Origin of the sequence: Demequina aestuarii, assembly GCF_000975095.1 — a bacterium.
GTDB classification, from domain to species: domain Bacteria; phylum Actinomycetota; class Actinomycetes; order Actinomycetales; family Demequinaceae; genus Demequina; species Demequina aestuarii.
Genome location: NZ_BBRD01000001.1, coordinates 2175575 through 2405043, shown reverse-complemented (window position 1 = coordinate 2405043; position 229469 = coordinate 2175575). Strand labels below are relative to the sequence as shown.

General features: G+C 69.2%; 209 protein-coding genes, 6 tRNA genes and 1 pseudogene (2 of these 216 running past the window's edge). 148 read left to right on the top strand and 68 right to left on the bottom strand.

Translation table 11 applies throughout. The features are described 5' to 3' along the window. The 5 genes from AOP72_RS11285 to AOP72_RS11265 all read left to right on the top strand — a co-directional run. Positions 1-741 carry the 3' portion of a Gfo/Idh/MocA family protein gene (locus AOP72_RS11285; RefSeq protein ID WP_062136404.1) on the top strand. It extends 288 nt beyond the left edge of the window, so only the last 741 of its 1029 coding nucleotides appear in the window; the start codon falls outside the window, past its left edge; its stop codon occupies positions 739-741. 63 nt (positions 742-804) lie between these two features. Beyond that, positions 805-1494, top strand: a complete 690-nt coding sequence (gene tmk / locus AOP72_RS11280) for a dTMP kinase (RefSeq protein WP_062136400.1) — start codon at positions 805-807, stop codon at positions 1492-1494. After that, complete coding sequence (locus AOP72_RS11275) at positions 1491-2633, top strand: DNA polymerase III subunit delta' (RefSeq protein ID WP_062137236.1); 1143 nt, start codon at positions 1491-1493, stop codon at positions 2631-2633. The genes tmk and AOP72_RS11275 overlap by 4 nt, the downstream gene beginning before the upstream one ends. Positions 2634-2721: 88 nt before the next feature. Beyond that, a complete protein-coding gene (locus AOP72_RS11270; RefSeq protein ID WP_062136397.1) occupies positions 2722-4272 on the top strand; it encodes an alpha/beta hydrolase in 1551 nt (516 codons plus the stop codon). 35 nt (positions 4273-4307) lie between these two features. After that, a tRNA-Thr gene (locus AOP72_RS11265) sits at positions 4308-4380 on the top strand. A gap of 166 nt (positions 4381-4546) precedes the next feature. Here the strand turns inward: AOP72_RS11265 and AOP72_RS11260 are convergent. After that, entirely contained in the window at positions 4547-6013 is a 1467-nt protein-coding gene (locus AOP72_RS11260; RefSeq protein ID WP_062136394.1) for an NAD-dependent succinate-semialdehyde dehydrogenase, read from the bottom strand. A gap of 183 nt (positions 6014-6196) precedes the next feature. On the opposite strand from AOP72_RS11260, the gene AOP72_RS11255 reads away from it, so the two are divergent. Beyond that, the gene (locus tag AOP72_RS11255; RefSeq protein ID WP_062136391.1) at positions 6197-7012 is read left to right on the top strand and encodes a L,D-transpeptidase; all 816 of its coding nucleotides are present in this window, start codon (positions 6197-6199) and stop codon (positions 7010-7012) included. 120 nt (positions 7013-7132) lie between these two features. Here the strand turns inward: AOP72_RS11255 and AOP72_RS11250 are convergent, their stop codons facing one another. Beyond that, the gene (locus tag AOP72_RS11250; RefSeq protein ID WP_062136388.1) at positions 7133-10066 is read right to left on the bottom strand and encodes a hypothetical protein; all 2934 of its coding nucleotides are present in this window, start codon (positions 10064-10066) and stop codon (positions 7133-7135) included. A 336-nt stretch (positions 10067-10402) separates the two neighbouring features. Here AOP72_RS11250 and AOP72_RS13470 point away from each other — a divergent pair, with 336 nt between their 5' ends. The 4 genes from AOP72_RS13470 to AOP72_RS11230 all read left to right on the top strand — a co-directional run bounded on the left by AOP72_RS13470 (position 10403) and on the right by AOP72_RS11230 (position 15542). After that, a complete protein-coding gene (locus AOP72_RS13470) occupies positions 10403-11107 on the top strand; it encodes an arsenate reductase/protein-tyrosine-phosphatase family protein (RefSeq protein WP_062136385.1) in 705 nt (234 codons plus the stop codon). Positions 11108-11110: 3 nt separating this feature from the next. After that, the gene (locus tag AOP72_RS13465) at positions 11111-11782 is read left to right on the top strand and encodes an arsenate reductase ArsC (RefSeq protein ID WP_062136383.1); all 672 of its coding nucleotides are present in this window, start codon (positions 11111-11113) and stop codon (positions 11780-11782) included. Between the two features lie 98 nt (positions 11783-11880). Continuing rightward, a complete protein-coding gene (locus tag AOP72_RS11235) occupies positions 11881-15033 on the top strand; it encodes an FAD-binding and (Fe-S)-binding domain-containing protein (protein WP_084631761.1) in 3153 nt (1050 codons plus the stop codon). Continuing rightward, the gene (locus tag AOP72_RS11230) at positions 15030-15542 is read left to right on the top strand and encodes a CAP domain-containing protein (RefSeq protein WP_062136381.1); all 513 of its coding nucleotides are present in this window, start codon (positions 15030-15032) and stop codon (positions 15540-15542) included. The genes AOP72_RS11235 and AOP72_RS11230 overlap by 4 nt, the downstream gene beginning before the upstream one ends. A gap of 9 nt (positions 15543-15551) precedes the next feature. On the opposite strand, the gene rfbA is transcribed toward AOP72_RS11230, so the two are convergent. Genes rfbA through AOP72_RS11215 form a run of 3 tightly spaced genes read right to left on the bottom strand, consistent with a single transcriptional unit; the run spans position 15552 to position 18027 of the window. After that, positions 15552-16430 carry a glucose-1-phosphate thymidylyltransferase RfbA gene (gene rfbA, locus AOP72_RS11225; RefSeq protein ID WP_062136378.1) on the bottom strand — a complete coding sequence of 293 codons (879 nt, stop codon included), beginning with the start codon at positions 16428-16430 and terminating at the stop codon, positions 15552-15554. 11 nt (positions 16431-16441) lie between these two features. After that, on the bottom strand, positions 16442-17434 hold the full coding sequence (rfbB, locus tag AOP72_RS11220; RefSeq protein WP_062136375.1) for a dTDP-glucose 4,6-dehydratase: 993 nt from the start codon (positions 17432-17434) through the stop codon (positions 16442-16444). Next, a complete protein-coding gene (locus AOP72_RS11215; protein WP_369345475.1) occupies positions 17431-18027 on the bottom strand; it encodes a dTDP-4-dehydrorhamnose 3,5-epimerase family protein in 597 nt (198 codons plus the stop codon). Before AOP72_RS11215 ends, rfbB begins: the two co-directional genes overlap by 4 nt. A gap of 85 nt (positions 18028-18112) precedes the next feature. Between AOP72_RS11215 and rfbD the strand changes: the two genes are divergently transcribed. The 3 genes from rfbD (at position 18113) to AOP72_RS11200 (ending at position 21319) form a co-directional block, all read left to right on the top strand. Further along, positions 18113-18961, top strand: a complete 849-nt coding sequence (gene rfbD, locus AOP72_RS11210; RefSeq protein ID WP_238581664.1) for a dTDP-4-dehydrorhamnose reductase — start codon at positions 18113-18115, stop codon at positions 18959-18961. Positions 18962-19256: 295 nt separating this feature from the next. After that, entirely contained in the window at positions 19257-19775 is a 519-nt protein-coding gene (locus AOP72_RS11205; protein ID WP_062136369.1) for a hypothetical protein, read from the top strand. Continuing rightward, positions 19772-21319 (top strand): sugar transferase, encoded by a 1548-nt coding sequence (locus AOP72_RS11200; protein WP_062136367.1) that lies wholly within the window; start codon positions 19772-19774, stop codon positions 21317-21319. Before AOP72_RS11205 ends, AOP72_RS11200 begins: the two co-directional genes overlap by 4 nt. A gap of 21 nt (positions 21320-21340) precedes the next feature. Here the strand turns inward: AOP72_RS11200 and metX (AOP72_RS11195) are convergent, their stop codons facing one another. Together metX (AOP72_RS11195) and AOP72_RS11190 are read right to left on the bottom strand one after the other, a co-directional pair. Further along, complete coding sequence (metX, locus tag AOP72_RS11195; protein ID WP_062136363.1) at positions 21341-22519, bottom strand: homoserine O-acetyltransferase MetX; 1179 nt, start codon at positions 22517-22519, stop codon at positions 21341-21343. A 3-nt stretch (positions 22520-22522) separates the two neighbouring features. Beyond that, positions 22523-23869, bottom strand: a complete 1347-nt coding sequence (locus AOP72_RS11190; RefSeq protein ID WP_062136360.1) for a bifunctional o-acetylhomoserine/o-acetylserine sulfhydrylase — start codon at positions 23867-23869, stop codon at positions 22523-22525. Positions 23870-24709: 840 nt separating this feature from the next. Between AOP72_RS11190 and AOP72_RS11185 the strand changes: the two genes are divergently transcribed. After that, the gene (locus AOP72_RS11185) at positions 24710-25720 is read left to right on the top strand and encodes a hypothetical protein (RefSeq protein ID WP_152650363.1); all 1011 of its coding nucleotides are present in this window, start codon (positions 24710-24712) and stop codon (positions 25718-25720) included. Here the strand turns inward: AOP72_RS11185 and AOP72_RS11180 are convergent. Continuing rightward, complete coding sequence (locus AOP72_RS11180; RefSeq protein ID WP_062136355.1) at positions 25704-26357, bottom strand: Pr6Pr family membrane protein; 654 nt, start codon at positions 26355-26357, stop codon at positions 25704-25706. The two genes, AOP72_RS11185 and AOP72_RS11180, sit on opposite strands and share 17 nt — an antisense overlap. A gap of 218 nt (positions 26358-26575) precedes the next feature. Beyond that, positions 26576-27772, bottom strand: a complete 1197-nt coding sequence (metX, locus tag AOP72_RS11175; RefSeq protein ID WP_084631757.1) for a homoserine O-acetyltransferase MetX — start codon at positions 27770-27772, stop codon at positions 26576-26578. A 166-nt stretch (positions 27773-27938) separates the two neighbouring features. Between metX (AOP72_RS11175) and AOP72_RS11170 the strand changes: the two genes are divergently transcribed. Both AOP72_RS11170 and AOP72_RS11165 read left to right on the top strand, forming a co-directional pair. Next, complete coding sequence (locus AOP72_RS11170; RefSeq protein WP_193746413.1) at positions 27939-29360, top strand: C40 family peptidase; 1422 nt, start codon at positions 27939-27941, stop codon at positions 29358-29360. Positions 29361-29604: 244 nt separating this feature from the next. Further along, positions 29605-30186: a hypothetical protein gene (locus tag AOP72_RS11165; RefSeq protein ID WP_062136351.1), complete on the top strand. Its 582-nt coding sequence runs from the start codon at positions 29605-29607 to the stop codon at positions 30184-30186. A gap of 28 nt (positions 30187-30214) precedes the next feature. Here AOP72_RS11165 and AOP72_RS11160 read toward each other — a convergent pair whose 3' ends face one another. Then, entirely contained in the window at positions 30215-30739 is a 525-nt protein-coding gene (locus tag AOP72_RS11160) for an inorganic diphosphatase (RefSeq protein WP_062136349.1), read from the bottom strand. Between the two features lie 64 nt (positions 30740-30803). Here AOP72_RS11160 and dacB point away from each other — a divergent pair, with 64 nt between their 5' ends. From dacB to AOP72_RS11055, 21 genes are all read left to right on the top strand, one after another. Further along, positions 30804-32225, top strand: coding sequence for a D-alanyl-D-alanine carboxypeptidase/D-alanyl-D-alanine endopeptidase (dacB, locus tag AOP72_RS11155; RefSeq protein WP_062136347.1), 1422 nt, complete (start codon positions 30804-30806; stop codon positions 32223-32225). A 66-nt stretch (positions 32226-32291) separates the two neighbouring features. After that, a complete protein-coding gene (gene tilS / locus AOP72_RS11150; protein WP_062136344.1) occupies positions 32292-33287 on the top strand; it encodes a tRNA lysidine(34) synthetase TilS in 996 nt (331 codons plus the stop codon). Between the two features lie 48 nt (positions 33288-33335). After that, entirely contained in the window at positions 33336-33872 is a 537-nt protein-coding gene (hpt, locus tag AOP72_RS11145; protein ID WP_062137226.1) for a hypoxanthine phosphoribosyltransferase, read from the top strand. A 200-nt stretch (positions 33873-34072) separates the two neighbouring features. Continuing rightward, the gene (locus AOP72_RS11140; RefSeq protein ID WP_062136342.1) at positions 34073-35011 is read left to right on the top strand and encodes a type IV toxin-antitoxin system AbiEi family antitoxin domain-containing protein; all 939 of its coding nucleotides are present in this window, start codon (positions 34073-34075) and stop codon (positions 35009-35011) included. 107 nt (positions 35012-35118) lie between these two features. Further along, entirely contained in the window at positions 35119-37137 is a 2019-nt protein-coding gene (gene ftsH / locus AOP72_RS11135) for an ATP-dependent zinc metalloprotease FtsH (RefSeq protein WP_062136339.1), read from the top strand. A 1-nt stretch (position 37138) separates the two neighbouring features. Beyond that, on the top strand, positions 37139-37780 hold the full coding sequence (folE, locus tag AOP72_RS11130) for a GTP cyclohydrolase I FolE (protein WP_062136336.1): 642 nt from the start codon (positions 37139-37141) through the stop codon (positions 37778-37780). A 6-nt stretch (positions 37781-37786) separates the two neighbouring features. Further along, the gene (folP, locus tag AOP72_RS11125) at positions 37787-38608 is read left to right on the top strand and encodes a dihydropteroate synthase (RefSeq protein WP_062136335.1); all 822 of its coding nucleotides are present in this window, start codon (positions 37787-37789) and stop codon (positions 38606-38608) included. A gap of 4 nt (positions 38609-38612) precedes the next feature. After that, on the top strand, positions 38613-39944 hold the full coding sequence (gene folK / locus AOP72_RS11120; RefSeq protein ID WP_062136333.1) for a 2-amino-4-hydroxy-6-hydroxymethyldihydropteridine diphosphokinase: 1332 nt from the start codon (positions 38613-38615) through the stop codon (positions 39942-39944). An 8-nt stretch (positions 39945-39952) separates the two neighbouring features. After that, the gene (locus AOP72_RS11115; RefSeq protein WP_062136330.1) at positions 39953-40426 is read left to right on the top strand and encodes a DUF3180 domain-containing protein; all 474 of its coding nucleotides are present in this window, start codon (positions 39953-39955) and stop codon (positions 40424-40426) included. A 48-nt stretch (positions 40427-40474) separates the two neighbouring features. Beyond that, the gene (locus AOP72_RS11110; protein ID WP_062136328.1) at positions 40475-40954 is read left to right on the top strand and encodes a PH domain-containing protein; all 480 of its coding nucleotides are present in this window, start codon (positions 40475-40477) and stop codon (positions 40952-40954) included. After that, positions 40951-42588: a PH domain-containing protein gene (locus AOP72_RS11105; protein ID WP_238581663.1), complete on the top strand. Its 1638-nt coding sequence runs from the start codon at positions 40951-40953 to the stop codon at positions 42586-42588. The genes AOP72_RS11110 and AOP72_RS11105 overlap by 4 nt, the downstream gene beginning before the upstream one ends. Next, positions 42581-43465 carry a Rossmann-like and DUF2520 domain-containing protein gene (locus AOP72_RS11100; RefSeq protein WP_062136324.1) on the top strand — a complete coding sequence of 295 codons (885 nt, stop codon included), beginning with the start codon at positions 42581-42583 and terminating at the stop codon, positions 43463-43465. Before AOP72_RS11105 ends, AOP72_RS11100 begins: the two co-directional genes overlap by 8 nt. Beyond that, complete coding sequence (gene panC / locus AOP72_RS11095) at positions 43462-44328, top strand: pantoate--beta-alanine ligase (RefSeq protein ID WP_062136321.1); 867 nt, start codon at positions 43462-43464, stop codon at positions 44326-44328. Before AOP72_RS11100 ends, panC begins: the two co-directional genes overlap by 4 nt. Continuing rightward, a complete protein-coding gene (panD, locus tag AOP72_RS11090) occupies positions 44325-44786 on the top strand; it encodes an aspartate 1-decarboxylase (RefSeq protein ID WP_062136318.1) in 462 nt (153 codons plus the stop codon). The genes panC and panD overlap by 4 nt, the downstream gene beginning before the upstream one ends. A gap of 164 nt (positions 44787-44950) precedes the next feature. Further along, complete coding sequence (locus AOP72_RS11085; protein ID WP_062136315.1) at positions 44951-46645, top strand: L-aspartate oxidase; 1695 nt, start codon at positions 44951-44953, stop codon at positions 46643-46645. Positions 46646-46881: 236 nt separating this feature from the next. Next, complete coding sequence (nadC, locus tag AOP72_RS11080; RefSeq protein ID WP_238581687.1) at positions 46882-47775, top strand: carboxylating nicotinate-nucleotide diphosphorylase; 894 nt, start codon at positions 46882-46884, stop codon at positions 47773-47775. 102 nt (positions 47776-47877) lie between these two features. Beyond that, on the top strand, positions 47878-49341 hold the full coding sequence (lysS, locus tag AOP72_RS11075) for a lysine--tRNA ligase (RefSeq protein WP_084631925.1): 1464 nt from the start codon (positions 47878-47880) through the stop codon (positions 49339-49341). A gap of 3 nt (positions 49342-49344) precedes the next feature. Beyond that, positions 49345-49536: a hypothetical protein gene (locus tag AOP72_RS11070; RefSeq protein WP_062136309.1), complete on the top strand. Its 192-nt coding sequence runs from the start codon at positions 49345-49347 to the stop codon at positions 49534-49536. A 137-nt stretch (positions 49537-49673) separates the two neighbouring features. Continuing rightward, a complete protein-coding gene (locus AOP72_RS11065) occupies positions 49674-49988 on the top strand; it encodes a histone-like nucleoid-structuring protein Lsr2 (protein ID WP_062136306.1) in 315 nt (104 codons plus the stop codon). A gap of 60 nt (positions 49989-50048) precedes the next feature. After that, a complete protein-coding gene (locus AOP72_RS11060; protein ID WP_193746412.1) occupies positions 50049-51140 on the top strand; it encodes a lactonase family protein in 1092 nt (363 codons plus the stop codon). Positions 51141-51279: 139 nt separating this feature from the next. Beyond that, on the top strand, positions 51280-52023 hold the full coding sequence (locus AOP72_RS11055) for a phosphoglyceromutase (protein WP_062136300.1): 744 nt from the start codon (positions 51280-51282) through the stop codon (positions 52021-52023). 161 nt (positions 52024-52184) lie between these two features. On the opposite strand, the gene phoU is transcribed toward AOP72_RS11055, so the two are convergent. Continuing rightward, the gene (phoU, locus tag AOP72_RS11050) at positions 52185-52844 is read right to left on the bottom strand and encodes a phosphate signaling complex protein PhoU (RefSeq protein ID WP_062136298.1); all 660 of its coding nucleotides are present in this window, start codon (positions 52842-52844) and stop codon (positions 52185-52187) included. A 142-nt stretch (positions 52845-52986) separates the two neighbouring features. On the opposite strand from phoU, the gene AOP72_RS11045 reads away from it, so the two are divergent. From AOP72_RS11045 to pstB, 6 genes are all read left to right on the top strand, one after another. After that, the gene (locus AOP72_RS11045; RefSeq protein ID WP_084631749.1) at positions 52987-54129 is read left to right on the top strand and encodes a sensor histidine kinase; all 1143 of its coding nucleotides are present in this window, start codon (positions 52987-52989) and stop codon (positions 54127-54129) included. Next, entirely contained in the window at positions 54126-54821 is a 696-nt protein-coding gene (locus AOP72_RS11040) for a response regulator transcription factor (protein WP_062136292.1), read from the top strand. The genes AOP72_RS11045 and AOP72_RS11040 overlap by 4 nt, the downstream gene beginning before the upstream one ends. 153 nt (positions 54822-54974) lie before the next feature. After that, entirely contained in the window at positions 54975-56102 is a 1128-nt protein-coding gene (gene pstS, locus AOP72_RS11035) for a phosphate ABC transporter substrate-binding protein PstS (RefSeq protein WP_062136289.1), read from the top strand. Positions 56103-56185: 83 nt separating this feature from the next. Further along, on the top strand, positions 56186-57190 hold the full coding sequence (gene pstC / locus AOP72_RS11030; RefSeq protein ID WP_062136287.1) for a phosphate ABC transporter permease subunit PstC: 1005 nt from the start codon (positions 56186-56188) through the stop codon (positions 57188-57190). Between the two features lie 14 nt (positions 57191-57204). Beyond that, positions 57205-58161: a phosphate ABC transporter permease PstA gene (gene pstA, locus AOP72_RS11025; protein ID WP_439645552.1), complete on the top strand. Its 957-nt coding sequence runs from the start codon at positions 57205-57207 to the stop codon at positions 58159-58161. 23 nt (positions 58162-58184) lie between these two features. Next, positions 58185-58964 (top strand): phosphate ABC transporter ATP-binding protein PstB, encoded by a 780-nt coding sequence (pstB, locus tag AOP72_RS11020; RefSeq protein ID WP_062136281.1) that lies wholly within the window; start codon positions 58185-58187, stop codon positions 58962-58964. A 95-nt stretch (positions 58965-59059) separates the two neighbouring features. On the opposite strand, the gene AOP72_RS11015 is transcribed toward pstB, so the two are convergent. Next, positions 59060-59521: a hypothetical protein gene (locus tag AOP72_RS11015; RefSeq protein WP_062136278.1), complete on the bottom strand. Its 462-nt coding sequence runs from the start codon at positions 59519-59521 to the stop codon at positions 59060-59062. 157 nt (positions 59522-59678) lie between these two features. On the opposite strand from AOP72_RS11015, the gene AOP72_RS11010 reads away from it, so the two are divergent. From AOP72_RS11010 to rlmB, 5 genes are all read left to right on the top strand, one after another. Then, complete coding sequence (locus AOP72_RS11010) at positions 59679-60161, top strand: CarD family transcriptional regulator (RefSeq protein WP_062136274.1); 483 nt, start codon at positions 59679-59681, stop codon at positions 60159-60161. Beyond that, positions 60158-60871 (top strand): IspD/TarI family cytidylyltransferase, encoded by a 714-nt coding sequence (locus AOP72_RS11005; RefSeq protein ID WP_062136271.1) that lies wholly within the window; start codon positions 60158-60160, stop codon positions 60869-60871. Before AOP72_RS11010 ends, AOP72_RS11005 begins: the two co-directional genes overlap by 4 nt. Next, positions 60868-61353 carry a 2-C-methyl-D-erythritol 2,4-cyclodiphosphate synthase gene (gene ispF / locus AOP72_RS11000; protein ID WP_062136269.1) on the top strand — a complete coding sequence of 162 codons (486 nt, stop codon included), beginning with the start codon at positions 60868-60870 and terminating at the stop codon, positions 61351-61353. Before AOP72_RS11005 ends, ispF begins: the two co-directional genes overlap by 4 nt. 10 nt (positions 61354-61363) lie before the next feature. Next, positions 61364-62785, top strand: coding sequence for a cysteine--tRNA ligase (gene cysS, locus AOP72_RS10995; RefSeq protein WP_062137221.1), 1422 nt, complete (start codon positions 61364-61366; stop codon positions 62783-62785). Between the two features lie 235 nt (positions 62786-63020). Then, positions 63021-63980 carry a 23S rRNA (guanosine(2251)-2'-O)-methyltransferase RlmB gene (gene rlmB, locus AOP72_RS10990; protein WP_062137218.1) on the top strand — a complete coding sequence of 320 codons (960 nt, stop codon included), beginning with the start codon at positions 63021-63023 and terminating at the stop codon, positions 63978-63980. 30 nt (positions 63981-64010) lie between these two features. Here the strand turns inward: rlmB and AOP72_RS10985 are convergent, their stop codons facing one another. Both AOP72_RS10985 and AOP72_RS10980 read right to left on the bottom strand, forming a co-directional pair. Beyond that, positions 64011-65420 (bottom strand): DUF4032 domain-containing protein, encoded by a 1410-nt coding sequence (locus AOP72_RS10985; RefSeq protein WP_084631747.1) that lies wholly within the window; start codon positions 65418-65420, stop codon positions 64011-64013. 82 nt (positions 65421-65502) lie between these two features. After that, positions 65503-66657, bottom strand: coding sequence for an ABC transporter ATP-binding protein (locus AOP72_RS10980; RefSeq protein WP_062136266.1), 1155 nt, complete (start codon positions 66655-66657; stop codon positions 65503-65505). 162 nt (positions 66658-66819) lie between these two features. On the opposite strand from AOP72_RS10980, the gene AOP72_RS10975 reads away from it, so the two are divergent. From AOP72_RS10975 to AOP72_RS10945, 7 genes are all read left to right on the top strand, one after another. Further along, positions 66820-68448: a serine/threonine-protein kinase gene (locus AOP72_RS10975; RefSeq protein WP_062136262.1), complete on the top strand. Its 1629-nt coding sequence runs from the start codon at positions 66820-66822 to the stop codon at positions 68446-68448. Between the two features lie 97 nt (positions 68449-68545). Next, positions 68546-69046: a MauE/DoxX family redox-associated membrane protein gene (locus AOP72_RS10970; RefSeq protein ID WP_062136259.1), complete on the top strand. Its 501-nt coding sequence runs from the start codon at positions 68546-68548 to the stop codon at positions 69044-69046. Positions 69047-69080: 34 nt separating this feature from the next. Beyond that, the gene (locus AOP72_RS10965) at positions 69081-69869 is read left to right on the top strand and encodes a DsbA family protein (RefSeq protein WP_062136256.1); all 789 of its coding nucleotides are present in this window, start codon (positions 69081-69083) and stop codon (positions 69867-69869) included. 107 nt (positions 69870-69976) lie between these two features. Next, a tRNA-Thr gene (locus AOP72_RS10960) sits at positions 69977-70052 on the top strand. Between the two features lie 486 nt (positions 70053-70538). After that, positions 70539-70943 (top strand): hypothetical protein, encoded by a 405-nt coding sequence (locus tag AOP72_RS10955; RefSeq protein WP_062136253.1) that lies wholly within the window; start codon positions 70539-70541, stop codon positions 70941-70943. Positions 70944-70969: 26 nt separating this feature from the next. Then, complete coding sequence (locus AOP72_RS10950) at positions 70970-71590, top strand: signal peptidase I (protein ID WP_062136250.1); 621 nt, start codon at positions 70970-70972, stop codon at positions 71588-71590. Further along, positions 71587-72363, top strand: a complete 777-nt coding sequence (locus tag AOP72_RS10945; RefSeq protein WP_062136247.1) for a hypothetical protein — start codon at positions 71587-71589, stop codon at positions 72361-72363. The genes AOP72_RS10950 and AOP72_RS10945 overlap by 4 nt, the downstream gene beginning before the upstream one ends. A gap of 9 nt (positions 72364-72372) precedes the next feature. Here the strand turns inward: AOP72_RS10945 and AOP72_RS10940 are convergent, their stop codons facing one another. Further along, the gene (locus tag AOP72_RS10940; RefSeq protein WP_062136244.1) at positions 72373-73044 is read right to left on the bottom strand and encodes a uracil-DNA glycosylase; all 672 of its coding nucleotides are present in this window, start codon (positions 73042-73044) and stop codon (positions 72373-72375) included. A 104-nt stretch (positions 73045-73148) separates the two neighbouring features. On the opposite strand from AOP72_RS10940, the gene AOP72_RS10935 reads away from it, so the two are divergent. The 3 genes from AOP72_RS10935 (at position 73149) to groL (ending at position 75972) form a co-directional block, all read left to right on the top strand. Further along, complete coding sequence (locus AOP72_RS10935) at positions 73149-73445, top strand: DUF3263 domain-containing protein (RefSeq protein ID WP_062136240.1); 297 nt, start codon at positions 73149-73151, stop codon at positions 73443-73445. A gap of 9 nt (positions 73446-73454) precedes the next feature. Then, entirely contained in the window at positions 73455-74075 is a 621-nt protein-coding gene (locus AOP72_RS10930; protein WP_062136237.1) for a LytR C-terminal domain-containing protein, read from the top strand. Positions 74076-74346: 271 nt separating this feature from the next. Then, positions 74347-75972, top strand: a complete 1626-nt coding sequence (gene groL, locus AOP72_RS10925) for a chaperonin GroEL (RefSeq protein ID WP_062136234.1) — start codon at positions 74347-74349, stop codon at positions 75970-75972. Positions 75973-76089: 117 nt separating this feature from the next. Here groL and AOP72_RS10920 read toward each other — a convergent pair whose 3' ends face one another. The 3 genes from AOP72_RS10920 to AOP72_RS10910 all read right to left on the bottom strand — a co-directional run bounded on the left by AOP72_RS10920 (position 76090) and on the right by AOP72_RS10910 (position 77570). Next, positions 76090-76365, bottom strand: a complete 276-nt coding sequence (locus AOP72_RS10920) for a DUF4031 domain-containing protein (protein WP_062136231.1) — start codon at positions 76363-76365, stop codon at positions 76090-76092. Positions 76366-76405: 40 nt separating this feature from the next. Further along, positions 76406-76699 (bottom strand): WXG100 family type VII secretion target, encoded by a 294-nt coding sequence (locus AOP72_RS10915; RefSeq protein ID WP_062136228.1) that lies wholly within the window; start codon positions 76697-76699, stop codon positions 76406-76408. A gap of 151 nt (positions 76700-76850) precedes the next feature. After that, positions 76851-77570, bottom strand: a complete 720-nt coding sequence (locus AOP72_RS10910; protein WP_062137215.1) for an HD domain-containing protein — start codon at positions 77568-77570, stop codon at positions 76851-76853. Positions 77571-77731: 161 nt separating this feature from the next. Here AOP72_RS10910 and AOP72_RS10905 point away from each other — a divergent pair, with 161 nt between their 5' ends. Both AOP72_RS10905 and AOP72_RS10900 read left to right on the top strand, forming a co-directional pair. Beyond that, positions 77732-78115, top strand: coding sequence for a cold-shock protein (locus AOP72_RS10905; RefSeq protein ID WP_062136225.1), 384 nt, complete (start codon positions 77732-77734; stop codon positions 78113-78115). Between the two features lie 8 nt (positions 78116-78123). Beyond that, positions 78124-79173 (top strand): DUF3027 domain-containing protein, encoded by a 1050-nt coding sequence (locus AOP72_RS10900; RefSeq protein WP_084631737.1) that lies wholly within the window; start codon positions 78124-78126, stop codon positions 79171-79173. Positions 79174-79214: 41 nt separating this feature from the next. On the opposite strand, the gene AOP72_RS10895 is transcribed toward AOP72_RS10900, so the two are convergent. After that, positions 79215-80048 carry a CAP domain-containing protein gene (locus AOP72_RS10895; RefSeq protein WP_062136222.1) on the bottom strand — a complete coding sequence of 278 codons (834 nt, stop codon included), beginning with the start codon at positions 80046-80048 and terminating at the stop codon, positions 79215-79217. Continuing rightward, a complete protein-coding gene (gene serC, locus AOP72_RS10890; RefSeq protein WP_062136219.1) occupies positions 80045-81169 on the bottom strand; it encodes a phosphoserine transaminase in 1125 nt (374 codons plus the stop codon). Before serC ends, AOP72_RS10895 begins: the two co-directional genes overlap by 4 nt. Before the next feature lie 42 nt (positions 81170-81211). On the opposite strand from serC, the gene manA reads away from it, so the two are divergent. The 9 genes from manA (at position 81212) to AOP72_RS10845 (ending at position 94852) form a co-directional block, all read left to right on the top strand. Beyond that, positions 81212-82378, top strand: coding sequence for a mannose-6-phosphate isomerase, class I (manA, locus tag AOP72_RS10885; protein ID WP_193746411.1), 1167 nt, complete (start codon positions 81212-81214; stop codon positions 82376-82378). Positions 82379-82383: 5 nt separating this feature from the next. Continuing rightward, positions 82384-83718, top strand: a complete 1335-nt coding sequence (locus AOP72_RS10880) for a UDP-glucose dehydrogenase family protein (protein WP_062136214.1) — start codon at positions 82384-82386, stop codon at positions 83716-83718. Beyond that, the gene (locus AOP72_RS13910; RefSeq protein ID WP_062136211.1) at positions 83715-84437 is read left to right on the top strand and encodes a metal-dependent transcriptional regulator; all 723 of its coding nucleotides are present in this window, start codon (positions 83715-83717) and stop codon (positions 84435-84437) included. The genes AOP72_RS10880 and AOP72_RS13910 overlap by 4 nt, the downstream gene beginning before the upstream one ends. Before the next feature lie 114 nt (positions 84438-84551). Next, positions 84552-85253 carry a C40 family peptidase gene (locus AOP72_RS10870; protein WP_238581662.1) on the top strand — a complete coding sequence of 234 codons (702 nt, stop codon included), beginning with the start codon at positions 84552-84554 and terminating at the stop codon, positions 85251-85253. 113 nt (positions 85254-85366) lie between these two features. After that, complete coding sequence (locus tag AOP72_RS10865) at positions 85367-86350, top strand: aldo/keto reductase (RefSeq protein ID WP_062136205.1); 984 nt, start codon at positions 85367-85369, stop codon at positions 86348-86350. A gap of 46 nt (positions 86351-86396) precedes the next feature. Further along, a tRNA-Arg gene (locus AOP72_RS10860) sits at positions 86397-86472 on the top strand. A 101-nt stretch (positions 86473-86573) separates the two neighbouring features. Next, complete coding sequence (locus tag AOP72_RS10855; protein ID WP_062136203.1) at positions 86574-87785, top strand: lycopene cyclase family protein; 1212 nt, start codon at positions 86574-86576, stop codon at positions 87783-87785. Between the two features lie 455 nt (positions 87786-88240). Then, a complete protein-coding gene (locus tag AOP72_RS10850) occupies positions 88241-90409 on the top strand; it encodes a DEAD/DEAH box helicase (protein WP_062136199.1) in 2169 nt (722 codons plus the stop codon). A 195-nt stretch (positions 90410-90604) separates the two neighbouring features. After that, positions 90605-94852 (top strand): PDDEXK-like endonuclease domain-containing protein, encoded by a 4248-nt coding sequence (locus AOP72_RS10845; protein WP_152650361.1) that lies wholly within the window; start codon positions 90605-90607, stop codon positions 94850-94852. A gap of 49 nt (positions 94853-94901) precedes the next feature. On the opposite strand, the gene AOP72_RS10840 is transcribed toward AOP72_RS10845, so the two are convergent. Then, entirely contained in the window at positions 94902-95108 is a 207-nt protein-coding gene (locus tag AOP72_RS10840) for an FmdB family zinc ribbon protein (protein ID WP_062136194.1), read from the bottom strand. A gap of 9 nt (positions 95109-95117) precedes the next feature. Further along, positions 95118-95744 (bottom strand): 5-formyltetrahydrofolate cyclo-ligase, encoded by a 627-nt coding sequence (locus AOP72_RS10835; protein WP_084631923.1) that lies wholly within the window; start codon positions 95742-95744, stop codon positions 95118-95120. Positions 95745-95854: 110 nt separating this feature from the next. On the opposite strand from AOP72_RS10835, the gene AOP72_RS10830 reads away from it, so the two are divergent. Genes AOP72_RS10830 through AOP72_RS10820 form a run of 3 tightly spaced genes read left to right on the top strand, consistent with a single transcriptional unit; the run spans position 95855 to position 98720 of the window. Next, entirely contained in the window at positions 95855-97081 is a 1227-nt protein-coding gene (locus tag AOP72_RS10830; RefSeq protein WP_193746410.1) for a molybdopterin molybdotransferase MoeA, read from the top strand. A gap of 3 nt (positions 97082-97084) precedes the next feature. Then, positions 97085-97660, top strand: a complete 576-nt coding sequence (locus AOP72_RS10825) for a GNAT family N-acetyltransferase (RefSeq protein WP_152650360.1) — start codon at positions 97085-97087, stop codon at positions 97658-97660. Between the two features lie 52 nt (positions 97661-97712). Beyond that, positions 97713-98720, top strand: coding sequence for a hypothetical protein (locus AOP72_RS10820; RefSeq protein ID WP_062136185.1), 1008 nt, complete (start codon positions 97713-97715; stop codon positions 98718-98720). Positions 98721-98780: 60 nt separating this feature from the next. Here the strand turns inward: AOP72_RS10820 and AOP72_RS10815 are convergent, their stop codons facing one another. The 3 genes from AOP72_RS10815 to AOP72_RS10805 form a co-directional block, all read right to left on the bottom strand. Beyond that, on the bottom strand, positions 98781-100061 hold the full coding sequence (locus AOP72_RS10815; protein WP_062136182.1) for a glycosyltransferase: 1281 nt from the start codon (positions 100059-100061) through the stop codon (positions 98781-98783). Beyond that, a complete protein-coding gene (locus AOP72_RS10810) occupies positions 100058-102307 on the bottom strand; it encodes a glycoside hydrolase domain-containing protein (RefSeq protein ID WP_062136179.1) in 2250 nt (749 codons plus the stop codon). Before AOP72_RS10810 ends, AOP72_RS10815 begins: the two co-directional genes overlap by 4 nt. Before the next feature lie 121 nt (positions 102308-102428). Further along, on the bottom strand, positions 102429-103067 hold the full coding sequence (locus AOP72_RS10805) for an HdeD family acid-resistance protein (protein ID WP_062136177.1): 639 nt from the start codon (positions 103065-103067) through the stop codon (positions 102429-102431). A gap of 173 nt (positions 103068-103240) precedes the next feature. Between AOP72_RS10805 and AOP72_RS10800 the strand changes: the two genes are divergently transcribed. From AOP72_RS10800 to AOP72_RS10790, 3 genes are all read left to right on the top strand, one after another. Beyond that, positions 103241-103316, top strand: a tRNA-Ala gene (locus tag AOP72_RS10800). 132 nt (positions 103317-103448) lie between these two features. Continuing rightward, the gene (locus AOP72_RS10795) at positions 103449-104033 is read left to right on the top strand and encodes a TetR/AcrR family transcriptional regulator (RefSeq protein WP_062136175.1); all 585 of its coding nucleotides are present in this window, start codon (positions 103449-103451) and stop codon (positions 104031-104033) included. Between the two features lie 89 nt (positions 104034-104122). Then, on the top strand, positions 104123-105103 hold the full coding sequence (locus AOP72_RS10790; protein WP_152650359.1) for a zinc-binding dehydrogenase: 981 nt from the start codon (positions 104123-104125) through the stop codon (positions 105101-105103). Positions 105104-105175: 72 nt separating this feature from the next. Here AOP72_RS10790 and AOP72_RS10785 read toward each other — a convergent pair whose 3' ends face one another. The 4 genes from AOP72_RS10785 to AOP72_RS10770 all read right to left on the bottom strand — a co-directional run bounded on the left by AOP72_RS10785 (position 105176) and on the right by AOP72_RS10770 (position 110499). Next, positions 105176-105532, bottom strand: coding sequence for a GntR family transcriptional regulator (locus AOP72_RS10785; protein ID WP_062136168.1), 357 nt, complete (start codon positions 105530-105532; stop codon positions 105176-105178). Between the two features lie 9 nt (positions 105533-105541). Beyond that, the gene (locus AOP72_RS10780) at positions 105542-106516 is read right to left on the bottom strand and encodes a hypothetical protein (RefSeq protein WP_062136165.1); all 975 of its coding nucleotides are present in this window, start codon (positions 106514-106516) and stop codon (positions 105542-105544) included. Between the two features lie 88 nt (positions 106517-106604). Next, positions 106605-107828, bottom strand: a complete 1224-nt coding sequence (locus tag AOP72_RS10775) for an MFS transporter (RefSeq protein WP_084631724.1) — start codon at positions 107826-107828, stop codon at positions 106605-106607. Between the two features lie 4 nt (positions 107829-107832). Then, positions 107833-110499: a helix-turn-helix transcriptional regulator gene (locus tag AOP72_RS10770; RefSeq protein WP_062136160.1), complete on the bottom strand. Its 2667-nt coding sequence runs from the start codon at positions 110497-110499 to the stop codon at positions 107833-107835. Between the two features lie 154 nt (positions 110500-110653). Here AOP72_RS10770 and AOP72_RS10765 point away from each other — a divergent pair, with 154 nt between their 5' ends. Genes AOP72_RS10765 through AOP72_RS10750 form a run of 4 tightly spaced genes read left to right on the top strand, consistent with a single transcriptional unit; the run spans position 110654 to position 114883 of the window. Next, on the top strand, positions 110654-111445 hold the full coding sequence (locus tag AOP72_RS10765) for a transglutaminase-like domain-containing protein (protein ID WP_062136157.1): 792 nt from the start codon (positions 110654-110656) through the stop codon (positions 111443-111445). A 26-nt stretch (positions 111446-111471) separates the two neighbouring features. Continuing rightward, positions 111472-112713: a glycosyltransferase gene (locus AOP72_RS10760; protein ID WP_062136154.1), complete on the top strand. Its 1242-nt coding sequence runs from the start codon at positions 111472-111474 to the stop codon at positions 112711-112713. Continuing rightward, positions 112710-113876, top strand: coding sequence for a polysaccharide pyruvyl transferase family protein (locus tag AOP72_RS10755; protein ID WP_193746409.1), 1167 nt, complete (start codon positions 112710-112712; stop codon positions 113874-113876). The genes AOP72_RS10760 and AOP72_RS10755 overlap by 4 nt, the downstream gene beginning before the upstream one ends. Beyond that, positions 113873-114883 carry a lysylphosphatidylglycerol synthase domain-containing protein gene (locus tag AOP72_RS10750; RefSeq protein ID WP_062136148.1) on the top strand — a complete coding sequence of 337 codons (1011 nt, stop codon included), beginning with the start codon at positions 113873-113875 and terminating at the stop codon, positions 114881-114883. Before AOP72_RS10755 ends, AOP72_RS10750 begins: the two co-directional genes overlap by 4 nt. Before the next feature lies 1 nt (position 114884). Here the strand turns inward: AOP72_RS10750 and ocd are convergent, their stop codons facing one another. Further along, a complete protein-coding gene (ocd, locus tag AOP72_RS10745) occupies positions 114885-115916 on the bottom strand; it encodes an ornithine cyclodeaminase (RefSeq protein ID WP_062136145.1) in 1032 nt (343 codons plus the stop codon). A 160-nt stretch (positions 115917-116076) separates the two neighbouring features. Between ocd and AOP72_RS10740 the strand changes: the two genes are divergently transcribed. Continuing rightward, positions 116077-116523 carry an Lrp/AsnC family transcriptional regulator gene (locus AOP72_RS10740; protein ID WP_238581661.1) on the top strand — a complete coding sequence of 149 codons (447 nt, stop codon included), beginning with the start codon at positions 116077-116079 and terminating at the stop codon, positions 116521-116523. A 104-nt stretch (positions 116524-116627) separates the two neighbouring features. Further along, positions 116628-117608 (top strand): FKBP-type peptidyl-prolyl cis-trans isomerase, encoded by a 981-nt coding sequence (locus tag AOP72_RS10735; protein WP_062136142.1) that lies wholly within the window; start codon positions 116628-116630, stop codon positions 117606-117608. A gap of 75 nt (positions 117609-117683) precedes the next feature. Here AOP72_RS10735 and AOP72_RS10730 read toward each other — a convergent pair whose 3' ends face one another. From AOP72_RS10730 to ddaH, 3 genes are all read right to left on the bottom strand, one after another. Further along, a complete protein-coding gene (locus AOP72_RS10730) occupies positions 117684-118829 on the bottom strand; it encodes an AI-2E family transporter (RefSeq protein WP_062136141.1) in 1146 nt (381 codons plus the stop codon). Positions 118830-118888: 59 nt separating this feature from the next. Further along, positions 118889-120406 carry a dolichyl-phosphate-mannose--protein mannosyltransferase gene (locus tag AOP72_RS10725; RefSeq protein ID WP_062136138.1) on the bottom strand — a complete coding sequence of 506 codons (1518 nt, stop codon included), beginning with the start codon at positions 120404-120406 and terminating at the stop codon, positions 118889-118891. 64 nt (positions 120407-120470) lie between these two features. After that, positions 120471-121334, bottom strand: coding sequence for a dimethylargininase (gene ddaH, locus AOP72_RS10720; RefSeq protein WP_062137207.1), 864 nt, complete (start codon positions 121332-121334; stop codon positions 120471-120473). 235 nt (positions 121335-121569) lie between these two features. Here ddaH and rsmI point away from each other — a divergent pair, with 235 nt between their 5' ends. The 7 genes from rsmI (at position 121570) to AOP72_RS10685 (ending at position 128697) form a co-directional block, all read left to right on the top strand. Further along, complete coding sequence (rsmI, locus tag AOP72_RS10715; RefSeq protein WP_062136135.1) at positions 121570-122421, top strand: 16S rRNA (cytidine(1402)-2'-O)-methyltransferase; 852 nt, start codon at positions 121570-121572, stop codon at positions 122419-122421. Next, complete coding sequence (locus AOP72_RS10710) at positions 122414-123292, top strand: M15 family metallopeptidase (protein WP_062136131.1); 879 nt, start codon at positions 122414-122416, stop codon at positions 123290-123292. Before rsmI ends, AOP72_RS10710 begins: the two co-directional genes overlap by 8 nt. 56 nt (positions 123293-123348) lie before the next feature. Beyond that, positions 123349-125145 (top strand): methionine--tRNA ligase, encoded by a 1797-nt coding sequence (metG, locus tag AOP72_RS10705; RefSeq protein WP_062137204.1) that lies wholly within the window; start codon positions 123349-123351, stop codon positions 125143-125145. Further along, entirely contained in the window at positions 125142-125978 is an 837-nt protein-coding gene (locus tag AOP72_RS10700) for a TatD family hydrolase (protein ID WP_062136129.1), read from the top strand. Before metG ends, AOP72_RS10700 begins: the two co-directional genes overlap by 4 nt. Positions 125979-126103: 125 nt before the next feature. Then, a complete protein-coding gene (locus AOP72_RS10695; protein WP_062136127.1) occupies positions 126104-126892 on the top strand; it encodes a G5 domain-containing protein in 789 nt (262 codons plus the stop codon). Between the two features lie 3 nt (positions 126893-126895). After that, a complete protein-coding gene (rsmA, locus tag AOP72_RS10690; RefSeq protein ID WP_062136124.1) occupies positions 126896-127771 on the top strand; it encodes a 16S rRNA (adenine(1518)-N(6)/adenine(1519)-N(6))-dimethyltransferase RsmA in 876 nt (291 codons plus the stop codon). After that, positions 127768-128697 (top strand): 4-(cytidine 5'-diphospho)-2-C-methyl-D-erythritol kinase, encoded by a 930-nt coding sequence (locus AOP72_RS10685; RefSeq protein ID WP_062136121.1) that lies wholly within the window; start codon positions 127768-127770, stop codon positions 128695-128697. Before rsmA ends, AOP72_RS10685 begins: the two co-directional genes overlap by 4 nt. Positions 128698-128784: 87 nt before the next feature. On the opposite strand, the gene mscL is transcribed toward AOP72_RS10685, so the two are convergent. Both mscL and AOP72_RS10675 read right to left on the bottom strand, forming a co-directional pair. Further along, positions 128785-129180: a large conductance mechanosensitive channel protein MscL gene (gene mscL, locus AOP72_RS10680; protein ID WP_193746408.1), complete on the bottom strand. Its 396-nt coding sequence runs from the start codon at positions 129178-129180 to the stop codon at positions 128785-128787. 82 nt (positions 129181-129262) lie between these two features. After that, positions 129263-129877 carry a TetR/AcrR family transcriptional regulator gene (locus AOP72_RS10675; RefSeq protein WP_062136118.1) on the bottom strand — a complete coding sequence of 205 codons (615 nt, stop codon included), beginning with the start codon at positions 129875-129877 and terminating at the stop codon, positions 129263-129265. Positions 129878-129972: 95 nt separating this feature from the next. Here AOP72_RS10675 and AOP72_RS10670 point away from each other — a divergent pair. The 3 genes from AOP72_RS10670 to AOP72_RS10660 all read left to right on the top strand — a co-directional run bounded on the left by AOP72_RS10670 (position 129973) and on the right by AOP72_RS10660 (position 132836). After that, a tRNA-Gln gene (locus tag AOP72_RS10670) sits at positions 129973-130044 on the top strand. Positions 130045-130296: 252 nt separating this feature from the next. Beyond that, positions 130297-131859: a bifunctional UDP-N-acetylglucosamine diphosphorylase/glucosamine-1-phosphate N-acetyltransferase GlmU gene (glmU, locus tag AOP72_RS10665; RefSeq protein WP_193746407.1), complete on the top strand. Its 1563-nt coding sequence runs from the start codon at positions 130297-130299 to the stop codon at positions 131857-131859. Continuing rightward, positions 131856-132836 carry a ribose-phosphate diphosphokinase gene (locus AOP72_RS10660; protein ID WP_062136115.1) on the top strand — a complete coding sequence of 327 codons (981 nt, stop codon included), beginning with the start codon at positions 131856-131858 and terminating at the stop codon, positions 132834-132836. The genes glmU and AOP72_RS10660 overlap by 4 nt, the downstream gene beginning before the upstream one ends. A 3-nt stretch (positions 132837-132839) precedes the next feature. Here AOP72_RS10660 and AOP72_RS10655 read toward each other — a convergent pair whose 3' ends face one another. Continuing rightward, the gene (locus AOP72_RS10655; RefSeq protein ID WP_084631713.1) at positions 132840-133550 is read right to left on the bottom strand and encodes a phosphatase PAP2 family protein; all 711 of its coding nucleotides are present in this window, start codon (positions 133548-133550) and stop codon (positions 132840-132842) included. A 7-nt stretch (positions 133551-133557) separates the two neighbouring features. Then, on the bottom strand, positions 133558-134352 hold the full coding sequence (locus tag AOP72_RS10650) for a DUF1206 domain-containing protein (protein ID WP_062137195.1): 795 nt from the start codon (positions 134350-134352) through the stop codon (positions 133558-133560). 251 nt (positions 134353-134603) lie between these two features. Between AOP72_RS10650 and AOP72_RS10645 the strand changes: the two genes are divergently transcribed. The 9 genes from AOP72_RS10645 (at position 134604) to AOP72_RS10605 (ending at position 143901) form a co-directional block, all read left to right on the top strand. After that, positions 134604-135245 carry a 50S ribosomal protein L25/general stress protein Ctc gene (locus AOP72_RS10645; RefSeq protein WP_062136112.1) on the top strand — a complete coding sequence of 214 codons (642 nt, stop codon included), beginning with the start codon at positions 134604-134606 and terminating at the stop codon, positions 135243-135245. A gap of 76 nt (positions 135246-135321) precedes the next feature. Then, positions 135322-135894, top strand: a complete 573-nt coding sequence (gene pth / locus AOP72_RS10640) for an aminoacyl-tRNA hydrolase (protein ID WP_062136110.1) — start codon at positions 135322-135324, stop codon at positions 135892-135894. A gap of 147 nt (positions 135895-136041) precedes the next feature. Next, on the top strand, positions 136042-136785 hold the full coding sequence (locus AOP72_RS10635) for an HAD family hydrolase (protein WP_062137192.1): 744 nt from the start codon (positions 136042-136044) through the stop codon (positions 136783-136785). Positions 136786-136829: 44 nt separating this feature from the next. Continuing rightward, positions 136830-139343: a glycoside hydrolase family 65 protein gene (locus AOP72_RS10630; RefSeq protein WP_062137189.1), complete on the top strand. Its 2514-nt coding sequence runs from the start codon at positions 136830-136832 to the stop codon at positions 139341-139343. Between the two features lie 498 nt (positions 139344-139841). Continuing rightward, complete coding sequence (locus tag AOP72_RS10625; RefSeq protein ID WP_152650356.1) at positions 139842-140255, top strand: hypothetical protein; 414 nt, start codon at positions 139842-139844, stop codon at positions 140253-140255. Positions 140256-140460: 205 nt separating this feature from the next. After that, positions 140461-141300 carry a hypothetical protein gene (locus AOP72_RS10620; RefSeq protein ID WP_152650355.1) on the top strand — a complete coding sequence of 280 codons (840 nt, stop codon included), beginning with the start codon at positions 140461-140463 and terminating at the stop codon, positions 141298-141300. Next, entirely contained in the window at positions 141297-141944 is a 648-nt protein-coding gene (locus tag AOP72_RS10615) for an ATP-binding cassette domain-containing protein (RefSeq protein WP_062136103.1), read from the top strand. Before AOP72_RS10620 ends, AOP72_RS10615 begins: the two co-directional genes overlap by 4 nt. Further along, positions 141937-143190, top strand: coding sequence for a hypothetical protein (locus tag AOP72_RS10610; protein WP_062136101.1), 1254 nt, complete (start codon positions 141937-141939; stop codon positions 143188-143190). Before AOP72_RS10615 ends, AOP72_RS10610 begins: the two co-directional genes overlap by 8 nt. Before the next feature lie 63 nt (positions 143191-143253). Next, complete coding sequence (locus tag AOP72_RS10605; protein WP_152650354.1) at positions 143254-143901, top strand: DUF6518 family protein; 648 nt, start codon at positions 143254-143256, stop codon at positions 143899-143901. Between the two features lie 48 nt (positions 143902-143949). On the opposite strand, the gene AOP72_RS10600 is transcribed toward AOP72_RS10605, so the two are convergent. From AOP72_RS10600 to AOP72_RS10575, 6 genes are all read right to left on the bottom strand, one after another. After that, positions 143950-144684, bottom strand: coding sequence for an amino acid ABC transporter ATP-binding protein (locus AOP72_RS10600; RefSeq protein ID WP_062136096.1), 735 nt, complete (start codon positions 144682-144684; stop codon positions 143950-143952). Further along, a complete protein-coding gene (locus AOP72_RS10595; RefSeq protein ID WP_062136094.1) occupies positions 144681-145550 on the bottom strand; it encodes an amino acid ABC transporter permease in 870 nt (289 codons plus the stop codon). Before AOP72_RS10595 ends, AOP72_RS10600 begins: the two co-directional genes overlap by 4 nt. Before the next feature lie 12 nt (positions 145551-145562). After that, positions 145563-146444: an ABC transporter substrate-binding protein gene (locus AOP72_RS10590; RefSeq protein ID WP_062136092.1), complete on the bottom strand. Its 882-nt coding sequence runs from the start codon at positions 146442-146444 to the stop codon at positions 145563-145565. A 66-nt stretch (positions 146445-146510) separates the two neighbouring features. Then, a complete protein-coding gene (locus AOP72_RS10585) occupies positions 146511-146960 on the bottom strand; it encodes a cupin domain-containing protein (RefSeq protein ID WP_062136089.1) in 450 nt (149 codons plus the stop codon). Continuing rightward, positions 146957-148285 (bottom strand): amidohydrolase family protein, encoded by a 1329-nt coding sequence (locus AOP72_RS10580; protein ID WP_062136086.1) that lies wholly within the window; start codon positions 148283-148285, stop codon positions 146957-146959. The genes AOP72_RS10585 and AOP72_RS10580 overlap by 4 nt, the downstream gene beginning before the upstream one ends. Next, the gene (locus AOP72_RS10575) at positions 148282-149751 is read right to left on the bottom strand and encodes an adenosylhomocysteinase (protein WP_062136082.1); all 1470 of its coding nucleotides are present in this window, start codon (positions 149749-149751) and stop codon (positions 148282-148284) included. The genes AOP72_RS10580 and AOP72_RS10575 overlap by 4 nt, the downstream gene beginning before the upstream one ends. Before the next feature lie 149 nt (positions 149752-149900). On the opposite strand from AOP72_RS10575, the gene mfd reads away from it, so the two are divergent. From mfd to AOP72_RS13965, 12 genes are all read left to right on the top strand, one after another. Continuing rightward, positions 149901-153380: a transcription-repair coupling factor gene (gene mfd, locus AOP72_RS10570; RefSeq protein WP_062136080.1), complete on the top strand. Its 3480-nt coding sequence runs from the start codon at positions 149901-149903 to the stop codon at positions 153378-153380. Positions 153381-153385: 5 nt separating this feature from the next. Further along, on the top strand, positions 153386-154009 hold the full coding sequence (locus tag AOP72_RS10565; RefSeq protein ID WP_062136078.1) for a hypothetical protein: 624 nt from the start codon (positions 153386-153388) through the stop codon (positions 154007-154009). After that, the gene (locus AOP72_RS10560) at positions 154006-154668 is read left to right on the top strand and encodes a nucleoside triphosphate pyrophosphohydrolase (RefSeq protein ID WP_238581660.1); all 663 of its coding nucleotides are present in this window, start codon (positions 154006-154008) and stop codon (positions 154666-154668) included. Before AOP72_RS10565 ends, AOP72_RS10560 begins: the two co-directional genes overlap by 4 nt. Before the next feature lie 78 nt (positions 154669-154746). Then, complete coding sequence (gene eno / locus AOP72_RS10555; protein WP_062136076.1) at positions 154747-156030, top strand: phosphopyruvate hydratase; 1284 nt, start codon at positions 154747-154749, stop codon at positions 156028-156030. 399 nt (positions 156031-156429) lie between these two features. Then, complete coding sequence (locus AOP72_RS13645; protein ID WP_062136075.1) at positions 156430-156936, top strand: FtsB family cell division protein; 507 nt, start codon at positions 156430-156432, stop codon at positions 156934-156936. Then, the gene (locus tag AOP72_RS10545; RefSeq protein WP_062136073.1) at positions 156933-157493 is read left to right on the top strand and encodes a DUF501 domain-containing protein; all 561 of its coding nucleotides are present in this window, start codon (positions 156933-156935) and stop codon (positions 157491-157493) included. The genes AOP72_RS13645 and AOP72_RS10545 overlap by 4 nt, the downstream gene beginning before the upstream one ends. Further along, a complete protein-coding gene (locus tag AOP72_RS10540) occupies positions 157493-158449 on the top strand; it encodes a Ppx/GppA phosphatase family protein (protein WP_062136069.1) in 957 nt (318 codons plus the stop codon). The genes AOP72_RS10545 and AOP72_RS10540 overlap by 1 nt, the downstream gene beginning before the upstream one ends. A gap of 182 nt (positions 158450-158631) precedes the next feature. Next, positions 158632-158708: transfer RNA gene (locus tag AOP72_RS10535), tRNA-Leu, on the top strand. A 77-nt stretch (positions 158709-158785) separates the two neighbouring features. Next, the gene (locus AOP72_RS10530; RefSeq protein ID WP_062136066.1) at positions 158786-159598 is read left to right on the top strand and encodes a Bax inhibitor-1/YccA family protein; all 813 of its coding nucleotides are present in this window, start codon (positions 158786-158788) and stop codon (positions 159596-159598) included. A gap of 80 nt (positions 159599-159678) precedes the next feature. Continuing rightward, positions 159679-160665, top strand: a complete 987-nt coding sequence (locus tag AOP72_RS10525) for an acetylxylan esterase (RefSeq protein ID WP_062136064.1) — start codon at positions 159679-159681, stop codon at positions 160663-160665. 52 nt (positions 160666-160717) lie between these two features. Beyond that, positions 160718-161806 (top strand): helix-turn-helix domain-containing protein, encoded by a 1089-nt coding sequence (locus AOP72_RS13275; protein WP_084631701.1) that lies wholly within the window; start codon positions 160718-160720, stop codon positions 161804-161806. A 12-nt stretch (positions 161807-161818) separates the two neighbouring features. Beyond that, positions 161819-162364 (top strand): PIN domain-containing protein, encoded by a 546-nt coding sequence (locus tag AOP72_RS13965; protein ID WP_500778346.1) that lies wholly within the window; start codon positions 161819-161821, stop codon positions 162362-162364. A gap of 64 nt (positions 162365-162428) precedes the next feature. On the opposite strand, the gene msrA is transcribed toward AOP72_RS13965, so the two are convergent. Next, entirely contained in the window at positions 162429-163079 is a 651-nt protein-coding gene (msrA, locus tag AOP72_RS10510) for a peptide-methionine (S)-S-oxide reductase MsrA (RefSeq protein WP_062136055.1), read from the bottom strand. Positions 163080-163161: 82 nt separating this feature from the next. Here msrA and AOP72_RS10505 point away from each other — a divergent pair, with 82 nt between their 5' ends. Further along, positions 163162-164502, top strand: a complete 1341-nt coding sequence (locus AOP72_RS10505) for an AI-2E family transporter (protein WP_062136052.1) — start codon at positions 163162-163164, stop codon at positions 164500-164502. Positions 164503-164504: 2 nt separating this feature from the next. Further along, on the top strand, positions 164505-165704 hold the full coding sequence (gene rlmC, locus AOP72_RS10500) for a 23S rRNA (uracil(747)-C(5))-methyltransferase RlmC (RefSeq protein ID WP_369345471.1): 1200 nt from the start codon (positions 164505-164507) through the stop codon (positions 165702-165704). A gap of 91 nt (positions 165705-165795) precedes the next feature. Here the strand turns inward: rlmC and greA are convergent, their stop codons facing one another. Both greA and AOP72_RS10490 read right to left on the bottom strand, forming a co-directional pair. Beyond that, positions 165796-166278 carry a transcription elongation factor GreA gene (greA, locus tag AOP72_RS10495; protein ID WP_062136049.1) on the bottom strand — a complete coding sequence of 161 codons (483 nt, stop codon included), beginning with the start codon at positions 166276-166278 and terminating at the stop codon, positions 165796-165798. Between the two features lie 90 nt (positions 166279-166368). Further along, positions 166369-166767: a DUF4307 domain-containing protein gene (locus AOP72_RS10490; protein ID WP_062136047.1), complete on the bottom strand. Its 399-nt coding sequence runs from the start codon at positions 166765-166767 to the stop codon at positions 166369-166371. A gap of 38 nt (positions 166768-166805) precedes the next feature. Here AOP72_RS10490 and AOP72_RS10485 point away from each other — a divergent pair, with 38 nt between their 5' ends. Both AOP72_RS10485 and AOP72_RS10480 read left to right on the top strand, forming a co-directional pair. Then, positions 166806-167009 carry a hypothetical protein gene (locus AOP72_RS10485; RefSeq protein ID WP_152650351.1) on the top strand — a complete coding sequence of 68 codons (204 nt, stop codon included), beginning with the start codon at positions 166806-166808 and terminating at the stop codon, positions 167007-167009. 31 nt (positions 167010-167040) lie between these two features. Beyond that, on the top strand, positions 167041-167229 hold the full coding sequence (locus AOP72_RS10480) for a hypothetical protein (RefSeq protein ID WP_062136041.1): 189 nt from the start codon (positions 167041-167043) through the stop codon (positions 167227-167229). A 36-nt stretch (positions 167230-167265) separates the two neighbouring features. Here the strand turns inward: AOP72_RS10480 and trhA are convergent, their stop codons facing one another. After that, positions 167266-167925, bottom strand: coding sequence for a PAQR family membrane homeostasis protein TrhA (gene trhA / locus AOP72_RS10475; RefSeq protein ID WP_062136039.1), 660 nt, complete (start codon positions 167923-167925; stop codon positions 167266-167268). An 84-nt stretch (positions 167926-168009) separates the two neighbouring features. Here trhA and AOP72_RS10470 point away from each other — a divergent pair, with 84 nt between their 5' ends. Together AOP72_RS10470 and phoH2 are read left to right on the top strand one after the other, a co-directional pair. Continuing rightward, positions 168010-168774 carry an isoprenyl transferase gene (locus tag AOP72_RS10470; RefSeq protein ID WP_062136036.1) on the top strand — a complete coding sequence of 255 codons (765 nt, stop codon included), beginning with the start codon at positions 168010-168012 and terminating at the stop codon, positions 168772-168774. A gap of 190 nt (positions 168775-168964) precedes the next feature. Further along, entirely contained in the window at positions 168965-170323 is a 1359-nt protein-coding gene (gene phoH2, locus AOP72_RS10465) for an RNA 5'-3' helicase PhoH2 (RefSeq protein ID WP_202965676.1), read from the top strand. A gap of 79 nt (positions 170324-170402) precedes the next feature. Here the strand turns inward: phoH2 and AOP72_RS10460 are convergent, their stop codons facing one another. From AOP72_RS10460 to AOP72_RS10435, 6 genes are all read right to left on the bottom strand, one after another. Then, entirely contained in the window at positions 170403-171242 is an 840-nt protein-coding gene (locus AOP72_RS10460; RefSeq protein ID WP_062136033.1) for a siderophore-interacting protein, read from the bottom strand. 77 nt (positions 171243-171319) lie between these two features. Beyond that, positions 171320-172420, bottom strand: coding sequence for an ABC transporter substrate-binding protein (locus tag AOP72_RS10455; RefSeq protein ID WP_062136029.1), 1101 nt, complete (start codon positions 172418-172420; stop codon positions 171320-171322). 72 nt (positions 172421-172492) lie between these two features. Further along, positions 172493-173287, bottom strand: a complete 795-nt coding sequence (locus tag AOP72_RS10450; RefSeq protein ID WP_062136026.1) for an ABC transporter ATP-binding protein — start codon at positions 173285-173287, stop codon at positions 172493-172495. Continuing rightward, positions 173284-174315, bottom strand: coding sequence for a FecCD family ABC transporter permease (locus AOP72_RS10445; RefSeq protein WP_152650350.1), 1032 nt, complete (start codon positions 174313-174315; stop codon positions 173284-173286). Before AOP72_RS10445 ends, AOP72_RS10450 begins: the two co-directional genes overlap by 4 nt. Then, entirely contained in the window at positions 174312-175307 is a 996-nt protein-coding gene (locus tag AOP72_RS10440) for a FecCD family ABC transporter permease (protein ID WP_062136020.1), read from the bottom strand. The genes AOP72_RS10445 and AOP72_RS10440 overlap by 4 nt, the downstream gene beginning before the upstream one ends. 182 nt (positions 175308-175489) lie before the next feature. Further along, entirely contained in the window at positions 175490-176806 is a 1317-nt protein-coding gene (locus AOP72_RS10435; RefSeq protein WP_238581686.1) for a glutamyl-tRNA reductase, read from the bottom strand. Positions 176807-176858: 52 nt separating this feature from the next. On the opposite strand from AOP72_RS10435, the gene hemE reads away from it, so the two are divergent. The 4 genes from hemE to AOP72_RS10415 all read left to right on the top strand — a co-directional run bounded on the left by hemE (position 176859) and on the right by AOP72_RS10415 (position 181172). Beyond that, positions 176859-177950: a uroporphyrinogen decarboxylase gene (gene hemE / locus AOP72_RS10430; RefSeq protein WP_062136015.1), complete on the top strand. Its 1092-nt coding sequence runs from the start codon at positions 176859-176861 to the stop codon at positions 177948-177950. Beyond that, the gene (locus AOP72_RS10425; RefSeq protein ID WP_062136012.1) at positions 177943-179244 is read left to right on the top strand and encodes a protoporphyrinogen/coproporphyrinogen oxidase; all 1302 of its coding nucleotides are present in this window, start codon (positions 177943-177945) and stop codon (positions 179242-179244) included. Before hemE ends, AOP72_RS10425 begins: the two co-directional genes overlap by 8 nt. Before the next feature lie 72 nt (positions 179245-179316). After that, complete coding sequence (gene hemQ / locus AOP72_RS10420; RefSeq protein ID WP_062136009.1) at positions 179317-179991, top strand: hydrogen peroxide-dependent heme synthase; 675 nt, start codon at positions 179317-179319, stop codon at positions 179989-179991. Between the two features lie 8 nt (positions 179992-179999). Continuing rightward, positions 180000-181172, top strand: a complete 1173-nt coding sequence (locus tag AOP72_RS10415) for a ferrochelatase (protein ID WP_084631920.1) — start codon at positions 180000-180002, stop codon at positions 181170-181172. Positions 181173-181298: 126 nt separating this feature from the next. Here AOP72_RS10415 and AOP72_RS10410 read toward each other — a convergent pair whose 3' ends face one another. Continuing rightward, entirely contained in the window at positions 181299-182966 is a 1668-nt protein-coding gene (locus AOP72_RS10410) for an FAD-dependent oxidoreductase (protein WP_062136006.1), read from the bottom strand. A gap of 110 nt (positions 182967-183076) precedes the next feature. On the opposite strand from AOP72_RS10410, the gene AOP72_RS13960 reads away from it, so the two are divergent. The 3 genes from AOP72_RS13960 (at position 183077) to AOP72_RS10400 (ending at position 184110) form a co-directional block, all read left to right on the top strand. Further along, entirely contained in the window at positions 183077-183235 is a 159-nt protein-coding gene (locus AOP72_RS13960) for a DUF8730 family Cys-rich protein (protein WP_500778345.1), read from the top strand. A 26-nt stretch (positions 183236-183261) separates the two neighbouring features. Then, positions 183262-183525, top strand: coding sequence for a metal-sensitive transcriptional regulator (locus AOP72_RS10405; RefSeq protein ID WP_062136003.1), 264 nt, complete (start codon positions 183262-183264; stop codon positions 183523-183525). A gap of 93 nt (positions 183526-183618) precedes the next feature. Continuing rightward, on the top strand, positions 183619-184110 hold the full coding sequence (locus tag AOP72_RS10400) for a hypothetical protein (protein ID WP_062136000.1): 492 nt from the start codon (positions 183619-183621) through the stop codon (positions 184108-184110). A 3-nt stretch (positions 184111-184113) separates the two neighbouring features. Here the strand turns inward: AOP72_RS10400 and AOP72_RS10395 are convergent, their stop codons facing one another. Continuing rightward, a complete protein-coding gene (locus AOP72_RS10395) occupies positions 184114-185424 on the bottom strand; it encodes an NAD(P)/FAD-dependent oxidoreductase (protein WP_062135997.1) in 1311 nt (436 codons plus the stop codon). 194 nt (positions 185425-185618) lie between these two features. On the opposite strand from AOP72_RS10395, the gene AOP72_RS10390 reads away from it, so the two are divergent. Further along, positions 185619-194303 carry a family 43 glycosylhydrolase gene (locus tag AOP72_RS10390; RefSeq protein WP_062135994.1) on the top strand — a complete coding sequence of 2895 codons (8685 nt, stop codon included), beginning with the start codon at positions 185619-185621 and terminating at the stop codon, positions 194301-194303. Between the two features lie 96 nt (positions 194304-194399). Here AOP72_RS10390 and AOP72_RS10385 read toward each other — a convergent pair whose 3' ends face one another. The 3 genes from AOP72_RS10385 to AOP72_RS13835 form a co-directional block, all read right to left on the bottom strand. Next, on the bottom strand, positions 194400-195812 hold the full coding sequence (locus AOP72_RS10385; protein ID WP_062135991.1) for a class II fumarate hydratase: 1413 nt from the start codon (positions 195810-195812) through the stop codon (positions 194400-194402). A gap of 75 nt (positions 195813-195887) precedes the next feature. After that, positions 195888-196820 (bottom strand): carbohydrate kinase family protein, encoded by a 933-nt coding sequence (locus tag AOP72_RS10380; protein WP_062135988.1) that lies wholly within the window; start codon positions 196818-196820, stop codon positions 195888-195890. Continuing rightward, a complete protein-coding gene (locus AOP72_RS13835) occupies positions 196817-197137 on the bottom strand; it encodes an exodeoxyribonuclease VII small subunit (protein WP_084631695.1) in 321 nt (106 codons plus the stop codon). The genes AOP72_RS10380 and AOP72_RS13835 overlap by 4 nt, the downstream gene beginning before the upstream one ends. Positions 197138-197226: 89 nt before the next feature. Here AOP72_RS13835 and AOP72_RS10370 point away from each other — a divergent pair, with 89 nt between their 5' ends. Continuing rightward, positions 197227-197667, top strand: coding sequence for a hypothetical protein (locus tag AOP72_RS10370; RefSeq protein ID WP_062135985.1), 441 nt, complete (start codon positions 197227-197229; stop codon positions 197665-197667). A gap of 114 nt (positions 197668-197781) precedes the next feature. Here the strand turns inward: AOP72_RS10370 and xseA are convergent, their stop codons facing one another. After that, positions 197782-199086, bottom strand: coding sequence for an exodeoxyribonuclease VII large subunit (gene xseA, locus AOP72_RS10365; RefSeq protein ID WP_062137176.1), 1305 nt, complete (start codon positions 199084-199086; stop codon positions 197782-197784). A gap of 31 nt (positions 199087-199117) precedes the next feature. On the opposite strand from xseA, the gene AOP72_RS10360 reads away from it, so the two are divergent. Continuing rightward, complete coding sequence (locus AOP72_RS10360; protein WP_062135982.1) at positions 199118-200101, top strand: 4-hydroxy-3-methylbut-2-enyl diphosphate reductase; 984 nt, start codon at positions 199118-199120, stop codon at positions 200099-200101. Positions 200102-200195: 94 nt separating this feature from the next. Here AOP72_RS10360 and AOP72_RS10355 read toward each other — a convergent pair whose 3' ends face one another. Beyond that, positions 200196-201527 (bottom strand): DNA recombination protein RmuC, encoded by a 1332-nt coding sequence (locus AOP72_RS10355; RefSeq protein WP_062135979.1) that lies wholly within the window; start codon positions 201525-201527, stop codon positions 200196-200198. A gap of 298 nt (positions 201528-201825) precedes the next feature. Here AOP72_RS10355 and AOP72_RS10350 point away from each other — a divergent pair, with 298 nt between their 5' ends. The 4 genes from AOP72_RS10350 to AOP72_RS10335 all read left to right on the top strand — a co-directional run bounded on the left by AOP72_RS10350 (position 201826) and on the right by AOP72_RS10335 (position 208072). Further along, positions 201826-203604, top strand: coding sequence for an ABC transporter substrate-binding protein (locus tag AOP72_RS10350; protein ID WP_062135978.1), 1779 nt, complete (start codon positions 201826-201828; stop codon positions 203602-203604). Positions 203605-203752: 148 nt separating this feature from the next. After that, positions 203753-205270 (top strand): ABC transporter permease, encoded by a 1518-nt coding sequence (locus AOP72_RS10345; RefSeq protein WP_062135975.1) that lies wholly within the window; start codon positions 203753-203755, stop codon positions 205268-205270. Positions 205271-205274: 4 nt separating this feature from the next. Next, positions 205275-206264 carry an ABC transporter permease gene (locus tag AOP72_RS10340; protein WP_062135970.1) on the top strand — a complete coding sequence of 330 codons (990 nt, stop codon included), beginning with the start codon at positions 205275-205277 and terminating at the stop codon, positions 206262-206264. Continuing rightward, positions 206264-208072 carry an ABC transporter ATP-binding protein gene (locus AOP72_RS10335; RefSeq protein ID WP_084631918.1) on the top strand — a complete coding sequence of 603 codons (1809 nt, stop codon included), beginning with the start codon at positions 206264-206266 and terminating at the stop codon, positions 208070-208072. The genes AOP72_RS10340 and AOP72_RS10335 overlap by 1 nt, the downstream gene beginning before the upstream one ends. Positions 208073-208110: 38 nt before the next feature. Here the strand turns inward: AOP72_RS10335 and AOP72_RS10330 are convergent, their stop codons facing one another. Continuing rightward, a complete protein-coding gene (locus AOP72_RS10330) occupies positions 208111-208353 on the bottom strand; it encodes a hypothetical protein (RefSeq protein WP_062135968.1) in 243 nt (80 codons plus the stop codon). A gap of 70 nt (positions 208354-208423) precedes the next feature. Further along, the gene (locus AOP72_RS10325) at positions 208424-208726 is read right to left on the bottom strand and encodes a putative quinol monooxygenase (protein ID WP_062135965.1); all 303 of its coding nucleotides are present in this window, start codon (positions 208724-208726) and stop codon (positions 208424-208426) included. 63 nt (positions 208727-208789) lie between these two features. Here AOP72_RS10325 and ychF point away from each other — a divergent pair, with 63 nt between their 5' ends. From ychF to AOP72_RS10305, 4 genes are all read left to right on the top strand, one after another. Continuing rightward, entirely contained in the window at positions 208790-209875 is a 1086-nt protein-coding gene (ychF, locus tag AOP72_RS10320) for a redox-regulated ATPase YchF (RefSeq protein ID WP_062135963.1), read from the top strand. A 302-nt stretch (positions 209876-210177) separates the two neighbouring features. After that, a complete protein-coding gene (locus AOP72_RS10315) occupies positions 210178-210933 on the top strand; it encodes a hypothetical protein (protein ID WP_152650348.1) in 756 nt (251 codons plus the stop codon). A 238-nt stretch (positions 210934-211171) separates the two neighbouring features. After that, entirely contained in the window at positions 211172-211654 is a 483-nt protein-coding gene (locus tag AOP72_RS10310) for a hypothetical protein (protein WP_193746406.1), read from the top strand. 211 nt (positions 211655-211865) lie between these two features. After that, complete coding sequence (locus AOP72_RS10305; RefSeq protein ID WP_062135958.1) at positions 211866-212204, top strand: hypothetical protein; 339 nt, start codon at positions 211866-211868, stop codon at positions 212202-212204. Positions 212205-212334: 130 nt separating this feature from the next. On the opposite strand, the pseudogene AOP72_RS10300 reads toward AOP72_RS10305, so the two are convergent. Together AOP72_RS10300 and AOP72_RS10295 are read right to left on the bottom strand one after the other, a co-directional pair. Next, positions 212335-212925, bottom strand: a pseudogene (locus AOP72_RS10300) (class I SAM-dependent methyltransferase); the annotation flags it as partial. 119 nt (positions 212926-213044) lie between these two features. Further along, the gene (locus tag AOP72_RS10295) at positions 213045-213974 is read right to left on the bottom strand and encodes a pseudouridine synthase (protein ID WP_062135956.1); all 930 of its coding nucleotides are present in this window, start codon (positions 213972-213974) and stop codon (positions 213045-213047) included. Positions 213975-214089: 115 nt separating this feature from the next. Here AOP72_RS10295 and AOP72_RS10290 point away from each other — a divergent pair, with 115 nt between their 5' ends. Together AOP72_RS10290 and AOP72_RS10285 are read left to right on the top strand one after the other, a co-directional pair. Further along, entirely contained in the window at positions 214090-214725 is a 636-nt protein-coding gene (locus AOP72_RS10290; protein WP_084631917.1) for a TMEM175 family protein, read from the top strand. Between the two features lie 45 nt (positions 214726-214770). Continuing rightward, positions 214771-216120 (top strand): alpha-amylase family glycosyl hydrolase, encoded by a 1350-nt coding sequence (locus AOP72_RS10285; RefSeq protein WP_062137169.1) that lies wholly within the window; start codon positions 214771-214773, stop codon positions 216118-216120. Positions 216121-216150: 30 nt separating this feature from the next. Here AOP72_RS10285 and AOP72_RS10280 read toward each other — a convergent pair whose 3' ends face one another. After that, positions 216151-216654: a hypothetical protein gene (locus tag AOP72_RS10280; RefSeq protein WP_062135955.1), complete on the bottom strand. Its 504-nt coding sequence runs from the start codon at positions 216652-216654 to the stop codon at positions 216151-216153. A gap of 103 nt (positions 216655-216757) precedes the next feature. Between AOP72_RS10280 and AOP72_RS10275 the strand changes: the two genes are divergently transcribed. Together AOP72_RS10275 and AOP72_RS10270 are read left to right on the top strand one after the other, a co-directional pair. Further along, positions 216758-217867 (top strand): magnesium and cobalt transport protein CorA, encoded by a 1110-nt coding sequence (locus AOP72_RS10275; RefSeq protein WP_062137166.1) that lies wholly within the window; start codon positions 216758-216760, stop codon positions 217865-217867. Between the two features lie 94 nt (positions 217868-217961). Next, a complete protein-coding gene (locus tag AOP72_RS10270; RefSeq protein WP_062135953.1) occupies positions 217962-218465 on the top strand; it encodes a toxin-antitoxin system HicB family antitoxin in 504 nt (167 codons plus the stop codon). Positions 218466-218481: 16 nt separating this feature from the next. On the opposite strand, the gene AOP72_RS10265 is transcribed toward AOP72_RS10270, so the two are convergent. After that, on the bottom strand, positions 218482-219021 hold the full coding sequence (locus AOP72_RS10265; protein WP_062135950.1) for a CGNR zinc finger domain-containing protein: 540 nt from the start codon (positions 219019-219021) through the stop codon (positions 218482-218484). Positions 219022-219059: 38 nt separating this feature from the next. Here AOP72_RS10265 and AOP72_RS10260 point away from each other — a divergent pair, with 38 nt between their 5' ends. Beyond that, positions 219060-220058 (top strand): EamA family transporter, encoded by a 999-nt coding sequence (locus AOP72_RS10260; RefSeq protein WP_238581659.1) that lies wholly within the window; start codon positions 219060-219062, stop codon positions 220056-220058. Between the two features lie 20 nt (positions 220059-220078). Continuing rightward, a complete protein-coding gene (locus tag AOP72_RS10255; protein ID WP_062135944.1) occupies positions 220079-220798 on the top strand; it encodes a class I SAM-dependent methyltransferase in 720 nt (239 codons plus the stop codon). 116 nt (positions 220799-220914) lie between these two features. On the opposite strand, the gene AOP72_RS10250 is transcribed toward AOP72_RS10255, so the two are convergent. Together AOP72_RS10250 and AOP72_RS10245 are read right to left on the bottom strand one after the other, a co-directional pair. Further along, the gene (locus AOP72_RS10250) at positions 220915-221259 is read right to left on the bottom strand and encodes a DUF952 domain-containing protein (RefSeq protein WP_062135941.1); all 345 of its coding nucleotides are present in this window, start codon (positions 221257-221259) and stop codon (positions 220915-220917) included. Positions 221260-221351: 92 nt separating this feature from the next. Beyond that, positions 221352-221834 carry an SRPBCC family protein gene (locus tag AOP72_RS10245; RefSeq protein WP_062135937.1) on the bottom strand — a complete coding sequence of 161 codons (483 nt, stop codon included), beginning with the start codon at positions 221832-221834 and terminating at the stop codon, positions 221352-221354. Positions 221835-222015: 181 nt separating this feature from the next. On the opposite strand from AOP72_RS10245, the gene typA reads away from it, so the two are divergent. The 6 genes from typA to AOP72_RS10215 form a co-directional block, all read left to right on the top strand. Further along, the gene (gene typA, locus AOP72_RS10240) at positions 222016-223917 is read left to right on the top strand and encodes a translational GTPase TypA (protein WP_062135933.1); all 1902 of its coding nucleotides are present in this window, start codon (positions 222016-222018) and stop codon (positions 223915-223917) included. 131 nt (positions 223918-224048) lie between these two features. Beyond that, entirely contained in the window at positions 224049-224399 is a 351-nt protein-coding gene (locus tag AOP72_RS10235; protein ID WP_062135930.1) for a hypothetical protein, read from the top strand. After that, positions 224386-226914 (top strand): VanW family protein, encoded by a 2529-nt coding sequence (locus AOP72_RS10230; protein ID WP_062135927.1) that lies wholly within the window; start codon positions 224386-224388, stop codon positions 226912-226914. Before AOP72_RS10235 ends, AOP72_RS10230 begins: the two co-directional genes overlap by 14 nt. A 96-nt stretch (positions 226915-227010) precedes the next feature. After that, positions 227011-227328 (top strand): ferredoxin, encoded by a 318-nt coding sequence (fdxA, locus tag AOP72_RS10225; protein ID WP_062135924.1) that lies wholly within the window; start codon positions 227011-227013, stop codon positions 227326-227328. Between the two features lie 18 nt (positions 227329-227346). Further along, entirely contained in the window at positions 227347-228456 is a 1110-nt protein-coding gene (gene dapC / locus AOP72_RS10220) for a succinyldiaminopimelate transaminase (protein WP_062135921.1), read from the top strand. Positions 228457-228521: 65 nt separating this feature from the next. After that, positions 228522-229469, top strand: the 5' portion of a protein-coding gene (locus tag AOP72_RS10215) for a citrate synthase (protein ID WP_062135916.1). It continues 342 nt past the right edge of the window; 948 of the gene's 1290 nt are visible here — the first part of the coding sequence; it begins with the start codon at positions 228522-228524; its stop codon lies off the right edge, out of view.

Here is a 229469-nt window from a genome sequence, read left to right as displayed (position 1 = left end):
CACCACGAGCCCGCGCTCCTGGCCATTGAGGCCGGCAAGCACGTTCTCGTCGAGAAGGCCTTCACGCAGAACGAGGCCCAGGCCCAGCTCATCGTGGACGCCGCCCGTGCCAAGGGCGTGTTCGTCATGGAGGCGATGTGGGCCCGCCACCTTCCGCACATGTACGCAATCCGCGCCGCCATCGCCCGCGGCGAGATCGGCGACGTGGTGTCGGTCCAGGCCGACCACGGCCAGATGCTCACGCACGTCCAGCGCATGGTGCGGCCTGAGCTCGCCGGCGGTGCGCTGCTGGACCTCGGCGTCTACCCGATCGCCTTCGCGCACGACATCCTGGGCGTGCCCCAGGCCATCACCGCCAAGGGCCGCCTGCGCGATACCGGCGTCGACGGCCAGGTCTCGATGATCTTCGAGTACGACGGCGCGCAGGCCAGCCTCACCACCACGATGGAGGCGCGCACGCCGTGCACCGGCCACATCGGCGGCACTGAGGGGGCCATCGAGATCGAGGGCACCTTCTACCAGCCCACCAACTTCACTCTGTTCCGCCTCGACGGCACCTCGTGGACGTATGAGGGCGTGTTCGACAACGGCTTCCAGTGGCAGGCCGCCGAGGTGGCGCGCCAGGTCGCAGCGGGCGCCACCGAGAGCCCCCTGCACACCTTGGACGACTCGCTCGAGATCATGCGCATCATGGATGAGGTCCGTGCGCAGATCGGCGTGGTCTACCCGAACGAGAAGTAGCCGCACGCGGCCGCGTGCGCACCTCGCGCATCGGCCGTCGTACCGCGCCGGTAGGTTGGTCGCATGACCGGATTCTTCGTGGTGTTCGAGGGCGGCGACGGCGTGGGCAAGTCCACGCAGACCGACCTGCTGGCCGGGCATCTGCGCGCTCCGGCAGGGGGCGGCTTCGAGGTCGTCGCCACCCGTGAGCCAGGCGGCACGCTGTTGGGGCAGGAGCTTCGGCAGGCGATCATGCACGGTGATCACGTGGCCCCCCGTGCCGAAGCGCTGCTCTATGCCGCGGATCGCGCCCACCACATCGCCACCAAGGTGCGTCCCGCTCTTGAGCGCGGCGCCGTAGTGGTGCAGGACCGTTATGTCGACTCGTCGATCGTCTACCAGGGTGGCGCGCGTGGGCTGGGAGACGAGGTCGAGCGCATCTCGCGCTGGGCCTCCGAGGACCTGCTGCCCGATCTCACGATCGTGCTGGACATGGAGCCGGCCGCGGGGCGGATGGAGCGCGAGCTGGACCGGGTCGAGCGGGAGACCGGGGAGCACGGCGCCCTGATCCGCCAGGCCTTCCTGGGGTTGGCGGCGCGCGAGCCCTCGCGGTACGCCGTGATCGATGCCGCACGCTCGGTCGAGGACGTCGCCGGCGATGTCGCACGCGCCGTGGCCGAGGTCATGGCCCGCTCGGGCATCTGGGCGGCCGATGCGCGGGCGGGGTCCGTGGCAGCCGCGTCCGAGGGGCTCGAGCCGTGGGGTACGCCGTGAGCGTGTGGGATGAGGTGGTCGGCCAGGAGGTGGCCATCGCGCCGTTGAGGGCTGCGGTCGCGGATCCGTCCGCCATGACGCACGCGTGGATCGTCACCGGTCCCCCAGGATCGGGGCGGTCCTACGCCGCACGGGCGTTCGCGGCCGCCCTGCAGTGCCTCGAAGGCGGGTGCGGTCAGTGCCGCGCGTGCACCACGTCGCTCAGCGGGGCGCACGCCGACGTCACGCTGCTCGCCACCGAGAAGGTCACCATCAGCATCGACGAGGTGCGGGACCTCATCGCGACGGCGCAGTCCTCGCCCAGCGAGGGCAGGTGGCGCGTCATGGTGGTCGAGGACGCGGACCGCATGACCGAGCGCACGTCGAACGTGCTGCTCAAGTCCATCGAAGAGCCTCCGCCGCGCACCGTCTGGGTGATGTGCGCGCCGTCCGCGGAGGACGTCGCGGTGACCATCCGGTCCCGCTCCCGGCACGTGAGAATGCGCGTGCCCGACCCCGAGGTGGTCGCACAACTGCTCGTCGACCGCGACGGCGTGGAACCTGAGCTAGCGCGTCAGTGTGCGTATGCCGCTCAGAGCCACATCGGCATCGCTCGGCGGCTTGCTCGCGACCCCGCCGCGCGCGGGCGCCGCGATCAGGTGCTCGCGCTCGCCACCGAGATCCGCGGAGTGGGAGACGCCGTGCTCGCTGCGGCGGACCTCGCAGCGGTCGCCGAGGCGGACGCGAAGGCCTCGACCGAGGAGCGCGATGTCGAGGAGCGCAACGCGTTGCTCCGCACCCTCGGCGCCGACGACGGCGGTCGGCTCCCGCCCGCGCTGCGCTCCCAGGTGAAGCAACTCGAAGACGACCAGAAGCGCCGTGCGACGCGGCTCAAGCGGGACGTGCTCGACCGCGCCATCGTGGACCTCATGTCCCTGTACCGAGATGTGGCGTGTCTCCAGGTGGGAGCGACCGTCCCCCTGGTGAACGAGTCCCATCGCGGCCACGTCGAAGACCTTGCGGGACGCAGCACGCTCACCGAGACGATGCGGTGCCTCGACGCTCTCACCGAGACGCGCAGGCGACTGGCCGGCAACGTCGCGCCCGTGCTCGCCCTCGAGGCCATGGCGCTGGCGCTCCGCCCTCGTGCCGCGTCGTAGTCGGGACTGCGCGTCGTCGTCGGGACTGCGCGGTGTCATCGAGGCAGTGCCGCCACGGAGAGCCGGTCCCGCCGCTTAGGCTAGGCGCATGATTCGACGCGTGCCCGCCCTTGCCCGCCTGGTGGCCGCATCGGCCGTCGCAGTGCTCGTCCTCGCGGGCTGCTCTCCGGATAAGACGCAGGTGTCCCCCAGCGATGAGGGCGATCCCGCCCCCACTGGAACGGCGGCGCCACCGGCGACCGGCGCATCGGACGTCTACGACCAGGACCTCCAGTGGAGCGAGTGCGGCGAACTCGAGTGCGCCACCATTCAGGTGCCCCTGGACTGGTCAGAGCCCGACGGCGACACCATCGAGGTTGCGCTCAACCGCCATCCGGCGAGGAGCGCCGATGCGCGGCTCGGGTCGCTGCTCATCAACCCTGGCGGCCCTGGCGGTTCCGGCCTGGACCTCACGGAGTACTTCGCGACCACCGCTGGCGACGATCTCCTCGACGCGTACGACGTCGTGGGATTCGACCCCCGTGGAGTGGGGGCCTCGACTCCCGTGCAGTGCGGGTCGGACGAGGAGATCGACGCGTTCTACCTCCCGGACACGCAGATCGAGACGCAGGATGACCTTGACGCCGCGAATGCACGCGCCGCCGAGTTCGCCGCCACCTGCCGGGTCGAGTCCGGCGAGGTGATCGAGAACGTCGATACCGTGAGCGCGGCTCGCGACATGGACGTCATCCGAGCTGCCGTCGGCGACGAGCAGCTCAACTTCCTGGGATTCTCGTACGGGACTCAGCTGGGCGCCACGTACGCGGAGCTATACCCCGAGAATGTGGGCCGGCTCGTCCTCGACGGCGCCGTCGACTTCCTGCTGCCCAGCATCGATCAGGCCCGTGGCCAGGCGGAGGGCTTCGAGAATGCGCTCACGAACTTCCTTCGCTGGTGTGGCGAGCGAGACACGTGCCCGCTTGAAGGCGGCCTCGACGCGCAGAAGAGCCAGCTCAGCGCCATGATGGAGCGCGCGCTCGACGAGCCATACGACTCTGGCACCGAGTGGGGCGTCAACGGCAACCTGTTCGTCTACGGCGTGGTCGTCACGCTGTACGACGAGGCCTCGTGGCCGTTCCTCGAGATCGCGCTCGAGGAGGTCGCCGGGACGGGAGAGGCGGCCGTGATGTACGAGCTGGCCAACTTCTACCTGGACCGCGACACCGCGACGGGGGAGTACAACACCAACTCGACGTGGGCCTTCACCGCGATCGGCTGCCTCGATGAGGTGCCGGGCGACCCCTGGACCATCGATGACGTCGACGAGTTCCGGGCCGCCATGGTCGAGGCCTCGCCGACGTTCGGCTGGTGGTTCGCGAGCGGCGCCGGGTGCGACGAGTGGCCTTGGACCGCGAACGAGCACGTCACCTCGCTGGATGCCGCCGCGACCGCCGAGCAGATGCTCGTGATCGGCACCACCAATGACCCCGCCACGCCCTACTGGTGGTCGGAATCGCTCGCCGAGCGGTTGGACGCGTCGCTGCTGACATACGACGGCGAGGGCCACACGGCCTACGGGCGGTCAAACCAGTGCATCATCGATGCCGTCGACGGCTTCCTGGTGGATGGGCGCATGCCGGATTCGGGAACTCAGTGCTGAGCCGCTAAGATGACTAACCGCGCCTCTTGGCGCACGCCGCCTTAGCTCAGTCGGCAGAGCGATTCACTCGTAATGAATAGGTCAAGGGTTCGATTCCCTTAGGCGGCTCGTCTGGCCCCGGTCCTGCGATCGGGGCCTTTCGCTTTCCCCGGGGGCCGATGCGCGAGTCGAGCCGACACTCACCGCCCGCCAGGATTCGCTCGCGCCCCAGATCCGACACCCACCGCACGCTGGGGCGCTAAGGCGGGGTGGGCGGGACTGGCGGGCAGGGAACTCACGGGTTCGGGGTCAAGGTGTACTTGGTCTCCAGGTATTCGTGAATGCCCTCGGTGCCGCCCTCGCGGCCCAGCCCCGAGGCCTTCCAGCCGCCGAACGGGGCCGCGGCATTCGACACCACCCCCACGTTGAGGCCCATCATCCCCGTCTCGAGTGACTCGATCATGCGCTGCCCGCGCGCGAGCGACTCGGTGAATACGTAGGAGACCAGGCCGTACTCCGTGTCGTTCGCACGCGACACGGCTTCCTCCTCCGAGTCGAAGGCCGCGATGGCGAGGACTGGCCCAAAGATCTCCTTGTGCAGGATGTCGGAGCCCGGTTGAACGCCGGACAGCACCGTCGGCGCGAGGAACGTTCCCCGCCCCTCGAGCGGCGACCCGCCCGCGAGCACAGTGGCCCCGCGTGCGACGGCGTCGGTGACGAGAGAGTGCGCCTTCTGCACGGCCTCCTCATTGATGAGCGGGCCGATCTCCACTCCATGCTCGGTGCCACGGCCCACTCTCATGGCGTCGACCCGTGCGGTTACGCGGCGCGCGAACTCGTGGACGACGTCACGATGCACGAGGAACCGGTTCGCAGCGGTGCATGCCTGACCCACGTTGCGGAACTTCGCGGCGATGGCTCCCTCGACGGCCTTGTCGAGGTCTGCGTCCTCGAACACCACGAACGGCGCGTTGCCGCCGAGTTCCATCGAGGTCCGGAGCACACCGTCGGCTGCCTGCTTGAGGAGCTCCCTTCCGACTTCGGTCGAGCCCGTGAACGACAACTTGCGCAGTCGTGGGTCGCGAATGATCGGCTCGGAGACGGCGCTCGACTGTGCCGTGGTGACGACGTTCAGCACCCCCGCGGGGAGGCCGGCCTCCTCGAGGAGCGCGGCGAACGCCATCGTGGTGAGCGGGGTGAGGGACGCGGGTTTGATGACCGCCGTGCAGCCCGCCGCCAGCGCGGGCGCGATCTTGCGGGTGGCCATCGCGAGCGGGAAGTTCCACGGCGTGATCAGCAAGCACGGTCCTACCGGATGCTCGGTGACGATGGTGCGCCCTGTGCCCTCGGGGTTCGCGCCGTAGCGGCCCTGGATCCGCACCGCCTCTTCGGAGAACCACCGCAGGAACTCCGCGCCGTACGTCACCTCTGCGCGCGACTCGGCGAGCGGCTTGCCCATCTCGAGGGTCATGAGCATTGCAAAGTCGTCGGATCTCGCTGTGAGCAGATCGAAGGCGCGTCGCAGGATCTCCCCGCGCCCGCGCGCCGGCGTCGCCGACCACGAGGCGAAGGCGTCGCACGCGGCGTCCAGTGCGTCTCGGCCGTCGGCGGCGGTGGCCGACGCGACGGTACGGATCACGTCTCCCGTCGCGGGGTCGTGAACGTCGAGGGTGGATCCGTCAGACGCAGGGCGCCACTCGCCGCCGATCGACAGCCCCTCGGGCACCTGGCTCAGCAGCACGGCCTCGACTTCTGTGATCATGGCAACCCCTTCGATTGTGCCTTCCGACCATCATTCATCAACTCGGGCGGAGAGGGCGATCTCGATGCCGCAAGTGCGGGCCGGGGCGATCGCCGTCGGCGGGACACTGGCCGTCATGAGGCCCGCGGCGATAGTCTCGGGACGAGAGTCGGCGCGGCCGACCGATCAGACTGAGGGTCCAATATGACGCCATCGACGCGCTGGTTCGCGCTTGTCTGCACCGCCGCGCTCGCACTCGCGGCCTGCGGCGCCGAACCCGAGCCCGAGCCCGCCGTCACTCAGCCGTCGAGCACCGCCCCCGCCATCACCGCGCCCGAGGTGACCGAGGCCCCGTTCGAGGGCCCAGAGGTTCGCGGTGCGTCGAGCATCGCCACCGCACTCGGTGCGTCGATCGATGTCTATGACGAGCCTGACGGACAGGTGCAGCAGACGGTCGCGGCCCCGGACGTGCTCACGGCCCCCGAGGCGACGCCACTCGTCTTCCTCGTCAAGGACGATGCTGACGGCTGGTTGGAGGTCTATCTTCCCATCCGTCCCAACGGGTCAACGGGGTGGGTGCGAACAGCCGACGTGACGCTCGCCACCACGGACTTCTCCGTCGAGGTCTCGCTGGTCGACTTCGAGCTCACGGTCTTCGATGGCCAGGATGCAGTCCTGACCACCCCCATCTCCGTGGGTCGTGAGGATCGTCCCACCCCGGGGGGCGTCTATTACATTCGCGAACTGCTGCAGCCCCCTGACCCCAGCGGCGTCTACGGGCCTTACGCATACGGATTGTCGGGCTATTCGCCAGTGCTGGATGAGTTCAACAGTGGCCAGGCGGTGATCGGACTGCACGGCACGAATGAACCGGAACTGATCGGTGAGTATGTCTCGAGCGGCTGCATCCGCCTCCCCAACGACGCCATCACTCAGATCGTGAATGAGGTCGGCCTGCCGCTCGGAACGCCGGTGCTGATCAGCGACGACGCCCAGCCGCTGGCGAGCGCGAACGCGTAGCGTCAGCATCGCGGATGGGCGCGGCGTGTGCGTGGCCGGACCCGGCGACACAGAGCACGATGCCCGCCACCGCGCCGCTGAGGAGCGCGATGACGGGCGTCGTCGCCGGCTGAGGGGGGATCAGCCGGTGTAGGTGGCCTCGGCGACGACCGGCGTTGCGGCCGGGGCGTCGAGCGGCAGGGCGCCGAGGACTGACGTGAACTCCTCCGGGGGACGCGCCGCGCATGTGGCAGTGGGCGGCGGGTAGTTGATGGTGAACGTATCGGCCGGGTTCACCTCGATGGTGACCTGGACCCCATCTCGAGTCCAGGCGAAGCGGTCCTGTGGGTCCGTCACCTCGACCCAGTCGCCCGCGTCGTCTTGGAACCACCCGGGCCAGTTCGTGGCGACGAAGGTCTCGGGACGCGATGGATCGATATCCGCCGCGGTGAAGCCCGCCGCCGGCTCAACCTCCGCACCTGGCCACAGGAAGGTGCCAGGCCCGAGTGGCAGGTCGTCAAGGACGTAGTCCTCACCGTTCGGATTGATGAATGTGATGGTCGCGACCGGTTCCTCGCCCTCGGCCACCCCGTCAAGCGGGAGGTTGTTGGGGTTGAACACCCTGACGTCGTACGAGATCCACGGCGAGTCCGCAATGCACAGCTCGCTGATCAGTGAGCCGTCGAGCGTGGGCTGCTGCGGCTCGCCGCATCCGCCTCCGGCGAGTTCCGAATCCCACAGGCGCATGTCGCCGTCGAGTTCGTTCACCGGGATCGTGCCGGACGTCCAGGAGTTGGCCGCCTCGCCTTCGACGCAGATGTCGACGGTCGGGGTGCACGCGGCTCCTGTGCCGTCCCACAGAATCGCACCCTCAGGGGCGGTGCCGTAGAGCGTCACCTGCTGCGCGGTGGTGCCGTCCCACACGCAGATGTCGACCGGCGGGGGGGTGTCGCAGACGGGGCTGGCGTCCGGGTACAGGACCCCCTCGAGCGTGATCTCCGGGTTGATCTCGATCCGGATGTCCACGCCTCCGCGAGTCCAGCCGAAGTTGCCGTCGCCCACCGGCACGTACGTGCCGTTCTCGAGCCGCTCCCAGCCCGGCCACGCGGCCGGGTCGAGAGACGCGCCCGGCCACAGGAGCGATCCGGTCCACTCCGTGGTGCCCGCGCCGAGGTCGACCTCGACCGCGTGGTCGAGCGCGGAGTCCGTGGGGTGCACGAACGTCAGCGTCGCCGACTCCAGTGCGGAGTCCGCCACTTGTGCGTCCGGATCCGTCAGCCGGATCGTGTAGTCGAGGTACGGGGCACCGTCGATGCACACCCCGACCGTGGTCGACCCGTCGAGGGTCGGGTCCGTCGTGAAGCAGTCCTCGGGGTCGCCGGTCCAGACGATGTACTCGGCTGGCAGCTCGTCCTCAAGGACCGTCAACCCGTACCAGCTGTCCCCATCCTGCGCGCAGATGGTGACCTCGGGCGGAGCACACTCGTCGCCGACGGCGGAGCGGAACTGGTAGCCGCGCTGGATGGGAGCGTCTTCCGGCCCCACGGCGAGGGGAATCCCCTGATTCGTGATGCGGTACTCCTGGCCGAGGCCGTCGACCTTGAGGCGCTCGAGCAGCGAGTTTCCGGAGTAGTTGTGCACGGTATATCGGTCGAGCTGGTACCAGGTGGTGGTGCCGCACTCGGCGACGTAGTCCCAGCAGTCCTGGAGCTCCGCGAACGAGGCCGCCTCCATGACGAACGTCTGCTTGGGCGTGAAGAGCTTCTCGTTCGCGACGGGGAGGCCGCCCGCCATCTGGAAGTCGGTCGCCGTCACCTCCCAGCACACGAACGTCTCGTACCAGCAGCCGTTGTTCGGAAGGTCCGGGTTCCAGTCGAAATACGGCCAGTTCGCGGCTTCGACAGGAGTCTTGTCCACCCGCTCCCATCCGACGATGGTGCCGTTGACTTTGATCGCGTCGCACACGGCGACGGTCTGGGGCTCGTCCGGCTCGTCCGGCTCGTCAGGTGCGCACTCGGTGCCGTCGACCCAGAGGACATCACCGTCGTCCATCGACGCGACTTCCTGCTTGTCAGGGCTGTCCGTCTGAGCGTTCCATACGCAGATGTACACCGGGTCGGCGTCGTCTTGGGGCGCGCATTCGGTGCCGTCATTCCACAGGATGTCGTCGTCGCCGGCGGTCTCGGCCGCAGTCTTCTCCGCCACACCCTTGTCGGCGTTCCATACGCAGATGTTCACCAGTTCCGGCTCGTCCTGCGGGGTGCACTCGGTGCCATCGCTCCACGGGATGTCGTCGTCGCTGGCGGTCTCGACCGCAGTCTTCACTGCCACTCCCTTGTCGGCGTCCCACACACAGAGGCTGACGAGTTCAGGCTCGGGCTCAGGTTCCGGCTCACCGCATGACAGGTCGTCGTCCCAGTGGGAGTTGGTGCCCTCCACCTGGACCCAGTCGACCGCCCACTCAGCCCAGCCAGGCCACTTCGCGTGCTCGGCGAACACGAAGGTGGTGGGGCTCGGCCATGGGTTCGAGGAGTGGAAGTTCAACGTGACCTCGTCGCCAGCATCGGCGCCCATGCCCTTGACGCGCACGTTCACGTCGTCGCCACCGATGCCGTCCGGGTAGGCGACAGTGAGGCTCGTGCAGGTCGGGTCGTCGTAGCGCCAGTCGTCGCCGTCGGCGCCTCCGCAGACGATCCAGTGGGAGACGTCGGCGACATTCTCTCCGCCGTTGAGGGGGGCGTGGTACACCTCACCCGCATTCGGCCGCTCGTAGACGCTCCTCTCGTCTCCGCCCTTGACGATGAGCACCTCCCACCGGTCTCCCGGCAGGTTCGTGTCGAACTGGGATAGCTTGACGCCCTCGTTGCCTTCCGCGTCGTGAGCGATCGCACCGTATGACGAGGTCTCGGCGCGCTCGAACTTCCAACACTTCACGGCGTGCGAGTACTGATTCTCCCAGTACCCGGCGGTGTTCGGGCTGTCTGTGCTGTCCGCGTACGCGGACGGCACCGCCCACCCGACGATCGCGATCGCGGCAGCGGCCAGCGTCGCAAGAATGTTCTTCCCCAGCTTCATTGCGTCCTCCCCAGCACGGAGGATGGATCGCGTTGTCCGCAGTCCCCTCAGCTCCCCCGCTGATACAGACGCTAGTGACATTTCTCACACTGTCAACGGGAAGGTGTGACGGAAGTGACTGATGTTACCTGCTGGGGTCTAAGTGACTGATTTCTCGTGCTCACTGCTAGCGCAGATCGCCCCGAAGGTGGCGCATTGGCGCTCCGGACCGCGGATGTTACTTCCGTCACACCGTCCGTCGCCTGGGTTTGGCGACTCCGGCGCGTCGCCTGGGCTCGTGGCGGGCCAGTGCGTCTCTCGGCGATGACTCAATGAAAGTTGAGGTAATATGACGGCATGGAACCCTCTCAGCAGCCTGGCGATCGGCAGGCGCTCCTGTCCGCACTCGCGGATCCGCAGCGGCTGCGGATCGTCGACGCTTTGGCGCTGTCGGATCGGTCGCCGTCCGAGTTGTCGCGCGCGCTCGACCTTCCCAGCAATCTGCTCGCGCACCACGTGGGCGTCCTCGTCGACGCCGGCGCCGTCCTTCGCCGGCGGTCCGAGGGTGACGGTCGTCGTTCCTATCTCGCGCTCTCATGGGACCGGCCGCTGGTGGCGGCCACCGTCACGCAGGGGCCCGCGATCACGGCCTGCCGCGTGGTCTTCGTCTGCACTGCCAACTCCGCCCGCTCCCAGTTCGCCGCAAGCCTGTTCGCGCGTCAGTCCGACGTTCCGGTCGCATCGGCCGGCACCGCGCCTGCCCCAGCCATCAATCCGCAGGCCATCGTGGAACTCGCTCGTCACGGTCTCGCACCGCTGTCGCCCGCGCCGAGGGCGCTGGCCGACGAGCGCCGCACTGGTGACCTCGTCGTCACCGTGTGCGACAACGCTCGCGAGGCGACAGACGGCGACACCCGACTGCACTGGTCGGTGCCCGACCCCGCCCGCGCATCGGCCGGTGGCGGCAAGGACGATGACGCCACCGCTGCCTTCGCAGACGCCTTTGCCCAGATCGAACCCCGTGTGCAGCGCCTTGCTGCCGCCCTCACGAATGGAAGTTGAGCCATGAGCCACCTCAAGCGCGTCGAGACGCTGTCGCTCGACCAGGCCTACGCTCTCGAGGTGGCCGCTCGTCAGCTCGAGTCAGAATTCGTCGGCGTCTTCAACCGCGAGACCATCTCGACGTTCCTCGCCAGTTCCTATGACCAGTTCGCGGGTCACGCCACGGTCATCAACTTCCTGCCCCTGCTCGCGGAACGCTTTGCCCGCCAGCGCCTCCACGCGCTCAGCCGCGTCGAGAATGAGCCCCACGACGGCAAGCCGGTGGTGCTGTTCCTGTGCGTGCACAACGCCGGCAAGTCGCAGATGGCTCTCGGCTTCATGAAGAAGCTCGCTGGCGACCGCGTGATCGGTTGGTCGGGCGGCTCCGAGCCGGGCACGAGTCTCAACGAGCACTCGGTGGCCGCGATGCGCGAGGTCGACATCGACATCTCGGGCGAGTTCCCCAAGCCATGGACGGAGGAGATCCTCAAGGCGGCCGATGTGGTCGTCACCATGGGCTGCGGCGATGCCTGCCCCATCTATCCGGGCAAGCGGTACCTCGACTGGGAGATCGACGCGCTGCCGGGCACGAGCATCGAGAATGTGCGGCCGGTGCGCGATCAGATCGAGACCCGCGTGCGCGGCCTGTTGACGGAGCTCGGCGTCGAGATCGAGGACCGCGTCGCCACCTCCTGACGGCGCGTCTCCTGCGTCGTCGCCACGGCCGCTTTCTGGGGTCTTGTGCGCCTGGGCCAGCCGTCAGAGCCCTGCGGCGCGCGTGGAACAATGGCGGCGTGACTGCCCCCGCGCATGAGGTGAGAGACCTCGGTACCACGGACCTCGCGGCTCACCTGCGCGCACACATCGACGGCGACGTGGACGACGCTCCGCGGCGCCGCGCCGAGTACTCGACGGACGCGTCCAACTACCGCGTCCCGCCGGCGGTGGTGGTCTTCCCCCGTGACGCCGCGGACCTCGCCGCCACCCTCGATGCCGCCCGCGCGGCCGATGCGCCCGTCACCATGCGCGGCGGCGGCACCTCGGTCGCGGGCAACAGCATCGGGCCCGGCGTGGTCATCGACGCCAGCCGTCACCTCACCAGGATTCTCGAGGTCGACCCCGAGTCCGGCTCGGCGCGGGTCCAGCCCGGCGTGGTGCTCTCGGAGCTCCAGAAGGTCGCGGCGCCGCACGGCCTGCGGTTCGGCCCGGACCCGTCGACCACCAACCGCGCCACGCTGGGCGGGATGATCGGCAACAACGCGTGCGGCCCTCACGCGGTCGCGCACGGCAAGACCGCGCAGAACGTCCTCGGCCTGCAGGCAATCACGGGTGACGGCCGGCTGATCACCGCCGGCCCCAGGACGGCCGATGCGGTCGCCGGCCTGGCAGACCTCGTCCGCGCGAACATGGCTTTGATCCGCACGGAGTTCGGTCGGTTCGACCGCCAGGTCAGCGGGTACAGCCTGGAGCATCTGCTGACGGAGAATGGCGCCGACCTCGCGAAGTTCCTGGTGGGTACGGAAGGAACGCTCGCGACGACGGTCGAGGCGACCGTCCGGCTGGTGCCGATCGCGCCCGTCCGGCTCACGGCAGCGCTCGGGTACGCCGACATGCCCTCGGCCGCCGATGCCGTCGTCCCGATCATGACCCATCGCCCCCACGCGGTCGAGGGACTTGACGCCCGGCTCGTGGAACGGATCCGGCTCGCGAAAGGCGACGCCGCCATCCCCGACCTGCCGCCGGGAGCCGGGTGGCTGTTCATCGAGGTGGGCGCGGACACGGAAGGCGAGGCGCGCGAGATCCTCGCGGGCCTCATCGCCGACTCCGGCACCGATTCGGTTCGCGTCCTTGAAGACCCGCGCGAGGCGGCCCGGCTGTGGGCGATCCGCGCGGACGGCGCCGGCCTCGCGGGGCGCAGCGCCGACAACAAGGAGTCCTGGCCGGGCTGGGAGGACGCCGCCGTCCCGCCCGAGCGCCTGGGCACCTATTTGCGCGAGTTCGACACCCTCATGGCGAGCCATGGCGTCACGGGTCAGCCGTTCGGCCACTTCGGCGACGGCTGCATTCACGTGCGGCTCGACATCCCGCTGCAGCACGACGGCCGGCCGCTGCGGGCTTTCATGGAGGATGCCGCGGCCCTGGTCGCGAGCCATGGTGGATCGCTGTCGGGGGAGCACGGCGACGGCCGGGCCCGGGGCGAGCTGCTCAAGGCCATGTACTCGCCAGAGGCGATTGACGTCTTCGGCCAGGTCAAGGCGCTCTTCGACCCCCGCGGTCACCTCAACCCGGGCATCATCGTCGACCCAGCGCCGCTCGACCAGGACCTGCGCCGCCCCGCCGCACCGCGCACCAAGCCGAGCAGCGGGGGACTCGCCTTTGCTCACGATCACGGCGACCTGACCGAGGCCGTCCACCGCTGCACCGGCGTGGGAAAGTGCCGGGCCGATGCGATCGGCGGCGGCAGCGGCTTCATGTGCCCCAGCTACGCCGCCACGGGGGACGAGAAGGACGTGACGCGCGGCCGCGCCCGGGTGCTCCAGGACGCGATCAACGGCACGCTCATCGGCGGGCTCACTGCTCCCGAGGTCCGCGAGAGCCTCGACCTCTGCCTCAGCTGCAAGGCGTGCAGCTCGGACTGCCCCTCGGGCGTGGACATGGCCGCCTACAAGGCCGAGGTGCTGCACCGGTCATACAAGAACAAAGTAAGGCCGATGACTCACTACAGCATCGGCTGGCTGCCGCGCTGGCTCAAGGTCGTGGGCGTGGCGCCCAGGCTCGTCAACGCGCTGCTGCGCCCGGCGTGGATCCAGAGATTCGCGGTGGGAGCCGCCGGCATGGACACCCGCCGGAATCTTCCGGTGTTCGCGGCCACGCCCTTCCGCCGCACCGAGGTGGCCAGGTCGCGGCGCCCCTCGGTGGATGACCTTCTGAATGATGTGGGTCCAGGCTGGAGCGCCATGGCCGTCGATGAAGGCACGGACGCGGTTCACGTGGGTCCGATGGCGAATCTGGACGGCGGGCGCGGGGTTGAGCCCGGTGCAGAGGGATCCGCCTCGTCGGCGACCGACGTTCCCACGGACGTGGAGGGCACCACGGCCGATGCGCTCAGCCACGTGAGGGCTGGTTCGCCCGCCTTCGATGTCGCACAGACAGGCGGCACGGCCACGTCAGGCGCGGTCGAGGCGCCAGTCCGCAGGCTCGTGGTCCTCTGGGCGGACAGCTTCACCGACGGTCTGGACCCCGAGGTCCCGACGGCAATAGTGAAGGTGCTCGAGGCGGCCGGCCTCACCGTCATCATCCCCAGTCAGCAGGCCTGTTGCGGTGTCACGTGGATCAGCACGGGACAGCTCGACGGCGCGCGCCGCCGCATGCGCGACCTCCTCACGGTGCTCGGCCCGTTCGCGATCAACGGCGTCCCGATCATCGGCGTCGAGCCCAGCTGCATCGCGACGCTCCGCTCCGACCTTCTCGAGCTGCTGCCCGACGACCCCCGGGCCTTCGCGGTCGCGAACCAGACCTTCACCCTGGCCGAGGTTCTCGCCGGACGGGCACCGGTCAAGCCCGCCGAAGACTGGACGCCGCCGAGCCTCGCGGACGTCACGGCAGTGGTCCAGCCCCACTGCCATCAGTACTCGGTGGTGGGATTCGGCGCCGACCGCGAACTCATGCGTGGCCTTGGTGCGACCATCACGGAGGCCTCGGGCTGCTGCGGACTCGCCGGCAACTGGGGCACCGAGAAGGGCCACTACGAGACGTCGATCACGGTCGCCGAGAACTCCCTGCTCCCCGCCCTGCGCGACGCCCCCGACGGCAGCATCTACCTCGCTGACGGCGTCAGCTGTCGCACCCAGGCCGACGACCTCGCGGGAGTCCGGGGCCGCCACCTCGCGCAACTGCTCGCCGAACGCCTCGAGACCGCTGCCACCGAGACGAGCGTGGACCGATGAGTCGCGCCGTCGCCGCCCTCCTGGGCGCTCTCGTGAGCGCATCGGCCCTCGCCGGGTGCGCGATGCGAGAACCCGTCGATCTTCCCGCGCCGGAGTCCTTCGAGGCGCAGCTGCTCGACGAGATCAACGCGCTGCGGATCGGTGTGGGCGCACCGCGTCTGCAGGCCGATTCCTGCATGGCGGGCCACGCGCGCGACCGCGCCGCCACGCTGCCCGGCGCCGAGTCCGCTCCTCGCGAGGACCTGCCCGCCGACTGCGGCGACTTCGACTACGCCGGCGAGAACGTGTCGCGTTCCGAGTTGACTCCCGGCCAAGTGGTGTCGACGTGGGCGGAGGATGACCTCCAGTACCCGAACCTGGTGGACGAGGGCTTCACGCATGCGGGCGTGGGCTGCGTGGGGGTGTCGTTCGAGGATTCGAACCGTCCGGCCGACCTGGATGAGGAGCTCGCCGGGATGGCGTGCTCCGTCGTGTTCCAGGGGCCCGGGCAGGCCGAGGCTCTCGGCTGATCCCTGCGGCTATCGCTCGTCGCGCTCCGCCTCGAGAAGCCCCAGCAGGTAGGCGCCATAGCCGGACTTGCCGAACTGCTCGGCGCGTGCCGCCAGTTGGGCATCGGTGAGCAGACCCTGACGCCACGCGACCTCCTCGGGGGCGCCGATCGACAGCCCCTGGCGGTTCTGCACGGTGCGCACGAACTCGGCGGCCTCGACCAGCGACTCGAACGTGCCGGTGTCGAGCCATGCGGTGCCTCGCGGGAGGACCTCGACCGTGAGGCGCCCCTGCTCGAGGTAGTGCCGGTTGATGTCGGTGATCTCGTACTCGCCCCGCGCCGACGGGGCGAGCCCGGCGGCGACCTCGGTGACGCCGGCCTCGTAGAAGTACAAGCCGGGAACCGCGTAGGTTGATCGAGGGTGCGCGGGCTTCTCCTCGAGGGAGATCGCACGGCCCGCGGAGTCGAACTCGACCACGCCGTATGCGGTCGGGTCCGTGACTCGGTACGCGAAGATTGCGCCGCCGTCGATGTCGGCGAAGCGCGTCAGGGTCTGGCCCATGCCGGGTCCGTAGAAGATGTTGTCGCCCAGGACCAGCGCCACCGGCTCGTCGCCGATGAAGTCCTTGCCGATCACGAATGCCTGCGCGAGACCGTTGGGAGTGTCCTGCGTCGCGAACGTGAGGGAGATCCCGAACTGAGATCCGTCGCCCAGCAGGCGGCGGAACTGCTCGGCGTCATGTGGCGTGGTGATCACCAGCACGTCCGTGACCCCCGCCAGCATCAGCGTCGAGAGCGGGTAGTAGATCATCGGCTTGTCGTACACCGGCGTCAGCTGCTTCGAGACGCCGAGCGTGATCGGGTGCAGACGGGTGCCGGAGCCGCCCGCCAGGATGATGCCCTTCATGGATCTCCTCGTCACCGGCCCGAACGGGCGTAGCGCTGTTCGGCGGCGGCCTTGAGGGGCCGCCACCACGACTCGTTGTCCCGGTACCACCGGACGGTGGCCTCGAGGCCGGCCCTGAAGTCTCGGTAGCGCGGCTCCCAGCCCAGCTCCTCGCGCAGGGCCGATGCATCGATCGCGTAGCGCATGTCGTGACCCGGGCGGTCGGGGACATGGTCGTACGCCCCTGCGGGCTGTCCCATGATCTCCAGCAGCGTCTCGACGACGGTGCGGTTGTCCACCTCGCCGTCGGCGCCGATGAGGTACGTCCGGCCAGCAGACCCGCGTTCGAGGATGGTCCACACCGCGCGGTTGTGGTCGTCGACGTGGATCCAGTCGCGCACGTTGAGCCCCGCTCCGTAGAGCCGCGGCCGCGCGCCGTCGATGATCTGGGTGATCTGGCGCGGGATGAACTTCTCCACGTGCTGGTACGGCCCGTAATTGTTGGAGCAGTTGGACAGCGTCGCCTCGACCCCGAACGATCTCGCCCACGCGCGCACCAGCATGTCCGAGGACGCCTTGGTCGCCGAGTAGGGGCTCGAGGGGCGGTAGGGGGTGTCGGCGGTGAACTTCGCGGGGTCGTCGAGGTCGAGGTCTCCGTAGACCTCGTCGGTGGAGATGTGATGCAGTCGGGTGCCGTGACGCCGGCACGCCTCGAGCAGCGTGAACGTGCCCACGACGTTGGTGTGGATGAAGGGGGAGGGGTCCTCCAGCGAGTTGTCGTTGTGGGACTCGGCCGCGAAGTGCACCACCACATCCGCCTGCGCCACCAGGGGGTCGACGGCAACGGCATCGGCGACGTCGCCGACGACGAGCGTGAGCCGGGCGTCATCTGGCAGCGAGTCCCGGTTCGCCGCGTAGGTGAGCGAGTCGAGCACGGTGACGACCGCATCGGCCCTCTCCGCGAGGGTGAGTCGCACGAAGTTGGCGCCGATGAACCCGGCGCCGCCGGTGACGAGGATCCTCACGACGCTGCTCCCATCTGCTGGCACTGCTCCCAGGTGGGCAGTGCTCCTGCCGCGCGCGCATCGCTGAGGCTGGGCGCGACCCGATCCTTGTCCGAGAGTTCGAGGCTGAGGGCGGAGCCGTCGCGCCCGGACGTCGGCCAGTCGATCGCCAGCTCCGGGTCGAGGGGGTTCACGCCGTGCTCGCGGTCGGGGGCGAAGGGCGTGGAGCAGAGGTACATCACGGTGGAGTGGTCCTCGAAGGCGACGAACGCGTGGCCCAGCCCCTCGCTGATCAGGACCGCCCCGCGTCCCGTGTCGTCCAGCGCGACCGCATCCCATCGCCCGAACGTGGCGGAGCCGATGCGCAGATCGACCACCACGTCCAGCACGGCGCCGCGCACGCAGGTCACGTACTTGGCCTGGCCAGGGGGGACGTCGGCGTAGTGGATGCCGCGCAGCACCCCCGCGCCCGACACCGAGCAGTTGCCCTGCGCGACCGGGAAGGGCCGGCCCAGCACCTCCTCGAGGGCGGCGCTCTTGTGCCACTCGAGAAACGTGCCGCGGGCGTCGTCGAAGTGCCGGGTGCGCACGTGCCACGCTCCTGGCACATCCATCGCCCTCACGTCCATGCTGCCCCCCGGTCGCCCGCGGCCCCTCGGCCTCGTGGTCAGCGTAGCCGGTGGCGCTACTCTCGCCAGTGTGAGTGCGAAGACGTGGGGCGTGGTCGGCGCCGCAGGCATGCTCGGCCGCGATGTGGTGCGGGAGCTCGAGCGTCGAGGCGAGACCGTCCGGGCGTGGCGACGCGGGGATCTCGACATCGTCGACGGCGACCTGGGCCCCGCGATCCGTGGGTGCGATGTCGTGGTGAACTGCGCTGCATACACTGCCGTAGATGATGCCGAGGCGCACGAGCCGGCTGCGCACGCCATCAACGCGACGGGAGCGGGCCGGCTGGCGTCGGCGTGCCGCGACGAGGGTGTGCGCCTGGTGCACGTCTCCACGGACTACGTCTTCGATGGCAGCGCCAGCGCCCCCTACCCGGAGTCGGCTCCCCCCGCTCCCACCTCGGCGTACGGCAGGACGAAGGCGGAGGGCGAGGAGCTGGTGCGGCAGTCCGGAGCCGATGCGCTGATCGTGCGGACCGCGTGGCTCTACGGCGCGCATGGGCGGAACTTCCCTCGCACGATCGTGGGGCTTGCACGTGACCGGGGCGCCGTGAGCGTGGTCGATGACCAGCACGGCCAGCCCACGTGGACGGCGGATGTCGCGCGGGTGATCGCCGATCTCGTGAGTGCCACGGCCCCCGCCGGCACCTATCACGCCACCTCGGAAGGCGAGGCGACGTGGTGCGACTTCGCGCGCGCGGCGCTTGCTGCGGCCGGCGTCGATGCGGTGCTCACCCCAGTGGGATCCGACGCCTTCCCTCGCCCCGCGGCGCGGCCTGCCTGGTCCGTTCTCGGGCACGATGCGCTGGTCGCGGTGGGCGTCGAGCCCATCGGGCCGTGGGGCGAACGCTGGCAGACGGCAAGCGCCGAGATTCTCGCCTGACCCCTTCCACGCCCCGGTTCTGCGTGCTAGCGTCACCGTCATGTGATGAATGTCACATGAGATTCGGCGCCAGAGGATTCTCGCCGAGTCGGTCGGGGGAGGACGTTGCAGCGGCACCATGCGGCTGCGCACCTTCCCACGTTCGGCGCAGTTGATGGCGCTTCGCCGAATCATCCCGAGCACTCGCTAGCGAGAGCTCTCGGTGGTAGCGTCTGTGACATACATCACAGTTGAGGGACTGCGTGAGGGTCCACCGCTTGGCGGTGGGGTCTCGCGTCGGTGATGAGGGGTAACTATGTGGTACCGAGCGCGCATTCTGATCGGAGCGATCGGCGTGGGACTTGCGGCTGGCGTCGCATTATCCACGGCGGCGTCAGCGGTGGAGACGGACCCACTGGTCTGCGGATCCGTGAGCGGCGGTACCCCGGCGCAGGTCTCCTGCACGGTGAGCGGGCCCGAGGGCTCTGAGGCGACGCTGGTGCTGGCGATCGAAGACACTGCCGGCACTGAAGAGGCGGTCGCCTCGTCCAAACCGATCTCAGGCACCACGGCCACCTTCACGGAGCCGGTGCCCGACGGCGCGGCCCGCGTCATCGCCCTGGCGCTCGTGGACGGCACCGAAGTCGCCTCCGCAGTGGTCTCCCTGCCTCAGGCCAGCGCCGTCGATCCCGTCATGCTCGGCGTGCCGAACATCACCGTGGCCGGGACGGCCTTCGGTGCGCTCGCGGTCGGCGCGATCGTCGTCTACGCCAGCGCCCGCAGGCGTGGCGTCGAGAACCGCCGCATCGATCTGTATCGAGGCGCATTGACATGACCGACCTCGACGACCGCGTCACCTCGGTGCGGTTCGAGCCGAGGGCGGCTGCTCCTGAGCGGACCGGACCGATCACCGCGGAGTTGGCGCTGAAGCCTGCATCCACGGAGCCGATGCTCGGCCGCCACGGCTGGTCCGCCAAGTACGGGCGCCGCCTCGCGGGGAGTGATGCGTTCGTCGTGTCGTTCGTGCTGATCGGTGCGCACGCGGTGAGGTTCGGGCCGGATCTTCTCGAGCCCGTGGCCGGACCTTCCGCGCCCACCTACTGGTTCGTGACGCTCGCCATCGGCGTGCTGTGGATCGTCGCCCTGCACTGGACGCACTCGCGTGAGGCGCGCATCCTCGGGCACGGTCCCCAGGAGTTCATCCGGGTGGTACGTGCGGGGTGGCTCGTCTTCGCGACCATCGCGATCTTCGGGTTCCTGTCCCAGTGGCAGCTGTCCCGGGGTTATCTGCTGATGGCCGTCCCGCTCGGCACACTCGTGCTGCTCGGCTACCGGTATCTCTGGCGGCTGTGGATCCACGCGCAGCGCGACGGCGGACTGCTCCAGGCACAGGTGCTGGTGGTCGGGAACGAGGAGACCGCCTCAGAGATGGTGCGGCGCCTGCAGCGTGCGCGCCGTGCAGGCTACAACGTCGTGGGTGCATGCCTGCCGTCGCATGCCGCTCCCAGCGGCCGTGCTGAGATTCGTGGCGTGCCGCTGCTCGGGCCACTGCGCGATCCCGTCGCGCAGGCCCGCAGCGTCGGCGCCGAGTTCGTCGTGCTGTGTGGCAACGATGACATGTCGCTCGCCGAGTCGCGCAGGCTGGGCTGGTCGCTTGAGGGTCAGGACATCGGCCTTATCGTGGCGCCCGCCATCGTCGACGTCGCCGGTCCGCGCATGGTGATGAGCCCGGTCGAGGGCCTGCCGCTGCTCCACGTGGACTCTCCCGAGTTCTCGGGTCGCAAGTACTTCGTCAAGACGGTCTTCGACATGATCGTCTCGGTGGTGCTGCTCGTGGTCGCGGCGGTGCCCATGGCGATCATTGCGCTGGCGGTCAGGCTCGACAGTCCCGGTCCGGTGTTCTTCCGGCAGCAGCGCCTGGGGCTCGACCACGCGCCGTTCGAGATGCTCAAGTTCCGCACCATGTATGCGGATGCCGAGCAGCGTTTCGAGGCGATCGCACATCTCAACGAGGGCGACGGCGCGACCTTCAAGATGAAGGACGATCCGCGCGTCACGCGCGTCGGTGCGGTGCTGCGACGACTGTCGCTGGACGAGCTCCCGCAGCTCATCAACGTGATCCGCGGCGACATGTCGCTGGTGGGACCCCGCCCTCCACTGTCCCGGGAGGCCGACGCGTGGGACGAGGATGTCGCGCGACGTCAGCTCGTCAAGCCAGGCATCACCGGATTGTGGCAGGTCTCGGGACGCAGCGATCTGTCGTGGGAGGAGAGCGTCAGGCTCGACCTCTATTACACCGAGAACTGGTCGCTCGCGGGAGACCTGGTGATCCTGTTCCGCACGGCGTTCGCCGTGCTCGCACGGCGCGGGGCGTACTGACCTCTCGGGCTCAGGTCCCGCTCACAGGTCACGCTCGAAGGCGGCGACCTCCTGCGCCAGTTCCGGCCAGTCGGCCAAGAAGCTGTCGTGACCGCTGGCGGCCTCGAGCACCGTGACCTCGGTGCCCGTGCCGAGTGCCTCGGCCGTGCGTCTGGCATCGTCGACGGGGTAGAGGCGGTCCGAATCCACCGCCACGACCAGCGCTCGCCCCGTGAACGCTGAGAGTGCGCGCGCCGCGCCGCCTCGACCGCGGCCCACGTCGTGAGTGTCCACGGCGTGAATCATGCGCAGGTACGAGTTCGCGTCGAACCTGCCGACCAGCTTGGTGCCGTGGTGGGCCAGGTAGCTCTGCACGGCGAACTGGCCGTGAGGCGTCAAGGGGTCGCCGTGCTGGACGGTGCGTCCGAACCGCGCGTCGAGCTCGGCAGACGTCCGGTAGGTCGTGTGGGCGATCTCGCGCGCCAGGGCGAGCCCCCGATGAGGGCCCGCACCATCGTCCACGTCGTAGTAGTCGCCGCCGCGAAAGCCGGGATCCAGGTGGATCGCGTGTGCCTGCGCGGAGCCCCACGCGATCTGGTCCGCAGTGGTCGCTGCGGTGGCGCCGATGACGCCGATGCCCTGAACCCGGTCGGGGAAGGAGGCCGCCCATTCGAGCGCCCGGAGGCCGCCGAGCGAGGGGCCAATCACGAGGCGCCACCGGTCGATGCCCAGCGCATCGGCCAGCCGGGCCTCCGCGGTCACCATGTCGCGCACCGTCACCCATGGAAAGCGCGAGCCCCAGGCGTGGCCATCGTCGGGGTGTGGGTGCGCGGGTCCCGTGGTGCCTTGGCATCCTCCGACCACATTGGCGGAGACGATGAAGTGCCGCTCCGGATCGATGGCACGCCCGGGTCCGACGATCGCTGGCCACCAGCCGGGGCTCGCATGCCCCGGCTCGGCCGGCCCGAGCACGTGACTGTCGCCCGTGAACGCGTGCGCGACGTAGACCGCGTTGTCGCGAGCGGCGTTGAGCTCGCCCCAGGTCTCGTAGGCGAGCGTGACGTCGAGCGCGCCGTGAGCATCGGCCTCGAGCGGCAGAGACGCGAGGTCCAGGAATTGGCGGCGTCCCACCGGGTCGCCTGGGCGCCAGGCAGCGGTCACGCGCGGCAGTTCACCGCTCACGATGCCGTCTGGCGCCCACGGCGCTCCGGGTGCAGGCATGCGTCAGACCCCGGCGGTCTCTCCGGCGCCTTCACGGACGGCCGCGGCCGCTGCGAAGCCCCGCTCGAGGTCGGCCAAGATGTCGCCGATGTGCTCGATGCCGACGGCCAGACGCACGAGCCCAGGCGTCACGCCCGCCGCTGACTGCTCCTCTGGCGTCAGTTGCGAGTGCGTGGTGGTCGCGGGGTGGATCACCAACGAGCGGACGTCGCCGATGTTGGCCACGAGCGAGTGGAGTTCGAGGGCGTCGACGAAGGCCTGGCCGGCCTCCTTGCCCCCGGCGATCTCGAACGCGAGCACTGAGCCGCCGCCGCGCGGGGCGTACTTCTGCTGCAGCGCATGCCACGGTGACGAGGCCAGGCCCGAGTAGGCGACGGACAGCACGTCGTCACGACCCTCGAGGTAGTCCGCCACGCTCACCGCGTTCTCGACGTGACGCTCGATGCGCAGCGACAGCGTCTCGAGGCCCTGCGCGATCAGGAACGCATTGAACGGCGAGATCGCGGGGCCGGTGTCGCGCAGGAGCTGCACGCGTGCCTTGAGGATGAAGGAGAGGTTGGCGCCGAAGGCCGAGCCGACCCCCAGGTCACGCGCGTACACGAGCCCGTGGTAGCTCGGGTCAGGGGTGTTGTACTGCGGGAACCGGTCGGGGTGCTGGGCGTAGTCGAACGAGCCGCCGTCGACGATGACGCCGCCGATGGCCGTGCCGTGACCGCCCAGGTACTTGGTCGCCGAGTGCGTCACGATGTCGGCTCCCCACTTGAGCGGTTCGACGAGGTAGGGCGAGGCCACGGTGTTGTCGATGATGAGCGGCACGCCGATCTCATGCGCGACCGCCGCGACGGCCTCGATGTCCAGGACGTCCTGCTTGGGGTTGGAGATCGACTCGCCGAAGAAGGCCTTCGTGTTCGGTCGGGCCGCCGCGCGCCACGACTCCGGGTCGTCCGGGTTCTCCACGAACGAGACCTCGATGCCGAACTTGGGAAGCGTGTAGTGGAACAGGTTGTAGGTGCCGCCGTAGAGCGAGGGAGACGAGACGATGTGGTCGCCGGCCTCGGCCAGGTTCTGGATCGCGATCGTGTTGGCCGCCGAGCCTGATGCGAGCAGCAGCGCGCCGACGCCGCCCTCGAGCGCCGCCACGCGGTCCTCGACGGCCTGCTGGGTGGGGTTGCCGATGCGCGTGTAGATGGGTCCGAGCTGCGCCAGGGCGAAGCGTGCGGCGGCCTGGTTCGTGTCCTCGAAGACGAAAGAGGTGGTCTGATGGATCGGCAGCGCGCGAGCGCCGGTGGCCGGGTCCGGGTTCTGGCCGGCGTGGATCTGCTTGGTCTCGAAGGCCCATTCAGTGGACATGTGGTGCTCCTTGGGTGGTGGGTGCCAGGGGTGGCGATGCAGTGGGGGTGGGGCCCGTCATCACCCGTCGGCCGCCACGGGATCGCCGCTGGCCCACGGCCCATGCTCGGGCCTGGTGTCACGAAGGGTGTGCCCGCGGGGCAGCTGCCGGCTCGATGCCGGGAGCGGTTCGCCTATGGTGAGGCGCGCCCGTGTGGGCGCACGCCGAACGTGCGCTGGTCAGCGACACATTCGACGGAACATGCTGGTGAGTGTAGGACACCGGGTGCGGTGCTGCCAAACCCGTGTTCGTCATAAGGGGCTTGAGTTGGAGCTCTGCCCATCTTGGCGACGTCGACTGGGTTCGATGCGCCCATCACTGGAGTATTGAGCCCTCGTCGCCGGCTGCCAGACGGAAGGTGGGTCTCGCACCAAGCGTGGCTCACTTGGGGTGGTCAGTTGCGCACCGGAGGCACACAACCAAGTGCCACTAGTGATTCCAGGCGCTTCTCCGGCGCTCGGGTGGCGTTCAGCCAGCGCATCGGCCGTTGCCGAACGTAATGCCCAGAGGGTGGGCGCTCGACCCGGCCCTGTGCCAACCACGCCGCGCACCTCGCAACGAGCGTCGAGCGTCGTCGTCATGCTCGCGGTGGGCGCGCACCGCAAGATAGACGCAGATACGGAGAAGGGTCTCGATTCGGATTGCATCGGATAAATATCGAAGAATCTCTTGCCTGTTCAAGTCTCCCGCGCTAATCTCTGGCGCGACAGCCGGATCTTCAAACTCCTGCAATGTTCCACATGGATGCGGCATTCCTTCGTTGAGAGGATCGATCATTGTCTGATTCTTTGGTGTTGGGCATGGTGGCGGTCTTGTATGTCATCATCCTCCTGATCGCCCGTATTCTTCCATCACCTCATCCACGGGATGGGGCCTGGGTGCTCGCGACACTCGCCTCTGCCGCCGCCTTCATCGCCAGCACACAAGACGTGTCGTTGTTTCCCTCGAGCGTTCCGCTCGTGCCGACGGCCGTCGCCCTGATCGGGCTGGGACTGTTGGCTGTGGTTGCTGGTGTTCTTGAGGATTGGCGGCAAGGGACTCGTGGCGACGAAAGATTCCTGTCTCCCAGCAGGAAGCCCACTGGCAGGGCCTGGGAGAACCTGGGTACCAACACTGCGGGAGCCGGGGCAGCCAGTGCTGTGATCTGGGTCGTGAGCGAGTTGCCTGTGGATCCCAAAGATGGGCTGACCGGGGACGTGCTCGCCAACATCCTGTTGCCCCTCGTGGTGCTCGTGGTCCTCGCGTTCGTCAGAACGCAGCAGTTGAAGGTGGAGCCAGCCATCGACGCCCGAATCGCACGAAAGGACCCTTGGCCGCCCGAGAGTCGCCACCACTCACTCACGTCGCCACATGTGTTGATCAATACGTTGTTCTTGGTGTTCGTCACGTATGTCGGCTTCGCGGGCTACGTACTGACCATGGTGGCCTTGATCTCCTCAGCGAAAGATGGCGCCAGTCTTCCCTTGTCATTGTCGGTCGCCATCTTTCTCTCAGCAGGTATAGCCTTCCTCCTCGCGTGTGGGTACCCTAGGAAGCAGAAGGACCCGTTCGTCTATATGACGTTCTTGACTGGAGTCCCCATGGCGATGGGGGCATCGCTCTTCACTCTCGCGATGCTTGAGTCATCGTCTGAGCGCAACGTATTCGCGCTTCTGTTCTTCGCCGTCACGGCGGCGGTGTATGGAGTCTTTGTCCTACGACGAGAGACACAGGATCGGCGCAAGAACTGGCGAGACGACGCTCACTACTTCGCCGCGTTTGCCATCGGGCTGGTGGTACTGAGCGTGTTGATCTTCACATTGCTCTCCTGAGGCCCCCCGGCGGCTGTGAGTGATCCGTCTTGGAGGCTGTGCGCCGCTGGAGAGCGGATATGGCGGCACAACAGAGCGAGAAGACCCCCAGTAGCACGGAGATATGGAGCAGGACCCGCAGCGGTCCATATTGGCCGACGGAGAGGAAGAGATAGGGAACGTCGGCGATCCACCCCCCCGCGCTGGCGATCAGCAGGAACGTGACATAGAGCCCGGGCGGAATCATCCACGTCGCGACTCCACGCCATATGGGCACCCCGGAGTGCGGGACTGTGATCAGCGCCAGCACGGTGGCGATGGGCAGTGCGATGTGAAGACTCAGTGAGTGGATGGCCGACCATGGATCGCTCCACTCTGCGATGCCGTTGACTGGGGCAATGACCGCGAGGAAGATTATCGCCGAGAAGAGTGAGGACGTCGCCGCGAAGCCGATGAACAGGGCGGACCGAAAGCCACGCCCCGTGAGTCGTCCGATCGTTATCACGGCGGTTGCCGCGGCGCTGAGATTGGAGTAGTAGAGCCAGATCGCAGTCGCGTCAGATTCCTGCAGTGCGTACGCGAGCAGAGCGGTGACCGCGACGGCGGCGCTTGCGACGAGCGCAACGCGAGCGCCAGCCGCGTCTTGTCGATCTGCCACGATGGATGCTCCCGCTGATCGGCGTCGGCCGGAGCCGACGCGAGTACTGGCTTGTTCCAGCGCGAATCTACCAATCCTCTGCCGGCGCTGTGACCCGAGAACTGGGTGTACCCGCACAACAGTTGTCTGTACACGAGTCGAGCAAGCGTCTCCGTATCCCGACCTATCTCGACAGGCTCAGTCGCGACCTCGTCGTTCGGGCATCGGCCGCCTGAAGACTAGAGCGAGCGCTCGAACTCCTGCATGAATGCGTTGAGCTGTCCGGACTCGACCAGGAACCCGTCATGGCCCACGGGGGAGTGGACCACTTTGACGCCGTCGGAGCCGGAGAGCGCAGCGTCCAGTCGCTGGGAGTTCTTCAGCGGGTAGAGGCGGTCCGAGTCGACGGCGATCACGAGCGCCGGGTCGGTGTAGCGCGCCAGGGCGGTCTCGACCCCACCGCGGTCGCGGCCCACGTCGTGGCTCTGGATCGCCTGAGCGAGCCGTACATAGGTGTTCGCGTCGAACCTGCGCGCCAGCTTGCGCGCATGGTGCTGCAGGTAGCTCTGCACTGCGAAGAGCCCGCCTCTGCCGAGCGGGTCCGAGTCGCCCTGATACGACCGCCCGAACCGGTCGGCGAGCTCTCGCTCTGATCGGTATGTGGTGTGGGCGATCATCCGCGCGATGCCGAGCCCGACGTGGGGCCCCTGCCCGTCGGGGGCGCCGTAGTAGTCGCCGCCCCGGAAGTTCGGGTCGGCCGCAATGGCTGCGAGCTGAGTGGTGGACCACGCGATCTGGTCCGCGGTCACGGCGGCGGTGGACCCCACGGGAGCGATCGCGCCCACCCGGCCGGGCGCCATGACGGTCCATTCGATGGCGCGCATGCCGCCCATCGACGGTCCGGTGATGAGCCGCCAGCGGTCCACGCCGAGGTGATCGGCGAGTGCGATCTCGGCGTTCACCATGTCGCGCATGGTCACGTAGGGGAAGCGGGATCCCCATGGCCGTCCGTCGACCGGGTGTGCGCTCGCGGGTCCCGTGCTGCCCTGGCACCCTCCGACCACGTTGGCGCAGACGATGAAGTGTCGTTCGGGGTCGATGGGCCGGCCCGGTCCCACCATCGCGTTCCACCAGCCACCGGTGATGTGGCCGTCCTCAGCGGGCCCCCACACGTGGCTGTCCCCGGTGAGGGCGTGCGCGATGTAGACCGCGTTGTCCTTCGCAGGGTTCAACTCGCCCCACGTCTCGTACGCGAGCGTCACTCCCGGGAGCGTGCCCATCGGGTCGGCCTCGAGCGTCAGGTCTCCCAGCGAGAAGAACCGGCGGCGCCCCGGGTGGTCGCCTTCGCGCCAGGCGGCCGATGCGGGGATGGGGACGCCGACGGTCGGGCCCTCGTCAGCGGCCCAGGCCTCGGTCTCCAGCCCATCGTCATCCATGCGGCCACACTAGGGGATGGCGCGGGAGCCGATGGAGTCGCGCGGTCTGTCCGTTTTCTCACAGGGGGTAGCCAGATGGAGGAACGGCGTTTAGTCTTTGACAGGTGAGTCGCATGTGATGCATGTGACAGATGTGACAACGATGGTTCTTCAGAAGGCAGGCGACATGTCGCGATGGCACACGCTCCGCCGTGCACCCCACTCCGTGGGCACGATGGGGCTCGTGACGGCGCTCGCTTTCACGGCGCTCGTGGCCTTCCCGATCGCGCCGGCCCGCGCCGCTGACTACCCGGGCGAGGACGAGATCGCCGCCGCGCAGGCCGCAGCCTCGGACGCGGCCACTGGAGTGGCCCAGCTCGATGCCGCCATCGCTCAGCTCGAAGATGCCTTGCACCAGGCCGATGTCGCTGCGCGTCTCGCCGACGAGGACTACCACCTCGCGCAGGACGCCGCCGTGGCGGCCGAGCGCCAGCTCTATGCCGCGAACAAGCGCGCCGACGAGGCCGATGCCGCGCTGGCGGAGGCCAAGACCGGGCTGGCTGCCGTTGCGATGGCCTCGTACCGCAATGCGGGTTCGATGGGCAACATCGAGGCGATTGTGAAGTCCGACGGCTTCGACGAGGTCATGACCCGCACCGAGGGGCTCGCCCGCGCATCGGCCGATGCCGACTCGACGGTGCAGCAGGTCCAGGCAGCCGAGATCGTCGCCGCGACCACCCGCGAGTACGCGCAGCAGGCGGCGGTCACCGCCGAGACGGCCGCGGCAGAGGCCGCCACCGCACTCGAGACCGCCAAGGGCGCTCGCGAGTCCGCGGAACAGGCCGTGGGGGATGCCGCGACGGCGCGCGCCGCCGCAGTCACGCGACTGGCCGAGATGCGCGGGGTCACCGCGGAGCTCGAGCAGGAGCGACAGAACGGGCTCGCCTCCGAGCGCGCGGCACGCCAGCAGGCGCAGTTCCAGGAGGAGCAGCAGCGTGCCGAGCAGGCGGCGCCGCCCGCTTCGAACGGCGGCGGGTCGAGCGACAGCGGCTCGAACGGGGGCGGCTCGAACAGCGGCGGATCCCCGACCGACAACCCCGTGACGCCGGCGCCGAACCCGCGCCCCACCGAGACCGCGGAGCCCGAGCCGCAGCAGCCGTCGAACCCCGCGCCCGAGCCGGAACCCGAACCGGAGCCGGAGCCCGAGCCGGAGCCCACGAACTCGTGGCGATCGAGCGCATCGCAGGGCTCGCGCGCCGCTTCGCACTCGCTCACCCTCAAGGGCGCGCCGTACGCGTGGGCGGGCAACGGCCCCGCGTACGACTGCTCCGGACTGACGTCGGCGTCATGGCGGACGGCAGGGATCTCGATCCCGCGTTCCTCCGGCACCCAGTACGCAGGCGTATCGAAGCTGCCGTACTCGCAGTTGCGCAAGGGCGACCTGGTGTTCTGGGGTTCGAACCGCAGCGCCTCGGCGATCTACCACGTCGCGATCTACATCGGCAACGGTCAGATCATGGAGGCCCAGACACACGGCAAGCCCGCGCAGCAACGCAGCCTCTACTCGTGGGCTGTCGGCGACATGATGCCGTACATCGGCCGCCCGTAGTCCTCGCGCGACTCTCCCTGGACGGCTCGTGCATCGGCCCTGTGCGCTCTCGCCACTGAACCCGGTTCTCTGAGCCCACGCTGCGTCGCTCTCCCGCGCATCTGGATGACACGCCTCGTACATCCGCGACACGCCGGGAAGCGTCGACATGAGATGCCTCACTTCGTGGCGGCTTCTCCGTCATCCCTCGACCTGCGGACCGTCCCACTCGGTGAACGCCACGCCGTGCGAGAAGAGGTCCCCCATGATCGAGTCACGAACCCCGCAGCCCGCATCTGTCGACGGGCTGACGGGAGGCGCCCTGTGGCGGCGTCAGTCGCTGCGAGTCGTACGGTCCGCCGCGGCGGAGGGGGCCGGCCACTCCGCCGGGTTGGGCATCAGTGTCGGCCCCGGGTCCGTGCGCATCCGCCGGGACCGCACCTTCGCTCAGCACGGCCTTCTCGGGAGGCCTCACACGCTCGTGGTGACCGTGGGAGTCGAGAACGGGGGAGCGGATGCCGGAGAGGTCTCGGGCATCGACGTGACGTTCGACATTCCGGGAGCCTGCCTCGCTGAGGACAGCGCGTCCGCCGCGGGCTGGTGCGAGCCCGCCGACGGCTGGAGCTTCACGGTGACGTCTTTCGACGATCGCGCCACCATCGCGCTGACTCACCACGGGCTGGTGACCGTCGGCGGAGTCGCCGAGGCGACGTTCCAGCTGTCGCTGGCGCGCCACGCTCAACTGATGGAAGGCCTGACGCTGCGGGCGTCGAGTCGCACGCACGGCGCGGACCAGCAATCGCAGGCGAGCGCCCTCACGCTCCCGGTGGAGCGCCTGGCGCTGTGAGCGCGCGGCGCCAGCGGCGCGTCTCGGATCAGTGGCCGGCCGGCGGGTTGAGCGGGTTCATGTGCTCGAAAGCGGTGCCCTTGGCGCGCTCGAAGGATCGCTGGATCTCAGCCTCTGCCTCGATGCGGCCCTCCCAGGTCGCGCCCTCGACGGACTTGCCGGGCTCGAGATCCTTGTAGACCTCGAAGAAGTGCTGCACCTCGAGGCGGTGGAAGTCGGAGATGTCCGTGAGCTCCTGTCGCCACGCCTGACGCTGGTCGCCCATGGGCACGCACAGCACCTTGTCGTCCACGCCGGCCTCGTCGCTCATGCGGAACATGCCGAGCGCACGGCAGCGGATCATGCAGCCGGGGAACGTGGGCTCCTCCAGCAGGACGAGCGCGTCGAGCGGGTCGCCATCCTGGCCGAGCGTGCCGTCGATGAACCCGTAGTCGTCGGGATACCGGGTGGACGTGAACAACATGCGATCGAGGATGATGCGACCCGTCTCGTGGTCCACCTCGTACTTGTTTCGTGATCCCTTGGGGATCTCGATCGTCACATTGAATTCCATGCTCTACCTCGCGTCGGGGAGTGTGCTACTGGGTACTAGTGTGTCCTAAGTCCGGAGGTGACGCGTGCGCAGCAAGGTGCTGGCGGGGATTCTCGTCCCCGCAGCAGTGATCGGTGGGGCTGGTGCCTACGCCGTCGCGGACGCCTACGACGTCGCTCCCGGGTGGATCACCGCGGACCCCGTCCCAGTGGCTCCCGCGCCGTTCCTCTCTCCGCTCCCGGTCGCCGCGGCGACGGTCGCCGCCTCGCCAGTGTCCCTGGTGAGCGCCGATGCGCCACGTCCGTCTGCGGACTACGTCCAGTCGCTCGCGGAGGCAGTCCGCGCCGACAGTCGCACGGGCCCCTCGACGAACGTGTCGGTCGTGGACGTCGCGACCGGCGAGGTGCTGGCGGACGTCGACGCCGACGACGTCCAGGTGCCCGCCTCGTCCGCCAAGCTGCTGACCGCGGTGAGCGCGATCGCCGACCTCGGGCCCGACTACCGCATGACCACCACTGTGACGTGGGAGCCGGCCGGTCGCGTCGTGACGCTCGTCGCGGGTGGCGACATGATGCTGGCCGCCGAGGAAGGGCACGGCGGCGCGGGCGCCGACGCCAACGGGCATGCAGGCATCGCCGACCTCGCGGACGCTGTCGCGCTGGCGGCACCAGAGCTGCTGACCGGCGGACCTGTGACGATCGCCGTGGACGACACGGCGTTCGAGGGCCCGGCGGTGAATCCCGACTGGCCGCAGTACGCCCTCGACAACGGCTACGTGGCGGGCGCCACCGGGCTGGCCGTCGACGTCGCGCGCACGGGAGACGATCAGTACTCGCAGCGCTACCCGGACCCGTCGATCGCTGCGGGCGATCACCTCGCCACGGCGTTGTCCGAGCGCGGCGCGACCATCGCCGAGGGCGTCACCCGGTCTCCCAGCCCGAGCACCGCATCGGCCGTCGCGTCGGTTCAGAGCGCGCCGCTGAGCGACGTCGCGCATCTGCTGCTGCGGGATTCGGACAACACCATCGCCGAGGTTGTCGCGCGGGTGCACGCACTCGAGACCGGCCGGCCCACGACGCCGGCCGGAGCCGCGCAGGCGACCGTGGCGGGACTGGACGGCATCGGCGCGCCGGTGGGCGGGCTCGTCCTGTATGACGGGGCGGGCTTCTCGGAGCGCAACCGGGTGTCCCCCGAGCACCTGACCGGTGCGATCACCGCCGCGCTTGCCGCGGAGCCCACCCAGGACCTGCTCGACTGGCTGCCCGTCGGCGGACTCGAGGGGACCGTCGGGTCCCGGTACGCCGACACCTCTGCGGCGGGCGTCCTGCGGGCCAAGACCGGCTCTCTCACCGGAGTGACGGCGCTCGCGGGAACCGTGCAGACGGCCGATGGGCGGCTCCTCGCCTTCGCGATCCTTGCCGACGGCATGCCCTACGGGCCGGTGGCGCCACGAGTCGCCTTCGACGAGATGGTCACCGCTTTGGCAGACTGTGGCTGTGAGCCATAGCGGACAGCACGGCCGCGCGAGGTACGGGAAGCCGGCCCGCGCATCGGCCGCGCTGGGGTTGTCACGATGACCGGCCCCCACCCCTCAGTCGCCGCGTTGCGCACGGCGGTCCGCGCCGCGCTCGATGAGTCCGAGATCGGCACCCGCGTCTGGGTCGCGTGCTCTGGTGGACCGGATTCGCTGGCACTTGCCGCCGCGACCGCGTTCGTGGGCCGCAAGGAGGGGTACCTCACGGGCGCGATCATCGTGGACCACGGCCTGCAGAGCGACTCCGCCGCCGTGGCCGACCGCGCCGCGGCGGAGGTGCGCCGAGCCGGGCTCCACCACGTCTTCATTGAGAAGGTGAAGGTCGGGCGCGAGGGAGGTCTCGAGTCGGCGGCCCGCAATGCCCGGTACGCGGCTCTCAACAATCGGATGGACGCTGAGGGCGGGCTGTCGCCCGTGCTGCTCACGGGACACACCATGGACGACCAGGCCGAGACCGTGCTGCTTGCTCTCGCTCGCGGCTCGGGCGCGAGGGCGCTGTCGGGAATCCCGGCGCGGCGCGGCCGCATCATCCGACCGCTGCTGTCGCTGCGCCGCAAGGACACGATTGCTGCGTGCCAGGCGCTGGGGCTCGATCCGTGGCACGATCCGTCGAACTACGTGTCCGACGGGCCCAAGCGCTCGGCGTTGCGCGCAAAGGTCATGCCCGCGCTGGTGGACGTGCTGGGACCTGGCGTCGTGTCGGGCCTGGCACGGTCGGCGGCATTGCTGCAGGCCGACGCGGATGAGCTCGACCGGCAGGCGCGCTCCGCGATGGGTGCGAGCGCCTCGGAGGTACGAGGCGACGAGTGGCGGTGCGACATGCTCGCGGCCCTCCCGGACGCGATCCGCTCGCGCATGATCAAGATGCTGGCCGAGAACCTCGGCGCTGGCCCCCTGACCGCCGCCCACGTGGTGGCGATCGATCAGCTCGTCACCGGCTTCCGTGGACAGGGCGGCGTCGCCCTTCCCGGGGGCTACGAGGCGCGCCGCGAATATGGCAGGCTGGTCATCGCCCGCCCGAGTCCCCGCACCTGAGCACCGCTCAGGACGCCCTGAGGAGCAGCCGTGGAACCCCAGTACGACATGGACGACTTCACCAAGGTGATCGTCAGCGAGAACGACATCTCTCGCAAGCTCGACTCCCTCTCGGCCCGCATTCGCGACGATTACGAGGGCAAGGACCTGCTGCTCGTCGGCGTGCTCAAGGGCGCGGTCATGGTGATGGCGGACCTCGCTCGGCGCATGCCGCCCAGCGTGCAGATGGACTGGATGGCGGTGTCGTCCTACGGCTCAGGCACCAAGTCCTCGGGAGTCGTGCGCATCCTCAAGGACCTCGACGCCGATCTGAGCGGGCGCCACGTGCTCATCGTGGAAGACATCATCGACACCGGCATCACCTTGCACTGGCTGCTGGGCAACCTGCGATCGCGCGGCGCCGCCTCGGTCGAGGTGATGACGCTGCTGCGGAAGCCTGACGCGGTTCAGGTCGAGGTTCCGGTCAGGTACCTGGGCTTCGAGATTCCCAACGAGTTCGTGGTCGGCTATGGCCTCGACTATGCCGAGCGGTACCGGACGCTGCCGTTCGTGGCGATCCTCAACCCGGCGGTCTACGGGGACTGACCCGCCCGCCCCCGCCTCGTCTTCAACTGCGAACCACTTTTCGCCCGACACGCCGCAGAGCCCGTCGCCTCAGGCTCGGTTCTCGGCGTGTCGCTCGCTGGATGGGTTCGCAGTTCGAGGGCAGGACGGCCGATGCGCGGGCTTGCTGCCTCTTCACCGCCCACAGGGCCGTGGGGGAGACGGCAAATCCACAGGGCCGCGTGGCCACCGTGGCAGCGCCCGCCGAGCGCACCGACAGTGGCGACATGCACCCCGTTCCCGTCATTCGCCGTTTCGGAGGAGCGGCTCGGTGGAAGCAGCTCAGCGAGACCGGCGTCAGTCATGCCGCGCTCACCGCAGCCGTCGCGCGGGGCGAGGTCCGGCGTGTTCACCGCGGGTGCTACGCGTTGCCCGGCGTTCCGGAGCATCAGGTCCTGGCAACCATCTTCCGTGGAACTCCCACGTGCGTGTCCTATGCGCGGCAGGAGGGGCTGCCTGTCTATCCCGGTCCCGCCGCGACGCACCTGCAGGTGCCGCAGTCACGCGGCCTCGGAGCAGCGCGGCGCCGTCCCGACGAGCGCGTGGTCCTGCACCGCATCGATCTGCCGACGCACCCCCATCCGATGCTGCACCTCGACCTGACCCATCACTGTGTGGGTCCGCGTGAACAGCTGGCCATTCTCGACGGAGCCTTGAACGCTGGCCTGGTGAGGCCCGAGCATCTGGAGTTGCTCGTCGGCGGAACCTCCGCGCGGCGAGAGTGGCTGCGGCGGCATGCGGACCCGCGCTCTCAGTCGCTGTCGGAGACGTGCGCACGAGTGGAGCTGGTGGAGGCGGGCCTGGACGTGGTGCCTCAGTTCCCACTGAACGGTGTCGGCCGGGTCGACTTTCTCGTCGAAGGAGTGCTGGTCGTCGAGATCGACTCGCAGGCACACCACTCGGAGGAGAGGGCGCGCGCCCGCGACGGTGACCGCGACCGTGCGTCCACGACGCAGGGATACCCGCACCTGCGGTACATGTTCCACGACGCTCTCGACAGGCCCGAGGAGATCGTGGCCGATGTGATCGGAACCCTCATGCGCTTCGGCTATCTCACCCCTGAACTGCGAACCCGAATTGCGGCGGCTTCCCGCGTGTCGGGCTGGCGTGAGCTGCACTGACGGCGTGTCGCCACAAAGAGGGGTTCGCAGTGAAGGAAGGGCGGTTCCCACGCCGTCAGCGAAACCTTGAGATCGGCCCTGCGCACTCGCGTAGGCTCTGTACCACCATGAAAAAGGCACTCACCCTGCGCCGCATCATCCCCCTCGTCCTGATCGCCGTTCTGGCGGGTTGGCTGGTGTCCTCGCTATTCGCGCCCCAAGTCAAGCGCATCGACACGTCGACCGGCCTCGAGATTCTCGATGCCGGGCTGGTCGAGCAGGCGAAGATCATCGACGGGGATCAGCGCGTGCAGCTGACCCTCGTCGAGAACTGGGAGTCGGAGCTCCCCGAGGACGCCCCGGAAGGGTGGGCCGACTACCCGGCTCAGATCGAGTTCTTCTGGACGTCGCCTCAGGGCGAGGAGGTCGTGGACGCGATCACGAGCGCAAGCCCCGAGGGCGGCTACGACTCGGAGGTCCCCCAGACCAGTATCTGGACGACCCTGCTGTTCACGTTCCTCCCGATCCTGCTGATCCTGGGCGTGATCCTGTACCTGATGTCGAGCATGCAGGGCGGCGGGGGCCGACTCATGCAGTTCGGCAAGTCGAAGGCCTCGCTGGTCACGCCGGACACCCCGACCGTGAAGTTCGACGACGTCGCGGGTGTCGAAGAGGCCGTCGACGAGCTGCGCGAGATCGAGGAGTTCCTCGAGAACCCGGCCAAGTTCCAGGCTGTGGGCGCCAAGATCCCCAAGGGCGTGCTGCTCTACGGGCCTCCGGGAACGGGAAAGACGCTGCTCGCCCGCGCCGTCGCGGGCGAGGCCGGTGTGCCGTTCTTCCACATCTCCGGGTCTGACTTCGTCGAGATGTTCGTGGGTGTGGGCGCGAGTCGCGTCCGCGACCTGTTCGAGCAGGCCAAGAAGAACGCCCCGGCCATCATCTTCGTCGACGAGATCGATGCGGTGGGTCGCCACCGCGGTGCCGGCATGGGCGGCGGTCACGACGAGCGCGAGCAGACGCTCAACCAGATGCTGGTCGAGATGGATGGCTTCGACGCCAACACCAACGTCATCATGATCGCGGCGACCAACCGCCCCGACATCCTCGACCCCGCTCTGCTGCGCCCCGGCCGTTTCGACCGCCAGGTGGGTGTGGACGCCCCCGACCTCAAGGGTCGTCAGAAGGTGCTGGAGGTTCACGCGAAGGGCAAGCCCATCGCCCCGGAGGTGGACCTCACCCTGATGGCTCGCCGCACCCCCGGCTTCACCGGAGCCGACCTTGCGAATGTGCTCAACGAGGCGGCGCTGCTGACGGCGCGACGCGACCTCACGCTCATCGGCCCCTCCGAGCTCGACGAGGCGATCGACCGCGTCATCGCGGGCCCGCAGAAGCGCACCCGGATCATGAACGATCACGACAAGGCCGTGACGGCGTACCACGAGGGCGGGCACGCGCTGGTGGCGGCCGCCATGAACCACACCGACCCGGTCACCAAGGTCACGATCCTGCCCCGCGGACGCGCCCTCGGCTACACGATGGTGATGCCGCAGGAGGACCGCTACTCGAAGACCCGCAATCAGCTGCTCGACAACCTCGCCTACGCGATGGGCGGACGAGTCGCGGAGGAGCTGGTGTTCGGCGACCCGTCGACCGGAGCGAGCAACGACATCTCGCAGGCCACCGAGATCGCCAAGCAGATGGTCACCGAGTACGGCATGTCTCAGGACGTCGGCTCGGTCCGCCTGGCCGGCAGCTCGGGTGAGGTGTTCCTGGGCCGCGACATGGGTCACGGCCGCGACTACTCCGAGACACTGGCCGCGAAGGTCGACGCGGAGGTGCGGACCCTCATGGACAACGCGATGGAAGAGGCCACCAAGGCGCTCCAGGCGAACCGCGCCGTGCTCGACCAGCTCGCGGAGGAGCTCCTCGAGAAGGAGACCCTCAACGAGTCCGAGCTCGCGGCGATCTTCACCAAGGTCAAGCGCGTCGCCCGCCGCAAGCACTGGGTGAGCGGCGACTGGGCGCCCAAGGCCGCGCCTCGCAAGAAGCCGGTGACCGCTCCGCCGCCGCCCAAGGAGGAGCCGAAGGATGCGCTCCCCACCGAGTCCGCGGACGCCCCCATCGAGACTCAGGACGGCGCCAAGTAGCGTGGCGACGACGAGAGAGCAGTCACCCCACGACCGGTCGGCCGATGCGGCGGCTTCCCCGTCCTCGCCGCCCGGGCGCGGCGTCGATGCGGCCAGGGCCGAGGCCGCCGTCCGTGAACTTCTGATCGCCATCGGCGAGGATCCCGACCGTGACGGTCTCAAGGACACCCCCGCCCGGGTGGCGCGCGCGTACGACGAGTTCTTCGCAGGGCTCACCCAGAACCCGGAGGACGTGCTGAGCGCCGTCTTCGAGCTGGGCCACGAAGAGATGATCCTGGTGAAGGACATCGAGCTGTACTCGATGTGCGAGCACCACCTGGTGCCGTTCCACGGGGTCGCCCACGTGGCATACATCCCGGGCGAGGACGGCCGCATCACGGGACTGAGCAAGTTGGCTCGCTTGGTCGAGATGTACGCGCGCCGCCCTCAGGTCCAGGAGCGCCTCACGACCCAGGTCGCCGATGCGCTGGTCGATCACCTGGGCGCGCGAGGGGTGATCGTCGTGGTGGAGGCCGAGCACCTGTGCATGTCGATGCGCGGGATCCGCAAGCCGGGCTCCCGCACCGTCACGAGCGCGGTGAGGGGCGTGATGCGCGACGTGGCCACGCGCGCCGAGGCGATGAGCCTCATCGTCGGGAAATAGGTCGCCATGACGCTCGTCATGGGCATCCTCAACGTCACCCCGGACAGCTTCAGCGACGGCGGTCGCTGGCACACGGCCGATGCGGCCATCGCCAGAGGCATCGCGCTCGCCGAGGAGGGTGCGGACATTGTGGACGTGGGTGGCGAGTCCACCCGTCCGGGCGCGACGAGGGTGGATCCGGGCGAGGAGGTCACCCGAGTGCTGCCCGTCGTGGAGGCGCTCGCGGGCGAGGGGATCACGGTGTCGATCGACACCATGCGTGCGCGCACGGCGCGGGCTGCAGTCGACGCCGGTGCGCGCTACGTCAACGACGTCTCGGGCGGGCTGGCAGACTCCGACATGGCACGCATCGTGGCGGAGCTCGAGTGCGAATACATCGCAGGGCACTGGCGCGCCTTCCGCGACACGACTGACTCCGCGGACGCCTTTGAGGACGTGGTCGCCGAGGTGAAGAACGAGCTGCTCCAGCGCGTGGTCGCGTTCCAGGACGCCGGTGTCGAGACGAGTCGCATCATCATCGATCCGGGCCTCGGTTTCGGCAAGGGGCCGCACGAGAACTGGCGACTGCTCGCGCACCTCGACGTCGTCGGTTCCGTGGCCCCCAGGATCGTCGTGGGCGCCTCCCGCAAGCGGTTCGTCGGTGCCGCGATCGCCCGTGACGGAGTCGACGACGCGAGCCCCGAGAGTCGCGATCACGCCACGACCGCCATCACGGCGTTGTGCGCCCAGCAGCGCATGTGGGCTGTCCGCGTGCATGACGCCAAGGCCGCGCGTGACGCGATCCAGGTCGTGTCCGCTTGGCAGAACGCCGTCGACGAGGAACGATGAGGCCATGACCACAGCAGCGAGGCCATACGTCAAAGACGGCATCGAGTTCGATCAGATCGCGGTGCGCGGCATCCGTGTCTCCGGATTCCACGGCGTATTCGCGACCGAGCGCGAAGAGGGTCAGCTCTTTCTCGCAGACGTGGTCGCGCACGTCAACACCCGGGCTGCAGCCGCGGGCGACGACCTCACGCGCTCGGTGAACTACTCCGACATCGCGGACCGCACGGCGGAGATCCTTGCGGGCTCCCCGTTCAAGCTGATCGAGGCCGTGGCGGAGCACATCGCCCGCGAGCTGCTCCAGATCGAGCGGATCGAATGCGTGGACGTCACCGTCCACAAGCCTCAGGCACCGCTGCACGTGGAGTTCAAGGACGTGACGGTCAGCATCCGGCGCGACCTGCGCGATGGCTCGCTGTCGGCGGACAAGCGCATCGGGTCGTCGGCGGGGTTCTCCGATGACCCGTTGGACCCGGGAGCTGGACCCGCGCGCGACGTCATGGACGAGCGCCCCGCACAGCCTGTGGGCGCCGTCATCGCGCTGGGCGGCAACCTGGGCGATGTCGAGCCGACCTTCCGCGAAGCGCTCGCCGCACTGCACCGCGTTCCGGGAGTCGAGGTGCGCGCCGCCTCGCCGCTGGTCCGGTCGGTGCCTGAAGGCGGCGCCGATCAGCCTGACTATCTCAACGCAGTCGCCCGCATTCAGACATCGCTCGCGCCTCGCCAGCTGCTGGCCGCGTGCAATGGGATCGAGATGCTCTACGGTCGCGACCGCACCGTGCGAGGATCTGCACGTACGCTCGACCTCGATCTCATCACGTATGACGGAGTGACGGGCGACAGTGCCGATCTCACTCTGCCGCATCCGCGCGCTCACCTTCGCGGGTTCGTCCTGTTGCCGTGGGCCCACATGGAGCCCGACGCGACGCTGGAACCGCATGGCCGTGTCGCGGACCTGGCCCGCCGGGCGGCCTTCGACGGGGTGACCGTGGTGGGACCTGGGTGGCCCCACGAGCCTGCGCCCGACGTGCTGAGCTCGCCCTCGACCCCCCACCAGTCCGCTGCTCCGACGAGGGCGGCGGATGCGCCGCCCGAGCCGCACCAGGAGTCGGAGACCCACGGGCGGGAGCCCGAGCCGTCGGTGCCCAGCGCGCCCGAGGAGTTCGTGCCCGCTCCGCCGGAGCCCAGCGGTGGCGATGAGATCCCGCAGGCCGCGCCCGCGCATCGGCCGAGTGCACCGTCCGCCCCCTCCCAGCCCGGCGTGCCTCGCCGCGCATCGTTCGGCGTGGCACGGCAGACGCCGCCCGCCGACGAGTCCGGCCCTTCCGGACCCCAGTAGTCAGACTCTTGTCGTACCTCTCGTGGCAACGGCTCACGCTCGTAGCGCTGTGCTCCCTGGTGCTCGCGTGGCTGGTGACGCTCGTGATGGACCGGGGCGGTGCAACGCCGGAGCGCGTGCCGTGGACGGTGCTGGTCGTCTGCGTGGCGGCCGGCGCCTCTGCGCTGTGGCTGGGGTGGCAGGTGCGCCGCTACGTCAAGGGCGATAGACCGGGTCTCGACCCGATTCGAGCCGCGCGCACCGCCGTGTTCGCGCAGGCGTGCGCCTACGCCGGCGCGATCCTGGTCGGAGCGTTCGCGGGATACGGGGTCGGGCTGCTCGATGAGTGGTCCCATGGACCCCGGCGCGAGGTCATCATCTCGGCGCTGCTCGCGGCAGCCGCCGGCGGTGCACTCCTCGCAGCGGGTGCCGTTGCGGAGCGGTGGTGTCGCCACCGCGGAGACGATGATCTCGGCGATCGCTCGGAACCCTCTACCGCCTGAGGACGGGTCGGCGCGCGGCGCGGTGCTGGCGGCTGGCAGACTGGAGCCATGACCTGGTTCGAGCCCGACGACGCCCCGTGGCAGTACGTCTCCCGCACACTCATCTATGCGCGCCTCATCACGATGGCCCTGTGGTGGGGCATACCGCTGATCGGCCTGATCGTGCTCGGCGCGCTCACCAGTCCGTGGGTGTGGGCGGGGGCCGGCGCGCTGCTGATCGCGATGATCTGGAGTGCCTGGGTGATCGTGCGTCAGGTGACCGCGCATGCGTGGGCGGAGCGCGAGGATGACCTGGTGGTCAAGCGTGGTCGCATCCTGCGCACCGTCACGGTGGTGCCGTACGGCCGCATGCAGTACGTCGAGGTCGAGTCGGGCCCGCTCGCGCGCGCCTTCGGCATCGCCCGCGTCCAGCTCCACACGGCCTCGCCCGGCACCGACGCGAACATCGCGGGGGTGCCCGAGGCCGAGGCTGCGCGGCTGCGCGACCGCCTCACGTCGCGGGGCGAAGCGCAGCTGGCGGGACTGTGACCGGCGAGCCCGAGGCGGCGGACACCGGGGCGCTCGAGCGCAGCGTCCCTGCGGCGCGTCGCACGGTGTACCGCGCACCCCGCGACTGGCACCGGCTGCACCCGATCTCTCCGCTGCTGGGCGGCTGGGCCGTGCTCGGTGTCGTCGGATCGGTCATGCTCTACAACTACGCGCCGAGCTGGTCTGGTCCGGATGAGTACGCCGTCGAGATCGCGCACGCCCTCACGAACTCGATCGGCTGGTTCGCGCTCGGCGCGTTCGTGATCCTGGGGGTGACCATCGGCTTCGGCTACCTCCAGTGGCGCGTCAACCAGTACCGGCTCGGCGACGAGGCCGTGCACCAGCGCAAGGGCATCGTGTTCCGTCAGCAGCGCCAGGCGCGTCTGGATCGCCTGCAGGCCGTCGATGTGGTGCAGCCGCTGCTGGCGCGCATCTTCGGTTTCGCGGTGCTGCGGATCGAGGTGGCCGGCGGCGAGAACTCCGGCATTGCGCTCGAGTACCTGCGGCTCGGCGACGCCGAGGCGATGCGCAACGAGCTGCTCGCTCTCGCTGCAGGCGTCAAGCGCGCCAAGGCGGCCGGCGAGGAAGCCACGGTCGACGCGGTCGCCGCCCAGGCACGGCGGCCCGGACAGGCAGCCGATGCGGGCGTCGCCTACGCGGGCGAGGCCTCCCTGCGCGACATCGCAGGCATGCCCGAGGGTGAGGCGGAGACGCCCGCTGCGCCCGAGCGTGAGGTCTACGCGGTGCCGCTGAGCCGGCTGGCGCTGTCCATCGTATTGTCGGGCCCGTTCCTCTTCATCGTCGCCGTCCCTGCGCTGGTCGGCATCGCGGTCCTGGCGCTGCCCCTCGACCTCGGCGACATCCTCGCTGTCACGGTGGGCGCAAGCCTGTTCACCGTGCTGCCCGCCGCGTTCGCGCTCCTCGGGTTCTTCTGGTCCCGCGTCAACTCCGGCTTCGGGTTCAAGGCCGCGTTGTCGGCCGACGGGATCCGGCTGCGCCACGGAGCGCTCGAGACGCGGCGCCAGACCGTACCGCCTGGCCGGGTGCAGGCGGTGCGGTTCCACCAGACGCTGCTGTGGCGCCGCAAGGACTGGTGGCGAGTCACCATCAACGTCGCGGGCTACCAGGATGACCAGGAGAATGTGTCGACGCTGCTGCCCGTCGGCTCCCGTCAGGACGCACTGACCGCACTGTGGCTGGTGCTCCCTGACCTGGGCGACCCCGATCCGGCAGGCACCGTGTCGACGGCGCTGTCAGGCTCGGGAGATGAGCACGGCTTCATCCCGTCCCCGAAGCGCGCACGCCTGTTCGATCCCCTCCAGTGGCGTCAGCGCGGCGTCAGAGCGACCGACCGGGCCCTGCTGATTCGGCGCGGCCGACTGTCGCGAGAGATGTTCGTGGTGCCGCACGAGCGCACTCAGTCCCTGCAGCTGCAGCAGGGCGTGCTGCAGCGTCGGCGCGGGCTCGCGACGTTCGTCGTGCACTCCACCAACGGGCCAGTGAAGCCCGTCGCGGAGCACCTCGACGTCGATGATGCGCTCGCGCTGCTCGATTCGCAGGCGCAGCGTGCCGCCGAGGGGCGGCGCCGCCAGACCCCTGAGCAGTGGATGTCGGCGGTGGGCATACGTGACTAGGCCCGGACGGCTCACGATCGGCGTGCTCGGCGCCGGCCGCGTGGGCGCGGTGCTGGGCGCTGCGCTGCGGCGCGCGGGCCACGAGGTCGTGGGGGCCACGGGTGTCTCCGAGCAGTCGCGGGACCGGATCGAGGCGCTGCTTCCGGGCGTGCCCGTGGTCGAGCCCGACGTCCTGGTGACGCAGGCCGACCTGGTGCTGTTGACGGTGCCCGACGACCAGATCGGTCCCGTCGCTGCCGGGTTGGCGTCCCTGGGGGTGTGGCGAGCCGGGCAGATCGTGGCGCACACCTCCGGCCGCTACGGCACGGACGCGCTGGCCGATGCGATCGCCGCGGGTGCGCTGCCGCTCGCGATCCATCCCGCCATGACCTTCACCGGGACCTCGCTGGACCTGGAACGGCTCACCGATGCGGTGTTCGCCGTGTCCGCTCCGGCCCCGCTGCTGCCCATCGCGCAGGCGCTCGTCGTGGAGATGGGCGGCGAGCCCCTGGTCATCGAGGATGCCTCGCGCCCCGCCTATCACGCGGCGCTGGTGCACGGCGCGAACCATGTCGTGACCGCGGTGACTCAGGCCAGCGCCCAGCTCGCTCGCGTCGGAGTGGAAGAGCCGGGCCGTGTGCTCGGACCGCTGGTGCATGCCTCCGTCGAGGGGGCGCTCTCCGACGCGCCTGGCGCCGTGGCGTCGCTGACCGGTCCGGTCGTGCGGGGCGACGCGGGCACCGTCGCGGCGCACCTGGCTGCGCTCGCGGATCAGCCCGAGATGCTGCACGCCTACCGCGCTATGGCCCGCGCGACTGCGGACCTTGCACTCTCGGGCGGGCGCATCGGGCCCGCGGCGTACGCCGAGATCATCGCGACGTTGGGAGTCGACCCGTGAGACTCGCGACGACGGCGGCCGAGCTGCCCGAGCGCCCGCGTGACGGGACCCGCGCGGTCGTGATGACCATGGGGGCGCTGCACGAGGGGCACCTGACGCTCGTGCGCCGCGCGCGCGAGATCGGCACGCAGGTCATCGTGACGATCTTCGTCAACCCGCTCCAGTTCAACGATCCCGGAGATCTCGACCGCTACCCGCGCACTCTCGAGGCCGACTGCGCGCTGCTCGAGGCGGAGGGTGTCGACGTGGTCTTCGCGCCGTCCGTCGACGAGATGTACCCCGGCGGCGATCCCGTGGTGACCGTCAGTGCCGGGGCCATCGGCGACGTGTTCGAGGGGGAGCACCGGCCGGGCCACTTCGACGGCGTGCTCACGGTGGTGCTGAAGCTCCTGCACCTCACCTCGCCCGATGTCGCGATCTTCGGCGCCAAGGACGCGCAGCAGGTGATCGCCGTGCGCACGATGGTGCGCGACCTGGCCGTCCCCGTGCGGATCGAGGCGGTGCCGACGGTGCGTGACCCCGATGGTCTGGCGCTCAGCTCGCGCAACGTGCATCTGGGCTCCGACGACCGCGAGAGCGCGCTCTCCCTGTCCCGCGCGCTCGCGGCTGCTGAGGCCGCCGCGCGGAATGGTGCATCGGCCGCCGACGTTATCCGGTCCGGACTGGACGTGCTGACCAGTGCAGCCCGCGCATCGGCCGGTCTCGCCGTGGACTACTTCTCCGCGCTGGACCCTCGCACGGCGCACGAGGTGGCCGCGGATCACCGCGGAGAAGCGGTGATCGCGGTCGCCGCTACGGTGGGCGGCACGCGGCTCATCGACAACACGACAGTCCTCATCGAACCGGAAGGACCGCCCTCATGACCAGCCTCACCAGGCCCATGATGATCGCGAAGATCCATCGCGCCACCGTCACTCAGGCCGACCTGCACTACGTGGGATCGATCACGATCGACGCCACCTTGATGGAGCGCGCGGACCTGCTCCCGGGCCAGCAGGTGGACGTTGTGGACGTGACCAACGGTGCGCGACTCACCACGTACGCGATCCCCGGTGCTCCCGGAACCGGGCAGATCTGCATCAACGGCGCGGCGGCTCACCTGGTGAACCCCGGCGACACCATCATCGTGATCGCCTACGGCATGCTCGCGGACGACGAGGCGCGCACGTTCGAGCCGCGCGTGGTGTTCGTGGACGGCGACAACCGGATCGTGTCCGAGTGCGACGATCCCGGCACGGTGCCCGACGGTTATGGCCTCGAGCGATCGGGCGTGCCTGTGCACGAGTTTCACGAGAAGGGTTGGGACGCCTTCCGCTCCTGACCCCAGCCCGGCCCACCCGGTCCTCCCACTCCACCCTCAACTGCGAACCACTCTTTCGCGCGACACGCAGGAGAGTGCGGCCGATGCGGGGGCTGGGCCCGGAGTGTCGGCGCCAGAGCGGTTCGTAGTGAAGGGCGTGGAGGGGTCGCCGGTAGGTTGAGTCAATGACCTCGTTCGTGCGCCGGCTCGCCGCCCCTCAGCCCGGCTGGACCATCAATGCCGACGTGATCGTGGTGGGCTCCGGCATCGCCGGCCTCACCGCCGCCTTGGAGCTGCGCGCCAAGGTGGACCGCGTGCTGGTGGTCACCAAGGGCGAGTTGAGCTCCGGATCCACCGTCTGGGCGCAGGGCGGGATCGCCGCCGCGCTGGACCCCGAGGACACCCCCGACGAGCACCTCCATGACACTCTCGTCGCGGGCGCAGGACTGTGTTCGGAGGAGGCAGTGCGGGCGCTCGTCACCGAGGGGCCCGATCGTGTGCGGGAGCTCGTCACGCGCGGAGCCAACTTCGACACCGGTCCCGACGGCGGCATCACCCTCACCCGCGAGGGCGGTCACATGCGCGACCGGATCGCGCACGCGGGCGGCGACGCGACGGGAGCCGAGATCTCGCGTGCGCTCATCGCGCAGCTCGCGGCAGTGGAGAACGACCCCGGCATCGAGGTGATCGAGCACGCCATGGTGGTGGACCTGCTCACCTCGGCGCCCGACGCGGATGGCAGGCCGGGGCCCGTCTGCGGCGTGACGCTCCACATCATCGGCGAGGGTTCTCGCGACGGCGTAGGGGCCGCGCTCGCCAAGTCCGTGATCCTCGCGACCGGCGGGATCGGCCAGGTCTTCCTGTCCTCCACCAATCCCGCCTCCGCCACCGGCGACGGGCTCGCGGCGGCGCTGCGCGCGGGCGCGGCGATCGCGGACCTCGAATTCGTGCAGTTCCATCCGACCGTGCTGTGGCAGGGCTCCGCGGCCCGCGGTCAGCAGCCGCTGATCTCCGAGGCCGTGCGGGGAGAGGGTGCGCACCTGCTCAACGCCACCGGCGAGCGTTTCATGGTCGACCGTCACCCCATGGCCGAGCTCGCTCCGCGCGACGTGGTGAGCAAGGGCATCGTCGCGATGATGGAGGATGAGGGCTCGGAGAACGTCTTCCTCGACTGCAGGCACCTCGGCAAGGCCTTCCTCAAGGACCGGTTCCCCACCATCTGGGAGCGCCTCGAGGAGCGGAACATCGACATGGCACGCGACCTCATTCCGGTGGCGCCTGCCCAGCATTACCACTCGGGCGGCATTCTCACCGATCTGCGCGGCCGCTCCACCCAGGCCGGTCTCCATGCGATCGGTGAGGCGGCATGCACCGGCGTGCACGGCGCGAACCGGCTCGCGTCGAACTCTCTGCTCGAGGGACTCGTCTTCGCCACGCGCGCGGCGGCCGATGCGGCGAGCGCCGTGGCGGACGGCGTGGTGAGCCAGCGCGAGCCGGTGGAGCGCTCGGGGCCGGCCGCGCTGGTGCCGGCGACGGCTCGCCCCCAGATCCAGGCAGCGGCGCACCGCGGCGCGGGGCCGGTGCGGGTGGCCGCCAGGCTCGAGAGGGCGGCGGACAGGTTGGCTGCGCTCCGGGCCAAGTTCCGCGCCGACGCGCTGCGCACACCGACGCCGCAGACCGCGGAGTGGGAGACGAGCAACATCCTGGCGGTCGCATCGGTGCTGACCGCAGTCGCACTCGAGCGCGCAGAGACGCGCGGCGGGCACCTGCGCGAGGATTTCCCCGAGACGGACGATGCGCACTGGCGAGTGCGGCTGGCCGCCACTCTCGACTCCGAGGGCGAGTTGGTGCTCATGCGCGCGCCGCTCGAGCTCGGCTAGCGGCGTTCGAGCGGCCCTCTCGACCGGCTCTCGCGCCCATGTCGCCTGCACGCGGCGGCGCGCCGACCGCAGCCGACACGCGCCACCGCGTGCAGTCCCTCAGCGCCGCCGTCGACCGACCGCGCCCCACCGTCAGACGGTACCGCTCTCGTGTGATATCGGCCACTCTTCGCGTGTCGGCTCCGTCGAGACTGTGTGTCGCGGGTGAGGCTGACGGTCGTACTCTGGTGGGCGTGATGATGCCTGAAGACCTTCCGCAGGACCGTCGGCTGCGCGCCTCGTGGCTCGCCTCTTCCGTGGGCGAGGCCCTGGACGAGGACCTCGGCGCTGAGCCCGGCCGTGACGTCACGACTCTGGCGACCATCCCGGCGTCCACCGTGGTGAGCGGTCAGATCGTCGTGCGTGAGGCCGGCGTGATCGCGGGCATCCCTGTGATCGCCGAGACTCTTCAGCAGGTCGCAGAGCGACTCAACCTTCACTCGCCCACGGTGCATCTGCTCGCCGCGGACGGCGACCGTCTCGAGGCCGGCGCCCCCGTCGCCGACATCTCGGGCGCGGGGCACGTGGTGCTCATCGCCGAGCGCACCATCCTGAACTTCCTGTCGCGCGCATCGGGCATCGCGACGCACACCCGCCGCTGGGCCGATGCGCTCGAGGGCACGGGCGCGCGCGTGCTCGACACCCGCAAGACGACGCCCGGCCTCCGCGAGCTCGAGAAGTACGCGGTACGGGCCGGTGGCGGCACCAACAAGCGGTTCGGGCTGTTCGACTGCGCCATGGTCAAGGACAACCACATCGTCGCGGCGGGGTCCGTCGCCGCAGCGATTCACGCGATCCGGTCCGCCTACCCGGACGTGCCCATTCAGGTCGAGGTGGAGAGCGCGGCCCAGGCCCACGAGGCGATCGACGCGGGAGCGCGATTCCTCATGCTGGACAACATGCCGCCCGCGCAGATGCGAGACCTTGTACGGGCCGTGCGCGAGCGAGAGCCGGACGTTCGTCTCGAGGCCACGGGCGGGCTCAGCGTGAGCAATGCCCGTGAGGTGGCCGAGACCGGTGTGGACTTCATGTCCGTGGGCGCGCTCACGCACTCGAGCCCCATCCTGGATATCGCCCTCGACCTGAGCTGACGCGCCGACCCACTCCCGCGCATCGGCCGTGGTGAGCGCGCCGGTACCCTAGAGGGCGTGACTGACGCGCCCGACACCTCCCCTGACGACGTACCCGAGCAGATGCGCGTGCGCCGTGCCAAGCGCGACCGCATCATCGCGGAGGGTCGGCAGGCCTACCCGGTCTCGGTGCCTCGCACCCATGAGATCGCGGACGTCAAGCGCGAGTACGACCGGCTCGAGACCGGCGAGGAGACTCAGGACGTGGTGGGTGTCGCCGGCCGCGTGGTATTCGTGCGCAACACCGGCAAACTGTGCTTCGCGTCCGTCCAGGACGGCGCCGGGGAGCGTCTGCAGATCATGTTGAGCCTGGCCGAAGTGGGCGAGGAGTCGCTGGCGGCCTTCAAGGCCGATGTCGATCTGGGCGACCACCTGTTCGCCCGCGGGCGCGTCATCAAGTCGCGTCGGGGCGAGGTCTCGGTGTTCGCGGACCGGTGGGAGATCGCCGCGAAGGCGCTGCGCCCCTTGCCGGTCCTTCACAAGGATCTCGCCGAGGACACGCGCGTGCGTCAGCGCTACGTCGACCTCATCGCACGGCCCATCGCGCGGGACATGGTGCGCAATCGAGCGTCGGTGATGCGGAGCCTTCGCGAGTCGCTTCATTCGCGCGGATTCATTGAGATCGAGACGCCCATGCTGCAGACCCAGCATGGTGGAGCCGCTGCGCGCCCGTTCACCACGCATATGAACGCGTTCGACATCGATCTGTTCCTCCGGATCGCCCCCGAGCTATTCCTCAAGCGTGCGGTCGTCGGTGGAATCGATAAGGTTTTCGAGATCAATCGCAATTTTCGTAACGAGGGCGCGGATTCATCGCACTCGCCGGAATTCTCCATGCTCGAGGCCTACGAGGCCTATGGCGACTACGACACCATGGCGACGCTGACGCGCGACCTCATCCAAGGTGCGGCGCGAGATGTCTACGGCAGCGAGATCGTGACACTCGCGGGCGGCGAGGAGTACGACCTGTCGGGGGAGTGGGAGCAGCTCACCATGTACGGGTCGCTGTCCGCCGCGCTGGGCGAGGAAGTGACGCCGGCGACGTCGATCGAGCAGCTGCAGCGATGGTGCGATGCCGCTGACGTGTCCGTGGATCCGAAGCGGGTGAACCACGGCAAGCTCGTCGAAGAGCTCTGGGAGCACTACGTGGGGGACGCGCTGACGGCCCCGACCTTCGTCCGTGACTTCCCCGTGGAGACGAGCCCGCTCACTCGAGACCACCGGGTGCACGAGGGAGTCGTGGAGAAGTGGGACCTCTATGTGCGCGGTTTCGAGCTCGCGACGGCCTACTCCGAGTTGGTGGACCCCGTGGTGCAGCGCGAACGCTTCGAACAGCAGGCGCGGATGGCCGCGCAGGGCGATGACGAGGCGATGGGCCTGGACGAGGACTTCCTCACGGCGATGGAGCACGCGATGCCCCCGGCCGGCGGCATGGGGATGGGAATGGACCGGCTGCTCATGGCGCTGACCGGTCTCGGCATTCGCGAGACCATCACCTTCCCGCTCGTGAAGCCCACGGAGGACTGACGCGTGGATTGGGTGCCCATTCTTGCCGGGCTGATTCCGAGCATCGGCGTCGGACTGCTGTTCTGGTATGCGATGCGCGCCGTCGTGCGCGCTGATCGTCACGAGCGGGCGGCGCTCGCGCATAGTGATGATGCCGCTGACGACCCTGCGGGCGAGACTCCCGGCGATGAGGAGCACTCCCCGCACCAGGGCTAATCGCATGAGCGGCTGCGCATTCTCGAAAATACTGGCAAAGCCGCCGGGAATATTCTCATAGGCGCGAATGCTCTTCTGTTTGACGGATTCACATGGCGCGTGTAATTCTGAGCGCACCGCTTAAGAAAGGGTGGAAGATGGCACAGAGAGTGCAGGTTGTCCTCGTTGATGATGTTGATGGAGGCGAGGCCAGCGAGACCTTGAGCTTCTCGCTCGAGAATGTCTCCTACGAGATCGACCTCTCCGCGGAGAACGCGGCGCAGATGCGCGCGGACTTCCAGACCTGGACGGATCGCGCGCGTCGCGTGACGTCAAAGCGCGCCGGCTCGACGCGGTCGCGTCGCTCCGACTCCGCGAAGGTGAGGGCATGGGCCAAGGACAATGGCTACGAGGTGTCGGAACGCGGCCGCATCTCGTCTGAGATTCGAGAGGCCTACACCAAGGCCAACTAGGCACGTGCTGCGCGGCCCCGTCCTCCTTGGGCGGGGCCGCGCGCGTGTGAGAGGAGCATGATGAGCGACGCGATTCCCCAGGTCTCCGACGTGGGCGCGGTGTGGTGGGGCACCTACCCTGAGGCCGGACTGGGCACTCCCTCCGGGCTGGGCGAGGGCCTATGGCGGCAGACGGCCGCCGACGCTCACCTCGCCCTCACCCTCCCCACCCCGTCGTTCGTCGTCGCGCACCCCGAGCGCGCCCTGCTCTATGCGATCAGCGAGACGGACGACACGGAGGTGCACGCCATCGACGTCACCGAACCCGAGCAGCCGCGCGTGGCGGCGACGGTGCTCACCGGCGGCGCCTCGGGCTGCCACCTGCTCCTCAGCGACGACGCCCGCACGCTGTATGTGAGCCACTACATGAGCGGGGACCTCGCGGTGGTGCAGCTCGACGAACAGGGGATGCCCCTCTCCGACGCGCCCGTGCAGGTCTTCGGCTACGAAGGGTCCGGCCCGCGCGAAGACCGCCAGGAGGCGTCGCACGCGCACTCCGCCGGGTTCGGGCCCGGCGGGCACCACGTGCTGGTGGCGGACCTCGGCACCGACGAGCTGCGTCGGTACGCGATTCAGCAGGACGGACTGCTCGAGGACCACGGCGTCGCCGCCACCCTTCCGCCGGGTGCGGGCCCGCGCCACTTCGCGGTGCGCGGTGAGTGGATCTACGTCCTGTCAGAGCTCGACCACCGACTGCGCGCGCTGCGGTGGGACGCCGCGTCGGGGACGGCCGCCGTGGTGTTCGACATCGCGAGCACGACCGCACCGCAGCGCACCGGCGAGGAGATCAACGACTCTCACGTGGTGCTCGCGACCGACGACGTGCTCCTGCTGGGAGTGCGCGGCTGCGACGTGATCTCGGTGGTGGACCTGTCTCCGGAGGGTGAGCCCCGTTACCGCGGCTGCTTCGACGCCGGGCACTGGCCCCGTCACTTCGCGGTGGTGGGCGACCGGCTGCACGTGGGTGCCGAGCGTGGCCATGAGGTCCGGACGTTCGCGCTCGCCGATGTGCTCGCCCTGCCGCCCGAGCCGGAGGTGGGGCACATCGCCACCCTGCCGTACTCGACGGCGCCGCTGCCGAGCCCCGCCTGCGTGGTGGCCCACCCGGCCTGACACGCCCCTCCGCCTCTCTTGAGGAAGGTTCTGTGCCCAGTTCGCGCTCATGGGGTGACGGGCAGGAAGAATCTGTACCCGATCGGGGCGGGACCGATGGCCCACCGCCCCGCCCGCGCATCGGCGCTAGGCTGAAACCATGACCTACACACTGATCCTGCTCCGCCACGGCGAGAGCGAATGGAACGCAAAGAACCTGTTCACCGGCTGGGTCGACGTGCCCCTCAACGAGAAGGGCTGGGGCGAGGCCGTGCGCGGCGGCGAACTGCTGAAGGCCGAAGGCGTGCTGCCCGACGTGGTGCACACCTCGCTGCTGCGCCGCGCGATCATGACCGCCAACCTCGCGCTCGACTCGGCGGACCGTCACTGGATCCCGGTCAAGCGTGACTGGCGCCTCAACGAGCGTCACTACGGGGACCTGCAGGGCAAGAACAAGGCAGAGACGCTGGAGCAGTTCGGCGAGGAGCAGTTCATGACCTGGCGCCGCTCGTACGATGTGCCGCCGCCCGAGATCTCGGACGACAACGAATACTCGCAGGCAGGCGACCCGCGCTACGCGGGGGAGCCCACTCCCAAGACGGAGTGCCTCAAGGACGTTCTCGAGCGCGCCCTGCCGTACTGGGACTCCGCGATCGTGCCCGACCTCAAGGACGGCAAGACGGTCATGGTCGCCGCGCACGGAAACTCGCTGCGCGCGATCATCAAGTACCTCGACGGGATCGGCGATGACGAGATCGTGGGCGTCAACGTGCCCACCGGCATCCCGCTGGTCTACGAGCTCGACGAGGAGACCCTCAAGCCCATCAAGGCCGGCGGCACCTACCTGGACGCGGACGCTGCAGCGGCGGCCATCCAGGCGGTCGCGAACCAGGGCAAGAAGTAAGGCGGTCGGTCACCCTCTCATCGCGTGGCCGAACACGACGGGCCCCCTGCCAGCACTGGCAGGGGGCCCGTCGTGTTCCATGCGGCCGATGCGGGGGCGCAGACGCGAGAAGCCCCTCGCCGCGAGCACGGCGAGGGGCTTCTCGGTCAGCCTTGCTGGATCTAGATTCGACCGCGTTCGCCGGTGACGTCGCCCGTCACCAAGTACACGATGCGGCGGGACACGCCCACGGCGTGGTCGCCGAACCGCTCGAAGTACCGCGCGAGCAGGCTGATGTCCAGCGTCTCCTGCGTGTTGCCGGAGTACTCGTCGGAGAGCATGGTCTTGTAGGCCAGCGAGTGGAGCTGGTCGAGGGCGTCGTCGTCAGACACGATTCCCGCCGCGACGTTGAGGTCGCGGGTTTCGAGCAGCTCGATGACCTCCGCCGCCGCCTTCTTGGCCGCCTCCGCCATGCCGGCGAAGATCTCCTCGTGGCCGGCGGGGATCGCGGAGCCCGGGTACGCGCGGCGCGCCGACTCGGCGATGTGCTGGGCGAGGTCGCCCATCCGCTCGAGCGCCGCCGAGATTCTGAGCGACGCGACGATGCTGCGCAGATCGAGTCCCACGGGCTGCTGCTGAGCGATGAGCAGCACGCACCGCTCGTCGACGGTCTCCTCGAGGCCATCCAGCTTGGCGTCGTCGGCGATGACCTGCTGGGCGAGCTCCACGTTCTGAGTGAGCAGCGCCTCGGATGCGCGCGTGATGGCAGACTCCACGTGGCGGGCCATCGTCGTCAGGTCGTCGGCAAGTTCCGACATCTCTGCGGTGAACAGGGTGCGCATGCTTCTCCTCGGGGTGTGGCGTTGCCCCTAGTGTGTCATCCGCCCCCGGCGACGCGGAAGGAACCCACTGGCACACGGGTGAACTTTCGGTGATGCCCCTGAACATTGGGTGAACCACGGGACGTGTGGTTACTGTGACCCCATGCCCCCCGAAATGTGGCTGGTCGCTGCCGTCGCGCTCGCTGTGGGAGCAGCCATCGGCGCCGTCGCCCATCGTCGCCAGGCGCGCAGCCGAGGCGTCTCCTCGACCCTGGTGCCGCACCGCACCAGAGAGGTGCTCGCCGTGCTGCAGTCAGGCGCGGCCGTGGTGCGACGCGATCGCCGCAGCGCCTTCTCGAACACCGTGGCCGCCGCACTCGGCGTCGCGCGTCCGGACGGCGCCCTCCATCCCGGCGTCGCCGACCTCGCGGAACGCGCGTGGCGGGCCCACGCCCCGGTCGAGGATGAGGTGGAGATCAAGCGGGGCGTGCTGGGCTCGTCGAGCATCGTTCACGTGCGCGTCACTCCCCTCAACGAGGAGCTCGCGCTCGCGGTCGCCAACGACAACACGGAGCAGCGTGCCGCCGAGCAGACGCGGCGGGAGTTCGCGGTCAACGTCTCCCACGAACTCAAGACGCCCGTCGGTGCGCTGTCGCTGCTCGCGGAGACCATCGAGGAGAACGCCGAGGACACGGAGATGGTGCGGGACTTCGCCAAGAAGATCCGCAAAGAGACCCGGCGGCTGACCAAGTTGATTCAGGAGATCGTCGAGATCTCGCGTCTTCAGGGTGGCGAGTCGGTCATGGAGTACGAGGCCGTGGACCTTGCCGGCGTCATCGCCGAGGTCCAGGAAGGCGTGCGCCTCACCGCCGACCACAAGCGCATCGCCCTCGTCACCGACGTGTCCGCCCGGCCCACTGTGATGGGCGACCGCGACCTGCTCACGATGGCCGTGCGCAACCTCGTCGAGAACGCGGTCAATTACTCGGACGCCGGGTCCAAGGTCGCCACCACGCTCGCCGTCGAGGGAGAGGTGGCGAGCATCTCCGTCCTCGATCAGGGGATCGGCATCGCTCCCGAGGACCAGGAGCGCATCTTCCAGCGGTTCTATCGCACGGACCCCGCACGGTCACGGGAGACCGGCGGCACCGGACTGGGCCTGTCGATCGTGAAGCACGTGGCCCTGCAGCATTCGGGAACCGTGGAGCTCTGGTCGCAGCCCGCCGTGGGTTCGACCTTTACTATTCGTCTCGCCGTGCACGAGCAGTCAGCCGATGCGGTGGATGCTAATCAGGAGGACACATGAGTGAGGCACGGGTACTGGTGGTCGAGGATGAGGAGTCGTACCGCGACTCTCTCAAGTACCTGCTGGCGCGCGAGGGCTTCGACGTGCTGCTGGCGGAGACCGGGCCGAGGGGCGTCGAGACCTTCATGCGCGATGGCGCCGACGTGGTCCTGCTCGACCTGATGCTTCCCGGCATGTCGGGTGCGGAGGTCTTCCGCACCATTCGGGAGCGGTCCGATGTCCCAGTGATCATGGTCACGGCGAAGGACGACCAGGTCGACAGGATCATCGGCCTCGAGCTCGGCGCGGACGACTACGTCACCAAGCCCTACTCGGGCCGCGAACTCGTGGCACGAATCCGGGCCGTGCTGCGCCGCCAGCACCTGGGCGCCACCGGCATCCCGGACGAGCCAGAGCGCCTGACCGTGGGAGGCCTCACCTTGGATCCCGAGCGCCTGAGCGTGACGAGGGACGGCCAGGCGCAGTCGCTGCCCCCGAAGGAGTTCGCGCTGCTGCACCTGCTCGCGCAGAACGCGGGCCGGGTGCTCCCTCGCCAGGTCATCATCGACCGCGTGTGGGGAGCCGACTACTTCGGTGACACCAAGACCCTCGATGTGCACATCAAGCGACTGCGCGGCCGGATCGAGGCCGATCCCTCCGAGCCCACGCTGATCCAGACGGTTCGCGGCGTCGGCTACACCTTCGAGGCGTAACATTTTGGTCACGGCAGGCTCGACGCGATGGGGAGTTCACGGAACGTTCATCCAGCGTTCAGTTTCACCACGGGAACCCGTTACCTGCCGTCCCTACCTTGGAGAGAGTCCGGCATCAAGCCGGGTCCACCAAGCAAGTGAGGAAACTCGACTGTGAAGATTGCCACTCGTGCCGGCGCCATCGCTTCGGCGGCCGTGCTGACGTTTGCGCTGGCGGCGTGCTCGCCGTCCAACGAAGAGACCGACACCACCGACTCGCCCGCCCCCAGCGGCTCCGAGAGCGAAGCGCCCGCAGAGCTGTCCGGCTCGCTCGTCGGCGCCGGCGCCTCGTCGCAGGAGTCCGCCATGGAGGCCTGGCGCGCCGGGTTCCAGAGCAGCAACCCCGACGTCACGGTCAGCTACGACCCTGTCGGCTCCGGCGGTGGCCGTACGCAGTTCACTGAGGGTGCGACGTCGTTCGCCGGCTCGGACGCTCTGATGGACGCCGAGGAGTACGCAGGCGCTGTCGAGGCGTGCGACGGCGACATGGGCGCCATCCACCTGCCGCTGTACATCTCGCCCATCGCGGTGATCTTCAACCTCGAGGGCATCGACTCGCTGAACATGGATGCGGACACCATCGCGGGCGTCTTCAGCGGCGAGATCACCACCTGGGACGACGCGGCCATCGCGGACCAGAACCCCGAGGTCGAGCTGCCGTCGTCGACAATCACCATCGTGCACCGCGCGGACGAGTCCGGCACCACCGAGAACTTCCAGGACTACCTGGTGAAGGCCTCGAGCAACTGGGTCGCGGACGAGACGTCGGGTGACTGGCAGGGCGCGACCGGCGAGTCCGGTCCGGGCACCTCGGCAGTCGTGCAGATCGTTCAGGAGAACGCTGGCACCATCGGCTATGTCGACGCCTCGCGTGCCGGCGAGCTCGGCACTGTTGCGCTCAAGGTCGGCGAAGAGTACGTGCCCTTCTCCGCTGAGGCCGCCGCTGCGGTCGTCGACGCCTCCCCGCTCGCCGAGGGCGCGAACGGCGAGAACGACCTGGCGTACGAGCTGGACCGCACCACCACCGCGTCGGGCGCATACCCGCTGGTGCTGGTGTCCTACACCATCGTCTGCCAGCAGTACGACGACGAGGCCGAGCGTGCGCTCGTGACCGAGTTCGTCAAGTACGTCGCCTCGGCTGAGGGCCAGGAGAAGGCCGCCTCCGCAGCCGGCTCGTCGCCGATCTCTGGCGACCTTTCCACCCGGGTGACGGAGATCCTCGACGGCATCGCCGCGGGCTAACCACTCCCAACTGGACCGGTGGTGGGTTCGTCCGCAAGGATGAGCCCACCACCGTCTTGCCCCCCGATCTCTGGAGACTGCGCGTGACGACCACCCAGGAACCGCCCGCCACTGACGCGGACGTCCAGGAGTACTCGACTCACCCCGGCGCCTTCGCGAACCGCGCGTTCGGTGGCCTCTCGGCCGGTGCGGCCAGCCTGATCCTCGTCACCCTCGCGGCAGTCGCGACGTTCCTCCTGATCGAGGCCTGGCCCGCGATGACGTCGTCGTCTGCGGACCTGTCGGATCAGGTGCACTGGCTCGGCACCGAGTCGGGCGAGACTCTCATCGCGACGATCGGCTACCTGGTCTACGGGACCATCCTGATCTCTGCGATCGCACTGCTGATCGCGACGCCGCTCTCGTTCGGGATCGCGCTGTTCATCTCGCACTACGCGCCGCGCAGGCTGGCCCAGGGCCTGGGCTACCTGATCGACCTCCTCGCTGCGATCCCGTCCGTGGTCTACGGACTCTGGGGCGCGCTGGTGGTCATCCCTGTGCTCCAGCCCTTCTATCAGTTCCTGTCCGAGTCCCTCGGATGGATCCCCATCTTCGCGGCAGCCGACGACGGCACCGTCTCCGGCACCGGTCGGGTGGCGATGTCCGCCGGCCTGGTCCTGGCGATCATGATCATCCCGATCATCACCGCCGTGACCCGAGAAGTCTTCCTCCAGACTCCGGTCCTTCACGAAGAGGCCGCTCTCGCGATGGGCGCCACGCGCTGGGAGATGGTGCGGATGGCGGTGATCCCGTTCGGCAAGCCTGGAATGATCGGCGCGACGATGCTGGGGCTCGGCCGTGCACTCGGCGAGACCATGGCCGTCTACATGATCCTGTCGCCGGGGCTGTCCTTCTCGCCCCACATCCTGCAGGCCGCGCAGCACAACACCATCGCGTCGTACATCGCGCTTCAGTTCCCGGAGGCCAACGCGGCGGGCGTCTCTGCGCTCATCACGATGGGTCTCGCCCTGTTCGTGATCACCCTCCTCGTCAACATGCTGGCACGCTGGGTCGTGTCCCGTCGATCCGAATTCTCGGGGGCCAACTGATGGCTGAGACCACCATGACCACCGCCACGACGTCGCCGCTGGGGCAGCTCAGCAGTCGGCGCAAGTTCACCGACAAGGGCATGACAGTCGTGGTGTACACGGCCTTCGCACTGGCCTTGATCCCGTTGATCTGGCTCTCGTACACGGTGATCGCGCGCGGCTTCGACCGGTTCATGGTCGACGCGAACGGCGAGGCGAACTTCACTCTCGACTTCCTCAACCAGACGTCGCGCAATATCTTCGGAGGAATGCCGGAAGGCGGCATCCTGCACGCCATGTGGGGGACCATCCTCATGACCCTGGCGGCCACGGTGATCTCCGTGCCCATTGGACTGCTGACGTCCATCTACCTCGTCGAGTACGGCTCGGGGAAGCTCAAGAAGGCGGTGACCTTCTTCGTCGACGTCATGACGGGCATCCCGTCCATCGTCGCGGGCCTGTTCGCCTACGCGGTGTTCGCCATCATCGTGGGCCCCGGCACCAAGCTGGGCATCGTCGGCGCCGTGGCGCTCTCGGTGCTGATGATCCCCGTGGTGGTGCGCTCCTCGGAGGAGATGCTCCGCCTGGTGCCGAACGAGTTGCGCGAGGCTGCATACGCCTTGGGCGTGCCGAAGTGGCTCACCATCATCAAGGTCGTTCTCCGCACGGCGATCGCGGGCATCACCACGGGCGTCACGCTCGCCATCGCCCGCGTGATCGGCGAGACGGCGCCGCTGCTGATCGCCGTCGGCGTCGCGGACTCGCTGAACTTCAACCTGTTCGAGGGTCGCATGATGAGCCTGCCCGTGTACATCGTCGCCGAGTGGCGCAAGGGCGAGCAGCCCTGCAACGACGACACGATCGCGTGCGTGTCGAATATCACCGAGATGAACGCGTGGGCGGCGGCGTTCGTGCTCATCGTCATCGTGATGGCGCTCAACCTCATCGCTCGCCTGATCGCCAAGTACTTCTCGCCCAAGACCGGCCGCTGAGCCGAAGGAACCGGAGCCCACCTGTGTCCAAGCGCATCGACATCAACAACCTGAACGTCTACTACAGCAGCTTCCTCGCTGTCGAGGACGTCTCCCTGTCGATCGAGCCCAATTCGGTCACCGCGTTCATCGGCCCCTCGGGCTGTGGCAAGTCGACATTCCTCCGCACCCTCAACCGCATGCACGAGGTCATTCCCGGTGCGCGGACTGAGGGCGAGGTGCTGATGGATGGCGTCGATCTCTACGGCGACGACGTCGACCCGGTGACCGTGCGTCGTCACGTGGGCATGGTGTTCCAGCGGCCCAACCCGTTCCCCACGATGTCGATCTCGGAGAACGTGCTCGCGGGCATGAAGCTCAACAACAAGCGCATGTCGAGGTCGGACGCCGACGAGGTTGTCGAGACCTCCCTCAAGGGCGCGAACCTGTGGGAAGAGGTCAAGGACCGGCTGGACAAGCCCGGGTCCTCTCTCTCTGGCGGTCAGCAGCAGCGACTGTGCATCGCGCGGGCGATCGCGATCAAGCCCGATGTGCTGCTGATGGACGAACCGTGCTCTGCGCTCGACCCCATCTCGACCCTCGCCATCGAGGACCTCATCGCGGACCTCAAGAACGACTACACGATCGTGATCGTCACGCACAACATGCAGCAGGCCGCTCGGGTGTCCGACCGGACCGCCTTCTTCAACATCGCGGGCACCGGCAAGCCCGGCAAGCTGATCGAGATGAATGACACCCCGACGATGTTCTCCACACCGTCGGAGAAGGCCACCGAGGACTACATCTCGGGTCGCTTCGGCTGAGTCGATCCCCGCAACGGAAAGAAGCGTCGGCCCCGTCAGGGGCCGACGCTTCCTGCGTCTGTGGACCCGGCCCTCGCATCGGCCGGAAGTCGGGCTCAGCCCAGGGCGTCGACGAGGGGCTGGTACTCCGCGAGCGTGCCGTCCATCACGGGCACCAGCACCGTGTGGAATCCGTTCGCGCCGGTGGCGAAGCCGACTTCGGTGAGCAGACCGGCCATCACGGGCGAGGTGCCGGGCACCTCGACACCGTCGAGAGGGGTGAGCTCGACGGAGGAGCGTGCCGGCACGGGAACCGTGGTCGCCGTCTCCGCGTCGAAGGAGATCTCGAACTCGATCTCCTCGTCCGTGTCATTGAAGACGCGTCCGATGAGCGCGCCGGGCTCACCCTCCCCAGAGGACACGACGATGAGGTTGAGGGCCTCGAAATCGTCGGTCTGCAACTGCGTGCCGTCGGAGGCGGCGTAGTTGTCCTGGGTGGTGATGGGGTTGACGTAGCTGCAGCCGGCGAGCGCCAGCGCGGCGGCGACGACGGCACCGGCGGAGACGAGGGACTTCACGGCGATTCCTTTCGAGGCGGGGCTGTGACAAGGATACTGGTGCCTCGCGCGGGGCGTCACCGGCGCGTCGGTGCTGGACAACACGCAGAGCGCCTGTTAAGGGGGTGTCTCACGGTGGTAGAATGGGTCTTCCGCGAAGAAGGGGCTCACCTCCATCATGAATTTCGTCGTCGGCGAGACCGTCGTCTACCCGCACCACGGTGCGGCGAAGATCCAGGACATCAAGAAGCGCACCGTGAAGGGCGAAGAGAAGATCTACCTCAAGCTCAAGGTCGCGCAGGGAGACCTCACCATTGAGGTTCCCGCCGAGAACGTGGACCTCGTGGGCGTGCGTGACGTCGTCGACCAGGCCGGCCTCGAGAAGGTCTTCGGGGTGCTGCGCGAGCCGTACATCGAAGAGCCCACCAACTGGTCGCGCCGCTACAAGGCGAACGTCGAGAAGCTCGCCTCCGGCGATGTGATTCGCGTGGCCGAGGTCGTCCGCGACCTGTCGCGTCGCGACACCGACAAGGGCCTGTCGGCGGGGGAGAAGCGCATGCTTCACAAGGCCCGCCAGATCCTCGTGTCGGAACTCGCTCTCGCCGAGAAGTGCACCGAGGAGACCGCCGAGTCCCGCCTGGACCAGGTTCTCGCCTCGTGATCATCGCGGCCGTCATCACGGCCGCGGGTTCGGGCACCAGGCTCGCCGCCAGTTCTCCTGACGGCGCGGTGCCCAAGGCCTTGGTGACCCTCGACGGGCGTGCGCTGGTGGCGTGGGCGGTGACCCGCATCGCCGACGTCGCCGAGCGGATCGTCGTCACTGCGCCTGCGCTCCACGTCGACGCCGTGCAATCGGCCTTGGCCGACGCCGGCGTCGACGCACTGGTCGTCCCCGGCGGCGACACCCGGCAGGCGTCGGTGGCCGCGGGCCTGAGCGCATTGGCGCTCGACGACGACGACATCGTGCTGATCCACGATGCCGCCCGGGCATTCCAGGAGCCCGCCGTCGCGGCCGCGACGATCGAGGCGGTGCGCGCCGGCGCGGACGGGGCGATCCCGGTGCTGCCGGTGGTCGACACGCTGATCGGCGCTCCGGGTCCCGACGGCGTCATCGGGGAACCGGTGGACCGTGAGGGCATCCGCGCGGTTCAGACCCCCCAGACCTTCCGCGCCGCTGTCGCGATCGACGCGCACCGTCGCGGCGCGGCGCCGGGCGCTCCACCTGCCACCGACGACGCGACGCTCGCGCGCGCCCTCGGCCACCGCATCGTCGCCGTGGCGGGCCACGAGTGGGGATTCAAGGTCACGCGACCCAGTGACCTGCCGCTCGCGCACCACATCGCCCGATCGCTCTCGGGAGACGGCGCATGATCCCTCGGACAGGCATCGGCGTCGACGTGCACGCCTTCGGTGATCCCGGCAGCGGCGAGCTCGCGCTGGCCGGACTGTCGTGGCCGGGCGAGGCGCCCCTCAGCGGTCATTCGGACGGAGACGTCGCGGCACATGCCGCGTGCGACGCGCTGCTCAGCGCATCGGCGCTGGGGGACCTCGGATCGAACTTCGGCACGGACCGGCCCGAGTGGGCCGGCGCGAGCGGCGCGGCGCTGCTCGCCGAGACGGCCGCGCGTGTGCGGGCCGCCGGCTTCGAGATCGGCAACGTCGCGGTTCAGGTGCTCGGGAACAGGCCCAAACTTGCCCCTCGACGCCTCGAGGCGGAGGCCGCATTGAGCGCCGCCACCGGAGCACCGGTGACGGTGAGCGCCACCACGACGGACGGGCTCGGCCTCACGGGCCGTGGCGAGGGCGTGGCAGCGATCGCGACCGCGCTCGTGTTCGCGCGTGACCCCCGGTAGCCTGGCACGCGTGACCCTCCGCCTGTTCGATACCGCCACCCGCTCCGAGCGCGATTTCGTGCCGCTCGAGACCGGCAAGGTGGGCATCTACCTGTGTGGTCCGACGGTCCAGAGCAGCCCGCACGTCGGCCACCTTCGCAGCGCTGTCGCGTTCGACGTGCTGCAGCGCTGGCTGGAGCGCAGCGGCCACGACGTCACCATGGTGCGCAACGTCACCGACATCGACGACAAGACTCTGGTGAAGGCGGCCGATGCGGGCGTCGAGTGGTGGGCGTGGGCGCTGCGGTACGAGCGCGAGTTCCAGGCGGCGTACGCCGCGGTGGGTGTGCGGGCGCCCGCCGCCGAGCCTCGCGCGACCGGCCATATCCCCGAGATCATCGCGCTGGTCCAGGCCCTGGTCGACAACGGCCACGCCTACGAGCTCGATGGCTCGGTGTACTTCGACGTGCACTCGTTCCCCGCGTATGGCGCGCTCACCCGTCAGGCGCTCGAGGACCTCACCCCCGCGCCCGATGCGCCGGCCGACGCCAAGCGGGATCCGCGCGACTTCGCGTTGTGGAAGGCACACAAGGCGGGCGAGCCCGAAACGGCAGGGTGGGACTCTCCGTGGGGGCGCGGCCGGCCAGGCTGGCACATCGAGTGCTCCGCCATGGCGCGGCGCTATCTGGGCCGCGAGTTCGACATCCATGGCGGCGGGCTGGATCTGCGCTTCCCACACCACGAGAACGAGCAGGCGCAGTCGCGAGCCGCCGGCGATCCGTTCGCGCGGATGTGGATGCACTCGGCGTGGGTGACGCAGTCGGGCGCCAAGATGTCCAAGTCGCTCGGCAACGGCCTGCTGGTCACCGAGGTGCTCGCGCATTACCCGGCGCCCGCGCTGCGCCTGGCTCTCGCGCAGGTGCACTACCGCTCCATGCTCGAGTACTCCGAGCAGACCATGGACGATGCCGCCGCCACCTGGGCTCGGCTCGCCGGCTTCGTCGTGCGCGCGTCGGACAAGGTGGGTGCGGTCACGCCCGAGCAGGTGGGCGCCGCCCCGCTGCCTGAGCCTTTCGTGATCGCCATGAATGATGACCTGGGGGTGCCCCGGGCGCTGGCCCACGTGCACGAGACGGTGCGGGCGGGCAATGCCGCGTTCACGGCCGGGGACGACGCGACCCTCGCCTCGGCCCTGCTGTCGGTGCGCTCCATGCTCGATGTGCTGGGGCTCGATCCAGGCGCGCCGGAGTGGGCGGGCGCAGGCGCGGGCTCGTCTGCGGCGATGGCCGCCCTCGACTCGATGGTGCGTGCGGACATCGATGCGCGTGCCGAGGCGCGCGCCGCGAAGGACTGGGCGACCGCCGATGCGATCCGTGACCGGCTCGCCGCCGCCGGCATCGTGGTCGAGGATGGCGCGGACGGCGTGCGCTGGTCGCTCTCCGTCGACGACTGACGCCTCTCCGCTTCACCCCGCCCCCGCATCGGCCGCCCTGAAGGGCCGCCGTAACCCTCGACCTCGGTCCTCTCCACCGACACTGCGAACCAGAGTCGGCGCGACACGCCGTGCCGTGAGCCTCCCGCGCTCAGTGCCACGGGGTGTCGGGCCCGGGAATGGTTCGTACTGCCGGCGGGACCCGGGCACGGGGGCCGATGCGCGGAACGGCCCTGTGCCCGACTACCCTGAGCGCATGGCTGGTAACTCGAAGCGACGCGGCGCGACCCGTAATTCCGGAACGAAGAAGGGCGCCTCCGTCGGCACCGGCGGCAAGGGGCGCAGGGCTCTCGAGGGCAAGGGGCCCACCCCACGAGCGGAGGAGCGGCCTTATCACAAGGCCTACAAGCTCAAGAAGAAGGCGGAATCCGAGGCCGCGAAGCGCCCTCAGCGCGCAGGCAAGCCCACCCCTCGCGACAGGACCTCGAGCTCTCACGAGCTGGTGATCGGTCGCAACAGTGTGCTCGAGGCTCTGCGCACCAAGCTTCCTGCGCTGTCCCTCTCGGTCTTCAACCGCATCGACGCCGACGACCGCATCACCGAGATCGTGTCGCTCGCCGTCGAGGCCGGAGTCGAGGTCCGCGAGGTCACCAAGGGAACCCTCGACGGTCTTGCCGGCGGCAGCCCCCACCAGGGCGTCGCGCTCGAGGTCCCGCCGTACGATTACGCGGCGCCCGAGGACCTTCTCGAGATCGAGGGTCAGGCCCGCATCATCGCGCTCGACAGCATCCAGGATCCCCGCAACCTGGGCGCGATCATGCGATCAGCGGCAGCGTTCGGCGCGACCGGAGTGGTCGTCCCCGAGCGGCGCGCCGCAGGCGTCACCGTGGCCGCGTGGAAGGTGTCCGCCGGCGCCGCAGCGCGCCTTCCGGTGGCGCGCGCGACCAACCTCACGCGCACTCTCGAGGCATACAAGGCCGCGGGCCTGTTCGTGATCGGCCTCGACGGCGGGGGAGAGATCGACATCGCTGACTCGCAGCTGCTCGACGGGCCCCTGGTCATCGTGGTCGGTTCCGAGGGATCGGGGCTGTCTCGACTGGTGCGCGAGGCATGCGATCAGATCGCGTCCATCCCGATCAGCAGCGACACCGAGAGCCTGAATGCGTCCGTCGCCGCCTCCATCGCACTGTACGAGGCCCGCAAGGCGCTGGGCTGACCCACCGCTGACCGGACCTGCGGCCGGACGCTAGTGCGCGCTCGGCGCCGTCGGCAGGGTGGGTGCGGTCACGGGTCGCAGGGACCGCCGCTCGACGGTGGGCGGCTCCTCGTCCTCGGGCTCCGGCACGCCGCCCCACGCGTGTGTGTTGTCGTTCGCGTAGGGATCCGGCAGTGCGAACGTGTCGCCGTGCTCCTCGGTGAGGGCGGGCAGCTCCGCTGTCATCTCGGCGATCGAGCGGCCCAGCACTGCCTTCTCGTCGGCCTTCTTGGGAAGCACGTGCTTGACATAGGAGGCGGTGGCGACGGGCATCGGCACGTCGTGGCCCGCCGACTCTGCCAGGTACCAGCGGTGCTCGAGCACCTCGTGGTAGACCTGCGCCGGCTCGAGCTTGCCCCGCAGCCCCCGCGGCACCGCTCTCACCGTGGGCTCGAACATGCGCGTGAGCCAGTCGTGCGCCGCGTTGGCCTCGTCCATGGCCGGGTCGTCGTTCCAGGCGCGGAACTCGTCCAGATCGTTGAGCAGGCGGCGCGCCTGGTTCTCCTGCACATCGAGGCCGGTGAGCCGCATGAGCCTGCGCTGGTGGAAGCCCGCGTCCACCACCTTGGGGCGGATGGCGATCGCCGTGCCGTCCTCGGTCTGCTCCATGTCGATCTCGCCCAGGTCGAAGCCGAGATCGTTCAGCTGCCGCACCCGCTCGGCCACGCGCATTCGCACGTTGGACGTCGCGGTCGACACCTCGGTGAGCGCCGACCACAGCTCGCGGTAGCGCTTCTCCAGTCGCTCGCCGATGTCCATCGGGTCCACGCTCTCGTCGAGGTCCCCCGAGCCCTGCAGGTCCAGAAGCTCGCCCGTGATGTTGGTGGTCGCGATCTCGAGATCGTACGCCCGCTGGCCGTCGGTGAGGCGTGCCTGCAGGTCGCCGGTCTCCGCGTCCACGAGGTAGGCCGAGAACTCGGAGGCGTCGCGGCGGAACAATGCGTTCGACAGCGACACGTCGCCCCAGTAGAAGCCCAGCAGGTGCAGCCGCACCAGCAGGACCGAGAGCGCCCCCACGAGCCGCTTGAGTGTCCGCTGACGCATCGCGGAGGCGAACAGCGCGCGATACGGCAGGGAGTACGCGAGGTGCTCGGTGACGAGCGCCGCGGAGAGATCCTCGCCCGAGGGGGTGCGTCTGCCCGTCACGACGGCGATCGGGTGCACGGTGGGGGCGTCGAGGCGCTGGAGCTCGCGCAGGATCGTGAACTCCTTGTACGCGATCTCGGGGTTGGTCTCCTTGATGGCCAGCACGCCGTCCCCGTGGCGCACGAACCGCACCACGTGGCGGGAGAGTCCGCGCGGCAGCGCGGCGATGTGCTCCTCAGGCCAAGCGCTCAGCGGGATCTCCCACGGCAACTCGATGAGGGCGGCGTCGGCGGCTCCGGTGATGTGCAGTGGCATGCCGCCAGACTAACGGGCGGGGGTGCAGAAAAGGGGCGGCCCCTCGCGGGACCGCCCCTTCTCTGTACTTCTGATGCGGGTGCTACACCTTGCGCGAGTCCGACTTGACCTCGGCAGAGATGCGCTCGCCGGTGGCGGCGGAGAACACGTGCTGCTCGCCCTCGCGGATCTTGACCCACACGGTGTCGCCCTTCTTGGGAACGTCGCGGGGGTCGATGCGCAGGATCATCTGCGAGTCGCCGGCGTTGAAGTGGATGTCCTTCGCGTCAGCGGAGTCCTGAGGCACCTCGCCGTAGACGAAGGCGTCGGAGCCGAGCTCCTCCACCACGTCGACCTGGACCGGGATCGCGCCCTCGGAGTTGGGTGCCACGCGGTCGAGCGACTCGGGACGGAAGCCCAGCACGACGCTGTTCTTGTCCTCGGCCTTGAGGTGCGACAGCGCTTCGCGCTGGAGGGCGATCTTGCCGCTGCCGATCTGGGCCTTGTCGCCCTCGACGCGGAAGGTGCCGATGTTCATCGCGGGAGAGCCGATGAACCCGGCCACGAACACGTTCGCGGGGGCGTCGTACATGTCACGGGGGGTGCCGACCTGCTGGAGCACGCCGTCCTTGAGGACCGCGATGCGGTCACCCATGGTGAGCGCCTCGACCTGGTCGTGGGTCACGTAGACCGTGGTGGTGCCCAGGCGGCGCTGGAGAGCGGCGATCTGGGTCCGGGTCTGGACGCGCAGCTTGGCGTCGAGGTTCGACAGCGGCTCGTCCATGAGGAACACCTGCGGCTGGCGCACGATCGCGCGGCCCATGGCCACACGCTGACGCTGACCACCGGACAGGGCCTTGGGCTTGCGGTCCAGGTACTCGGTGAGGTCCAGGATCTTGGCGGCCGCCTCGACGCGCTGGCGGATCTCTGCCTTGTCCACCTTGGCGATCTTGAGCGCGAAGCCCATGTTGTCCGCGACGGTCATGTGGGGGTACAGAGCGTAGGACTGGAACACCATGGCGATGTCGCGGTCCTTGGGCTGCACATGCGTGACCTCGCGGTCGCCGACCCAGATGCTGCCGGCGTCGATGTCCTCGAGGCCTGCGAGCATGCGCAGGGAGGTGGACTTTCCGCAACCGGAGGGGCCGACGAGAACGAGGAACTCGCCGTCAGCGATCTGCAGGTCGAGCTTGTCGACGGCGGCCCGTTCGGTGCCGGGATAGATCCGCGACGCCTTGTCGTAAGTAACAGTGGCCATGGTGATGGTCCCTTCACTGGCAGGTACGTGCCAGACGATCCGTGGTGAAGAGTGCCGATGTGGTGTCCACAGTGACACTGCCCGCCGCAACGATGCGACGGGTGCCTCCATCCTGCCACAGCGGTCGCGCCGCTCCAACCCTGAGGACGGTAAGTTGAGTCCATGGCGGGGGTGAAACGCGACGCAGGCGAAGAGATCGGCGGCTACACCGTTCTCGACACGCTCGGACGGGGTGGCTCGGGGGCTGTCTACCGTGTGCGGGACGGCGCGGGCAACGATGCGGCGCTGAAGCTGGTCGATGCTCGGCACGACGACGTGGCCGCGCGTCGGCTCGAGCGCGAGGTGCATGCGCTGCAGTCGCTTCGTCACCCTGCCGTCCCGCGGATCCTGGACGCCGAACTCGAGGGCGACGAGACCTTCGTGGTGTTCGAATACATCCCCGGTGTCAGCCTGTGGCAGCACGTCCAGGACCACGGCCCGATCGTGGGCACGGCGCTGGCGGACTTCGCCGATCGCACCGCATCGGCCCTTGAGGCGGTGCACGCGGCGGGGGTGGTGCATCGTGACGTGACGCCGTCGAACATCATGATCAGCCCCGAGGGCCCCGTCCTCATCGACTTCGGCCTGTCCCATCAGGAGCACGACGAGCGACTCACGCGGGACGGACTCGTCTCCGGCACCGCCGGATACGTCGCCCCCGAGGTGATCGACGGCGCCGAGCCCGGACCCATCGCAGACCGATGGTCGTGGGCGGCGTCGGTGGCGTACGCGTTGACGGGAGCGGCGCCGTTCGGTTCCGGAACGGGAGCGATCTCTCGCACCCTCGCGGCCGAGCTCAGCATCCCGGACGCGCCGGGCGCCGATGCGCTGAGGGCGGCCCTCGGCCGAGACATCGGAGCGCGTCCGAGTCCGCGCGAGGTCGTCGCTGCACTGCGTGGAGCGACGACCGTGCTGCCACGCTCCAGCGAGCAGCTGGCCCCAACCGCGGTCGCCCCGGGACTGGCGGCGACAGCGGTGATGCCCGCGGACGGCGCGTGGAACCGGGCGAGTGCGGACCCCACCGCCAGCCTCACGGAGACGCCCGGCAGCCCCGTGAGCAGCGATGAGCTGCGCCAGGGTGGTGGCTCGGACTACTGGGGCGCACACGACGCCAGCGACGAGGACGACGACGCCGCGCCCGACACGGGCGAGGTGCCGCTGGACAGCGCCCCCCGGCACCCCCTCATGACCGTCGCGTGGATGCTCGCGATCGCCGCATCGGCCGCGCTCGCGCCGTTCGTGGCCGCCGCGGCGCTGGTGCTGGTGGCCGTGGTGGTGCGCGCCGTGCAACGGCGGGCCTTCAGCCTGCACGTGGCACGCCAGCGCCGCGGTGAGCGGCGCGGCGACGCTGCTCTCTATACTCTCGGCCTTCCGTGGCACCTGCTGCGGTCGCTCGGGGAGACCCTTCCCGCTGCGGCCATAGCGATCGCCGCCGGTGGCGGGGTGACCGCGCTGTGCTGGTGGATCGTCGGCGAGGAGTGGGTCGCGCCCGCCTCGGCCCAGACCGAGGTGTGGGGCCATGCCGCGGCGCTCGCGCTCGGAGCCGTCGTCATGACGGGGGTGCTGTGGTGGGGACCGTGGATGGAGATGACGCGCGAGGGCGGACGGCGCGTGGCGTCAGCCCTCGCACCCACCCGCGGCGTCGCGGTCGCCTGGACCCTCGTGGGACTCGCGGCTGTGGGCGTCGTGGCCCTCGCCGTGTACCTGGACGCCCCCCCGTGGTGGTGGCCCGCACCCGAGCTGCTCGTCTAGCAGGCAGGCGGGGAACAGAGGGCTCGTGCGGTACGTTGGCGAGTCGATGCGACCACGAGCTCACGAGGCCGAGGCGCGTCCATCTCCGGAGGGTGCGATGGCAGCGAGGGAACGTTTCGGCGCGGTACAGCCGTGGCTCAGCCTGGTGGTGCGGCTCAGCATGGCGGGAATCCTCATCGCCGCTGCGCTGCCCAAGCTCGTCGACATCCCCCAATCCATTCGGGCGGTACGCGCGTACGAGTTGCTTCCCGAGTCCGTCGTCCCCTTCGTCGGCACGATGCTCCCCTTTGTGGAGCTCGCGCTGGCGGCGCTGTTCCTCGTCGGCGCCTTCGCGAGGCTCGCGTCCGTCGTGTGGCTGCTCATGATGGCCGCGTTCCTGACGGGTGTGATCTGGGCGTGGTCCACCGGCCTCACCATTGACTGCGGCTGCTTCGGCGGCGGTGGCGAGGTCGATGCATCCGCGACGAACTACCCCACTCATGTGCTCGAGCGGCTCGGCTTCATCGCACTCGGCACCTACTTGGTGATCTGGCCGAGGAGCACGTTCTCCGTCGATGGCTGGCTCACCTCACCCTCACAGTCCCAGCCCGCACTCTAGAATTCGCACGCAACCGAGACCAGGAAGAAGACTCATGGCCAAGAACAACGTGACCGGCTCGAACGACAAGGTGGCCGCGGCGCGCAAGCAGGCGCAACAGCAGGTCAAGGCGCAGGAGCGCCGCACGGTGGCGCTCATCGTCGCGGGTGTCGCCGTCGTCGCCCTGATCTTCGGTGGCATCGTGTGGTACATCATTGACCAGGCATCCGTGCCGGACCTGGAGTCTGGTGACGCGGTCGCGCCACTGGGCGCAGACGAGACCGGCGGCATCCTCATCGGCATGGACGGCGAGGCCGGCGGCGAGGCGCCTGCGGACGCACCGCGCCTGGACATCTACGAGGACTTCATGTGCCCCGTGTGTGGCCAGTTCGAGCAGATCAACAAGGACGACATCGACGCGATGCGCGAGGCCGGCGACATCCAGCTGTACGTCCACCCGATCTCGATCCTCGACCACACGTCGCAGGGCAGCAAGTTCTCGACTCGAGCCGCCAACGCTGCCGCGACCGTCGCCGACGCGGCTCCCGCGCACATCGTCCCGTTCATGAGCGCGATGTACGAGAACCAGCCCGCCGAGGGCACCACGGGACTCAGCGACGAGCAGATCGAGCAGATCGCCGTCGAGGCGGGTGTGCCCGAGAACGTCGCGTCGACCATTGACGAGGGCCGCTTCACCAAGTGGGTCATCGCCGCGACCGACCGGTCCTCGCAGGATGGCGTGCGCGGCACTCCGAGCGTGATGGTCGACCGCGTGATGCTCGACCAGGCCGAGGTTCCGTACTTCCAGCCCGGCGCTCTCAAGACGCACATCGACGGCCTGTAGCACGACGCGCAGACGAAGCCCCGCCGGCATCCCGGCGGGGCTTCGCTGCGTCTGGGCCCGATGCGGTGACCGGTATCCTGCTGTGGCGGCGCCGAGGCGCGTCGCACGCTGGCATGGCGCAATTGGTAGCGCACCTGTCTTGTAAACAGGGGGTTGCGGGTTCGAGTCCCGCTGCCAGCTCCACCGCGGCCCTGCGCCGACCGCCCCCCGTGCTCGGCGCGCGCCGACCCTCCTCGCCGTCCCGGTGGAATCGATGCCTCCTCTCGCCTGAAAACGATGCCTGAGCACGCGGATGTGATGTTTCCGACATTGCGTGGGACGCGCCAGCGGAATCGGACAAATGAGAGGGATCCGACACGCCGGACAACGTCCGAGAGGCGGGGAGTGCATCGTTATCGGAAGGCGTGAGGGGTCCGATTCGCGGCGTAGGATCGGGACTTCGTCAGTCATCACCCCTGATATTGAGGCTTTCGACAACAGTTGTGGCGAAAGTTTCGTCGATTTGACGACGACCCGCGTCATAATCATTGCGCCCTCCCCTCTCACGGAGTGCTGTGCATCACACACAACGTTTCGTGCGGTGCATCAACGCAGTCAAGCGCTGGGGGGAGTCCCGGGGGAATCCACCACCGGGGCGGCCAGCATGGTTCACGAATGGGGCATTTGAGAATGGCAAGCAAGAAGCACAACAAGCGCAAGTTCGCCGCAGTGGCACTGGCCCTGGTCGGCGTCGCCGGCCTGTCGGTCGCGTCTGCCGCGACTCTCACCGTCGACGCCGGCGATGAGGTCGCGATCGGCACCGACACGTTCGCCGCCTGCGACACCGACGGCGTCACGGTCGACTACACCTACGCGCCGGTCGGCAGTGCGTTCCAGATCGCCGACCTCTCCGTGGGCGCGATCGACACCGACTGCAATGGCGAGGACATCCAGGTCGTGCTCTCGAGCTCGGCGGGCACCGAGCTCGCCACGGTCTCGGGCGACGTCGCCGCAGGCGAGTTCACCGAGAGCGTCGCCTCCGCAGAGATCGACATCGCCACCGACCTCGGTGACGTCGTCGTCATCATCGGCTGACAGAGCGTCATCGACGACGGCAACAGATGGTAGCCACGCTCGACGCCAGTACCGACGCCACCCGTGTGCGTCGGTACTGGCGCGTGCTGGTCGAGGGCCTCTCATGGGTCCTGCTCGCCATCGCCGTCTACTTGCTCTGGCCGGCGTCACTGGGCGGCGGCACGTCACTCGTGATCGTCTCGGGCCAGTCGATGGTGCCGACGTACTCGTCGGGAGATCTCGTCGTGGCCCGCAAGGGCGAACCGCAGCTCGGGGATGTCATCATCTACGCGCCCGAGGACCTGGGGGGTGCACAGGTCGTCCACCGCATCATCGGTGGGGATGCTGCGTCGGGGTGGGTGCTGCAAGGCGACAACAACGACTTCGTCGATCCCTTCAACCCCGCAGGCGCCGAGGTTCGCGGGATCGTTCAGGTGCACGTCCCGAACGCCGGCGTCGTCACCATGTGGCTGCTCAACCCGCTGGTCTGGTGCGGCGTGATTCTGGTCGCGTTGGTGATCGCTCTCTGGCCCTCCGAGGGCGACGATGAGGGCGGGGAGGACACGGATGGTGATGACGAGTCCGACGAGCGCGCCGCCCGCGCTCCGCTCGGTTCGCCCTCGGCCGACGAGGTCGCAGTCACGGACACGTCGGCGAGCGACGCATGAAGCGCCGCATCCTGGCCGCCGCCGCCGCCGTCGCCCTTGCGATGGGACTGAGCGTGACCACGGCAAGCGCCGCACAGCTTCCGGTCCTCGCGGGCCTGCAGACGTCCGTCGTCGGAGCGTCGGCGTGCGCTCCTGCGCTGGAGGGGGGCACGCCCGTCCTCGAGACGACCGCGCCGAGTGGGGGCTCTGCGTCAGCGGTGGCACTGAGCGGCGTGCCGGCCGAATGCGGCGGCTTGGCTGTCGAGCTGTTCGTGCACGACGACTCCGGTGCCGTCATCGCCTCCGGCACGGGGACCGCCGCCGGCACGGTGTCGGTTGCGGTCGACGCGTACGACACCTCCGACGCTGAGGCCGTGGTCGCGCGCATCGCAGGGTGGATCTTCCCCACCACGTGGACCGTGCCGGCTCCGCCGCCGGCAGCCACGTGCGTGCCGATGTCGACCGACGGCACGGTCGTGGCGGGCTCGTGCAGCGTGACACGGATCCAGGTGAGCGAGCCGTGGCCGGATGGCGCCGGTCAGAAGGCGAACGTCTATGTCTCGGTGACGAGTGCGGCTCCGCGATTCCGGATCACCTTCAACTTCGCCCAGGCGCCGTTCCCCGGGTGGACGCCGGTTGCCGTCGACCGGGGCAATCTCCTCCTGGCGCCCGGGGCGAGCTGCTCGACGCTGCCGGTCTACACGATGAACGGCCCCACGTGGTCGAGCTCGAGCTACTACTTCAACATCTCGTCGAACCCGCTGGCATCCGCGAGCCCGTGCCCGGGTCCGTGAGCCGCCGGCTCACGCGGGGTCTCCCCACTCGATCGGCGGAGCTCCTTGCTCCGCCAACAGGGCGTTCACGCGAGAGAATGGCCGTGAGCCGAGGAATCCACGCGAGGCACTGAGGGGACTCGGGTGTGCGCTCGCGACCTGCGGGACGTCGCCGAGCAGCGGCGCAAGCGACTGGGCCTCCCGCCCCCACAGCACGGCGACGAGCGGTCCAGGCCTCGCCGCGAGCGCGCGGATCGCATGCTCGGTCACCGTCTCCCAGCCTTGGCGGCGATGGGAGCCGGCCGCACCGGGCGCGACGGTCAGCACCCGATTGAGCAGCATCACTCCCTGCGCGGCCCACCGGGAGAGGTCGCCGTTGGCCAGCGTCTCGCCCGTGTCCTCGCGCAGTTCCCGTGCGATGTTGACGAGCGACCGCGGCATCTGCCTGCCCGGTGCGACGGAGAAGCTGAGGCCGACCGCGTCGCCCGGCGTCGGGTAGGGATCCTGCCCCACGATGAGCACTCGCACGTCGGCGAGGGGCGTCTCGAAGGCCCGCAGGATGGCGGCTGCCTCCGGGAGGTAGCCTCGGCCCGCGGCGATCTCCTCCCGCAGGAAGGCGCCGACGCGTTCGAGGTCGGGGGCCACCGGTGTCAGGGCCTCGGCCCAGTCGTCCGCGACCTGGGTGCGCCATGCCTGCGACATAGGCGTCACTGTAGCCGCGTGCGCCCGGCCGATGCGCCTGAATGACAGTTGTGTAGTTCGCCGGTAGTCTGAGGCGGACGTGATCGAGCAGGAGGAGGTGCCCCATGGGTGAGGCCGCACGTGTGGACGACGCACCGGTCGTCGGCGAGCTGTCCGAGCGCGACGCCGAGATCCTCCGTTTCGAACGCAAGTGGTGGAAGTTCGCGGGCGCTAAGGAGGATGCGATCCGCGACATGTTCAGCATGACCAGCACGCAGTACTACCAGGTGCTGGGTGCCTTGATCGACGACCAGGCCGCGCTCGAGTTCGATCCGATGCTCGTGAAGCGACTGCGCCGCATGAGGTCGGCACGTCAGCGGGGACGCGCCACTCGCGCGTTCGATGCCGCTGCGCTTCGCTAGAGTGACCCCGTGCCCCAGCCATACGAGCGCGACGAGTTCGACGAGATAGCCGCCGAAGGCGGCCCCGTCGGCGTGCATCGCGCCCCCCGGCCGTGGTGGACCCGCGTGCTTCCGCCGCTCCTGGCCTTCATCATCGCCGGTGCCGTCGCGTTCGGGATCGCCACCTTGCTGTGGAACCGCGACATCGTGGGAGGGGGCGACCCTGCCCCCACTCCGACCGTCACCGTGACTCCGACGGATGAGCCGTCCGGTGCCCCGACGGCGAGTGCTCAGCCGCCCGCGGAGTCTGAGGCCCCCGAGCCGTCGCCCGCGCCGAGCGAGACCGAGGAGCCGGAGCCGGTGATCCTCTTCGACGCCCAGGTCCACGTGCGCAACGGTGCAGGGATCCAGGGCCTCGCGGGTGAGCAGCAGGCGGTCCTCGTGGACGCCGGCTACACCAACACCGAGGCGAACAACATCTCCTCGAGCCTGATCCCCGACGATGCGAACGTAGTGATCTACTCCGAGGAGCGGCTCGCCGACACGGCCGCCGACGTCGCGGAGCGGCTGGGCATCGATCAGGTGGAGATGGACGACACCCCTGGCGGTGCGGAGATCGAAGTCCTGCTCGCGTCGGAACCGGGCGCCTGACCCTCACTCCTGGCGCCGGGAGTCGCGGCGCCGCCGCGCGCCCGACTGGGCCGGCGCATCGGCGCTATGCCACGCGCGAAACCCCCAGGGCAGGGTTTGCACTCGGACGGGGAGAGTGCCAGAATCGCTCTTAGCACTCTCGACACGAGAGTGCTAAAAATCGGCTCCCGGGTCGAGGTGCAGGTTCGTGGCGTGAAGGGAACGCCTCGGATGGCATCGTCCGTCGCGGGCGACTCGGAGCCACCACGCATCGAAAGAGGACTACTGACCCATGGCAAAGATTATTGCCTTCGATGAGGAGGCCCGCCGCGGCATGGAGCGGGGCATGAATGCCCTCGCCGACGCCGTCAAGGTGACCCTCGGCCCCAAGGGCCGCAACGTCGTGCTCGAGAAGAAGTGGGGCGCCCCCACGATCACCAACGACGGCGTCTCGATCGCCAAGGAGATCGAGCTCGAGGAGCCGTTCGAGAAGATCGGTGCCGAGCTCGTCAAGGAGGTCGCCAAGAAGACGGACGACGTCGCTGGCGACGGCACCACCACCGCTACTGTGCTTGCTCAGGCGCTCGTCCGCGAGGGCCTGCGCAACGTCTCGGCCGGTGCCAACCCGATCGCCCTCAAGAAGGGCATCGAGAAGGCCGTCGAGGCCGTCACTGCTGAGCTCCTTGACTCCGCCAAGGAGATCGAGACCAAGGAGCAGATCGCAGCCACCGCAGGCATCTCTGCGGGTGACCCCGACATTGGTAACCTCATCGCCGAGGCGATGGACAAGGTTGGCAAGGAAGGCGTCATCACCGTCGAGGAGGCCTACCAGTTCGGACTTGAGCTGGAGCTGACCGAGGGCATGCGCTTCGACAAGGGCTACCTGAACCCGTACTTCGTCACTGACGCTGAGCGCCAGGAAGCGGTGCTCGAGGACTCGTACGTGCTGCTGGTCGAGTCGAAGATCTCTTCGCTCAAGGACCTGCTCCCCATCCTCGAGAAGACGATGCAGGCGGGTAAGCCGCTGACCATCGTCGCGGAGGACGTGGACGGCGAGGCCCTCGCGGCGCTCGTGGTCAACAAGCTGCGCGGCAACCTCAAGGTCGTCGCCGTCAAGGCTCCCGGCTTTGGCGACCGTCGCAAGGCGATGCTGCAGGACATGGCGGTCCTCACGGGCGGCCAGGTCATCTCGGAGTCCGTCGGCCTGTCGCTCGAGAGCGCCGGTCTCGATATGCTCGGCCAGGCCCGCAAGGTGGTTGTCACCAAGGACGACACGACCATGGTGGACGGCGCCGGTGCAGAGGACCAGGTCGAGGGGCGGGTCAACCAGATCCGCGCCGAGATCGAGAACTCGGACTCGGACTACGACCGCGAGAAGCTCCAGGAGCGTCTCGCCAAGCTCGCCGGCGGCGTCGCTGTCATCAAGGCGGGCGCGGCCACCGAGGTCGAGCTCAAGGAGCGCAAGCACCGCATCGAGGACGCCGTGCGCAACGCCAAGGCGGCTGTCGAAGAGGGCATCGTCGCCGGTGGTGGCGTGGCCCTGATCCAGGCAGGCACCAAGGCGCTCGCTGGTCTGCACCTCGAGGGTGACGAGGCCACCGGTGTCCGCATCGTGGAACTCGCCATCACCGCGCCGCTGCGCCAGATCGCCGTCAACGCCGGCATGGAGGGTGGCGTCGTCGTCGAGAAGGTCAAGGGACTCCCGGTCGGTCACGGCCTCAACGCCGCGACCGGTGTGTACGAGGACCTGCTGGCCGCTGGCGTCAACGACCCGGTCAAGGTCACCCGCTCCGCGCTGCAGAACGCCGCGTCGATCGCTGGCCTGTTCCTGACCACCGAGGTGGTTGTCGCGGACAAGCCCGAGCCCGAGCCGGCCATGCCGGCCGGCGGTGGCGACATGGGCGGCATGGGCTTCTAAGCCCGTCCGCACCAGCCGTACTCGAAGGCCCCCGAGAGCTCTCTCGGGGGCCTTCGTGCGTCCGGCCTCGTGTCATCCGGGAGGGGGGCGGCCGGCACCGACTGCCGCGGTCGCCCCTCAGCTGCGACCGTGGCGCTCGGCGGCCGTCACCCGCAGTCCCGACGCGCGCAGACGCCGCACGAGCTCTCTCGAGTCCACGAGCACCGCGCCCAGCTCCACCAGCCGCGGGTACATGTCGGCGGGCACGTCAACGTGATCTCGGTCGAAGGCGCGTTCAGGGATTCCGGCGCCTGCGGCGAAGGCGAGCAGCTCCTCGACCGACGCATCGGACACCAGGTGACCCCAGACCTTTCCGTGGCGCGGCCAGAGCGGCGGGTCGAGGTAGAGGGTCATCCGGCGAGAGTACGCCCACGTTCGTGGGTGTGGCCGCTCGCTAGCGCGCTGTGAACAGCCGCGCCGCCGTGTCCTCGGCGCTCTGATAGTGCTCCGCTGCCTGCGACAGTGCGACCGTCAGGGCGTCGAGGGCCTGCTCCACCTGGACCTGAGCGCCGCGCCACTGATCGAGCACTCCAGCGAAGGCCGTCGCCGCTCCTCCCTGCCAGGACCCCTCGAGCGCCGTGAGGTGGCCCATCATCGCGGCCACTTCACCCCGGATGGTCTCGGCGCTGGCAGAGGCGCGGGACGATGCGTGTGCCACCTCGGCGGCGTCGACGTGATAGCGGGTCATGGGGGTCCTCCTCGTGTCGCAGCGCGACGGTCGTCGCGACTGGTCCCGACGCTAGGCGAGGGCGCCGAGGCGGCGGAGGGTGAGATCTCGAGCGTGTGGATAGCTGCCGGACCCCGTGAGTGGTGACGAGCCGCGGCGGCGCGGCTTCTTCCTACGTGGTGGGGGCGGTGGACGCCATCTCGCGGTCGATGCGCGCAAGTTCCGCCGTGAGGTTCTCCCGGGCCTGACGCTCCCACCCGCGCCCGAGTGGGCTCGTGTAGAGAGGCGACCGGGACAGCAGCCGGCCCACGATCGCCTTGCGGGCCGCAAGATAGTCGTGCGCAGGGATGTGGGCATACTCTTCGCGCACCTTGGTGAGGTACTGCCGGTAGCGCTGAGGGTCGGACGCGAGAATCGCGAGGTCCGCATCAGACAGCACAGCGCTGTCACCCCCGTCGCCCGGCGCGGAGTGCCGGGCCAGCCCCGCCACCATCGTGGCGACGGCGCTCACGGCCGGCTCTGGGACTCCGAGCGCCGACAGCTCTGCGCGTGCGAGCTCGGCGCTTGCGGCCTCGTCCTCTCCCCCCCGGCGCGCGTAGGCCGCGGACTCCGCGGCGTCGAACACGGCGCCGTGGTACCACGCGGCCAGCCTGACGGCATCAAGGTTGTGTGTCTCCTGCTTGAGTTCGTCGACGTGCTGAAGGAGGTCGACCAGGTGTGCGACGCCGTGGTAGCTGCGCTCGGGCTCGTTCCAGCGCGCAAGCAGGCGTAGCGCCGCAGCCTCGATGTCCTGCTGCGGAGCGGTGCCGCCCGCGCTGGTCACCGAGCGCGCGAACGACGGGACGAGCCACGAGGAAACCTCGGACGGGGACATGAGTACCTCAGTTGCCATCGACATGCATGATCCCCTCAGTGTGGACCCCGCCGCTCATCCGTGCAACGCACCTTCGGGGCGCGTCCCGCTGCCGCCTCCCCGCATCGGGCGTCTGGCCGCCCATGGGTAGACTGGGAGCGCGCCGAATACGCGGCGCCTGAGCAACACGCGAGGTTGATGTGCCCACCGGCAAAGTGAAGTGGTTCGACACCGACAAGGGGTTCGGCTTCATCGCGAGCGACGACGGCGATGAGGTCTTCCTGCACGCCTCCGCCCTGCCGGCCGGCGTGACGGCGCCCCGTCCCGGCTCCCGCGTCGACTACTCGGTCGCCGACGGCAAGCGCGGCCCGTCCGCCATGACCGTCACGATCCTCGAGTCGGCCCCCACCGTGTCTCAGGGCCTGCGCAAGAGCCCTGACGACATGACGGTGATCGTCGAGGACCTCATCAAGATGCTCGACGGCGTCTCGACCTCGCTTCGCACGGGCCGCTACCCCGACCAGGCCAAGGGGCGCAAGGTCGCGTCCGTGCTGCGCGCCGTCGCCGACCAGCTGGAGGCTTGAGCCCACCGATGGATGCAGTTCTGGAGAAGGCCGTCGATCTCGCCTATGAGGCGGCCGTCGAGGCCGCGGGTGACCGCGGCGCCGTAGGCGAGCACGTGTCGGCGTCCGACGACGCCGACCGGCTCCTGACCCACCTCTTCGCGTGCACCCTGCCGGGCTACCGCGGCTGGGTGTGGGCCGTGACGGTCGCACGCCCCCCGCGTGGACGCGATGCCACCGTCTGCGAGGCCCACCTGATCCCCGCCGACGACGCGCTGCTCGCGCCGTCCTGGGTGCCGTGGGCGGACCGGGTGCGCCCGGGAGACCTCGAACCCTCCATGGTGCTGCCGCTGATCATCGAGGACCAGCGTCTGATGCCGGGCTACGAGGCGACTGGCGAGGACGCCGACGATCTCGAGATCTGGGAGTTGGGGCTCGGACGGGAGCGGGTGCTGGCCCCCGAGGGTCGCGACAGCGCCGCCGAGCGCTGGTACCGCGGATCGCACGGTCCCACTGCGGCGTCCGCGATCGCCTCGACCGCGCCCTGCTCGACCTGCGCCTTCTTCCTTCCGCTCTCCGGCTCGATGCGGGCGGCCTTCGGCGCGTGCGCCAACGAGTGGTCACCGTCGGACGGTCGCGTGGTGTCCGTGGACCATGGCTGTGGAGCCCACTCGCAGACGGACGTCGAGAAGCAGACCTCCAAGTGGCCCGCTCCCGACCCCGTCATCGACACGGACGCCGCCGACGCCGTGCGTCTTGACGATCAGGATGAGCCGGATGAGTCGGTGACGACCGAACCCAGCGGGGCGGAGTCCGCTACCCCGGAGTCCACCACTGCTGACTCCAGCGCCGACGACGCGGACGTATCCGAGGCCTCGGAGACCGTGGCACCCAGCGCTCCGGCAGGTGCGGCGCCCGAGGCGCCGTCCGACGGCGACCAGGGCGCGCAGCTGGCGGCGGAGTCGTCCGCTGGGGATACGGACGTTGAGAGCGCTCAGGAGCCCACGGCATCGGAGATCGACGCTCAGAGTGTCCCGCAGGACGGCGGCGCGGACGCCGACGCGCGCCACGATCGCTGACCCACGCTGACTGACGGTGACGAGCGGACCCGCCCGTCAGATCAGCGGAAGTTCGCGGTGGTATAGACGGCGTTGCCGTTGGCCGTCGACGCGGCGCCTGCGCCCATGGTCGAGTAGCTCGGGTTCATGATGTTGCGGCAGTGGCCGCCGGAGTACATCCATCCCGCGTGCGCCTTGTTGATGGCGGTTCCCATCGACATGCCGCCGGAGGAGCCGCTCACCGCGACGTTCTCAGCGCCTGGACGGTTCGGGTTGTGCGCCAGCGCGCTCCCGGAGCCCGAGTCGTCGCGGCCCGCCATCGCCTGCGACCAGCTGTTCGCGGCGGACGCGAGGCTCCCCGACCATGACATGGCGCCCACGCCGATGCGTGCGCGCTCCTTATTCGCTGCCGTCAGCAGGCCCTTGACCGAGCCGCCGGCGGAGTACGGCGAGGAGGGGGATGCGCAGTACGAGTCGGAGGTCTGACGAGGTGCGGGCTTCGAGGCCGACCCGGAGGAGGCCGCGGTGGAGCCGGACCCCGTGGAGGACGAGCCGCCCCCGGACCGGCCGGCTCCCGACCGCGCGACAGGCGCAGGTGCGGGCTCGGGTTCGGGCGCGAAGGACACCGAGATCTGCGGGACGGTGGTGGTGTCCGCCGCGATCTGAGGGGCCACGACGGCAGGAAGCACGTCGGTGGTGCGCTCGACGGCGGCCACCTCTTGAGCCGACTCTTCGACCGGTGCAGTGGCGGGCGTGGTGATGGTGTCAGGCGCGAGGTTCGCGGCGACGGTGCCGCCCACGCCAGCGAGGACGAGCGGCACGGAGGCCAGCAGGAAGGCCGTGAGGGGACGGCGTCCGCGCCGCTCGTCCCCTGGGGACTCCTGCTGTGAGCTCATGTCGTCAATCTCTCCACAATCCAGTCGATGCTGTCCGTGAGCGCAGAGACGTCGTCCGGATCCACGGCGGGGAACATCCCGACACGGATCTGGTTGCGACCGAGCTTGCGGTACGGATCGATGTCCACGACTCCCTGGCGGCGGAGGATGGTCCGCAGAACGGACGAATCCACCGAAGGGAGCAGATCGACAGTAGCCACGACTGTGGAGCGTGCAGAAGGCTTTGTGACGAACGTCTCAGCGTATTCAGAGGCGTCGGCCCACTGATAAACGCGGCGCGCCGACTCGTCGGTGCGGTCGGCCGCGAACGCCATGCCGCCGTTCTCGTTCAGCCAGCGCAGCTGCTCCGCCATCATCACCAGCGTCGCGACAGCCGGCGTGTTCAGGGTCTGGTTGGCGCGTGAGTTCTCGAGGGCGGCCGCGAGGTCCAGGGTGGCGGGAATCCAGCGGCCGGAGGCGGCGACGCTCTCGATCCGCTCGATCGCGGCAGGGGACACCAATGCGAGCCACAACCCGCCGTCGGAGCCGAAGCTCTTCTGGGGAGCGAAGTAGTACACGTCGGCCTGAGCGGGGTCGAGCCTCAGGCCGCCCGCCGCCGAGGTGCCGTCGATCACGGTGAGCGCGTCGCCGATGCCGTCCGGCCGCACTGCCGGTGCCATGGCTCCCGTCGAGGTCTCGTTGTGGGGCCACGCATAGACGTCGACCCCATCGGAGGCGGCGGGCACCGCGACGTCGCCTGCCGGAGCCTCGATCAACTCGGAGTCCTCCAGGAACGGTGCGGCCGCAGTGGCCTTGGCGAACTTCGCCCCGAACTCCCCGAAGGCGCAGTGCTGCGCACGCCGTTCCACGAGAGAGAAGGTCGCGGCGTCCCAGAACGACGTCGAGCCGCCGTTGCCGAGGAGGACCTCGTAGCCGTCTGGCAGCGAGTAGAAGGCGCTCAGGCCGGCGCGCACCGCTCCCACAAGATCCTTGACGGGGGCCTGCCGGTGCGATGTGCCGAGAACGCCCGGCTGCGCGTCGACGAGGGCCTGGACCTGCGCGTCGCGCACGCGTGACGGTCCGGAGCCGAAGCGGCCGTCCCGAGGCAGGAGGTCAGCAGGGATGACGAGTTCTGGCGACATGGCACCAGAGTAGTGGCGGCCATGGCTGGCACACTGTCGTGCATGCATCTCATCACGCCCGAGCTGCGCGGCTACGCGTGGGGCACGACGGACGACATCGCAGGCCTCTTGGGCCTCGAGCCGACGGGGGCGCCGATCGCCGAAGCCTGGTGGGGCGCTCACGAGAGCGGCCCGTCCGTGGCGCACACCCCGGATGGCGTCGAGCGCCTCGATGCGCTCATCGCGGCACAGGCCGAGTCGTGCCTGGGCGGGGACTGTGCGCGGCGATGGGGAGACCGGTTGCCGTTCCTGTTGAAGCTGCTCGCGATCAACAAGCCATTGTCGATCCAGGTGCACCCCACGACGTCTCAGGCCCGCGCGGGCTTTGAGGAGGAGCGGCGGGACGCGGCGGCCACCTCCTACGCGTTCGAGGACCCCTTTCACAAGCCTGAGATGGTCTTCGCGCTGACGTCGCTGCGGGTGCTCGCCGGGGTCCGTCCCGTGCACGAGCTGCGCGCCGATCTCGAATCGTTGGGCACGGCCGGGGCGAAGCGCTTGGCCGGGGTGCTGACGGACGACATCTCGGACTTCATCTCGCTCGCCTTCGCCGGTGCCGGCGACGCCGAGACCCTCGCGGCCCTTGCCGAGCGGGGGAGTGCCGCGCCCGAGGGCTCTTCGCTCCGGGTGAGCGCCGATGCGCTGGCGGCGTTTCCCGGCGACGCTGGGGCGATCGTGGCGCTCGCTCTGAACGTGGTGGACCTCGCGGCGGGCGAGTCGCTCTTCATCGGCGCGGGCGTGCTGCACAGCTATCAGGCGGGACTGGGCATCGAGGTGATGGCGAACTCGGACAACGTGGTGCGTGCGGGTCTCACGCCCAAGCACGTCGATGTGCCGTTGCTGCTTTCTCTCGCGTCGACTCGCTCGGCTCCCGCCGCGCGCCCCCACACGCAGGTGACGGGCGCCGCGGTGACCTTGCTGTCGGAGGCCGACGAGTTCGCGCTGACGGTGGTCACCGACGGGCACGCGGAGGTCCCTGCGGGTCCGCGCGTGGTGCTCGTCGTCCAGGGGGAGGCCTCTCTCGCGTGCGCCGCGGAGTCGACGTCGCTCCAGCGCGGCCAGGCGGTCTTCGCCCGCCACAGCGAAGGGCCGATCCGAGTGAGCGCACGCGGGACCACGGTGATCGCGCACCTGCCCGAGCGGTCCTCGGTCGGGGACGTACGGATATCCTGAGCGGTATGTCCGAGCGCATCTCCGTCATCGGCACCGGATACCTCGGAGCCACCCACGCTGCAGGAATGGCCGAACTGGGTCATGAGGTCATCGGCGTCGATGTCGACGCCGACAAGATCGATCGGCTCAGCCGCGGCGAGGTTCCTTTCTACGAGCCGGGACTTCCCGAGCTCCTGCGCAAGCATGTGGACTCCGGGCGGCTCCGCTTCACCACGAACATCCGCGAGGCGGCCGAGTTCGCGGACGTCCACTTCATCGGTGTCGGCACGCCCCAGATCAAGGGCGGCTACGGCGCTGACATGTCCCACGTCGACGCCGCAGTCGAGGCGCTTGCGCCGCTGCTGACACGGCCGTCGGTGATCCTGGGCAAGTCCACGGTGCCGGTCGGAACGGCCCAGCGCCTCGCGTCGCGGGTGCGCGAGCTCGCCCCTGCGGGCGACGCTGCTGAGCTCGGATGGAACCCCGAGTTTCTGCGCGAGGGATTCGCCGTCGAGGACACCCTCCGGCCCGATCGCCTCGTCCTCGGAGTCGATCCCGCGCGCCCGGGCCGGCTCGAGGACGTGGCGCGGCGCGTGTATGCGCAGGCTCTCGCGCGCGACACCCCGATCATCGTCACGGACCTCGCGACCGCCGAGCTGGTGAAGGTGTCGGCGAACGCGTTCCTTGCGACGAAGATCTCGTTCATCAATGCCGTCGCGGAGGTGTGCGACGCGACGGGCGCCGACGTCAAGGACCTGGCCGATGCGATCGGCTACGACGACCGCATCGGCCGGAAGTTCCTGGGTGCCGGGTTGGGCTTCGGAGGCGGGTGCCTGCCCAAGGACATCCGGGCGTTCATGGCACGCGCGGGTGAGCTCGGCGTCGACCAGGCCCTCACGTTCCTGCGCGAGGTCGATACGGTCAACGTGCGTCGCCGTCAGCACGTCGTGGAACTGGCCGAGCGCGAAGTGGGTGGGAGCCTGGTGGACGTGAGGGTCGCCGTGCTCGGCGCCGCCTTCAAGCCGGACAGCGACGACGTCCGGGACTCACCCGCCCTCGACGTCGCGGGTCAGCTTCATCTGGCCGGCGCGCACGTGCGTGTGCACGACCCTGAGGCGATGGCGAATGCGGCACGGGTGTGGCCCACGCTCGACTTCGCGGACTCGCCCCAGGACGCCGTCCGAGACGCCGACCTGGTGATCCTCGCGACCGAGTGGCGACAGTTCCGTGACCTCGACCCCGAGGACGTCGGCATGCTGGTCGCACAGCGGCGCATCATCGACGGGCGCAACTGCCTGCCCGCCGAGCGCTGGATCGCCGCAGGCTGGACCTACCGAGGGATGGGACGGCACTCGTCATGAGCGACCTGATCGACACCACAGAGATGTATTTGAGGACCATCTACGAGCTCATCGAGGACGGGGTCATCCCCATGCGCGCCCGTATCGCTGAGCAGCTCGGGCACTCGGGACCGACCGTGTCGCAGACCATCGCGCGGATGGAGAGGGACGGCCTGGTGGTCGTCTCGTCCGACCGCCGCCTCGAGCTCACCGAGGCCGGACTCCAGACGGCCGTGCGTGTGATGCGCAAGCACCGCCTCGCCGAGCGCCTGCTGATCGATGTCATCGGCCTCGAATTGGCGTACGTCCATGAGGAGGCCTGCCGGTGGGAGCATGTCATGAGCGACCGCGTGGAGCGCCGGCTGCTCGAGCTGCTGGACACCCCGAGGTTCTCGCCGTACGGCAATCCGATCCCAGCACTGGGCGAACTGGGGGTCATGGATGACCCTGATGCGCCGCGATCGGCTGAAATCTCGCTCGATACGGCCGCAGATTCGGGAATTTTCGAACTGACTGTGACGCGCATCGGCGAGAACCCGCAGGCCGCCGATGGGTTCCTCGTCGAGGCGATCCAGGCAGGACTCGTACCAGGCGCGACGGTGCACATCATCCTCGAGGATGATGCGGTGGTGGTGACCACCCTGACGGGGTCGGTGGCCGTGTCTCGGGAGGCCGCGCGCCACCTGTTCGGCCATCCTCGACTTGGAGAATCATCACGAATTGGTAACATGGGCGTCTAGTACATAGAAGAGCACGCACCCGCTGGCCCCGGAGATGGCATTGGAACTGATGAAGAGTTTCACTCGCTGGGCCTCGGAACATCAACGCACGGACTGTGCGGAAGGAACGTGATTTTGAAGTACGGATACATGCGCGCCAAGACGCGCGCGGTGGCTGCAGCAGCAGGCGCCGCACTTGTGGTGGTTCCCCTGACGGGCGCCGCAGCGGCCGCACTGGTGGCCCAGGACCTGACGGTCGACTCCGTCACTCCGGACACGCTCGCGATCGAGACTCAGGCGGACGCCGCATCGGCGGACCTCGCCGCTGTCTCGGGAACTGTCACCGCGTCAGACGACGCTGAGTTCGAGCTTCACACGCCCGACATCGACGTGGAGGCCGACCCCGAGCCCGTCGTCGTGGCTCCCGCTCCTGCGGCGAACACGTCTCGCTCGTCGAGCTCCGGTGCTCGACCCGTCGCCCAGACGTCGAATGTCAAGGCTGCGATCTCCGGTTCGGCGATCATCGCCGAGGCCGCGAAGCACGTCGGCGACCCCTACGTCTCCGGTGGATCCGCTCCGGGCGGCTTCGACTGCTCTGGCTTCACGTCGTACGTGTTCGCGCAGTTCGGCATTTCGCTTCCGCACTCGTCGGGCGCCTACTACAACGTGGGCACCCGCGTGTCGTCGCCCCAGGCGGGCGACATCATCGTCTCGCCGGGCCACGTCGGCATCTATGCCGGCCCGAACCTGCAGATCGACGCGCCGACCCACGGCAAGACGATCCAGTTCCGTGGCATCTGGCAGAGCAACCCCACGTACGTTCGCGTCACGGGCTAGTCCCCGAGCGCCTCGCGAGAGCCGCCGCAGCCTTCGGGCAGCGGCGGCTCTTCGCATGTGCGGCGCCGTGACACGAGTCGCTCGGCACCGTCGGCGCGCATAGGGTGGGGGGCATGCGCACCTCATTCGTACCGCGGCTCGGCCGCGAGATCTCGCTCATCGGACAAGGCTGCTGGCAGCTCGGCGCCGACTGGTCCCACGTGGCCGACGACACTGCGCAGGACATCCTGCACGCCGCGGCCGATGCGGGCGTCACCTTCTTCGACACCGCGGACGTCTACGGCGACGGTCGCTCGGAGCGTGCACTGCGCGATTTCGTGGCGGACCGCGGCGCGGACGGCATCACCATCGCCACCAAGATGGGGCGACGCGCCGACCCGCACGAGGCCTCGCAGTACACGCTCGACAACTACCGGCGCTGGACCGACCGGTCCCGCGAGAACCTGGGCGTCGACACGCTGGACCTCGTCCAGCTGCACTGCCCTCCGTCCGAGGTGTTCGCCAACCCGACCACCTACGACGACCTCCGCACGCTTCAGCAGGAGGGTCGCATCGCGCACTACGGCGTGTCCGTCGAGACATGCGACGAAGCGCTGGACGCCCTGCGAGACCCGGACATCGCCACCGTCCAGATCATCCTCAACGTGTTCCGCCGCAAGCCGCTCGAGCACGTCGTGGGCACCGCCCGCGAGAACGGCGTGGGCATCATCGCGCGCGTCCCGCTGGCCTCCGGGCTGCTGACCGGCAAGTACGACGAGCACACGACGTTCGGCGAGAAGGACCACCGCCACTTCAACCGGGACGGCGCCGCGTTCGACGTGGGCGAGACGTTTGCGGGCGTGCCGTACGAGGTCGGGGTCGAGGCCGCGCGCGAGGTCGCGGCGCTGACCCCAGAGGGGTGGACCACCGCTCAGTTCGCACTCGCGTGGATCGGCGCCGTCGGCGCCGCCACCATCATCCCCGGTGCCTCCAAGCCCGAGCAGGCACAGGCGAACGCCGCCGCCGCAGACATGCCGGCCTTCGACGAGGAGACCCTCGCGGCTCTTGCGCACGTGTACAACGAGCGGATCCGGGAGTACGTCCACGCCAAGTGGTGAGATTCCTCTGAGCGTGCAGGTGCCGGTACCCTCATAGGTGCCCCGCGCGCCTGTAGCTCAGGGGATAGAGCACCGCTCTCCTAAAGCGGGTGTCGGCAGTTCGAATCTGCCCAGGCGCACCATGGTTCTGCGTGCACCATCGCCAGGACTCTCAGGACCATCGTCCCCGCCGTGCCATGAGTGCACGGTGTCACCCTGGCAGCGGACGCCCAGGAGGTCATCGATGGACGACGCGGGTGCGTGCCCGCTGCCCAGCGGACATGTCGATGCCGTGATCGTGGGGGCGGGCGCCGCCGGCCTCTCTCTTGCGTGTCACCTCGCCAGCGTGGGGTGGGGCGACCGGGTCCTGCTGGTCGATGACGGCTCACGTCCTGTGGAACAGCGCTCCTGGGCATGGTGGAGCACGGGGGCGGAGCTGCTCGCCGCATCCGCGTCGACAGCGGCGGACTACCTCTGGGTCGCGGGCGATGGCTGGCGGCGGCGTCTCGCCCTCGCCCCCTACTCGTACCGGCGCATCACGGGCCCGGAGCTGTCAGGAGTGACGGAGGGGCTCATGAGCGCTCGGCCCGGATACCAGCGCCTGGTCGGGTCGGTGCGCACGCTCGTGCCGGATGGAACTGGGTGCCGGGTGGCGATCGAATCGCCGGGGCCTTCCGGTACTCGCACGGTCGAGATCAGCGCGCGCTGGGTCTTCGACAGCGTGGGGGTCGGAGGCAGCCTCCGACCTCCCGCCTCGCATGCCTACCTGGACTTTCACGGCCTCCGCGTCGAGGCTCCGACGACGGACGCGTTCGATCCGCAGACCGTCACCCTCATGGACTTCCGCACGGACCAGTCCACGGGAGTGGCGTTCATGTATGTGCTTCCCACGTCGACTCGCCACGCTCTGGTGGAGCGAACGGTGTTCGCGCATGCGGACACCGACGACCGCGAGGCCCAGAGCGCTCTCCACGAGGCCCACGTCCGCCGCTATCTCGACCGCCACGTCGGCCGCGGTCCGTGGCGGGTGACCGGCAGAGAGATCGGCACCATCCCGCTCCAGCGTGGGCCGGTTCCTGCAGCGGTCGACCCGGTGATTCCCATCGGGGCGCGGGCTGGCATGGTCAAGGCCAGCACGGGGTACGGGTTCGATCGCATCCAGCGCCACAGCTCGGCGATCGCGTCCTGCTTGATACGAGGCCGCAGCCCCGCCCACGCGATGCCCAGCCGGCGCTGGAGCGACGCACTCGATGCCGCGCTGCTGCGAGTCATCCGCGAGGACCCCGCCGCCGCCGTCGCGATCCTGTCGGCATTGCTCAAGCGCAACCCTGCGCCGCGCATCCTCGCCTTCTTGGACGAGGACGCCTCCATTCTCGACCAGTTCCGGCTGTTCGCGACGCTCCCGCTGATGCCCTTCGTCCGGGCTCACGCGGGTGCAGTCCGGGGCCGCCGCTAGCGGTGGGTTCACCGGCCGACGCCTGCCACGCGCCGACATCGCTCGGGGCGACGACGAGCGTGCAGGCGTCCGCCCGGTGCCAGACGCCGACGAAGGGCCCCGCGCTCGCGTGCCACGGCCATGAGTGTCGTGCACCGCAGGGCGAGCGGTACGATGATTGTCAGCCCCGTGCTTCCCATGCGGGAATGGGGATGTCGGATCTGACCTCGGCGCCCTGTCGCGTGAGGACCGATGCGCCACTCCTGGCACGCCGGGCGCAGGAACCATCGCAGCGTGAGCGGGACTCGTGATCAGCGGCCGTTCGCACACGGCGGAGGGCACGCCTTGCGGCGAGAGCAGTCGGACGGGCCTCGGGCGAGTGCTCATGAGGCGTCTGCCGTTGTCGTGGGCGTGGGGCCAGGCATGCTGTCGTGGCGGATACGTGTGCGGTGGTGTCGAATGCTCTCGGAGGAAATGTGGCAAGAGCAGGCCAGCGTCGATCCAGTCGAGCGCGCGCGGAATCGGGAGCTCAGCGGAGGCGTGCGCCCCGTGCTCAGGAGCAAGGACTCATCCCCGTGCTGGCGGGGATCGCCCGCGAGGTGGACGGCGCGCTCAAGCGCCCCCCGGCGCGATCTCCGGCCCGCAACAAGTTTCAGGTCGTCGCGTTTCTCGTGCAGGAGGAGCGGGCCCGGCTGATGGCCGATGCCGGGCTGACCACGGCCAAGAGGTCGCAGGAGTTGCGGCGGCTCGATGGCGTGGCGACTCAACTCGCCAGGATCGCGGCCCGCGACACATCGCTCCTCCAACTGCTGGCCGAGGACGCTCAGCTGTCGGAGTCGGCCCGCGAGTACAAGGCGACGGTCATGCGCGCCGCCGGTCTCGAGCCGCCGGAGGAACCAGAGCCCGTCGCTCCGGAGCCCGTCGTTGAGAAGAAGGTCGTGCCGCAGTCGGTGATCTCACGTCAGATGGCGAATCCCTTCCTTGCTCCGGAGTTCGCGAGTGCGAGTGAGCGGAGCACCCCGCGATCCCAGCGCCTGGTGGGATGGGAACTGCTCGAGCCGCTGTTCCGGGCCTTCGAGAAGAGCTCGCCGGGGACGCCTGCGTGCATGCCGTTGCCGGAGCCAGGACCCGCACGAGTCTTCCACGGCGACACCCTGATGCCGCACCAGGCCCAGGTCGTCGCGGCCGCGACGCGCGGGCATCGGACCTTCCTGCTCGCCGACGAGCCTGGTCTGGGCAAGACGGCGCAGGCGCTGCTCGCCGCGCAGGCGGCCGATGCCTATCCCCTGCTGGTCGTCGTGCCCAACGTCGTCAAGGCGAACTGGGCGCACGAGGTGAGCCTGTGGACCCCGCAGCGTCGCGCGACGGTCGTGCATGGAGATGGGGAGCGCGTCGACGGATTCGCGGACGTCGTCATCGTGAACTACGAACTCTTGGATCGGCACGTCGGCTGGCTCGGGGACCTGGGGTTCCGCGGCATGGTCGTCGACGAGGCGCACTTCATCAAGAACAAGGGCTCCAGGCGCTCGCAGCACGTGCTGGCGATCGCCGACGAGATTCGTGCCCGCGCGCCGCGTGCCTTGATGATGGCGCTGACCGGCACTCCGCTGATCAACGACATCGAGGACTTCCGTGCGATCTGGCAGTTCCTCGGGTGGATCGACGACGACAAGCCGCTGCGGACCCTGATGCAGGCCCTCGAAGAGACCGGGCTCACTCCGGTGGACCGCGGCTTTGACGTCGCCGCGCGGTCCGCGGTCATCGACATGGGCATCGTGCGGCGCCGCAAGGTCGACGTGGTGGCAGATCTGCCCGCCCGCCGCGTGGCGGACCTGCCTGTCGAGCTCGACGGGGCGGCGGGGCGATCGATCCGCGCGGCGGAGGCCGCCCTCGCGCGCCGACTGGTCGCTCGATACCAGGCCGCCATCGCGGCTCGCGCGGACGATGGCGTCGGAGTGGGCATGGACCTTGACCTCGCGCGCCGGGTCGCTGCGGGAGAGCTCAAGGACTCGGGGAAGAAGGTCGGGGGCGAGAACGTCTTCACGATGGTCCGGAAGATCGGCCAGGCCAAGGCCGGCCCGGCCGCGGACTACGCCGCGCAGCTGGCACGCAGCGTCGGCAAGGTGGTGTTCTTCGCCAAGCACGTCGACGTGCTGGACCAGGCGGAGCAGATCTTCGCGGACCGAGGCATTCGCTTCGCCTCGATCCGTGGCGATCAGACGAGCGCGGCACGGGAACGACACGTCGCCGCGTTCACCCACGACCCCGACGTGTCCATCGCGGTGTGCTCCTTGATCACGGCAGGCGTGGGCCTGAACCTCCAGGTCGCCTCCAACCTCGTGCTTGCGGAGCTGTCCTGGACCGACGCCGAACAGACCCAGGCCATCGACCGGATCCACCGCATCGGCCAGGCCGAGCCGGTCACGGCGTGGCGGGTGATCGCCGCGCAGACCATCGACTCGACGATCGCCCAGCTGATCGACAGCAAGGCAGGACTGGCCGCTCGTGCACTGGACGGGGCTGCCGAGGAGGACGCGTCGACGTCGAAGGATGTCCAAGTGGACGCCCTGGTCGACCTGCTTGCTGGTGCGCTCGCAGCCGACGGCGTGGTGCCGGACCCGGTGGCCGAGGAGCTCGGGCGCTGATCGGTGGAACGGAGGGACTCCGCCTGAGTTGACGTCGGGAGCCCTCGAGGTCCAGAATCCGCATGACGGTGCGCGTCGGCTGTGCAAGCGGGCGCGCACTGTTCTTGTGTCTGCGGGAGGTCTCGCCCGGTTTCCCCGCCTTGCGAGGCGGCGTGGTGGCAAGGCATCCCTCACCCCGACGTATACCGTGGGGGAGTGGTGGATTACATCGGGCGCGCGCTCGTGGCCGACGCCCTCCGCGAGTGGCGCGATCAGCTCCAGGATAGGGCGACTGTGTCGCCCCTGCGGGATCTCGCGTCGACCCAGGCGAGCCTCGTGGACCTGCGTGCGGGACACCCCTCTGGCCTCGCGCAGCTCTTCGCGAACCGCCCCACCGCCATCTCGGCACTGCTGCGCGACCCTCAGGTGCGCGAGGGCGGCCTGCATCGCGGCCGGCTCATCCTCGACGAGGCAGAACGTGTGCGCGCCGCGACCGGCGCGTGGACGGCGGCGCTCGTCGTGGGCACCGTTGCCTGGTCCGACCAGGGCGAGCGGGTGGAGATGCCGCTGCTGATGCGGCCTGTCGGTCTCGAGCGCCACCGCACCGACGACGTGCAGATCACGCTCCGCGACGACGTCCACGTCAACCCCGTCTTCACCACCCTCGTGCGCGAACGCGCCGCCGCCGCTGGCATGGACGGCGCGCTTCCCGCAGTCGCCGGCGGACGGGAGTTCGACCCGCGCCCGCTGTGGGACCACGTCCGGGGCCTCACCGCACTCTTCGGCGAGGGTCTCGAGGTGGTCGATCGACTCCTCCTCGGTGCCTTCGACGACCCCGAGCAGCGACTGCTCGACGACCTCGATGACTGCGACCCGGTGATCGCGGGCTCGACCGTGCTGGCAGCGGCGGCCGGCGATCACGATGCGCAGGCTCAGCTGAACGAGCCACTGCCGGCCTTCCCCCGCGGCGACCGCGATCCGTTCGCAGAGCGGGGAATCGGCGAGCTGGACGACGTCCAGTTCGGCGCGCTCGACCTGATCGCCACCGGAAGGGACGTGTTCCTCCAGGCACCGCCCGGCTCCGACGCCGTCGGCACCGCCGCCGCGATCGCGGCGGATGGCGCCGCGTCTGGCAAGACGGTCGCGGTCGTGGGCGGCCAGGAGCGTGCGCTCCGTGCGATCACGGACCGCATGCGCGTGCTCGGCGCCAAGGACCTGGTGATCGATGGCACGGTGGGGGCGTGGAACGCCGATGCGCGGGCACGCCTGCTCGAGTCCATCACCATGGGCACCCCCCAGTTCGACGACGCGAGCCTGCGTACGGCGGGAGAGACTCTGCTCCGGGCGCGAGTGGACCTCCACCGCCGCTTCGATGCGCTGCACCGTTCTCACCGGCCGTGGGGCGTGAGCGTCTTCGAGGCGGTCCAGGCGATCGTGCGTCTCACCACCTCCGAGGTCGTGCCCGGCACGTCACTGCGCCTGAGCGCTGACGCCGGCGCGGTGGTCGCGGAGCACGGTTTCGCCTCCGTCGCCGCCGCGATCGTCGCCGCGCTCCGCCCCACGGCGGCGGAGCAGGCGGCCGCACCGGTCGAGGAGGTGGCGCGGTCGGTCGAGGCCGACTCCTGGTGGGCCGAGCACGCGGACCCCGAGGCGGGCGCTGGCCTCGACGAGGCGCTGGCGACCCTGCTGGGGCGCATGGTGCCGAAGATGCGTGCAGAGGCGGCGATCGCCGCCCACGAGACGGGCGTGGACGAGGCTGACTCGATGGCGACCTGGTTCGATCAGGTGCGCATGTTCGAGTCGCTGCGGGAGGTCCTGGAGACCTTCTCGCCCGCCGTCTTCCATCGCTCGCTGCACGACCTGGTCGCCGCCACCGCGCCGCATGGCTCCGCTCGCTATGTGGAGATCCCTCGCCGGGACCGGCGCGCGTTGATGCGCCGCGCGGTCGAGCTGTTGCGTCCGGGCCGCGGCAAGGAGACGTTGCACGCTGATCTGGTGCGTGCTCACGAGCTGGCACTGCGCTGGCGTGCGCACTGCTCCGCGGGCGGCTGGCCGACCGTGCCCGACGACTACGACGTATTCGCCGACCGCGTGGCCGAGGCATCGGCGATGTGGGAGACGCTGGCGCCGACGATCCACCTCGTCGTCGAGGACGACAACCTCGCCACCGTCCCGTGGGACGAGATGGTGGGCGAGCTCGACCGACTCGCGCAGGGTCTTCCCGGAACGATCGACACGGCCGCAGGCGACCCCCTCGAGATCGATCCCGTCGCGGCAGGCTTCGGGCCGCTGATCGAGGACCTGCGTGACCGCGACGCGACGGACGCTCAGGTGCGGCGCGACCTCGAGTTCGCCTGGTGGGCGGCGGCGTTCGACGCGATCGTGCGGACCGATCCCACCCTGACCGACTACGGCGCCCTCGGAGAGGCCGTCGAGCACTTCCGGACCTCGGACAAGGCCTTCTCGGATGCGCGCATCGGACCGCTCATGCGTGCAGCCGCGGAGCGCAGGCGCTCCGCGATCGCACGCCACCCCGAGCTCGCTCGGGATCTGTTCGCTGCTCTCGTGGAGGGTGCGGACGCGTCGATCAAGGAGGTATGGCGGGACTTCGGCCCGCTGTCGACCGCGCTCCGACCGGTGGTCATCGCCAAGGCGGAGCAGGTGTCGCGACTCGCGCCCCCCACGCGCGCATTCGACGTGGCGCTGGTGGTCGCCTCCGAGTCGCTCGCGCTCGCGGAGCTGGTGCCCACGCTCGCGCGTGCCAAGCAGGTGGTGGTGGTGGGCGACGCGCATGCGGCCACGCGTTCCGCCGTTGCGGCGCTCGCTGCGCTCCTGCCCCAGGTCACTCTGCACGCGTCGCCCCAGGCCAGGGACGTGCGGGTCACCGCAGTGCTGGCTCGCGCCGCCTACGGGCGCAGCATCGAGGCGCTTCCGGCGCCCGGGGACGAGACGCGGTTCTCGGTGCGCACCGTGGACGGCGTGGGATCTCCCGTCGCGGGGGCCGATGCGGTCGAGTCCACCCGCGCAGAGGTTGCGGCCGTCGTCGAGCACGTGGCACACGCCTTCGACTCGCTGCCCCGGCGCGACATGATGGTCGTGGCAGGGAACTCCCTGCACGCCGCCCGGATCGCTGAGGCGCTCCGCGAGCGCAGCACCCGGCTCGCGGCCGCGGTCCCCGTCGAGGTCATGGGAGACGCGGCGGGCCATTCCGTCGACGAGGTGGTGATCGCCCTGGGGTTCGCGCGGGACTCGCGCGGGACCGTGCCCGAGCGATGGGGCGCGCTGTCGGAGCCGTGGGGGCGCCAGGCGCTGGTGCAGGCGCTGGTCGCCTCCCGCGTTCACGTCACGGTGTTCTCGGCGATCGCTCCCGACAAGCTTCCCGTGGGCGGGGATGACGGCGATGGAGTCGAGGACCTGCGCGATCTGCTGCAGGCGGGCGCCGAGCGCGCGATCGCTCCTGAGCGGCCCGAGCCGGCGCCGAGCGACTGGCTGCTGGCCGACGTCGCGGGGCGCCTGCGGTTCGACGGCTTCGGCGTGCATGTGCGCTACGGCAACGGGCCCGATGCGGTGCCGATGGCCGTCGGCGGACGCCGAGACCGCGGCTATCGCGTCGCGGTGGTGACGGACGAAGCCGCGCCCGCCGGCTCCGCGTCCCTGCGTGACCGCGTGCGGTGGCAGCGCGCGTCGCTCGAGGGGCTCGGCTGGACCGTGGTGCCGCTGTGGACGCTGGACGTGTTCATGGACCCCGATGCCGCTGCCGCACAGGTGCGATCCGCTCTCGAGACGGCGCGCCCCGAGCACGTTCAAGAGGCGCTCGAGATCGACATCTCCGTCCCGGCGGGGGATCTCGATGAGTCAGAGGACGTCTTCGACCAGAGCACCGCTGGCACTCTCACAGACCCGGGCGAGCCCGATGCGACCACGTCGGCGCTGCGCGTGGCGCCGGACCTGGAGTCCGGCGGGACGCAGGGCGCCGAGCATGAGCCGCCGTCTCCCGAGACGCCCATCGAGCCCACAGTTCCCGCCGAAGTCGTGGGGCTCTTCGACCTCGAGGATGACGGTGGCGACGACGGCCCCGACCACGAGGGGGACCCCGTCGGCCCCGACGACGAGGAGACCGAGCCCGTGGCCGCGCACGAGTCGGAGGAGGGCCCGGAGGAGTCTGCCGACGAGGAGGACGAGACCGCGGATGCTCCCGAGGCCGCACCTGGCGATGGTCAGGACCAGCCGGATGAGGCCGTCGAGAAGCCCGCGGTGCCCTCGCTGGGCTTCGGCGTTCCCAAGCTGGCGACGGCCACTCCAGCGGTGCCGACCCGGCCGCGCACCGCGAAGGACCGCTCTCGAGGCACTGATCGGCCGCTGATTCCCACGCGCGCGTCAGAGGACCGCGACGAAGGGTGGGGTGGCTCCTACAGCGATTCGCGCGAAGAGGAGATCAAGCGGGAGCGTCCGCCCCACTGGTGATCGACCGCGGGTGCACGGAGAGCGGCGATGGCACGCCGGGCGCGGGTCGTCAGGAGCCCGACGACTCCTTGGAGGCTGCAGCGCGCGAGTCGGTGCGGTAGAAGCCCGAGCCCTTGAACGTCACGCCGACGGTACCGAACACGCGTCGAAGGGGCCCGGTGCATTCGGGGCACGCCTCGAGGGAGTCATCGTGGATCGACTGGACCGCGTCGAAGCGGTGGCCGCAGGCGCGGCACGCGTAGACGTAAGTGGGCATGAGCGCATTCTACGCGGGAAGCGGGGTGGTCCCCTCCGGCGTGATCACGGCGTGCACGGGAACGTCGTGATCCTCCCGCGGAAGGCGCAGTTCGCCGGGCCCCCGGAACTCCGCGGCGAAGGTCATCGCGATGATCGGGACGCCATCGCGGACCTCCTCGAGAGCCCGGTCGTACCAGCCCCCGCCCTGCCCCAGGCGAGTCCCGTCAGCGTCGACGGCGAGCGCGGGCACCACGATCGCATCGGCCTCTTGAATCGCGGCGGCCGGCAGGAAGGTGCCCGACGGCTCCGGAGGCCGCCCGGGAGCGCGCTCGACCAGGTCCTCGGCACCTTGGTACAGCGACCATCCCCGCTGCAGACCATCGCCGAGCGTAGGGATCAGCACCCGCACTCCGCGATCGTGCAACGCGAAGATGAGGGGAAGCGACCCGGGCTCGTGAGGGCGGGACGCGTACACGGATACGCACGTCGCCTCAGCGATCGCCGGCACCTGCAGCGCGTGATCCCGCAACGTCTCGGCCAACTCCGCCCGCCGCCGCTCGGACCGATGAAGCCGCGCCTTGCGGATGGAGGTGCGCAACTGCGCCTTCACATCCTCTGGGGCGGGCGCTCGAGTGGAATGGGACTGCGGCGTCATGCTCCCCATTGTGGCAAACAAACGGGAATGTGCCGTGACGACTCCCTCACAGTCCCGCATCCCGCGCGCGGCGTTTGCGGGTCCCGGTCGACGCACGACACAATGCGGGAGTGACAGTTCGGAGCCTTGCCGGCCATCGCATCGCGGTAGCCGAGGCACTCCCGCCCGGCCCGGTGCTCGACGTCCTTTTGGGCGACACGGCCGGCGCCACCATCGCAGAGGATCTCGTGGCCTCCGCGTCGATGCCTGCGGTGCCTATCGCGGCCCGCGACGGATACGCCGTGCTGAGCGCGGAAGCCGTCGACGCCCACCCCGACGCCCCGGTATTCCTCCCTGTCTCTCATGACGTGAGCTTCGACTCCCGCGCCCCTCGGCGCCACGTGCCTCGTGCCGCCGCGCGCATCCCCTCCGGTGCCCCGGTGCCGCTCGGGGCCGATGCAGTGGTGGCGCTTGCGGACACCGACCAGGGTGTGGCGCGCGTGGGCATCCGACGGGCGGTGCAGCCCGGCGAAGGCGTGAGGCAAGCCGGCTTCGACGCCGTCGCGGGAGACATGATCGTGCGCGCCGGCACCCGGATCGGTCCTCGCCAGATCGCCGTCGCCGCCGCCCTGGGCCGCTCCCGGCTCCACGTGCGGCCGGTGCCGCGGGTGGTGATCATGGCTGTCGGAGACGAGCTGATCGAGCCCGGAGCCGTGCGGCCCGGCGGTGGCGTCCCGGAGTCCACGACGCACATGCTGGCGGCCCTGGTGCTCGAGGCCGGCGCCAAGCCATACCGCGTGGGCGCGGTGCCCGACGACCCGCTGCGCCTGCGCGCGACGCTCGAGGACCAGCTGGTGCGGGCCGACGTGGTCATCACGACGGGCGGCCTGTCCGACGGCGTGCACGACACCGTCGCCGACGTCTTGGCGCGCATGGGTGGTTTCGAAGCGGTCGATCTGCAACTGCGTCCGGTGGGTCGGCACGGTCTGGGATCGATCGCCGCGGGTGACCGCGACATCCCCGTGATCGCGCTGCCAGGATCCCCCGCCGGCGCGGCGCTCGCGTTCGAGGCGTACGTCCGCCAGGCGCTGCGGGTGCTGTGCGGTCATCCTGACGTCGAGCGGCCGGTGTTCCGGGCGCGGGTCCGCAAGCGGTGGATCGTTCCGCCGGGTGTGGTGACCGCGATGCCAGTCGTGGTCGACAGCGACGACGGCGATGTGGTGGCCGTCACCCCGGTCGGCGCCGATGCCCTGGCTCTCACCGACCTCGCCAGGGCAGATGCGCTGGTCTGGTCCGGCCCTGAGGCGGGCGTGGTGCACCCCGGCGACATCGTCGAGTGCACCTCCTGGGGCGGCTAGCCCGTGCGACCTCCGGTGATCGCGTCGGGAGCGCTCACGCTACGGACGTTGGGGCGGCACGAGGAGTACGCGTGGCGCCAGCTGCGACAGGCGAACCGCGCGTGGCTCGAACCATGGGAGGCGACGGCACCTCCCGGCCGCACCGAGGCGCCCGTGACGTTCCGCAGTCTCGTGAGGCGCGAGCGGCGGCAATGGCGCGACGAGTCGGCGTATCCGTTCGTGATCCTGCACCACGACGAGCTCGTGGGTCGGGTCTCCGTCGCCGGCGTGCGGTGGGGCGCCGAGCGGGGCGCGTCGATCGGCTACTGGATCTCGCAGTCGCACGCAGGCAAGGGCATCATGCCGCGAGCCGTCGCGTTGGCCACCGAGTTCTCGTTCTCCCGCGGACTGCATCGGATCGAGATCGCCGTGCGTCCGGAGAACGGTGCGAGCCTACGGGTCGTCGAGAAGCTGAACTTCCGCGAGGAGGGCCTGCGCTACTCCTATCTCCACATCGATCGTGCGTGGCGAGACCATCGCGTCTATGCCTTGACTCAAGAAGAGCCCCGCATCGGCCGATATTGGTCGGAGGGTCCCTGACACGCCGCGCGCCATGCGGGGCTTCGGACCCGGACGGCCGTACCGTCGTGCCATGGTTGCAGGACTCCTGGCGATAGTCGCCCTCGGCATCGTGGTCGCGTACGTCCTGCCTCAGCGCATCAAGGAGCGCGGCGAGTACGCCCTCGTGCGTGTCGATGACCGCTACTCCTCGGACATGCGAGTCGTGAAGTCGACCGCCGAGCGCATTCAGAAGGCCGCCTCGCGGCCGTCCAGCGACTCGGGCGGGGTGCCGCTGCTTCGCACCGGAGGCGAGCGGGCTGTCCGCCTCAGCGACCGTGCCGAGTCGATGTCGCGCCCTGCCACTCCTCTTGACCGTGCCGCCGTGCATGCGCAGCGCGAGCGCAACGCGCTGCGCCGCGACCGAGCAGTCGTGCTGGCCGAGCGTGCCGCTCAGGCTCGTCGACGCGCCACTGTCGCCTCTGCCGCCATGCTCGTCGCCACGGCGACCTGGATCGCGGTCGCCTTCACCGCGCTGACTCCCGTGGTGGGGGCGGTGGCCACCGCCGCCTTCGCCGGCATCGTCGTCACCGGCTCCCGTGCCGCCGCGGCGCAGCGCCGCGCCGACGAATCGATTCGCGCCGTGGCACGTGAGGTCGAGGCCGCGGCCACGGCCACGCAGGCACTGCGCACGGTCACGCGAGAGCGGGCCGCTGGCCACGAGGTGCAGCCGTCCGATGTCGCGACGCAGGCGATCCGCGTGCTGACCACCGAGGACCTCGCACCCCTGGCCGCACCAGCCCCCGTGCCATCCCCGGAGCTTCCTGTGGAACAGACCACGGCGGAGCCCACTCCCTGGAGCCCGCAGGACATGCCGGCGCCCGCGTACACCCTCAAGGCGTCCGTGAGGCCCCGACAGGCTCGCCCCATCTCTGATGAGGACTACGACGTCGCCAAGGCACGTGCCGCCCGGTGGGGAGACCTGCGGGCGGATGACGCCCCCGATCGGTCAACGAACGGTCAGCACGTCTCCGAAGAGCCTGCATCGACCACCGCGGCGCTTGACCAGATCCTGGCCCGCCGTCGGCGCGCGAGCGCCTGAGCCTCCTCGAGCTGGCGCGACTGATGCGGTGCCACCGCCTCAGTGGTCACGGTCGCACGGTCACCTGACGGCGGCAGCCACCTTCTCGAAGAGCCGGTCGAACACGACCGCCCTGTCGAACTGCAGCGCGTAGGCCCGCGCCCGATCCCGGTGCGCAGCTCGCGCGGCGTCGTCCATGCCCAACACGGCGGTGTCGATGGCGCCCGCGATCGCGGCCGGGTCGTCCACGGGCACGGTGAGGGCAGTGTCCCCCACCGCCTCGGGGATGCCGCCCGTGTCGGTGGTGATGACGGGGCCGCCGCCAGCGAGCATCTGCTCGACGAGCGCGATGCCGAACGTCTCGGTGAACTCGGGGCGCGGCTTGGACGGCAGCGCGTACACGGCGCACCCCGCCATGAGGTGAGGCTTCTCCTCGTCCCCCACGTCGTCCAGGAAGACGATGCGCTCGGCGGCGGGCGACGACGCGGCGTGGCGGCGCAACGCGTCGGCGTCGGGGCCGCGCCCGGCGATGACGAGGGTCAGCGAGTGGCCCGCCATGGCGGCCGCGAAGCCGTCGATCAGGTCGTCGACGCCCTTCGCCGCTCCGAGACGCGACAGGTACAGCACGTAGCCGTCCTGTTCGAGGCCTCGCGCTGCCAGGACGCTGGCGGTGTGAGCGGCATCGAGGCCCAGGTACGAGGCGGTGTCGATCGCGGGGTAGGAGATGTCGATGCGATCGCGGCACTGAGAGGCGAAGGAGGTGCCGTGCCGGACGTCGATCTGGGCCGCGGCCTCCACGATCACGTGCTTGGTGTAGTCGGACACCGCCACGCACACGTCCTGGCTGAGGTAGCTCGACAGCACGTGCGCGGCGGCGCCGAACCGGTCCTCCTCCACGCACGCGCGCACGACGTCGGTCACGTCCGAGCCCACCGCCTCGGCGATGGTGGTGACTCGCACCGGCAGTCCAGTGGAGCGCGCCGTCCGCACCGCATCGGCCACCGCGGTGGTGTGCGGCGACAGGTAGAGCGACATGCACACCGTGGGCACCCCATCGGTGAACAGCTCGACCAGCCGGCCGGTGAGCCCGGCGAGGTAGCGGCCGTCGGGGATCTTGTACCCGCCCACCGGCTCGGGCCGCTCCACGACGATCCCGGGACTGTAGGGCAGCACCGTGTCGAGAGGCTTGAGCGGCAGGCCCGTCTCTTCCAGCCGTGCGAGCGGCCACGTCAGGATGCGCACGTCGTCGTAGCCCCGTGTCAGGGCGATCTCCGCGAGGTTGCGCGCCTCTCCCGAATGCCCGCAGATGACCGGATCCGCACGCACCACGATCACGAGCCTGCGGGACGGGGTGGCATTCATGGGGCCTCCTGCGGGGCGGGGGACTCGGGGGTCGCGGTCGGTGGTCGGAATGACGGCGGGCGATCAGCCCGGCCCCAGTCGCTCGGCTCGGTCCCCAGAGAGATGTGGAGACGACCGCCCTCGTGAAGCGCTGAGCCGCTCATCCACGACGTGGTCACCGGCGCGCCGTTGAAGCTCACTGCCTGGACGTAGCGCACGGGGCCCTCTGGCGTCGGCTCGTCGAATCCGGAGGTGTCGATGGTGAGCGTGCCCCGCGCCATGGGCATGGACGCGTAGCGGAAGGACGGTGGGTGGATGAGGAAGATGTTCTGCCCCGCGACGGGAAAGAGGCCCAGCGACGCCCACACGTACCAGCTCGACAGGCCCCCGGAGTCGTCGTTGCCCGGAAGCCCACCGCGGCCAGTGCCGAACTGCTGGTTGATGACGGCGTGCACCACCTCGGCGGTGCGGTCGGGCCGGCCCGCGTAGTAGTACGCCCACGGCGCGTCCATGTCGGGCTCGTTGTTGAGACCTTCGAACCGACCCAGGGCGTAACCGGCGCTCATCTCCTCAGGCCCAGGAGCGAGTCCCGGCTGGACCACCGCATCGGCCCCGTATCCGAAGAACTCGTCGAGCATCGAGACGAACCCCTCGTCGCCGCCCGCGAGAGCGATGCGCGCCTCCATGTCGTGCAGGAGCCGGAACGAGTAGTTGTGGCGCGTGCCCTCGTAGAAGGTCGAGTCCTTGAGAAGTCCGGTGCTCGTGTCGAAGGCGTTCACCCATCGCGTCGCGAGCTGGGTGTACTCGGCGGCGAGATCGTGGTCCTCCACGAGCGTCGCGACATGGCGCGTGCACCAGTACCCGAACGCCAGGTCGAGGGTGTGGCTGATCGGGTGCGCGAGCCCTTGCTGCAGGAAGTCCTCGCCGTAGATGCGCCGCAGGTCCGTCTGCATGTGCACGAGCGCCCAGTCCCAGTCCATGCCGGGCAGGCCCAGTTGGCAGATGTCGGCGAGGAGGGTGTGGGCGAGGGCGCTGCCCTGTCTCCCGAACCGGTCGGAGCCGCGCGCCATTCTGTAGCCGATGGGCAGGTTGCCCTCCTGCTCGCACACCGTGAGCAGCGCGTTCGCGAGCTCCACCGAGCGCTCGGGGGCGAGCGCCGTGAGCAGCGGCAGCTGCGTGCGATAGATGTCCCACATGGTGGACACGTCGAACACCCAGGGGCCCTTGGACGGCCAGAACGGGCTCTCGTCGGGGGCGAAGCATGGCTTGATGAGCGAGTGGTACAGCGCCGTCGCGAAGACCGTGCGCCGGTCCTCGTTGGAGGTCTCGATGCGGATGGCGTCGAGCCGCTCCCTCCACGACTCCTGGGTGCGCTCGCGGCGGGCATCGAAGGCGGGGGAGCGGTCGTCGCAGTCGCGGCGCAGGTTCTCGCGCGCCTGATCGACCCCGCGCAGCGAGAAGCCGATGCGCACCTCGACCGTCTGTCCCGCGACGGCGGGCCCGGCCCACATGAGGCCGAACGGCCGCAGCGTGGTGGGCCGGATGTGGTCGAGGTCGAGGCGGGTGCCGCCGGGCATGAGCCGCCGGTCGTACCAGAGCATCTGGCGCCACGCATCGGCGTCGCACTCGATGTGGAGTGCGAGAGGCGCGCCCTCCACGACGATCTCGCCCTGCGCCACCCCTGGCTGCACCGATTCGAGGCGTGCGCGCAGCGGCACCGTCGCGCCGTAGGGGATGGCGAGGCCGCCCATGGACATGTCGACGACCACGCGCGCATCCCGATGCTCGGGGAAGGTGTAGCGGTGGACCGCGCTCTTGGGGCCCACGGTGATCTCGGCGCGCACGCCGTTGTCGAGCATGGCCGCGTAGTACCCAGGGGTGGCCTGCTCATCAGTGATTCCCCAGTCACGCCCGAGCGCGTCCAACGGCTCCAGCATGGGGGTGACCCGGAAGTAGTTGTAGTACTTGCGGATCGCGCCGGTCCCGGACTGCTGAAAGTGGGTGAAGCCCGACGCGCGCGGTCCGTCGGTGCCATCGTGGCGCGTGAGGCGGGCGGGCACGCCCTCCGTGGAGAGGTCGAAGTCGCCGTAGCCGGTGGGGTATCCGCCCGAGTACGCGCACGCGGACACCATGCCGAGCGGGAAGGTTGCTCCGGGGTGTGTGTTGCCCACCTGCGGCTTGGGCCACCACCACGTCGCTGCGAGCCCCGACTGGGCCGGCAGCTGGGTCTTGTCCACGCCGATGAAGGGGTCCACGTGGTCGATCACGGGCACCTCCTCGTACGGCCTCGAGCGCCGATGCGGGGGATCCGGCGCCTCTATGCCGACGGTAGGCCGCCGTCATTCCGAATGCATTGCGGAAATGTGACGATTGCTTTAAGGCGTGTCGTCAGGCCTGGTGAACGGCGCCACCCTCCGGGAGGTCCTTGCCCAGCGCGAATGCTTGGACGAGTCCGGCAAGGCCCAGCGCCACCAGGGTCGCGCCCACCACGATCACGAGCGCCACCGCGCTCCACGTCGGCACCACGAGCACCACGATGCCCGCGAGGATGCTCAGCGCGCCGCGCAGGTATCCCCACGCCGAGCCGCGCGTGCGGCCCGTCTCGGCCAGCGTGGCGATGCCGTCGATGATCCAGCCGATGCCGATCATCACCACCACCACGATCGTGAGCACCGCTGTGGCCACGGTGAGGTTCTTGAGCGAGACGATGCCGCCCAGCAGCAGCACGAGGCCGAGGATGATGTTGAGCACACGGAACCCGGTGGGCAGCCCGCGGGCGAAGACCCCCACGGCGGTGCGCATGACTCCGGTCATCACGAAGAACACGCCGGCGAGCGCCCCCACGACCACGAGCGACTTGCCCGGCCAGACGAGCAGCGCGATGCCGATCGCGAGCGAGACGCCCGCGATCGCGCCGATCATGGTGCGGGCCAGCGAGAGCGCGGCGCGGCCCACCTGGTCGGCGTCGATGGCGAGGCCGTCGGGGACGCTTCCTGAGAGCGGGGAGGTCGGGCTGTGCTGGGTCATGGTGTCCTCGCGCTTCCTCGTGAGTCGCTGCGGTCAGCGTGATTCGAGACTAGTGCGCGCGGTTCCGCTCCGCGCGGCGAGCGGGCACCCGCCATGCGGCCGATGCGGGAGTGCAGCGGGGGCGACTCGGTTTGCGGGCCATGGTGCGACAGGTGGTAATCTGTCTGAGCCTTGGGGCTGTGGCGCAGTTGGTAGCGCGTCTCGTTCGCAATGAGAAGGTCAGGGGTTCGATTCCCCTCAGCTCCACCAAGCGCAGCCCCCGGTCCCCCTCTCGGTGCCGGGGGTTTTGCATGTCCCCACTCGAATGCCGGTGATGGCCACTGTCATGCGTCGTCAGACCCCTAGTAGACGACCGGTCTATTCTTCGGTAGGGTGGGAGTCATGACCCCCACCCCCAAGGCCACGCTCACCCGCGACGCGATCCTTGCCACCGGCACGGAACTCATGCGGGCGCGAGGCTTCACGGGCGTGGGGCTGCAGGAGATTCTCTCGACCTGTGGCGTGCCGAAGGGTTCCTTCTACCACTACTTCTCCTCCAAGGAGGGTTTCGGGGTCGCTGTCCTGGAGCGCTACCTCGAGACCTACCTGGCCGCCGTGCACGGACTCGTGCAGCGTCAGGCGACCGGGCGCGACGGCGTGCGTTCCCTCGCGCAGGCGTGGGCGGACGGCGTGGGCGAGGCATCGGCCGACCGCTGCCTCGTCGTCACCCTCTCGGCGGAGGTGTCGAGCTTCTCCGAGCCGATGCGCGAGCAGTTGGAGCGCGGAGTGGCGCAGCTCGTCGGCCTGCTCGCCACGACCGTCACGGCCGGCTATGCGGACGGCTCGATCCCCGAACGCCTGCCCGCCCGCGCCCTCGCCGAGGCGTTGTACGAGCTGTGGCTCGGCGCGGCGCTGCTCGACCGGGTGGCACGCACCGGCTCGCCCTTCGAGGCCGCGCTGACTGCCACCGACTCTCTGCTCACCTGACCACCCCCGCCTGATCCCCACACCCTGGGATCGCGACACCTACTGGCCGCACACCCCCCCGCGACCAGGCCATGAAAAGGAGCACCACCGTGCGCGCACTCACCCATTCCACCTTCGGCGACCCGACTGAGGTCCTCGAGATCACCGACCGGCCGATGCCGGAGCCAGGACCTGGCCAGGTCCGGATCCGTACGGTCCTCGCGCCCATCCACAATCACGACCTGCTCACGATCCTCGGCGTCTACGGCTACAAGCCCGAGCTTCCTGCCGCGACCGGCACGGAGGCGGTCGGCGTCATCGACGCACTCGGTGACGGCGTCGAGGGCCTCGAGGTGGGCCAGCGCGTGACGGCTGGCGGAGTCTTCGGCGTGTGGGCCGAGTACTTCGTGGCCGACGCCGCCTCACTCATCCCCGTGCCGGAGATGCTGACCGACGAGACCGCCGCGCAACTGGTGGCGATGCCGTTCAGCGCGATCAGCCTGCTCGACTACCTCGACGTGCAGCCGGGGGAGTGGATCGTGCAGAACACTGCGAACGGCGCGGTGGGCAAGCTACTCGCCCAGTTCGCCGCCGCTCGCGGTGTGAACGTCCTGGGTCTGGTTCGCCGTGACGCGGGCGTCGAGGAACTGGCGAACGTGGGGATCCACCACGTCGTCTCCACCGAGACCGAGGGTTGGCATGAGCGTGCCCTGGCGATCCTGGGCGATGGCGTCGCCCCTCGTGCTGCGGTCGACTCGGTCGGCGGGTCGGCCGCCGGGGATCTGCTCTCGCTGCTGGGTGAGGGCGGCACCCTCGTGGTGTTCGGCGCAATGGGATCCTCCTCGTTGGAGCTCTCCTCGGGCGACATCATCTTCAAGCAGGCCACCGTCAAGGGCTTCTGGGGCAGCCGCGTGACCCAGGACATGGACCCCGCCAAGCGCGCAGAGCTGTTTGCCGAGCTCGTGCAGCGTATTGCGACGGGAGAGGTGACGGTTCCGGTCGAGGCGGTGTACCCGTTCGATGACGCCACGGCCGCGGCGGCCGCGAATGCGGTCCCTGGTCGCTCCGGGAAGATCCTGCTGCGCTTCTAGAGGAACACTCGCGCGCAGCGCGTCCCTGGCTCCCTGGCTCCGCATCCTCACCGGGTGCGGAGCCATGGCGCGTCAGGTGCCGAGAGCGTCGTCGATGAGGGAGCGAGCCTCCGCATCGGGAATCCCCAGGCGGCGCACCGCCTCGACGTACGACCTGGCCGCCTGCTGTGCGGCCCTGGCCGTCACGTCACCGTGGAGTGACACGACGGTGCCGTTGCGGCCGCGCGTCTCGACGACGCCGTCCGCCTCGAGCTCGCGGTACGCGCGCGCCACGGTGTTGACAGCCAGGCCGAGCTCCTGCGCCAGGCGACGCACGGGTGGCAGCTTGGCTCCAGGCGCGAGGGTTCCGGCCTGCACGGCCGCGATCACCTGGACGCGAATCTGCTCGTACGGCGGCGTGCCCGAGTCGGTGCTGACGGTGACGAGCATGGGCCGACACTACTGCGCGTCGTGCGCGAACTGCGGCCAGAGCGTGCGCTGAACGTGGCGCTCGGGCTGGCGCACCGCCCCGAGGGCGATCACGGTGATGTACGCAGCTGCAGCGAGGTAGAAGCCGATGCTCCCCCAGATCTCGGCGACGACCGTCCACTCCCGTGGCGCCGCAGCGCCGAGCCAGACCACCGAGATGACGGCCGACAGCCCGCCCAGAGTCACGACGAGGTAGGTGACGTCCCGCAGCGTGCGGGCGGCGAGCGCATCGCTCCACGCCAACGCGTGCTCATCGCCCGCGATCGCTCGCGCGGCGACGAGCCGACGGGCGATCGCGGGAAGGGCGAGCCAGAGCCCTGCCGAAGCGAGACCGGCGATGAGCAGCAGGCGGACGTCGCCCGCCGTGGCCAGGTCGCGATCGGCCCAGGAGGCTGATGTCGACAGGACGAGCAGGGCGGGAAGGGCAGCGCCGGCGCCGACGCACCCCGCGGCGAGACGACGCTCGACCGGGGCGATCAGATCGGCATAGGTGAGCGGGGTGATCCGGGCCGCCCGGTGCGACGTGCGCATCGAGAGGCGGCCGAGGAGGCCGCCCGCGACCGCGCCGATGGTGGTGCTCGACAAGACGACCGCGATTCCGACGAGGCTGGCGGCGGCTGCGAAGTCGGGGGCTGCGTCCGACCAGGGGCGAAACAGGAGCGGCACGACAGGGAGCGCGATCAGCGAACCGACGAGCGCCCCACGCTTGCGCGCTGCCGCCGCCTCCGCGAGCGGCTCGCTGATCTCCGCAGGAATGGCGAGGTTCGTGCTTCGCGCCAGCGACTCGATGGCGCGCAGCCGGTGACGGGGCCGCCAGGTGCGTGCCAATTGGACGACGTGCATGACGGTCACGGCCGCGAACAGCAGCGCGAGCGCACCGATGACCACGCCGAAGATCACGTCGGAGGGGATCTTGACGGACACGGCGGTGCCAAGGCGGCTCATGACGCAAGATTGTAGCAATACAAAGCGCGTGCCTCGAGTGGAATGGCCACCAGAGCTCGGTGCTGCCGGCTCGAGCCAGCCGCCGCGGCTACGTGACGCGCGCGACGGGCGCGACCGCGTCGCGGGGCACCAGCCGGAGCAGCAGCACCGCGGGCACCATGATCGCGCCCAGGAGCACCAGCATTCCTGCGTAGGCATCGTGCAGGCCCAGGTGTCCTCCCACGGCGAGCAGCCCGCTCGCGAGCAACGGCGCAGCAATGGGGGCGGCAGTGGTCGCCGTGTTCAGGATCCCCAGGCCGAATGCCGACTGGTCGTGGGGCAGCAGACCGTGCGCGATCGCCCGCGTGCACGTGTAGCCGATGCCGATCGCGACGCCGGCGACGAACGTCGTGGCGATGAAGATCTGGACGGTGGGAGCGAGACCGCACACCACGAGTGCGCCTGCGAGCACGAGGTATGCACCGCCCAGCAGTTGCCGATCGTCGCGTCGGCGGCGCTTCAGGATGGTGAGCGAGATCGCCGCGGTCACGACGCCGACGGTCCCCACGAAAGTCGCGAGGGACACCCATTGGACGGCAGGAGTCCGCGCGATGTTCCAGCGCTCCGTGAAGAGGTACAGCGCGAACAGCAGGCTCGCGGACAGCGCGATCGCGTACACGAACCGGATCAGCCAGACTCCGACGAACCCTGCTGAGGCGGCACTGCGCAAGCCATCGCTCCACGACCGTGCGTGAGTCGAGGGAGCGCGGGGCGGGTCGTCGAGACGGAGGCCGGCCACGAGGACGACGATCACGGCGACGGCGGGCATGACCAGCAGCATCATCGTGACGTCCGAGGCGAGCAGGCCCGCCACCGCAAGCCCGGGGAGGACTCCGGCGAAGGCGGCAGCGGAGAACACCCCGGCCGCGCGCGATCGCAGGTCCGGCGCCAGTCCCTCCGAGACCCATCCGTTGAGCGCCCCAAAGCACGCGTTGTAGGCGGCTTGCGTCACCGCCCACGAGACGGCCAGCCACCACGGTCCGGGCGACCACGCCATCGCGATGGTGCCGGCGAGGCCCACGATCGCTCCGCCCACCAACCACGGGCGTCGCCGTCCGAGCGGGCCGCTCGTGATGTCGGCGAGCCACCCGAACAGCGGATTCGCGATCACTGCCGCAGCGGAACCAGCGCTGACGACGATGGCGAGGGTGTGGGGTGCGCGCTCGTCGTCCACCATGTCCCCGAGCATGATCGACAGGCCGACCACGGCCGGTGCCGTGACCGCCGCGATCACGAGGAAGCGCAACGCGGCCAGCACCAGGACTCGTCTCATGGGGTCAGGCCTCGGGGTGATCGGGACGGTCGAGGAGCCCGTGCTTCAGCGCCTTCTCGATCGCCTCGTCACGGGTGGTCACGCCCAGCTTGGTGTACAGCGACCGCAGCTGAGTCTTGACCGTGTTGATGGACACGAAGAGGTGGGCGGCGAGATCGTTCCGGTTCTCGATCAGGGTCATGGCGCGGAGGATCTCGCGCTCGCGTGGGGTCAGCCGAGGGATGACGACGCTCCCGGACTCGACGTCGGCGACGATCGTCGGCACCGCGGCAAGTGCGGCCTCCCACTGGCCGTCCTCGTCAGTCGTGTGCTCACTCTGGATCGTCGCCCGAACGCTGGGCGGGGCTGCCGCCAACGGCCATTGAAGGTGGTGGTCGGAGACGAGCACGCGAAGCCGGGCCCGGTAGCGCTCCAGGGTCAGGCCCGAGGAGCCCCGGGTCGCGACGATGGCTCCAGCGACCGCAACGAACGCCTCGTCCAACGGGCTCGCAGCCGTCGACTCCGCTTCCGCGAGCTGCGCATGGGCATCGGCGCTCGCTCCATTGCGCACCGCGACGATTGCATCCAAGGAGTGTCCCAACGGCGCAGCAGCGGTACCCGCCACGGCCTTGGCGTTCGCGCGCGGGGTTCCGACGGCGACGTTCACCAAGCCCTCGAGAATCGCCAGACGGGCCTTCGTCGAGGCCATGGTGCGGCGCGACACCCGTGCGCTGCGGGTGCTCTCCAGCACGAACTGCGCTTCGTGGACGCGGCCGGCCATGGCTTCGGCCAACACCCGTGCCCCGAGCATGAGGTCCCAGTGCTCAATGGTGGCCTCGTGCGGTGCGAGCACGTCGAGCACTGCCAACGCATCAGCCGGGCGGCCGGCGTTGACATGGACCCATGCCTGCGCGATGTACCCCAGGGAGGACATGTAGCCGGTGGCCCACGGCGCGGGCCATGCAGCGACGTCGATCTGATCCAGGTGGTCTGTCGCGGTGGCGAACTCGCCCCGCAGGACCGCGATCATCGCCAGTCCACAGTGCGCGGCGTTGACGAAGGCCGCCCGTTGCCGCCGGCGCGACACCTCGTCCAAGAGCGACATCGCGTCGCGAGCCCGAGCATGCTCGCCGGCATACATCAGGCTGATCCCACAGTGGTGGAGCGCCTGCAGGGACGCCCATTCGAGCGACTCATCCCTGTCCTCGGCCCTCAGTGCGTGCTCCATGGCGGTGACGGTCTCGTCAGCGCGCGTGGCCATGCGCTTGTCGTGGCCGAGCAGCCGCCAGACTGCGCTTTCGATGCCCGTGCGGATCGCCCGCTCTCCCTCCGGCACAGACGATGCGCGGAGCCTTCCGACTGTGCTCGATGAGATGAGGTACTCGATCGCGCGCGGCTGGGTGCCTTCGCGCGCATTGAGGATGAGTGCGTAGCGCAGCGCGAGAAGGGGGTGACGGTGGATGTGGTGTGCGGGGATCTCGTCAAGCAGCGCGCCTACATGGGCACGGTCCTCATCGCTCATGGGGTAGATCCGCAGCAGTACGTGCGACGCGTATTCGAGGTCCTTCGCCTGGACCGCGTGTTCGAGGGCCGCGAGCTTCTCGCCGCGCTCGTCGTGCAACCACCGTGCGATCCGTGCGTGAAGGCGCTTGAGGCGCTCCGGATGCCGGGTGGCGAACTCCGCGGCAGCGACGGCGCGCACGTACTCGCTGTACCGGAACGATGCGGTGCCGTCCTCGGAGTGACTCCAGTGCCCGGCACCCGATTGCTCGAGTGTGTCGAGGAGCTCCTGTGCGTCTGCGCGCCCCGTGAGCCGCGTCGCGAAGTCGACATCGACGACGGGGCTGAGCGCCGTCGCGCCCAGGAAGTCGAGGATCTCCGGGTCTCTCACCCCGCCCAGGACGTCCTGCCGTGCAACGTCGAGCAGCGGCAGCGTGGCGCCGGGCCGCCCCAGGTCTCGCGCGCGTTCTGGCGACCGGCGGAGCATCTCGAGCGTGTACCGCAGCGCCATCGGCCAGATCGCGGAGGGCAGTGCGCACACCGCTCGCCGGCCCGCGTCGTCGAGGAACGCCCCGTGATGGTCCACGATGGCACGGGTCTCATCGGGTGTGAGCGCCAGCGCCTCCCCATCGATGACCTCGACCTCGACGGAAGCTCGCGCCACGGGCGCCTCGAGCGGAGTGGGGAACCGTCCCACGGCGATGAACCGCACGGTCACGAGGGAGCGCACGGCGTCGACCATGTCGCCGCACACCGCATTCCAGAACGTGTCTGGCTGCGACGATCCCACGTTGTCGAGCACCAGCGTGACGGCTGTCGCGCGAGCGCCGAGGGTTCTGCGCAGGACCTCGACGGCGATCCCTGCGTCATCCGCCAGCGCGACCATCTCTCGCTCGAATGCGCCGTGCTCGACGAGCCCCATGACGTGGAGCTGCGACAGCACCCTCATCCAGAAGCCGGCGCGGGACTGGGAGCCGCCGTCGGGAGTGACCCACACCACCGTCTCGTGAGCTTCCGGTGCCGGTCGGGTGGCCCACTGTGCGGCGAGCGTGGTCTTGCCAGAGCCACCAGGTCCGCGGATGACGATCAGTGGAGCGGGACCGTCGAGCCGAGTGCGCAGACGAGGGCGGTCGATGACGGCTGGTGGGATGCGAGGAACACCGGAGAGCATGGGTTCCTCGCGGGCACTCATGGCGAGCGCTCCCTCCTTGTGGCCGGACAGCCTCGTGCAGCGGATCGTGACCGTGCACCGTGCGTGATTCTAGGGAGAAGGGCCCACCAGAGCCAACATGCTCGTCATGGCCGCGGCTGCCCCGCCACGCGACGTGAGGTGAGACGATGCAGGCATGCGACGCGACGTGACCTCCTCCCTCAGCCTGTCCGCCTCCGGTCCCGCACGCCTGGTGCTGTCCATCGCGGTGGCGGACAAGGAACGAGCGGACGAGTCACTGGTGGTCGTCCAGGACGGACGAGAGCTCGCCATCACCGAGGTGACCGACAAGCACGGGACGCGCCTGCACACGTGCGACGTCACTGAGGGTGCGGTCGACGTGCAGTACCGCGCCACCGTCCAGGGCCAGTCGCAACCGGCGCCGGTCAGCGACATGGACCTCATCGAGTACCTGCGCCCCAGCAGGTACTGCGAGTCGGACACGCTGACCCCCACGGCCGTGGCCGAGGCGGGCGGGCGCTCCGGGCTCGACCTCGTGTCCTTCGTGGGCAGTTGGGTGGGCACGCAGCTCGCGTACATCTCTGGATCCTCCCGGCCCACCGACGGTGCAGCCGAGACGTACATGACCCGCCGGGGCGTGTGCCGTGACTTCGCGCACCTGGTGATCGCGATGCTGCGCGCCATGGACGTCCCCGCCCGGCTGGTGTCGGTCTACGCTCCCGGGCTGTCGCCCATGGACTTCCACGCGGTCGCCGAGGCACTCGTCGACGGCGAGTGGTGGGCGGTGGATGCCACGACGCTTGCGCCGCGCCAGACGATGGTGCGCATCGCGACCGGCCGCGACGCCGCCGACACCGCCTTCCTCACCACCATCGGCGAACCGCTCGACCTCGAGTCGATGGAGGTCACGGCGACGGCCGATGCGCTGCCCGCCGACGACGTGCGCGAGTTCATCCGCCTGGGCTGACGCGCCCACCCGCTAGCGTGGGCTCCGTGGACGTCCTGGTGGTGGCATCGACCGTGCCCGCGCATGGCGACGACGCCGTTCCGCGCTTCGTTCTCGACCAGGCGCTGTCGCTCGCGGCCGCGGATCCCACGCTCACCGTTCGCATCCTCGCGCCCCACACGCCATCCTCACGCGGTCTCTCCTGGCCATGCGAGGAGTCGGAGGACGGCCGCGTCACCCAGGACCGGTTCCGCTACGCACCTTCTCGGCTCGAAGTGCTCACCGCGCGCGGCATCATGCCGGCCATCGCGGCCCGCCGGTCGCTGGCCGCCGTCATCCCCCTGCTCGTCGCCGGCGAGCGTCGAGCCCTCCGGCGAGCCGTCGCCAGCCAACGCCCGGACGTCATCTACGCCCACTGGTTCACGCCGCAGGCGATCGTCGCGGCCTCGGTCGCGCGACGCGCGCGAGTGCCGTTCGTCGTCACCACGCACGCCTCCGACGTCGCGGTGCTCCGGAGGCTCGGTCCGCTGGGAACGCGCGTCGTGCGCCGCGTCACGCGCCGGGCGGCAGCCGTGACGGCCGTGAGCCGGCAGACAGCCGCCAAGCTGCTCGCGTTCTTCGAGGGCGCGGAACGTCACGCGCTGGAGCGCGCAATCGTCGCGTCGCCCATGGGCATCGAGAAGCCCGCCCCTCCCTCGGCCGACGCGCCCGTTCCCGATCCCCACACCGTGGCCGTGATCGCTCGCCTGGTCGAGAAGAAGGGCATCCACGTGCTTCTCGATGCGTGGTCAGCGGTGCGCGCCGCCGTGCCGGACGCACGACTCCTGATCGGTGGAGACGGGCCATGGCGCGAAAGGCTCGAGCAGGCCGCGACCGGACTCGCCGGCGTCGATTTCCGCGGCTACGTCACGGGAGACGCCAAGGCGGCGCTCGAGGCCGAGGCCGCGGTGGTCGCGGTGCCGTCCGTCGTGGCGGTGGACGGAGACGCGGACGGACTGCCGGTGGCCGCGCTCGAGGCGCTCGGGCGGGGCGCGGCTCTCGTCGTGAGCGACGCCTCCGGCGTGCACGAACTCCTCGCAGGCACCGATGCGGGAACGGTGGTGCCGGCCGGCGACGCCGCCGCCCTCGCGAGCGCGCTCATCGCGGTGATGGGGCGCGGCGATCGCGAGCGCGATCAGGCGGTCGCGGCCGCTCGCGACCTGGCCGGCGCGCTCACCTGGGAGGCGCTCGCGCCCACCATGCTGGACACGCTCAGGGCCGCGGCGCACGTGGGAGGATGGCGCGCGTGAGAGTGCTGGTCGTGAACTCGGACCTGGCGGCGAACCGCGGGGACCGCGCGATCGCCGCCGGCCTGGTCGCGCTCGTGCGTGACCTGGACCCCCATGCCCGCATCACGCTGATCTCTCAGCACGCCGAGCGCGACCGCGACTGGTACGGCGTCGACGTGCTGCCGCAGAACATTCACTCGCTGAACCCGCTCGACCTGCTGCGCCTGATGCGGGCCGCACGCCGCGCGGACGTGGTGCTGTGGGGCGGGGGCGAGCTGCTGAAGGACTACACGAACAGGCTGGGCGTCTGGTACTGGGCCGTCAAGATGCGCGGTGTGAGCCTCGCCAACCCGCGCGTGGTCGGCACTTTTCAGGGCATCGGGCGCACGAGCGCGCGCTCCAGCCGTCGGCTGATCGCCCGTACCGTTGCCCGCACCCGCGCGTTCCTGACCCGCGACGCTCAGTCGCGCGCGCTGCTCGAGTCCTGGGGCGTGCCTCCGGGTGTCGTGACGGCGAGCTACGACTGCGCCGTCTATGCGGCCGATGCGCGGCCAGAGCCGCGCCAGCACGTCCCGTTCGAGCGCTTCGCGGTGCTCGCTCCACGGCGGTGGTTCCACTACCGCGAGGGTGGGTGGCTGCCGCATCGGTGGCGCACCGGGCAGGGGCCGTCGGCGCAGGCCCTGTCGCTTGGGGGCACGGTGGTGAGCGCGATCGACGCCCTGGTGCAGTCTCACGGGGCAGTGGTGCTGGTCCCCATGCACATGGGCGAGGACCCGGAGTATGCCCGCGAGCTGCGGGAGCGGGCGGCACGGCCCGATCGCGTCCACGTGCTCGCCGACGACGAGCTGGGGCCGGAAGAGCTGCGCTCCGTGATCGCTCGCGCCGACGTGATGGTCGCCCTGCGGCTGCACGCCGGGATCGTCGCCACATCCGTGGGCGTTCCCACCGTGACGTACTACTACGTCGACAAGGGCCGGCTCTATGCCGAGCAGCTGGGAGCGGAGGCCTACACGCGGCCCATCGAACGCCTGCTCGAGCCCGATGCGCTGGCCGACCTGACGGCGATGGTCTCCGCCGTCGAGGCGGACGGCGAGCAGCACGCGCGGACCCGCGAGCGCATCGGCGCCATGCGCGAGACGTTGCGCGGTGACCTGGCGGCGGCGCTCGCGGCGGCGACGACGTGAGCGCGGACGCGGGCGGCGAGCCGGAGATGGGCGGCGATCCCGCGTCGATGGCCGCCGGGAGTCCCCGACGACGGTCGGTCACGGTGCTCAAGGGAGTGTTCTACGCGGCGATCGTCGTGGCATTCGGGTGGTTCGTCTGGGCCATCGACTGGACGGATCTGGAAGGCGTCAGCCTGGGGTGGGGCTGGATCGCCGCGGCGACGGCGCTCGCGCTCGCGTTCAGGTACCTCGGCGTCGTGGTGTGGGCGGTCGTGCTGTCGCGGCTGGGTGCGCGCCAGCTTCCGTCGCTGCGAGTGCTGGCGGACATCTACGCGCGGGCGTGGCTCGCCCGCTACATCCCGGGCACGGTGCCATGGATCGCGGGCAAGATCTATCTCGCCGCCGAGCAGGGGATCTCGAAGTCCCGTCTCGCAGTGTCGACATTGGTGGAGGCCGCGGCGCAGGTGGTGGCTGTCGGCACGGTCTCGCTCGCGCTGCTCGCCCTCGACCCGCGCATCGGCGAGGTGTCGCCCGCGCTCCGGCTGATCGTCGCGCTGTGCGCGATCGCCGGGTTCGTGGCGATGACGCCGCCGGTGTTCAACCGACTGCTCGCGCTCGGGTTCCGCATGCTGCGCCGCGGCACGCCGTCTCCCGTCGGGTGGCCGGTCGTACGCGACTCGCTGGCGCTGTACGGCGGCGGCGCCCTGCTCTCGGGCCTCGCGTACGCGCTGCTCATGCGGTCGGTCGTGCCCGACGTGGGCGTTGCGGATCTGATGTTCCTCGTGGGGGCGTTCGGCTTCGCCGGCGTGGTCGGCATCCTGACTCCGCTGGTCCCCAGCGGGCTGGGCACCAGGGACGCGACGCAGCTGGTGCTGCTGCTGATCGTGCTGCCCGCGCCCACCGCGGCGCTCGTGGTGCTGCTGAGTCGAGTGTGGTCGGCGGCGGTGGACCTGCTGTTCTGGGGCATCGCCACGCTGGCGGCGTGGGCGGGCAGGCCCACGCCGCCAGCGGCGGCGCCTCGGCCCTGAACTAGTGCGTCAGGATCGGCGCGACGGCGAGCGAGAACAAGTCCTTGGGGTCCTCGGGCTCGGCGACGATGTCAATCTCCTCGACCCAGTGCGTGCCGGCGACCGAGTCGCGCAGGTACCGCAACGCGGAGAAGTCCTCCATCGCGAAGCCCACGGAGTCGAAGACGGTGATGTCTGCATCGGCCGTGCGCCCTGAGGCCGCGCCTGCGAGCACGTCCCACAGTGCGGAGACCGGGTGGTTCGGCGAGAGCTGCTGGATCTCACCCTCGATGCGCGTCTGCGGCTCGAACTCGACGGCGATGATCGCGGCGCCGCGCAGGATCTCGACGTCCAGCTCGGTCTTGCCCGGGCAGTCGCCGCCGATCGCGTTGATGTGGGTGCCCGGTGCCACCATGGACGCGTCGAGCACGTGGGCGTTCGACTTGTCGGCCGTGCAGGTCGTGACGATGTCGGCCCCGGCGACCGCGTCGGCCGCCGACGACGCGAGGTGAACGTCGAAGCCCAGACCACGGGCGTTGCGCTCGAACTTGGCGAGGGCGGCGGGGTCGGTGTCCCACACGCGCACCGTGTCGATGCCCAGCGCCGCGCGGATTGCGATGGCCTGGAACTCCGACTGGCTGCCGGCCCCGATGAGCGCGTGGACGCGCGAGTCCGGTCGCGCGAGAGCCCGGGCCGCGACGGCGGAGGTTGCGGCTGTGCGGAGGGCGGTCAGCACCGTCATCTCCGAGATCAGCAGGGGGTAGCCCGTCTGGACGTCGGCGAGCATGCCGAATGCGGTCACCGTCTGCAGGCCGCGCGACGGATTCGACGGGTGGCCGTTGACGTACTTGAACGCGTAGAGAGAGCCGTCGGAGGTGGGCATCAGTTCGATGACCCCCACCGGAGAATGGGAGGCGACTCGGGGGATCTTGTCGAATCGCCGCCAGTGCAGCAGATCTTGCTCGACCGCTTCGGTCAGCCCGGCGATGATACGCTCCGGTCCGGCCTCGGATACCCACGCCCGCATCTGCGGAACCCCTACGAACTGCACCATGTCGCCCTCCCAGACGTTGAAAACAGGCCTGGACCCCTTCGTCTAGTCGCCTCGTCTCCCCAGTGTGCCAACCAGATCGTGCGGAAGTCTTGACTCAGACGCGGGTCGCATGCGTATTCTCGAGGTTGGACGCAAGAATCCGGCGAAAGAGGGAGGCCTGATGGCCATCGACGAGCTCGACAGGAGCATCCTCGCACTTCTGAGGGACGATGCTCGGGCCAGTTACGCCGAGATGGGCGACCGGGTGGGGCTCTCGCCGTCCGCGGTCAAGCGACGCATGGATCGGATGATCGCGGACGGTGTGATCCAGGGATTCACCGTCCTCATCGACCCCGAGATCGACGGGCGCTCGACGGAGGCGTACGTCGAGCTGTTCTGTCGCGGCACGGTCGCCCCGCACGAGCTGCGGCGCGTCCTCAGCGGCATCCCGGACGTCGATGAGGCGTTCACGGTGACCGGCAGTGCCGACGCGATCGTTCGCATCCGTGCGCGCAATCCTCCCCACCTCGAGGTGGCTCTCGAGAAGGTGCGCCTCGCGACGCAGGTGGACTCGACCCGCTCCGCGATCGTGCTGTCGCGCCTGTTCGGGCCGCGTGGCATGGACTGATGCCGGGAACGTTTCCTGCATGCCAGGGGTTGTCCCAATGCGTCCGGGCCGTGGGATACGGTGGCGGGCGCCGACCTGCCCCCTGATTCGAGGAGTACCCCCGCGTGAAGAAGCACCTGCCCATCGCCGCCGTCGCAGCGGCCACGCTCGTCCTGGCGGGCTGCGCCTCCGGGTCTGATGACGATGCGAGCGAGTCGCCCACGCCGACCACCAGCGCCGGGGCAGGTGGCGACGCCACTGACTTCGGAGCGGCCGAGGACGTCGCGATGCTCGACGAGATCACGTGGGAGGAAGACGACGAGGGCATCCCGACCCTGACCGTCGCGACCCCCAGCACCGTCTCCGGCACCGCCACCCGCATCGTCGAGGATGGCGACGGTGCCGCCGTCGAGTCCGGCCAGGTCGTGACCGTCAACTACACCATCACCTCCGGCACGGATGGGTCGCAGCTGTTCTCGACCTACGAGTCCGAGGCGCCGGAGTCGCTGCTCGTCTCGGAGACGTCGCTCGAGCCCGCCCTCTACAACGCCCTCGCGGGCTCGTCCGTCGGCTCGGACGTGATCTTCGCCACCATCGACCAGACCGCCACGGACACCCCGAACGCGGCGATCTTCATGGCGATGACCATCACTGACGTGATCGACCCCCTCGACCGCGCCGAGGGCGAGGCAGTGGATCCGGCCGAGGGCGTCCCGAGCGTGACTCTCGACGAGGAGACGGGTGCGCCGTCGGTCGAGATCGGCGACGCAGAGATGCCCACCGAGCTCGTGGTCCAGCAGCTCATCGAGGGACCGGCCGACGGTGAGGTCGTCGAGCTCGGTGACACCGTCGTCGCGCACTACACCGGATGGATCTGGGACGGCGAGAAGTTCGACTCGTCGTGGGACCGCAGTGAGCCCTCGCTGTTCGCTTTCCAGGAGGGTCAGCTCATCCAGGGCTGGACGGACGGGCTCGCGGGCCAGACCGTCGGCAGCCAGGTGCTGCTCGTGGTCCCGCCGGAACTGGGCTACGGCGAGCAGGACCGTGACCCCATCCCGCCAGGTTCGACGCTCGTGTTCGTGGTCGACATCCTCGCGGTGGCCTAGCCCCACACTCTCCATCACGCCACGACGCCGGCGACCACCCCGCGGGGAACGGTCGCCGGCGTCGTGGCGTCTCAGTCAGGCCGGGGCCTCGTGAGCGTCGCCGTCCTCCGCCAGGGGATACGTGCGGCCACTGTGGGTGACGAGCACGGTGATCAGCGCCGCCACCGGGAGCGCCATGAACGCACCCATAGGTCCTGCTATCGCGGCGCCGACCATCGCGCCTCCGAACGCCACCGCGCCATTGAGCTCCATCGTCTTCGACGACAGCTTGGGATTCAGCACGTAGTTCTCGACCTGCTGATAGATCACGACGTAGGCGAGCAGGATCAAGGTGGGGAGCACTCCCTGGACCGCGAGCATGACGATCGAGGGGAGGATGGCGCCCAGGTACGTGCCGATGAAGGGGATGAACTCCGAGGTGAATCCCATGAACAGGGCGAGAGGCATGGCGTACACCAGGGGCAGGCCCGCGAGCAGCATGACGAACAGTGCGCCAGTGCCGCAGATGAACATCAGCAGCAGCCGCGAGTAGAAGTAGCCGGCCGTCTGCTCGATCGAGGTGCGTGCCAGCCATTGCACGAACTGCTGTCGCTCCGGCGGGATGCGCCTCATCACGGCGCGCATCAGCCGAGGGAAGTCTGCGGCGAAGTAGAAGGTGAAGGTGAGGATCGTGAAGACGTCGAAGGCGAGCCCGAGTCCTGACGAGAGCACTCCGAAGATGTTGTCTCCCCACTGCTGAATGGCGTGCAGGAGCGGGGACGCCGCGTCGACTGCGGCGTCTTGGTCGATCACCCCCCGCGAGAAGCGATCGAGATCGGCCATCCACCCGACGAGCCGGGAGCTGAGCTGCTCGGCGAGCGTCACGATCGCGGGGACCAGGAACGCGATCATCAGGACCAGCGCGATGGTGGCGGCCAAGAAGATGATGCCGACGGCGGCCCCCCGACGCAGCGGGTAGCGGGTCGTGAGCGCCTCGACGCCGGGGATGATGGCGAGCGCGAAGAACAGTGAGATGACGAGCACCGCGAGCACGTGCCTGATCTCGATGAAGATCAGGATCCCGAGCGTCGCGATGATGCCGACGGCGACCGTCTTCCAGAGTGATCGCCAGACGAACCGATGGATCCAGGCGGGCGCGCCGTCGTCGCCACTGCGTGACGCCGCTGCGGCCCCTGCTGGCGCCGCACGCCCCGGACCGCGCGCACCCGCTTCACGAGTCATACGGCTCATCGTGTCAGAGGTGCGCGCGCGGCGCGCGGCCACGGCGCACCCCTGTCAGCTCACACCCAGCTCGGCAACCACATGTGGACCTGCCAGTATTCGAACGGGATGGGCACTCCCGTCCAGATGGGCGCGAAGAAGCCGGCCATGATGAGTGCCACGGCGACGAACGCGCCCGCGACGAGCGACCCGGTGCGAGACCAGCCCCCGTGCAGGCGGGAGGGTTGGGCGAGGCGGGCGAGTCCCCACACCAGCAGCAGCACCATGAACGGCGCGATGGACACGGTGTAGAAGCCGAAGATCGTGCGGTGCGCATACGGCAGCCATGGCACCCAGCCCGCGAGCACGCCCACCGCGAGCGTCGCCGCGAGCATGTCTCCGCGGCGCACGACTCGCCACAGCGCGAATAGCAGCACGATCACGCCGGCCCACCAGATCATGGGGTGGCCGATCGCGTGGATCGCGGTGACGCACCTCTCGGCGCCGCAGGCCGCATCGGGGGCGTCGTCGAAGTGGAACGCGGTGGGGCGCCATTGCAGGAGCCAGAGGAAGGGGTTCGACTCGTAGTTGTGCGGTGAGTCGAGGGTGCGATGAAAGTCCCACATCTGATGGTGGTACTGCACGAGGGACCGCAACGAGTCCGGCAGCCACGTGACGCCTTCGCCCGGATGCTCCTCCGCCCACCGGCGCCCGTAGGACTCCTCCGAGCGGAACCACGGCAGCCATGAGGCGAGGTACACGGCAGGCAGCACCGCCACCGTCACCAGGAACGCCGGCACTGCTCGGACGAACGCGCCCATGAACCAGCGTTCGACGCCGATCTCCCGCCTGTCCACCATGTCGACCACGACGGACAGCACCAGGAAGGCCGCCATGAACCACAGGCCCGACCATTTGACGCCGACCGACAGCGACAGCGACACGATCGCGGCGAGCCGCCACCACCGGATTCCCGTCCGGGGCCCCAGTCCGGCGAGCAGGCTTCCCGGGGACTGGCCCTGCTCGGCTCTCGCCGCATCGGCCCTGGCCTCGAGGCGCCGCCGGGTGCGGCTGCGGTCCACGACCAGCAGTGCGAAGCCGCCGACCACGAAGAAGGTGAGGTAGATGTCGAGTAGCGCGGCTCGCGACAGCACCACGTGGACGCCGTCGATGGCGAGCAGCACGCCCGCGACGGCTCCCCACAGCGTCGAGTGCAGGAGGTGGCGCGCCACCAGCGCCACGATCACCACCGTCACAGTGCCGAGCAGCGCCCCCATGAACCGCCACCCCAACGGTGTGGGCCCGAACATCTCGATCCCGACCCCGATGAGCAGCTTTCCGATCAGCGGGTGCACGACGTAGTCGCCGGCGGACGACAGCTGCGAGTAGTCGCCATTCGCGAAGTCCTGGTTGTCGCCGCCCCAGTCGCCCTCGAACCCCAGCGTCACCAGCGAGTAAGCGCCGCGGGCGTAGAACACCTCGTCGAACACCAGGTCCGTGGGGTATCCCAGGCCGAGGAACCGCATCATTGCGGCGAGCAGTCCCACGCCCGTGGCCATGAGCGCGACGCGCCAGCGCCACAGGGTCTCGAGAATCACAGGCGTCAGCCTAGTTGCGGCGAGGCGCTCAGCGTCCGCGGCCGATGCGCGGGCGGGGTGGTCGTCAGGCCGCCGCCTCACGCGCCATGGAGGCGGGCCGCACCTCGAGAGTGCAGCACTTGACTCCGCCTCCACCGAGCAGCAGCTCGGAGAGGTCGATGCCGACGGGCACGAATCCCCGGGAGGAGAGCTGCGCGTGGAACCGCGTCGCGCCGTGAGCGGTGACGACGTGGAGGCCGTCGGAGACTGCGTTGAGGGCGAACACGGCGGCATCCTCTTCGGATGCCTCGATGGCGTCCGGGAATCGACGGCGCAGCTCGGCCAGGCTGGCGTCGTCGAACGCGCTGGGCAGGTACGCGATCTGCTCGGCCCCTGGGCGGGCGTCGAGCACGGCGAGCGCCGTGTCGAGGTGATAGTAGTCCTCGCGCACGAGGGTCAACGGCACGACCTCGTGCCGCACCAGTCTCGCGACCTCGTCGTGAGCGGCGGTCGAGCAGCGGAAGCCCGTGCCCGCGAGGATCATGTTGCCCACGACGAGGAAGTCACCCTCGCCTTCGTTCACCTCGACGGAGCGCACCACCTCGAGGCCCGCGGCGGCGAACCAGCGCTCGTGGGCGGCCGCCTCGGGACGCCGCTGAGGATGGGCGAAGTTCGCGGTATACGCCATGCCGTCCACCACCGTGCCGCCGTTGGCGGCGAACACCATGTCCGGCAGCCCCGGCTCGGGTTCGATGAAGTCCACCGCGAAGCCCAGCTCTCGGTAGGTCGCGACCAGCGTCTCCCATTGCGCGATCGCGCGCGTCGTGTCGGTGGGGTGGTCCGGGTTCATCCACGGATTGATGCGGTACGACACCGTGAAGTACGTCGGTCGGCACATGAGAACGGAGAGGGGCGCGGCGGCGCGGGCGGGCGGCTCGGGGACGGGCATGTGGCCTCCTTCGCGCACCAGCATGCCAGCGAATCCATGTGAGTGATCGTGGTTTGCGCGACTCTATCGAGCGTTTCTTGGCGGCGCTGCGCAATAATTCGCCACATCGCGAGGGCGGGCCGCGCATTCACGGGGCCGCCTCCCTCGCCGCGCCGAGCCGCCCCCGGACTCTCGGTGATGCCGGCGAGCGGCGGCGGGCGCGGGCGCAAGGCACGCGCTGTGGGACTCTGGAGCCATGACCGGACGCATCGTTCTCGCGGCGACGCCCATCGGCAATCCCGACGATGCCTCGGCGCGATTGCGGGACGCGATCGCCCACGCCGACCTGATCGCGGCCGAGGACACCAGGCGTCTGCGCGACCTGGCGCGCAGGCTCGGTGTCGAGTTGACCGCCGAGCTCGTGGCGGTGCACGACCACAACGAGGCGGACCGTGCGGTGATGCTCATCGACCGGGCGCGCGACGGCGCAGCGGTGCTGGTGGTGTCCGATGCGGGCATGCCCACGGTGTCCGACCCCGGATTCCGGGTGGTCGAGGCGGCGGCTGCCGGCGGCGTCGACGTGACGGTGCTGCCGGGGCCGAGTGCGGTGCTCACCGCGCTCGCACTCTCGGGGCTTCCCACGGACCGCTTCTGCTTCGAAGGCTTCCTCCCCCGCAAGGCCGGGGAGCGGGCCCGGTCACTCGCGGCCCTGACCTCGGAGCCGCGCACCATGGTGTTCTTTGAGGCGCCGCACCGGCTCGCGGAGTCGCTCGCCGCGATGGCGGAGCACTGGGGACACGACCGTCGCGCGGCCGTCTCGCGCGAGCTGACCAAGACGTACGAGGAGACCCGACGGGGCTCGCTCGCGGAACTCGCAGCGTGGGCACTCGCTGAAGCGCCACGAGGAGAGATCGTCGTCACCGTCGCGGGACGTCCGGCGCGTGCCGCCTCGATGGAGGAGCTGGTGGCCGAGGCTCTCGCGCGAGTCGTCGCCGGGGAGCGCGCAAAGGATGCGGTCGCCGACCTCGCCGCCACCGGGGGAGTGCCCCGCCGGGAGCTCTACGCGGCAGTGCTGTCGGCGCGCGCCGAAGGCGCCAGCGGTGCGTGACAGGAAGCGGCCGGTCCGGGCGAACCCACGTGCGGTCAGGACCCGTCCCTCCTTCGCGCTGACCGCGCTGGTCGTGCTCGCCGGAGCCGCGGCCGGGATGGGCGTCGCCGCCACTGGAGTGATTCCGTCCGATCTTGGGGCGCTGGGGCTGCGGTCCGGGCCCGCGGCGTCTGCCGATCCCGGCGGCGCCGCAGCTGGGGGAGCCTCGACCTCCGTCGCACCCATCACCGCTCCGGACGGTGAGACCATCGAGCCGCTCCCGCGGGTGTCGGTCTCTCCCGGCCTCGACCTGGACCTGCACTCCCTGGACGACCCGGCCTCTCCATGGGTGGTGGTGAACAAGTCGCGCGCCATCGATCCGCTGACGTGGGTGCCGCCCGAGCTGGACTCGGACGGTGGTGCCCCCATGGTCCCTGAGGCGTCGCTAGCGCTCGCGGCCATGCGCGCGGCTGCGGCCGATGCGGGCGTCGCCATCTCGGTGGGCTCCGGCTACCGCGCCTACGGGTCTCAGCGGTCGATCTACTCCGAGTACGTCTCGCGGTGGGGCAGGGCTCGGGCGGACAGGTTCTCGGCGCGGCCGGGACACTCCGAGCATCAGTCGGGCTTCGCCGTCGATGTCTTCGGGAGCCTCGGGTGCCGGCTCAAAGCCTGCTTCGCGGACGAGCCTGCCGGCGAGTGGGTCGTCGCGCACGGTCACGAGTACGGGTTCATCGTGCGATACCCGCCAGGGGCCGAGGAGGTCACGGGATACAAGCACGAGCCGTGGCACCTCCGGTACGTGGGAGTCGAGCTCGCGACCGAGATGCGCGAGCGTGGAATCGCGACGATGGAGGAGTTCTTCTCGCTCGACCCCGCCCCCGAGTACGGGTAGCGCGCTCACCTCAGCCCCCGCATCGGGCGCATCGAGCGGTCACTAGGATGGGCGCCATGTCTCACATCCTCTCTGCAGTCGCATGGCCGTATGCCAACGGTCCGCGCCACATCGGCCACGTGGCCGGCTTCGGCGTGCCCTCCGACGTGTTCAGCCGGTACATGCGCATGGCTGGCGAGGACGTGCTGATGGTGTCGGGCACGGACGAGCACGGGACGCCCATCCTGGTGCAGGCCGAGGGCGAGGGCGTGAGCGCGCTGGAGCTCGCGGACCGCTACAACCGGGTGATCGTCGAGGACCTGGTGTCGCTCGGTCTCAGCTACGACCTGTTCACCCGCACCACCACGGGCAACCACTACCAGGTCGCTCAGGCGATGTTCAAGGCCGTTCACTCCAACGGCTACATGATCGAGCAGACCACGCGGGGCGCGATCTCGCCGTCCACCGGCCGCACCTTGCCCGACCGGTACATCGAGGGCACGTGCCCCATCTGCGGGTACGACGGCGCGCGCGGCGACCAGTGCGACAGCTGCGGCAACCAGCTGGACCCGGTCGACCTCAAGAACCCCGTCAGCCGCATCAACGGCGAGACCCCCAAGTTCGTCGAGACCGAGCACTTCTTCCTCGACCTGCCCGCGGTCTCCGAGCAGTTGTCGGAGTGGCTGGGATCGCGCAGCGGCTGGCGCCCCAACGTCCTCAACTTCTCCAAGAACCTGTTGGCGGACGTGCGGCCGCGCGCGATGACGCGCGACATCGACTGGGGCATCCCGGTGCCGCTCGAGGGCTGGGAGGGCAACCCCAACAAGCGCCTCTATGTGTGGTTCGATGCCGTCATCGGATACCTGAGCGCCTCGATCGAGTGGGCGCGACGCGAGGGCGAGCCCGACGCCTGGCGTCAGTGGTGGAACGACCCTGAGGCACTGTCCTACTACTTCATGGGCAAGGACAACATCACCTTCCACTCGCAGATCTGGCCCGGCGAACTGCTCGCCGCCAACGGGCGCGGGGCCAAGGGCGGGTCGCTGTCGGAGTTCGGCGACCTGCAGCTGCCCACCGAGGTGGTGTCGAGCGAGTTCCTCACCATGGAGTCCTCGAAGTTCTCCTCCTCGCGCGGCCACGTCATCTACGTGCGCGACATGCTGTCGCGCTACCAGCCCGATGCCCTTCGCTACTTCATCGCCATCGCCGGCCCGGAGACCTCCGACGCGGACTTCACGTGGGCGGAGTTCAAGCGCCGCACCAACGACGAGCTGGTGGCCGGCTGGGGCAACCTCGTCAACCGCACGGCGACGCTGCTGCATAAGAACGTGGGTGCGATCCCCGCGCTCGACGATCTGCAGGACATCGATCGCGCCGCGCTCGCGGCCTCCGAGGCGGCATTCGCGCCGATCGGCGAGCTGGTCCGTGGCCACCGCCAGCGCCAAGCCGTCTCCGAGGCGATGCGCGTCGTCGGGGACGCCAACAAGTACCTCGCGGACACTGCACCCTGGAAGCTCAAGAATGAGGACCCCGAGCGCATGAAGACCGTGCTCGGCGTGGCCGCTCAGCTCGTGTCGGACGCGAACACCATGCTCGCGCCGTTCCTGCCGCACAGCGCGCAGCAGGTGCACGAGGCGCTGGGAGGCGAGGGCGTCATCGCGCCCATGCCGCAGCTCAACGAGGTCGAGGACCTCGATCTGCCGGACCGTCACTACCCGGTCATCCAGGGTGACTACTCGGCTCAGCAGGGCACGTGGGGCCGCCACATCGTCGCGCCGGGAACGCCCATCGGGGCGCCGTCGCCCATCTTCACCAAGCTGGACGACGACATCGTCGAGACGGAACTCGAGCGCATGCGTTCCGACGACGCGTGACGCGGCGCGGAGCCTGGCCGGCGGCGCCGGAACCGCTGCCCGCGCCCATCGTGGACAACCACTGCCACCTCGACTTCCCGGCGGGGGACGAGGCACGATCGGTCGAGGACCGGCTGGCAGAGGCCGAGGCGGCCGGAGTCACCCGCGTGGTGCAGATCGGGTGCGACCTGGAGTCGGCGCGGTGGACGGCCGATGCGGTGGCGCGCTTTCCGCAGATGCTCGGCGGGGTCGCGCTGCACCCCAATGACGCCGCGGTGCTCGCATCGCGAGGCGAGTATGACGATGCGTTCGCAGAGATCGCGCGGTTGGCTCGCGGAGAGCGCATTCGGGTGGTGGGGGAGACCGGTCTGGACTACTTCCGCACCGGTCCTGAGGGGCGCGACGCTCAGCTGCGTGCGTTCCGTGACCACATCGCGCTGGCCAAGGAGCTCGACAAGCCGCTGCAGATCCACGATCGCGACGCGCACGCGGACGTGATCGACGTCTTGATGAGCGACGGTGCGCCCGAGACCACCGTCTTCCACTGCTTCTCCGGCGACGCGGCGATGGCGCGACTGTGTGCGGACCGCGGGTGGTACCTGAGCTTCGCGGGCACCGTCACCTTCACGAACGCCACCCTGCTCCAGGCCGCCGCCGCCGTCACTCCGCTGTCGCGGATCCTCATCGAGACGGACGCGCCGTTCCTGACTCCGCACCCGCACCGGGGCGCGCCCAACTCGCCCGCCCTCGCGGCCCACACCGTCCGCGCCATCGCGCGCCTGCACGAACGGCCTGTAGAGGACGTCTGCGCGGTCGTGTGGGACACCTCGCATGAACTGTATGGCCCCTGGTAGAAATGCGAGTTTGGCACTGTTCTGGAACGATTCTGTGGCTGCCCGGCTGGCATCTGAGTACTCGGATGTGAGATAACAGTCTGGTAACGCACGCGACGCGCGCGTATGAAAGGACCTTCTCTCCTGTGAGCTATCGACGCACGACGCCCGCCGAGGGCGGACGCCGCGAACGCCGCGAGCGCACCGCCGTCCGCATGCGCCGCACCCACGCCGCCGCCGCAACCCTCGCTCTCGGAGCCTTCGCTGTCGGCTCCTTCGCCTCCGTCGGCGTGAACGCGTGGGCGGCGGACGAAGACGCCTCTGCGACGCAGACGGTCGCCAGCGAGTCAGTCGCCCCGGTCTCCGCCGAGGCCGCAGATCTCGAGGTCGTGGTGCGCACCGAGGAGGTCGAACTCGACCACGGGTCGGTCGAGGAGAAGGACTTCAGCGAGTTCGAGGGCACCACCACCGTCGTCACCGAGGGCAAGGAGGGCACCGCTCTCGTCAGCTACACGGTGACGCTCAAGGATGGCGTCGAGATCGAGCGCGACGAGGACATGCGCGTGGTCGTGCAGGAGCCGGTCGACGAGGTCGTGTCCGTGGGCGCGCTGTCCGTGCCGACCGCGTCCAACGCCGGCGCCAACCGTGCGCTCGGCCGCGAACTGGCCGCTCAGTGGGGATGGACCGGAGCGGAGTGGAACTGCCTCAACGCGCTGTTCACCAAGGAGTCCAACTGGCGCCACACGGCACAGAACTCATCCTCCGGCGCCTACGGCATCCCGCAGTCGCTGCCGGGCTCGAAGATGGCCTCGGTCGGTTCCGACTGGCGCACCAACCCCGCCACTCAGATCAAGTGGGGCCTGGGCTACGTCAAGAACCGGTACGGCACGCCCTGTGGCGCCTGGGGTCACGCCCAGTCCCGCGGCTGGTACTAGCCCGTGGCGGACCTGCTCGGCCCGTCTGACATTCGCACCCTCGCCGAGAGCCTCGGCACCTCCCCCGCCAAGAAGTGGGGACAGAACTTCGTCGTCGACTCCGGCACGGTGCGGCGCATCGCCCGCATCGCCGCGCTGGGGCCGGAGGACCACGTAGTCGAGGTCGGTCCCGGCCTCGGCTCCTTGACCCTCGCGCTGCTCGAGACGGGCGCGACGGTCACCGCCGTCGAGATCGACCCGATCCTCGCCGAGGCGCTGCCGCGCACCGTCGCCGAACGCGCATCGGCCGAATCCGCGCGATTGAGCGTGCTGCAGGCCGATGCCCTGACGGTGACCGACCTCCCTGCGCCGCCGACCGCTCTCGTCGCGAATCTGCCCTACAACGTGTCCGTGCCGGTGATCCTTCACCTGCTGGAGCACTTCCCGTCGATCGTGCGGGTGCTGGTGATGGTGCAGTCGGAGGTCGCCGACCGGCTCGCGGCCCCGCCCGGCTCGCGAACGTACGGGATCCCCTCCGCGAAGGCCGCCTGGTACGGCGCCACCCGACGGGCCGGTGGGGTGGGCCGCGCCGTGTTCTGGCCCGTGCCCCGCGTCGACAGCGCGCTGGTGCTCATCGAGCGGCGGGAGCCGCCGGAGACCACGGCGACCCGCAGAGAGGTCTTCGCCGTGATCGACGCGGCGTTCGCTCAGCGACGCAAGGGTCTGCGCGGCGCGCTCTCCGGCATCGCCGGGTCCGCGGCCGCCGCAGAGGCGGCGCTGCGCTCGGTGGGGATCGAGCCGCTCACGCGAGGGGAGCAGCTGGACATCGTGGCGTTCGCCCGCATCGCCGAGGCGTTGGCTGCCACTGAGCCGCCCACCTCTGACATGGTGGAGGCATGACCCGCTCCGTCACCGTTCGCGCGCCAGGCAAGGTCAACCTCCAGTTGTCCGTGGGGCCGGTCCAGGACGACGGATACCACCCGCTGGCCACGGTGTTCCAGGCGGTCGACCTCTACGAGACGGTGACGGCGACCCCGCGCGAGGACGACGCGATCGTGCTCTCCGTAGGAGCCGCCCGGGGTGCGGACGTGGATGTGACGGCGGTGCCGCTCGATGCCACGAACATCGCCGCGCGTGCCGCGCTGGCTCTCCGGGAAGCCTTCGGCGTAGGCGAGGGCGTCGACCTCGAGATCCTCAAGGGAGTGCCGGTCGCCGGCGGGATGGCGGGCGGCAGCGCCGATGCGGCGGCCGCTCTGGTGGCCTGTGCCGAGGTCTGGGACCTCGGGGTGTCGCGAGCCCAGCTGGACGAGATCGCCGCTGGTCTCGGGGCGGATGTGCCGTTCGTGCTGCACGGCCACACCGCGGTGGGCCTCGGTCGCGGCGACGACATCACGCCCGCCATGTCCCGTGGCCGGTTCCATTGGGTGCTCGCGACGCAGGCGCGGGGCCTTTCGACGGCCGAGGTCTATCGAGAGTTCGATCGCATGGTGGCCGACGGCGAGCGCGAAGCCGTCGACCCGGCCATCAGCGATGCCATCATGGTGGCGCTCGTCGCGGGGAACGCGCAGGCGTTGGGTGACGCGCTCGTCAACGACCTGCAGCCCGCGGCGCTGTCGCTCGCCCCGCACCTGCAGCGCGTGATGGACGCCGCCCTCGAGGCGGACGCCCTCGGCGTGATGGTGTCTGGCTCAGGCCCCACCGTCGCCGCGCTCGCGCGGTCGCGTCAGCACGCGCTCGCGATCGCGGCACACCTCACGGTGTCCGACACGGCCGATGCCGTGGTCGCCGCCTCCGGGCCCGCGCCCGGTGCGGTGTTGGTGACCTAGCCGCCACTCGCCGGTGCGCCAGAGGGACATGGGTGCAGGATCCGGCGTGAATCCTGCACCCATGTCCCTCCAGCGCGCAGCGGTGGACTAGTCGCGCGGGCGAGACGCCAACGAGTCGCGGATCTCGGTGAGCAGCTGGATCTCGGTGGGGCTGACGGGCTCGTCGGGAGCCGCCTCGCCCCGCTTGCGGCGCTCGGCGAGCTTGTTGAGCGGCACCACCACCAGGAAGTAGATCGCGGCTCCGACGGCCAGGAAGTTGAAGAGCGCGTCCAGCACGAGGCCGAGGCTGAAGACGGCGCCGTTGACCTCGAATGTGGCGACGCTCGTCAGGTCCGGCTCGCCGAAGATCGCGGCGATCAGCGGCGTGATCACGCCGTCGACGATCGCGCTGATGACCGTCGCGAAGGCGGCGCCGATGACGAACGCGACCGCGAGGTCGATGACGTTGCCGCGTGCGATGAAGTCCTTGAATCCCTTGATCATGGTGTGGCTCCTGACCTGTCGTGGGGAGAGTGACACCACTGACAATAGGGCCGGGGAGTCGGGCGCGCCCGACGTGCCGCCGTCAGCCGACGGGAGGGGTGCGGCCGGCGTCTTCCATGTGCACGCTCTCGAAGTTGCTCAGCCCGTTCCACGCGAGATTCACCAGGTGGGCGGCGACCTCGTCCTTGGACGGCTCGCGCACCTCGGCCCAGTGCTGACCCGTGAGCGCGACCATGCCCACCAGCATCTGCGAGTAGATGGGAGCGCTCGACGGGTCGAGTCCCCGCTTCGAGAACTGGTGCGCGAGCAGGTGCTCCACCTGCGCGGCCACGTCGCCGATCAGTGACGAGAACGTCCCGGTGCCCTGGGCGACAGGGGAGTCGCGCACGAGCATGCGGAAGCCATCGGGCGAGGACTCGATGTAGTCGAGCAGCGCCATCGCCGCGCGCTCCACCAACTGGCGAGGGTGGCCACGCTCGTCGAGCGCCCCGGTGAGCGACCCCAGCAGCGCCTGGACCTCGCGATCGACGATGACGGCGTAGACGCCCTCCTTGCCGCCGAAGTGTTCGTAGACCACCGGCTTGGAGACGTCGGCGCGAGCCGCAATCTCCTCCACCGAGGTGCCTTCGAAGCCGCGCTCCGCGAATAGTGTGCGGGCGACGGCGAGCAGCTGCTCGCGGCGCTCACGGGCGGTCATGCGGGCGCGGGGAGCCTTCCTGGGGACGTCTGTCACGTCCCCAGTGTGCCGCGAATCCTGGCAGACTGGGCCACCCGGGGGCGCGAGCCCCCTGTTCCGCCCTGGTGTAATGGCAGCACTCAGGCCTTTGGAGCCTTGGAGTACAGGTTCGAATCCTGTGGGCGGAGCACTGCCCCACCCGTGCATCGGCCCTCCAGCAGTGGGCCCGCTTTCACTGCGAACCACTCTTCCGTGCGACACCCCGTGCACGGGGCCGAGACGGTGCCTCTTCCGGCGTGTCGCGGACACAGGAGGTTCGTGGTTCACGGAGGGACGGGCAAAGGCGACGGCCGATGCGCGTGGGACGGACCGCCCGGCCGCCGGTAGAGTGGTGCCCGCAGCAGTTGATCGCCCCGCGAGGGGCAGCAGAAGGGAGCCCGGTGAGCCGCACGCGACCCGCCGCCGTGATGATCCTCGCCGCCGGCGCAGGCACCCGCATGAAGTCGGCCACTCCCAAGGTGCTCCACTCCATTGCCGGGCGCTCGCTGGTGGGCCATGCGCTCACGGCCGCCGCCGCACTGGAGCCGCACCGGGTGGCCGTCGTCGTCCGGCATGACCGCGAACGCGTCGCGGCGCACATCCGTGAGATCGCGCCGCACGCGCTCCTGGCGGACCAGGACGAGATCCCTGGCACTGGCCGCGCTGTCTACTGCGGACTCTCGACCCTTGACGCCACCGCCGTCGCCGCGCGCGTCGCCAGCGGCGAGGTGGGAGACTCCTCGGTGCTCGACACTCAGCTCGATGGCGCCGTGGTCGTCACCAGCGGCGACGTCCCCCTGGTCGACGGCGAGCTCCTTGGCGCGCTGGTCGACGCGCACGACGAGTCCGGCTCCGCCGTGACGCTGCTCACCGCACGCGTGGACGACCCCACCGGCTACGGACGGGTGGTGCGCGACACGGACACCGACGAGGTGGTGGAGATCGTCGAGCACAAGGATGCGAGCGCCGAGCAGCGCGCCATCACCGAGATCAACGCGGGCATCTACGTTTTCGAGGCGGCGGTGCTGCGCGACGCGCTCGCGCGCCTGGGGCAGGACAACTCGCAGGGCGAGATGTACCTCACTGACGTGATCGCGATCGCCCGGGGAGAAGGTGGGCACGTGCACGCCTTCGTGGCCCCCGATGCCAAGGCGACCGAGGGCGTCAACGATCGAGTCCAGCTCGCGGCTGCGGGCAAGGCTCTCAACGACCGGATCCTCCAGCGGTGGATGCGCGAGGGCGTCAGCATCGTCGACCCCGCCACGACCTGGATCGATGCGGATGCGACGCTCGCCGCCGATTCGACGATCCTTCCCGGCACGCAGCTCCACGGGCAGACGGAGATCGCTACGGGCGCGACCGTCGGTCCCGACTGCACGCTCACCGACGTGCTGGTGGGTCCCGGCGCCGTCGTCGTGCGCACCCACGCCGAGCGCGCCCAGATCGGTGCGAGTGCCACCGTCGGTCCGTTCTCCCACCTCCGCCCCGGCACGGTCGTGGGCGAGGGCGGCAAGGTCGGGGAGTTCGTGGGCGTCAAGAACGCGGTGATCGGCCCGGACGCGAAGGTGCCCCACCTCAGCTACGTAGGCGACGCGGAGATCGGCGAGGGCACGAACGTGGGTGCCGGCACCATTTTCGTGAACTACGACGGCGTGAACAAGCACCGCACCACCGTCGGATCGCACGTGCGGATCGGTTCCGACAACACCTTGATCGCCCCGCTCACCATCGGCGACGGCGCCTACACGGGCGCCGGCACGACGGTGCGCCACGACGTGCCCGCAGGCGCGCTCGCCATCAACTCGTCTCCGCAGCAGACGGTCGAAGGCTGGGTGGCGCGACGTCGCGCTGGCACGACGTCGGCCGAGGCGGCCAAGCGGGCAGCAGATGCTGAGGACAACGCCGACGGGCTATCGTCGACTTCACCGGCCGCGAAGGCCGACGACTCCAAGGGAGACGCATGAGCGCAGAGATCTCGCACGCGAGTGAGCGACGGATGGTGGTGGCGGGAGGCCGTGCGCACCCGGACCTCGCGACGGCCGTCGCGCGTGACCTCGAAATCGAGCTCCTCCCGACCACCGCGTACACCTTCGCGAACGGCGAACTGTACGTCCGCTTCGGTGAGAGCGTGCGCGGGGCCGATGCGTTCGTGATCCAGTCCCACGCGGCGCCCATCAACGAGGCGATCATGGAGCAGCTGATCATGGTGGACGCGCTCAAGCGCGCCTCGGCCAAGCAGATCACCGTGGTCATTCCCTGCTACGGCTACGCGCGCCAGGACAAGAAGCACAAGGGCCGCGAGCCCATCTCGGCCCGCCTCATGGCGGATCTGTTCAAGACCGCCGGCGCCGACCGCATCATGTCGATCGACCTGCACACGGCGCAGATTCAGGGATTCTTCGACGGTCCCGTCGACCACCTGTGGGCGATGCCGCTGCTCGCGCAGTATGTGCGCACCAGGGTCTCGCCGGACAACCTCACCATCGTGTCTCCTGACGCGGGGCGGGTGCGGCTCGCCGACCAGTGGTCGGACCACCTGGGTGCCCCGCTCGCGATCATTCACAAGCGTCGCGACCCGTCCGTGCCGAACCAGGTGAAGGTCCACGAGCTCGTGGGCCAGGTCAAGGGTCGGACCTGCGTGCTCGTCGACGACATGATCGACACCGGCGGCACGATCGTTCAGGCGGCCGAGGCGCTGTTCGAGAACGGCGCCAAGGACGTGATCGTGGCCTCGACTCACGGGCTCCTGTCTGGGCCCGCCATGGAGCGGCTGCGGGACTCGCAGATCTCCGAGGTCGTGGTCACCGACACCCTGCCGATCGCCGAAGAGAAGCAGTTCGACAAGCTGACCGTGCTGTCGATCGCGCCGCTCATCGCACGCGCCGTGCGAGAGGTGTTCGACGACGGCTCGGTGACGAGCCTGTTCCAGGGCAACGTCTAGCCGTCAACCCTTCGTGTCCGTGGCCGTCGCCTCGACCGCGCGCTCCGCAGCATCGCGCATGGGGAGCCAGTTCCAGGCGATGAGGGCGCACGTCGTGCCAACGACGAGTCCCATCACCACGTCCGTCGGGTGGTGCATGCCGCGGTAGACCCGCGACACGGCCATCGCGACGGGCATCACCACGCAGACCACCTGAATGGTGACGCGCAGACCCATGTGGCGGATGCGCGACGCGCAGAGGGCGAACGCCAGGTAGGCGGCGGCGGTCGCACCCGTGTGACCGCTCGGGAAGCTCGAGGTGGGCGGCGCGTGGCTGAGCGGCTCGACCTCCGGTCGCGAGCGCCCCACCACGATCGACGAGGTCATGAAGACGATCGCCTGGAGTCCGAGAGCCAGCACGGGCACCATGCCGAACCACCATTGACGCGACTGCCACCAGATGAAGGCCGCGACCAGGAGACATGTGGCGATGAGCACCTCCGTGTCCCCCAGCCGCGACACGACGGCCGAGACGTCGTTGAGCGCTGGAGTGCGGGCGTCCTCGAACGCCGCATTGATCGCATACTCATCGAGAGCGAGCACGTCGACGACGAGGAACCCGGCGCCGACCACGGCGATCCACAGCGCAGCCGTGGGCACCAGGACGCGCGTGAGAAGGGAGCGGCCCACGATTCTCGACGTGGGCGCAATCGTGCCAGGTCCGTTTCCGATCATCGTCGCCTCACATGCGCGCGTAGCGCGCCCGGGCGAATGAGTAGAGGCCGTAGGCGGCGAAGCCCACGCCCACCAGCACCACGATCAGCTGCCCTGCGGGCGCACCCAGCAGGCTCTCCACCGCGCCGTCGATGCCCTGCGCCTTGTCGGGGTCCGCGGTGACGGCTGCGAAGGCGAAGAGGACGCCGACCACTCCCAGCGCGATGCCCTTGGCGATGTAGCCCACGGTGCCCGCGGCGGTGACGGCCGTAGACAACTCTGATCCGGGAGTGGGGCGCAGGTCCTCGCGGAACTTCTGCGTCCAGCCCTTGTAGACGTGGAATGCGGCGCCCGCGATGATCCCGAGCCCGACGGCGCCGACCAGCGCGCGACCCGCAGGGGCCTCCATGAGGGTCCCAGCGAAGCCCTGCGCCTGCGAGTCCCCGTTGGAACCGCCGCCGGACCCCATCGCCACCGATCCGGCGGTGAAGGCCAGCGCCACGTACAGCACGGCCTTGGCGGCCGACTTCACTCGGTCGGACTTGTCTGAGCCGCGCAACGCATCGGCTGCCTGCCATGTGCCGAGCGCCACGAAGGCCGCGACGGCGAACCACAGCACCACGCCCCCGAACGCGTTCTCGCTGATGCTGGACAGCGCAGAGGACTGGTCCGCCTCTTGGCCGCTGCCGAAGGCGATGCGCGCGATGAGCACTCCCAGCACGATGTGGAGGAGGCCTGAGACGGCGTAGCCCGCGCGGGCCGCCTTCTCCCAAGCGTCGCCGGACGTGCCGCTGCGTGCACTGGATGCGTGTGTATTGCTCATGCTGGCACCAACGCCGTTCGGCGCGGTCAGCATTCCCCACGAGCGTGCGTGGAGCGGGCTCGCCTGGCGTGCACGGCCCCGGAGCGCATCGGCTCCCATCCCACGCGCCGCGCGCTGGCGCGCTCGGGTATGATGAGCGGGTTCCTCGGCGAGGGAGGCCTCCGGGCTCTCCGTGATCGACGCGGCAGATGCCTCTGTTGGCCTGCCTTGCCCTGGCGCCGCATCTGACCGATCCCGAGGAGAGACCCCCCATGGCTGACACGCTGACGCTCGCTGCCGAGCACCGTACCGAGTTCGGCAAGGGCTTCGCCCGCCGCATTCGCGCCAACGACAAGATCCCCGCCGTGCTCTACGGCCACGGCACGGCACCCGACCACATCGTTCTGCCGGGCCACGACACGATGATGGCGCTCAAGAACCCGAACGCGCTGCTGAACATCGACATCGACGGCAAGAAGACCCTCGCGATCGCGAAGGATGTCCAGCGCGACCCGATCAAGCGCGAGATCGTCCACGTGGATCTGCTCATCGTCAAGAAGGGCGAGAAGATCACCGTCGATGTGCCCGTGCACCTCGAGGGCGAGTCCGCTCCCGGCACCATCCACGTGGTCGAGATCAACTCCCTCGAGATCCTTGCCGAGGCGACGCACCTGCCCGAGTACATCACCGTGTCGATCGAGGGCCTGGAAGAGGGCGACAAGGTCCTGGCCGGCGACATCACCCTCCCGCAGGGATCCGAGCTCGCGGGCGACCCCGAGCAGCTGATCGTGCACATCTCGGTGCCTCGCGTGTCCGAGGAGGACGAGACGGCCGATGCTCCCGAGGGCGACGTGGTGCCGGGCACCGAGGACGGCGACGGCCCGTCCGAGTCCCCGTCGGGCGACGACAAGTAACGACCCTGATATGCGAGACGCCCGCCGCCCCTGGTGGCGGGCGTTTCGCGTCCAGGGCAGGCAGCCGGGGGAGACCATGAGCGCGCTCGTGATCGGCCTGGGCAATCCAGGCGAGGAGTACGCCGCCACGCGTCACAACGTGGGACAGATGGTCGTGGACGAGCTCGCACGCCGGGGCTCCGCATCGCTCTCGGTTCACAAGAAGACGCGCACGCGGACGGCGACGGTGCGGCTTGCCGGCATGCCGGTGGTGCTCGGCGTCCCGATGTCGTACATGAACATCAGCGGTGGGCCGGTCTCGTCGCTCGCGAAATACCACTCGGTCGAGCCGGACGCGGTGATCGTCGTGCACGACGAACTCGACATCCCGTTCGGGTCGCTGCGACTCAAGCGTGGCGGTGGCGCCGGTGGGCACAACGGGCTCAAGGACGTGACGAAGGCGCTGGGCACCCCTGACTATGTGCGGGTGCGCGTGGGCATCGGCCGCCCGCCAGGCCGCATGGATCCCGCGGCGTACGTGCTCAAGCCGTTCGCGTCGACCGAGCGCAAGGAGCTGCCGGTGCTGATCGACGAGGCGGCCGATGCGGTGGAGGCGATCCTCACCGACGGCCTCGAATCCGCTCAGCAGCGCTTTCACACGCGGCAGTGACCGCGACGGCTCGGGCGTCCTGTCGGCCGGTATCTGGACAGACCCCCCGCCACCGTCACTACTATCGAGAGTGCCGGTGGCAGGCCTTCCGCCTTGCCTGCGCGCCATCACACCCGAGGAACGCATGAGGGAGGACCTGTGACCACGATGCACACTGCCTGGGCCATCCCACAATGGGACGACCGCCGCTTCGGCGCGGCACTGTTCGACCTCGACGGCGTGCTGACGCCCACCGCCGAGGTGCACATGAAGGCGTGGAATCGCATGTTCACGGACTACTTCACGGCCCACGGGATCACTCCGGAGTACACCGACGACGACTACTTCGCCTACGTCGACGGCAAGCCCCGGTACGACGGGGTGCGGGCCTGCCTGGCCTCGCGCGGCGTCGTGCTGCCCGAGGGGTCTCCCTCGGACGCCCCTGGCACCGAGACCATCTGCGGAGTCGGCAACGTCAAGAACGACGCCTTCGAGGCGATCCTCCACGACGATGGCGTCGACGCGTACCCGGGCTCGGTGGCGCTCATGGATCACCTCGAGGCTCTCGGCGTCCCCATGGCCGTCGTATCCAGCTCGCGCAATGCGCCCGCCGTCCTCGCGGCCGCGGGTCTCGCGCCCCGGTTCGACGTGGTCGTCGACGGCAACGTGGTCGCGGCCGAAGGCATCGCCGGAAAGCCCGCGCCCGACATGTTCTCCCTCGCGGCGCGGCGGCTCGGGGTTGCGGACGAGGTCTCCGTGGTCGTCGAGGACGCGTTGTCGGGCGTCCAGGCAGGGGCGGCCGGTGACTTCGGTCTCGTGGTCGGAGTGGACCGCGGCGCGGGAGCGGACGCCCTGATCGACAATGGAGCGGACATCGTGGTGGACGACCTCGAGGAGCTGATCGGACAGTGAAGGCTGCGCACCGCCCGTTCGGCGACACCAGCGCTCCGGACTACATGGACCGGCTCCGATTCCCGGTCGACCCATGGCGCCTGGTGGAGACCGAGTTCTCCCGCAAGGACATCGGCGTCACGGAGACGCTCTTCGCGGTGGGCAACGGCTACTTGGGGCTCCGCGGAAACGTTGAGGACGGGCACGATGCTCATGCCCACGGCACGTTCATCAACGGCTTCCACGAGACGTGGAAGATTCTGCACGCGGAGGAGGCCTACGGCTTCGCGCGCACCGGGCAGACCATCGTCAACGTGCCCGACCCCAAGATCATCCGCCTCTATGTCAACGACGAGCCGCTGCTGCTGTCCGTCGCGGACCTGGTCAGTTATTCGCGCGTCCTCGACATGCGCGACGGGGTGCTGTCCCGCGACCTGCTGTGGCGCACGCCATCGGGCAACCGCGTGCGAGTGCGCTCCAAGCGGATGGTGTCCTTCGCGCAGCGCCACCTCGCGCTGATGACGTTCGAGGTCACGCTGCTCGACGAAGAGGCGCCCATCGCCATCTCGTCCCAGCTTCTCAACCGCCAGGCCGGTCTCGACGAGTACCGCGCCAATCCGTCCCCTGATGTCATTGCGGACCCGCGCAAGGCGGAGCGCCTTGAGACGCGCGTCCTCGAGCCACGCCTGCACCACGCGGAGGGCGACCGCGTGGTCCTCGGGTACCAGGCGGCCAGCTCGGGCATGACTCTCGCGACGGCGATGGAGCACTGGGTCGACTTCGAGGACGACTACGACCGCGTCACCGAGGTGGAGCAGGACTACGCCAAGCACGTGTTCCGGGCCCGCGCCAAGCCTGGCCAGACCTTCTCTCTCACCAAGGTCGTCAGCTATCACACGTCCCGTGCGGTGCCCGCGCGTGAACTCGCCGACCGCTGCAACCGCACCCTCGATCGGGTGCGGTCCGAGGGCATCAGCACCCAATTCGAGGACCAGCGCCAGTGGCTCGCCGACTTCTGGAATCGCTCCGACGTGGAGATCGAGGGTCACGACGGCGTCCAGCAGGCCGTGCGGTGGAACCTGTTCCAGCTGGCCCAGGCGGCCGCACGCGGCGACGGTCACGGCATCCCCGCCAAGGGGGTCACCGGGTCGGGCTACGGCGGTCACTACTTCTGGGACTCCGAGATCTATGCCCTGCCCTTCTTCACCTACACGTCCCCGGTGATCGCACGGAACGCGCTGCGGTACCGGTACCGCATGCTCGGGGCTGCGGAGAGGCGCGCGGGCGAGCTGGCGCAGAACGGTGCACTGTTCCCGTGGCGCACGATCAACGGCGAGGAGGCCTCGGCCTACTACGCGGCGGGCACCGCGCAGTATCACATCGATGCCGACATCGCCTATGCGATCGACAAGTATGTGCGCGCCACCGGAGACGACGACTTCCTGGCGCGTGAAGGCATCGACATCCTGGTTCAGACCGCACGGATGTGGGCGGATCTCGGGTTCTGGCGCCGGGTGGCCGGAAACGGGGAGTCATTCCGCATCCACGGCGTGACGGGGCCGGACGAGTACACCACGGTCGTCAACGACAACCTGTACACGAACGTGATGGCGCGCTTCAATCTGCGATGCGCGGCCGAGAGCGTGCGCAAGCTCCAGGATCGCTGGCCCGACCAGTTCTCGCGCCTGGTGTCCCGACTCGAGGTCTCCGAGCAGGAGATTCAGGAGTGGGAGCGCGCCGCGGACGGCATGGCGATTCTGTGGGACGAGCAGCTCGGCATCCACCCGCAGGACGCGCTGTTCAACGAGCGCGAAGTCTGGGATCTTGCGAAGACGCCGGCCGAGAAGCGCCCGCTGTTGCTGCACTTCCACCCGCTGGTGATCTACCGTTTCCAGGTCCTCAAGCAGGCGGACGTGGTGCTTGCGCTGTTCCTGCAAGGTGAAGACTTCACGGCGGAGCAGAAGAAGGCGGATTTCGACTACTACGATCCGATCACCACGGGGGACTCGACGCTGTCGGGTGTGGTCCAGTCCATCATCGCGGCGGAGGTGGGCTACAACGAACTCGCCCTGCGCTACTTCTGGGACAGCCTGTACGTCGACCTGGGAGACCTGCACTCGAACGCCTCCGACGGCGTGCATGTCGCCTCGACTGGTGGTGTGTGGTCTGCGCTCGTGTACGGCTTCGGCGGCTTCCGGGACCAGAACGACGTCCTCAAGTTCGACCCGCGTCTCCCTGACGGCTGGGACTCTCTCACGTTCCGGCTCAGTCAACGCGGAACGCGGGTGAAGGTCACGGTGCGGCCCGAGGACGTGACGTTCACGATCGAGGAGGGGCCGGGGCTCTCGGTCGAGGTGCGCGGGGAGAGATTCTCGCTCACGCAGCTGCAGCCGCTCACCGTGGCTCTGGATGGGCAGGGACCCCGCCTTGCCGGTGCACCGGACGCCACGGCCTACCACGGCACGGTGCGCGCGGACGGCACGGTCATCCGCCCGTCCCTGCCGGCCAACGTGAACGACGATGTGGCGCCCACCCACGAGATCGACCTCGACGCGATCGCAGAACGCATTCAGGAGTGACGGGCACCCCACCGGTGCATGAGGCGCGAGAGGAACTCCTGAGTCGCCCGACCACGGGGGCGCGCGACGACCTGCTGAGGTGCGTCAGCCTCGGGGGACCCCGCCGTCGTGGACGACCACGATGCAGTCCGCGATGGATCGCGCGCACCACAGCGACGCGCCGTTCGAACTGATGGGCCGGCCGGTCATCGCTCCCGTCGGGGATCGCCCCGCTCGCCCCTGACGAGGATTCCCTCCGCGACTTGCCTTTTCACAGCGCCCTGGGGCATGGAGGTCTCCACTTGTCGAGGCGCCGAACGACGTCCCGTGAAAGGCGCCGAAGAAACCTCTTGTGCGCACAGTCGCCAGGGAGTACTTTCGCCTTGCGATGGCAATTACTCCGAGACAGAGAAGAGAATGGTTGTGAGACTCAGAAGGATTATTGCCGGGGTGGGCCTCGGCGTTGTCATCGCGACGGCGACCGGAATTCCCGCGTCGGCAGTCAGCGACGATACGAGGGTGTCCGTCCCGGGAGGCGGAACCCTGACCTCGAACATCTGGCGCGGTGGCCAGTCGTCGAGCGGCAACACTTACAAGTGGGACTATCAGGTCTCAGCTGTGTACTCCGGTTCGCAGAAGGTGACGTCAATCCGGAGCACGTGGACCCTGGGCTCATGCCTCAAGAACAGCGCCTCGTGGAGCATCGGCGTGTCCACCGGTGGCATCACCGTCGGCGCCGGCTCGAGCTGGCAGTGCAAGTCCATCACCGCGTACTGGGTCAACAGCAATGGCGCCAAGTCGGCCAGTTGGCGCTCGACGGCTGTCGCGGCTCCGTCAAAGTACTACCAGTCAGGCTCGATCTACGGCACCAACGTCGCGCGCGTGTACACGAAGGGCTACGCCCAGCCCAAGGAAGCAACGGCGTCGGTCTGACCACGATGCCACTGCCCCTCAGCATGGTTGGGGCTGCCCGGGGTGCACGTCGCCCCGGGCGGTCCCGCCGTCCGCACACCTCTCCGTGCCTCGCATGATCGCGCCCCGCCGAGCCGTTCTCCTGTCGCTGGTGCTGTGCTCGCTCTTCACTGCGGCCTGCTCTTCCGGTGGCGCGCCTGAGTCCGAGTCTGCCGCACCTGCCTCCGTGGAGCGCGTGGTGGTGCCAGCGCTTCCTGCCGGTCACCGCTACGTCTTCAATCCCTGGGATCAGCAACTCGTCGCCTATGATCCGGCGACCGGCGATGTGGCTGATACCAGTGGGGGCCGGGAACTCTATTACTACGGCTTCCCCACCGCCAGCACGCTGTACACCGTCGGCGACACCGTTGAGCGGGGCTTCGAAGTGGTCGAAGTCGGCGAGCACGAGGTCACCACCGTTGTTGCCGCAGCGGCGAACGAGGCGATCTTCCCGCTCGCCACGGACGGGGTCCAGGCGTTCTTCGTCATCTACGCCTACGACGAGGCAGGTGCGGAGCAAGGCCGCCGCATAGTGCGGCTCACGACCGAAGGTGGGCTCGATACGTTTGCCTCGTTCAGCGGACCGAGTGAGCTGGTCGACAAGGGCGTGCTCGTCGGTGACATTCTCTACTACTCCGTGTATGACGCCACGACCGACCAGCACACGGTCTACAGCATCCCCGCCAAGGACCCGGGTGCGGCACCGGCCGTGGTGCTTGAGGGATTGGAGTCGGGAGAGCTCTACGCAGATGAAGAGGTGCTCCTCACGTCCGACGGCGCCACCGTCTCAGGCGGCGAGGCCGAGTACGCTTGCGCCTCCCTGTGCTGGTTTTACGACGAGCTGGACATACTCATTCGCATTTCCACACAGGAGGAAGAGCTCCTGCTGTCAGTGATCAGAATGGAGGACGGAAACGTGGCAGACGCCATTTCGGGAGTGGTTGGCTTCGAGGTGCACGAGTCCACTCTCCGGGTGCATACCGCGAGCGGAGACGTCACTTTCGACCTAGCGAGCGACGCGGCATGAAGGTTCCGCAACTCGTGCCCGTCTCGATCGACGCCGACGGCGGCGCGGCGCTCGTTGAGGTGTCCAAGCGTTGGAACGAGAAGGTGGTGCTCGACGACGTGAGCTTCGTCTTCGAGCCCGGCACGACCTACGTGGTCGCAGGACGAAGCGGTGCCGGAAAGTCCACGCTGCTCAATGTTCTCGCTGGCTATGCGCAGCCGGATCACGGCACGGTCGCAGCGCCGTCGGCAACGAGCTACCTCTTCCAGGAGGACATCCTCTTCTCGACGCTCTCGGCTCGGGACAACGTGCGACTGCGTGCTGCTCTCCACGTACCCGCAGATGACGTCGAGGACGCGACTGATCACTGTCTGGACGCATTAGGCATGCGCGGGCGGGGTGGCGATCCGGTTGCCGTCCTGTCCGGCGGAGAGCGGCAGCGGGTGCAACTGGCAAGCGTCCTCGCCTCGTCTCCGCAGTTGGTGCTCCTCGATGAGCCGACGGCATCGCTCGATCCTCAGACGCGCAGGGAGGTCGCGGCCGTGTTCCACTCTGTGTTTGCCACGATGACGTGCGTGATCGTGAGCCACGATGATCGACTCGCGCAGGAGATTGTCGATGCCGTGCCGCTGGTGCTCCGTGAGGGGAGTCTCGTCCATGGCTGAGAAGAACCGTGGTCGTGCCTCGTCCCCAGCATTCTCCGAACGCTACATCTCCACTCTCGTGACCGGCAGAGCGTCGAAGCACTTGCGGTATGCGACGGTTGCGCTGTGCGGCACCCTGCTGCTTGTGGTCGGAATGCTCGTCCACCTTCAGCAGCAGTATGGCTCCGTGACGGAGAACTTCACGGACAACGAGAACGTCCACTACCTCGCCGTAACCTTCCGCGCGAGCGAGGAGGGTGCTGAGACGGGTCATCTGCGCTTCTCCGACATGGAGGCGATCGAGGAGATCGCGCGCAACGCGGCCGCCGGGAGCATCGAGACGATCGGGCGCTACCACCTCCCGTTTGGGCTCGTAGCTTCGGATGGGAGCACTTACTTCGTGGATGGCCTCGGGGCTGGTGGAGAAGGACTCCTGGGCCACACGGACCTCCCCGATGGCGTCGCCCTTGGCGCCGTGAACCCAGCAGCGCGAGTGGTGCTCACCGTCCCGGTCGTGCATACGGAGGTGGGCGGCATGGTCTCGGATGACAGCGCCGAGGTACCGCTTGCTGTGGTGCGACTGGACGCGAATCCGCCCATCAGCGTCTTTGCTGGCATCGACCCGAGCCAGCTCTACGTCAGCGAGGCAACGTTCGCGGAACTGATCTCGATCGTCGGCGGAGGGGCGGACTGGGACACCTTCCGCGAGCAGCACGACGGCACCGGAAACCCCTACGGTTTCGAAGCTGTGCCGGCGGTCTATGTCCATGTGGACCAACTCGCTGACGCAGATGCGGTTGGTCGAGCGCTCGAGGATGCCGGATATAGCACGACGTACACGCTGCGGGCCTTTGACGACCTCGCTGGAACTCTCGCGGGCGGAGTGAGCGCGGCCCTCGTGCTGATCGTCGTCGCCTTCGCCCTCTGCCTCCTGCTGACCTTCGCCAATCTCCAGGGTTACCTCACTCTTGCTCATCGGGATATGGGCATACTCAAGCACACGGGGTATTCCGAGCGACGAATCGCGACGTTCTACAGAATCAGGCTGGCCACGATGGTGCTCCAGGCCGTGGTGCCCGCCGTGGTGCTCGTGGTGCTCGCCTGGGTCACGCGCTTCCCGTCCCGGCCATGGGTCGGAGTTCTCGACCTGGCCGTCGTCCTCACCTTGGCGGCGTTGCTGTTCGGGGTCATGGCGTATGCGCAGGTACCGCGACACGTGCGTCGCCCCGTTCTCGAGTTGCTGAAGATGGACCGTCAGTTTGACTAGAGCGAAGGTGCCTTGGGATCACGGGGAGTCGAGCATGACCGCGAAACGCCTCGGGTGCTCTTCATGAACGCTGCAGACACAGACGTCGTCACCCCTCGGCGGCGCTGGCCTGTACTCGTCGGCATCGGGTGGGCGTTCGCAGGAGCGATGGCGGGCGTCTCGGCGAAGATTGCCGACGAGTTCGGGTCGTGGTGGGCTGATGCGGCGACCTACCCTGCGGTGTGGGTCGTGCCCATTGCGATCGCGGTGCGCGCCGCGAGGGGGCCGGGGCAGGCGGCCCTCCATGCGTCTGCGTTCTTCATTCCTATGACGGTTGCGTACTACGCCTGGGCGCAGCTCGTCCTCGGATTCGGCTACGCGCGTGAGGTAGCGGTGTGGCTGGTCCTTGCGATCGTGGCGGTTCCGCTGCTGGCGGCCGGTGTGAGGTGGGCCCGCGATCGCTCCGATCTGCTCGCAGGTGCCGCCACGTCGCTGCTCGCCGCGCTTGCGCTGGCGGGCGGCTCGGTCCAGCGGGTGTGGCTATGGGCGCAGGGGAGCCTGCCAGCGGAATCTGCTAGGCCCGTCCAGGCAGTACTGGAGCTTGCTGTCGCTGCGGCTGTGGTGTGGTGGGTGCCCCGAAGTGCACGCGCTCGGATCTGGGCCGTCATCGCCGCCGTCCCCATCGCCTGGGTGGTGGTGCGCATGCTTCCGGAACTGGCCATCGGCTACTGACGACCGGCGAGGGGCCGTGCGCGGTGTTGGCGGTGGGATGGGAGCTCGCTACCGGTGCATGACGCGCGAGAGGAACTCGCGCGTGGCCTCCTCGCGGGGGCGGTCGAGGATCTCCTCAGGGGTGCCCTGTTCGAGGATGCGTCCCTGGTGCATGAAGACGATGCGGTCGGCGACGCCGCGCGCGAACGACATCTCGTGGGTCGCCATCAGAATCGTCGAGCCGGCCTCCTTGAGTGACCGGACCAGGTCCAGCACCTCGCCCACGAGCTGCGGATCGAGAGCGGAGGTGATCTCGTCGAGCAGCAGCAGCTCCGGGTCCGTGAGGATCGCGCGGACGATCGCGACGCGCTGCTGCTGGCCCCCTGACAGGCGGTCGGGGTAGTCGTCGACCTTGTCGCCCAGCCCGAACCGGGTGAGCAGTTCCACGCCCCGGGCTCGCGCATCGGCCGCCGGAATCTTGTGCACTCGCCTGGCCGCCAGCGTGACGTTGTCGATGACGCGCATGTGCGGAAACAGGTTGAAGTGCTGGAACACCACGCCGATGCGCGACCGCACCTTGTCGACATCGGCGCGCGGGTCGGTGATGTCGTCGCCGGACAGCAGGATGCGGCCGTCGTCGACCTGTTCGATGAGGTTGATGGTCCGCATCAGGGTCGACTTGCCTGAGCCGGAGGCGCCGATCACCACGACGACCTCATGGCTGGCGACCTCGAGGTCCACGCCCTTCAGGACGTGGTTGTCGCCGAACAGCTTGTGCACGTCGTGCAGCTCAAGGACGCTCATACCGTGCCTCCCGCCTGCTCCCGGCGCGCCATGCGAGCCGAGATGTGGTCGGTGAGCCGGATCATGGGGAAACTCATGGCGACGAACAGCAGGCCGGCGACGACGTACGGGGTGAAGTTGTAGGTGGTCGCCTGAGTGATCTGCGCCGCCCGGATCGCGTCCACCGCGCCCAGGACGGAGATGAGTCCTACGTCCTTCTGCATCGACACGAAGTCGTTCATCAGTGCCGGCACGACCTTGCGCAGTCCCTGCGGAATGACCACGAGTCGCAGCGTCTCGCCATGGGACAGCCCGAGGGAGCGTGCCGCGATGCGCTGCGATGGGTGCACGGCATCCATGCCGGCGCGCAGCACCTCTGCGACGTAGGCCGCGTAGCACAGCGTGATGCCAATGGTGCCGAGCACGGCCGCGGGGTAGCGCTGGGTGGGATCAAGCGCGGGGATTCCGAAGCCGACGAGGTACAGCACGATCAGCACGGGAAGGCCGCGGAACAGGTCGGTGTACCCGGCGGCGAGTGTGCGCAGCGGGAAGAACACGGGGCCGCGCAGCGACCGCATCACCGCGAGCAGCGTGCCCAGCACCGCGACGCCGATGGCGGCGAAGAACAGCACGCGGATGTTGAGCCACAGCCCCTCGAGGATGCGCGGCAGGGAGTCTGCCGCCACCTCGAGGTTGAAGAAGGTCTCGCGCACCGAGTCCCATCCAGGGGACGAGAGCACGAGCGTGCCCGCCACGACGGCGAAGATCACCGTCGAGACGAGTGCGATCAGGACGGAGCGCCCCGAGGTCCTGCGCCGGTGCGCGCGCCGGTCGACCTCGAGCGCGCTGGGCTGCCAGGTGATCTGAGGCGCCCCGCCTGTCGTCACGGGTGCCGGGTCCTACTCGATGACCGGCACGTCGACCGCGTCGGACAGCCACTGCAGCTCCAGGGCTGCGAGCGTGCCGTCCTCGCGAAGCGCGTCGACGGCTGCCGTCACGGCCTCGGTGTTGGGCGAGTCCTTGGGGAGCACGAAGCCGAACTCGTCTCCACCCTCGGAGCCGGCGAACTGGCCGAGGATCACGCCATCCTCGACCTCGACCGCAGCCGAGTAGAAGGCGCCGGGCAGGTCGGTCACGAACGCGTCGATCTGGCCGGCGTTGAGCGCGCCCACGACGTCGCCGACGGAGTTGAAGACCTGCAGGTTGTCCTCGCCGAACGCCTCGGCGGCGACGGTGTACGAAGTGGTGCCCACGGCGACGCCCACGGCGGAGCCTTCGAGCTCGGCGGCCGAGGTGGCGCTGGCCGCCTCGTTGCCCTCGATCGTCACGATGGCCTGAGTGGTCGTGTAGTACGCCGACGAGAAGTCGACGGCGTTGCGGCGCTCGTCCGTGATCGAGAACTGCTGCAGGTTGACGTCCCAGTCCTTGGCGCCGGGCGCGATGGCGGCGTCGAAGGTGGTGCGCACCCACTCGACGTCCTCCGGGGCGAACCCGAGCTCGGCGGCCACGGCGTAGGCCACGGCGGCCTCGAAGCCCTCGCCGGAGGCGGGGTCGTCGTTGAGGACCCACGGCTCGTAGGCGGGCTCACCGGTGGCGATCGTGAGGGTGCCGTCGGTCACGGTGTCGAGAGCAGCGGACTCGGCGGTGGGCGCGGGCGACGTCCCGTCGGCGGGCGTCGTCGACGCCTCGGTGTCGGCGTCGCTCGAGCAGCCCGCGAGGGCGAGGGCGGTGAGCGCGACGGCCGCGGCCGACGCGCGTCGCAGGGTGGTGCTGGTGATCATCGAATCTCCCGGAAGTGGGGGTGGAGCGGGGATCGACGCTGATCGCTCGCGGTACGAGCGCACATTCTACGCGCGCCCGTGTGCGAGCTTCCAATCCGCGAAGTCGAAGCCCGGGGACACCACGCAGCTGACGAGGGCCTCACGGTCCTCGACGAGCGAGGCCGCCTGCCACACGCCGGCCGGCACCAGGCACTGCGCCGCGTCGCCTGCGACCCGGTCGGGGCCCAGCCTCACCACGTCGACCTGATCCTCGTCGCACGGCGCCTCGCCACTGCCCCCGAGCCGGAGCTCGAGCACACCGGGGCCGTGCCAGAGCCAGATCTCGTCCGAGCTCACCACGTGCCAGACCGACTCCTCGCCCGGGGCGAGCAGGTAATGGATGCATGTCGCGGCGGGGCGCACTCCTCCTGCGGTGTCGACGGGGACGTCCGAGGTCCAGGTGCGGCGGAACCATCCGCCTTCGGGGTGGGGCTCGAGCGCGAGGGCCGATGCGGTGGCAGGGGTGGGGGTGGTCACAGGTGCTCCTGGGGTGCGGCGGCGAGTCCGGTGGCGGCGACGAACCTCGGCGTGGAGTGGCGCACGCGGCCGGCCACGACGGTCGCGGCTGCCCGGCCCTCGCCGGACTCGACGAGGGTGGTGAGCGTCCCGGTCACGTCGGTGACGGGGACGTCGAAGAAGGCCAGATCTGCGACGGCTCCGACCGCGAGGTAGCCGCGGCGGCCCTCGCCCTCGTCGATGCCCATGGCGTGCGCCCCGCCGAGCGTCGCCGCCCTCAGCAGCCGCTCCGCCAGGTCCTCGTGCGAGTAGCCCTGGTTCCGTGCGATGCGCATCAGCTCGGCGACGTCGCCCATGAGGTCCAGCGATGGTGACGAGGACAACGAGTCGGTGCCCACCGCGATGGGGCTGCCCTCGCGCAGGTACGCGGCGACGGGAGGAGAGTCGAGACCGATGACCGCGTTCGACCGGGGACACAGCGCGACGGTGGTGCCGCGTGCCCGCAGGATCCCGCGGTCGCGGGCCGACATGTAGACACCGTGCGCGATGTGGCAGTCGGGTCCGAGCACGCCCAGGTGGTCGACGTAGTCCGTCGCCGACGTGCCGAAGCCGGCCTGACGCAGCTCCGCGAGGCTGCCCATGCCGTGGGTGTGCCACGGCTCGGCGTGGTCGTGCTCGAACTCCTGCTCGATCCCGGATTCGCCCAGGTGGATGTGGATGCGGCTGCCGCGCTCGCGCACGATGTCGGGAATCTCGAGCAGCGGCACGATCTCGAGCGAGTACGGGGCATGAGGGCTGAGACCGGTGCCGGGGCGCGAGGGCAGCGAGTCGAGTGCGGCCTCGACCTCGGCGCGGCCGCGCGCCGCCCACTCCGCGTTGGACCAGTCGATGACCTCCCAGTAGGCGATGCCTGCGAGCCCCGCGTCGTGCAAGGCGCGCGCCGCCTCATGGTTGGTGACCACGTCTGCGGCGGCCGTGGCGCCCGAGGCGATCAGCATCGCGGCCCCTGCTGCCGCATCGGCCGCCCAGTCGTGCGGCTGCGCGTAGACCGGGTTGAAGGACTTCGCCCAGTCCTCGAAGCCGTGATACGCGCCGCGGCCCACCTCGTCCATGCCGGTGTATTGCAGGTGGGTGTGGGCGTTGACGAGGCCGGGCATGAGCACTCCGGGCCAGCGCACGTGCTCGACGGGCACGCCACGCTCGGCGAGGGACCGCTCGACCCACACCCGCTCGCCGACGTGCAGGATCTTCTCCCCGCGCACGGCGATCGCGCCGTCCAGGATGGGCGGGGCCGTGATCGGCAGCACGAGGTCGGCCGAGTACAGGGTGACGGGGAACGAGGTCACGAGTCCTCCGGACTCTTCGAGGGGACGGCCGATGCCGGGTGGGCGTGGTAGCGCGGCGAGCGCCAGTCGGCGGCATCGGCACGTGAGGCAGGGGGTGGGGCGAGATGGACGCCGCGAGCCCGGGCGGCCGCGTGGGCGACGCGGTCCACGGCGGCTCCAGACAGTGCGTGGACGCCGATGCCGGGGCGCGTGGTCGCGAGCTCGTCGATCGCGGCCAGCTGTGTGGCGAAGGACAGGTCCATGATCTCGATCGGGTTGCCCTCGGCCGCCGTGACGTTGATGCAGCCGCCGCGGTCGAGCACCAGGGTGCCCGTGTCGGTGAGCCGCTCGAGGTGCGGAGCGACGGGCTCGAGAGCGTCCGGTCCGCCCACGCCGTCGAGGTCGATCTCTCCCGGCACCCCACCGGCGACCGCGACCGCGCGCGCCGCGCGGATCATGCTGGCCGGAATCGTGTCGGCGACGCCCGTCGCGGAGACCACGAGCGCATCGGCTGCCAGCGCACCCGCGGCTCCCGTCTCGAAGCCGTCGTGGGCGGCGAGCAGGGCGCGGACCGGGTTCGCCTCCGCCACTCGCACCTCGGCGCCGAGCGCGCGCAGATGCGCCGCGACGCCCACGCCCACCGGGCCGTAGCCGATCACGAGTGCGGGCTGATCGCGCACCGTGACATCAGCGGCGTCCAGGAGGTCTGCGATCGCCAGCACGCACGACTGCCCGGTGCCGTAGCGGTTGTCGAACCCCGTCTTGGTCGCGGCGTCGTTGACCGCGATGACGGGGGTGTGCAGCGCCCCGGCGGTGTTCATGAGCCGCAGGGGAGTGAGGCCGCTCGTGGTCTCCTCGGTCGCGCCGATCCACGCGCCGGTGAGGCCCTCCTCGTGAGCCAGGCGTGTGAGGTGGCTGCCGTCATCGACGAACACGTCGAAGCCGCGGCGCAAGAAGCCGACGGCCACGGCCCGCTCCTCGTGGGGCGCGAGCGACGCGTCGGCGTCCACCGGCACGCCGCGCTCCCGGAGAGCCTGCGCCACTTCAGGGTCGGTCTCGTCCGGGTGTGCGTAGACGGCGACCGTGGCGCCGGCCCCGGCGAGGGCGAGCGCGAGATTCGCGGTCTTGGGCTCGAGGGTCATCGACACCCCGATCCTCAAGCCCCGCACCGTGTCGCCAAGCTGGTCCGCGATCGTCCTGGTCACCGGCATGTGGTCGGCGGCGAAGTCGAGCCGTCCTGCGGCGTCGCCGCGATCCGGCAAGGGGGCGCCATCCACGGCGATCGCGCCTGAGCCGACGTCGAATGTCACGGCGCCGGGCGCATCGGCCGCGCCCAACCGTGCACCCATACCTGTAAGCATCGTGACCAGTGCATCGGCGACAGGCCCGCCGCCATGCACGCGCATCGGCCGTCCCGCGATCAGAAGGTTGGTGTCGCGAGCGAAGCGGCGCAAGAGGCGCTCGGCCTCGAGGGAGGGGTCCGGCATGGGGCCAAGTCTAGATTCGCGCCCGCCCCGCTCTCCCCACCCACCTCTGTAGGAAGGTTCTGTACACACATCGTCTTCGGGGAGCGTCCTGGAGGAACGTAAGATGCAGTGCCGGAGATTCCGGTCGCTTGGCATGCCCTGGAGGCCCCGTGACCCGTCCGCTCGTCCGTCTGTTGAGCGACATCGACCTGCCCGCGATCGCGGCCGGTCACCTCGTCGCGCCGACGGCGGCGGCACCCGTGCTGGTGGCGCGCACGGCGGCCGATGCGGACGCACCGGTCGTGGTGGTGACCGCCACCTCGGGCGATGCGGACACCTTTGCGGCGGCGCTCGGCGCCTACTTGGACCCCGCCACGGTGACGGTGCTGCCCGCGTGGGAGACGCTCCCGCACGAGCGGTTGAGCCCGCGCTCGGACACGGTGGCGCGCCGGCTCGCGACGCTGCGGCGACTGGTCCACCCCGAGCTGGTCGAGCACGAGGCAGGCCTCCCGCCTGCCGCCGTGGTGGTCGCTCCGTTGCGCGCGCTGCTCCAGCCCGTGATCCCCGACCTCGCCGAGCTCGAGCCTGTGTCGCTCCGCGTCGGCGACTCCGCCGATCTCACCGCACTGACCGACGCCCTGGGCGGGGCCGCTTATACGCGCGTCGACATGGTCGAGCGGCGCGGCGAGTTCGCGGTGCGCGGCGGCATCGTCGACGTGTTCGCCCCGACCGACCCGCACCCAGTGCGGATCGAGTTCTTCGGTGACGAGGTGGACTCGATGCGGTCCTTCTCCGTCGCGGACCAGCGCTCTCTCGCGGATGTGGACCTGCTGTGGGCGCCGCCGTGCCGCGAGCTGCTGATCACCGAGGACGTGCGCCGGCGTGCGGGCTCGCTCGTCGACGAGATCCCCGCCGCCGCCGACATGCTGGGTCGCATCGCCTCCGGAGTCGCTGTCGAGGGCATGGAGAGCCTGGTCCCGGTCCTGGTCGACCAGCTGGTGCCGATCACCGAGTCCTTCCCTCGCGCCACCCGCGTGGTCGCCGTGGAGCCCGAACGGCTCGCCCGCCGCGCCGAGGACCTCACGCGCACTGCGGACGAGTTCCGTGCCGCCGCCTGGGTGAGTGCGAGTGCCGGCGCGGAAGCCCCGATCGAGGCGGCCTCCGTGACGTTCTTGTCCCTCGAGGAGATCCGCGAGGCCTCCGAGTCGCGCGGACTTCACTGGGCGAGCATCGGCCCGTTCGGCGCGGCCGATGCGGTGGCGGTGTCGCTGTCCGACGTCGAGGACTATCGCGGTCAACTCGAGAAGGCGCTCGTCGCGGTGCGCGCGCGCGTGGCGGACGGATGGCGCGTCGTGATCACGGCCGCGGGCACCGGCTCTGCGCACCGGCTCGCGGAGCAATGCGCAGAGCTCGACATCGCCGCGCGCGTGATGGACGAGTACGAGCCCGTCGACGGCGTGGTCGCGATCGTCCCGCACATCACCGGGGCGGGCTTCCAGTCCGGCGATCAACACGTGCTCGTGCTCCACGAATCGGACCTGACGGGCCGTGCCGCCGCCGCCGCAGGCCCCAAGGTGAAGGTGCCCAGCAGGCGCCGCAACGTGGTCGATCCGCTTCAGCTGCGCACCGGCGACTTCGTGGTGCACGAGAGCCACGGCGTGGGCAGGTTCGTCGAGCTCACCAAGCGCACGGTCCGCGGAGTCGAGCGCGAGTACCTGGTCATCGAGTACGCGCCATCCAAGCGAGGCGGCCCGTCGGACCGGCTGTCGGTGCCGACGGATCAGCTGGACCTCGTCACCAAGTACGTCGGAGGCGAGGCGCCGTCGGTCAACAAGATGGGCGGCTCGGATTGGGCCAAGACCAAGAGCCGGGCGCGCAAGGCGGTCAAGGAGATCGCGGGCGAGCTGATCCGCCTGTACTCGGCGCGCATGGCGTCGCAAGGGCGCCAGTTCGGCCCCGACACCCCGTGGCAGCGGGAGCTGGAGGAAGCCTTCGCGTACGTCGAGACCCCGGACCAGCTCAGCAGCATCGACGAGGTCAAGGCGGACATGGAGAAGTCCGTGCCGATGGACCGGCTGGTGTGCGGCGACGTGGGATTCGGCAAGACCGAGATCGCGCTGCGGGCCGCGTTCAAGGCCATCCAGGACGGCGCCCAGGTGGCTGTGCTGTGCCCCACGACGCTGCTGGTCAAGCAGCACGTCGACACCTTCACGGAGCGGTTCGCGCAGTTCCCGGTGAAGGTCGCATCGCTGTCGCGCTTCCAGACCGACAAGGAGGCCAAAGAGGTCATCGAGGGGCTCTCCGACGGCACCGTCGACCTGGTGATCGGCACCCACCGACTCATCACCGGCCAGGTGCGCTTCAAGGACCTGGGGCTGATCATCATCGACGAGGAGCAGCGGTTCGGCGTCGAGCACAAGGAGACGCTCAAGGCCATGCGCACGGACGTCGACGTGCTGTCGATGTCCGCCACCCCCATTCCGCGCACGCTCGAGATGGCGGTCACCGGGATCCGCGAGATGTCGACGCTCGCGACTCCGCCGGAGGAGCGCCACCCGATCCTCACGTACGTGGGGCCCAACGAGAACCCCCAGGTCGCCGCCGCGATCCGCCGCGAACTCATGCGCGACGGCCAGGTCTTCTACATCCACAACTCGGTCAAGACCATCACCTCGGCCGCCACGCGGCTCTCGGAGCTGGTTCCCGAGGCACGCATTGCGGTCGCGCACGGCCAGATGAGTGAGAAGCAGCTCGAGCAGGTGATCGTCGACTACTACGACCGCAAGTACGACGTCCTGGTGTGCACCACGATCGTGGAGACCGGTCTCGACATCCCCAACGCCAACACGCTGATCGTCGAGCGCGCGGACAAGTTCGGACTCTCGCAGCTGCATCAGCTGCGCGGTCGTGTGGGACGGGCCCGAGAGCGGGCCTACGCCTACTTCCTGTACCCGGCTGATCGCACGCTGACCGAAACGGCTCACGACCGCCTGCAGACCATCGCCGCCAACACCGACCTCGGCTCCGGCATGGCCGTGGCGATGAAGGATCTCGAGATTCGCGGCGCCGGCAACCTGCTGGGCGGCGAGCAGTCGGGGCACATCGAGGGCGTGGGCTTCGACCTCTACATCCGCCTGGTGGGCGAGGCGGTCGCGGACTTCCGCGGCGACGGAGAGCCCGAGCGCGCGCCGATGACGATCGACCTGCCCATCGACGCTCACCTGCCGACGGAGTACATCGAGCACGAGCGGCTGCGGCTGGAGGCGTACCGCAAGATCGCCGATGCGGCCGACGAGCCTGCGCTCGCGGCGATCGAGGAGGAGCTGCGCGACCGCTACGGCAACCTTCCCGAGCCGGTCGAGAACCTCTTCGCCGTCGCACGACTCAGGATCGACGTGCGCGAGGCTGGCATCGCCGACGTGGTCGCCCAGGGCAAGTACGTGCGCTTCAGCCCGGTCGAACTGCCCGATTCCGCGGCGATGCGCATCAGCCGCATCTACCCGGGCACCCTGATCAAGCCGGCCGTGCGCCAGGTCCTGGTGCCGGCGCCCCTCACCGCCCGGATCGGCGGCTCGCCCGTGGAGGGCCTGGCAGTGCTCGAGTGGGTCCGCGAGGTGATTCGGGTGACGAGCCCCGCGCCCGTAGGATGAGGGCCATGAAGATGAGCGTCCGTCATCGTGTCCTGAGCGGCGTCCTCGCAGGGGCCGCCGTGCTCCTTGCCGGATGCGCCGTGCCGGGACAGCCCGCCGCTCCCGGCGCGGCTGCCGCCCTCGAGGGGGAGACCCTCACCAACGAGCGAGTGTCGACGCTGCAGGCCGCCTGGAGCGACGAGGCCTCCGAGCCCGCGGGCCGGCGCAACGTCATCACGCTCGAGCTGATGCGCGAGCCGCTCCTCGCCGCGACGGACGAGATCGGCTACGAGTACCACCGCACCCAGGCGGAGCAGCAGGCTCAGGTGGTGCTGCGCGTGCAGGGCATCGAGAGCGAGCCCAGCGAGGCGCTGGTCGACGCGATCGAGGCGAGCTTCCTCCTCGCCGCGTTCACGCTGCTGCCGGAGGACACGAGCGTGCTGCAGTCGGTCGCCGAGCAGGTCGAGGCCGAGGCCGTGACGAACTCCCGCACGGGCGACTTCAGCGCTGCAGCGTTCATGGAGTCGGCCGCGACCGCCGTGCAGATCGCGACGGACGAGGCGAACCAGGGCTCGCCGGTGTGGTTCGTGAACTTCAACAACGTCAACGGCCTCACCGCTCCTGACGCGCCCTGGCTCGCCACCGAGTGACGTCCGCCGCCGAGGGTGAGGGGCTCGCCCGACTCGTCACGGTGATGGACCGTCTGCGTTCGCCGGGCGGGTGTCCGTGGGACGCCGAGCAGACTCACGTGTCGCTCGCTCCGTACGCCCTCGAAGAGGTGCACGAGCTCCTGGAGGCGATCGAGACCGGCAGCCGTGCCGACCTGCGCGAGGAGCTCGGCGACGTGCTGCTGCAGGTGGTGTTCCACGCGCGAGTCGCTGCCGACCACCCGGACGATCCGTTCGACATCGACGACGTCGCGACCACCGTCGCGGACAAGCTGGTCGAGCGTCACCCCCACGTCTTCGCGGGGGCCGATGCGACCACGGCTGAGCAGGTCGGCGCCAGCTGGGAGCGCATCAAGAAGGAGTCGAAGGGTCGCGAGTCGGTCATGGACGGCATCCCCTCCGCGCAGCCCGCCCTCGCACGCGCCCAGAAGGTCATCTCCCGCTCCGCACGCGCGGGCCTGGATGTCAGGGACGCAGCCGGCGTGGGCATCGGCCCTCAGCTGCTCGCCCTGGTGGCGCGCGCGCAGGCCGAGGGTGTCGACGCGGAGGCGGAGCTGAGGCAGGCCACCCGAGACTACGAGGCGGCCGCGCGCGAAGCGGAGCGCGCATCGGGCGCCGCCACCGAACGTTCATCCACCTAGGACCTACGTCGGTGAGCGACCTCAATCGCCCGCCGATACACTCAGAAAAGAAACCCCCAAGCACACTGAAGGAGCAACATGGCCACCATTGAGGCTATTGGCGCCCGCGAGATTCTTGACTCGCGCGGCAACCCCACCGTCGAGGTCGAGGTCGCGCTGGAGGACGGGACGTTCTCGCGCGCCGCAGTGCCCTCGGGCGCCTCGACCGGCGCATTCGAGGCCGTGGAGCGTCGCGACGGCGACAAGAACCGCTACCTGGGCAAGGGCGTCGAGCAGGCCGTGGACGCGGTCATCGACGAGATCGCGCCGGAGATCGTGGGGCTCGACGCCACTGAGCAGCGCATCGTGGACCAGACCATGCTCGACCTGGATGGCACCGACAACAAGGGCAAGCTCGGCGCGAACGCGATCCTGGGCGTCTCGCTCGCCGTCGCCAAGGCCGCAGCCGATTCGGCAGACCTGGCGCTGTTCCGCTACATCGGCGGCCCCAACGCGCACCTGCTGCCCGTCCCGATGATGAACATCCTGAACGGCGGCTCGCACGCCGACTCGAACGTCGACATCCAGGAGTTCATGATCGCTCCCGTCGGCGCCCCGACCTTCCGTGAGGCCTACCGCTACGGCGCCGAGGTCTACCACGCCCTCAAGTCGGTGCTCAAGGAGCGTGGCCTCGCCACCGGCCTGGGCGACGAGGGCGGCTTCGCGCCGAACCTCGCATCGAACCGTGAGGCGCTCGACCTGATCCTGGTCGCGATCGAGAAGGCCGGTCTGCGGCCCGGTGACGACGTCGCGCTCGCGCTCGATGTGGCCGCCACCGAGTTCTACGAGGAGGGCCACTACAACTGGGAGGGTGGACAGAAGTCCCCCGACGAGATGGCCGACTTCTACGAGCAGCTCGTCGCCGACTACCCGCTGGTGTCCATCGAGGACCCGCTGGACGAGGACGACTGGTCGGGCTGGACGGGCCTCACCGCCCGCATCGGCGACAAGGTGCAGATCGTGGGAGACGACCTGTTCGTCACCAACCCCACGCGTCTCAAGCGCGGCATCGACGAGCGTTCGGCCAACGCGCTGCTCGTGAAGCTGAACCAGATCGGCACCCTGACCGAGACGATCGACGCCGTGTCCATGGCGACCCGCGCCGGCTTCACGTCCATGGTCTCGCACCGCTCCGGCGAGACCGAGGACGTGTCGATCGCTGACCTCTCGGTCGCGCTCAACACCGGACAGATCAAGACGGGCGCTCCGGCCCGCGGCGAGCGCATCGCCAAGTACAACCAGCTGATGCGCATCGAGGAGGAGCTCGACGACGCGGCCGCGTACGCCGGCACCTCGGCGTTCCCGCGCCGCTACTCGGCGTAACCGCCTCGCACGGCCTCAAGGCCGCGGGCCGCCCTCATCGGCGACCCGCGGCCTTCGTGCTTCCCGGGCCCGCTGTCCGCCTCGATGGCATGCCGAGCGTGTGCCGGCCGCATTCATCGATGCCGTCCCGACCAGTTCTGCGCGTGCCTGCCGCACTTCGCGCGTGCCGCTGAGAGAATCGGGCACGTGAGTGCCCCGACCCGTCCCGGCGCGCCGCGGTCCGCCCCACGGTCCCCGCGGCGCACCTCTGACGCGCGCGCTCCGCGGCGCCAGGGGCCGTCGACCGGCTCGGTGCGGCGGCCACAGACTCGTCCGGGCGGTCCGTCCGGCCCCGGGCGCACGGTCCCCAAGCCCGCGCCAGGCATCGACCCGGCGCGGCCACGTGGCTCGTGGACCGCGATGCTCACCTGGCGCACCGCAGTGATCCTGCTGGTCGTCGCGTTGGCGATCGCGGTCGTGGCGCCGACGGTGCGCGCCTACATGGATCAGCAGGCGAACCTTGCCGACCTCCGGGCCGAGGCCGAGGTGGCGCAGGCGGAGGTGGACGCCCTGAATGCCGAGGTCGCCCGGTGGGACGACCCTGCCTTCATCGTCGCTCAGGCGCGCGAGAGACTGGCCTACGTCTTCCCGGGTGAGACTCCCTACCGCGTCGTCGACGCCGAGTCCGTCGTGGGACCGGTGGCAGGCTCGCCTGCGGCGGCGCGCGCGCCCGAGGTCGCGGCTGGCGCCCCCTGGTACGACAAGCTCTGGGACTCGTTCGAGGTCGCAGGGGGCGAGGACTCCACGGCCGATGCGGCGACGGTCGAGGGCGCGGACGGCGCCAGCGAGACCGGCCAGCCGGGTGGCGGCACCGATGCGGGCGACGCCGAATCAGAGCAGCTCACGGACGTAGACTTCGGAGGGTGACTGACACCCCCGCCACCGAGACCGACCTGACCGTTCTCGCTTCACAGTTGGGGCGCGAGCCGCGAGGAGTGGTCGCGATCGCCGCGCGATGCGCGTGCGGCAACCCGACCGTGGTGCACACCGCTCCGCGACTGCCAGACGGCACTCCCTTCCCCACGCAGTACTACCTCACGCACCCCGAGGCGGTGGCCGCCGTGTCGACCCTGGAGGCCCGCGGAGTCATGCGCGAGCTGACCGAGCGCCTCGCCGAGGAGCCCGCGCTCGCCCAGCACTACCGCGAGGCGCACGAGTCCTACCTCGCGGAGCGTGTGGCGCTCGAGGACGTGCCCGAGATCCGCGGCATCTCCGCCGGGGGAATGCCCGACCGCGTCAAGTGCCTCCACGTGCTGGTGGGCCACGCGCTGGCGGCGGGCCCCGGTGTGAACCCCCTCGGCGACGAGGCGCTCGCGATGATCCGAGGCCATTGGCGCCCCGACCGCTGCACCTGCCCTTCCTTTGATGCCGCGCCCGACGGCGCGCTGCCCGTTGACCCCGACGCCTATTCCCAGGAGAGCTGATGCCCCGCGTTGCCGCCATCGATTGCGGGACCAATTCGATCCGCTTGCTCATCGCCGACGTGGACCTCGACTCCGGGACGCTCACGGACGTGGTCCGGCGCATGCTTGTGGTGCGACTCGGCCAGGGCGTCGACCGGACGGGTGAGTTCGCCCCTGAGGCGCTCGCGCGCACCCTCGCCGCGACGGACGAGTACGCGGCGGAATGCCGTGAGCACGGCGTCGAGTCGATTCGCTTCGTGGCGACGTCCGCGACCCGCGACGCGCGCAACCGGGACGAGTTCATCGACGGCGTGCGCGAGCGACTGGGCGTGGCGCCCGAGGTGATCTCAGGCACGGAGGAGGCGGAGCTGTCGTTCCGCGGCGCGCTCAGCGCTCTCGACGCGTCCCGGCCGGGGCCCTACCTCGTCGTGGATCTGGGCGGAGGGTCGACCGAGCTCGTGCTGGGTGATCTGGTGCCGGAGGCGGCGCACTCGATGGACGTGGGCTGCGTCCGCATGACCGAGCGTCACCTCGCCGCCGATCCGCCGAGCGCGGCGCAGGTCGCATCCGCGCAGGCGGACGTGCGGACCGCGCTGGACGCCGCAATGACGGAGGTCCCGCTGGGCGGCACGCGCACTCTCGTGGGGCTCGCGGGCACCATCACCACGGTGACCGCGAACGCCCTTGGCCTGCCCGAGTACTCGCGCGAGTCGATCAACGGCGCCGAGCTCTCGATCGACGACGCGGCGCGCTCGTGCGAGGAACTGCTCGCGGCGAGCCACGCCGAGCGGACCGCCATGCCGTTCATGCACCCGGGTCGCGTGGACGTCATCGGCGCCGGCGCGCTCGTGTGGCGAGAGGTCATGCTGCGGGTGCAGTCCGAGGTGGCCGCCCATGGGGGCGCCCTCGACACGACGGTCACCAGCGAGCACGACATCCTGGACGGCATCGCGTTCTCGGCGGCCGAGCGGCTCTGAGCCGCACCTCACCGCTGACCCGGCCCGCGCATCGGCCCAGACTGCGGTCCCCTCGCGCTGCGAACCCCTCTTGGCGGCGACGCGCCCGAGATCTGGCCGAAGGGCGGCGTGCCGTCGGGGTGTCGAGCCCAGGATGGGTTCGTCGTGAAGGGGGAGACGCAGATGCGGAACACTGGTCCCACGCCCCCGTAGCCCAATCGGCAGAGGCAACCGGCTTAAACCCGGTTCAGTGCGGGTTCGATTCCCGCCGGGGGCACCAGGCTCGTCCGCACGGACGATGCCAGGGTGTCATGCCGCGCCGTTAAGATGAGGCAGACCGCTATCGAGGAGGACCTTGTGGCCAGCCCCGCATTCAGCACCAACAGCGCATTCAAGCCTGGAGCGACGTACCACCAGAACGGCAAGGCCGTCTCGGCCTCCGATCTGCAGCACCAGTTCGACCAGCCCGACGCCGGTCCCATCGACACCGGCCGCATGAGCTACGAGGGCGTGATCACCAAGACCGCCGGGATGGTCGTGCTCGCGGGCCTGCTCGCGATCCCCGGCTACATGTTCCCGAACATCGGCCTCACGATCGGCGCCGGAGTCGTCGGCTTCGTCCTCAGCCTCGTGCTCATCTTCAAGAAGGTCACGCCCCCCGCGCTCGCCATCGCGTACGCCGCGGTCGAGGGGTACTTCCTGGGCGGCATCACGACCTTCATCGAGACCAACTACAACGCACCCGGCGCCGGCCTCCAGGCCCTCATCGCGACCGCCTGCACCTTCGCCGTGTGCCTGTGGCTCTACCACTCCGGCCGTGTGCGCTACACGCCCAAGCTGCAGAAGTTCCTGATGATCGGCGGGATCTCCTACATCGCGTTCTCGCTGGTGAACGTGGGAATGATGATCTTCGGCGGCACGGACTCCGCGTGGGGTCTGCGTACTCAGATCGACGTGTTCGGCATCCCGCTGGGCGTGCTGATCGGCGCGTTCGCCGTCATCCTCGCCTGCGTCTCTCTCATCGGCGACTTCGACTTCGTCGAGAACGGTGTCAAGAACGGCCTACCCGCGCACTACGACTGGAAGGCCGCGTTCGGCATCGTCCTGACGCTGGTGTGGCTGTACATCGAGTTCCTGCGCATCATCGCGATCCTGCAGGGACGCGACTAGTTCTACGCGTCCGCGGGCGGAGGTCGGCGGACACGACCGACCACGCCGCGTGGGCGGCGCTGACAGCGCATGGAGGCGCGATGGCACTGTTCGACCTGCCCGAGCATGAACTCGAGTCGTATCGGCCCGAGATTCGTGAGCCTGCCGGCTTCGACGCGTTCTGGGGCGAGACCCTGGAACGGACGCGTGAGCGCGACATCACCGTCGCGCTGGCGCCAGCCCCCATCACGCTCGCGGGGGTCGAGATCCAGGACGCCACGTTCCCCGGCTTTGGTGGTCACCCCATCAAGGCCTGGTACGCGCGCCCCGCGGGCGTCGACGGGCCGCTGCCGTGCGTGGTCGAGGTCAACGGCTATGGCGGCGGGCGCGGGCTTCCAATCGAGCGCACCATGTGGGCCGCCGCTGGCTACGCGCACTTCTACATGGATACGCGAGGCCAGGGCGCAGGCTGGGGCAACGGAGGCGACACCGCCGACCCGGTGGGCTCGATGCCGTCGACGCCCGGCTTCATGACGCGTGGCATCACCGACCCCTTCGACTACTACTACCGCCGGGTCTTCACCGACGCGGTGCGTGCCGTCGAGGCCGCTCGGAGCCTGCCAGGCGTGGATGCCGATCAGGTGGCGTTCGTGGGCGGATCCCAGGGCGGCGGCATCGCTCTCGCGGTCGCGGGCCTGGTGCCCGACCTGGCCGGCGTCGTGGCCGACGTGCCGTTCCTCTGCCACTTCGAGCGTTCACTCGAGCTGACGAACGAGTTCCCCTACGGAGAGGTCGTGAAGTACCTGTCGATCTTCCGCGGGGAACGCGAGCGCACGCTCGACGTGCTCTCGTACTTCGACGGCGTGAACCACGCGAAGCGTGCGACGGCGCCCACGCTGATGTCCGTCGCGCTGATGGACATGGTGTGCCCGCCGTCCACCGGGTACGCGGCCTTCAACTGGTATGGCGACCGCTCCGCGCCGGACGTGCGCAAAGAGATGGTCGTCTACCCCTACAACGGGCACGAGGGCGGCCAGGCGCACCAGACCACGAGGCAGCTGGAGTTCGTGCGGTCGCTGTTCGCCTGAGTTGCAGTATGGCGTTCGTTGGGAAATTCCCAACCTGTGCTAGTTTCGGAGCATGTCCAACGTAGATATTGGGCGACGCGTGCGCGAGTCCCTGGGCGATCGCAAGCATTACGAAGTCGCTGGAGCGGTCGGCATGTCAACTGATTCGTTCTCACGAGCGCTCAGTGGATCCCGCGCTTTCTCCAGCGCTGAACTCGCGTTGCTTGCGGAGACTTTGCAGGTTCCTACCTACTGGCTGATCACGGGTACCGACGAGCCCGTAACTGTGGTTGCCGCTGCCCGTCATGAGTATGACCGCGAGACTGGACGAAGGTCGCTACCGGGCCTAACTGCGGACTTGGATGTTCTTAATCACATCGAGTTGGCATACCGGCAGGCTTACGGCAAATCTCTGGTCGACCTTCGTGAGACGCCGGATGGAACCTCGTCGCCGGCAGACGTGTTGAGTGTTCTTGGCGACGGTTTTGTCCGGGACTTCATCGAGCGCATTGAGGAACAACTCGCAATCGATGTTGTGCGAATCGCCGAGATCAAGCATTCGTATAGCCTCCGCATCGGTCATCGAACGACAATCGTCGTACCTGCTTCCGGAAACTGGTTCTATGAGAACTGGTGTCTGGCTCACGAGCTCGGGCATATCTATCGTGGTGACCTCTCATCCGCGGATGGGGTCGCAGACGAGGCAGCGGCAAATCAGTTCGCTGCCGAGATACTCTTGCCCCGCGACGACATTGCTGGCCGCGATTGGGATCGACCACTATCAGAGGTCGCGGAGCGACTTTGGTCCTGGGGCGTCTCGACTCAGGCGCTGATCAACCGCCTCGACGCTCTGCACGTCGACGCGCCAGTGTCTCTTCGCAAAGCGCTCGGCTTGACGACTCAAGCTTTCTTGCGGAGGCACTGGAACCAGGCGGTCGATGAGACAAGCCTTGACCTGATTACGGGTCGCATGGAGCAGGCTGCGCAACGCCGCTTTCCCCGCGATCTCGAGCAAATGCACTTAGAACGAATCGCTCGTGGTGCAATAGGACGCGGAACCCTCGCTTGGATGCTGGATGTCGACGCTGAGTCTCTTGAAGTTGAGGCGCCGGTTCCGACTGCTCTGCGCCAGGCGGACCTTAGCGCGGCTCTCAGCGGGTAGACCGGTCTTTCTGTGCGACTGTTCTTCGCGGACAATACTGTCCTAATAAACTTCGCCTTGGCAGGACAGTTGAGCACGCTTGAGAGGATCCTCAACGGTCGCGGGACCTGGGTCGCATCGGTTGCCTCCGAGTGCGCCGCATCGTCGCGAGTGGCGGGCCTCGCCGACCTCGAAAGCGCTCCCGGCTTCTTGGGCGAGGGCCGGTATCCGTCCACGCAGGCGACGAGGATTGACGTGCTCGCGGTACAGCAGCGGCTGCTTCGGCCTGGGGATCCCGCTACCGCCCACTTGGGAGAGTCCGAGAGCATCGCCATCATTTGCCGGGAGGAGCCGGGTAGTTTCTTCGTTACGGACGATACAGAAGCCCGGAGGATCGCCGAGGCAGACGGGATCCAGGTTGTGACGTCTTGGATGCTTTTGAAACACGCCGTGCAAAGCGGAGTGATGTCTGAAGGCGATGGTTGGGCGATGGTCGCGGAGCTTCGCGCCCAAGGTCGTTGTCGAGAGACGTTCGCTCGCACTCGCACGGGCTACCTCGTCTGGGTCCGCTCGGCTTAGTCGCGTCTTGAAGCGGCCGATGCGCGGGTGACCCGCGCATCGGCCGCTCGCGGTGCTGTGGGTGTCAGGCGGGGGAGTACCCGACCTGGCAGAAACCGTGGTTGCAGTATCCACCCGGGTTCTTGTGCAGGTACCCCTGGTGGTAGTCCTCGGCGTAGTAGAACACCCCGTCCCCGGCGTCGTGGTCCCGCGCGATCTGAGTGGTGACCTCGCCATAGCCCTTGTCCCGCAGCTGCGCCGCGTAGCGATCACGCGAGGCCTCGGCGGCCGCAAGCTGCGCGTCCGTCGTGGCGAAGATCGCGCTGCGGTATTGGGTGCCCACGTCGTTGCCCTGGCGATTGAGCGTCGTCGGGTCGTGGTTCTCCCAGAACCCGGCGAACAGCTCGTCGAGGGTGACGGCCGTCGGGTCGTAGACCACCTGGACCGCCTCGGCATGGCCGGTGCGCGCCGTACAGGTCTCGTCGTACGTGGGGTTCGGCGTCCATCCACCCATGTAGCCAGCTGCGGTCGAGTACACGCCGGGAATCTGCCAGAACACGCGCTCGGTGCCCCAGAAGCACCCCATCGCGACGTAGATCACCTCATGGCCCTCCGGCCACGGCCCGGTGAGCGGGGTGTCGAGGACGACGTGGCGGTTCGTCACCTCGACGGGCTCGTCGCGGCCGGGCAGCGCCTCGTCCTTGCTGATCATGCTGGTCTTCGTGTGTCCAAACATTGGTGGCTCCTCTCCGAGCAGTGAACGCTGGCCGAGACCCGCATGTTCCGTGCGCGTCCGACACGCAGGCTAGGCTCGCATCATGCCTGAGAACCAGCCCGAGAAGCGACCGAAGTCGAGCGTGCTCTACACGAGCGAAGCCTCGGTGCTTGACAAGGTGCCGCTGTCGTTGCGCGTCGCCGGCGCGTGGGCCTGGCGCATCGTCGTGGTGGGCATCATCGTCATCGCGGGCGTCTGGGCCTTCACGAGCCTGACCGCGCTGTTCGTGCCGCTCGTCATCGCGCTGATCATCGCCGCCCCGCTCGAGCGCCTGGTCACCCTGATGGAGCGCATCAAGTTCCCGCGGGCGCTCGGCTCCCTGATCGCGATCGTCATCCTCATTCTGATCGTGGCAGGACTGGGAACCGTCGCCTCCGCAGCATTCATGTCCGAGTACGACGATCTCCGCGATGCCACCGTGGAGGGCTTCGACACGTTCGTCGACTGGCTGGTGACCGGGCCCATCAGCCTCGATCAGGCTCAGGTCGACGAGGTCGTGGGCAACCTGCAGTCCTTCTTCGAGGACAACGCCCAGGGGCTCGCCTCGGGTGCGCTGTCCGTGGGCTCTGCGATCGGCACGGTGTTCGCCGGCATCGTGATCGCCCTCGTGGCGCTGTTCTTCTTCATGCGCGACGGACGCCAGATCTGGCACTGGACCGCGGGCCTGGTTCCCGATGCGGCCGTCGACCGTGTCGAGAAGGCCGGTCTTCACTCGTGGATCACCCTCCGCCGGTACACGCAGACCACCGTGTTCGTGGCGTTCATCGACGCCGTGGGAATCGGTGCGGCGGCGTGGCTCCTCGGTGTGCCGCTCGCGGTGCCGATCGCGATCCTCGTGTTCCTGTTCTCGTTCATCCCGCTGATCGGTGCGACCTTGTCTGGCATCGTCGCCTCGCTGGTGGCACTGGTGGACGGCGGCTGGAGCACGGCATTGTGGATGCTGTTCTTTGTGCTCCTGGTGCAGCAGATCGAGGGCAATGTGCTCTACCCGTGGCTGTTCGGCAAGGCGGCATCCATCCACCCGCTCGCGGTGCTGCTCACCATCTCGGCCGGCACGCTCACGCTCGGCCTCATCGGAGCCGTCATCGCCGTGCCTGTCGTCGCGACCCTGTACGCGTTCAAGAGGGGACTGCGACGCGATGCCGACTTCTCCGACGACGACAGACCTCCCATCACCTCGCAGATCCCCGTCTTCGCGGAGCGCTCGAAGGACGCGGTCCGGCGAGCCCGCGGCGCGATGACGCGCACGGGAGAGCTCCATGTGAGTCGCGACGCCGTCGCCGACCGTGCCGACGCCGCCCCGTCTCGCGAGCGGGGAGCGTCAGAGGTCGAGCCTCACAGCGAGCAGATCCCCACGCGAGGATCAGACTCGCCCGAGCGCTGACCGTGGCCACCATCCGTGGCGGATCCCGTCATGGGGTGGTGCTCGAGGACGGATCGCTGCACTGCGAGTACTACGACTCGAGGCGGTGCGGCTCGTGCACCATCATCGAGACGCCGTACCACCAGCAGGTCGCTCACAAACGGGCGCGGGTGGCAGCCCTCCTGGAGCCGCTGGCGCCGGACCTGAGGTGGCTGCCTGGCGTCGAGAGCCGCCCTACGGCCTTCCGGACCAAGGCGAAGATGGTGGTCGCCGGCACGGTCGATGCTCCGACGATCGGCATTCTCGATGCTCACGGCGAGGGCCAGGATCTGCGCGAGTGCCCGCTGTACCCGCCCGCCCTGGCAGCGGCCTTCCCGCACCTCGCCGCCTTCGTGACGCGCGCGCGACTCGAGCCGTACTCGGTGCCGCATCGGCGCGGCGAACTCAAGCACGTGCTCGTGACGCTTGCGCCCGACGGTGACCTCATGGTGCGCTGGGTGCTGCGGTCCACCGAGGCGCTCTCGCGCATCCGCAAGCACCTGCCATGGCTCGTGGCACAGCTGCCGCAGCTGTCGGTGGCCTCGGTGAATGTGCAGTCGGAGCACAAGGCGATTCTCGAGGGCGAGAGGGAGACGGTACTGACCGACCGTGACACACTCACGATGACCGTCAACGGCTTCGACCTCCACGTGCGCCCGCAGAGCTTCTTCCAGACCAATACCGACGTGGCCGCATCGCTGTACCGGCAGGCGGCCGCGTGGATCGATGAGGCGGCGCCCGCGCATCTGTGGGACCTCTACTGCGGCGTGGGCGGCTTCGCCCTCCACACTGCAGCGTCTGGCAGGCCAGTCACGGGGGTGGAGGCGAGTGCGCAGGCAGTGGCCTCGGCTCGGCGCACTCGTGACGACCGCCTCGCGGCCGGCGACACGGCGATGGAGCACGTCTCCTTCGTGACCGATGACGCCGTCGCGTGGGCCGTCCGGCAGGCCGATGCGGCCCAGGCGGTCGTCGTCAACCCACCGAGGCGAGGCTTGGGCGAGGAGCTGTCGCGCTGGCTCGACGGTTCGGGTGCATCGACGGTGATCTACTCGAGCTGCAACCCCGACACGCTTGCGAGGGACGTGGCCTGGATGCCGTCGTTCGTCGCCCGCGAGGCGCGCCTGTTCGACATGTTTCCGCACACGACCCACGGTGAGGTGGCGGTGGTGCTGGCACGACACTGAGTGCCCGCCAGGATTCACATCCGCCCTGAGAGCGACACTCATCGCCCGATAGCGCGCTCAGGCGGCGGAGGGAGGGGGTGCGGCGGGGCAGCTAGCCGGCGAAGGGCTCCACGGCGATCACCTTGACGGCGATCTCGTTGCCGTTGGGGGCTTGATAGGTGGTCTCGTCGCCGGGGGCCAGCCCCATCAGCGACTCGCCCAGCGGCGACTGCGCGCTGAACACCTGGATGTCCGTGCCGCCTGCGACCTCTCGCGAACCGACGAGGAACTTCATCTCATTGCCGCCGACCTCGGCGGTCACGACCGTGCCGGACGAGACTTCGGCAGCGGTGGAGGATTCGCCCACGGTCGCGGTCTGCAGAATGTGGCGGAGCTGCTCGATGCGCGCCTCCTGCTTGGCCTGCTCCTCGCGTGCCGCGTGGTAGCCGCCGTTCTCCTTGAGGTCGCCCTCTTGGCGGCGCTCGTCGATCTCCGCGGCGATGGCCGAGCGGCCTTCGGTCACGAGGTGGTCGTACTCGGTCTGCAGGCGGTCGTATGCCTCCTGGGTGAGCCAGGTGCCGGTCGTCTCAGTCACGGGTGCCTCCTTGTGGACAGAATATGTCAGCCTACCAAGCACGCGACGACGGGTGAAATCCCCTGTATCTCAGGTCCGACTCGCCCTCGGCTACTGCGGCGCGCATCCGCGAACGAGCGCGGTGTTGGCCTGCTCGACCGTGGGGATGCCGAGCGTGAATCGCTGCTCGTCCCCGTCGGCGGGGTCCACCGCGACCTCGGCGACGCCCACCTCGGCGTACTGCACGTTCATCGCGTGCACGTAGCAGGTGACCGGCTCGTCGGTGTAGAGGTACACGTCGAAGGTCACCTCCGCCTCGGTGGGCGAGATCACCTCGAACCCCACGTCCTGCCAGCGCGCAGGCTGCGACGAGAACCCCCACGCGAACCACGCGGTGATCGCCGTGAGGACCACGAGACCGGCAACCACGAGCGCCCAACGTCCCCGAGAGAGCCGTGGACGCGCGCCGCCGGCCTCGTCGTCGCGGGCACCGGCGATGGGAGAGCTCATGATGAGGCAGGATAGTTCACTGACGAGAGGGAGTGAACGTGGCGGACTTCACCGGCGGGCCCGGACTGCTGGCATTCATCGCGACCTTCACCATGGTGCTGGCCGCGGTCCTGCTGTTCCGATCGCTCAGCAAACACCTGCGGAAGGTGCGCACCCATCCTCCCGAGGGCGGCGCTCCCACGGCGCGGCGTGCCGACGAGCCGCCAGGCACGGACGATGCTGGGACCGGCGAGAGCGACTGAGCGCTCACCGCCCGAACGTTCTGGGGGGACCATGATTCAGGATTCTGGTGACTCGACCGCCATCGGCGGACTGTGGTTCACCATGGCGCTGCTCGCGGGCGGACTGGCCCGGACGCGTGGCCGCTCTGGCCTGGCGTGGTTCTTTCTCACGCTGTTCCTCGGCCCCTTCGGCGCACTGTTCCTCGTGCTGCTTCCCATGGGGCCGCGCGCCCCGCACTAGGGTGACCGGCCGGGCCACGAAAGCCGCGCATCGGCGCTACCGCGAGACGGTGAAGATCACCACCGCGATCGCGATGTAGTGGCACACGAAGCCGGCGATAGTGAGCGCGTGGAAGATTTCGTGGAACCCGAAGTAGCGCGTGGAGCCGCGCGGCCACTTGGTGCCGTAGATGACAGCGCCCACGGTGTACGCAAGTCCTCCGGCGATGATCAGCGCCACGACGGTCGCGCCGCCTGCGGAGTAGAACGGGCCGATGAACCCCACCGCGACCCAGCCGAGGCCCAGGTAGAGCGGCACGTACGCCCAGCGTGGCGCGCCGAGCCAGAACACCCGCAGCAGCGTTCCCACGAGCGCTCCCGCCCACACGACGCAGAGCACCACGGTGCGCATGGTGCCGTCGAGCAGCAGCACGGTCAGCGGCGTGTACGTGCCGGCGATGATGAGGAAGATGTTGGCGTGGTCCATGCGCCGCAGCACAGCGAGCGGCCGCGGTGCCCAGTTCCCACGGTGATACACGGCTGACGTTCCGAACAGCATCACCGCGGTCAGCGTGAAGACGGCTGTCGACAAGCGCCCTGCAAGGGTGGGCGCGTAGACCACGAGCGCCATTCCCGCGACGAGCGCGATGGGCGCTGCACCCAGGTGGAGCCACCCTCTCAGGAGTGGTTTGCCCGGCACGGGAAGGTTCTCAGACATGAACCTACGATACCGTAGGTTAGGGCGTTCGTCCGCGAGGCGAGTAGCGTATGCGCAGATGGTGTCCCCACTGGGAGGAGACGGATGGGCCTGCGCAGCCTGCTCTATGGGCCGTACGAACGGCAGTTGTCGCGTACTCTCCGCGAGCAGGGCAATCCGCCGCGGCACATCGGCGTCATCCTGGATGGCAACCGTCGCTGGGCACGACAGTCCGGCGCCCCCACCGCTCACGGCCACCAGCGTGGCGCGGACAAGATCACCGAGGTGCTGGGGTGGTCGGAGGACGCGGGCGTCGAGGTCGTCACGCTGTGGATGCTCTCCACCGACAACCTCGCACGCGATTCGGACGAACTGGCCGCCCTGCTCGAGATCATCTGCTGCACGGTCGAACGGCTCGCCGACGACGGGCGCTGGCGGCTGCAGCACGTGGGGTCGACCGACATGCTCCCCGACGATGCGGCGCGACGGATCGCCGCGGCGGTCGCGCGCACGGCCGATGCCGATGGCCTTCACGTCAATGTCGCCGTGGGGTACGGCGGGAGGCACGAGATCGCCGATGCGGTGCGGTCGATCCTGCGCGCCGGCGTCGATGCGGGTCACTCGCTCGAAGAGGTCGCGAAGTCATTCGCCGTCGAGCACATCGCGGAGCACCTCTACACGAAGGGCCAGCCGGACCCGGACCTGGTGATCCGCACCTCCGGTGAGCAGCGGCTCTCCGGATTCCTCATGTGGCAGTCCGCCCACTCGGAGTTCTACTTCTGCGACGCGTATTGGCCCGACTTCCGCCGCGTCGACTTCCTGCGCGCCTTGCGTGCATTCTCCCAGCGTGAGCGGCGTCACGGGCGGTAGCGCACGCCTCGGTGGCCCCGAGATGACGGATATGTGACGCACGGCGTGTCGCTCCCCGCCGTGCGCGGCCCGGCGTAGCGTCAGCAACGTGGGAAGTGACACACGCCGAACCGACCCGGTACCGGCCTGAACCGAACGCCAAGGGGCGTTTGGCGCCCTGCGGCCTGAAAACGCAGGAGCCTTTGTGACCATCACTCAGCCCGACACCGCCCCCTCCATCAACGCGGCCACGGCCACCGAGCTCCGCACGTTCGTGCTGGACACCTCGGTGCTGCTGTCCGATCCACGGGCCCTCAAGAGGTTCGCGGAGCACGCGGTGGTGCTGCCGGTCGTCGTGATCACGGAGCTCGAAGCCAAGCGCCACCACCCCGAACTGGGCTACTTCGCCCGCTCGGCGCTGCGCATGCTCGATGACCTGCGCATCGTGCACGGCAAGCTCGACCAGCCCGTCGCCGCGAACGAGGTGGGCGGCACCGTCCGAGTCGAGCTCAACCACACTGACCAGAACGTGCTGCCGAGCGGCTTCCGGCTGGGTGACAACGACGCCCGCATCCTGGCCGTGGCGGCCAACCTCAAGGCCGAGGGCCACGCCGTCGTCGTGGTCTCCAAAGACCTGCCGATGCGCGTGAAGGCGTCGGCCTTGGGCATCGAGGCGGAGGAGTACAAAGCCGAGCTCGCGGTGGACTCCGGCTGGACCGGCATGCGCGAGATCCAGCTCACGGACGAGCAGATGTCGACCCTTTACGACGACTCGGCGCTCGTGGCGCCCTCGGCGGAGGACTGCGGCGAGGAGGTCGCGACACTGCCCGTGCACACGGGACTGGTGATCCACTCCGGGCGCGGGGGAGCGCTGGGACGGGTCACGAATGACGGCGCGATCAAGCTGGTGCGCGGGGACCAGGAGGTGTTCGGCCTGCACGGTCGCAGCGCCGAGCAGCGCATCGCGATCGACCTGCTGCTCGACGAGACCGTGGGCATCGTGTCGATGGGCGGCCGCGCCGGCACCGGCAAGAGTGCGCTTGCCCTGTGCGCCGGCCTTGAGGCCGTGATGGAGCGCCGCCAGCACAAGAAGATCATGGTGTTCCGCCCGCTGTTCGCGGTGGGCGGCCAGGAGCTCGGCTACCTGCCCGGCTCCGAGGCCGAGAAGATGAACCCCTGGGCGCAGGCGGTCTTCGACACCCTGGGCGCGATCGTCAGCTCCGAGGTGGTCGAGGAGGTGATGGCGCGCGGCATGCTCGAGGTGCTGCCGCTCACGCACATCCGCGGCCGCAGCCTCCACGACGCCTTCGTGATCGTCGACGAGGCCCAGTCGCTCGAGCGCAACGTGCTGCTCACCATGCTGAGCCGCATCGGCCAGGACTCGCGCGTGATCCTCACCCACGACGTCGCCCAGCGCGACAACCTGCGGGTGGGACGTCACGACGGCATCGCGGCGGTGATCGAGGCGCTCAAGGGTCACGACCTGTTCGCGCACGTCACGCTCGAGCGCTCGGAGCGTTCGGCGGTCGCGGCGCTGGTGACGGACATGTTGGAGCGGCTGGACCTGTAGACCCACCCGCCCCAGCCAAGCGAAAGGGCCGATGCGCGGGTCACCCGCGCATCGGCCCTTTCGCTGTGTGCGAGGCGGGCTAGAGGCCCAGCTCCTGCAGGTACGGCTCGAGCTCGAGCCAGTTGATCTCGTCGGGACGTGACTCGTCCCAGATCTCCATGTACCTGGCCTGCTGCTCGGGGGTGAGGGCGTTCCACTTGCGCATCTGCTCCTCCGCGTCGACGTGCCAGTAGCCCACGATGCGGTAGAAGCTGTGGTGACGCGTCCACTCCCGGCGCACGAACCCGCGCGCCTTCCGGGAGTGAGCGGACTCGCACGCGAGCCACACGTAGGTGTCGTCGTCGGGGACGGGAAGGCGCTCCATGCAGGACAGCAGCGCGGACGGGCCGCGGCCGTTGCCGGAGACCTTCCACTCGACCTCGACTGTCGCGGGCGAGGGCAGCGCGATCGCGTCGTCGGCGTTGATGAGTTCGACGATCACGTCGAACTGCTCCTCAGGGCTGGCCTCCTCGAGGATGCGGGCGACGGCGGGCAGACCGGTCGCGTCGGCGAGCAGCAGGCGCCGGGTCGACCCGTCGGGTGCCTTGTAGTAGCCGTGGGCGTCGCTGATCGCGACGGCGTCGCCCTGCTGGGCGTTGCGCGCCCAGGTCGCGCCCCGACCGTGTCCGTGCGTCACCACGTCGATCTCGATGCTCGGCACGTCGGGGTTCCAGCGGCGGATCGTGTAGTGGCGCGCGATGTCGTGATCGTCCTCCCAGCCGGGCGCGGGCGCGGCGTCGGGGATGTGGACGTGCACGAACTCGTCGGGCTGGCCGGTGGACTCCCAGGTGCGCAGGGAGTCGCCGGTGAGCGTCACGCGGCGAAGGTTCGGGCTGATCTGCTCTGTTGCGGCCACGTGGACCAGGAAAGAGTCGGACATGCGTGTCTCCTGAGAATGGAGGGGGAGGGCCGATGCGGGAGGCGCTGGGGGTGAGCCCCGGCGCCTCCCACATCGGGTCAGCCCGCGTCGGTCGAGGAGGGGACCTCGGTGGCGGGGTCGCCGTCGAGTGCGGCCTCGAGCAGCGGCACGAATCCTTCGAGCGTGTAGTGCACAGAGGAAGGCGAGTTCGCGAAGAACGCGCCCTCGAGGACGGGGTCGGTCAGCCAGATGTTGCCGCCGGTCTGCGTGGCGGTCAGCGACTCGAACAGGGGCAGGCCCTCGAGCTCGCCCTTGGCGTCGGGCGTGGTGGCGACCTGCCACACGACCGAGTCGAGGTCGCTCAGCACGTCGAGCTGCTCGGCGCTGATCTGGAGCCATGCCTCGTCGGTGTTCTCGATCGCCGAGACGTCCAGGCCCACGTTCGCGAGGAACTGGTTGCGGGTGTCGTTGATGGCGTACACGAACGCCTGGCCTTCGTAGAAGCCGCCGACCTGGGACGTCATGCCCTCCCACTCGGGGTGAGCGTCACGGACCTCGGCGTAGGCGGCGTCGATGTCGGTGATGATCTCCTCGGCCTTCTCCGTGGTGCCGGTGGCCTGCGCGAGGATGGTCAGCTCGTCGGCGAGCGAGACGCCCCACTCGGCGGTGTCGTTGCCCTCGGAGTCGGTCGCGGGTCGCGTCACGACGGGCGCGATGCCGGAGAGCAGGTCGAACTCCTCCTGCGTCATGGTGTGGTTCGGGTACGTCGCGACGATGAGGTCGGGCTCGAAGGCCGCGATCGCCTCCGCGTCGTAGGTCGTGGACCCGGGCTCGAACGTCTCGGGCTCGGCGCCGGCCGCGATGCGGTCCTCCTCGGCCCACGGGCCGGTGCCCAGGTCGTAGCCCTGCCAGCTCACGGGGACGGCAACCGGTGCCACTCCGAGGGCGTACAAGTACTCGTGCTCGTGCGAGCCGAGGGTGACGACGCGCTCCGGCTCGGCTTCGACCACGACATCGCCCATCACGGTGTCGAGGGTGACGGGGAAGGCCTCGGTGGTCTCCTCCGTCGCGCCGGTCGCGCCGTCGGTGGGCTCGTCGGTGGCGGCGTCGTCGGATCCGGACGCGCATGCGGCGAGCAGGAGCGCCGCCGCCGCGACGATGCCCGTGGCGCCTGCGCGGCGCTTGGTGAGGGTGAACATGGGGAGTTCCTTTCGTAGGGTGACGTCAGACTTGCGGGGGCAGGGACACGTTCTGGGTGCCCAGGAGCGGGGTCATCTGACCCCTCCTGGGCCGTGGGCGGGGACCACCATCGGGGTCCCGGTGACGGGGTCTGTGAGCACGCGCGCCTCGAGGGAGAAGACGCGTCGGATCAGGTCTTCGGTGAAGACGTCCGAGGGTGCTCCCGCCGCGGCGACCTGGCCGCCATGCATGGCGATGACGTGGTGCGCGTAGCGGGCGGCCTGGTGGAGGTCGTGGACCACCATCACGATGGTGCGCTGCTGGCGCGTGTTGAGCCGGTGCAGCAGGTCCATCACGTCGTACTGGTGTGCGATGTCGAGGTAGGTCGTGGGCTCGTCCAGCAGCATCAGCGGCGTGTCCTGCGCCAGCGCCATCGCGATCCAGGCTCGCTGGCGCTGGCCGCCGGATAGCTCGTCGACGATCGAATCCTGGATGTCGGTCAACGCGGTGGAGTGCAGCGCCGAGAGCACGGCGGTCTCGTCCGTGTCGCTCCACGGGCGCAGGAGCTTCTGATGCGGCGTCCGGCCACGCGCCACCAACTCCTTGACGGTGATGCCGGCGGGAGCGATCGGCGACTGGGGCAGCAGGCCCACACGGCGCGCCACTTCTTTGGTGTGCGTGCGGTGGATGTCCTCGCCGTCGAGCAGCACCGTGCCGGAGCGGGGGGACAGCAGCCGCACCAGGGACCGCAGCAGTGTGGACTTGCCGCAGCCGTTCGGGCCCACGATGGCGGTGATCTGCCCGTCGGGGATCGCGACATCGACGCCGCGCACCACCACGTGATCGCCGTAGCCGAGCACGACCTCCCGTGCCTCGAGCCTGCTCATGATGGTCCTCCTCGGGATGCGCGCCACACCAGCCACAGCAGGTAGGGGGCGCCGACGGCGGCGGTGAAGATTCCTACGGGGAACTGAAGGTCTTGCGGCATGAGCTGCGAGGCCTGGTCGGCGGTGAGGAGCAGCGCCGCGCCCATCAGTGCCGAGGGGAGGAGTGCGACACCCGCGGAGCGGGTGGTGCGCAGCGCGAGCGCAGGGGCGACCAGGGCGATGAACCCGATGGGGCCCGTCACGGCTGTCGCCGCCGCGGCGAGCAGCACGGAGCACACGGCGAGCACGGCGCGCGAACGGCCCACAGAGACACCGAGCGCCTGTGCAGTGTCGTCGCCCATCTCCATCGTGCGGAGTGCTCTCGCGAACCCCAGCAGCACCGGCACGAGCACCACGAGCACCGCGGCTGCGAAGGCGACATGCGTCCAGGTCCGACCCGTGGTCGAGCCGACGAGCCAGCCCAGCGCGTTGCCTGCATCGTGCACGTCCATGCGCGTGAGCAGGTACTGCGTGGTGGCCTGAGCGACGAACCCCACGCCGATGCCGGCGAGGATCAGCCGCAACGGCACGATGACGCGGCGCCAGGCGAGCACCAGGATGAGGGCAGAGGTGAGGAGCGCACCGGCCGCGGCGCCCGCTGCGGTGATCCACAGCGAGGACGCCGCGATGAGCCACAGGGTCAGGACCGCGCCCGTGCCGGCGCCCATGGTGATGCCGATGAAGTCGGGAGAGGCGAGCGGATTGCGGGTGAGGGACTGCAGCACCGCGCCGGAGAGCCCCAGCATCGCGCCGACGAGGATGGCCGTGAGAGCGCGTGGGGCGCGCACCTGTCCCACGATGAAATCGGCGGGAGCGCCCACCTGGATTCCCAGGGCGGCACGGACGGCGTCCCAGACGGTGACGTCCGCCTTGCCGACGACGAGCGCGAACAGCAGCAGCCCCACGAGGACGAGCAGCAGGAGCATGCCCACGGCGAACGTGCGCCGGTGGGTCGTGACGCCCAGCTGGCCGATGCGCAGCACCCTCACAGTTCCACCACCTTCATGCGGCGCGCCATGAGCGCGAAGATGAGGCCGCCGATGAGCGCGGTGGTGATGCCGACGCCGATCTCGGAGGGCGGCGCAATCACGCGGCCGACGATGTCGCACACGAGCACGAGCGCCGCGCCCCCGAGAGCGCTCACGATCAGCAGCCACGGCAAGGACGCGCCCACCAGAGCGCGGGCGAGGTGGGGGACCGCGAGGCCGACGAACACGAGCGGACCGGCGGCGGCGGTGGCGGAGGCGGCCAGCAGGGTGACGATGACGATGGTCAGCGTGCGGATGCCACCGATGCGGATGCCGAGCGCTCGCGCGGCATCCTCGCCGAGCGCGACGGCCTGCAGCTGGCGAGACGCCAGCAGTGCCACGGCTATCGCGACGAGCACGATGGGAACGAGAGCCGTGACGTCTTCTGACTGGCGGCCCGTGAGCGACCCGGCTACCCACAGCCGATACTGCTCGAGCGTGGCGTCGTCGACGAGCAGCACGGCATACGTCACCGAGGTGATGAGCGCGGTGAGCGCGACTCCTGCGAGCGCGAGTCGGACGGGTGCGCCCGCCGCGGCGCCACGCGCGCCGATCGCGTAGACCACGACCGCAGCAATGCCCGCGCCGACGAACGCGATCGGCACCTGCGCGGCGAATCCGCCGCCGAGCCCGGCGGTGAGCGCGATGACCACTGCGAGGGACGCGCCCGCGTTGATGCCGAGCAGGCCAGGGTCCGCGAAGGGGTTGCGGGTGAGTGACTGCATCAGCGCTCCCGCGACGCCGAGCGCCGCGCCGGCGAGCACTCCGATGAGCGTCCGCGACGCGCGCAGCTCGCGCACGATCAGCTGCTCCGGGTCCTCCGGATCCAGGTCCACCAGCGCGTTCCACACGGTGCCGAGGTCGATCGGGCGAGATCCCAGCGCCAAGGACAGCGCGACGGCCACGACCAGCGCCGCTGCTGCGGCGATGGCGATGAGGGCGCGCTGGCGCATCGGTCTCCTTGGGGGGTGTGGTCAGCGCACGTCCGAGTGCGGCGAGTGAGGCTTGCCTAACCTAGCCCAAAGAAGGAGATTTATCCAACGTCGCCATGACGTAATTGGCCGCTCAGGACGGCCGATGCGTGGGTGCTCGATTCAGCGGCGGACGCTGGTCGGCCGCCTGCACGAGCAGCGCGTCAGAGGTGAGTCGCGGGGTCAGCGTCGGACTCGGCTGCGGCGTCCATCTCGGGAGCCGGGCACGCGTCGTCCTGAATGGCCACGTCGATGCCGTAGAGCGCGCGGATCGCGCCCAAGTAGCGATCCGACTCGCCCGCCTGCGCGTGCTCGCGTGCTCGGACGGTCGGGATGTGCAGAAGTGTCTTCGCGAAGCGCCGCAGGGCCTGCTCGGTGGCATCGGCCTGGGCGATGGTCTGCTCCGAGGCGCCGGCGGCGGGCTGGACCCGCGCGAGCTCGCGCTCCAGCAGGCCGAACACGTGCTCACGGAGCGCGACGACCGCCGGGTCGAGGGAGCGCGCGTGTTCGCCGTCTCCGAAACGGGCGACGGCGTGCGCGACGATGGACCGCGCGGCGTCGATGGCGCCCACGGACTCCTCGGGGGCGCGCGCGCCCACCGACTCAAGGTTGACGACGGTGACGCCGCGCATCTGGGCGACGCCGGGGGCGACGTCGCGGTGCAGCGCGAGGTCCACGATGGTGAGCGGGGTGTCGCCGTCTGGCCGTGCCGCCGCGACCATGGCCGGGGTCAGCACGATCGACTCACCGCCCGAGCATGCGAGCACCAGGTCGACCTCGGTCAGCGCGGTGCGCAGTCCTTCGCGGTCGAGCGGACGGATGCCGTGGCGCGCACCGAACTCCTCGGCACGTCCGGACGGTGAGAACACCCCGTCGATCATGACGCCGCGGGCGAGGAGCGATCCCACGCCCGTCTCGGCGAGGGCGCCGGTGCCGATGACGACAGCGCGTGCTCCGGACCACGTGACGGTCTCGGACGCCAGATCGAAGGCGACGGACACCACGGATCGGCCCGAGGTGCCGAGGCCGGTCGACGAGGCGACCACGCGGGACGTTCGCAGCGCTGATTGGAAGAGGCGGTCGAGCAGCGGACTGAGGTGGGCGCCGGCCTGCGCGTCGATGTGCGCACGGCGCACCTGGCCGGAGATCTCGCGTTCCCCCACGACCATCGAGTCGAGCCCGGTGGCGACGGAGAGCAGGTGCTGGACGGCGTCGTCGCCTTCGTAGGTGGCCAGGGCCGCCTCGACGGTGTCCCGTTCCAGTGCGGTGGCGCGCTCGATCTGGTCGATGACCGCCGCACGGCCTGCCACCGGATCATCCGTCTCGAGGTACACCTCGAAGCGGTTGCACGTGGGGAGGACCACGGCACCGCGCACGGGGGACCCGCCGCCTGCAACCGCGGCGCCCAGTGCATCGGATCCGACGCTCAACTGCTCGAGCAGCGTGAGGTCGCGGTTGCGGTGGCTGGCCACGAGAGACATGAGCACCACCCCTCCATTCTGACACGGCGCACGAACAAGGCAGAATCGACCTATGACCGCTACCGCACTGCCCGCCTCCCACCCCCTCATCGACGGCCGGACGGCGGACTCTGCGCTCGTCGCCGCGTTGCGCGGCGGCCGTCCCGCGCATCGGCCGGTGTGGTTCATGCGCCAGGCGGGCAGGTCCCTTCCGGAGTACCTCGAGGCGCGGGCCGGCACCGGCATGCTCGAGTCGTGTTTGACGCCGGCGCTCGCGTCGGAGATCACGCTCCAGCCGGTGCGCCGGTACGGGGTGGACGCGGCGATCCTGTTCTCCGACATCGTGGTGCCGATGCGCATCGCCGGGGTGGACGTGGACATCCAGCCGGGCGTCGGCCCGGTGTTCGGACGCCCCGTGCGCACCATGGCGGATGTGGAGGCGCTGCCGACCCTGGGCGCCGCCGGCGATCGCGGATTCTTCGACTCGGGGCTGGACGCGATTCGTGCCGCGGTCACGATCACGGCGGACGAGCTCGGACACGTCCCGCTCATCGGATTCGCGGGCGCGCCGTTCACGCTCGCCGCCTACATGGTCGACGGGCGCCCGTCACGCGACCACATGGGCGCACGCGAGCTCATGCACTCGTCGCCCGAGGTGTGGGACGCGCTGGTCGCGTGGACATCGCGCGCCGCGGGCCTGTTCCTGCGCGCGCAGGTGCTGGCCGGCGCATCGGCCGTGCAGTTGTTCGACTCCTGGGCGGGGTCGCTGTCCGAGGCCGACTACGTCGCGCACTGCGCCGCAGGCTCGCGCACCGCGCTGATGTCAGTCGCGGACCTCGACGTCCCCCGCATTCACTTCGCGGCCAACGCCGGCCACCTCCTGGACGCGATGGGCTCTGCGGGCGCGACCGCGCTGGGAGTGGACTACCGGATGCCCCTGGATGCCGCGGCCCGCTCCACCGGCGGCCGCTTCCCGTTGCAGGGCAACATCGATCCCGCGATGCTCGCCGCACCCGCCGACGCGCTGACGCGCCATGTGAAGGACGTGCTGGCGCGCGGAGGCGAGGCGCCCGGTCACGTCGTGAACCTGGGACATGGCATGCCTCCGCACGCGAACCCTGACGTGGTCAAGCGCATCGTCGACGTGGTGCACGAGCGTGGCTGAGCCGCAGCGCTGGATCGTCGTCGGCGGCGGAGTAGGAGGACTCCTCGCCGCGCGTCGGCTCGCCTCTGCGGGCCACGACGTCACCGTGATGGAGGCCGACGACCATCCCGGGGGTCGCATCTCCAGGGTCACCGTCGACGGCCTGGCGCTGGACGCAGGCGCGGAATCCTTCGCGACCCGCGGCGGCCACGTGGCGGCGCTGCTGGCCGAGCTGGGGCTTGCCGAGAGCATCGTCTTCCCCGAGCGCCGCCCTGCGTGGGTGGTGACCTCGGAGGCGGCCTATCCGCTGCCCGCGACGGGCTGGCTGGGCGTCCCGACCACCGTCTTCACCCTGGAGCTCCGGCGCGCGCTCGGCTGGCGAGGCACGGCCCGACTCCTCGGCGATCGGCTCACGCGGGTCCGCGACGTCGACGACTCGACCAGCCTGGGCGAGCTCGCCCGCGACCGCCTCGGCGCGCGTGCCACCGAGAGGCTGGTCGCCCCCGTCGTGCAGGGCATCTATTCCCGGCCTGTCGACGACATCGCGCTCGGCGACGTCGCCCCGGGTCTGGCCGCAGAGGTGATCCGCAAGGGCGGCCTGGTCCGTGCAGCGGCGGCGCGGCGGGCGGCCTCGCCCGCAGGCTCGGCAGTGCAGGGGCTGGTGGGCGGGATGGCGACGCTCATCGACGCGCTCGCGGCCGATGCGTGCTCACGCGGCGCGGAGATCTCCCTCGAGACTCCGGTGGGCGCGCTCGAGAAGGCCGGCTCCGGCTGGAAGGTGTGGTCCGGCGGGACGGCGCATCGCGCCGATGGGGTGGTGCTGGCCGTCCCTCGTCCGGTGGTGTCAGCGCTCGTGCCCCACGTGGCGTGGGCCGAGGACCGCCAGGTGGCGATCGTGACCCTCGTGCTGGACGCACCCGAGCTCGACTCCGCCCCGCGCGGCACCGGAGTGCTGGCGGTGGGGAACGTGTCGGGGGCGAAGGCGCTGACCCATTCGACGGCGAAGTGGCGATGGCTCGCCGACCGCACGGGCGGCCGCCACGTGGTGCGGCTGTCCTATGGCATCGACAACGCCAGGGACGCCCGCGCCCACGCGCTGTCCGACGCGTCGGCGCTGCTGGGCGTCGCGCTGAAGGAGGCCCAAGTGAGGGACATCGAGCGCGTGCAGTGGGCCGATTCCGCTCCGGCCGCGGTCGAGGACCGCGAGCCCGTTCCGGGACTGCACCTCGTGGGCTCGGCGGCGGGGCTCAGCGGCATCGCGGCCATCGTCGCGGCCGACAAGGCCTCGGCCATGGGCGACGCGCCTGCTCGCTAGTGCATCCGCCGAGTGCCGTCCGGACGTGGGGACGGATTTCCTTTCCGACCTGTCGAGGACGAGAATGGCGGCATGACTGACCAACCGCACGGATTCACGCTGTTCTCTGTTCTCGATGGGCTGCTCGACGCCCCTGACGAGGAGCTTCCGGAGGTCGTCGAGCACTTCGACGCCGCCGTCGAGGAGCTCGCGGATCACGACGTCACCTTGCGCGGCATCTACGACGTCTCCGGCCTGCGCGCCGACGGCACGGTGATGCTGTGGCTGCACGGCCCCGACCTCGCGGACCTGCAGCTCGCGCTGCGCGAACTGCGCGCGACCGAGCTGCTCGCTGACACGAAGCTGACGTGGTCTGCAGCCGGCGTGCACCGTCCCGCGGAGTTCAACAAGGCGCACGTGCCGGGCTTCCTGCGCGGCGAGCGGCCCCGGGACTGGCTGACTGTCTACCCATTCGTCCGCAGCTACGAGTGGTACCTGCTGTCCGACGAGGAGCGTGGCCAGATGCTGCGCGAGCACGGCATGAAGGGCTCGGCCTTCAAGGGCGTGGTGGCCAACACCGTCGCCGCGTTCGCGCTGGGCGACTACGAGTGGCTGCTTCCCATGGAGGCGGACGACGTCACCGATCTCGTGGACATGATGCGCGAGCTGCGCTACACCGAGGCGAGGCGTCATGTGCGCGAAGAGCTGCCGTTCTACACGGGCCGTCGCGTCGAGACTGCCGAGGCCGTGGAGGTGCTCGCGTCGTGACCGATCAGATGCCCGCGCTCGCGGCGTCCACGCGGACGCGCCCGGCGACCACCTATGACTGCATCCTGCTCGCCGGCTTCGGCGGGCCTGAGGGGCAGGACGACGTCATCCCGTTCCTCCGCAACGTCACCGCCGGTCGCGGAGTCCCTGACGAGCGTCTCGAAGAGGTCTCGCACCACTACCGGCACTTTGGCGGCGTGAGCCCGATCAACCAGCAGAACCGCGACCTGAAGGCCGCTCTCGAGGGGGAGATCGCGAGCCGCGGGCTGGGGCTTCCGGTGTACTGGGGCAACCGCTTCTGGGCGCCCTACTTCGCCGATGCGCTCAAGGAGCTGCACGCCGACGGCCACCGCAAGGTGCTCGTGCTGGTGACCACGGCGTTCTCGTCGTACTCCGGGTGCCGCGCGTACCGCGAGGACCTCGCGACCGCCCTCGACGAGGCCGGGCTCACCGGCGAGCTGGAGCTCGACAAGGTGCGGCAGTACTTCGACCACCCCGGCTTCGTCGAGCCCAACGTCGACGCCGTCCGCGCCGGCCTGCGCGAGCTCGCGGCCGCAGGCAAGTGCGAGGCGCCGCACGTGATGTTCGCGACGCACTCGATCCCGTCCTCGGCGGCCGACGCCTCTGGGCCGCGCGAGACGCTGCCCGACGGCACCCCGGTGCCGACCGGTGGCGGCGAGGAGTGGCATGCGGGCGGCGGCTGGTACGCCGAGCAGCAGCGTGCCGTCTCCGCCCTCATCATGGAGCGCATCGCGGACGAGTTCCCCGATGTCCCGTGGAGCCTGGTCTACCAGTCCCGGTCGGGCGACCCGTCGGTGCCGTGGCTCGAGCCGGACATCAACCTCGCCATCGACGCGCTGCCCGAGTCCGTGACCGGCCTCGTCGTCTCCCCGGTCGGCTTCGTGTCCGACCACATGGAGGTGGCTTGGGACCTCGACAACGAGGCGCTCGAGACCGCCGAGGGTCGTGGCCTGCCGATGGTGCGCGTCCCCACCGTGGGGATCGATCCGGCCTTCGTCTCGGGACTCATCGACCTGGTCGAGGAGCGTCACATCGCGAACGCCGGGGACGTGCCGCGGGCGCGCCCGGCGCTCACCGAGATCGGCCCGTGGCAGGACGTGTGCCCCACGGACTGCTGCCTGGGTCGCGCCGCCAAGCCCACCATCGCATCGGCCGGCTGACCCCCCGCCCCCACCTCCGCAACTGCGAACCACTCCTCACACCGACACCCCGTCGCCCGGCCCCGTGGGACCGGCGCCGACGGGGTGTCGCGCGAAGAAGTGGTTCGGAGTTGGAGGGGCGCCGGGTCAGGCGGGTGCCGCCGCCGTCTGGAGCGTGCGGACGCCATCGCGCCATGTGAGGTACCCGCCGTCCAGATTGGCGGCGTCGTATCCCAGCTGGCGCAGCAGGCGCGTGGCGGTGTGGCCGCGCTGTCCCACCTGGCAGTGGACCACGATGCGGCGGTCGTGGGGAAGTTCCCCGTGCCGCGCGCGCAGGTCGTCCACCGCGATGTTGACAGGCTCCTGTCCCCACGGCGGGACCACGGTGCCGCGAGAGTGTTCCGCCGCCGAGCGCACGTCGACCACCAGCGGGGCCTGGTCGCCGGACGCCGCCAGCTCGTGCCACTGGATCGACGGGCTGTCGCCGAGCAGTACGTTCTCCGCGACGTACCCGAGCATGTTCACGGGGTCCTTGGCAGAGCCGTAGGCCGGCGCGTACGCGAGCTCGAGGTCGGCGAGCTCAGACGCGGTGATCCCACCGTGGATCGCGGTCGCAATCACGTCGATGCGCTTGTCCACTCCGCCTTCGCCGATGCCCTGGGCGCCCAGAATCGCGTCCGTCTCGGGGTCGACGAGCAGCTTGAGCGCCATCGCCGATGCGCCCGGGTAGTACCCGGCGTGGTCCATGGGGTGGGTGTGGATGGCTCGGTAGGCGCGGCCTTCGGCGCGCAGGCGGCGCTCCGTGCGACCCGTCACCGCGGCGGTGAGTCCGAACACCCCCACCACGGCGGTGCCGATGCTGGGGCGGCCGTGCCCGGTCGTGCCGGTGATCACGTCCGCGACGCGCCGTCCGTGGCGGTTCGCGAGATTCGCCAGCGGGATGAGAGTGGGGTCCTCCGAGAACGCATCACGCTTGGCGGCGGCGTCGCCCACGGCGTAGATGCCCGGAACCGAGGTGCGCATGTCGTCATCCACCAGGATCGCTCCGCGCGGTCCCAGGTCCGCGCGGGCGGAGCGTGCGAGCGTGGAGTCGGGGATGACGCCGATGGACGCGACCACCATGTCTGCCGCCAGCGTCACCTCGCCGTCGGGTCCGGACACCACGGCGGCGTCTGCGGTGATCTCGGTGACCTGGGCGCCGGTCAGGACGCTCACGCCGTGCTGCTCGAGCCGGTCCTGGATGCGGATCGCGAGCTCCGCGTCGAGAGCGCTCAGCACCTGCGGCGCGAGCTCGACCACGGTGACGTCGAGCCCCCGGTGGCGCAGGTTCTCCGCCACCTCGAGCCCCACGAAGCCGCCGCCGATCACGACCGCCGTGCGCGCATCGGCAGTGTGGGCCGCCATGCGGTCCACATCGGCCACGTCCCGCAGCACGAGGGCGCGCTCGGCGCCGGGCACGTCGGGGACGATCGGGCGTGCGCCGGGGGAGAGCACCAGGTGGTCGTAGGTCTCGAGGTACGTGTCTCCGGTCGCCGTCCGGACGGTGACGGTCCGCGCCTGTGCGTCGACGTCGACCACTCGGCTGTGCGTGCGCACGTCGAGGGCGAACCGCGCGTGCAGCGACTCGGGCGTCTGCAGCAGCAGCGACTCGCGGTCGGTGATGACCCCTCCCACGTAGTACGGCAGGCCGCAGTTGGCGAACGAGACGTGCTCGCCGGCTTCGAGCACGACGATCTCCGCGTGCTCGTCCTTGCGGCGCAGGCGGGTGGCGGCGGACATTCCGGCGGCGACAGCCCCGACGATGACGACCTTCATACGTAACCTCCATGAGTGTGGTGTGTTGCAACCACGATACCCCCCGGGGTATAGTTTTGTCATCAGGACGCGGCACGGGGCCGTGTCCATCACCATGAGAGGGGCGCCCTATGTGCTCACCCATCACGTGCCGCGAGTGCGGCAAGACCACCTGGACCGGCTGCGGACAGCACATCGACTCCGTCAAGGCGCAGGTGCCGGCCAGTCAGTGGTGCGAAGGTCACGACGCCCCCGCTGGACGTAGCATCTTCCCGTGGCTGCGTCGCTAGACCCGGCCCCGACGAACGGAGCGATCATGGCAGACCCTGAGGCCGCGCGTGCGGCCATCAACCGCCTCAAGCGTGCCCGAGGGCAGCTCGACGCGGTGATCCGCATGGTGGAGGAGGGTCAGAGCTGCGAGTCGACGGTCACGCAGCTCGCCGCGGTGTCGAAGGCGCTCGACCGTGCCGGCTTCACCTTGATCTCCTCCGGGCTGCAGGAGTGCCTGGATACCACCGAAGGGGAGGCGCGCGACGACAGCCTTCGACGCCTTGAGAAGGTCTTCCTGTCGCTCGCGTAGCGATTGGTCATTTTCGCAACATGCGTATTGTGAAAATGGCCGTGTCGGGCTAGCGTGGCAGTCGTTAACTGCACCTCGACACCGGAGCGCCCCATGCCGATCTCAGTGACGACCCTCGCGCACGTCGCCGCCCTCGCAGCGGCGGTGCCCCGGATCACCGTGTCGCTCGACACTCCGAGCGGGTCCACCATCATCGTGGGTGACTTTCCCGAGGCCTCGATGTGTACGCACGCCTTCCGTCAGTTCGTCCAGCAGTGGCCCGTTGACGCCCAGCACCAGCCCTGCGTCGACGCGGTGCACTTCGACGGCGCGCAAGAGCGCGGACCGGTTCTCGCGACGGGGCCGAGCCGGTGGTTCGTGAGCGAACTTGCCGCCCAGCCTGCCGTTGCAGCGTTGAGGGCCGCGCGACCCGACGGTCCACGCATCGACACGCGGGTGCGGTTCGACCCGCTGCTCGGTTTGTCGGTGGTGCGCATGGCCTCCGACCAGCTCAGCGAAACCGAGCTCGACGAGGCTGCGACCCTCGCCTACGCCGCCTGCCTCGCCGAGCACCTCATCTGGCAAGGAACACGCGTCGCGGGTTAGCGGCTATCCGTCCGCAGCCTCCTTGAAGGCGCGACGTGGCTCGTGCAGTCGCCCCATCGACACCAGGTCGCGCCGGAAGAACAGCGCTGCCGTCCAGTCGAGGACCACACGGGACTTGCGGTTGAAGCTGGGGATCTGCGCCATGTGGTAGGTCCGGTGCATGAACCATGCGGGCCATCCGCGCAGCTTCACACCCATGACCTGGGCCACGCCCTTGTGCAGGCCCAGCGAGGCCACGGTGCCCAGGTTCTTGTGCCGATACTCCTGGGGCTCGCGCCCGTCGATGTGCGCAGCGAGGTTCGCTCCGAGCAGCCGCGCCTGGCGAACTGCGTGCTGGGCCGACGGGGCGCACCACGCGCCGTCCCCCTTGGCGAGGTCCGGCACCTGAGCACAGTCGCCTGCGGCCCAGGCTCCCTCGACCACGGCTCCGTCCTCGCGAGCGACCTGCAGCGTCGGCAGTGCGTTGACGTGGCCCTTGGGACCGGTGGGCAGGTCGGACGTGCCGATGACCGGATTCGGCTTGACGCCTGCGGTCCACACGAGCGTGTCGGCCTCGTAGGTCTCGCCGTTGGACAGTTCGATGACGCCGCCGACCGCGGAGTCCAGCCTGGTCTCGAGGTGGACCACCATCCCGCGGCGGCGCAGTTCCTTCAGCGTGTACTCGCCCATCTCGGGCCCCATCTCCGGGAGGATCCCCGGCGCCATCTCGACCATCACGAAGTGGAGATCGGAGGCGGACAGTTCCGGGTAGTAGCGCAGGGCTGCGCGGGCCATGTCCTCGGTCTCCGCGAATGCCTCAATGCCGGCAAAGCCGCCCCCCACGAACACGAACGTGAGGAGCCGCTGCCGGGTGCGCGGATCCTGCGTGGACGCCGCGCGAGCGATCCTGCCCAGCACGATGTTGCGCAGGTTGATGGCCTCCTCCACCCACTTGAAGCCGATGCCGTTCTCCGCGAGTCCGGGGATGGGGAGCGTCCGGGGCACGGAGCCGAGTGCCACCACCACCTCGTCGTACTCCAGGTCCAGGGTGTCGCCGAAGTCGGTCTCCACTCGAGCACGCTGCTCGGCGTGCGAGATCTCGGAGACCTTTCCCTGCACGATGCGCGCGCCCGACAGCTCGCGACGCAACGGCACCACGACGTGGCGAGCCTCGATGGATCCGGCGGCGGCTTCGGGGAGGAAGGGCTGGTAGGTCATGTAGGGGCGACGGTCGACCACCGTGATGTCGACCTTGCCGCGGGCCTTGCGCTTCAGCGTGAGCGCGGTGTAGAGGCCGACGTAGCCGCCGCCCAGGATGAGGACACGAGTGGTCATGCGAGGGCTCCCTGCGGTTGGGGCCCGCCGTCCGACGGGCCCACTGATGGGACAAGCGCGACGTCGGTGTGATTCCCAGCCGGACCCCGGCGCATGCCCTTCACACGACTCTACAAGGGGGGTTGGCATGTTATCGCTCACATGTTATCGTTCACACGGTTTCTTACTCAGCACCTCACAATGGAGTGACGCGCATGCACCGCAACCTGCCCCAGAGCCGCCCTGCCCGAGTCGCCGTCGCGGCCCTCATCGGAGCCGTGGTCGCCACCTCCCTCGCGGGAGTCTCCGTCGCCTCGGCGTCGCCTCTCGAACCCCTTGAGAGCGAGCTCGCCCTTCACTACGACTTCGCGGGCCCGCTCGATGCCGCGACGGTCGCCGATGCATCGGGCGGGGGCAACGACGGCACCGTCGTGGGAAGCGGCGCGTCCATCGTCGACGGCGCAATCGAACTGACCGACGACACCTTCGTGGAGATCCCGGGCGAGGTGTTCGAAGGCAACGACGCCCTCACCATCTCGGCCTGGCTGCGCAATGACATGGCGAACAGCGACTACGCGGCGCTGTACTTCGGCAACCAGACGACGCCACCCACGCAGTACTGGCTGCTCAATCCCGCCAACCCCCAGGGCAACGTGAAGTCCGTGATCACCAACGGCGTGAATGCGACGCAGCCCTGGACGACTGAGGCGGGCATCGTCGGCCCCGCCGCCGTGGACGCCCTCGCGCTGTACACCACGGTGATTCGGCCCACCTCGATCACGAGCTATGTCGACGGCGAGCGCATCGGCTCCGTTCCGGTCACCCGGACAGTCACGGACTTCGGCACGGACCTCATCGGCTACATCGGAAACTCGCCCTACGCGGACCCGATCTGGGATGGCGCGGTCGCGGACCTCAAGGTCTACACCGCCGCAATGACCGATCAGCAGGCCGCCGCACAGTATTACGAGGAGCTCGGCGACCCCGGCACCGTGCAGGCCGCCGTCGACGCCGATGCCGCGTCCCTCTCCGTCTCCTCCACGGTCGCCACCGACATCGAGCTGCCCACCGCGGGAGCCAACGGCTCCGAGATCGCGTGGACGAGCTCCGACCCCGCGATCGTCGCCACCGATGGCACTGTCACGCCGCCGCCTGCGGCCGATGCCGTCGTCACCTTGACGGCCGATCTCACCCTGGCGGGTGCGACGGCGCAGCGGACGTTCGACGTGACCGTGACGTCGGATGCCTCGTCCACGCTGCTCGCGCACTACGACTTCTCCGACTCGATCGGCGACGGAGTGGTCTCCGACGTGTCGGGCAACGGCAACGACGCTGCGGTGCTGGGGACCGGTGCCACGGTCGACACCGGCGCAGGCCACCTGACCTTGCCCGGTGGCGCGAGCGGCTCCGGAGCGGGCTACGTCCAGATGCCCACCGGCATGATCGACGGCCAGAACACCCTGACGATCTCCGCGTGGCTCCGCAATCGCACCGGAAGCGGCGACTATGCCGCGATGTTCTTTGGCACCACCCAGTCGCCGCCCCTCCAGTACTGGCTGCTCAACCCTCAGAACGGCAGCGGCCGCTTCAAGTCCGTGATCGTCGACGGCAAACCGAGCTCGAACCCGTGGTCGCTCGAATCCGGCATCAGCCCCACCAGCGCGGCGCGTGGCATCGCGGGGCCCCTCACCGCCGCGGGAGAGTGGGGGCTCTACACCACCGTCATCACGCCCTCGTCGATCACCGGGTACTACAACGACCAGCGCATCGGCACGGTGTCGACGGCGCGCACCATCACCCAGTTCGGCTCGGACCTCGTGGGCTACATCGGCCGATCCTCGTATGCGGACGAGTTCTATGAAGGCGACGTGCGGGACGTGCAGATCTACACCTCCGCCCTCACCGCGTCCCAGATCGTCGACGCGTACTACGGTGGGGTCGACGACCCGGCCGTCATCACCGCGGCGCTCACCGAGGACGCGGATGCGTTGAGCTTCGACTCGCTCACCGTGGCAGACGACGTGACCCTCGCGACCACGGGAGATCGCGGGTCTCAGATCTCGTGGGCGTCGACCGACCTCGCTGTGATCGCCGCCGACGGCACGGTCGTCCGCCCGGCCACCGAGAATGCCGAGGTCACGCTCATCGCCACGCTCGCCCTCGCTGGCGAGAGCACCACCCGCGACTTCACTTTCACGGTGGTCGCCGACAGCCCCCAGGCGAACCTCGAGTATGCCGCCTCCCAGTTCGACCTGGGTCTGTCCGTCGCATGGCAGGACATCGTCCTTGCCGCCGATTTCGCCGGCTACTCGGTGACCTGGGAGACGTCGAACGCCGCCGCCGTGACAGCCGCAGGCGATGTCTCTCGCGGCGCCGCCGAGGCCGCCGCACGGCTCACGGCGACGCTCGCGGATGGCAGCCTCACCGCCCAGCGCGAGTTCGACGTCACCGTGCTCGCGGAGGACGCGGGCTGGATCGGCACCGCCATCGGCACCGGCAACACGGACGACACTGACAACCTGCGCCTGTCCGCCTCTACCGACGGCGCCGACTTCGCCGCTCTCAACGACGGCCAGGGGATCCTGTTCCCCGAACTGGGCTCGCGCAAGATGGGATCGCCCACCGCGTTCCGCACGCCCGACGGCGGGTTCGGCCTGGTCTCGACCCTCGACTCCCACTCGAACCAGATCTTCGTGTTCGACTCCGAGAACCTGCGCGCGTATTCCCATGAGCGCCTGGTGCAGTTCGCCCCCACGGCGCACCGCACAGCTCGGGTCGCGGTCGGGTACGACAACGGCATCGCCGCGTACCGCCTGCACTACACGAACACCGCCGACGGTCTGCACTACGAGGTGACGACTCGTGACTTCGCGGAGTTCTCCGCGCCGGCCGAGGTCGCGACCGCACCCTCGTTCGTCTCTGCCAGCTTTCCCTCCGGCATGATCGAGACGGATGCGATCGCCGTGACTGCTGCCGAGTACGACTACGTCGTCGATCGACTCAGCCGCATCTCGCACATCGGCGTGGAGCCTTTCGCGAACCTGGACATCGCCAAGGGTGACGACCCGGCGCTGCCCGAGGCCGCCACGGTCGAGTACTCGAACGGGACCACCGCCCGCATGCCGGTGGATTGGGACACGAGCGGCGTCGACTTCGACACCCCCGGCGTCTACACGATCGACGGCACCATCGCGGATCCGCAGTATCCGAGCCCGCTCGTGGAGCGCCGGGCCGACCCCGACGCGACCCTCGGGGATGACGGCTACTACTACTTCACTGGCTCGTACCCGATGACCTACAACGGCGACCCGAACGGCTATGACCGCATCGTGCTGCGTCGCTCTGCGACCCTCGAGGGCCTCGCGACCGCCACGGAGGTCGAGATCTGGAACGAGTCCAGCGAGGCCGGCCTCAACAGTTACATCTGGGCGCCGGAACTCGTCGAGATCTCCGGCGAGTGGTACGTGCTCTTCACCGCCGCCCGCAGCGGTGGGTTCGACATCCGACCCGCGCTGCTCAAGTATACCGGCGGCGAGCTGGCCGGCGATGCCGCGCTCGACCCCGCCAACTGGGAGACCGTGGGCTACCACCTGCCCGCACCCGGCGACGACATCGCGTTCAATTCCTTCTCGCTCGACATGACGCACTTCGAGCACAACGGAGTGGACTACGGCATCTGGGCGCAGTCCGACGCCGAAGGCTTCTCGACCATGCGCATGGCGCCCATGGACTCCGCGAACCCACAGCAGATGGCCGACGAGTCGATCCAGATCACGCGCCCCACCCGCGCGTGGGAGCAGGCGTCCGGCGTCGAGGTCAACGAGGGCGCCGCCGTGATCAAGAACGACGGCAAGATCATCGTCGCCTTCTCCTCCGCCTCCGTGGACGTGAGCTACAACATCTCGGTGCTGTGGGCGGACGAGGACGCGGATCTCATGGACCCGGCGTCGTGGAACAAGCTGGGGTATCCACTGCTCACCACGGACGACGTGCCTGGCATGTACGGGCCCGGCCACAATTCGTTCACGGTGGACGCGCTGGGCAACCCGGTCATGGTCTATCACGCACGCAGCTACGACGACCCGGCCAACCCTGGGGAGGCGACCGACGGAGGTCTGTTCGATCCACGTCGCAACGCTCACGCCACGATCGTGAACTTTGACGTCGACGGGCTCCCAGTCCTCGATCTCACTCCCGACGAGCAGCTCGACCCTGCCCTGCGGGACGTCCAGGTCACGGTGACCGTGGAGCCGGAGGAGGGGCTGGTCGCGCACTACCAGCTCGACGAGACCTCCGGCACGGTGGCGGAGGACAGCTCCGGCAATGGCCTCGATGGCACCTATGTGGGAGGACCCACGCTGGGCGGCGACGCCGGCGTGCGCCTCGATGGCGCGGGCGACCATGTGGTCCTGCCCGACGACCTGGTGGGCGGTCTCGACTCGATCACCGTCTCGACCGAGGTTCTCGTCCGCTCCACGCAGGGCGGCGACTACTTCATCTATGGCTTCGGCAACGCCGATGCGGGTGGCGTGGGCGACGGATACCTGATGGCGACGGGCAACCCGACGCTGCGGGGCAACATCGCGAGCGGCAACTGGAGCACTGAGCAGCGCGTGGACTCCGGCGCGGTGCTGTCGCGCGACGTCTGGCGCACGGTGACCTACACGCTGGACGATGCGACCGACACGTCCCGCCTGTACCTCGACGGCGTCGAGGTCGCGGTGAACACCACCACGACCCTGCGTCCCTCGGACATCGGGGGCGGTGCCACGGCGCTGAACTTCATCGGCCGCTCGGTCTACACGGCCGACGGCACGATGGCCGGGTCCGTGCGCGACTTCCGCATCTATGACTCGGCTCTCGACGCCTCGGCCGTCGCCGCGCTGGTGCCGACCGATGCGGAGCGGGTGGCACGCGACGCCGCGGCGCTGAACATCAGCGGCGCCGTCGCCATCACGGACGACATCGACCTGCCGACCGCCGGAGCCAACGGCTCCACGATCGCCTGGGCCTCGTCCGACCCCGCTGTGGTGGGTGACGACGGCACGGTGAGCCGTCCCGGCTACGCGGAGGGCGACGCGGACGTGACGCTGACCGCCACCGTCACGCTGGGGGACGAGACCGTCACCCGCCTGCTCGTGGTGACCGTGCTCGCGTCGGCGGACGACCAGTCCATCGCCGATGCGGGCGCCGCTGCCTTGTCGGTGACCAACATCGACGATGTGCGCGGGAACCTCACCCTCCCCACCGAGATCGATGGCCTCCCCGTCACGTGGAGCAGCGCTGACACGGGCATCATCACGACCGACGGAATCGTCAACCGCCCTGGGTCTGACACGGAGGTCACCCTGACCGCCACCGTGACCAAGGGGGAGGCGACGGCCGTCCGGGAGTTCGCGGCGCAGGTGCGCGCGGCCGTCGAGCTCGACGCCTTCGAGGGCTATGCGTTCTCGTACTTCACCGGCGACTCGCTCGCGGGGGAGAAGATCTACTTCGCGGCGTCCGACGGCAACGATGCGTTGTCATGGGACGAGCTCAACGGTGGGGACCCGGTGCTCGAGTCGGAGTACGGCACGCGCGGACTGCGCGATCCCTTCATCATCCGCTCGCCCGAGGGCGACACGTTCTACATGATCGCCACGGACCTCTCGATCGGCTCCGGCGGCGGCTGGGATGCGTCCCAACGCCAGGGCTCTCAGTACCTCGAGGTGTGGGAGTCGAGGGATCTCGTGAACTGGAGCGAGCAGCGACACGTCAAGGTCGCGCCCGACAATGCTGGCAATCTGTGGGCACCTGAGGCGTACTACGACGAGTCGATCGGCGCGTACGTGGTGTTCTGGGCTTCCAAGCTGTACCCGGAGGACGACCCGGGCCACACCGCCAACGGCATCCCCAACGAGATGCTGTACTCCACCACGCGAGACTTCGTGACGTTCTCGGAGCCGCAGGGATGGCAGACCGGGATCTCGCGCATCGACTCCACCGTGCTCGAGGTGGACGGGACCTACCACCGCTTCACCAAGGACGAGGGCGCCGGCACCACCGGCTGCTCGGACATCATCCACGAGTACTCAGATCAGCTGCGTGCACCCTTGGCGGACTGGGACCTGGTGGCGAGCTGCATCGGCCGCGAAGCGGGAACGGGTGCGGTGGAAGGCCCGTCCATCTTCACGTCCAACCCGGGCGACGTCAGCGGCGACTACTACTACCTCTTCGTCGACGAGTACGGCGGCCGCGGGTACATCCCGCTGCGCACCGAGGACATCGCGGACCCGGACTGGCAGGTCGCTCCCGAGTACGACCTCCCCGCCAGCCCGCGCCACGGCACGGTGATTCCTGTCACCGCCGCCGAGCTCGAGGCGCTCCGCGAGGGCGTCGTCGAGGCAGAGCCGGTGACTGCCGATGCTGACGGTCAGGTGTTGCGGTACGACTTCGAGACCGGCCAGGGCACCACGCTCACCGACGTCACGGGCAACGGCTACGACGGCACGATCGTGGGTGGCGCCACCTTGGCGGGCGGCGAGATGGCCTTCGACGGCTCGAACGACTACGTCGATCTGCCCGACAACATCCTTGCGGGCATCGAAGATGTCACCATCGAGGCCGAGGTGTTCCTCGACCAGGGGATGACCGGCAACTACTTCATCTATGGCCTCGGCAACACCACCGGCGGGGCAGGCGACGGCTACCTCTTCACGACCGGAAACTCGCAGTACCGCACCAGCATCGCGACCGGAAACTGGTCGACGGAGCAGACCGTGGGCACGGGACAGACGTTGCCTCGCGGTCAGTGGGTGCAGCTGGTGTACACGCTGAGCGGCACCACCGCGACGCTGTACCTGGACGGCGTCCAGGTGGCGACCGGCACGGTCAACGCCGATCCGGAGGACATCGGCAGCGGCTTCACCTCCGCCAACCACCTCGGCCGCTCCAACTACGACGCCGATGGTCTGTTCGAGGGCGCGTACCGAGAGTTCGCCCTCTACAACAGGGCGCTCAGCGCCGAGGAGGTCCTGGCCGCATCGGGCGAGACCGACGTGCTGCTGGGCGTCACGCTCGAGGACGAGTCCGTGCTGAAGGTCGACCCCATCGTCGATCAGACCGAGCGCACTGTGGTGTTCCCGGTCGAACCGGGCACGGACCTCACTCAGCTCGCGCCCGTGTTCGCCACGGTCGCGGGCGTGACGTCCGACCCGGCGTCCGGGACGGTGCGCGACCTGAGCACGCCGGCGACGTACCAGCTGGGCGACGACTCGACGGCGACCTGGACCATGGAGGCGGTGGAGATGCGCTCTCCGGTGCTGCCTGGCCTGTACGCCGACCCGAACATCATCGCGTTCGGCGGCACGTACTACGTCTACGCCACCTCCGACGGGTACCCGGGCTGGGGCGGCAATGAGTTCTACGTGTGGAAGTCGACCGACCTCGTCGACTGGGAGCGCTCGGACGAGCCTTTCCTGACGCTCGACGGCGAGGACGGCGACGTGCCGTGGGCCACAGGCAACGCGTGGGCCCCCACCGCGATCGAACGCGACGGGAAGTACTACTTCTACTTCTCGGGTCACCACGCGGAACTCAACCGCAAGACCATCGGCGTCGCCGTGGCGGACCACCCCGAGGGCCCGTTCGTCGCGGAGCCGGAGGCGATGATCCTGAACAACGAGGCGGTGACCTCAGGTCAGGCGATCGACCCGCACGCCTTCATGGACCCCGTCTCCGGCACGTACTACCTCTACTGGGGCAACGGTTCGCCCGTGATGGCACAGCTCGCTGACGACATGGTGTCGCTCGAGCCGGGCACCATCCAGGTGATGACGGGCCTCACGGGGTACCGGGAGGGATCGTTCATGGCCTACCGCGAGGGCATCTATCACCTCACGTACTCGATCGACGACACGGGCAGCGAGAACTACCGGGTGGGCTACGCGACCTCCGACAGTGCCGAAGGCCCGTGGACGTACCGCGGCGTGATCCTCGAGAAGGACGCCTCGCTGGGCATCCTCGGCACCGGCCACAACTCGGTGCTCAACGTGCCGGGCACGGATGACTGGTACATCGCGTACCACCGGTTCGCGATTCCTGACGGCAACGGCACGAACCGGGAGACCACCATCGACCGGCTCACGTTCGACGAGCAGACGGGCCTCATCGAGACGGTGACGCCCACGCTGTCCGCCGTCGACGCGCAGGAGATCGTGGACCAGGAGCCGCTGAGCGTGAGCATCTCGGGCACTGCGGAGCCGGGCGAGCAGCTCGACGCCGTCATAGCGGAGCCGTGGACCGCGGAGTCCTATCAGTGGCTGCGCGATGGTGACCCGATCCTCGGCGCCAACGCCGCTGGCCTGGTGCTCGCGGACACTGACGCCGGTGCGGACATCTCCGTCGAGGTGACGGCATCGAAGGCGCTGTGGGCCGATGCGACAGTGACGTCGGACGCCGTCACGGTCGCGGAGCTCGACGGCGGCGGTCCCGGCGGCGAGAACCCCGGTGGGGAGACGCCTGGCGGCGAGACTCCCGCAGAGGGCCAGCTCGGGGTCAGCGCCGGAACGGTGCGCCCGGGTGACACCATCGCGATCTGGGGCGCGGACTTCACGCCCGGCGAGCAGGTCACGGTGACGCTCTACTCGACGCCGACCGAGCTCCGCACGGTGCAGGCCGGGGTCAATGGCGACATCGCGACCACGGTCACGATCCCGCTGGACGTCGCGGCCGGCGACCACACGCTGGAGGCCGTGGGCGCTCAGTCGGGCACCACGCTCAGCGCCGGGCTCACGGTCCTGGATGCCGGCCAGCTGGCGACGACAGGCGCCGATGGGCAGTGGCCCCTCGCGCTGCTGATCGCCGCACTCCTGATGGGGCTCGGTGTCACGATGACGATGCGGCAGGTGAACCGCCGCTAGTCAGCGCGTCCGCCGGGACCTGCGCCGCGACGCGCGGGTCCCGGCAGCCGCATCGGCCGGGCTCACGCGCGCGATCAATGGCAGAAGCGGTGCGGGTCAGCGGTCCCCGGTCATGGTGGTGACATCCAGCAGCGCGTCGAGCTGTGCGACGGTGATGTCGCCACGCTCCACGAAGCCGAGCGCGAGGGTGGCCTCGCGGACCGTGAGGCCCTCGGCCACGGCGTGCTTGGCGATCTTCGCGGCGTTCTCGTAGCCGATGACGCGGTTGAGCGGGGTCACGATGCTGGGGGAGGCCTCGGCGAAGCGGCGGGCGCGGTCGCGGTTGGCGACGATGCCGTCCACGGTGCGCTCGGCCAGCAGACCCGAGGCGTTGCCGAGCAGGCGCATCGACTCGAGCACGCCGAGCGCCATGACCGGGATCTGGACATTGAGTTCGAACGAGCCGGAGGCGCCCGCCCAGGCGACCGTCGCATCGTTGCCCACCACGCGGGCGCACACCATCAGCACTGCCTCGGGAATGACGGGGTTGACCTTGCCCGGCATGATCGAGGATCCGGGCTGAAGGTCGGGCAGCTGAATCTCGCCGAGCCCGGTGTTGGGGCCCGAGCCCATCCACCGCAGGTCGTTGCAGATCTTGGTGAGCGAGACCGCGATCACCTTGAGCGCCCCCGAGACCTCGACCAGTCCGTCACGGGCGGATTGCGCCTCGAAATGGTCGCGCGCCTCGGTGATGGGCAGCCCGGTGTCGTCGGCGAGCAGCGCGATCACGCGCTCGGGGAAGCCGTCGGGGGTGTTGATCCCGGTGCCCACGGCGGTGCCACCGAGCGGCACCTCGGCCAGCCTCGGAAGGGCGGCGTCGAGCCGCTCGATGCCGCGACGGATCGCCGCCGCGTAGCCGCCGAACTCCTGGCCGAGGGTCACGGGCGTGGCATCCATGAGATGCGTGCGGCCCGACTTGTAGACGTCGGAGAACTCGCTGGCCTTCGCCTCCAGGGACTGCGCGAGCCGCTCGAGCTGTGGCATGAGGTCGTTGACGAGCGTCGAAGTGGCCGCCACGTGCACCGAGGTGGGGAACACGTCGTTGGAGGACTGCGACGCGTTCACGTGGTCGTTCGGGTGCACGTCCTCGCCGAGCAGGCGGGTGGCCAGCGTGGCGATGACCTCGTTGGTGTTCATGTTGGAGCTGGTGCCGGAGCCGGTCTGGAACACGTCGACGGGAAAGTGTGCGTCGTGCTCGCCTGAGGCGACCTGGTCCGCCGCCGCCACGATCGCATCGGCAATCGGGCCGGGCAGCACGCCCAGCTCCGCATTCGCCTGCGCCGCCGCCTTCTTCACCCGCGCGAGCGCCTCGATGTGACGGCGCTCGAGCGTGAGGCCCGAAATCGGGAAGTTCTCCACGGCACGCTGCGTCTGCGCTCGATAGAGGGCGTGCGCGGGAACCCGCACCTCGCCCATCGTGTCGTGCTCGATGCGGTAGTCGGACGTGGCGTCGTTGCTCAGCTCGCTCATGGAGTCATTGTCGCAGGAACGCGAGGTCAGGTGGCGTCCCGTGTGAGGGTGTGGCGCCGCGACGGGCGCCGACGGTCAGCCTTCGCCGAGCTCGGCCCGCGTGGGCGGATTCGCACCCGCCCGCGACACCGTGATGGCGCCGATGCGCGCGCATCGGGCGAGCACGCGCTCGAGGGTGACGTCGTCGATCGCGCGCAACGCGTCCCGGCGCTCCGCTCCCAGCAGGCCGGCACCCCACAGCCCATCGATGAGTCCACCCATGAACGAATCCCCGGCGCCGACCGTGTCGGCCACCTCGACTCGAGGGGCGGTCACGCTGACGCTCCTGCCGTCGCGGAGGTACGCAGTGGCGCCGTCGCCCCCGGTGGTGACGACGACCAGACCAGGCCCGCTGGCGGCCCACTCGCGGGCGAGGGTCTCGACCGAGCCGTCCGGGCGGCCGGTGAGCAGCCAGGCGAGGTCCTCGTCGGAGGCCTTGACGACGTCGGAGAGGGCGATGACGCGTTCGATCGCGGCCAACGCGGCGGACGGCTCTCCCATGAGGGCGGGGCGCGCGTTCGGGTCGTACGTGATGGTCGCGTGGGCTCGGGCGCGGTCCAGGATGTCGAGCACCGCGCTTCCGCCGGGCGCGAGCACCGCTCCGATGGAGCCGGTGTGGACCACCAGCGCGTCCACATCGGCGACGGCGGCGGCGTCGATGTCCCAGGTCAGGTCGAACTCGTATGTCGCCGCACCGGTGTCGTCGAGCGTGGCGGCCGCCACCGACGTGCGGGGAGCATCGGCCGATCCCTCGACCAGGGCCACGTCGGAGGCTTCCAGGTGAGCCCGCACCATCTCCCCGTGTGCGTCAGGTGCCAGGCAGGTCAGCAGGGACACATCGCGCCCCAGCCGCCCCAGTCCGATGGCGACGTTCGCGGGTGACCCGCCCGGGTGGGTCTCGACTGTGCCGTCCGGACGGCGAACGACGTCGACGAGGGCCTCGCCGATGACGAGGGCGGTGTCGGTCATGAGTGGTCCTCCTCTGGCCGTGCGGCTGCATCGTCGCCAGCCGTGTCGTCCTCGGCGGTGTCGTCCGCCGGGACGAAGCCGACGATACCGGCGTCGGCGTCGTCGCCCTGCTCGGTCCCGCCGCGGGCGTCGGTGATCCGGTCCCGGGCGCCCTCGAGGAGCTCCTGGCAGCGGGCGGCGAGAGCCTCGCCCCGCTCCCACAGGCCTACGGACTCGTCGAGCGTGGCGGCGCCGGCCTCGAGCTTCGCCACGATGGCGATCAGCTCGTCGCGGGCCTGCTCGTACGTGAGGGAGGAGACATCGTCGGCGTGAGACATATGCCACACGCTATCGCGTCATCATCAGGCCCTACGGCACTCTCATCAACTACCAAGTGCAATCTCTCTTCACAATGGGGTGACGACTGATGTTCAGTGAGAATTACTCGCGCCAAACCGCGCTCGCGAGCGTGGAGAAGGCGCTCGACCCGAACCTGACCGATGCGGAGCTCGCCACGCTGGCGAGGTCAGAGGAGGCGAAGGTGCGTGCGGCCGTGGCCGAGCGCCCCGCGACGCCGCTCACGACTCTCCTCAAGCTCGCGTCCGACGAGTCCCCGACGGTGCGCATGGGGGTGGCGCGCAATCGGCGTGCCGAGATGCCGGAGGACCTCCACGATCAGCTCGCCCACGACAAGGTCGCCGACGTGGTCTACGCGCTGATCGAGAACCCGACCGTGCCCGACGCCATCATCGGCCGCCTCGCTCGGCAGTTCCACAAGGAGTACGCGTCAGCCGCGCGAGCTCGCCTCGCCTCGAAGGGCGGCGCCGCCAAGGTGCTGGGCCGACTGGGCATCGCGAGCGCAGGCTGAGCCGACCGGCGGCCCCCGCGGAGCACTGAGGGGTGCCCTTCGCTCGAGCCTTGCGCTCGCGAGGGCCACGCCGCGGGGGTCGTCTGCCGGCCGTGCGGTGGACGAGTCGCGGCATCAGGCGATGGTGCTGGGGGAGACGCTCGTCACCGACGCCTCGGCCTCGCCCGCGGCGAACCGCAGATGAATGGCGTCTGCGCTCGTGAGGGTTGAGGCGTCCCGAATGACCGCGCCCGCAGCGTCTCGTGCAATCGCGTAGCCACGGTCGAGGGTGCCCTGTGGGCTGAGTGCGCGCAGGGCCGCTCCGAGCTCTCGCGTCGCGCCGTCTGCTCCAGCGAGGATCGCGACCAGCGCGCGATCAGCGGAGGTCCTGGCGCGCGCGACGGACTCCCGGTAGGGATCAAGCATGCGGTGGGGGTGCGCCAGCACCGGGCGCGACCGGAACTGGTCGAGGCCACGCGCCTCGCGTGCCACCAGCGCTTCGAGCGCCGCCCGCATGTCACGGCGTGCCTGGTCGACACCGGCGCGCTCCTGCGCCGCATCGGGCACGATGCGCTTGCCGGCATCGGTGGGCGTCGAGGCGCGGTAGTCGGCGACGAGGTCGAGCACAGGGGAGTCCTTCTCGTGGCCGATCGCGCTCACGAGCGGGGTCTCGCACGCTGCGGCGGCTCGCACGACGCGCTCGTCAGAGAATGCGATGAGGTCCTCGAAGGAACCGCCGCCGCGCGCGACCACGATGACGTCGACGTCCGGGATCGCGTCGAGCTCCTCGATCGCCTGGCTGACCTCGCGCACCGCGTGCTGGCCCTGGACCGAGACGCGGCGAATCTCGAAGGTCACGGACGGCCAGCGCTTGGTCGCGTTGACCACGACGTCGTGCTCGGCCTCGCCTTGAGTCGCGCAGACGAGCCCCACCCTGCGCGGGACGAAGGGCAGGGGCTGCTTGCGCTCGGCATCGAACAGCCCCTCGGCGGCCAGGGCCTCCTTGAGCGCCTCGATCTGCGCGAGCAGGTCGCCCACGCCCGCGTGGCGGATGTCCGCGGCGTCGAGCTTGAGGGCCCCCGAGCGCGCCCACCAGCGCGGTCGGGCATGGAGCACCACGCGGGAGCCGTCGTCCAGCGGCGTGCCCATGCGGTCCACCACGGAGGAGAGCGCGGATACCCCGAGCGTGGCGTTCTCGCTCGGGTCGCGCAGGTCGAAGAAGACCAGGTTCTTCCATCGTGACGGCCTCAGCACCTGGCCCTCGACCCACACCGGACCCATGCGGTGCACATACTGGCCGATCTTGCCGGTGAGGTGGTGGACGGGCCACGGTCGCTCGGCGGTGGTGTCGGCGGCGGTGCCGGGGAAGCCTCCGGCGGCTGGGCCGGAAGCACTCGCCCCCTGCGGAGCGTTGTCGGGGGAGAGCGAACCGTCGGTCACGTCCCCTAGCGTGCCACGTAGGATGGAGAACATGCCTTCCCCCAACGACAAGCGCGTCCTTCTCGCGGCCCCGCGCGGCTACTGCGCAGGTGTGGATCGCGCCGTGATCGCGGTCGAGAAGGCCCTCGAGATGCACGGGGCGCCCATCTACGTCCGCAAGGAGATCGTCCACAACAAGTACGTGGTGGAGACGCTGTCCGAGCGCGGAGCGATCTTCGTCGAGGAGACGGACGAGGTCCCCAAGGGAGCCCGCGTGGTGTTCTCGGCGCACGGCGTCTCGCCAGCGGTGCGCAGCAGTGCCGATGCTCGCGGCCTGGTGTCCATCGACGCCACCTGCCCACTGGTCACCAAGGTGCACAAGGAGGCCATCCGCTTCGCGCGTGAGAATCAGACCATCCTGCTGATCGGCCACGACGGCCACGAGGAGGTCGAGGGCACCGCCGGCGAGGCCCCTGAGCACACCATCGTCGTGAACTCGCCCGAAGAGGCGGACCGTGTGGTGGTGCCCGATCCCGACAACGTGGTGTGGCTGTCACAGACCACGCTCTCCGTCGACGAGACCATGGACACCGTCCACCGGCTGCGGGCGCGCTTCCCCAACCTCCAGGACCCGCCCAGCGACGACATCTGCTACGCCACGCAGAACCGTCAGGTGGCGGTCAAGAAGCTCGCGCCCGAATGCGATCTGGTGATCGTGGTGGGCTCCGCGAACTCGTCCAACTCCGTTCGACTGGTCGAGGTGGCGCTGCAGGCGGGCGCCCGCTCGTCCTATCGCGTCGACACCTACAAGGAGATCGACGAGTCCTGGTTCGAGGGCGTCACCACCGTGGGGCTCACCTCCGGCGCCTCGGTGCCCGAGATCCTCGTCAAGGATGTCATCGGCTTCCTCGCCGAGCGCGGCTACGAGACGGTCGAAGAGGTCCGCACCGCAACCGAGGACCTGATGTTCTCGCTGCCCCGCGAGATTCGTGCCGACATGAAGGCCAAAGAGGCCGAGCGCGCGATGCAGGCCTAGGTCCTCGCCGCTTCCCCCCCCGCCTTAGCGTCCCAGTGGGCGCTCACTGTCGGTTCTGGGGCAGCGCTGCATCCTGGCGGGCGCTGAGTGTCGATCAGGCGCGGTCGGTCGGCTCTGCTACAGCGGTGAGTTCCGGGGCCGTGAGCTCGCGAGGCTCGGTCGCGACCTGCTCGATGCCCGGCAGAGGGGCGTCGATCTGCTGCATCTCCTGGAACTTGCGGGCGCTCACCAGCACGCGCGACTCGAGGGACGCGACGGTCTGGTTGTAGGCCCGGCTCGCACCCTCGATGGCCCGGCCCACCTTGGCGAGATGCTCGCCCATGGTCGACAGCCGGTCGTACAGTTCCTTGCCGGTGGCCAGCACGTCTTGAGCGTTCTTCGCCAACGCGTCTTCCTTCCACGCGTGAGCGACCGTGCGCAGCATCGCCACCAGCGTGGTGGGCGTCGCGATGAACACGCGCTTGCCGAATGCGTACTCCTGCAGGTCCCCGTCCTGCTCGAGGGCCGACTGATAGAAGGCCTCGGACGGCACGAACATCACCACGAACTCCGGGGCGGAGGCGAACTGCTCCCAGTACTTCTTGGCCGCGAGGTCGTCCACGTGCTTGCGGATGTGGCGAGCGTGCGCGCGCAGGCGATCCGCACGGACCTCCTCATCATCCGTCTCGAACGCCTCGATGAGTGCCGACAGTGCGACCTTGGAGTCAACCACGATGGTGCGCCCGCCGGCGAGCTTCACGGTCAGGTCCGGTCGCTGGAGCCTGCCCTCGCCGTCGCGCACCGAGTCCTGCTCGGTGAAGTCCACGTGCTCGACCATTCCCGCGAGCTCGACCACGCGGCGCAGCTGCACCTCACCCCAGTTGCCGCGCACGTCGGAGCGCCTCAACGTATTGATGAAGTCCGTGGTGCGCTTGTCGAGCTTGTCCGATGCCGCGAGCATCTGACGCACCTGCTCGGACAGCTGGGCATGGCCGCTGGCGCGCGCCTTGTCGGCCTCGGCGGTCTGCCGCTGCACCACGTCAAGGGCCTTCGCCATGGGTTCCACGAGCTGACGCACCGCCTGCTCGCGCTTGGCCAGCTCGGCCTCTCCCGCCTGGCGCTCCCGTGCGAACCGTTCCCGCGCCACCTCGAGCAGCGACTCCTGGCTCGCCTTGAGCGTCTGCTGCGACAGCGCCGCGAACTGCTGGCGCATGGTCTCCTGGTCGCCACGCACCTGCGCTACGTAGCGCTCGTGGGCGGCAGTGAGCTCCGACTCGCGCTGAGCCCACGCATCGGCCTGCCGCTGCGCCTGCTGCTCGAGCATGGCGACTCGTTCGTGAGCGATCGCGGCCCGGGTCTCGACGCGCGTAGAGCGCCGCGTCGCCAGGAGGTAGCCGGTTGCGAGGCCAGCGAGGAGCGCCGATGCGGCGATGAGGAGTTCGACCATGCCCTCACGCTCCCACGTGCCTGTGACGCTGCCAGCGCGACCCGTGCATCGGCATCTCCAATCGGCGCGCCGCGCGCGACGTTGGTCCTGGATTCTCCGTTCGGCGTAGCGATATCATGTGGCCTTAGTCACATTTTGGGCACGAAAATCGGTACGGGCGGTACCCGAAACACGTTCGTTACCGAACTTTTCGTACCCTGGACGGCACCGCGGGGAAACTCCCCGTTGCCTTCACGCCCGCGTGCACGCTCGAACCCCGGGTCGACACACGCAGGCGTGTGAAGTGAGAGGACACAGTATGAAGCTCGGCAAGTTCGGGAAGGGCGCCGCCGTCGTAGCGATGGCGACCCTCGCCCTCGCCGCATGTACCTCCGAGGACCCGGAGGGCGACGCGCCTGACCCGTCAGCGACAGAGTCGGTCTCGACCGGTGGCACCAACGACGACACCATCTACTTCTCGGCCGGCGAGGTCGAGTGGAACGGGTACAACGACCTCACGTCGGCGACCTACTCCACGTACAACTCGGTGGTCAACGAGCGCGTGCGCTCGGCGTTCACCTACTTCGGCCCAGACGCCTCCATCAACATCAACGAGGACATGGGCAACGTCGAGCTCATCTCCGAGGACCCGATGATCGTCGAATACACGATCAACGAGGACGCGGTGTGGTCTGACGGCGAGCCCATCAAGTACGAGGACGTGCTGCTGACCTGGGCGGCACAGTCGCTCTCCGACGGCGAGAACGAGGACGGCAGCCCCGTCGCACTGTTCGACCACGTGAGCGGCCTCGACTACGGCGACCGCGTGCCCGACGGCCCGCAGGGCGAGCCGGGTGGCAAGTCGTTCACCGTCGAGTACACGAACCCCTACCCGGACTACCTGCTCACCACCGTCATCGACTTCCCGGCCCACGTGGTCGCGGAGCAGGCGGGCATGACGCTCGAAGAGATGGTCACGGCGATCGAGGCGGGCGACGTGGAGGCCATGCGCCCCGCCGCCGAGTTCTGGAACACCGAGTGGATCTCAAACACCCCGGGCGAGCTGCCCGACCCGGCCATCGCGCTGTCCTCCGGCCCGTACACCTACGGTTCGTGGGAAGCCGGCCAGTCGATCACGCTGGTCCCGAACGAGATGTGGTGGGGTGACGCACCCGCCACGGGCGAGCTCGTCTTCCGCTTCGCTTCTCCTGACTCGCACGTCCAGGCTCTTGCCAACGGCGACCTGAATGTCGTGGAGCCGCAGGCGACCGTCGACACGATCGACCAGATCGAGGCGCTCGGCGAGGCCGTGACGCTCGGCACCTACCAGACGCTGATCTGGGAGCACCTGGACATCAACCGCGGCGAGGGTGCATCCCTGGCCGAGAGCCCGGAGCTGCGCGAGGCCTTCGCCATGTGCGTGCCCCGTCAGCTCATCGTGGACAACCTGATCAAGCCGATCAACCCCGACGCGACCGTGATGAACGCTCGTGAGGTCTTCCCGTTCCAGGACAACTACGAGGAGATCGTCTCGGAGTCCTACGACGGCCAGTACGACGAGGTCGACATCGAGGGCGCTGCTGCGAAGATCGCTGAGGCGGGCGTGGACACTCCCATCAACGTGCGCATCGGCTACTCGGGGCCCAACCCCCGACGCACCGACCAGGTCGCGCTGATCAAGGACTCCTGTGACCAGGCTGGCTTCGAGATCGAGGACATCGGCAACCCCGACTTCTTCGCCGCTGGAGGCAACCTCGACACGGGTGACTTCGACGTCGCGCTGTTCGCATGGTCGGGTTCCGGCCAGATCACGTCCGGTCAGAACATCTACGCGACCGGCCGCCCGCAGAACTACATCAACTACTCCAACGAGACGGTCGACGAGGCCTGGGACGCCCTGACCTCCACGCTGGACCCCGAGGAGCAGAAGGAGCAGACCAAGATCATCGAGCGTGCGCTCTGGGAGGACCTCTACGGCATCCCGATCTTCGCGCACCCCGGTGTCGCGGCGTGGGACTCCACGATCCAGAACGTGGAGCCCAGCTCGGCTCAGTCCGGTATCGTGTGGAACGCTGAAGAGTGGGTTCGTTCCGAGTAGGAACGGACTGACATCGCACTCGACCGGTGGGGTGGGGCACTCGCTCCACCCCACCGGTCATGCATGAGTGGGCGGGCGTGCCGTCGCGGTTCTCGGCGCATCCAGCGTGGGGTCGCCTGACCACTCACCTCGAGAAAGTTCTGCATCTATGACCAGGTTTGTCCTCAGACGGCTGGCTGTGTCGAGCGTGATCCTGCTCGTCGGTTCGCTGCTGATGTTCGTACTCACGATCAATGCCGGCGATCCGCTGCAAGATCTGAGGGAGTCGACGGCGTCGAATCGCGACCAGCTGATCGAGTCCCGGATCGACAACATGGGACTCGACCTCCCGTGGTATCAGCGCTACGGCCAGTGGCTCTCCGGCGCCGCCGGCTGCATCATCGGCCAATGTGACCTTGGCACTGACCGTGCAGGCACGGACGTGATCGCCCTGCTCGAGCAGGCCGCCGGCGCGACCCTGCGCCTGGTGACCATTTCCACCTTCGCCGCCATCGTCATAGGCGTGATCGTGGGTATCCTCACCGCCCTGCGTCAGTACTCGGGCTTCGACTACGCGGTGACCTTCCTCGCGTTCCTCTTCTTCTCTCTGCCCGTGTTCTGGGCGGCCGTGCTGCTCAAGGAGTACGGTGCGATCCGCTACAACGACTGGATAGCGGATCCACAGATATCGGTCATACAAGCGCTCATCATCGGCGTCGTCCTCGCCTTCATCATGCAGGGGGTGTTGGGTGGCGGAGTCAGACGCAGGCTTCTCACTGCGGGCACGACCGGCGCCTTCGCCATGATTGCCCTGCTGGCGTTCACGTACATCGGATGGTGGCGCAACCCTGCGCTGGGCATTGGCCTGGTACTGATCGTCTCCCTCGCGTTCGCCGTCGGCGTCACGGCACTGGTGACAGGGCTGGGCAACCGTCGCGTCCTCTACTCGACTCTGACCACCGTCGGCGTGGGCGTCGTGCTGTTCTATGCCCTCGGCCCGCTGCTCGATGAGCCCAACTGGTTGCTGCTGATCGGCTTGTTCGTCTCGGCGATCGTGGTGGGCCTCATCATCGGGCGTCTGTGGGGCGGCTACTCGCGCGGGACAGCGATGGCGCTGTCCGCAGTGACGGCCGGATTCATGGCCGTGATGACCGCCGCTGACCGTGCGGTCTACGCCTGGGCCGGCTTTCTCGACCTCAAGCCGCGGCCCATCTCCACCATCGGATCTCAGACACCCAACTTCGGTGGCGACTTCTGGGAATCGGCGCTCGACCTTGGCACCCAGCTGCTGCTCCCCACCGTGCTGCTGACGCTCATCTCGGTCGCGACCTACTCGCGGTACACCCGCAGCTCGATGCTCGAGACTCTCAACCAGGACTACGTTCGCACCGCCCGCTCCAAGGGCCTGTCCGAGCGCACCGTCATCGTCAAGCACGCCTTCCGCAACGCCCTCATCCCGATCACCACCATCGTGGCGTTCGACTTCGCGGCGCTCATCTCGGGGGCTGTGATCACCGAGGCAGTGTTCGGCTGGAAGGGCATGGGCGAGCTGTTCCGCAGCGGCCTGACGCATACGGATCCCGGGCCTGTCATGGCGTTCTTCCTTGTGACCGCGATCGCGGCCATCGTCATGAACCTGATCGCGGATATCAGCTACGCGTTCCTCGACCCCAGGATCAGGAGGTAGCGCCATGAGCGACGACCGCCGAGACTTCTCGATGCCAGAGGCCCCCGGGCCAGTACCGGATACCACCGTCATCACTGACGCCGATGCCGCACCCGAAGAGAAGTCCTACAGCCAGGGCCAGTTGGTCCGCCGGCGCTTCTTCCGTCACAAGGGCGCCATGGTGGCACTCGGCGTGCTCATTGCGATCACGCTGCTCGCGTTCACGTCGATTGGCTTCGGGCCGATCCCAGGGTGGTGGGGCAAGAACTTCACCGATACGGGGTCGATTCTGGACGGTGGCAGGCCTACGATCGGCTGGTTCTCCCTCGGAGAGCACCCGTTCGGCCAGGACCAGACCGGGCGCGACTTCTTCGCCCTCACGATGCGTGGCACTCAGATATCCCTGACCATCGCGTTCACCGTGGGAATCGTCTCCACTATCATCGGGACGATCATCGGCGCGATCGCGGGCTACTTCCGCGGCTGGGCCGAGGCCTTCCTGATGCGTGTGACGGATCTCTTCATCATCATCCCTTTGCTGGTCCTCGCCGCCGTGCTGGGCCGCATCGCCGGTGACCGCGGCATCATCGCGCTGTCGCTGACTCTGGCTGCGGTGACCTGGACCTCCCTCGCACGGCTCGTGCGTGGAGAGGTGCTGTCCTTGCGAGAGCGCGAGTTCGTCACAGCGGCGCGCGCGATCGGCACCGGATCGGCGCGAATCATCGCGCGCCACATCCTCCCCAACACGGTCGGTGTGATCATCGTGGCCACCACGTTCGCGATCGCGGCGGCCATCCTCCTCGAGACGTCGCTCAGCTTCCTGGGCTTCGGGGTCCAGCCGCCAGATATCTCGCTGGGCTCACTCATCGACCGGTACCAGACCGCGTTCACGTCCCGTCCGTGGCTGTTCTGGTTCCCCGGCATGTTCATTCTCGCGATCGCGCTGAGCGTCAACTTCATCGGCGATGGCCTCCGAGATGCTTTCGACCCGCGACAGAACAAGGACGGTCGATGATGAGCACCACGGCAGACGTCAACACCTTCGAGAGCGCGCCAGAGCCGACCGGCCCGGTGCTGTCCTTCGACAACCTCGACGTGAGGTTCGGCACTGAGTTCGGACAGGTTCACGCGGTCAAGGGAATATCCATCGAGGTGAACCCCGGTGAGGTGCTCGCCTTGGTCGGCGAGTCCGGATCCGGAAAGTCAGTGACCTCCATGTCAGCCCTTGGACTCTTGCCGGGCAACGCCCGCGTCTCGGGCGACATCTCGGTGGCAGGCAAGGTGATCGGCTCTCTCAGCGACAAGGGTCTGCGCCAACTGCGCGGGAACGACGTGGCGATGGTCTTCCAGGAGCCCATGACCGCGCTCAACCCCGTGCTGACGGTCCGCACGCAGATGACCGAGGCGCTCGAATTGCACGGCATCGCCTTTGGCAAGGCGGCCGATGCGCGAGCGGTCGAGCTCCTGCGCATGGTGGGGATTCCCGATGCCGAGAAGCGCATCTACCAGTACCCGCACGAGTTCTCCGGCGGACAGCGTCAGCGCATCGTGATCGCTATGGCGATCTCGTGCGACCCGCGGGTCATCATCGCGGACGAGCCCACGACGGCGCTCGACGTCACGGTCCAAGCGGAGATCCTCGACTTGCTCCGGTCCCTCAAGGACGAGCTCAACACGGGCATCCTCCTGATCACCCACAACATGGGCGTCGTCGCGGACATGGCGGATCGTGTGGCAGTGATGTACCAGGGTGACCTTGTCGAGACGGGCACCGCGCACGATGTGCTCAACTCTCCACAGCACGAGTACACCAAGCGGCTCCTCGACGCGGTCCCGCACCTGGGCAGCCGAGGTGAGACTCCGCCGGTCGAGCAGGGGGACTCGCCGCGCTCGCTCGAGGTCCGGGACTTGGTGGTGGAGTACCACCGCACAGGCAAGGAGCCCTTCCGCGCCGTGGACGGGGTGTCGTTCGATGTGAACCACGGCGAGATCGTAGGGCTGGTCGGCGAGTCCGGTTCGGGCAAGTCCACGATCGCCCGCTGCGTGCTGGGCCTGATTCCTGCAGCCTCTGGCCAGGTGTCGATCCTGGGTCAGGACATCACGACTATGCGCCGCGCCGAGCTGAAGAAGCTGCGCCGCCGCATCGGCGTCGTGTTCCAGGATCCGGCGAGCTCCCTCAACCCCCGGCTTCCCGTCGGCGACTGCATCGCGGAACCCATGGAGGTGCACAACGTCGGCGACAAGGCCTCGCGCCGCGCTCGTGTGGCCGAGCTCCTCGACGCCGTCGAACTGCCTCGTCACCTCGCCAACCGCTACCCGCATGAGCTGTCGGGTGGCCAGCGTCAGCGGGTGTCCATTGCGCGTGCGTTGTCCCTCGACCCGGAGTTCCTCGTCGCGGACGAGCCCACTTCGGCGCTCGACGTGTCCGTGCAGGCGTCGGTGCTGAAGATGTTCACCGCTCTTCAAGAACGCTACGAGTTCGGATGCCTGTTCGTCAGCCACGACCTCGCCGTGGTGGATACCCTGGCGGATCGCGTGGTCGTCTTGAAGGACGGCGAAGTCGTGGAGCAGGGAGACCGCACGCAAGTGCTCAGCAACCCCACCGAGGAGTACACCCGTCGGTTGCTCATCGCAGCCCCCGTGCCGAACCCCGACGAGCAGTTGGCACGTCGCCAGGCGCGTTACGAGTTCATGAAGGAGGTCGGCGAGGCCGACCACGGCCTTCACGTCGAGGAGGCCCCGCACCGCGGGGACATGTTCGGCTGGGCGGCAGGTGCGGAGACGCGCCGGCCCATGGGCCGGAAGAGCCCGCGCGACAAGTGAGCGGACCCCGGCATCGGCTTCGGCCGATGCCGGGGGCGTCAATCCGTGTTCGGGCTTCCGTCCGGCCGATGCGCGGCGCGCACGGGCGGCGGCATCAGCGCCGCGTCGGGCGCGTAGGCGCCGGGCAGGTCGTGGAGGTCCGGGATGTGAACCTCGTCGCCGTTGGCGTCGGTGAGCGGCGGACCGGGCACGGGTGATGGCGCGGGCAGAATCTTCTCCGACGCCAAGTGGCTGGCCATCTCGGCTTCGCCGGGGTTGAAGATCGATCCGAGTTCCGTCATGCCGTGAGCCTACGCCCGGCCTGTCTGTTGGGCGAGAGAGCCCAGCCCCCGCAACGGCCGCTGGGCTAGGTCAATCGCGAAGCGGGGAGCCGAGGACGGAGAACTGGCTGCCGCCCATCTCCCCGGACAACAGCGGCATCGCCTCGTGGATCGCCGCGCGCACGCTGTCCAGCTGCAGCGACGCGCGATGGGCCTCGGCGGAGGTCCACAGCTCCATCACGTACACCGTCGCGGGGTCGTCATCGTTGATGCCGACCTCGTACAGCAGGCATTCGGCCTCGTCGAGCTGGAGGTTGCGGCGAGTCAGGATGGCCACGACCTCCTCGCGCTTGCCGGGTAGCACGCCCAGGGTTCCTACGTTCGCGAATGTCATGGGCGCAACGCTAATAGGCGGTTCCGACACTCACGGTGCGTGTGGCAACTAGACTGGTCGACCGTGGCTCTCACTATCGGAATCGTCGGACTGCCCAACGTGGGCAAGTCCACCCTGTTCAATGCTCTGACGCGGGCGGAGGTGCTCGCCGCGAACTATCCGTTCGCGACCATCGAGCCCAACGTGGGCGTGGTACCGCTGCCGGACGAGCGGCTGGGCCGCCTCGCCGAGGTGTTCGGCAGTGAGAAGGAGTTGCCCGCGACGGTGTCGTTCGTCGACATCGCGGGCATCGTCAAGGGCGCCTCGGAGGGTGAGGGCCTGGGCAACGCGTTCCTCGCCAACATCCGTGAGGCCGATGCGATCTGCCAGGTCACGCGCGCGTTCGACGACACTGACGTCACTCGCGTCGACGGCTCCACCGACGAGGCGGGCGACCTCGAGACCATCGCGACCGAGCTGATCCTCGCGGACCTCCAGACCCTCGAGAAGGTGATCCCGCGCCTCGAGAAGGAGGTGCGCACCAAGAAGGGCCCCGCCGAGCAGCTCGCCGCCGCCAATCAGGCCAAGGAGGTCCTTGAGGCCGGCCAGACGCTGTTCGCCGGCGCCGCCGCCGCGGGAATCGACACCGCCGAGCTGCGCGAGTTCAACCTGCTCACCACGAAGCCGTTCATCTACGTGTTCAACACGGACGATGCGGGCCTGATGGACGAGGAGAAGAAGGCGCGGCTCGAGGCGCTCGTCGCGCCCGCCAAGGCGATCTTCCTGGACGCCAAGTTCGAGTCCGAGCTCATCGAGCTCGACGAGGCCGAGGCTCGCGAGATGCTCGAGTCCACCGGCCAGACCGAGTCAGGGCTGTCGCAGCTCGCGCACATCGGCTTCGACACGCTCGGCCTGCAGACGTACCTGACGGCCGGCCCCAAGGAGTCCCGCGCGTGGACCATCCGCAAGGGCTGGACTGCACCGCAGGCCGCCGGAGTCATCCACACTGACTTCGAGAGGGGCTTCATCAAGGCCGAGGTCGTGGGCTTCGACGATCTCATGCAGTACGGATCGATGGCCGATGCGAAGGCCGCCGGGAAGGTGCGCATCGAGGGCAAGGACTACGTGATGCACGACGGCGACGTGGTGGAGTTCCGCTTCAACGTGTAGTTCTCTCACGAGCATGAGTGCGACCGGTTGAGCGTGAGATGGACGCAGAGTCGCGTGCGCTCTCGATAGCGTTGCCCGAACCTCGTCGACCCCCAACTCACTGACACGTCACTGCGTTCTTGCTGCCATGATGCGTGGGAAGACGGACGAGCGCGCAAGTGGGGAGACATGCTCGTCCAGCACGTCGAGAGCGCGACCACGGCCACAACGGGGGTAGATCAATGCGATCCGAATCCGGGCGTTCACACCGGCCAGGCGTCTTTGCGCGACACCCCTGGCTCCACCTGCTGTGGACGATGCCCGTGGCCATCGCAGGTGCGGCCCTCCTCGTGCTGATGTCAGCGGTGTCGAGGTGCGGGTTTGATGGCTGTGGCGACGCTGGCGACGATCCCGCCTCGGCGATCGTCTTCTTGCTGGCGGGGGCGTTCTGTCTGGTCTCGCCAGTGCTGTTCGTCCCATGGACGCAAAGCCGACGCGCGAGGGTGATCGGCGCGGCTGCGACGCTGGGGATCGTCGCAGTGGGCGCCGCTGTCGCTGTCGGGGCGCCGCGTGCGGGGTCGTGGGCCACCGTTGATGATGGGGTGCCGTCGGAGGAGGAGCAGTACCAACTGTTCGAGCGCGAGAACGCTGAGGCGTGGGTCACGGACAATCCGGGGACCCGGATCGGGTACGTGTCCGGGTCGTGGACGGCAGTGGTGACGGCAGGCGGGGGTGTCATCGAGATCGAGCGCGTCGACGCCGAGCCGCCCACACCATGTGCGTACCTGGCCGACACATACCTGGTGGCGGAGCCGCAGTACCACGTCGATGATGAGGCGCTGTGGTGCGAGCGCGACGGTGAGAGGTGGGCGCGTGCGGACGGAACCGGCGTCGTGGGCTTCGAGGGCGGCTCGTACACCCTCGTGCGCAGCGGAGTTGGCTTTTCCTTGGAGCATGCGGGCGGCGACCGCCCTGGAAGCACGGAAGAGGTGGCAGAGACTTACGCAAGCCTCCGCCCAATTTACGAGACGGAGTTGCGCGCGGCGTTCGAGAACCAGCGAGTTCCGCAACAGGGCTGAATCGCGCGCCTCGGAAGCGACTTCAGACGCCAGGCTTCGGCAGCATCGCCACCAGTCGAACCTTGTGGTGGTGCCTTCCCGATGCGGCGACGCGCGGCTATGGTCGCAGGGAGTGAGAACCGAGGGGGAGTCGCGTGCCCGCAGTGAAATTGCCACGTCTGGCGATCTGTGTGGTCGCATTGCCTGCGGTCCTTGTGGGGTGCTCGGGGGTCCGGAACCGTCATCTTCTGCGACGGCGGTGTCGACGATTCCGAAGACGGACTCCGTTCTCTCGGCTTCAGCGGAGCCGTCCGAGACAGCGCCCGTCGATTCGTTGAGCAGTGACATGGACCGGCCAGATGGCTATGTGGAGCTGGGCTACGGGACGTTCATTCCGGCTGGTGGCCCCGGCGACTGTACCGGTTCTGCCTATGTCTTCATCGGCACGGTTGACGGCGAGAGCATCACTGAGGTTCTTCTACCTGACAACCTCGTTGACATGGGGCCCCGGACGTTTGCCCAAGGCGAGGTCGGCTACGACGATCAGGGGCGTATCGCGACATATACGGTCGCAGCCGGCGACGTTGAGGGTGTCATCGGTGACCGGCTGGGCCTCTACAACGGCGACGCCATCGGGATGCTCAACGGACACAAGGGATATGAGCCGATTCAGCCGGGCGAAGTGCTGGTGATCAACCCGGAGCTAGTCCCCAGCTTTCAGTACGAGGACCCGTACAACTGATCTCCCGCCTCCAATCTTAGTTGAGCACGTCTCGTGTTGACTCAGTAAGGTGCCCTGGCAGGGTCTGTTCAGTGACGGAACGCGTGAGAGTCCCGGTACAACGTGGAGCGTCCAGGAAGCGAGCCGTCTCGGGTTGCCGCGATGTCCATCTTGGATCGGGACACTTGGCTTTCGCTACCCTGCTTGCTCGGAGATCTGAAAGGGGAGCCGGATGTCGCCATCAGAGTTCTCTGCGTCCATCGATGAGCGGGCCCAGATGATTCTCGGTGCTGGTTGGGAGACAGGTGGCGTCGAGGAGATCGATGACAACTCGTACATGTGCCCTCGTCCCTCCGGGGATGACCGGGTGATGGTGACCGTGCTCTGGGCGACGCAGGACAGTGCGGATGTCGGTGCGGGCGGAGGATCGGTGATCTCTGGCGGTGAGGTCAATGGTTGGGGCCTTCCGAGTGAGGTCGGGACCTTGGACGACGTCGTAGCGACCCTTGGCGCAGATGTGCGGAGGTTGCTCGCGCGCAAGCGTCGCCGATGGTGGCAGTCGCTGTTCTAGCCTCCACTGTGGTGGAGTTCCGCTTCAACGTGTAGCGGCGCTACGCCTCGAGCACGACGAACAGGAACGCCAAGAAGCGCGGGTCGTCACGGTCCTTGAAGAAGTCCGGGAAGCGTTCGATCGCCTCGGGTTAGGGTCCGGGCTCTCCGACGTGCGTGATGCGGAATCCGGCGGCGAGGAATGACTGCAGCATGGTGGAGAGCGAGCGGTCCCAGAACGTCAGGTCGACACTCTCCCCGGCGATGTCGCTCTCGTGGCGGCTGCGCGTCGCGAAGTAGTTGGTCTTGGTGCCGACCTGCCGTGCCGCGAGCCACATCGCGAAGGGGTGCTCGACGGAGAGGACCACGCGTCCTCCTGGCTTCAGCACGCGCCTCATCTCCGCCAAGGGAGACGTCCAGTCCTCGAGGTAGTGCAGCGCCAGCGAGCTCACCACGTCGTCAAACACGTCGTCGTCGAAGGGGAGAGGGTCCGCCAGATCGGCCACCCTCAGGTCCACGTCGGGCCCCAATCGTTCGCGGGCTATATCGATCAGTGCAGGGCTGCCGTCGATGCCGACGGGGGTGGCGCCGCAGTCGACCAGGTCGACGAGGGTGGGACCGGAGCCACACCCCAGGACCAGGACATGCTTGCCAGCCACGTCTCCGAGCAGTTCGCGAATGGCGGGGCGGTTGTAATACTCGTTCAGAAGGCTCGAGTCGTTCTCGGCCGTGTAGGCCTCCGCGACGGCGTCGTATGCGGCAGCGCCACTGTGTCCTGGGCGGGCGTGGGTGAGGTCATCGGCCGACGCTCACAAGGCGAGCGCAGGCGGCCAGCGCGCCTCGCGGGTCGTGAACCGAGTGCCTAGTGAGGGTGCTGGGCATCCGGCCACGCGAGCGGCCGCGCGCTCGAGAAGTCCAGCGGACGGCCATCGATGGGGTCGGTGAAAGCCAGCCGGCGCGCGACGAGCTGCAAGGGCCGCGTGAAGTCGTCCGGGGCGACCTCCACGACGGACGGGTACAGGGAGTCGCCCACGATCGGCATCCCCAGGGCGGACATCTGCACCCGCAGTTGGTGAGTCTTGCCGGTGGTGGGCGTGAGTCGGTAGCGCGCGTACCGGCCACGGACCTCCACCACCTCGACGAGCGTCTCCGCGTTGGGCTCGCCAGGCACGAGCTCGGCCTGCAGGACGCCGCGGCGCTTCTCGATCCGACCCGTGAGCCGGCGGGGAAAGTCCAAGGAGGGCTCGTACGGCGCCAGCGCCTCGTACGTCTTGTGCGCACGGGCGGACTGGAACACCCCCTGATAGGCACCGCGGTACTCACGGCGAGCGGAGAACACCAGCACGCCTGCGGTCAGGCGGTCCAGCCGATGCGCGGGGGCCAACTCGGGCAGGTCCAGCGCCAGTCGCGCCTTCACGAGAGCGGTCTCTTGGACGTGTGCGCCACGCGGCGTGGTGGCCATGAAGTGAGGCTTGTCCACGACGACAAAGCGGTCGTTCACCTCGAGAATCTCGAGGGGGAAGGGCGCCGGCGTCTCCGGCGCGAGCGGGCGATGGAACCACACGAACGTGTGGGGCCGGTAGGCCTCGTCTCCGCCCCACGGGCGCCCGGCCGGATCGACGAATTCGCCCGCCTCCAGCATCTGGTCGACCATGGCCCGCGCGGGCAGCCGAGCCGCGAGGAAGTCGCGCATCGTCGCCCACGGAGCTGGCGCATCGGCCGCGGTGCCGGGCGTGCGTATCCAGGCGGCATCGAGGCCGTGGCGTTGGGGCAGGGGGGATCGGGGTGGCATCAGGCTTGCGTGGTCGGCAAGGGCAGGGGCACGGTCAGCATGCTACGGCTAGAGTCGGCGCGATTGGCCCGTCTGCCGTGACAGCCTCTGCGATGAGGGTGGGATGATGGAACCCATGACAGCACCTTCGCCCCCTGCCGGTGATGCAGAACGTGCGAGGACTGATCGCGATCGCCTGCTGGCCGAGAAGTCTCTGGATCGGCTGGCCGCCTTCAGCGACGCCGTTGTCGCCATCGCCATCACGCTCATCATGCTTCCGCTCGTGGACCGCGCGATGGAGGCGGAGGACGTCGGGGAGTACCTGACATCCAGCGTGCCGGCCTTCGCATCTGCGGCATTGACATTCTTCATCATCGCGGTGTTGTGGCGTTCGCATCACGTGAGGCTCGTTCATGCCACCGCGCTCACGCCCATGGCGATGCGTCTCGAGATGGTGTGGCTGGCCACCATAGTTTTCCTTCCCGTCGCGACCGTGTTCGACGTGATCGACTCCGGCGGCCAGAGCGTGGGTATCGCGATCTATGTGGGGACGCTCCTGCTGTCACGGATCGTCGCACGCCTCCAACACAATGCGCTGGTGCGTGCAGGGCTCACCGACCTTCCTGAGGAAGGGTGGGTTGCTCAATGGCTGGGTTCCCTGCTGCTCGTGGCGGTGCTCGCGCTGGTGCTGCTCATCCCGCAGGTAGGCGCCCTGTGGCTATTGATCCTCCTGATCGAGCCCGTAGGGCGCTCCATCCTCGCGCGCCGCTGAGCGGCTCCAGGACTAGACATGAGCGCCGCGGTGTTGACTCCTCACATGAGCAACGACGGTAACGCAAGCCTTCCGGCGCCTACGGCATCCTCCCTTTGGTGGCAGGTGTATCCGCTGGGCTTCACCGGAGCAGAGAAGGCTGCGACGGTCCACCCCGAACGCGAGCATCGGCTACTCGATCTGATTGAGTGGCTCGACTACGCAGTGGAGCTCGGCGCATCGGGCCTCGCGCTCGGCCCCATCTTCGCCTCCGAGACCCACGGCTACGACACCACCGACTACTTCCACGTCGACCCCCGGCTCGGCACGGACGAGGACTTTGACGCCCTGATCGCGGAGGCCCACCGTCGCGGCCTGCGCGTCCTGCTCGACGGCGTGTTCAACCACGTGGGCAGGTCCTTCGGCCCGTTCCAGGAGGTCCTGGCCAAGGGTCCAGCGGCCGATGCGGGGGCGTGGTTCTCGCTGCAGTGGCCCGAGGGTGCGGGGCCTGGCGACGAGCCCGAGTACCGCGACTTCGAGGGCCACCACCATCTCGTGGCGCTCAATCACGACGAGCCGGCCGTGGCCGACTTCGTGGTCGACGTGATGGACCACTGGCTGGCGCGCGGCGCCGACGGCTGGCGGCTCGACGCGGCCTACGCCGTCCCCTCATCCTTCTGGGGTCAGGTGACGTCTCGCGTCCGACGGCAGCATCCCGACGCCTACTTCGTCGGGGAGTACATCCACGGCGACTACGCCGGTGAGGTCGAGGCGGGCGGCCTCGACTCCGCCACCCAGTACGAACTGTGGAAGGCGGTCTGGAGTTCGCTCAACGACGCGAACTTCTACGAGCTCAGCGCCGCACTCGAGCGACACAACGACTTTCTGGCCACCTACGCCCCGCTCACCTTCATCGGCAACCATGACGTCACCCGCATCGCGAGCCAGCTCACCCATGAGGCGCTCCTGCCGCACGCCATCGTCGTCCTCCTGACGGTCGGCGGTACGCCCTCCATCTACTACGGGGACGAGCAGGGCTACCGGGGCGTCAAAGAGGAGAGGGAAGGGGGAGACGACGAGGTCAGGCCGGTCTTCCCGCCGTCCCCGGATGACCTCTCGCCGCTCGGCCGCCCGATCTTCGCGCTGCACCGCGACCTCATCGGACTCCGCCGGCGGCACCCGTGGCTGCATCGCGCGACGACGGAGGTGCTGCAGCTGTCGAACGAGGTGCTTGCGTACAGGGTCGCGGCCGGCGACGACGCACTGGTGGTGGCGCTCAATCTGTCTCACGAGCCTCAGCAGGTGCCCGCACCGGGCGTCCGCGCGGTCCTTGCTGGCGACGCTGCCATGGACGCCGATGCGGACACGGCGGTGGTCCCGCCGCGCGGCTGGGCCATCCTGGGCGCAGGGGAGTAGCGAGCGCGATTCCGTGGGCGCGCGTCGCGGCTAGTTCGACGGCTGCATGGGCGTGATCTCGACGCTGACGTCGACCACGATCGCCGGGACGGAAACGTCGAAGGTGGTCGAGCCGTCCCAGTCGTCCATGTCGATGCTGCCAATCCACATGCGCGCGAGGATGAGGCTGACGAAGCACACGAGCGCGGTGGCGGACATCGCGGCCCCCAGCATCCGGTTCTGCGGAACTGGCCGGTGCCTGAGACGGCGTGCCAGCACGAGCGCGACGATCGTGATCGCCGCCACGATCGCGTACACGACGGTGCTGGGGCCCGCGGTGATGCTCGCGCACAACGGAGCCGTAGCCTCCGGCGTGCTCCAGGCATCCGGCGATTCACTCACGGTGGGTCCGCCGACGCATCGTCCCGCGCTGTACGTCGTCAAAGCGCCGTAGATCCAGGTGGAGACGACCGTGCCACCGATGAACCATCCCAGCCTCTGCGGCGCCTCGGAGTCCGCAGCGCGGCTGGTCGCTGGGCTGGGCGCTTCGATCACGCGTCCATGATCACCACAACGCCGACGCCCGCTGCCGGGAGTATGGGCCCTGCGGCTACCGTTGTCGCAACGTCTGATGATCGCCGATCCGGAGGAGGCACGCATGAGCAGGGTTCGGGACAGGGCCAGCCGGCTGGCACGCAGGCGGCGCTCCGCCGTGCCCGCGACGGCCGATGCGTCACACGGCTCAGACGTCGGCCTCGCGCGGTTCTTCGCCGACGGCCACGCGAGATCCGCACCCGAGGGCGCCTCGCCTGCAGATGCTAGAGAGTTCGGTGCATCGGCGCCCGGGCAGATGGCGCTGCTGCTCTACCCGGATCCGAGCGCATCGGCCATCCACGACCTGGCCGAGGCGTGGGACCTCCACCCGATCCTGGTCGAAGACCTGCTGCACGCGGGCCAGCGGCCCAAGCTCGAGCGCTACGGGGACGTGCTGTTCCTCGTGGTCCGTTCGGCACACTACGACGACGAGCGCGAAGAGGTCGACCTCGCCGAGTTTCACGTGCTCGTGCGTCCTGGAGCGGCGGCGGTGCTGTGTCAGGACGGCGTGTGGATCGACGGCACGACGGCCGATGCGCTCGCGACTGCCAGCACGGCCGACGCCGAGCGCGTTCTCGGTTCGCTTCTCGACGGCGAACTCCTGCACCTGGGGCCAGAGGCGATCGCCTATCGGCTGCTCGATGCCATTGTCGACGGCTACGCACCCGTGCTGCACGAGGTGGGAATCGACAAGGAGCAGATCGAGCGGCAGGTGTTCAGCGGCGATGCGGCCGTCGCCGAGAGGATCTATCGCCTCACCCAGGAGGTCATCGACGTCCAGCACGCGACCTCGTGGCTCGTCGAGGTGCTGGAGGGACTGCGCGGCGGCTTCCGCAAGCACGACGTGGCCGAGGAGCTCCAGACCTACCTGCAGGACGTCGAGGACCACCTCGACCGCATCGGCTCTCAGATCGCTGAGTACCGTGAGGCCCTGACGCAGATCCTCAGCGTGAACTCCACCCTGGTGGCCGAGCGCCAGAACGAGGACATGAAGAAGATCTCGGGGTGGGCCGCGATCCTGTTCGCGCCCACGCTCGTCGCCGCGATCTACGGCATGAACTTTCAACACATGCCGGAGCTGCATTGGGCGTTCGGCTACCCCCTCGCCCTGGGGGTGATGGTCGGATTCTCGGTCGTCCTGTACCGAGTCTTCAAGGCCAAGCGCTGGATGTGACTCCCCGGTCCCCGGTCCCCGGTGCCCGGTGACGGCTCACGACGTCGGGGCGCCACCACTGGCACTGGTGTCACAGCGGTGTCATGATGACACCATGGACCTCGCACATTACTCCGCCCAGTTGCGTCAGCAGTTGGAGGCCTCCGCGGCCGCCGGCACTCCGAAGGTGCGCGAGGCCGCCGCTCAGCTCGCGACGGCGCTCGACCCAGCCGTCCGTCTCGCGATCGTGGAGGCGCTTGCCGAAGCCGCCAGCGAGATCTCACGAGAGATCGAGCCGGGCGGTGTCGACCTGCGCGTACGGGGCAAGGACGTCCGCTTCGTCGTGACAGTGCCGCATGCGGGTCCCGCGGCCGCGGCGGATGCCGTCGCCGGCGCGCAGGCGGAGGTCGCGAGCCTCGCGGGCGACCCGGCCTCGCGCACCACGCTGCGGATCCCCGACTCGCTGAAGGAGCGAGCCGAGGCGGCGGCGGCAGCCGAGGGCATCTCGCTCAATTCGTGGCTGGTGCGGGCGGTGTCTCTGCACCTCGAGCCGAGTGCGCAGTCCCGCCGGGGCCGCGCCGGAGCCCGCATGGTCGGATGGGCGGATCAGCCGGACTAGCGAGGGCGGCGCCGAGTCACGACTCCTCGTCGGCCTGACGCGCGCGGTAGGCGGCCTGGGCGGCACGGTTGGTGCACGTCACTGAGCAGTACTTGCGCGATCGGTTGCGCGAAAGATCGAGGACGATGCCGTCGCAGTCCTCCATCTCGCACCGTCCGAAGCGGCTCATCTCGTCGGCTCGGATCACGTCGATCATCGCCATCGCCGTCTCCACGAGAATCCGCTCGTGCAGGGGCCGGTCGTCTGAGGTGGCGTGGATGTGCCAATCGACGTCTCCGTGCTTCACCAGCTGAGGCAGCGCGGACTGCTCGGCGAGGATCGAGTTCACGAGCGGCACCGCCTCGTCCCTGCTCGCGGTGAACAGTCCGCGCAGCCGAGTGCGGATGCCACGCACCAACTCGAGGTCGCCCGGAGCCGCGGGGGGACCGGTGTACCCGAAGTCGACCAGAAACGCGTCGAGCGCCTCCGCCGTCACCAGGGTGTCGGGCTCCAGCTCCGAGTTCGCGAGGAAGGCCGCAGACTCGAGAGCCTCGATGGTGTCATGTGCGAACGGCATGTTGACACATTATCAAACGACCGCTAGCGTCATGAGTCATGACCGTTATGACTCATGACCTCACGCGCGAGCGGCTGACCGCCGGACTGGGCTTCGCGATGCTCTCCGCGGCGTCGTTCGGCCTGTCCGGTTCTCTCGCCAGGGGCCTTCTCGATGTGGGGTGGTCCGCCGGAGCGGCCACTCTCGTGCGGGTGGCGATCGCCGCTGCGGTGCTGCTGGTGCCCGCGATCATTGCCGTGCGCGGTCGGGGACACCTGGTGCGTCGCGGGTGGAAGGTCATCGTGGCCTACGGCGTCTTCGCCGTCGCCGGCGCGCAGTTGTTCTACTTCCTCGCTGTCGGATACCTCGACGTCAGCGTGGCACTCCTCATCGAATACACCGCGCCGGTCGCGGTGGTGCTGTGGATGTGGCTGCGCCACGGCCACCGCCCCACCCCACTGACCGTCGGGGGAGCCGCCATCGCGGCCTTCGGTCTCGCCATGCTGCTCAACGTGTTCGGCGGCGGGCAGATCTCGCTGGTCGGCGTGCTGTGGGCACTCGGTGCGATGGTCGGGGCGTCGGTCTACTTCGTCATCAGTGGCGATGAGAACAACGGGCTGCCACCGATCACGCTCGCGGCCGGCGGCCTCCTCGTGGCGCTCGTGGTGCTGGGCGCGGCGGGCCTGTCGGGCGTGCTCCCCATGCACTTTTCGACCGGCACCGTCAGCTTCGTTCCATTCGACGCCCCGTGGTGGAGCGTCATGATCGCCCTGGGAGTCATCACGGCTGCGGTCGCGTACGTGAGCGGCATCGCCGCCACCCGCCGGCTGGGCGCGCGGTTGGGGTCGTTCGTGGCCCTCACCGAAGTGATGGCGGCCACGGCGTTCGCCTGGCTGCTCCTCGGCCAGGCACCCGCACCCATCCAGGCAGGCGGGGCGCTGCTCATCCTCGCCGGCGTCATCGTCGTCAAGCTCGGCGAACGTCCAGCACCGACCGTCGCCGAGTCCTTCACCGACGAGCCTGCGCTCACTGACCCGCAGGCGCCGGTCCCCGTCTGAGCGTTCTCTAGGCTTGTCACATGAGCCAAGCGACATCCTTCGGTGCGGCAGCGGGGGACTACGAGCAGGGCAGGCCCGGCTATCCGGCCGATGCGGTGGCATGGCTTCTCGGTGCCTCCCCAGGGCGCGTGCTCGACCTGGGAGCAGGCACCGGCAAGCTCACTGCATTGGTCGCGGACGTCGCGGCCGAGGTGGTGGCGGTCGACCCGGACGTCGCCATGCTCGAGACCCTCACCCGATCGCTTCCTGACGTCTCCACGGCCGTCGGTCAGGCCGAGCAGATCCCACTTCGTGATGCCTCGGTGGACGCGGTGCTGCTGGGCCAGGCCTGGCACTGGGTCGACGTCGCGGCGGCGTCCGCTGAGATCGCGAGGGTGCTACGCCCCGGAGGCACGCTCGGACTGATCTGGAACATCCGCGACAGCCGCGAACCGTGGGTTGCGGGCCTAGGCGTTGCGATGCACGGTTCCGCGGCGGAGTCGCTGATCGAGGGCGAGGGGCCGCGTGTCGCCGCACCATTCTCCGGCCTCGACACGCGCAGGTGGGAGTGGGCGCGGACCATGAGCGCCGACGACGTGCGTGCGATGGTGCGCTCTCGCAGCTACTACATCACCGGGGACGCGGAGTTCCGAGCGTGCGTGGACCGCGACGTGGAAGCGGTGCTGACCGGACTGCCGAGCCGCGAGGGCGAGGTCTCGCTCCCGTACGTCACGCACGCGTTCCGCGCGCACCGCCCGTGACGTCGCCGGCGTCCGCATCCCCGCATCGGCCGCCGCCCTCCGCACGTGTCGATATCCGAGCGATGACGGAGCGCGCACCGTACAGGAATCGACACGTGCCGTGAGGGAGCGGAGGACTACCAGGCGAAGTCGCCATCCTCGAAGCCGGCGGGCCGTGCCTCGACCACCCATGCGGGCCTGATGGCGCCGTAGATGTGCGGGAACAACTCGCCCGCCCCGCCGTCCTCCTCGCGGATCTCCACGCCGTCGGCGCGGACGGCCGACGGGTCGATCACCAGCACCACGAGGTCTTCCGGGTCGTCTCCATGGACATAGGCGGCGACACGCGCGACCTGGTGCGGGTGGGAGGCGTGGATGAACCCCACGTCGGCGAGCGTGTGCCCGCGCGTGGAGATCTCGTAGGCGCCGGTGCGCTCAGCGGCCTCCCAGTCGGAGCGGTGGGCGATGTGGAGCAGTGGCATCGCACCAGTGAAGCACGCTCCTTCCTCGGTTCCCGTGGCTTACCGACGGCGGGCCCCATGAGGGACCCGCCGTCGGCACTGGGTGGGGACTGCTAGATCTGGGGATCGTTGGTGGCGCCGGCGCCACCGCGGATGTCGCCGCGGAAGCCGCCCTCCTCGACGCCGCGCTCCTCGATGAACGTCTTGAAGCTCTTGAGGTCGCCCTTCACCATGGCGTCGTCGACCTGCAGCGCCGCGCCAGCGGACTCGACGAACCCTTCGGGGTCCCAGTCCAGCGTGAGGGTGATCGTGGTGACCTCGGGGCCTGCGGACCTGAACTCGACCCGCCCGCCCTGCTTGAGTTCGCCGATGCTGTGCCACGCGAGGTGGTCGTCGGCGACCTGGGAGGTGATCTCAGCGTCGAACTCGCGCTGCACGCCGGCGATCCTGGTCACCCAGTGGGTGCGGCTGTCATCGATCTGCGTCACGGACTCGACCCCGGACATGAAGTGGGGGAAGGACTCCAACTGGGTCCACTGGTTGTACGCGGTGCTGAGCGGGACGTTGACGTCGATCGTGCTCTGTGCAGTGGTCATGGTGTACCTCCTGGAGGTGGCCTGCCGCGAAGGCGGAGCGCCCTCGCCATCTCGACAACGTGACGGGTGCACCGATTTATTCGCTCCTCCACCTCAAACGGCTGTTCCTCCCGTCTGCCGCTAGACTGGACCGTCGGCGCGCCTGAGCGCCGCCACCCCTTCCTACGAAAAGAGTCCCCGTATGCCCGTGCGCTCCGACCTGCGCAATGTCGCGATCGTCGCCCACGTCGACCACGGCAAGACCACCCTCGTTGACGGCATGCTCGTCCAGGGTGGTGCCTATGGCGACCACGCTCACGTCGAAGACCGCGCGATGGACTCCGGTGATCTCGAGCGCGAAAAGGGCATCACGATCCTCGCGAAGAACACCGCGATCCGCTATCTCGGCGAGGCCTCCGAGCCCGGCGGCGTCACCATCAACGTGATCGACACCCCTGGTCACGCTGACTTCGGCGGCGAGGTGGAGCGCGGACTGTCCATGGTCGACGGCGTCGTGCTGCTCGTGGACGCGTCCGAGGGTCCGCTGCCTCAGACGCGCTTCGTGCTGCGCAAGGCCCTCGCGGCCCACCTGCCGGTGATCATCGTCGTCAACAAGGTCGACCGTCCCGATGCGCGCATCAGCGCCGTCGTCGAAGAGACTCACGACCTGCTGCTGGGCCTCGCCTCTGATCTTCACGACGACGTTCCCGACCTCGACATCGATGCGCTGCTCTCGGTGCCGGTGGTCTACGCGTCCGCCAAGGCCGGCCGTGCCTCGCTGAACCAGCCCGAGGACGGCGGAATGCCGGACTCCGACAACCTCGAGCCGCTGTTCCACACGATCATGGAGCGCATCCCGGGACCGAGCTACGAGGACGACTCGCCGCTGCAGGCGCACGTCACCAACCTCGACGCGTCGCCGTTCCTGGGCCGTCTTGCGCTGCTGCGCATCTTCAACGGCACGCTGCGCAAGGGCCAGACGGTGGCGTGGGCCCGTGCCGACGGGTCGCTCACGAGCGTGAAGATCACGGAGCTGCTCGAGACCAAGGGCCTTGACCGCGTGCCCGCCGAGTCCGCCAAGCAGGGCGACATCGTCGCCGTGGCAGGCATTGCCGACATCACCATCGGCGAGACCCTGACGGACCTCGACGACCCGCGCCCGCTGCCGCGGATCACCGTGGACGAGCCCGCGATCTCGATGACCATCGGCATCAACACGTCGCCGCTGTCCGGCCGCGTGAAGGGCGCCAAGGTGACCGCCCGGCAGGTCAAGGACCGCCTCGACAAGGAGCTGGTCGGCAACGTGTCGCTGCGCGTGCTCCCCACCGAGCGCCCCGATGCCTGGGAGGTCCAGGGGCGTGGAGAGCTCGCTCTCGCGATCCTCGTCGAGCAGATGCGACGCGAGGGCTTCGAGCTCACCGTCGGCAAGCCGCAGGTCGTCACCAAGAAGGTCGATGGCAAGGTCCACGAGCCGATGGAGCACATGACCATCGACGTGCCCGAGGAGCACCTGGGCGCCGTGACGCAGTTCCTGGCCGCACGCAAGGGTCGCATGGAGTCGATGTCGAACCACGGCACCGGCTGGGTGCGCATGGAGTTCATCGTTCCCGCCCGTGGCCTCATCGGATTCCGCTCGACGTTCCTCACGGAGACGCGCGGCACCGGCATCGCCTCGTCGATCGCTCACGGCTATGCGCCGTGGAACGGCGCGATCGACTTCCGCACCAACGGCTCGCTCGTCGCGGACCGCACCGGCGTCGTCACGTCGAACGCGCTCATGCTCCTGCAGAACCGCGGCACGTTCTTCGTCAAGCCCACCGAAGAGGTCTACGAAGGCATGGTCGTCGGCGAGAACGCTCGCGGCGAGGACATGGACGTGAACATCACCAAGGAGAAGAAGCTCAACAACATCCGGTCCGCGACCGGGGACGAACTCGAGCGCCTGTCGCCTCCGCGCGTGCTGACCCTCGAGGAGTCGCTCGAGTTCGCAGGCGAGGACGAATGCGTCGAGGTGACTCCTGAGAACGTCCGCATCCGCAAGGTGATTCTGGACCAGACGGAGCGCGCCCGCGCCACGTCGCGCGCCAAGCGTCTCGACGGCTAGGGGAAGCCGGGCGCCAGGGCGCCCTGGCACATCACGAGATGCGGCCGATGCGGGGGCGACCAGGTATCGGATTCGTCACGTCTGGCCCGGGTGCCCCGGTCATGTCGTGGCGACCACCTATCCTGGGACGCATGAAGGATGTGCTCGGGTTCGCGGTGCTGCTGTTCGGCGGCGTCATCACCGCCAGTGTGGGGGCGGTGGCCCATCGTGGCTTCCCGCCGCTCGGCGTGGTGCTGTGCGTGATGATGGTGGCGCTGGGTGCGGTGTTCGCACGCACCTGGCTGGGATGGGCCGGTCTTGGTCTGTTCGCGGGCGCGTGGATGACCATGACGTTCGTCTGGGCATTGGAAGGACCGGGGGGTTCCGTGTTGATTGTTCAAGATGCACTCGGTATCGGGTGGCTCGCAGGCGGCGCGATCGCGATCGTGGCTGCTTCCGTCATGCCGTCGCGGCTGCTGGTGGGTGCACATGGCCCGCGGTAAGGACCACGCACGCAAGCTGGAAGAGGAGCAGGCTCGCAGGCGTCGGAACTCCGTTGCGCACCGTTCGCTGAGGCGACGCGCCGAGAAGGGCACCGGCGCTCGCTCCGCATCCGCGACGCCGACGTCCGATGCTCCGATCGCGGATGCGCCGTTCGCAGACGAGGCCGACGCGACCGATGCACCGCTGACCGCGGAGACACCCGTGTCCCCCGCGGCGTCGCCGGACGGCGACCCGACTGCTCTGTCTGGTGACGCGGCTCTGTCGAATGACGCGGCACTGTCGGATGATGCGGCTGATGCCGACGACTCTGCCGTTGTCGCCGACGCGCCCGTCGTCGAGCGTGTCCCCACCAGCGAGTTGACGGCCCCGGTGTGGCTCGCGGAGGGAGAGGCGGCAGACGCAGGCGACGACGCTGACGCGCCCGCTGATGAGCCGGCCCACGCACCCGCACAGAGCGACGAGCACCCCGGTGCGTCGGACGCGACGGACTCCGAGACGGAGGACGTGGATGCTGGGCCCCTGGCCGCATCGGACGGTGACGCTGGCATCGACGCGTGGCGGCCCGAGAGTGAGGAGCGCGCCACCGCGCCCGAGCGGGCGTCGGTCTTCTCGCCGCCGTCGGAGTCGCCTGAATCATCGGTGTCGGCAGCATCGCCGGAGCCGGAGGGCGACCAGACCGCTGTATTGCCCCCCGTAGACGACACGGCCGTGATGGCGCCGATGGGCGACGACAGCCCTGCCCCCGGCCACGAGCCCCGTGCCGCGACGATCCCGCCGGGGCAAGGCGAGCCGCATCCCGAGTCCTCAGATAGCGACGGACACGTGACGCGGCGCAAGAAGAGGCGCACCGCATGGGTCCTGCCGCTCGCGCTGGTCGCCATCGCAGTGCTCTACGTCGGCGCCCAGGCGCTGCTGTCGAACACGGTGCCACGGGGCACCGAGGTGCTGGGCCTCGAGATCGGCGGGATGTCCACCACCGAGGCGACTGGAGCGGTGGGCGACACCGCCGCCGCGCTCGAGGCTGAGGACCTGGAGCTGCGTGCTGTCGAGGAGTCCTTTGCGCTGCCCGCCTCTGACGCGGGACTGTCGGTTGACGTCGACACCACGATCGCCCAAGTCACCGGCTTCACCGTGATGCCCGACCGTCTGTGGGCGCACATCGCCGGCGGCGGGCCGCTCACGCCGGTGACCGACGTCGACCAGGAGGCGCTCGCGGAAGCGCTGGAAAGCGCGGCCGTCCAGCTCGACGGGCCCGCACAGGACGCCGGAGTGACCGTTGCTGACGGGTCGGTCGGGGTCGTCCCCGGGCGATCGTCTGTCACGATCGATCAGGAGGAGTCCGCGGCGCGCCTGGCGCAAGCGTGGCCCGCCACGCAGGCCATCGACCTGATCGCCGAGACCGAGCCCCCGACGATCACGGACGAGGACGCCGCCGCGTTCGCCGCCGAGCTCGAGACCGAGACGTTCGCGGCCCCCATCACCCTGGTGGGTGAGGACGCCGAGGCGACGATCGAGCCCGCCACGATCGCCTCCACCTCGACCGTCGAGGCCGGTCCGTCCGGGCTCGAGCTGGTGGTGGATGGCACGGCGCTGGCGGCGCAGATCATCGAGGCCAACCCCGACCTCACGACGGAGGGCGAGAACGCGTCGGTGTCCTTCGACGACAGCCACGACATCGTGATCGACGAGGGCTCGCCCGGCATCACCATCGACGGGGAGGCGTTGGGCGAAGCCGTCGTCGCGGCTGCGGGAAGCGCAGACCGGCTCGCCGACCTCCCGTACACAGCGGCGGACCCCGAGGTGAGCGCCGAGGACCTGGGGCTTGCCGACTTCGCCGAGATCATCAGCTCCTTCGACACGCCTCTCACGGCCGAGCCCATCCGCACCCAGAACCTGCGTGTCGCTGCGGCCGATGTCGAGGGCGTGATCGTCAAGCCGGGTGACACCTTCGACCTCACCGAGGTGCTGTCGCCGATCAACGAGGAAGAGGGCTACCGGCCCGCGCACGTGATCGTCAACGGCATCCTGACGAACGGCATGGGAGGCGGTCTCTCGCAGATGGCGACCACGACGTACAACGCCGGGTACTTCGCGGGTTTCGAGATCCTCGACCACCGTCCGCACTCGGTGTGGTTCACCCGATACCCGGCCGGTCGCGAGTCGACGATCTACACGGGTTCGATCAACGTCGAGTTCCGGAACAACACTCCGTACGCCGCCGTCTTCAACAGCTACATCGCTGGCGGTCGGCTGCACGTCGACGTGTGGTCGACGGAGCACTTCGAGGTCTCGACCTCGGCGAGCCCCAAGCGCAACGTCAAGCAGCCGGGCGTCAAGGAGGTCACCAGCGCAAACTGCGAGGCCAAAGGCCCGGGCCAGCCGGGATTCACGATCACGAACACCCGCACCGTCTCGCTCGACGGCGAAGTGGTGGAGGAGACCTCCGACACGTGGACCTACAAGCCGGACGACGCCATCGAGTGCGTGAGCGACGACGATGAAGACGACGAGTGATCACGCTGGGGCGAGTGGACGCACGCGCGTGCTCGGACCCCGTGTGCGCGCCGCTATGATGAAAAACCCGAATCACCCTCGAACGGAGGAGACGAAGTGACATACGTCATCGCATTGCCTTGTGTCGACGTCAAGGACAAGGCCTGCATCGATGAGTGTCCCGTCGACTGCATCTACGAGGGCGAACGAATGCTCTACATCCACCCCGACGAGTGTGTGGACTGTGGTGCGTGCGAGCCCGTCTGCCCCGTCGAGGCGATCTACTACGAGGACGACACCCCCGACAAGTGGGCGGACTACTACAACGCCAACGTGGAGTTCTTCTCCGAGATCGGCTCGCCAGGCGGCGCGGCGAAGATGGGTCTGATCGAGCACGACCACGACCTCATCAAGTCGCTGCCCCCGCAGGCCTAGCGGGCTCGCAGGCGATCCGTGGGTCTGTACCCGGGCGCTCTGCCCGATTTCCCATGGGACTCGCTGGCGAAGTTCCGTGTGCGTGCAGGTGAGCATCCTGACGGAGTCGTGGACCTGTCGGTCGGCACGCCCGTCGACCCCACTCCGGAGCTGATCCAGCGCGCACTCAGCGACGCCGCGAACGCGCCGGGGTACCCCACCACGCACGGCACCCTGGATCTTCGGCGTGCCGTGGTGGAGTGGTTCGACCGCACGCGAGGGGTGAGCGGCCTCGACTCCGACGCTGTTCTTCCGACGGTGGGGTCGAAGGAGCTCGTCGCGTGGCTCCCAAGCCTGCTGGGCCTCTCGACCGGCGATGTGGTGGTCCACCCCGCCGCCGCGTATCCCACCTACGCCGTGGGCGCGATCCTGGCGGGGGCATCGGCCGTGGGCACTGACGCGGTGACCGACTGGGCGACCCGCGGTGACGTCCGGCTCGTGTGGATCAACTCTCCCTCGAACCCCACCGGTGCCGTGCTCTCCCGTGACGAACTGCGCGAGATCGTGGACGCCGCACGCAGCATCGGCGCGGTGGTCGCCTCGGACGAGTGCTACGCGGCCCTGCCATGGGAGGAGCCGTGGGTGAGCGAGGGCGTGCCGTCGGTGCTCGACCCCGAGGTGTGCGGCGGGGACCACACCGGACTGCTGGCGGTGTACTCGCTGTCCAAGCAGAGTTCACTGGCGGGATATCGCGCCGCGTTCGCCGCAGGGGACCCGGCGATCGTCTCCGGTCTGTTGGAGACCCGCAAGCACGCTGGCATGATCGTTCCGGGCCCGGTGCAGGCCGCGATGGCCGCAGCGCTGCGGGACGATCACCACGTTGCCGCCCAGCGAGAGGTCTACCGGGCGCGTCGCGACGTGTTGAGGCCTGCGGTCGAGGCGGCGGGCTTCGCGGTGACGGGCTCCGATGCGGGACTGTACTTGTGGGCCTCGCGCGACGAGGACTGCTGGAAGACCATAGAGTGGCTCGCGGAACGCGGCATCGTCGCCGCTCCGGGCTCGTTCTACGGCACCGCGGGAGAGCGTCATGTGCGCATGGCGCTCACCGCGACGGACGAACGTGTGCAAGCAGGGGCTCGGCGGCTATAAAAGACAGGTAAACTCGCTGCAAAGCGAACGCACAATGGCGCTGCGGCGCACGGGAGGTCCCTGGAATGACACGAGTCGTTGACGCCCGACTGACGGTCGATGGCACCACGCGCGAGCTTCCGCTCGAGCGCTCCACAGTCGGCAATGATGGAGTGTCGGTCGCGACGCTGCTGAGCGACACCGGACTGGTGACCGTCGACCCGGGGTTCATGAACACCGCCTCGTGCGAGAGCGCGATCACCTACATCGACGGTGACGCCGGAATCCTGCGCTATCGGGGCTACCCCATCGAGCAGCTCGCCGAGAAGTCCACGTTCCTCGAGGTGTCCCACCTCCTCATCCACGGGGAGCTGCCCACGTCGGATCAGCTCACGGCCCTGAACAATCGGGTGGCCCGGCACATGCACGTGCACGAGGGCATCAAGGCGTTCCTCGAGGCCTTCCCGCGCAACGCGCACCCGATGGCGGTGCTGTCGGGCGCCACGAGCGCACTGTCGACGTTCTACCCCGAGTCGGTGGGCCGCGGCGAGTACGAGATCGAGCTCGCGACCGTCCAACTGCTCGCCAAGGCCGCCACGGTGATCGCGTACCTGCAGCGCCGCTTCACCGGCGGCGACCTGATCGAGCCCAGCCGCGAGGGCACCTACGTCGACGAGTTCATGCGCATCGCGTTCTCCGGCGCCGATGGGGCGCTCGACATCGACCCCACGATCCGTCGCGCGCTCGACCTGCTGCTGATCCTGCACGCGGACCACGAGCAGAACTGCTCGACGTCCACGGTCCGCATCGTCGGGTCGTCACAGGCGAACATCTACGCCTCCATCTCCGCCGGCATCGGCGCGCTGTCCGGACCGCTGCACGGCGGTGCCAACGAGGCGGCGCTCGAGATGTTCGACGGGATCAAGGAGTCGGGCGACACCGTCGAGCAGTTCGTGGCGAAGGTCAAGGACAAGGCCGAGGGTGCCCGGCTGATGGGCTTCGGTCACCGCGTCTACAAGTCGTACGACCCACGC

Excerpts from the sequence above, each read along its gene's own strand:
- tmk (WP_062136400.1), top strand. The coding sequence starts at position 805 with ATGACCGGATTCTTCGTGGTGTTCGAGGGCGGCGACGGCGTGGGCAAG.
- AOP72_RS11270 (WP_062136397.1), top strand. The coding sequence starts at position 2,722 with ATGATTCGACGCGTGCCCGCCCTTGCCCGCCTGGTGGCCGCATCGGCC.
- AOP72_RS11260 (WP_062136394.1), bottom strand. The coding sequence starts at position 6,013 with ATGATCACAGAAGTCGAGGCCGTGCTGCTGAGCCAGGTGCCCGAGGGG.
- AOP72_RS11255 (WP_062136391.1), top strand. The coding sequence starts at position 6,197 with ATGACGCCATCGACGCGCTGGTTCGCGCTTGTCTGCACCGCCGCGCTC.
- AOP72_RS11250 (WP_062136388.1), bottom strand. The coding sequence starts at position 10,066 with ATGAAGCTGGGGAAGAACATTCTTGCGACGCTGGCCGCTGCCGCGATC.
- AOP72_RS13470 (WP_062136385.1), top strand. The coding sequence starts at position 10,403 with ATGGAACCCTCTCAGCAGCCTGGCGATCGGCAGGCGCTCCTGTCCGCA.
- AOP72_RS13465 (WP_062136383.1), top strand. The coding sequence starts at position 11,111 with ATGAGCCACCTCAAGCGCGTCGAGACGCTGTCGCTCGACCAGGCCTAC.
- AOP72_RS11230 (WP_062136381.1), top strand. The coding sequence starts at position 15,030 with ATGAGTCGCGCCGTCGCCGCCCTCCTGGGCGCTCTCGTGAGCGCATCG.
- rfbA (WP_062136378.1), bottom strand. The coding sequence starts at position 16,430 with ATGAAGGGCATCATCCTGGCGGGCGGCTCCGGCACCCGTCTGCACCCG.
- AOP72_RS11215 (WP_369345475.1), bottom strand. The coding sequence starts at position 18,027 with ATGGATGTGCCAGGAGCGTGGCACGTGCGCACCCGGCACTTCGACGAC.
- AOP72_RS11205 (WP_062136369.1), top strand. The coding sequence starts at position 19,257 with ATGTGGTACCGAGCGCGCATTCTGATCGGAGCGATCGGCGTGGGACTT.
- AOP72_RS11200 (WP_062136367.1), top strand. The coding sequence starts at position 19,772 with ATGACCGACCTCGACGACCGCGTCACCTCGGTGCGGTTCGAGCCGAGG.
- metX (WP_062136363.1), bottom strand. The coding sequence starts at position 22,519 with ATGCCTGCACCCGGAGCGCCGTGGGCGCCAGACGGCATCGTGAGCGGT.
- AOP72_RS11190 (WP_062136360.1), bottom strand. The coding sequence starts at position 23,869 with ATGTCCACTGAATGGGCCTTCGAGACCAAGCAGATCCACGCCGGCCAG.
- AOP72_RS11185 (WP_152650363.1), top strand. The coding sequence starts at position 24,710 with ATGGTGGCGGTCTTGTATGTCATCATCCTCCTGATCGCCCGTATTCTT.
- metX (WP_084631757.1), bottom strand. The coding sequence starts at position 27,772 with ATGGATGACGATGGGCTGGAGACCGAGGCCTGGGCCGCTGACGAGGGC.
- AOP72_RS11170 (WP_193746413.1), top strand. The coding sequence starts at position 27,939 with ATGTCGCGATGGCACACGCTCCGCCGTGCACCCCACTCCGTGGGCACG.
- AOP72_RS11165 (WP_062136351.1), top strand. The coding sequence starts at position 29,605 with ATGATCGAGTCACGAACCCCGCAGCCCGCATCTGTCGACGGGCTGACG.
- AOP72_RS11160 (WP_062136349.1), bottom strand. The coding sequence starts at position 30,739 with ATGGAATTCAATGTGACGATCGAGATCCCCAAGGGATCACGAAACAAG.
- tilS (WP_062136344.1), top strand. The coding sequence starts at position 32,292 with ATGACCGGCCCCCACCCCTCAGTCGCCGCGTTGCGCACGGCGGTCCGC.
- hpt (WP_062137226.1), top strand. The coding sequence starts at position 33,336 with ATGGACGACTTCACCAAGGTGATCGTCAGCGAGAACGACATCTCTCGC.
- ftsH (WP_062136339.1), top strand. The coding sequence starts at position 35,119 with ATGAAAAAGGCACTCACCCTGCGCCGCATCATCCCCCTCGTCCTGATC.
- folP (WP_062136335.1), top strand. The coding sequence starts at position 37,787 with ATGACGCTCGTCATGGGCATCCTCAACGTCACCCCGGACAGCTTCAGC.
- folK (WP_062136333.1), top strand. The coding sequence starts at position 38,613 with ATGACCACAGCAGCGAGGCCATACGTCAAAGACGGCATCGAGTTCGAT.
- AOP72_RS11110 (WP_062136328.1), top strand. The coding sequence starts at position 40,475 with ATGACCTGGTTCGAGCCCGACGACGCCCCGTGGCAGTACGTCTCCCGC.
- panD (WP_062136318.1), top strand. The coding sequence starts at position 44,325 with ATGACCAGCCTCACCAGGCCCATGATGATCGCGAAGATCCATCGCGCC.
- AOP72_RS11085 (WP_062136315.1), top strand. The coding sequence starts at position 44,951 with ATGACCTCGTTCGTGCGCCGGCTCGCCGCCCCTCAGCCCGGCTGGACC.
- nadC (WP_238581687.1), top strand. The coding sequence starts at position 46,882 with ATGATGCCTGAAGACCTTCCGCAGGACCGTCGGCTGCGCGCCTCGTGG.
- lysS (WP_084631925.1), top strand. The coding sequence starts at position 47,878 with ATGCGCGTGCGCCGTGCCAAGCGCGACCGCATCATCGCGGAGGGTCGG.
- AOP72_RS11065 (WP_062136306.1), top strand. The coding sequence starts at position 49,674 with ATGGCACAGAGAGTGCAGGTTGTCCTCGTTGATGATGTTGATGGAGGC.
- AOP72_RS11060 (WP_193746412.1), top strand. The coding sequence starts at position 50,049 with ATGAGCGACGCGATTCCCCAGGTCTCCGACGTGGGCGCGGTGTGGTGG.
- AOP72_RS11055 (WP_062136300.1), top strand. The coding sequence starts at position 51,280 with ATGACCTACACACTGATCCTGCTCCGCCACGGCGAGAGCGAATGGAAC.
- phoU (WP_062136298.1), bottom strand. The coding sequence starts at position 52,844 with ATGCGCACCCTGTTCACCGCAGAGATGTCGGAACTTGCCGACGACCTG.
- AOP72_RS11045 (WP_084631749.1), top strand. The coding sequence starts at position 52,987 with ATGCCCCCCGAAATGTGGCTGGTCGCTGCCGTCGCGCTCGCTGTGGGA.
- AOP72_RS11040 (WP_062136292.1), top strand. The coding sequence starts at position 54,126 with ATGAGTGAGGCACGGGTACTGGTGGTCGAGGATGAGGAGTCGTACCGC.
- pstA (WP_439645552.1), top strand. The coding sequence starts at position 57,205 with ATGACCACCGCCACGACGTCGCCGCTGGGGCAGCTCAGCAGTCGGCGC.
- AOP72_RS11010 (WP_062136274.1), top strand. The coding sequence starts at position 59,679 with ATGAATTTCGTCGTCGGCGAGACCGTCGTCTACCCGCACCACGGTGCG.
- ispF (WP_062136269.1), top strand. The coding sequence starts at position 60,868 with ATGATCCCTCGGACAGGCATCGGCGTCGACGTGCACGCCTTCGGTGAT.
- rlmB (WP_062137218.1), top strand. The coding sequence starts at position 63,021 with ATGGCTGGTAACTCGAAGCGACGCGGCGCGACCCGTAATTCCGGAACG.
- AOP72_RS10985 (WP_084631747.1), bottom strand. The coding sequence starts at position 65,420 with ATGCCACTGCACATCACCGGAGCCGCCGACGCCGCCCTCATCGAGTTG.
- AOP72_RS10980 (WP_062136266.1), bottom strand. The coding sequence starts at position 66,657 with ATGGCCACTGTTACTTACGACAAGGCGTCGCGGATCTATCCCGGCACC.
- AOP72_RS10975 (WP_062136262.1), top strand. The coding sequence starts at position 66,820 with ATGGCGGGGGTGAAACGCGACGCAGGCGAAGAGATCGGCGGCTACACC.
- AOP72_RS10970 (WP_062136259.1), top strand. The coding sequence starts at position 68,546 with ATGGCAGCGAGGGAACGTTTCGGCGCGGTACAGCCGTGGCTCAGCCTG.
- AOP72_RS10965 (WP_062136256.1), top strand. The coding sequence starts at position 69,081 with ATGGCCAAGAACAACGTGACCGGCTCGAACGACAAGGTGGCCGCGGCG.
- AOP72_RS10955 (WP_062136253.1), top strand. The coding sequence starts at position 70,539 with ATGGCAAGCAAGAAGCACAACAAGCGCAAGTTCGCCGCAGTGGCACTG.
- AOP72_RS10950 (WP_062136250.1), top strand. The coding sequence starts at position 70,970 with ATGGTAGCCACGCTCGACGCCAGTACCGACGCCACCCGTGTGCGTCGG.
- AOP72_RS10945 (WP_062136247.1), top strand. The coding sequence starts at position 71,587 with ATGAAGCGCCGCATCCTGGCCGCCGCCGCCGCCGTCGCCCTTGCGATG.
- AOP72_RS10940 (WP_062136244.1), bottom strand. The coding sequence starts at position 73,044 with ATGTCGCAGGCATGGCGCACCCAGGTCGCGGACGACTGGGCCGAGGCC.
- AOP72_RS10935 (WP_062136240.1), top strand. The coding sequence starts at position 73,149 with ATGGGTGAGGCCGCACGTGTGGACGACGCACCGGTCGTCGGCGAGCTG.
- groL (WP_062136234.1), top strand. The coding sequence starts at position 74,347 with ATGGCAAAGATTATTGCCTTCGATGAGGAGGCCCGCCGCGGCATGGAG.
- AOP72_RS10920 (WP_062136231.1), bottom strand. The coding sequence starts at position 76,365 with ATGACCCTCTACCTCGACCCGCCGCTCTGGCCGCGCCACGGAAAGGTC.
- AOP72_RS10915 (WP_062136228.1), bottom strand. The coding sequence starts at position 76,699 with ATGACCCGCTATCACGTCGACGCCGCCGAGGTGGCACACGCATCGTCC.
- AOP72_RS10910 (WP_062137215.1), bottom strand. The coding sequence starts at position 77,570 with ATGGCAACTGAGGTACTCATGTCCCCGTCCGAGGTTTCCTCGTGGCTC.
- AOP72_RS10900 (WP_084631737.1), top strand. The coding sequence starts at position 78,124 with ATGGATGCAGTTCTGGAGAAGGCCGTCGATCTCGCCTATGAGGCGGCC.
- AOP72_RS10895 (WP_062136222.1), bottom strand. The coding sequence starts at position 80,048 with ATGAGCTCACAGCAGGAGTCCCCAGGGGACGAGCGGCGCGGACGCCGT.
- serC (WP_062136219.1), bottom strand. The coding sequence starts at position 81,169 with ATGTCGCCAGAACTCGTCATCCCTGCTGACCTCCTGCCTCGGGACGGC.
- manA (WP_193746411.1), top strand. The coding sequence starts at position 81,212 with ATGCATCTCATCACGCCCGAGCTGCGCGGCTACGCGTGGGGCACGACG.
- AOP72_RS10880 (WP_062136214.1), top strand. The coding sequence starts at position 82,384 with ATGTCCGAGCGCATCTCCGTCATCGGCACCGGATACCTCGGAGCCACC.
- AOP72_RS13910 (WP_062136211.1), top strand. The coding sequence starts at position 83,715 with ATGAGCGACCTGATCGACACCACAGAGATGTATTTGAGGACCATCTAC.
- AOP72_RS10865 (WP_062136205.1), top strand. The coding sequence starts at position 85,367 with ATGCGCACCTCATTCGTACCGCGGCTCGGCCGCGAGATCTCGCTCATC.
- AOP72_RS10855 (WP_062136203.1), top strand. The coding sequence starts at position 86,574 with ATGGACGACGCGGGTGCGTGCCCGCTGCCCAGCGGACATGTCGATGCC.
- AOP72_RS10840 (WP_062136194.1), bottom strand. The coding sequence starts at position 95,108 with ATGCCCACTTACGTCTACGCGTGCCGCGCCTGCGGCCACCGCTTCGAC.
- AOP72_RS10835 (WP_084631923.1), bottom strand. The coding sequence starts at position 95,744 with ATGACGCCGCAGTCCCATTCCACTCGAGCGCCCGCCCCAGAGGATGTG.
- AOP72_RS10820 (WP_062136185.1), top strand. The coding sequence starts at position 97,713 with ATGGTTGCAGGACTCCTGGCGATAGTCGCCCTCGGCATCGTGGTCGCG.
- AOP72_RS10815 (WP_062136182.1), bottom strand. The coding sequence starts at position 100,061 with ATGAATGCCACCCCGTCCCGCAGGCTCGTGATCGTGGTGCGTGCGGAT.
- AOP72_RS10805 (WP_062136177.1), bottom strand. The coding sequence starts at position 103,067 with ATGACCCAGCACAGCCCGACCTCCCCGCTCTCAGGAAGCGTCCCCGAC.
- AOP72_RS10795 (WP_062136175.1), top strand. The coding sequence starts at position 103,449 with ATGACCCCCACCCCCAAGGCCACGCTCACCCGCGACGCGATCCTTGCC.
- AOP72_RS10785 (WP_062136168.1), bottom strand. The coding sequence starts at position 105,532 with ATGCTCGTCACCGTCAGCACCGACTCGGGCACGCCGCCGTACGAGCAG.
- AOP72_RS10780 (WP_062136165.1), bottom strand. The coding sequence starts at position 106,516 with ATGAGCCGCCTTGGCACCGCCGTGTCCGTCAAGATCCCCTCCGACGTG.
- AOP72_RS10775 (WP_084631724.1), bottom strand. The coding sequence starts at position 107,828 with ATGAGACGAGTCCTGGTGCTGGCCGCGTTGCGCTTCCTCGTGATCGCG.
- AOP72_RS10770 (WP_062136160.1), bottom strand. The coding sequence starts at position 110,499 with ATGAGTGCCCGCGAGGAACCCATGCTCTCCGGTGTTCCTCGCATCCCA.
- AOP72_RS10765 (WP_062136157.1), top strand. The coding sequence starts at position 110,654 with ATGCGACGCGACGTGACCTCCTCCCTCAGCCTGTCCGCCTCCGGTCCC.
- ocd (WP_062136145.1), bottom strand. The coding sequence starts at position 115,916 with ATGGTGCAGTTCGTAGGGGTTCCGCAGATGCGGGCGTGGGTATCCGAG.
- AOP72_RS10740 (WP_238581661.1), top strand. The coding sequence starts at position 116,077 with ATGGCCATCGACGAGCTCGACAGGAGCATCCTCGCACTTCTGAGGGAC.
- AOP72_RS10730 (WP_062136141.1), bottom strand. The coding sequence starts at position 118,829 with ATGACTCGTGAAGCGGGTGCGCGCGGTCCGGGGCGTGCGGCGCCAGCA.
- ddaH (WP_062137207.1), bottom strand. The coding sequence starts at position 121,334 with ATGCCCGTCCCCGAGCCGCCCGCCCGCGCCGCCGCGCCCCTCTCCGTT.
- rsmI (WP_062136135.1), top strand. The coding sequence starts at position 121,570 with ATGACCGGACGCATCGTTCTCGCGGCGACGCCCATCGGCAATCCCGAC.
- metG (WP_062137204.1), top strand. The coding sequence starts at position 123,349 with ATGTCTCACATCCTCTCTGCAGTCGCATGGCCGTATGCCAACGGTCCG.
- AOP72_RS10685 (WP_062136121.1), top strand. The coding sequence starts at position 127,768 with ATGACCCGCTCCGTCACCGTTCGCGCGCCAGGCAAGGTCAACCTCCAG.
- mscL (WP_193746408.1), bottom strand. The coding sequence starts at position 129,180 with ATGATCAAGGGATTCAAGGACTTCATCGCACGCGGCAACGTCATCGAC.
- AOP72_RS10675 (WP_062136118.1), bottom strand. The coding sequence starts at position 129,877 with ATGACCGCCCGTGAGCGCCGCGAGCAGCTGCTCGCCGTCGCCCGCACA.
- AOP72_RS10660 (WP_062136115.1), top strand. The coding sequence starts at position 131,856 with ATGAGCGCAGAGATCTCGCACGCGAGTGAGCGACGGATGGTGGTGGCG.
- AOP72_RS10655 (WP_084631713.1), bottom strand. The coding sequence starts at position 133,550 with ATGATCGGAAACGGACCTGGCACGATTGCGCCCACGTCGAGAATCGTG.
- AOP72_RS10650 (WP_062137195.1), bottom strand. The coding sequence starts at position 134,352 with ATGAGCAATACACACGCATCCAGTGCACGCAGCGGCACGTCCGGCGAC.
- AOP72_RS10645 (WP_062136112.1), top strand. The coding sequence starts at position 134,604 with ATGGCTGACACGCTGACGCTCGCTGCCGAGCACCGTACCGAGTTCGGC.
- pth (WP_062136110.1), top strand. The coding sequence starts at position 135,322 with ATGAGCGCGCTCGTGATCGGCCTGGGCAATCCAGGCGAGGAGTACGCC.
- AOP72_RS10635 (WP_062137192.1), top strand. The coding sequence starts at position 136,042 with ATGCACACTGCCTGGGCCATCCCACAATGGGACGACCGCCGCTTCGGC.
- AOP72_RS10630 (WP_062137189.1), top strand. The coding sequence starts at position 136,830 with ATGGACCGGCTCCGATTCCCGGTCGACCCATGGCGCCTGGTGGAGACC.
- AOP72_RS10615 (WP_062136103.1), top strand. The coding sequence starts at position 141,297 with ATGAAGGTTCCGCAACTCGTGCCCGTCTCGATCGACGCCGACGGCGGC.
- AOP72_RS10610 (WP_062136101.1), top strand. The coding sequence starts at position 141,937 with ATGGCTGAGAAGAACCGTGGTCGTGCCTCGTCCCCAGCATTCTCCGAA.
- AOP72_RS10605 (WP_152650354.1), top strand. The coding sequence starts at position 143,254 with ATGAACGCTGCAGACACAGACGTCGTCACCCCTCGGCGGCGCTGGCCT.
- AOP72_RS10600 (WP_062136096.1), bottom strand. The coding sequence starts at position 144,684 with ATGAGCGTCCTTGAGCTGCACGACGTGCACAAGCTGTTCGGCGACAAC.
- AOP72_RS10590 (WP_062136092.1), bottom strand. The coding sequence starts at position 146,444 with ATGATCACCAGCACCACCCTGCGACGCGCGTCGGCCGCGGCCGTCGCG.
- AOP72_RS10575 (WP_062136082.1), bottom strand. The coding sequence starts at position 149,751 with ATGCCGGACCCCTCCCTCGAGGCCGAGCGCCTCTTGCGCCGCTTCGCT.
- AOP72_RS10565 (WP_062136078.1), top strand. The coding sequence starts at position 153,386 with ATGAAGATGAGCGTCCGTCATCGTGTCCTGAGCGGCGTCCTCGCAGGG.
- eno (WP_062136076.1), top strand. The coding sequence starts at position 154,747 with ATGGCCACCATTGAGGCTATTGGCGCCCGCGAGATTCTTGACTCGCGC.
- AOP72_RS13645 (WP_062136075.1), top strand. The coding sequence starts at position 156,430 with ATGCTCACCTGGCGCACCGCAGTGATCCTGCTGGTCGTCGCGTTGGCG.
- AOP72_RS10540 (WP_062136069.1), top strand. The coding sequence starts at position 157,493 with ATGCCCCGCGTTGCCGCCATCGATTGCGGGACCAATTCGATCCGCTTG.
- AOP72_RS10525 (WP_062136064.1), top strand. The coding sequence starts at position 159,679 with ATGGCACTGTTCGACCTGCCCGAGCATGAACTCGAGTCGTATCGGCCC.
- AOP72_RS13275 (WP_084631701.1), top strand. The coding sequence starts at position 160,718 with ATGTCCAACGTAGATATTGGGCGACGCGTGCGCGAGTCCCTGGGCGAT.
- msrA (WP_062136055.1), bottom strand. The coding sequence starts at position 163,079 with ATGTTTGGACACACGAAGACCAGCATGATCAGCAAGGACGAGGCGCTG.
- AOP72_RS10505 (WP_062136052.1), top strand. The coding sequence starts at position 163,162 with ATGCCTGAGAACCAGCCCGAGAAGCGACCGAAGTCGAGCGTGCTCTAC.
- AOP72_RS10490 (WP_062136047.1), bottom strand. The coding sequence starts at position 166,767 with ATGAGCTCTCCCATCGCCGGTGCCCGCGACGACGAGGCCGGCGGCGCG.
- AOP72_RS10480 (WP_062136041.1), top strand. The coding sequence starts at position 167,041 with ATGATTCAGGATTCTGGTGACTCGACCGCCATCGGCGGACTGTGGTTC.
- trhA (WP_062136039.1), bottom strand. The coding sequence starts at position 167,925 with ATGTCTGAGAACCTTCCCGTGCCGGGCAAACCACTCCTGAGAGGGTGG.
- AOP72_RS10470 (WP_062136036.1), top strand. The coding sequence starts at position 168,010 with ATGGGCCTGCGCAGCCTGCTCTATGGGCCGTACGAACGGCAGTTGTCG.
- AOP72_RS10460 (WP_062136033.1), bottom strand. The coding sequence starts at position 171,242 with ATGTCCGACTCTTTCCTGGTCCACGTGGCCGCAACAGAGCAGATCAGC.
- AOP72_RS10455 (WP_062136029.1), bottom strand. The coding sequence starts at position 172,420 with ATGTTCACCCTCACCAAGCGCCGCGCAGGCGCCACGGGCATCGTCGCG.
- AOP72_RS10450 (WP_062136026.1), bottom strand. The coding sequence starts at position 173,287 with ATGAGCAGGCTCGAGGCACGGGAGGTCGTGCTCGGCTACGGCGATCAC.
- AOP72_RS10440 (WP_062136020.1), bottom strand. The coding sequence starts at position 175,307 with ATGCGCCAGCGCGCCCTCATCGCCATCGCCGCAGCAGCGGCGCTGGTC.
- AOP72_RS10435 (WP_238581686.1), bottom strand. The coding sequence starts at position 176,806 with ATGTCTCTCGTGGCCAGCCACCGCAACCGCGACCTCACGCTGCTCGAG.
- hemE (WP_062136015.1), top strand. The coding sequence starts at position 176,859 with ATGACCGCTACCGCACTGCCCGCCTCCCACCCCCTCATCGACGGCCGG.
- hemQ (WP_062136009.1), top strand. The coding sequence starts at position 179,317 with ATGACTGACCAACCGCACGGATTCACGCTGTTCTCTGTTCTCGATGGG.
- AOP72_RS10415 (WP_084631920.1), top strand. The coding sequence starts at position 180,000 with ATGCCCGCGCTCGCGGCGTCCACGCGGACGCGCCCGGCGACCACCTAT.
- AOP72_RS10410 (WP_062136006.1), bottom strand. The coding sequence starts at position 182,966 with ATGAAGGTCGTCATCGTCGGGGCTGTCGCCGCCGGAATGTCCGCCGCC.
- AOP72_RS13960 (WP_500778345.1), top strand. The coding sequence starts at position 183,077 with ATGTGCTCACCCATCACGTGCCGCGAGTGCGGCAAGACCACCTGGACC.
- AOP72_RS10405 (WP_062136003.1), top strand. The coding sequence starts at position 183,262 with ATGGCAGACCCTGAGGCCGCGCGTGCGGCCATCAACCGCCTCAAGCGT.
- AOP72_RS10400 (WP_062136000.1), top strand. The coding sequence starts at position 183,619 with ATGCCGATCTCAGTGACGACCCTCGCGCACGTCGCCGCCCTCGCAGCG.
- AOP72_RS10395 (WP_062135997.1), bottom strand. The coding sequence starts at position 185,424 with ATGACCACTCGTGTCCTCATCCTGGGCGGCGGCTACGTCGGCCTCTAC.
- AOP72_RS10390 (WP_062135994.1), top strand. The coding sequence starts at position 185,619 with ATGCACCGCAACCTGCCCCAGAGCCGCCCTGCCCGAGTCGCCGTCGCG.
- AOP72_RS10385 (WP_062135991.1), bottom strand. The coding sequence starts at position 195,812 with ATGAGCGAGCTGAGCAACGACGCCACGTCCGACTACCGCATCGAGCAC.
- AOP72_RS10380 (WP_062135988.1), bottom strand. The coding sequence starts at position 196,820 with ATGACCGACACCGCCCTCGTCATCGGCGAGGCCCTCGTCGACGTCGTT.
- AOP72_RS13835 (WP_084631695.1), bottom strand. The coding sequence starts at position 197,137 with ATGTCTCACGCCGACGATGTCTCCTCCCTCACGTACGAGCAGGCCCGC.
- AOP72_RS10370 (WP_062135985.1), top strand. The coding sequence starts at position 197,227 with ATGTTCAGTGAGAATTACTCGCGCCAAACCGCGCTCGCGAGCGTGGAG.
- AOP72_RS10360 (WP_062135982.1), top strand. The coding sequence starts at position 199,118 with ATGCCTTCCCCCAACGACAAGCGCGTCCTTCTCGCGGCCCCGCGCGGC.
- AOP72_RS10355 (WP_062135979.1), bottom strand. The coding sequence starts at position 201,527 with ATGGTCGAACTCCTCATCGCCGCATCGGCGCTCCTCGCTGGCCTCGCA.
- AOP72_RS10350 (WP_062135978.1), top strand. The coding sequence starts at position 201,826 with ATGAAGCTCGGCAAGTTCGGGAAGGGCGCCGCCGTCGTAGCGATGGCG.
- AOP72_RS10345 (WP_062135975.1), top strand. The coding sequence starts at position 203,753 with ATGACCAGGTTTGTCCTCAGACGGCTGGCTGTGTCGAGCGTGATCCTG.
- AOP72_RS10340 (WP_062135970.1), top strand. The coding sequence starts at position 205,275 with ATGAGCGACGACCGCCGAGACTTCTCGATGCCAGAGGCCCCCGGGCCA.
- AOP72_RS10335 (WP_084631918.1), top strand. The coding sequence starts at position 206,264 with ATGAGCACCACGGCAGACGTCAACACCTTCGAGAGCGCGCCAGAGCCG.
- AOP72_RS10330 (WP_062135968.1), bottom strand. The coding sequence starts at position 208,353 with ATGACGGAACTCGGATCGATCTTCAACCCCGGCGAAGCCGAGATGGCC.
- AOP72_RS10325 (WP_062135965.1), bottom strand. The coding sequence starts at position 208,726 with ATGACATTCGCGAACGTAGGAACCCTGGGCGTGCTACCCGGCAAGCGC.
- AOP72_RS10305 (WP_062135958.1), top strand. The coding sequence starts at position 211,866 with ATGTCGCCATCAGAGTTCTCTGCGTCCATCGATGAGCGGGCCCAGATG.
- AOP72_RS10295 (WP_062135956.1), bottom strand. The coding sequence starts at position 213,974 with ATGCCACCCCGATCCCCCCTGCCCCAACGCCACGGCCTCGATGCCGCC.
- AOP72_RS10290 (WP_084631917.1), top strand. The coding sequence starts at position 214,090 with ATGACAGCACCTTCGCCCCCTGCCGGTGATGCAGAACGTGCGAGGACT.
- AOP72_RS10285 (WP_062137169.1), top strand. The coding sequence starts at position 214,771 with ATGAGCAACGACGGTAACGCAAGCCTTCCGGCGCCTACGGCATCCTCC.
- AOP72_RS10275 (WP_062137166.1), top strand. The coding sequence starts at position 216,758 with ATGAGCAGGGTTCGGGACAGGGCCAGCCGGCTGGCACGCAGGCGGCGC.
- AOP72_RS10270 (WP_062135953.1), top strand. The coding sequence starts at position 217,962 with ATGGACCTCGCACATTACTCCGCCCAGTTGCGTCAGCAGTTGGAGGCC.
- AOP72_RS10265 (WP_062135950.1), bottom strand. The coding sequence starts at position 219,021 with ATGCCGTTCGCACATGACACCATCGAGGCTCTCGAGTCTGCGGCCTTC.
- AOP72_RS10260 (WP_238581659.1), top strand. The coding sequence starts at position 219,060 with ATGACCGTTATGACTCATGACCTCACGCGCGAGCGGCTGACCGCCGGA.
- AOP72_RS10255 (WP_062135944.1), top strand. The coding sequence starts at position 220,079 with ATGAGCCAAGCGACATCCTTCGGTGCGGCAGCGGGGGACTACGAGCAG.
- AOP72_RS10250 (WP_062135941.1), bottom strand. The coding sequence starts at position 221,259 with ATGCCACTGCTCCACATCGCCCACCGCTCCGACTGGGAGGCCGCTGAG.
- AOP72_RS10245 (WP_062135937.1), bottom strand. The coding sequence starts at position 221,834 with ATGACCACTGCACAGAGCACGATCGACGTCAACGTCCCGCTCAGCACC.
- typA (WP_062135933.1), top strand. The coding sequence starts at position 222,016 with ATGCCCGTGCGCTCCGACCTGCGCAATGTCGCGATCGTCGCCCACGTC.
- AOP72_RS10235 (WP_062135930.1), top strand. The coding sequence starts at position 224,049 with ATGAAGGATGTGCTCGGGTTCGCGGTGCTGCTGTTCGGCGGCGTCATC.
- AOP72_RS10230 (WP_062135927.1), top strand. The coding sequence starts at position 224,386 with ATGGCCCGCGGTAAGGACCACGCACGCAAGCTGGAAGAGGAGCAGGCT.